This window comes from Streptomyces sp. NBC_01089 (assembly GCF_045162975.1).
GTDB lineage: Bacteria > Actinomycetota > Actinomycetes > Streptomycetales > Streptomycetaceae > Streptomyces.
Genome location: NZ_CP108660.1, coordinates 3,592,501 through 3,823,186, shown reverse-complemented (window position 1 = coordinate 3,823,186; position 230,686 = coordinate 3,592,501). Strand labels below are relative to the sequence as shown.

The window sequence follows — 230,686 nt, the reverse complement described above, 5'->3', positions numbered from 1 at the left end:
CGATGTGCTCCTGGATCAGGGCCAGTTGCTCGGTGCCGCGGGTCAGCCGGGTCTCGCAGAACCAGGCGTTGCTGCCCTCTTCGAGCCCGAGGCCGTGCAGCACGAAGTCGGTCGTGCGCTGGAGGTTCATCTCCAGACGCTCGGTGCGTACCGGCTGATCGGGAGTGGTGAGCGTCTCCTCGAAGGGCTGCAGCTGCTCCAGGCCCTGGCGCGGGAGGGTCTGGCTGACGAACCGCCCCACCCCCCGTCGGGTGCGGATGAGGCCGTCCTCCTCCAGCAGCATGAGGGCCTCGCGCACCACCGTGCGGCTCACGCCCAGCCGGGCGCCGAGGTCGGCCTCCTTGGGCAGGGCCGAGCCGAGCGGGAAGACCTGGTCCCTGATGCCGTGCGCGAGGCGTGAGTAGACCGCCACACGCAGTGGCTGCCCTACGGCGACGGTCATGGGTTCGGCCAGAAACCCGTCGACGGTGGGGACGGTGACAGCCACGGCGCACCTCGCTTCGCTACTGGTGGTCCGGTCCATCTAACCAGAAAACCATCGGCACTAGACGCATGTCGGACCGAGAGGTATAACATCTCACATCAGCCAAGAGTGTGACTCACTGTAACAATGAGGTTCCTTGTGAACACAGGCAGTCCGGGCGCCAGCCCAGGAATCAGCGAAGCAAACCCACTGGAAGCCGAAGAAAAGGGCCTCCTGCACGGCAAGAAGGCGGCCACGCTCGTCGCGACGCTGTTGCTGAGCGTCATCGCCTACCAGTTGAACGCCAGCATGATCACCCCGGCGCTGCCCGAAATGGCGCGCAGGCTCCACGGAAGCGTGGACGGCATAGCCCAGGTCTCCTCGCTGTTCTTCCTGGCCGGGGCGATCACCGGCGTCGTGCTGAGCCGCCTCAGCGACTTCTGGGGGCGCCGCAGGATCCTCGTCGTGGTCCTGCTCGTGACCACGGTGGGCACGGTCCTCTGCCTCGTCGCGCCGAACCTGCCGGTCCTGCTGACCGGCCGGGTGCTGCAGGGCGCGTCGAGCGCCGCCTTCCAGATCGCGTACGTCGTCCTCAACGAGCGGCTCAGCAAGAAGGTCTTCGCCACCGCCCTCGGTGTGATCACCGCGATCAACGGCGGTGTCGGCGGCGTGGACGGCCTCCTGGGCGGCCGGCTCTCCGACGCCTTCGGCTACCGGTCCATCTTCGCCGTGATCCTGGTGATCGGTGTCGCCGCCGCTGTCTGTGTGGCGTTCGTCCTGCCCAAGGACGGGCGGCCGGACAAGGGCCGGATGGACTGGTGGGGCGCTGCCACCCTGTCGGTCGCGCTGTACTGCGTCACGTACCTCGTCTCGCACGGCTTCGCCGACGGCTGGCACAGCGCGAGCACCCTTGGCTATCTGGCCGGGACCGTCGTCTCCGCCGTCGCCTTCGGCATGGTCGAGCGCCGGAAGGCCACCCCCCTGATCGCGCTCAAGCACCTCAAGTCCCGCGAGGTGTGGCCGGTCATCGCGACGACCGTGATCGCCCTGTCCGGAATCTTCGCGGTCATCAACTTCACCGTGGTCGTCATCAGCCAGAGCCCGAAGATCGGCTTCGGCATGAACGCCACCGAGTCGTCGCTGCTCTTCCTCACCCCCGCGGCGCTGATCGGGCTGGCCGCCGCCCCGATGGCCGGCCGGCTGGCGGACCGGCGGGGCTGGCTGATCACCCTCCGCGTCGGTCTCGTCCTGAGCATCGTGGCCCTGTGCGTCATCGCCTCGTACCCGCTGGAGAAGTGGACCGTCTTCGCGGCGGTCGCCTTCCTCGGCATCACGTACAACGGCCTCGTCCTGACCACGGTGAACGGTCTCGGCGTGCTGAACTCGCCCAAGGACGCGCCCGCCGCGCTGCCCGGTCTCAACAGCGCCGCCTTCGGGATCGGCGCGAGCACCGGCATCGGCATCGTCGCCCCGTACGCGGCCCGCGCCACCCACGCCGGCTACAGCACCGCCCTGTGGATCTCGGTCGGCATCACCGTCCTGGCCCTGGTGGCCAGCCTGTTCATCACCCGGCGGGCGGACTGACAGCCTGTACGCACCACAACCGCCCACCCCCTCCCGGGCCTTCACACGCCCCGAACCCCAAGGAGCCCCCCATGACACCCCAGCCGCTCTACTTCGACTGCGACACCGGCATCGACGACTCGATGGCGCTCGCCTATCTGCTGGCATCCCCGGAGATAGAGATAGTCGGCATCGGCACCGTCAGCGGCAACGTCAACTCCGCGCAGGCGGCCCGCAACACCCTGGCGCTCACCCAGCTCGCCGGCCGCGCCACCATTCCTGTGGCCGTCGGTGCGGCCGACCCCCAGGCCGGTACGTACGCGGGCTCCGTGCCGCACATCCACGGCCACAACGGCATCGGTGACATCACGGTGCCCGACTCGGCCCAGTCGGCCGTCGCGCAGGACGCCGCGGACATGATCATCGAGCTGGCCCGCGCCCACCGGGGCACGCTGCGTCTGCTGACCACCGGCCCGCTCACCAACGTCGCCGAGGCCCTGCGCCGTGAGCCCGAACTCACCTCGCTGGTCAAGGACATCACCATCATGGGCGGCGCCGCACAGCAGAGCGGAAACGTCACCCCGGTCGCCGAGGCCAACATCCACAACGACCCCGAGGCCGCCGCCGAGGTCATGGCCGCGCCGTGGGACATCACGCTCGTCCCGCTGGACGTCACCCTCGCCCACACCCTGGAGGAGGAGGACCGCCGGCTCCTGCTGAACTCGGGCCGCCCGCTGCCCACCGCACTGGGCGAGATGATGGACCTCTACTACGACTTCTACCTGGAGACCTTCGGCCGCCGCTGCTGCGCGGTGCACGACCCGCTGGCCGCGGCCATCGCCGTCGGAGGCGTGGTGCCCACGCTGGCGCCGAACGTCGATGTGGTGGTCGACGCCACCCAGGGTCCCGGCCGCGGCCAGACCGTCTGCGACCTGCGCGGCCAGTTCCTCGACTACCCGCCGCAGGAAGGCGCTCACTGCCGGGTCGTGCTGGAGGCAGGCCCGGACTCGGCCGCCCACCTCGTCCAGCGGCTCCTGACGCTCTGACGTCCCGGACCGCTCCGCCCGCCCTCCGTCAGCCCTGGCCGGCACCCGCTCCGGCGGCGAAGGCCGCCCAGGCGGCGGGGGAGAGGGTGAGCGCGGGGCGCCGGATGTCCTTGGAGTCACGGACACGGACCGCGTCGGGGCGGATGGCGACCTCGACGCAGTTGTCGCCCTCGCTGCCGCTGTAGCTGCTCTTGAACCAGTCCGGCCTCACGCCGCTCATAGCGCTCCTCGCATCCGTTTCAGCAGGTCCACCGTTGCCCGGCAATCATGCGCCTGAGCACGCAGCTTCCCATAGCGCTGGAGCAGTACGCTCACATCCTTCGGAGCCGAGATCAGGTTGCTGGACCGCTGTCCTTCGGTGTACCCGATCCACCGGTGGTCCGGTGTCTCTGCCAGATACATGTGACCGTCGACGCCCACGTGGTCTTCCTGACGGAGCGGCATCATCTGGATCTCCACGTTACGCCGGGCCCCCATGTGCAGGAGATGGTCGATGACATCGGCGGTGACGCTGTCCCCTCCCATCCGGCGTTCCAGAAGTGCTTGTTCGAAGACGAAGCTGAAAGCGGTTTCCGGCCTCTCGGTGAGGATCCGCTGTCGGTCGAGTCGTGCGACCACCTGGCGCTCAAGCTGTTCTTCCGTAACGGGTGGGAGCCGCCGGTCGTAGATGGCGCGAATGTATGTCTCCGGCTGCAGCAACCCGGGAATGCTGCGCGTCTCGTACGTGTACAGCGAGACCGCGTCCTGCTCGACCCCCGCCCACTTCAGGAACCACGACGCCAGCCCCGCCCTGCGCGTGAGACTCCGCGCGGCGGCCGCCAGCACGCGTCCCGCGAGCGGCCCGAGCGCCCCCTCGCTCCGCTCGATCCTGGTACGTATCACCCCGCATCACAGCAGGAGCCTCGTGTTGTGCGGCCCGCAGGGACGTACGTGGCCACCCCCGGTGCGTGCGCTCGTGAACTCCGTGGCGCAGCTGCCGACGAGTGCGATCGGTCCGGGCCACCTCCGCGCTCGGTCCCGGCTACCGCAGAAATAGCCCCAGCGCGCCGTCCACCGACCAGCTCTGCCAGCACAGGGCGAACAGGCCCACGGCCGAGATCAGCACCATCATCAGGTTCTGTCCCTGCTCGGCCCAGTCGTGGATCATCAGCACCAGGTAGATCAGGTTGAGCAGGAGGCCGGCGACGAGGGCGACCGGTGTCAGGAAGCCGAGGACCAGGCCGAGGCCGAGTGCCAGTTCCGCGTAGGCGACCACGTACGCCATCAGGCGGGGGTTCGGCTTCACGGTGCGCTCGAAGCCGGTCCGTACGAACTTCCAGCGGTGTTCCGCGGCGATGCCGGCCGCCCAGGTGACGCCGCCCCCGCCGAACCAGGTCTTCTTGTCCTTGTGGCGCCAGCTCTCCAGCCACCACAGCCCGAGCCCGATCCGCAGTACGGCGAACCATTCGGCCCCGCTGAGCCACATCGTCTGCATGAGGCGCTCCTGCCGGTCGACATAACCTGATGGGTCGTCAGTTCAGCGGAAGGGGAGCGATCGCGCAAGGGGTGAGTTCGGTGCTACCGCTTGTCGGTACCGGAGTGCGTCCGTACCCTTAAACTGACGGATCGTCAGCTCAGGTTCGACAAACCGGCAGGTAGCTGAGGGGAAGCGAATGATTAGCAGTCAGAACGGGCCCACCGAACTGCCCAGGATCATCAGCGTGGACGATCACGTGATCGAGCCTGCGCACCTCTTCGAGACGTGGTTGCCCAGCAAGTACCGGGACTTGGGGCCCAAGCCCTTCACCGCCGGGATCGGGGAACTTGCGTACGTCGGCGGGAAGTACCGGTTCACCACCGACCCGGAAGGGCAGGTCACCGACTGGTGGCGGTACGAGGGGGAGATCTTCCCGTACAAGCGGATCATCGCTGCCGTGGGCTTCTCGCGGGACGAGATGACCCTGGACGGCATCACCCGTGAGCAGATGCGGCGCGGCTGCTGGGATCCGGCCGAGCGGCTCAAGGACATGGACCTCAACCATGTCGAGGCGTCGCTCTGCTTCCCGACGTTCCCGCGCTTCTGCGGGCAGACCTTCGCCGAGGCCAAGGACAAGGAAGTGGGCCTGGCCTGCGTCCGGGCGTACAACGACTGGATGGTCGAGGAGTGGTGCGGCGACAGCGGTGGCCGGCTCATCCCGCTCTGCCTGATCCCGCTGTGGGACGTCGGCCTGGCGGTCGCCGAGATCAAGCGGAACGCGGCACGCGGGGTCCGGGCGGTCACCTTCAGTGAGATCCCGACCCATCTGGGGCTGCCGTCGATCCACTCGGGGTACTGGGATCCGTTCTTCGCCGCCTGCGAGGAGACCGGCACGGTGGTGAACATGCACATCGGGTCGTCGTCGCAGATGCCCGCCGCGTCCCCGGACGCCCCGCCCGCCGTGCAGGCGTCGCTCTCCTTCAACAACGCGATGGCGTCGATGATGGACTTCCTCTTCTCCGGGGTGCTGGTGAAGTTCCCCCGGCTCAAACTGGCCTACAGCGAAGGCCAGATGGGCTGGGTGCCGTACGCCCTGGAGCGCGCCGACGACGTCTGGGAGGAGCACCGGGCGTGGGGCGGGGTCAAGGATCTGATCCCCGAGCCGCCGTCGACGTACTACTACCGGCAGATCTACTGCTGCTTCTTCCGAGACAAGCACGGTGTCGATTCCATCGAGACGGTGGGCGTGAACAACGCGACGTTCGAGACCGACTATCCGCACGTCGACTCGACCTGGCCGAACACCAAGGAGGTGGCCACCGACCACATGGCCGGCCTCTCGGACGACGTCACGTACAAGCTGGTGCGGGGCAACGCGATCCGCATGCTGGACCTGCCGTTCGACCAGGACCGGAAGACCACCACCGGCTGACCACGGCCCGGCCCGCGCCGGAGCGTTGAGGGCGGCGCGGGCCCTCAACGCTACGGTTCAGGTGTCACCCTGACATCGTGACACCCTGACCCTGCGGAGAGGCGATCGGATGCGGGAATCGACCGGGCAGGACACGGCTGGGCGGGACACGGCTGGGCGGGACACGGCTGGGCGGGACACGGCTGGGCGGGACGTGGGGGCGGAGGCGCTGGTCACGCTCGGCCGCTGGTATCTGCGCGACGCACCCGGCGCGCTCGGCAAGGAGTGGCTGGCGGGCCGGTTTCTGAATCCGCGGCTGCGCGAGCACCCCAGGCGGCGGGTCTCCGCGGACCGGTCCGGCGCGCGGTTCGCGCTCGACACCCAGGATCTGATCCAGCGCTATCTGTACTTGTTCGGCGGCTGGGAGCCGAACCTGACCCACTGGCTGAGGAGCAGGCTCCGCCCCGGAGACACGTTCGTCGATGTCGGGGCCAATATCGGTTACTTCAGCGTGCTGGCCTCGCGCCTGGTCGGCGACCGGGGCCGGGTGGTGGCCGTCGAAGCGTCTCCCGCGTTCCATCAGCGGCTGCTGCAGCATGTCCGGCTCAATGAGTGCGCCAACGTCCGTGCCGTGAACACAGCCGTCGCCGACGTCCGGAAGCAGCTGACGTTCGTCCTCGCCAGCTCGCACAACATGGGGGCGAACAGCATCGTCCCCTACGACGGGACCGCGGAGTCCACCTTCGACATCGAGGCCCTCCCGCTGGCGGAGCTGCTGCGGCCGGAGGAGATCGCCACGGCCCGGGTCATCAAGGTCGATGTGGAGGGGGCCGAGGGCAGCGTCATGCGGGGCCTGGCCCCTGTCCTGGACCGGCTGCGGCCCGACGCCGAGATCACCGTGGAGGTGACGCCCAGCCGGATGGCGCAGCTCGGGGACTCGGTCGACGAACTGCTGGACACGATGCGGGAACGGGGCTACCACGTCTACCGGCTGGCCAACGACTACACCCCGGAGAGCTACGTCGCGGCGGCACGCCGGCCGCCGCTGGCCCCCGTACGGTGGCGCGGACCGGTCACCGGCGAGAGCGACCTCGTCTTCTCCCGCGCCGACGCGGATGTGCTGGGCTAGGGGTGGGGCATGGGGCCCGGCGGCCCGGTGACCGGCAGCCGGACCCGGACCCGTCGGCCGGACCCGTCGGCCGGACCCGGCGGCCGGACTCGGGCCCGTCGGCCGAAGTCGAGCCCGGACCCGGCGGCCGAAGCCGAAGCCGGGTCCGTCAGGCGGACCCCGCCGGGTAGCCCCACCCGAGCTGCTCCAGCGCGCGCGACCTGGCTTCCACGACCGCCATCCGCGTATCGCGCTCGGCCGTGTCCGTGTGCGCCTCCTGGCTCGTGGCCTGTCCGGGCCACTTGCGGTACCTGAGGCCGACCTCGGCCGAGAACCAGCCCCGGCTGACCGCGTTCATGGCGAGCAGCAGCCCCGTGTCCTCGGAGGCGGGCAGCGCCATCCAGCCGCCGAGGGCGAGCAGCAGGTCGCGGCGGACGAAGAGCGTCGCCGGGTGGACCTGCGCCCGGTAACCGTTCGCCTTCCAGTGGGCGAGTACGGCTCCGCGCTCGATCGGCCCGTTGGCGGGGTCACCGTCGAAGCCGGCCGTGGAGCCGTCGGGGAGCAGGTCGAGTACGCGTGACGTCGCCCAGCCGATGTCGGGGTTGTCCTCCAGGGCGGCGAGGTCGCGGGCCAGTGCGCCCGGGGGCAACTGGTCGTCCGCGTCCAGGACTTTGACGTAGGCGCCGTCGGCGTGCGCGAGGGCCATGGTCCGGGCGACACCAGGACCCCCGGCCCTGCCCTGCCGGAAGGTCACCCGCTCGTCGGCCGGCACATGCGGAGCGACGTCCGTGCCCTTGCCGTCCTCCTGGATCACCCAGTGCCAGTCCCACCCCGCGGGCAGCTCCTGCTCGCAGAGCGACTTGTACGCCTCGGGCAGGAACGGTGCCGACGGGGCGTGGACGGCGGTGACGATGATGATGCGCCGGCGCACGGCACTCACCACCTTTCCAGGTGAGTGGTGAAGAGCAGTTCCGTGCGGTCGCCGGGCAGCGTGATGTACGACAGCTCCACCGCGCGGCCCTCGGTGTCGAACGACGTCTTGCGCAGGACGACGACAGCCGTCCCGGGCGGGAGGTCCAGCTCCTCCGCCTCCTCCGCGGTGGGCGGCCGGGCGGTGACCCGTTCCTCGATGCGGTCGATCTCGATGCCCACGGTGGCGAGCTGGTTCCAAGTGCCCCCGGGCCAGGGCTCGTTGGTTGCGTCCAGCAGGTCGGGGTTGCCCGCGACCATGGCGCGGACGAGATGCGATGTGACCAGGCTGAAGGGCGCGTGCTCGGCGCTGTACCGCGTCCGGTAGGACCGCTCGACGAGTTCGGTGCCGGGCGCGATCCCCATGGACTCGGCGATGTCCGCGTCCGCCGTGATCTCCCGGTACGCGGCACGGAAGACGAGGTCGTCGACCGTGAGCCCGGTGTCGTGCTCGGTCGCACCGGTGCTGGCGCGCCTCTCCTCGGGCTGGTGCGCCCGGTCCTTCTCCCACTGGTGCCGCGAGTTGCTGCGCTGTACGAGGGTGCGGGCGCGGCGCACGAAGTTCCCGCGGCCGTGCACCTTCTCGATCAGCCCCTCGGCCTGCAGCAGGCGCAGGGCGTCCCGCACGGTCGGCAGGCTCCGCCCGGACTGCTCCGCGAGCTTGGTCTCCGCGGGAAGCCGGTCGCCGGGCTTCAGCCGGCCCGTGCGGATGGACTGTCTCAGCTCATCCGCGATCCGCTCGTACGCCTTCGCCATGGGTGGCCACCGCTCCCTCGATCCGTGGCCCTCACCCTACGACTCCTCAAGAGGTCCTGACGAGTGAGGGAGTGTCAGCCAGTCGGGTCACGAAAAGGCCCGACCGCTGGCGACGGGGGATGCACCAGCGATCGGGCTGTATCCAACAGTAACAAGTGGCGGGGCGCACCGAGAACTGCTCAGCCGGATCCAGGAGTTGTGATTGCGGTCACCTGGCCGTACGGCTGCCCGCTCACGGCCGCCCGTACCCGACCGCACGCTCACGGCCGCCCCCATGGTTCGCCCCCGTGGTCCGCCCCGGGCCACGTCACCGGCCGCAGGGCGGCCCGTACGACAGCCGGGGCAGATACTCGTGCCATTTCTCCGGTGTCAGTACGCCCCGGGTGGCCGAGCAGATGCGGCTGACCGCCTTGTCGGCGTCCAGGTCCCAGAGCCGGACGGTATCGGCGCCGCTCGACACCCCGAGCAGATGGCTGTTGGGGCTGAACGACAGGAAATTGCCCGTCTTGGCGTTCGGGCTGAGCGACTGGCCGATCGGAGCGGCCTTGCCGGGGTGCGTGACGTTCCAGAGCCTGACCGTGTCGTCGTTGCCGCCGCTCGCCAGGGTGCGGCCGTTGCGGCTGAACGTCAGCGACACGACCGCTTCGGTGTGGCCGGTGAGCGTGGCGACCGGCCCGGCCGCCTCACGCGGGGCCGCGACGTTCCACAGCCGGACCGTTCCGTCGTCGCTGCCGCTGGCCAGCGTGCGGCCGTGCGGACTGTAGGCGAGCGCGTTCACCGGACCCAGATGGCCCTTGAGCGGGGTGCCGAGCCGGGTGGCGTGCCGGGGGTCGGTCACGTCCCAGAGCCGGATGGTGCCGTCGGCGCTGCCGCCCGCGAGCATCCGTCCGTCCGGGCTGAACACGAAGGTGTTGACGTAGCCCCTGGGGCCGGTGAGCGGCGCACCGAGCGGTACGAGGTGCGAGGGATCGCTGACGTTCCACAACCGGATGGTGCGGTCGTCGAGAGCGGTCGCCAGGGTGTGCCCGTCCGGGCTGAACGCCAGCGCGTCGGGGCCCGCGAACCGTGTCCGCAGCGCGACGGGCGGGCCGTAGGGGACAGGCCGGGCCGGGTCGGTGACGTTCCACAACTGCACCGCACGGCTGCCGGTCAGCACCGCGAGTGTGTGACCGTCGGGGGAGAAGAGCAGCGAACGCGGATCGCCCTTCCCCGGCCTGAACGCCCTGCCCAGCAGCGCGGGCCGGTTGGGGGACCTCACGTCCCACAGCCGGATCTTCTCGTCGCGTGCGGCCGTGGCGAGCACCTTGCCGTCCGGGCGGAACGCCCCTATCCGACCCGTCATGTCCGCCGTGGGGATCGACCAGAGTCTGACCTTGTTGTCGCCGCTCCCGGTGGCCAGGGTCCGTCCGTCGGGGCTGAAGCCGACCGCGTACATCTCGCCGCTGCTGCCGGCGAGCGGCTCGCCGACCTGCGACGGGTACGCGGGATTACTGACGTTCCACAGGCTCGCCGTGCTGTCGGCGCTGCCCGCGGCGAGCATCGTCCCGTCGGGGCTGAACGCCACCGACCAGATGGGCCCGGTGTGGCCGGTGAGCGGCTGGCCGAGTTCGGTGGCGTGCCGGGGGTCGGACACGTCCCACAGCCGGATGGCGTCGTCGGCGCCGCCGCTGGCGAGCGTACGGCCGTCGGGGCTGAACGCCACGGAGTGCACCGTGCTGGTGTGGCCGTTCAGGACCCGGCCGACCGGATCCGGACGGCCTGGACGGGCCATGTTCCACAGCCGGATCGTGCCGTCGTCGCCGCCGGCCGCCAGGGTCCGCCCGTCGGGGCTGAACGCCACCGAACGCACGGCGGCGGTGTGGCCGGTCAGCACACCTGCGGGCTTCGGGCGGCTCGGGTCGTCCACTGTCCACAGCCGTACGGTGTGGTCCTCGTTGGCCGAGGCCAGCGTGTGCCCGTCGGGGCTGAAGGCGAGGAGGTACGCCGTGCCGCCGTCGCCGGTCAGGGGCTTGCCGAGCGGCTTCGGGTGGCGGGGATCCCGTACGTCCCACAGCCGGATCGTGCCGTCGTCCGACGTGCTGGCGAGGGTGTGCCCGTCCGGGCTGAAGACCGCGCTGCTCACCCAGCTCGTATGGCCGGTCAGCGGCCGGCCCAGCTTGTGCGGATGCGTCGGGTCGGTCACGTCCCACAGCCGGATGGTCCGGTCGTAGCTCGCCGTGGCCAGCGTCCGGCCGTCCGGGCTGAACGAGGTGAGGTAGACGGCGCCGGTGTGGCCGAGGAGCGGTGTGGCCAGCGGCGCGTTGACGATCGAGATCAGCCGGTTGGCGGTGGCCTCGTCGCCCGGCCGCAGATGGTGCGCCACCAGATCGAGTTGGGCGGCCAGCGAGGGATCCGTGTACTGGACGCGGTCGGCTTCGGCGACGACCTGCTCGAACACGGCGTCGTCCCGCTGCTGCCACGCGAGCACCGCCGAACCGACGGCCAGCATCGCCAGGACGACGAGCGCCGACACCGCGCCGCGGCTGATCCAGACGGTGCGTCTGCGCAGCCGGGCCGAAGCGGCCAGGAACTCCACCGCGCTCCGGGTCAGGAAGGTGTCACCTGCCGACTTCGCCCAGCTGCGGGTCTGTTCGAGCCGGGACCCCCGGTAGAGCAGCGACGGGTCGCGGTGGGTGGCCTCCCAGGCCCTGCCGTCCTCCTCCAGCTGCTGGCGGGAGAGGTTGTCGTTGCGGTCCTCGTCGATCCACTCCCGCAGGCGCGGCCAGGCGTGCAGCAGCGCTTCATGGGTGATCTCCACGGTCTCCGAGTCGAGGGTCACCAGCCGTGCGTGCACCAGCGCTTCGAGCGATTCCTCCGTCCTGTCGGGGTCCGTCGACTCCTCGGCCAGCTGGCGCCGTGTCTCGCGCCGCCGGGTCGCCTGGGTGTCCTCGCCCAGCCTGACCAGCCTGAGGAGGAGCAGCCTTGCGGCCGTACGGGCGGCCGGGCCGAGGCTGGACCAGGCGCGCTCGGCGGTCGCCGCGACCGCTCCCTGGATCCCGCCCGCCGCGGTGTACCCGGCCAGCGTCAGCCGTCCCGCGGTACGCCGCTGCCAGGTGGCGAGCAGGGCGTGCGAGAGGAGCGGCAGCACCCCGGCGTGCGTCCCGCTCCCGCGGGGGCTGTCGGCGCTCACCTCCCGGACGATCAGCTCCGCCAGTCCCGGTTCGAGCTCCAGGCCCACGGCCCTGGCCGGGCTGGTCACGGCTTCGCGCAACTCGGCGGTGGTCAGCGGGCCGAGCACCATGTGGCGGTGCTGCAGGGCGTCGGCCAGTTCGGGATGTCCCAGGCACTGTTCGTAGAAATCGGCGCGTATACCGAGGACGACGAGTGCGGGGGCGTCAGGGGTGGCGGCGTCCGGTGCGGGGGCGGGAGCCGAGGGGTCGGCGGTCGTGCTGATGGCATGGAGCAGCTGGATGAAGGCCCGCCGGTTCCGCTCCTTGGAGCAGAGGGTGAACGCCTCCTCGAACTGGTCCACGATGATGACCGGCCGGGCGGAGGCCGGTGTCCCGGGGGGTGTCTCACGGCTCGCGGCCGCACGGTCCGTCGTCTCACGGTCCGTCGTCTCACGGTTCCCGGTCTCACGGCTCGCCGTCTCACGGTTCGCCCAGGTGGTGATGGCTTCCCTGGCGGCCCGCGCGAAGCGGTGCGTCCCGGAATCGTCCGCAGCGGCCGCCCTCGCGACCGGGACGACATGTGCGAGCTCAGGAATCAGGCGGGTCAGCTCCGCGAGAGGATCGGCTCCCGGCACCAGCTGGAGCACCGTCCCCGCCGGGCCGCGCCCTTCGCCCGGGGCGCCGTCCCGCAACGCGGGCACCACGCCGGCGTTCAGCAGGGAGGACTTCCCCGACCCCGAGGCGCCCACGAGCATGACCAGGCCGCCCGTCCGCTCCGCTGCCCGGAGCTGGGCGATGAGGGCGTCCCTGCTCCGCTCCCGGCCGAAGAACCACCGGGCGTCCTGCTGACGGTACGGAGCGAGCCCCCGGTAGGGACACACACCACCGGGAACGGCCGCGGCCTCTCCCGGAGGGCGCCGCTGCTCCTCCGTCGCGGGCGCCGCGGGATGGTCGCCGACCGGGTCGGCCACCGCCTGCTCCCACAGGCGCTGCCACTGGGCGAGGTCGTACAGTCCGGCGGACACGGGTGCGGGCTGCGAGCGCCGCGCCTGGGGGATCAGTACGTGCAGCACCGCCGCGAGGGCGACGAACTGGGCAGGGACGTTCCTGGCCCGCCGCCAGTCGCTGATCCGCTGGGCGGAGACCCGTACGGGCCGACTGCGCTCGTCGACCCGCTGTAGCCGGACGACCGCCTCGGACACACTCTTGAGGGGAGGGTTTCCGGCCTCCCGGTAGAGCAGCGCGAGACGTTCCGCCAGGGCTGTGCGCGCCCCTGAGTCGAAACTCAAGGTCCCCACCCCTTACTTCCCCGCAGCTGACGTCCGCAGCTGACATCCGCCGGCGTCCGGACCGGAAAACTCAGCCTATCGGGCTGACCTGCGGCTAGTCGTGGGTACGAGCTCCGGACCACCCCTGGCGGAAGCCATAGCTGGCAGGATCACGACCCAGCAGCGCACCACCCGGGTGGCGCCCGGGCGGCCCACCAGCACAGCGCTCGGAGAGATACGTCATGACGCCGCATGTTCTCGGTCAACTTCCACCGTAGCCAAGAGACCGTAGCCAAGAGCAGGCACCCGGACACGAGCGGACACCGCGTGACGAGCGGGCACCGCGTGACAAGAGGCACGGCACCGCACCGAAACGGCGCGGATCGATGCAGCCCGCGTTCGGTACCGGTCCCCACAGGGGAGGGACCGGTACCGGACGGCGCGGCGTACGTAGCCGGATCCACCCTCGATCGTCAGGCCCCTGTCTGCGGGTACGGGGCGGTCTGCGGGTGACCGGGGTGGGGCGATGGCACCGGGGGCCATGCGGACGCTTCGGTGTTCCGGGGCAGGTGCCGGCTCTCGTTCCGGGCCTCGCTCCCGCTCTCGTGCGGCCGGTGTGCGCCGTACACGACCAGCGCCCAGGCCAGACAGGCGAACGCCACCGTGTGCAGGAGCGCCCGGACGATGTTCCAGAGGACCCACTTGTTCTCGAAGTCCGCGCGTACCGTGGCCAGATGTCCGATATGGCCGGGATCGCCCGCTCTCGCGAGCTGGTCGTTGAGAGGGACATTCACGCCGCCGGTAACGGCGAAGGCCACCACGTACAGGGCCAGCGCGGCGATCAGCCAGGGCAGAGCGGAGCGTCCGTGACCGCGCCAGGCCAGGACGACGGCCAGACCGAGCAGAGGGATCGTGCCCATGAAGGGGAGCATGAAGACCGGGTTGAGGATGGCCTTGTTGATGCCCTGCATCGCCTCGATGAAGGTGCGGTCGGACGACCGGCCCAGGCCGGGCATGACCGCGTAGGCGAACGCGGCGAACAGTCCGGCCATGAGCCCTGTGGAGACGGTGGCGACGAGCAGTACGCCCGTCTGCAGGTGTTTCATGCTGAATCCTCCTGATTCCGTGATCCGGATCGCATCGACGGCACCCATGACGGCGTCGCCGCGGCCCAACTATCGATGCCGGGGAATCCGTCGGCAACAGCCTTTGCTGCACGGCGTGTTGACCTCGCGATCAACGAGAGCGAGGGCCGGCGATGGCAGCGGGTGGAGCCGTTCGGCGGCACCGTGTTGGCGCACCAGCAGCGGGACCGACTCGATCCGCCCTAGGCGACCACGAGCACGATCTTGCCCCGGATGTGCCCCTGCGCGGCGCGTTCGTGCGCTGCTCGGGCGTCCGACAGTGCGAACGTGCTGTCGATCGCGACGCGTACCGTGCCCGCTTCGAGCAGGCGGCCCAGTTCGGCCAGTTGCGCGCCGTTCGAGCGGACCTGGGTGCCGGTGACGGTGACGCCCAGCTTCGCGGTCTCCTCTTCGTCGAATTCGCCGAAGAACACGGGGAACTGGGAGCCGCCGCGCTTGAGTGTGCGCAGGAAGCGGCTGCTGTGCGGGCCGCCGACGGTGTCGAGGACGACGTCGGCGTCGCGTACGAGTTCCTCGGGGCGGCTGCTGGTGTAGTCGATGAACTCGTCGGCGCCCAGCTCGCGCAGGAACGGTTCGTGCGCGCCCGATGCCACCGCGATGACGTGTGCGCCCTTCCACTTCGCCAGCTGTAGCGCCAGGTGTCCGACGCCGCCCGCGGCGCCGTTGATGAGCACCGTCGTACCGGCGCCGAGCGGCACCGGCCGGTGTCGCGCCTCCTGGAAGGGCGAGGGGTGGTCGTGTCCGAGCTCGATCAGGAACTGCCACGCGGCGAGGCCGGCCATCGGCGCCCCGGCCGCGTGCACATGACTGACGCCGGCCGGCTTGCGTGCGAGGTCCGCGGCGGGCGCGGCCACGTACTCGGCGTACGTGCTGCCGTCGAAGCTGGGGAAGCGGAGCAGGCCGAAGACTTCATCGCCCACGGCGAGACCGTCCACGTCGGCGGCGACGGCCTCGACCACGCCCGACACGTCCGTCCCAGGGATCACGGGCAGAGCGAACTCCGGCCTCGTCTCCGGGGGCAGGTTGGACATCCCGTCGCGCAGATACCAGTCCGGCGGGTTGACGCCGACCGCGTGTACGCGAACGAGCACCTCACCCGGCCCCGGCTGGGGAACCGGGACCTCGTCATATCGCAGCACCTCAGGGCCCCCGTGCTCATGGAGCCGGATGGCCCTCATCGTGTGTGTCGGCATCGATTTCTCCTGTCAGCGCTGCGGGATAGACTCATCCGGATCGGCGATCCACATAAACGGCTCACTGGTTCGAATATATGGATCACTGATCCGGATAGTCAAGGCGGCCGGGTGATCGAGGCCGGACAGTCGAGAGAAGGGACCTGAGCCGATGCGGGCCGACGCCAGGAAGAACCGCGATCACCTGCTCGCGGTGGCGGGTACCGCCATCGCCGAGCAGGGTGTGGACGTGTCTCTGCGCGATGTCGCGCGCAAGGCGGATGTCGGGCTCGCGACGCTGCTGCGTCACTTCCCGACGCGCGAGGCGCTGCTCGACGCCCTGCTCCGTACGAGCTTCGACGAGCTGACGGCGCAGGCGGTCCAGCTCGAAACGGCGGACTCGGCCGCCGACGCTCTGGTTTCGTGGCTGCGTGACTGTGTCGCGTGGACAACCGAATACCGGGGCGTGACCGTGCTGATGGCGGCTGCCATCGAGGACACCGAGTCCGCGCTCCACGCTTCGTGCGTCACCCTGCGCGCCGCCGGTGCGCGGCTCCTCGCCCGCGCCCAGGCCGCGGGCGCGGCGCGGAGTGATATCGATGGCGCCGATCTGTTCGCACTGGTGGCGGCGCTCGCGTGGATCGGTGATCAGCCTTCGCTCGCGCCGAGCGCCGATCGCCTCTTCGATGTCGTCGCCAGCGCGATTCTGGCGAGCGTGGAGGGTGGGAGTGGGGGCGGGGTCGGCTGATGGGTGTCCTGTTGTGGCGTCGAGTGGTGCCAGGCGGTGCCAGGTGGCGCCAGGCGGTGCCAGGCGGTGCCAGGTGGCGCCATGTGGCGTCACCGTGTGCTTCTTGAAGCGCCTGATTGTGCGTGATGTGGGGTGCATCCAGGCTGTCGTCTAGACGTTTCCGCAGGTCGTGGGGTACTCGCCCGGCCCGCGCCCCTTCGGGTGTCATTGTGCCTTGCGTGTGGCGCCAAAATGGTGCCATGATGGCGTCATGGATCTCACCCCGTATGTCGACACCCTCCGCCGTGAACTCGCGGTGGCCGCCGAAGCCGGCGGCGACGAAGCCCGCGAGCTGGCCGACAGGCTCACCGCTCCTCTGGAGTCGGCGACCCGGCTGACCATGCTCAACGTGCTCTCCGCCGCGATGGACGAGATCACCCGTGAACTCGCCCCCGGCTCGGTCGACGTACGGCTGCGTGGGCTCGACCCCGACTTCGTGGTGACGCTGCCGCCGGGCGGCGGCGCCCCCGCGGAGCCCGCCGCGCCCGTCGAACCGCTCAAGGCCACGGCCCCGGCCGATGCCGACGAGGGCGGCACCGCCCGCGTCAACCTGCGCCTGCCGGCCCACCTCAAGTCCCGGGCCGAAGAGGCCGCGACCCGCGAGGGCCTGTCGGTCAACGCGTGGCTGGTGCGCGCCGTGTCGGCCGCGGTCGACGGCGGCACCCGGTCGCATACGACGGAGAAGACTCGGACCATCGGGCAGGGCTACACGGGCTGGGTGCGTTAGCGGAACTCTCCGCCCGCCCAAGCCACTTCACCCACACCACTTCACCCACGCCGCGAACACCCACACCACTTCACCCAAGCCGCGCACACCCAAGAGGACGGGACAGCCATGCCTTCTTTCGACACTCCCGAACCGATTTCGGTCACCGCCCACGTGGGCGCCGGTTCCATCCACTTCACCGCGGACGACCGCCCCGACACGGTGGTCGAGGTGCAGCCCCGCGACCCGAAGCGCGACAAGGACGTACGGGCCGCCGAGCAGACCGAGGTCACATACGCCGGCGGCGTCCTGACCGTCAGGACGAAGGAGCGCCGCATGATCGGGCCCTCCGGATCCGTCGACGTGACGGTCGGACTGCCCACGGGCTCGCGCATCGAGGCGACCGGCTCGTGGACCCAGGTGCTCGGCGAGGGCCGGCTCGGCGAGGTCCAGGTGAAGACCTCGTCCGGTGACGTCCGCCTGGAGGCGACGGGGCCGCTCCAACTGACCGCGTCCCACGGCTCGATCACCGTCGACCGGATCGACGGTACGGCCGAGATCACCACCAGCTCCGGCAGTATGCGCGTCGGCGCCGTCCACGGTTCCGCCGTCCTGAAGAACTCGCACGGCACCACCACCGTCGGCACCACGACCGGCGACCTGCGCGTGAGCGGTGCCAACGGCGACATCGACATCGCGCGCGCCGCGGGTTCGGTCGTCGCCACCACCGCCAACGGCACCCTGCGGGTCGGTGAAGTCAGCAGCGGATCCGTCCGGTTGGAGACCTCCTACGGCGCCATCGACCTGGGTGTACGCGAGGGCACCGCTGCCTGGCTCGACGTCAGCTCGGGTCACGGCCAGGTGCGCAGCACGCTCGCCGCGTCCGAGAGCCCGGAGGAGTCCGAGGACACCGTCGAGGTCCATGCCCGTACGCGCTTCGGAAACATCGACGTCCACCACGCCCGGGTCTGAAACACCGGACAGCCGGCCCGCCCACGAGCCAGCCGCTCAAGCCCAGCGGCTCAAGCCCAGCCGCTCAAGCCCCGTCACTCAAGCAGCCTTCGAAAGGGAGGGCTTCATGGGTTCACCTGTCATGCCCACATCCAAACCGTCCGTTGCCGTTTCCGCCGCCGGCCTGCGCAAGTCCTACGGTGACCAGCTCGTCCTCGACGGCATCGATCTGCGTATCCCGGCAGGCACCGTCTTCGCGCTGCTCGGCCCGAACGGCGCGGGCAAGACCACCGTCGTGCAGATCCTCTCCACCCTCATCTCCGCCGACGCCGGATCCGGCGACATCCGCGTCCACGGCCACGACCTGGCCGCCGATCCGCAGGCCGTACGGGCCGCGATCGGCGTCACCGGGCAGTTCTCCGCCGTCGACGGCCTGATCACCGGCGAGGAGAACATGCTCCTCATGGCCGACCTGCACCACCTTCCGCGCCGCGAAGGACGGCGGGTCGCCGCCGAACTGCTCGCTCGATTCGACCTGGTGGAGGCCGCGAAGAAGCCCGCCTCCACCTACTCCGGCGGTATGAAGCGCCGCCTCGACATCGCCATGACACTGGTCGGCGCCCCGCGGATCATCTTCCTCGACGAGCCCACCACCGGTCTCGACCCGCGTAGCCGCCACGCCATGTGGGGCATTATCCGCGAGCTGGTCTCCGACGGCGTCACCGTCTTCCTCACCACGCAGTACCTGGACGAGGCCGACGAACTCGCCGACCGCATCGCCGTGCTCAACGACGGGCGGATCGCCGCCCATGGCACCGCCGACGAGCTCAAACGGCTCATCCCCGGCGGGCACATCCGGCTCCGCTTCACCGACCCGGCCGCCTACCGGTCCGCGGCCATCGCGCTTGAGCCCGCCCTGAAGCCCGCCCAGACGGAGCCCACCGCCCAGGCGGAGCCCACCGCCCAGGCGGAGCCCACCGCCCAGGCGGAGCCCACCGCCCAGGCGGAGCCCACCGCCCCGAAGGAGCCCCTCGCCCCACGGGCTCCCGGCCTCGCCCGCCCCGGTGCTGTGGCCTCCGACGAGACGCTGTCGCTGCACATCCCCAGCGACGGCAGCCAGCGCGAACTGCGCTCCCTCATCGACCGGCTGGACGCTGCCGGTATCGAGGCGGACGAACTGACCGTGCACACCCCCGACCTCGACGACGTGTTCTTCGCCCTGACCGGCGCAGGTGTGCCCGCCCGGAACAACCAGCCGAAGGAGCCTGTCCGATGAGCGCGCTCTCCCTCGCCGTACGCGACTCGACCACGATGCTGCGCCGCAATCTGCTGCACGCGCGCCGCTACCCGTCGATGACCCTGAACCTGCTGCTCACCCCGGTCATGCTCCTGCTGCTCTTCGTCTACCTCTTCGGGGACGTGATGAGTGCGGGCATCGGCGGCGCGGGTGCGGACCGTTCCGCCTACATCGCGTACATCGTCCCGGGCATCCTGCTGATGACCATCGGCAGCACCGTGGTCGGGACCGCGGTGTCGGTCTCCAACGACATGACCGAGGGCATCATCGCCCGCTTCCGCATCATGTCGATCCACCGCGGCTCGGTGCTCGTCGGGCATGTGGCGGGCAGTGTGCTGCAAGCGGTCCTGAGCGTGGTCCTGGTGGGCGCCGTCGCCGTGGCCATCGGTTTCCGGTCCAGGGATGCCGGGGCCCTGGAGTGGCTGGCGGCCTTCGGGCTGCTCGTGCTCTTCGCCGTGGCGCTCACCTGGATCGCCGTCGGCATGGGCCTGATCAGCCCGAACGCCGAGGCCGCAGGCAACAACGCGATGCCGATGATACTGCTGCCGCTCCTCTCCAGCGCGTTCGTCCCGGTCGACGCGATGCCGGGCTGGTTCCAGCCGGTCGCCGAGTACCAGCCGTTCACCCCGGCCATCGAGACGCTGCGGGGGCTGCTGCTCGGCAGCGGGATCGGCGACAACGGGTGGCTCGCGGTGGCCTGGTGCCTGGCTCTCGCCGTACTCGGCTACTTCTGGTCCACATCGAAGTTCGACCGCGACCCGGCGTAGATCCGGGAACAGCCGGACAGCCGGACAGCCGGAACAGCCGGGCAGCCGCACAGCCGGACAGTCCGGCCCGGGCAGATGGTCGCCCGCCCGGGTCGGGCGAGGGGTCAGGCAGTCGCCGGGCCGGGCTGCCCGGCTGTGTCCGGCGCTGTGATGCCCCGGGTGATCGCCTCGGCGGCGAAATCGATGAGGTCCGACGGGTCGACGTCCGTGGGCCAGTTGTTGACCAGGGTGTCGGAGATGCCCATCAGCCCGGACAGGACGAACGGCAGGAGCGCGGGGTCGTCCCGGAGGCAGCGGCCCTCCTTCGAGGCCGCCTCGATGAGCGCGGAGCGGAGCGCCTCGTTGTAGAGGCGCGTCGTCTCGCGCACCTCGGCCACCGATTCGCGCTCGTAGCGGGCATCCCCTTCGACCGTGCGCCAGGTCGCGATCAGCCGGCCCACCCGGACCCACTGACGGGCGGTCTGGGGGATCACCGACGCGATCAGCGCTGCGACGCCCCGGTCCCTGGGGAGGGCCTCGACGAACGCGGCGGACTCGGTCTGGCTCTCGCCGAGCAGGGCGATGAAGATCTCCTGCTTGTCGGCGAAGTACTGGTAGATCAGCCCGGTACTGGTGCCTGAACGCTGGGCCACCGACCGGATCGTGAGCGCCGCGTACCCGCCCTCGTCCAGCAGCTCGGCAGCCGCGTCCAGGGTCATCCGGCGCCGCGCCTCCGCATCGCCGTAGGCGGACTTCCTGCTCGATTCGGTCATGCCCTCACGGTATCCGGTGGCGGCGGCGCGGAATCGGCAGCACGGAATGAACGTTGTTCATAATGCATTGAACAACGTTCATTCTGTCGTTACAGTCCTCTCCATGACGCTCTCCGAGATTCCTCAGGGCGCTTCGCGCCACGCTGCGGACGGGCGGGCCGCGGCGGATGTCGCCACGGCGGCCGGCGCCCTGCTGCTCGCACACCGGACGGATCAGGAAGAGGCGGGTGCCGACCCGTCGGACGTACGCAAGGCGGGGGACCGGCTCTCGCACGAGTACCTGGTCGCCACGCTCGGCCGCCGGTTCCCCGGCGACGCGGTGCTCTCCGAGGAGGGCGCCGACGACCCGGCCAGGCTCGGGGCCCGGCGGGTGTGGATCGTCGACCCGCTCGACGGCACCCGCGAGTTCGGTGAGCCAGGCCGCACCGACTGGGCCGTCCACGTGGCGGTGGTCGAGGACGGCCGGCTGGTCGCCGGCGCGGTCGCGATGCCCGCGCTGGGCGCCACCTTCTCGACGGCGGACACCTTCGCCCCGCCCCCGCCGCTGCCCGCCGTCCCCCGCGTGGTCGTCAGCCGCACCCGCAGGCCCGAACCGGTCATGGCCATGGCCGGCGCACTCGGCGCCGAACTGATCGAGATGGGCTCGGCCGGTGCCAAGGCGATGGCCGTGGTGCGCGGCGAGGCCGACATCTACGCCCATACCGGCGGGCAGTACGAGTGGGACTCGGCCGCCCCCGTCGCGGTCGCCCGCGCCGCCGGACTCCACGTGTCCCGCGTCGACGGGTCCGCACCGCACTACAACCAGGAGAACCCCTGGCTGCCCGACCTGCTGATCTGCCGCCCCGAACTGGCGGATCAGGCCCTGGGGGTGCTCGGACGATGACACTCACCCTGACCCATCTCGAACGGCTCGAAGCCGAGAGCATCCACATCATGCGGGAGGCGGTCGCCGAGAGCGAGAACCCCGTGATGCTCTACTCCGTCGGCAAGGACAGCGCGGTGATGCTGCACCTCGCGCGGAAGGCGTTCTACCCGTCCAAGCTGCCGTTCCCGCTGCTGCACGTGGACACCACATGGAAGTTCCGCGCGATGTACGAACTGCGCGACCGGACCGCAGCCGCCGGGGACCTGGAACTCCTCGTCCACAAGAACCCCGAGTGTGTGGAGAAGTCGGTCAACCCGTTCACCCACGGGTCGGCCACCCACACCGACATGTGGAAGACCGAGGGGCTCAAACAGGCTCTCGACCTCCACAAGTTCGACGCCGCGTTCGGCGGTGCGCGCCGCGACGAGGAGAAGTCCCGCGCCAAGGAACGCATCTTCTCGATCCGCTCGGCCGAGCACCGGTGGGACCCGAAGCAGCAGCGCCCCGAACTGTGGCGGATGTACAACGTACGCAAGTCGCCCGGTGAGAGCCTGCGCGTCTTCCCGCTGTCCAACTGGACCGAGCTCGATGTCTGGGAGTACATCCGGCAGGAGCAGATCCCGATCGTGCCGCTCTACTTCGCGGCGAGGCGGCCGGTCGTCGAACGTGACGGGGCGCTGATCATGGTCGACGACGAACGGATGCCGCTGCTGCCCGGTGAGGAACCCCAGCTCAGGAGCGTGCGATTCCGCACCCTCGGCTGCTACCCGCTCACCGGAGCCGTCGAGAGCACCGCCGATTCCCTGACCGCCGTCATCCAGGAGATGTTGCTGACCTCCACGTCCGAGCGCCAGGGCCGCGTCATCGACCACGACAGCAGCGCGTCGATGGAGAAGAAGAAGCAGGAGGGTTACTTCTGATGACCGGATCCAACGACCTGATCGCGGACGACATCGAGCAGTACCTCGAACGGCACGCGAACAAGAGCATGCTCCGCTTCATCACCTGCGGCAGCGTCGACGACGGCAAGTCCACGCTCATCGGCCGGCTGCTCTACGAGTCGAAGCTGGTCTTCGAGGACCAGCTCACCGCCCTGGAGGCCGACTCCCGCAAGGTGGGCACCCAGGGCGAAGGACTCGACTTCGCGCTCCTGGTCGACGGGCTGGCCGCCGAGCGCGAGCAGGGCATCACGATCGACGTCGCCTACCGCTACTTCTCCACCGAGCACCGCAAGTTCGTCGTCGCCGACACCCCCGGCCATGAGCAGTACACCCGGAACATGGTCACCGGGGCCTCCACAGCGGACCTCGCGGTGATCCTGGTCGACGCGCGCAAGGGCGTCCTCACCCAGACCCGCCGGCACTCCTATCTGGTGTCGCTGCTGGGCATCCGCCATGTGGTGCTCGCCGTCAACAAGCTGGACCTGGTCGGCTATGCGCAGGAGGTCTTCGAGCGCATAGCCGCCGAGTACACCGCGTTCGCGAAGGAGATCGGGCTGGGCGACGTCGTGCCCATCCCGATCTCGGCGTACGCGGGGGACAACCTCACCGAGAACAGCGGTGAAACCCCCTGGTACCGGGGCCCGACGCTCATGAAGCACCTGGAGACCGTCGAGATCGACGAGGACGTCGTCGCCCGCCCGTTCCGGCTGCCCGTGCAGTGGGTGAACCGGCCCGATCTGGACTTCCGCGGATTCTCCGGGCAGATCGTGAGCGGGGCGGTGCGGCCAGGCGACCGGGTGCGGGCCCTGCCCAGCGGCAGCGAGTCATCGGTCGCCCGCATCGTCACCATGGACGGTGACCTGACGGAGGCGACCGCGGGGCAGTCCGTCACCGTCACGCTGACCGACGAGATCGACATCAGCCGCGGTGACGTGCTCGCCGCGGCGGACGCCCTGCCCGGTGTTGCCGACCAGTTCGAGGTACGCCTGGTGTGGATGGGCGAGGACGAGATGCTGCCCGAGCGGCCGTACCTCTGCCAGATCGGGACCATGACGGTGCAGGCGCGGATCACCAAACCCAAGCACAAGGTCAACGTCAACACCCTGGAGAAGACGGCGACCGACACCCTGGCGCTCAACGAGATCGGCGTCTGCGACATCAGCTTCGACCGCCAGGTGCCGTACGACGCGTACACCGCCAACCGCGACACCGGCGGCTTCATCCTGATCGACCGGCTGACCAACAGCACGGTGGGCGCCGGCATGATCGCGCACCGGCTGCGGCGTTCGGACAACCTCCACTGGCAGGTGGTCGATGTCGACGAACGCGCGCGCCAGAAGCTGATGGGCCACCGCCCCCAGGTGCTGTGGCTGACCGGGCTGTCGGGCTCCGGGAAGTCGACCCTCGCGAACGAGGTCGAGCGCCGGCTGCACGCCCTCGGCACGCACACCTGTCTCCTGGACGGCGACAACGTACGCCACGGCCTCAACCGGGACCTCGGGTTCACCGACGCCGACCGTGTGGAGAACATCCGGCGCGTCACCGAGGTCGCCCGGCTGATGGCCGATGCCGGCCTGATCGTCATCGCGTCGTTCATCTCGCCCTTCCGCGCGGAACGGGACGCGGCCAGGGAACTGGTCGGGCCCGAGCGGTTCTGCGAGATCCATGTGGACACCCCGCTCGCTGTCGCGGAGGAGCGGGACCCGAAGGGGCTCTACGGGAAGGCGCGCCGCGGCGAGCTGGCCCACTTCACCGGCATCGACTCGCCCTACGAGGCGCCGCGTTCGCCCGAGGTACGGATCGACACCACGGCCGAATCGCCGGAGCAGGCGGCCGACCGGATCGTCGCCTTCCTGCGCTCACGCGGCGCCATCGCCTGACCGGGCCGCGCCGCCTGCGCATGGCGTGGCCGACCGCACCCCTTGACCGGGCGCACCCCTTGACCGGGCACCCCTTGACCCGGCGCACCGCCTGCGTATCGCCTGACCGAGCACAGCACCCGCACCGTGGCATCCACCGCGACAAGGAGATCCACCATGCCCCCCAGCCGGGACGACATCTGCTCTGCCATCGAGTCCTACGTGAAACACCTCGGGAACCACGACGTCGACGCGCTGGTCGCGCTGTTCGCCGAGGACGCCGTCCAGCACGAACCGCTCGGTGTCACCAGTCACCGGGGCACCGACGCGATCCGGACGTTCGACACCGAGAACGCCAAGGTCGACTTCACGGTCAGCCTGCTCTCACCGATCACCGTGAACGGGAGGTACGCCGCGACCCAACTGCGCGTGGAGCGAGCCGGTATGGCCGCCTTCGCCGCCACCGACCTGTTCGAGTTCGACGACGCCTGCCGGATCGTCTCGCTCAGCGTCGTCATCGATCCCCGGGCGCTGGCCGGCCCGGCGGGGGTGGCGGAATGACAGAGACACCGATCCCGCTGCTGGAGGGGAAGGCCGTGCTGGTGTCGGGGGTGGGACCGGGGCTCGGCAGGTCACTCGCCGTACGCAGCGCCCTCGCGGGGGCCCGGGTGGTGCTCGCGGCCCGCACCCGTTCCAGGCTCGAAGCGGTGGCCGACGAGATCCACGGCCTCGGTGGCCGGGCGGCCGTGGTGACGGCCGATCTCACCGACGACGCGTCGGTCGGCAACCTCGCGGAGAAGGCGTACGAAGCGTTCGGCCGGCTCGATTCGGTGATCCACAACGCGTTCGTCCAGCCCGCCCGGATCCGGCTTCTCGACGCCGAGCCGGACGACATACGGCAGGGGCTCGACATCAATCTGATGGCCGCGCTGAACCTCACCCGCAAGCTGGTGCCCGCGCTCGTCGAGTCGCAGGGCTCGGTCGTGATGATCAACTCGATGGTGCTCCGGAACCAGCTGCCGGGCTTCGGCGCCTACCGGATCATGAAGGCGGGCCTGCTGGCCCTCGCCAGGAGCCTGTCCGTGGAGCTCGGGCCGCAAGGGGTGCGCGTCAACTCGGTCGCACCCGGCTACATCTGGGCGGACTCGGTCAAGGCGTGGTTCGAACGCCAGGCGGCCGAGCGCGGCGTCGACCCGAGCGTGGTCTACGACGAGATCGCGGCCGGAACGGACCTGCGCCGGCTGCCCGAACCCGACGACATCGCGAACAGCGCGGTCTTCCTCGTCTCCGACCACGCGCGGGCGATCACAGGGCAGTGCCTGGACGTCAACTGCGGGCACAGCCACCACTGAACAGGAGAGGGACATGACCGCACAGGACACCCCCACAGTCGGCACCGCCGACGAACTCCTCGCCCTCGCGGCCGGGACGACCGGACTCACCGACTTCGGAGACGACGACTTCCGCGAGGGTCTTGAGGTGCTGATCTCCAGCTTCGACGCCGACTCGCGGCTCACCCCGCACGGCGTGACGATCGCGCGCGCCATGATGACGAAGGCGCTGGTCGGCAGGGTGCGCAGCGAGGCCGCGTTCGCCCGGTACCCCGAGCACACCGAAGTCGGCATCGAACGCCCGGTCTTCGTCTGCGGCCTCATGCGCACGGGCAGTACCGCGCTGCACCGGCTGCTCTCCGCCGACCCCGCCCACCAGGGCATCGAGACCTGGCTCGCCGAGTCCCCGCAGCCGCGGCCCACCCGTGAGGACTGGCCCTCGCATCCCGAGTTCCGGCGCTCCCAGGCCCACTTCGCGGCCCGTCAGCGCGCGGAGGCCGAGCTGATGAAGGTGCACTTCATGGACGCGGACGAAGTCGAGGAGTGCTGGCAGCTGTTGCAGCAGTCGATGCGGTCGGTGGCCTTCGAGTGTGTCTCGTACCTCCCCACGTACTCGAAGTGGCTGGCCGGACAGGACTGGACCGGTACATACGCCCGGCACAAGAAGAACCTGCAGCTGATCGGCGCCAACGACCCGGGGAAGCGCTGGGTGCTCAAGAACCCCAGCCATGTCTTCGCGATCGACGAGATCATGAGCGTCTACCCGGACGCCTTGATCATCCGGACGCACCGCGCGCCGCGGACGGCGATGGCATCGACCTGCAGCCTGGTCGAGCAGGGCAAGCACGACATGTCAGCGGCGCTGGACCGGGAGACCATCGGCCGCACCCAGCTCGGCCTGTGGGCACGGGGAATCGAGCACTTCGAGGCGGCCCGCCGCCGCTACGACCCGCGGCAGTTCCTCGACGTCGACTACCAGGGCTTCGTCACCGATCCGCTGGGCACCGTCGAGGGCATCTACGACCGCTTCGGCCTGGAGTTCACGACGGAGGCGCGCGGGGCGATCGAGGCCGCGCACCGCAAGAGCCTGGGCGCCCACCGCCGCCCCGACCACCGGTACTCGCTGGAGGACTTCGGTCTGACCGGGACCGAGGTCGACGAGCACTTCCCCGCCCACGCTTGACGCGAGGCCGCCACCGCCACCCACACACCGAGCCGCCCCCATCCCACCGAGCAAAGGGAATCGCCATGACCGCCGCAAGCGCTGTATGGGAGAAGTTCTGCGCGGATCTCCGGGACGTCGGAGACCTTCTGCAGGACGACATCGTGCCGCAGGACCCGCTGACGCAGGCCGAGGGCGTCCGCTACCTGAGCCGCCTGCTGAGGTACGCGACGATCAACTGCGTCGAGTGCACCGACCCGCGCTGGCCGAGCTTCACGTCGGCGTCCAACCCGAACATGAGGACGAAGATCGGGGCCGACAACCCCGACAACGTCTATATGCGCTCCAACATCTCCGGGAAGCACACCTACCGGATCACCGGCACCCGCGGCACCGTTCCGCTGTTGACGTTCGGCTCACGCGTCAACCGCTACCACATCGACGGCACCATGCTGCAGACCGGCGATCTGCACGCCCACGACCTCACGGTCGACGAGCACGGCCGGTTCTCGTTCATCGCCGGCACCGACAAGCCTGCGGAGGGCGACTGGCTGCCGCTCGCGCCGGACAGCAACCTCATCTCCGTACGCCAGACCCATCAGGACCGCGTCAACGAGATCCCGGCCGATCTGTCCATCGAATGCCTGGACCCGGACGGCGAGTTCACCCCGCTGACCCCGGAGCAGATGGGCGAGCGCCTCACCGCGGCCCTCGGCAACGTACGCGGCACCACGAAGACCTTCCTCGAGTGGAGCCGCAAGTTCATCCCGCGGGCCAACGAAATCGTGGACTGGGGCCAGGACTTCTTCCAGGGGGCGGGCGGCGACCCGACGATCTTCTACCTCCACGGGTACTGGAAGCTGGCGGAGGACGAGGCGTGGGTGATCGAGACCGAGGTGCCGAACTGTGAGTACTTCAACTTCGTCCTGCAGAACTTCTGGGTGGAGTCCCTCGACTACCACCGCACCAACATCTACATCAACAACCACACGGCCAAGCTGAACGACGACGGCAGCCTGACCATCGTGGTGGCGTCGAAGGACCCGGGCTGCGGCAACTGGATCAACACCGACGGCCACCGCGAGGGCACTTTCGCGATGCGCTGGATCAAGGCCGACTCGCACCCGATCCCGACGTCGAAGGTGGTGAAGCACCAGGACTTGGCCGGGCGATCAGGTTCGTAGCGTTCCTCGTCGAAGCCGGTGGCCGTCCGCCGCGTGATCCTTGCGCCGGCGGGCGGCCCGGCTGTCGACAGGCCCTTGCGGTGACCCGCGGTCAGTGAGCGGTGCGCCGTCGCATGAAGCGCACCCGGCCCGCCACCACCAGCAGCAGAAGGCTGTAGTACTGCAGCACGGGCACGGCGAGCGCGATGGCGAACGCGACGACCACGGCGAGGACGGTGATGAAGCTGTCGGCGTACAGGTCCGCGGTCCTCCGGCGGGTCCCTTCGCTGTCCCCCTCGACCATCCCCGGGTTGTTCTTCAGGATGTTCAGCATGGCCAGCCGGCACACCATGCCGGCCAGGAGCGCCGCGTAGTAGAACGCTCCCACGAACCGGTCGTGGCCGCCGAAGGCGCCCATCATCTCCGTCGGGAGGGGTATGACGACGACGGAGAGCAGCCACCCCATGTTCCACACCGTCAGGGAGCGGGAGGCCGTCCTGACCGTCGAGAAGGCCCGGTGGTGCTCCCGCCAGATGTTCGCGATGACCGCGAAGCTGAGCAGGAAGCTCCAGATCTGGGTGAGGTGACCGGTGATCACTTCGCTGGCGGGCTTGTGGGCTGCCGCGGCTTCCGGGACGAGGTCCACCAGTGGCAGGATCAGCAGGGTGATGGAGATCGCGGTCACCGCGTCGGTGAAGAGCACCAGGCGCTCGCCCGAGACACCCCCCTCGTCCCTGCCGGACGCGGGAACCGACGGCTCCGCCGGGTCGCCCCCTCCCGTCCCGTTCTCGCCGACGACGCCACTGGCACCCATGCGTTTGCACCTCTCCCTTGTCCTGCCTGCCGCCGCGACCGGACTCCGTCCGTCGCGACAGCGGCGCTGCACTCTCCCCACCCGACTCCTGGACCAGCACTGATGGGTAGGTCTGGATCAAGTACTAGCCTAGTGGCTTGCGTTCGGGCCATCCTCGCTGGACGGCCTCGACGGTCGTCGACGGGCTCACGTTGAAACAGAGCCTCGCACCGGGTGCCAACTCGCGGGTGGCGTCGACGAGGATCTCGAAGAGCGGGGTCAGCGCCGGGTCCAGCCGGATGCCGGCGCCGATCACCACGATGTCGTAGTCCTTCCCGGACAGAGCGGCGCGGTAGACCGCCTCGGCCGTGCGGCCGTAGTCGAGCAGGCAGAGGTCGACGGTGAAGCCGAGCCCCTCCATCCGGGCCCGCTCGGCGGCCACGCCGACCCGGACCGTTTCGGCGTCCATCTCGGGGAACGCCGCCCGCGACGAGGGTGCGTCGTCCACCAGCGCGGGATCAAGACCGACGGTGAGCAGGGACGGTGACATGCCGTGGTACCTCCTGGGCGTGTGCTTCGGGCGTTGTGCCTTCCGCTGTCCGGACCGAGACTAGAAGGCGGGGCAGCCGCCCGGCCATCCCGCACTTCTGGGGTACCGGTCGGCCGGTGAGTTCCCCGGTGGCCGCGGCCCAGCACGTACGTCCGCTACGTAACCCCCTTTCCCCATAAAGCAGTTGATGCGGCAGGTCCTCAGATCACTCACCCGGCGAACACGGTGTCCAGCCAGTCGAACGCGCGCTGGTGCCACAGGGCGACCGCGCCTTCGTGGCAGTGCTCGCCGCCGCCCTCGTCCTCGCGGAAGGAGATCAGTTCCTTCGGGCAGGTCAGCGCGGACAGGACGCGCTGCGGCTGACCGGCGAAGAACTGGTCGTTCTCCGCCTCCAGGACGAGCGTCGGGCAGGTGACCCGCTCCGCGACCCCCTCCAGGGTGTAGGCGCGGAACGCGTCGAGGAGTTCGTCGGCGCCGGAAACCCCGAGGGTCCACAGGCCGTTGTGGACCAGCCAGCGCGCCGACACGCTCTGCGCCATCACGGTGTCCAGGCCGCCGGGGACTTCCGCCGCGGCCCGGAAGACCGCCTCGAACGTGGCGTGGACGTCGTAGACCCCGTCGTGCAGGATGCAGGCGGCGATACGGGGCTCGAAAGCGGCCGCCCGTGCGGCGAGATACCCGCCGAGGCTGGTGCCGACGAGCGCGATCCGGTCCGCGTCCACCTCCGGCAGGGTGAGCGCGAACTCGACGGCGGGGGTGACCACGGCCTCCCAGTCCGGCCGGAAGTGCAGGCCCTGCTCGCGCACGGTGCTCCCCTGGCCGGGCCCGTCGAGGACGAGGACGTGGTAGCCGCGCCGCAACGCCCCTGCGGCCAGGGCGACATAGCCCTCTTCGAGGGTGGAGTCGTAACCGCCGTGGTAGAGCACGGTCGGGCGGGGCCTGCCCGACGCGTCGGCGAGGAACAGGTAGCCGGGCAGGGTGGTTCCCTCGTACGGGATGCGCACGGCGCGGGCCGGGATGTCGAGCAGGGCGGCGGCTTCCGCGAAGGTCTGCTGGGACGCCTTCGCCAGCCGCGCGGACTCGGCGTCGTTCGCCGGGTCCGCCCGCCGGTAGAAGTCGGCGGTCCGGTAGTAGTTCGAGGCCCGCAGCAGCGCCTCCCGCGCACTCACCCGGTGTCCGGCGGCCAGCGCGTCCCGGCCGATGCCCTCGACCCGCGCCGCCGTCGCGGCCCACTGGCGCGACCACGCCTCTTCGTCCCCCTCGGGAACCTGCCGGCAGGTCACCAGGACCTCGCCGAGCTCGGCGCCCCCGTACGTGGCGTAACCGGCGGCCCGCAGCACCTCGAAGGAGAAGGACTCGTCGTCGTAAAGGAACTTCATGGTCGGCCCCTCCATTTGGAACGGAACGGTGTCGTTCCGTTTGCTGGGCCCACGGTAGCCCATCACCGAACGGAACGTACCCGTTCCACTCCTTTATGCTGGCCGGATGGCGACAGAACGCAGGGCAACCGGCGGCGCGGCCCTGCGGCAGCAGGTGACCGAGGCCATCACCGAGGCGACCTTCGCCGAGCTCGTCGAGACCGGCTACGAGCGGATGTCGATGGAGGCGATCGCACGGCGGGCCGGGGTGGGCAAGGCCGCGCTGTACCGGCGCTGGGCGTCCAAGGAGGAGATGCTGACCGAACTCGTCCGGGAGGCAGTGGAGTACGCGCTGCCGCCGACTCCGGCCACCGGAGCCCTGGGCACCGACCTGCGCGAGTTCCTGGACACCCTCCGGCGCCAGCTGGCCGACCCGGTGGTCAGCGGTATCGGCCCCGGACTGCTCGCCGAGAGCCGCCGTGTGAGCACGCTCGCGGACGTGGTGCACACCAGCGTGGCGGCACCGCGCCGCGCCGCCGTGCACGCCATGTTGCAGACCGCGATCGGCCGGGGCGAGCTCCCGGCCGCGCTCGACCTGGAACTGGCCGCGGACCTGCTGATCGCGCCGCTGGGCTTCCGCATGCTGATCATGGACGGCGACAGCGGCGACGCGTACCTGGACACCCTCACCCGCGTGATCGAGGCGGGGCTGAAAGAGGCCGTCCGCCTGGGAGCGCCCGGCCACTGATCATGCCGGTGCGGGGTCCCGGGGCCCCAGGATCGATGATCAGACACGACCTGGAGCCCCGGAGCCCCGGAGGGCCTGTCGTCCGCCCGGGGGACGACGCCTATGCCCGCCACATGCTGTCAACCGCGGGGCGGCCCGGCGCGACCGCTGCGCGCCGCCCGTAGCCGTCATCTCCGTAGCCGTCATGTCCGTAGCCGTCATGTCCGGGGTGATGCGGCTTCGGCGGGCACGATTCGCTGCTGCTGGGGTTGGGCGTGGGGGTGGGGGTTTCCGTCTCGGTCGGGGTCGGGGTCGGGGTTGGCGTCGGTGTCGGGGTGGGCGTACCCGTGTCCGTGGGAGTCGGGGTCGGTGTCGGAGTGGGCGTATCCGTGTCCGTCGGTGTCGGAGTGGGCGTATCCGTGTCGGTCGGAGTCGGAGTCGGAGTCGGCGTACCCGTGTCCGTCGGTGTGGGCGTCGGCGTATCCGTGTCCGTCGGTGTCGGAGTGGGCGTGTCCGTATCGGTCGGTGTCGGCGTGGGGGTCGGCGTCCCCGTGTCCGTCGGTGTCGGGGTCGGGGTCGGTGTGGGCGCCCCGCAGGTCACGGCCGTGTGGCCGAGTTCCAGGTGCGTGACCGGCCCGTCGTAGGCGACCGCCCCGTCCGCGCCGGTGAACGTGCCGGTGATCGTGATGTCGAGGCCGGAGCGCGCGGAGGACACCGGCTGGTACGCCCCGCCGGACGGGTCCTCGTACCGGTCGTAGACCACGGTGAGCCTGGCCGTGCTGATGTCGTCCACGCCGAGTTCGGCGCCGGTGACGTCCAGTTGTGTGGTGCCCGTGGGTACTTGGTGGCCCAGCACGTTGATCGCGTCGGCGTCCGTGTGCGCGTAGGCGAGGGCCAGCGGGCCGATGGGCTCGGGCAGACACTCCGTGTACGAGTCGAGGGAGCCCACACTCAGGAAGTCCGGCCGGGTCAGAGCCAGGGTGAACCCGGATGCCTGGGCCTGGGCCCAGTTCTTCTCCGGTTCCGCGTCGGTGCGCGCGACACCGTTGCCCATGACGCTGAGGTGCCGCAGCACACCGGAGGGGTCGCTGAGGTCGCCCGGGTCGAGCCCCTCGTCCGGTGCTGAGCCCGCTGTTCCGTACACACCGTGGAACGCGGAGAGCCCGGCCACGGGTACGTCGGAGATGGTCAGGTCGGCCAGGGTGCTGGTGGCCACATCGCCCTCCGCCGCGGCCGCGCCGGGGCTGACCGCGACGAAGCACGCGCCTGCGAGGGTCGCGGCCGTGGTGACGCCCAGCGCGGCCCGGAGGGCAGCACGGCGGCGGGCGTGGCTGACTGGGGTGCCGCTTTCGCGGCTGTGGGGGAGTGTCTTCGACATGGCCACATGAGACCGTTCCGCCGGACAGACCATGCGCACCCTCCGCCGAACAGGTGTGTTGCCGCATGTCAGGCCCGGCCGCCGGCCGCGTATCACCCGTCCGGCCCCCGGCGGCCGGACGTTCCGCCGAGGGCGCAGGTCATGTCCCGAAGCCCGTACGGGCACGGCCGCCACTCATGTCGCTCCGGCCGCACCGGCCCCGTACCGCCTCATCGGAGGGGTGCGCGGGCTGTGGAACGTGACGGTCCGGCCGAGGGTGGAGGTGGTCGCGCCGGCCCTGCGGGCGGCCCAGCCCCAGCCAGCAAGGGAGGCCCCAGTTGTCCCAGCACGCCGAGCCCAAGCCCGCGCAGCCGACGATCGTCACCGCCAACAAGGCCATCACCGCACATCTGCCGTTCGATGACCGGCAGGACATGGAGGACGCCAAGCGCGGCTTCATGGGCACGGCAGGGGACAACCTGATCACCGACGGCACCGGGCGCACCGTGTGGAATCTCCACGCGTACGGATTCCTGAACGGGGAGTGCCCGGACACCGCGAATCCGAGCCTGTGGCGGCAGAGCCGGCTCTGCGCCGACCACGGCCTGTTCGAGGTGACCACGGGCATCTACCAGATCCGCGGCTTCGACCTGTCCAACATGACGTTCGTCGAGGGCGAGCGCGGCATCCTGGTCATCGACCCGCTGCTCACCGCCGAGACCGCCGCAGCCGGACTCGCCCTGTACCGCGCGCACCGCGGCGACCGCCCCGTCACAGGCGTCCTGTACACCCACAGCCACGCCGACCACTTCGGCGGTGTGCGCGGCGTCGTCACCGGCCAGGACATCGACGGCGGCGTACCGGTCCTCGCCCCCCAGGGCTTCCTGGAGCACGCGGTCAGCGAGAACGTCTACGCCGGCACGGCCATGAACCGGCGCGCCGCCTATATGTACGGCGCCGCCCTGCCCAAGGGGGACCGCGGCCAGATCGGCGCGGGTCTCGGCCTCACCCTGTCCACCGGCGCGGTCGGCCTGATCCCGCCGACGCTCGACATCACCCACACCGGACAGACCGAGACCGTCGACGGCATCCGGATGGTCTTCCAGCTGACCCCGGGAACGGAGGCGCCGGCCGAGCTGAACATCCACTTCCCCGACCGCTCCGCCCTGTGCATGGCGGAGAACGCCACCCACAACCAGCACAACCTGCTCACCCTGCGCGGCGCCGAGGTCCGCGACCCCCGCGTCTGGGCGCGCTACCTCACGGAGGCGATCGGGCTGTTCGCCGGTGCGTCGGACGTCGCCTTCGCCTCTCACCACTGGCCGGTGTGGGGCCGCGAACAGCTGACGCGTTTCCTGTCCGAGCAACGCGACATGTACGCCTATCTGCACGACCAGACACTGCGCATGCTCAACCAGGGCCTGACCGCCCTGGAGATCGCCGAAGCCATGCGGATGCCGCCCGCCCTGGAACGCCGCTGGCACACCCACGGTTACTACGGCTCGGTCAGCCACAACACGAAAGCGGTCTACCAGCGCTATCTGGGCTGGTTCGACGGCAACCCGGCCCACCTGTGGGAGCACCCTCCGGCCGAGGCGGCCCACCGGTACGTGGAGTTCATGGGCGGCGCCGACGAAGTCGTGCGCCGGGCAAGGGAGTCCTTCGCCGACGGCGACTTCCGCTGGGTGGTCCAGGTCGTCAACCACGTACTCTTCGCCGACCCGGACCACGCCGCCGCCCGTGAACTGCAGGCCGACGCGCTGGAGCAGCTCGGGTACGGCAGCGAGAACGGCACCTGGCGCAACGTCTTCCTCACGGGCGCCCTCGAACTGCGCGAGGGCTCGGTCGGTACGCCCACCGCGACGACCTCGCCCGACGTGGTGGCCGCCCTGACGCTTGACCAGCTCTTCGACGCCCTGGCGATCCGGGTGGACGGCCCGCGCAGCTGGGACGCGGACATCACCGTGCGCTGGAACATCCAGGGCCGCGACCCCGTCACCCTGCGTCTGCACAACGGCGTCCTCACCCATGTCACCGGCACCGGACCCGCGGTGGCCGACCCGGATGTCGAGGCCACCCTCGCCGAGGCCGACCTGCGTGCCCTGCTGCTCGGGGCGGTGGCCCCCGCGGAGCTGGCCGCCCGGGACGGTGTGGAGATCACCGGCGACCCGGGCAGGCTGGCCGATCTCCTGGGCCATCTTGCCGACCCCGACCCCGACTTCGCCGTCGTCACCCCCTGACAGCACGGAAGCCGGGCCCGCTCCCCCCACGAGGCGGGCCCGGCGTCATGGGTGCGCCGGCCGGCTTACTCCGTCCCGGCCAGGGCCTTGTCGATCCCGGCCTTCGGTGAACCGAGGCCGGTCACCGTGTCGTAGCCCGGTCCTGCCGTGCACTCGGTTCCGCAGGCACCGTTCGACCCCGAGGTGATGTCGCTCAGCGCGTCGCCCAGGCCGTACACGGCGGTGTGCGCGGTGTCGCCGCCGGGCCCCGCGACAGCCAGCGGTCTGCTGCCCGCGTCGGCCCGGAGCTGGTCGGTGGCGGTGACGATGCCGGCCCAGATCGGCGACGAGAGGCTGGTGCCGCCGACCTCCAGCCACTGGGCGGTGCCGGTGGCCGAGGTGTAGACGGCGACGCCGGTCTGCGGGTCGGCGACGAAACTGACGTCCGGGGTCGCCCGGTGGGCACCGGTCCGGACGCCGTTCTGGTAGGCGGGCCTGGGCTCGAAGTAGCTCACGCCGCCGCCGGTCGAACTCCAGGCCGTCTCGCTCTGGGTGGAGCCGTCGCTGCCCAGGACGAGGTGGGTACCGCCGATGGCCAGCGTGTAGGGGTTGGTGCTGGAGTAGCCGGCCGGATAGCCGGCGTCACCGGTGGACTGGGTGCACACCGACTGCTGGAGCTTGCAGTGGCTGTCGTAGAAGGACTCCTCGGAGAACTCCGGCATGCCCCAGCTGTTGTTGACCGCCGCCGGGTGGAAGGAGGCGGCGGTGTCGATGGCCCGGTTGAGCGCGGCCGCCGAGGCGTCCGCGGCCTCCACCAGGACGATCTTCGCCTTGGGCGCCACCGAGTGCGCCCATTCGATGTCCAGCGCGGCCTCCTCGTTCCAGTTGGCGTCGGCCTCCGGCTGGGCGCCTTCGGCGTACACCTGCTGGAAGTCGAAGCAGTCGGTGCCCTTGGCGACGCTGCCGCAGGTCCGGGGGAGGTCGAAGTGCTCGGCGAAGTGGTTGAGGTCGGCCTCGGCGGCCGGGTAGTCGTAGGCGACGGTGATCGCGGTGGTCTGGCCCGTGCCGTCACCGGTGAGTCCGAGGCGGGCGCGGATCTGCTGCGGGGTGTAACCCGCCGTCGTCTCCGAGCCGTTGGCGCCGTCCGCCTTGAGGGTGCGCTGGACGTGCATCGGCGCCTCGGCCGTGCCGATGGGGAGCGTACGGATGTCCAGCGGCTTGGCGGTGATCGTCGTGGCGGGGGCGGCCTTCGCGAGGGCCTTGCCCGCGGTGGTCTGTCCGGTCGCCTTCACCACGGTGATCCCGTGCTGGTAGCTGTCGATCGCGAACGGGTCGGCGCCGAAGCCGCCGACCCGCTGGTTGAGGTCGTACGCGGACCAGTCCTGCTGGAGCGCGAGCAGCTCGGTGGCGCTGCCCTTGCCGAGTACGACGGGGGTGACGGACCCCGCGAACAGGGCGAACGTCGCGCCGGACGCCGAGTCGTACTGCGAGTCGTCCTTCGGGAACGGCAGGCTGTACGCGCCCACTCCGCCGAAGCCCGCGATGAACTCCTCCTGACCGCCGGTGGTGGTGGCGAAGACGGCCTGCTGGACGTTGGCCATCGTGGGCACCCGGAACCGCGGGCCGCCGTCTGCCGGGTACACCGTCATGAGATTGGTGTGCAGCTCGACCAGGCCGTGGTCGGCGGAGGCCGCGAAGCCCTGGAAGGTGGGCGCACCCGTCGAGTTGTCGCTGGAGACGACCTTGCCGGTGGGGCCGTCGACGATCTGTACGAGGTGCGCGCCGGTGGACAGCGCGTCCCCGCCGAAGGCGAAGGCGACGCCGTGCCCGCCGGCGCCGGGGATGAAGGGGCTGGCGAACACGCCCGACTGCTGCTCGATCCATGACGCGGCGGCCGACTTCGGCTGCCGGCTCCACAGCTCGGTCCCCGCCTCGGCGTCGAGGGCGACCTCGGTCGGCGCCGGGTCGGTCGCGCCGGTGCCGATGGCGCTCCGGGCACCGCCGTACTCCAGGTACAGCCGGCCGTCGGCGTCCGTGGCGGGCACCGAGTAGCGGACGTCCTTGCCCGCGGTGCCGGCGGGGCGGTAACTCCACACCCGCTGCCCGTCGGAGGTGTACGCGGTCAGGGCCTTGCCCGGGGCGACGATGTGGCCGTCGGCCACGGTGACGCCCGGCTGGAACGCGCCGGTGTTCACCTGAGCGGTGATCTTCCCGTCGCCGGGCCGCAGGGCGGCGAAGCCTTCGGACGTGGCGGCCACGACGCGCTGTGCGCTCCGCCCGGCGCTGTCCTTCACCGCCGTGATGCGCAGCTGACGCACCGAGCTGTCCTTCACCGCCGTGATGCGCAGCTGACGCACCGAGGCGTCGACGGCGCTCCTCCACAGGATGTGCGGCTGCGCCGACTTGAGGGTGCGGCCGTCGAGCGCGAAGACCCCGTGGCTCTGCCCGCCGACGACGAGGTCCTTGACGCCGTCACCGTTCACGTCGGTGGCCGCCCCGGCGTAGGTGTCGCCGAGCAGCGGCAGCGCGGTGGCGGTGCCCTTCGCGGGGTTCGTGCGGTAGGCGGTCAGGTCGAGCCGCTCAGAGCCGCTGCTCGGACCAGATGGTCTTGCTCTCACGGCTGTGGCGCACGCCCCAGCGGGTGCTGACCTGCATCACGATGTACAGGCCGCGGCCGCCTTCGTCGTTGTCCCGCGCCTGGCGCACATGAGGACTGGTGCTGTTCGCGTCGGTGACCTCGGAGAGCAGGCGGCCCTTGTCGTGGATGAGGCGGAGACGGACGGGCTCCTTGCCGTACCGGATCGCGTTGGTGACGAGTTCGCTGATGACGAGCCCGGTGGTGAAGGCGGCCTCCTGCAGGCCCCAGGCGGTGAGCTGCCGGTCCACCATGCGGCGGGCCGTGGCCACGACGGCGGCGTCGGTGGGCAGGGTCCATTCCGCGACGCGGTCCTGGGGCAGGACACAGGTGCGGGCGAGCAGGAGCACGGCGTCGTCGTCGGTCGGGGGCGCCATACGCTGCACGGCCGCGTCGCACAGCTCCTCCAGTGGCCGCTCGGTCGGAGCGAGGAGGCGTTCGAGCCGGTGCCGGGCGGCTTCGCCGTCCCCCGCCGCGAGACCGTTGGTGTAGAGCGCGATCAGGCTCCCGGCGGGCAGCCGCACCGTGGCGGGCGTGTACGCGGATCCGCCGCCGGCGCCGAGGGCCGGTCCCTCCGGGACGTCGAGGGGGACCGGGGAGCCGTCGGGGTCGAGGACGATGGGGGCAGGGTGTCCCGCCCTGACGAGGGTGCACAGCCGGGAGACGGGGTCGTAGACGGTGACCGCGCAGGTCGCCACGTGGTCGTCGTCCGCCGGAGAGGTGGATTCCCTGAGCAGGGCCGCGATCTCGTCCAGATGGGTCAGCAGCTCGTCGGTCTCCAGCTCCTCCAGGGCGAGGGTGCGCAGCGCGATACGCAGCTGGCCCATCGTGGCGGCCGCTTCGATGCCATGACCGGTCACGTCCCCCACGACGAGAGCGACCCGGGCGCCGGAGAGGGGAATGATGTCGAACCAGTCGCCGCCCGCGCTCTCGGGGAGGTAGACGTGAGCGGTTTCGACCGCCGAGAGCTGCGGAATCTTCCCCGGCTGGAGTCGGCGCTGCAGCGTGGTGGCCACGGTGTGCTCGTGGCGGTAGCTGCGGGCCTTCGCCAGCTGCCGCGCGGCGGCCGCCGCCGCGTGCCGGGCCACATCGAGGTCCACCGTCTCGAACGGCTCGGGGCGGCGCCGGTACAGCGTCAGCAGCCCGAGGACGCGGTCCCGGGCGAGCAAGGGGGCCACGATCATGGATCGCACACCGGATTCCACCAGCGGCGCGAAGCCGTCCGGATCCATCGCGAGCCAGGGCGTGCCGCCCGAGACGGACAGCAGACGGGCCTCCCTGTCGGTGAGTGCCTGGGTGTACGGAGTGGGGGAAGGGAAGGCCCGGCAGCCGTCCCGGCGCCAGTCACCTGCCATGGCCGGTGAAGCGACGACGGCGGCCCGCCGCAGGGGTGTGTCCGCCGCGAGCGGGCCGATGCTGCCGTGCTCCGCGGGGCTGTCGTCGACCAGGTCGACGGCGGCCGCGTCGGCGAAGGAGGGGGCCAGGACCTCCACCAGCTCCCTGGCCGTGGTCTGCTCGTCGAGCGTCGAGCCGATGGACCGGTGCACGTCACCGAGGACGGCGAGGCGGCGGGCCCCCGCCTGCTTCTCGGTCACGTCCTCGGCCACTCCCACCAGACCCCGCACATCCTCGGCCCGCCCGCGCAGAGGGAAGAGGGAAATCTCCAGCGCCAGCGTCCGGTGGGGCTCGGACGGCGACCGTCCGAGCACGAGGCGGCTGCGCAGCGCTTCGCCCGTCGTCAGCACCTCACTGAAGAGGGTCTCCAGCTCCCGCGAGTCGAACCCGGGGGCGAACTCCTCGACGGTGTGCCCCACGACATCCCCGGCCGACAGCCCCCGCACCCCCCGCCCGGCGGGGTTGTAGCGCACGACCCGCTGGGCGGTGTCGAAGACGAACAGCCCTTGGGGAGAGCCGCTGAACAGAGCGTTCAGCACCATCGAGTCATCAGCGACCCCATCCTCCACGGGACACTCCCTTCGCCGACCTTGCGCCGTCTCAACCCTCTCCCATGGCCGGACCGACGCAACTCGACGCCCACACCCGCCCGGGCCGACCCGGGCCCGCGTCAGCGCTCGCTTCCGGTCGCGCTGGAGGGGGCTTACGGTGCGGGTGCTCAGAAGGTCTCGCGAAACGCTTGAACGCTAGGTGGCTGGGGCAGGCCGAGGATGACCCCCACCCACCTGTACGCGGTCGTCTCCGAGCCGTTCATCCCGGCCCAGGCCGCTCTGGCGGAGCCAACGCCTGTGCCGGCCCGCTCCACCGCATAGTTTCGGCTGCATGAGAGAGGACCGGAGCGTCTGCAACAACATGAGCGGGCATGCGGACTCCGTACTGCAAACGGGCTCCACGGGAGACGTGCTCGTATCCCCAAGGATCAACGTGAACAACATGGTCAGGGAGGTCCGTTCGCTGACTGCCGTCACCACGCTCTACCGGATGGTGGCGTCCTTGACGGCAATAGCGGCTGTGGTCGGAGTCAGGCACGGTGGTTCGCCGCTCGGCGGGATGGCCTATGTGTGCGATGCGCTGGCCATTCCGGCAGGTTGGACGGGTCCCGTGGAGAGCTGGCTGGTCAACCGCACAGAGTTGGTGGGTTTTCCCGCTGTCATCCTGTGCGCGATGGGGGTCCTGGCCCTGCCGAAACGTAGAAACATGGGCCGGGACTACACCCAGACGCTGGAGTGGCGGGCCCCGTCCACGGTGGTTCTCTCCTTCGCTGTGGCGGTGCAGTGCGGCTATGCGTGGCCCTTGCTGCCGGTCGTCGGCCTTCTCTCCGCCCTGGGACTCTGGGAGATCAGACAGCGCGACTCCTTCGGGGACATGTCGGAGCATGTGGTGGTGCCAGTGATGGGGATCTTCCTCGCTGTGGTCTTCGCGCCGCTCTACGTTGTCGTCTGGCTATTCGCTCGGGATTCCCAGCGCTCCGCACGTCCTTGATGAAGAGCCGGAATATGGCTGAGCGGAGGGGACGCCTTTCGATGCTCTGCCGGCCCAGGCCGCAAGCTGTCAGCCGTCAGTTCCGGGAGAGTTCCTCACGCTTTCGCGTGATCTAGTTTTCGGCCATTCCATACGCACTACGGCCTGCTGACCGAAATGCCTCCTTTGTGATCTGGTGGTTCCTGCTGTTCGCCGTGAAGATGCTCGCCGTACGAGCGAACGGGGGAACGCATGGGAATTGCCTGGGGCACCAGAGCCCGGGAGAGGAAAAAGGGAGAGTGGGGCGCCGGCGAGTGGCCTGGTGTCCCTGTGCAGCGGGCGCCGCGCATGGCTGATACACCTCGCCCTGCCGAGGTGAATCCGGCTGCCACCGAGGTGACGAGGTTCCTGTGTCAGGCGGTCTATGCACGGCCGGATCGTTTGAAGCAACTCAACGTGTGGTGGCGTAAATTCCGGGGCAAGGGCGCGACTCCGAGGAAGCCGCGACGTAGTACGCGTCGGCCCATCTATCTGCAGGGCGGCGACGATTGCCCTCCGCTTGGCGAGCCGACGGCCCAGTGGATTGTCGACCATGTGCTGAATGGCCCGCCGACCCCCGTGCCGTCCTATGGGTTCGATCTTGTCCCTGTGGTGGCGCACAGTCTTCGTGCGCGTCGCGGGAGACGGCTGCGTCGTCTCTGCTTCCTGCTGGTACTGGCGGCGGCCGGGTACATCTCTCCATGGGCGACGGCGATCTGGGTGGGTGCAGGCGTGGTCGCCCTGACCGCGAGGTGGGCGGCGTTTCGAGCCCAGCGCAAACAGAAGTTCAACAGCCGACTGGCCCGTCGTCCCCGTCTCGCATATCTGCCTCTCTTCATCCCGTGGATGCTCGCGCTGGTGTCGTACGTACCGGGCGCAGACGTGGTGTCGACTGCGCGAATCGGCCTGGCCGTAGTGCCGTTCGGTCTTCTCGCCGGAATGGCGGTGGTCTATGCCGGGGACCGCCTGGTGGCGCGAGCGGCACTGTCCGTACTGAGCCGCAGTCAGGTCTCCTGCGATGCACTGCCGTGGGCGATGCCGAAGGCCACACGGAGGATGTCGGTGATCGGGGAGAAGCAGGAGGAGCGTCAGTTGCCCTACGACGCCTCACAGCACTTCATTGGTGCAGGGCGCGACCACTGGGGAGCCGCCCACATCAACATTCTTTTGAAGCTTAAAGATCCCGAGGAGCCGGTCAAGTCCCTCGGTGATTCCGAACTGCTCCGGCGTGTGGGCACCGCGCTCGATGAACTGGGCCGTGGAGTAAAGGAGATCACGGACCCGCTGCCGGGGTTCTCCATGGAACGGGTGCTCGGGCTACCGTCCCACCTCTGGCTTCAGCGGACCCGGGAGGTGAACGGGGAAGCCCCGGACCTGACGGGCCGGGGCCGCAGGTCGCCTTCCAGTGAGCCGACACGGCTCTATCTGCGGGCGCAGTGCATCACCTGGGACGGCCAAGTCGTGGTCAGCGTATTCGTGCACGCCGCGCTGGAGGCGGGCGAGTTGCGACTGACCGTGCGGCCGCACGTCATGACTCCGCTCCACAATGAGCTGAAAGTGACGGCGGCCTCCGCCGAAAAGCGCGGTGTGCGGCTGCTGAGGTGGGTGACGGCCCAAGCCGTCCTGGACGCCACTGTCGGTCCCCTCGCTCTGTGGCAGCTGGTTGCCCGGATGGGGCTCGGCGAGAGCCTTGAAGGTCGTGCAGAGGAAGACGACCCGGTGAGCCTGCGGGACCGGTACTCGACCGAAGAAGTCACTGACATGCACCAGAGCGACGACGCCAAGCGGCACGTCGTCCTCATGGAGACCTGTGTCTTCCGTACCGTCGCCACCTACCTGCGCGACCTGGGCATCGACACCACCGCCTACGACCAGCAAGTGGCCGCCGTGACAAACAACATTCAGATCTACGGCGACAACAACGCCCCCATCCAGAGTGTCGTCGGCAATGGCAACAGCAATATTGGGCAGGGCTCCACCAGCCAAGGAGGAAAATGATGGCCATCGGACGAGGCCGACCGGATCCCACGCCCGATCCCGGGCATGGGGCGGGCATCAGCATCGGCGGCAACAACAACGCCCCACTGCAGAACGTCGTCGGGCAGAACATTTCCCACGTGCACCAGGTCGCGTCGGCCCACGGGACCACCGACGTCGACTCCGTACGGGCACTCCTCGTCGCGTTCCGCGAGGACCTGGACCGCAACGCGGCGGGTCTTCAGCACACAGAGGCGCTGAGAGCCATGGCGGGCACGGTGGACGGCTCGCTTGAGCCTCCGGCCGAGGGGGCGACCACGCTGAGAGGGATCGCACAGGCACTGCCCGCGCTCGTCCTCGGGACGGCCGTCGAGCAGAGCGGAGAAGCTCTCGCCCATGCCATCGGTGGACTGCTGAGCTGAATCTGAGGAGCGCGCACGCAGTCGTACGAACGGAGTGATGAGGAGCCGTTTGGGAGCCGCACTCCGCACTCGGCTCCCAAAACGACCCGCACAAACCGCTCAGGGCCTGATCCACCGAGTGGATCAGGCCCTGAGCTGGTGTTTCGGCTGTCGGGGTGGCGGGATTTGAACCCACGACCTCTTCGTCCCGAACGAAGCGCGCTGCCAAGCTGCGCTACACCCCGATTGTCGCTCGCGTGGCGGCGACATCGATTACTTTAGCGGACCCGTGGCCTGAGGCGAAATCCGGTTTTCCCTGGCGGGCGGGTGGGGCCGGATTCCGCCCCGGTGTCGGGGCTACCGCCTGGGGGTGAGCGTCAGGAGCGTTGACTCCGGAGCGCATGCGAAGCGCACCGGGGTGTAGCGGTTCGTGCCGCAGCCCGCTGATACGTGCAGGTAGGAGCGGTTGCCGCCGGACTCGTGGGCGGAGAGGCCCTTGACCCGGTCGGTGTCCAGGTCGCAGTTGGTGACCAGTGCTCCGTAGAACGGGATGCACAGCTGGCCGCCGTGGGTGTGGCCCGCGAGGATCAAGGGGTAGCCGTCTGTCGTGAACGCGTCCAGTGCGCGCAGGTACGGGGCGTGCACCACCCCGATCGAGAGGTCGGCGTCCGCCTCGGGGCCGCCTGCCACCTCCGCGTACCTGTCCCGTTTGATGTGCGGGTCGTCCAGGCCGGTGAAAGCGATCTCCAGGCCGTCCACCTTCAGTCGGCCGCGGGTGTTGGTGAGGTTCACCCAGCCCGCCGCGTCGAAGCCGTCCCGCAGGCCCTCCCAGGGGTTGTGCACCACGCCCACCGCCGGCGCCGTGCCGTTGAGGCCGTGCTTGCCCTGTGCCTTCTCGAAGAGGTAGCGGGCCGGGTTGCGGAACTTCGGGCCGTAGTAGTCGTTCGACCCGAACACGTACACACCCGGGAATTCGAGCAGCGGGCCCAGCGCGTCCAGGACCTCGGGCACGGCCTCCGGGTCCGAGAGGTTGTCGCCGGTGTTGACCACGAAGTCGGGCCGCAGCCCCGCCAGGGACTGGAGCCAGCGCTGTTTCTTGCGCTGGCCGCTGACCATGTGGATGTCCGCGACCTGGAGTACGCGTACGGGCCTGGCGCCCGGTGGCAGTACCGGCACCGTCACCCGCCGGAGGCGGAACGAGCGCGCCTCGAATCCGGCGGCATAGGCGATGCCTGCCGCGCCAACGGCCGTGATTCCTGCGGTGACTTTGAGGGGGATCCCATAGCGTGCGCGCATACCTCCATCGTCGCAGACAGCGGGTCACCGCAAAATCTGCGGGCGCCGCCGGGACCGTACCTGCGACACTTGGCCGCATGACCACGCTCAAGTCCAAGCTGCACGCAGAACTCACCGAGGCCATCAGGGCGCGCGACGAGCTGCGCTCCTCGACGCTCCGGCTGACCCTCTCCGCGATCACCAACGAAGAGGTCTCGGGTAAATCGGCGCGCGAGCTGACCGATGACGAGGTGCTGAAGGTGATCGCCAAGGAGGCGAAGAAGCGCCGCGAGGCGGCGGAAGCCTTCGAGCAGGGTGGCCGTACGGAGAGCGCCGCGCGGGAGAAGGCGGAGGGCGAGCTGCTCGCCACGTATCTGCCGAAGCAGCTGAGCGACGACGAGCTGGGCGCGATCGTCGAGCAGGCCGTCAGCGAGGCGAAGGCCGCGGGCGCCGAGGGGCCGCGCGCCATGGGCGCCGTCATGAAGATCGTGAACCCGAAGGTGGCCGGGCTCGCCGAGGGCGGCCGGGTGGCAGCCGAGGTGAAGAAGCGGCTCGCGGGCTGAGCCGGCTGCCGGGCTGAGACGGCTGTCGGGCTGAGCTGGCTGTCGGGCTGGCTGGCTGTCGGGCTGGGCCGGCTCGTGGGCCAGGTGGTGGCTCGCGGCTGAGGCGGCCCGTGGGCTGAGTCGGCTAGCGGCTGAGGTGGCTCGTGCCCCGTGGGCTGAGGTGGCTCGCGGCTGAGGCCGGGCTGGGCTGGGCCGGGTCGTGCGCCAGGTGGTGGCTCGCAGCTGAGCCGACCGACTTACGGCTGAGCTGACCGACCCATGGCTGAGCCGACCGACTCATGGCTGGGCCGGCTCACGGCTGGATGCTCGCGGCATGACTGAGGCGGCCCCGACCCGCTGCCCGGCGCCCGCTGCCCGGTGCCCCGCCGCCCCGGGGCTCCCACCCCCCCCGCTGCTCACTCGCCTCGCCAAAAAGGAGGGGCGCCCGGTGAATTTCACCGGGCGCCCCTCCTCGCGTACCGCCGCCTGACGTCTGTCTGGGCGTCCGGGTGCCTGCCGTTACCGGTCCGCCGTCCGGCCGCCCACCGTGTGGCCGGACGGCCGACCGTTATCTCCGGTGGTGGTGGCCGCCGCCGTTGTTGCCGCCGATGAAGCCCGGCGGGAACGAGATCCCGCCGGTCCCCGGCTGGCCGCCGCCGTTGCCCTGGTCGCCGCCCGTTCCGCCGTCCGTTCCGCCGTCCGTTCCGTTGCCCTGGTCGCCGGCCTGGTCGCCACCCTGCTTGTCGTGGCTCTTGTCGCCGCTGGAGTGGCCGCGCGGGACGCTGACCTTGTTGAACGACGGTGTCTCGGAGGGCGACAGCGCCCCCGTCATCGCCGTCTTCCAGATGGGGCCGGGGAGACAGCCACCGCAGACCTCGTCGTAGTAGTGGCCGCCGATGTTGATGTTGGTCATCGGGATCTGCTGCGAGCCGTCGCTGCCGACCCAGACGGCCGTGGCCAGGTTGGGCGTGTAGCCGACGAACCACGCGTTCTTGCGCTCGTCCGTGGTACCCGTCTTGCCCGCGTTGTCGCGGTCGCTGAGCCCGGCCTGCTTGCCGGTACCGTCCGCGACCACGCCCTTCAGCATCTGGTTGATCGTGTCGGCCGTGTGCTCGCTCATCGCCGATGAGCAGGACGACTTCGGCACCGGGATCTGCTTGCCGCCCGGCGCGGTCACCGACTCGATGGCGATCGGGGAGCAGTACGTGCCCCGGTTGGCGAAGGTGGCGTACACCGAGGCCATCGCCAGCGGAGTCGACTCCTGGCCACCGAGGGTGGTGGAGGGCACCGCCTGGAGCGGCTTGTTGTTGCCCCGGATGTAGCCGACCTTGTCGGCCATGGTGATCGTCTCGCAGAGGCCGGCCTTCTGCTCCAGCTTCGCGAAGTACGTGTTGATCGACTTGCCCAGCGCGCTGGTCATGTCGAAGGTGCCCTTCTCCGACGTGAGCTCGTTCTGCACGGACCAGGGGCTGGAGTCGGCCGGCTGGTTCTGGCAGTTCTGGAAGCTCGTACCCGGCAGGGAGATCTTCGAGCCCGTCGTGAAGCTCTGCGACGGGCTGATGCCCTTCTCCAGCGCGGCGGCCGCGGTGATCGGCTTGAACGTCGAGCCGACCTGGAAGCCCGCGTACGTACCGCCCATCTTGTTGTCGACCGAGAGGTTCAGCACCGTCTCGTGCTTCGACGGGTCGAGGCCGTACGGACGGGACTGGGCCATCGCGAGGATCTTGCCGGTGCCCGGCTGGACCTGCACCACCGCGTCCGCGATCTTGTCGTCCTTGTTGACCCGCGAGGTGGCCGCGACATTGGACGACGCCTGCGCCTTGGGGTCCAGGGTCGTCTTGACGGTCAGGCCGCCGACCGCCCAGAGCTTCTGGCGCTCCTCCTTCGTCTTGCCGAAGGCCGGGTCGGTGAGGAACACCTTGCGTACGTAGTCGCAGAAGAAGCCCGAGCCCTTGACCGCGGTGATGCAGCCGCTCTTGGGCTTGGTCACCTTGAGCTTGATCGGCTCGGCCATCGCCTTGTCGGCCTGCGGCTGCGAGATGGAGTGGACGTCGGCCATCCGCTGCAGCACGGTGTTGCGCCGCTTCGTGGCCTCTTCCATGTCGTTGATCGGGTCGTAGCGGCTCGGCGACTGGACGAGACCGGCCAGCAACGCGGACTGGGCGATCGTCAGGTCCTTCGCGGATGTGGAGAAGTACCGCTGGGCCGCCGCCTCGACGCCGTACGCCTGCTCGCCGAAGAAGGTGATGTTGAGGTAGTTCTCCAGGATCTTCTTCTTGCCGAGCGACTTCTCGACCTGGATCGCGTACTTGAGCTCACGGACCTTGCGGCCCAGGCTCTTCTGCTGGGCCTCGGCGACCTTGGTCGGGTCGTCGCCCGCCTCCTCGACGAAGACGTTCTTGACGTACTGCTGGGTCAGGGTCGACGCGCCCTGGGCCGCGCCGCCCTCCTGCGCGTTGCGGTTGACCGCGCGCGCCACGCCCTTGAGGTCGATCGCGCCGTGCTGGTAGAAGCGCGCGTCCTCGATCGCGACGAGCGCCTTCTGCATGTACGGCGAGATGTCCTGGAGCTTCACCACCGTGCGGTCCCGCTCGTAGACCGACGCGATCTGGTTGTCGTTCGCGTCCAGGATCGTGGTCCGCTGGCTGAGTGGCGGCGTCTTGAGGCTGGCGGGGATGTCGTCGAATCCCTTGACGGTGCCCTTGGCCGCGAGCCCCAGCGCTCCGGCTGCCGGCAGCGCGATGCCCGCCAGTACAGCTCCGGAGAGCGCGGCGACACCGAGGAATTTGGCGGCCTGCTGGGTCTTGGTGAGACCCCCGCCGGAGCGCTTCTTTGGCATGAGGGCAGCCTACGTGGTGGAGAAGGAGCAGCTTCATTCGCCGGACACGCGGACATGCCTTGGCCTAAGCTGCACCTAACTGTCACAGCAGTGCCCTCCCGTATCAAGCCCCCTGGCGCGATGTCGCTCTCCCCGAATAGGGCGAATGCGCGCCGAATATGCCCCATGTGTAGCCCGGCGTCCGATGTGGCGTGGATGAACTGCCCCGCTTTGCCGGGTTTGTCAAGAATGTCCTGCGCTCACTCCGTTGGGTGATCTGCCGCGTACGCATAGTCCGTTCGGACCATTCAAGATTGGGCCCGAAGGGGGTGTTGCGCTGTGCCCACCTTCCGTAACGTCCTCAACTGGCAGCGGTGAATATGCCGCTGCCGCCGTGGGGGAGCCTCGAATTCGGGAGAGGACGGCGCCGGGATGGGCTGGGTAACTGACTGGAGTGCGCAGGCAGCCTGCCGCACTACCGATCCGGACGAACTGTTTGTACAAGGGGCAGCGCAGAACAGGGCCAAGGCGGTGTGCACCGGATGCCCGGTGCGTACGGAGTGCCTGGCCGACGCGCTCGACAACCGCGTCGAATTCGGCGTGTGGGGTGGCATGACCGAGCGGGAGCGGCGTGCGCTGTTGCGCAGGCGTCCCACCGTCACCTCGTGGCGTCGACTGCTGGAGACCGCGCGCACCGAGTACGAGCGCAGCACGGGCATCCTGCCCGCGATCGTCGCGGATGACGAAGCGTTCGAGGAGACGTACGCCGCCGTGGGGTAGGCGTCGCCGTGGTGTGACCCGCGTCGTCGCAGGGCGAGCGAGCGGGGCCGGCCACTGACTCAGGCCGGGGAACGACCGGTCGCGAGGCGATCACCGATGGCCCGGAGCCCTGCCAGGTCATGGACATCACCGGGCAGCGCGGCCACCTCGGCCACGGCCACCTCGGGGTGGAGCGCGGTGAAGCGGTCGCGGGTGCGCTGCTCGCGGGCGAGCACCTGCATGCGTTCGGCGTGCAGTCGGAGCAGGCCGGCGGTCAGCGCGTCGACCGTCGGCTCCGGCATGGCTCCAGCCGGTTCAGGCGCGGCTTCGGCTGCTGACATGTCCGGCGTAACAGACGGATCTGATGTCTCTGACGCATCTGATGTCTCTGACGGATCTGACGGATCTGATGTGTCGGCCTCCGGTGGCGTCACGGCGGAAGTCTCGGCTGTCACTGCGGAAATCTCAGGGGTCTCGGAAAGCTCTCCGTGCTCCGTGGATCCGGGCTCGGGAGAGGGGCCCGTGGAGTCACGAACTGCTTCATTCCCGGCCTCCTGATCCACAATGCCGCTGTCGTCAAGATTTTCCGCGGCGGCCAGCGCGCGCTCCGCCGTGAGCCGCGCGGCCCCACTCCCGTGCACCCTGTTGAGCACCAGCCCGGCCAGCGGCATCCCGTCGGCCGCCAGCCGCTCCACGAAGTACGCGGCCTCCCGCAGCGCGTCCCGCTCCGGCGCCGCGACCACCAGGAAGGCCGTGCCGGGCGCCTGGAGCAGCCGGTACGTGGCGTCGGCGCGGGTGCGGAAGCCGCCGAACATGGTGTCCATCGCCGTGACGAACGTCTGCACATCGCGCAGGAACTGGCCGCCGAGCAGCTTGCCGAGCGTGCCGGTCATCATCGACATACCGACATTGAGGAACTTCATCCCGGCCCGGCCGCCGACCTTCGCCGGGGCCATCAGCAGCCGGATGAACTTGCCGTCCAGGAACGACCCGAGCCGCTTCGGCGCGTCCAGGAAGTCGAGCGCCGACCGCGACGGCGGGGTGTCCACGACGATCAGGTCCCACTCGTCGCGCGCCCGCAGCTGGCCCAGCTTCTCCATCGCCATGTACTCCTGCGTACCGGCGAAGCCCGCGGAGAGCGACTGGTAGAAGGGGTTGTTCAGGATCGCGCCGGCCCGCTCGCTGTCCGCGTGCGCCTCGACGATCTCGTCGAAGGTCCGCTTCATGTCCAGCATCATGGCGTGCAGTTCACCGTCGCCGGTGGCCTTGATGCCCGCGACCCGGCGCGGGATGTTGTCGAGCGAGTCGATGCCCATGGACTGGGCGAGCCTGCGGGCCGGATCGATGGTCAGTACGACGGCCCTGCGCCCGCGCTCGGCCGCCCGCACCCCCAGCGCGGCCGCGGTCGTCGTCTTGCCCACGCCGCCGGAGCCGCAGCACACGATGATGCGGGTGGCCGGGTCGTCGATCAGCGGGTCGATGTCGAGGAGGGGCACGCTGTCCAGGGTCATGACGTGGTGTGCCTCCGCAGTTCCGTCGCCAGCTGGTAGAGCCCGGCGAGGTCCATTCCGTCGCCGAGCAGCGGGAGTTCGTAGGTGGGGAGCTCCAATTCGGCCAGTACGGCGCGCTGTTCGCGCTCCAGCTCCACCCGCTCCGCGTGGTCGACGGCCTCGGCGAGCAGCGGGGTCACCAGCTTCGCGGCGCCGCTGACGCCCGCGCGGGTCAGCGCCTTGGCCACCTCCTTGCGGCGGTCGCCCGACACGGTCCGTACGGTCTGCTCGTCCAGGAGCGCCGGGCGGACCATGTTCACGATGACGTTCCCCACCGGGAGGTCGGCCGCGCGCAGTTCGGCGATGCCGTCCGCGGTCTCCTGCACCGGCATCTCCTCGAGCAGCGTCACCAGGTGCACCGCGGTCTCGGGGGACTTGAGGACGCGCATCACGGCCTGCGCCTGATTGTGTATCGGCCCGATCTTCGCCAGCCCCGCCACCTCGTCGTTGACGTTCAGGAAGCGGGTGATGCGGCCCGTCGGCGGCGCGTCCATGACGATGTGGTCGTAGGCGAAACGACCCTGCTTGTTCTTGCGGCGGACGGCCTCGCACGCCTTGCCGGTGAGGAGCACGTCCCGCACACCGGGCGCGATGGTGGTGGCGAAGTCGATCGCGCCGAGCTTCTTCAGGGCCCGGCCCGCGCTGCCCAGCTTGTAGAACATCTGGAGGTAGTCGAGCAGGGCGCGTTCGGCGTCGATCGCCAGGGCGTACACCTCCCCGCCGCCGGGAGCCACGGCGATCTTCCGTTCCTCGTACGGGAACGCCTCCGTCTCGAAGAGCTGGGCGATGCCCTGCCGGCCCTCCACCTCCACCAGCAGAGTGCGCTTGCCCTCCGTCGCGAGGGCAAGCGCCAGCGCGGCGGCGACCGTGGTCTTTCCGGTCCCGCCCTTGCCACTCACGACCTGAAGCCTGCTCACGTATTCGAGCCTAACCAGTCGGGCACGGTGGTACGCCCGAGGCTGTCAGTGACAGCGGCTACAGTCGCGGTATGGCCAAATGGGAATACGCGACTGTGCCGCTGCTGGTGCACGCGACGAAGCAGATTCTGGACACCTGGGGCGAGGACGGCTGGGAGCTCGTCCAGGTCGTGCCAGGACCGAACAACCCCGAGCAGCTCGTGGCGTACCTCAAGCGCGAGAAGTCCGCATGAGCGGGACCGTCGAAGCGCGGCTGACCGAGCTGGGGCTGACGCTTCCGGACGTCGTACCGCCGCTGGCCGCGTACCAGCCGGCCGTGCAGTCCGGTGTGTACGTGTACACGGCGGGCCAGCTGCCGATGGTGGACGGCAAGCTTCCGCTGGTCGGGAAGGTGGGCGCCGAGGTCACCGCCGAGGACGCCAGGGACCTGGCGCGTACGTGTGCGCTGAACGCGCTGGCGGCCGTGAAGTCGCTCGTCGGCGACCTGGACCGGATCGAGCGCGTCGTGAAGGTCGTGGGATTCGTGGCATCGGCCCCGGACTTCACGGGCCAGCCGGGCGTGCTCAACGGCGCCAGCGAGCTGCTGGGCGCCGCCCTGGGCGACCGTGGTGTGCATGCGCGCAGTGCGGTGGGCGTCGCGGTGCTGCCGCTGGACGCACCGGTCGAGGTGGAGATCCAGGTCGAGCTGAAGGCTTGAGGGGCCGGGGCTCCGGAGCGGTGCCCCGCCCGCCTCTCACGCCCGCCTCTCACGCCCGCCTCTCGAACATCGGCGCGAGAGCGGTTAGCCTCCGGCCATGCCCCAAGGTCAGTGGTACCCGCCGGAATGGCCCGACCGTATCCGAGCCCTGGCGGCCGGTGAGCTCACCGCCGTCGTACCGCGCAGGGCCGCGACCGTCATGCTGCTGCGCGACACGGCGGCCGGTCCCGCCGTCCACATGCTGCGCAGACGCGCCTCCATGGCCTTTGCCGGGGGCGCGTACGCGTATCCGGGCGGCGGTGTCGACCCCCGTGACGACGACCGCCTCGTGGGCTGGGCGGGCCCGCCGCGTGAGGTGTGGGCCGCGCGGCTCGGTGTCGACGCCGCGTCCGCGCAGGCCATCGTCTGCGCCGCCGTACGGGAGACGTACGAGGAGGCCGGCGTGCTCCTCGCCGGTGAGACCGCGTCCACCGTCGTGAGCGACCTCTCGGGCGACGACTGGGAGGCGGACCGCGCCGCGCTCGTCGACCACGCCCTCTCCTTCGCCGACTTCCTGGACCGGCGTGGTCTCGTCCTCCGCTCCGATCTGCTGGGCGCGTGGGCCCGCTGGATCACCCCGGAGTTCGAGCCGAAGCGGTACGACACCTGGTTCTTCGCGGCGGCGCTGCCGGAGGGGCAGCGGACCAGGAACGCCTCCACCGAGGCGGACCGCACGGTCTGGGTACGGCCGGAGGAGGCAGCAGAGGCGTACGACAAGGGCGAGCTGCTGATGATGCCGCCGACGATCTCGACGCTCCGCTCGCTCCAGCCGTACGCGACCGTGTCCGACGCCCTGGCGGGAGCGGCGGCGCAGGAGCTCACACCGGTGCTGGCACGGGCCCGGCTGGAGGGCGGTGAGCTGGTGCTGAGCTGGCCGGGTCATGATGAGTTCACCCGGCGGCTGCCGGCGACGGGAGCCGGGGAATGACCGGCCGCGTGCCCGAGGTGACCCCCAGGACGACAGGAGCCCCCGCGTGAGTGACGCCGCAGCACTCCCCGGCCAGCCCCGGGGCGGGGTCCTGTCCGGGCCCGCCACCTCACGGGCGTTGAACGTCCTGGCGCCGAACGCCTCAGCGATGACGCTCGACGGCACCAACACCTGGATCGTCGCCGAGCCGGACTCCGACCTGGCCGTCGTCATCGACCCGGGACCGCTCGACGAGACCCATCTGGAGGCCGTGGTCGCGGCGGCGGCGGGCGCGGGCAAACGCGTCGCGCTGACCCTCCTGACGCACGGCCACCCGGATCACGCGGAGGGCGCGGCGCGGTTCGCGGAGCTGACGCGTACGCACGTACGGGCTCTGGACCCCGCGCTGCGCCTCGGCGACGAGGGGCTCGGCGCCGGGGACGTCATCACCACCGGCGGCCTGGAGCTGCGGGTCGTACCGACGCCGGGCCACACCGCCGACTCGCTCTGCTTCCACCTCCCGGCCGACCGGGCGGTGCTGACGGGCGACACGGTGCTGGGCCGCGGGACGACGGTGGTCGCCCATCCGGACGGCCGGCTCGGCGACTACCTGGACTCGCTGCGACGGCTGCGCTCGCTGACCGTGGACGACGGGGTGCACACCGTGCTTCCGGGGCACGGGCCCGTACTGGAGGACGCCCAGGGGGCCGTCGACTTCTACCTCGCGCACCGCGCGAACCGGCTCGCCCAGGTGGAGACGGCGGCCGAGAAGGGCTTCACGACGGCCTCGGAGGTCGTCGCGCAGGTGTACGCGGACGTCGACCGCTCGCTCTGGCCCGCGGCCGAGCTGTCGGTACGGGCGCAGCTGGAGTATCTGCGGGAGCACGGGCTGATCTGAGCGGCTTGCGCGGGTGAGCGGCTGCGCGGCTTGCGCGGGTGCGCTTTGATCCGTGGCCGGCCGTGCAGTGTGCCCGTACGTGCTTCGTTTCCGTACGTGCTTCGTGTCCGTACGTACGTGAAGGGGCGCCCCACTGCGAGAGTGGGGCGCCCCTTCACGTACCTACGGCAGGGGTGCAGCCGCTATCGGGACCGCTTCGCGAGGCGCTCGACGTCCAGCAGGATGACCGCACGGGCCTCCAGCCGCAGCCAGCCGCGCCCGGCGAAGTCCGCGAGGGCCTTGTTGACCGTCTCGCGGGAGGCGCCGACCAGCTGGGCCAGCTCCTCCTGGGTGAGGTCGTGGACCACGTGGATGCCCTCCTCCGACTGCACACCGAAGCGGCGCGAGAGGTCGAGGAGCGCACGGGCGACCCGGCCGGGGACGTCCGAGAAGACCAGGTCGGACATCTGGTCGTTGGTCTTGCGCAGCCGGCGGGCGACCGCGCGCAGCAGCGCCGTGGCCACCTCGGGGCGGACGTTCAGCCAGGGCTGGAGGTCGCCGTGGCCCAGGCCGAGCAGCTTGACCTCGGTCAGCGCCGACGCCGTGGCGGTACGCGGGCCCGGGTCGAAGAGGGACAGCTCGCCGATCAGCTCGCCGGGGCCGAGGACCGCCAGCATGTTCTCGCGGCCGTCGGGGGAAGTGCGGTGCAGCTTTACCTTGCCCTCGGTGACCACATAGAGGCGGTCGCCGGGGTCGCCCTCGTGGAAGAGGGCGTCGCCGCGGGCGAGCGTCACCTCACTCATCGAGGCGCGCAGCTCAGCGGCCTGCTCGTCATCGAGCGCCGCGAAGAGCGGGGCGCGCCGCAGAACGTCGTCCACGAGTTCTCTCCTTGTCGACCTGCTCAGGGAACCGGCTGGCTCCCATCATGCCGGACGGGTCAATCAGTGTGATCAGTCACAAGTTTGACGCACTGCTGCTGCGGCTTGTGCGGGAGGGGGCCGATTGGGTTGGGAATTGGCTGTGACCGGGGTGGATGTCGGTGCCTGCCTCTAGGCTGGCCGAGTGTCCAAAAGGCCGGTGAGAGCAGAGAGTCAGGGGGCTGAACGGGTGTCACCCGAGCTGTGATTCTGCTGTGGGCGAACAGTCGCCCACCCGGGCGAAAAAGGCCGCAAACGTGACGAAACCGGTAAACCGGTGAAGGGGACCGAGATGGCAGAGCCGACAGAGGCGGCAGCGGCAGCGGCGGCGGAGACGGCAGGCAAGGCTCCGGTCGGCGAGAAGGCTGCGCCTCCGAAGAAGGCTGCGCCTCCGAAGAAGGCTGCGCCCGCCAGGAAAGCGGCGCCCGCCAAGAGTGCCGCTCCGGCGAAGAAGACGGCTCCTGCCGGAAAGGCCGCCCCGGTCAAGGCCACACCCGCGAAGGCCAAGAAGGCCGCGCCCGCCAAGAAGGCAGCCGCGGCCACCAAAAAGGCGGCAGCGTCAGCGGGGAAGGCAGCAGCGTCGGCGGGGAAGGTGACTGCGCCCGCCAAGAAGGCGGCCGCATCCTCGAAGAAGGCCGCCGCGTCGGCGCAGAAGGCGGCCGCGCCCGCCGTGGAGGCTGTCAGGATCCCCAAGTCGGAGTCCCATGCCGCCCTGGTCCGCCGGGCGCGCCGGATCAACAATGAGCTGGCCGAGGTCTATCCGTACGCCCACCCCGAGCTCGACTTCGAGAACCCCTTCGAGCTGCTAGTCGCCACGGTCCTCTCCGCCCAGACCACCGACCTCCGGGTCAACCAGACGACACCCGGGCTCTTCGCGAAGTTCCCGACGCCGGAGGACATGGCGGCCGCCGACCCCGAGGAGCTGGAGCAGATCCTGCGGCCGACCGGGTTCTTCCGGGCGAAGGCGAAGTCGGTCCTGGGCCTGTCCACCGCCATCAGGGACAACTTCGGCGGCGAGGTGCCTGGCCGGCTCGAAGACCTGGTGTCACTGCCCGGAGTCGGGCGGAAAACGGCAAATGTCGTTCTTGGTAATGCGTTCGGAGTGCCGGGAATCACTGTCGACACCCATTTCGGGCGGCTGGTGCGGCGCTGGAAGTGGACCGAGCAGACCGACCCCGAGAAGGTCGAGGCGGAGGTCTGCGCCCTCTTCCCCAAGAGCGACTGGACGATGCTCTCGCACCGGGTCGTCTTCCACGGCCGCCGCATCTGCCACGCCCGTAAACCGGCCTGCGGCGCCTGCCCGATCGCCCCGCTCTGTCCTGCGTACGGCGAGGGCGAGACGGACCCGGAGAAGGCGCGGAAGCTGCTGAAGTACGAGAAGGGCGGGCAGCCCGGCCAGCGGTTGAAGCCTCCTGCGGACTATCCGGGACAGCCGGCCCCGCCGATGGCGGCCGGGTGACGGCGGCCCGCACCGGCAGGCCGGACCGGAACCACCCCGCCGTGCGCCATGACCCCACTGTGCGGAACGCCCCCGCGGTCCAGGGCCACCCCGCCGTGCGGAACCACCCGTCCGTGCGGAACGATCAGGCCCGCCACAGGCGTTGGAAGGTTCAGAAGGGTCGGGGGTGCCGATGACGCGCGCTGGAGAGAGACACTCGGACCGGACTCAGGAGAGCCCGCTCGCCGTGACGCAGTCCGGGCTGCCCGGATGGCTGACACCCGTGGCGCACGCGGCGAGCACGGTGCGCCCCGAGCAGCTCAGCCGGTTCCTGCCGCCCGAGAGCGGCAGCGGGCGCCAGTCCGCCGTGCTGGTCCTCTTCGGCGAGGGCGCGGCCGGCCCCGAGCTGCTGCTGATGGAGCGGGCCTCCAGCCTGCGCTCCCACGCGGGACAGCCGTCCTTCCCCGGCGGCTCCCTCGACCCGGGCGACGGCGATCCGCAGACCACAGGACCGCTGCGGGCGGCGCTGCGCGAGGCTCAGGAGGAGACCGGCCTCGATCCCGCGGGTGTGCAGATCTTCGGCGTGCTGCCCCGGCTCTACATCCCGGTGAGCGGCTTCGTCGTGACGCCGGTGCTCGGCTGGTGGCGCGCGCCCAGCCCCGTACGGGCCGTGGACAGCGGTGAGACGGCCCGGGTCTTCACGGTTCCCGTGGCGGATCTCACGGACCCCGCCAACCGGGTGACGACGGTCCATCCGCGCGGTCACCAGGGCCCCGCATTTCTGGTCGAATCCGCCCTGGTCTGGGGTTTCACCGCCGGGGTGATCGACCGGATTCTGCACTTCGCGGGCTGGGAAAAGCCCTGGGACCACTCCAGACAGGTCCCGCTCGACTGGCGCGCATGACAGGGTGGCCGAAGTACTGGGCCACTCGGGCGACGCCGCGAACCACTGCGGCTCTCCCACGGGCCGCACCACCGGCCGGCTGACCGTGACCGGCGACGAAAAGCGAGGCTCCCGACGGTGAACGTGCTGGACATCCTGCTGCTGCTGGCCGCTGTGTGGTTCGCGGTCATCGGCTACCGCCAGGGTTTCGTCGTCGGCATCCTGTCGGTGATCGGCTTCCTCGGGGGCGGCGTCATCGCCGTCTACGTACTGCCCATCATCTGGGACCAGCTCACGGAGAAGTCCGAAGTCTCCACGACGGCCACGGTCGTCGCGGTCGTCATCGTGATCGTGTGCGCCTCGGTCGGCCAGGCCCTCACCACCCACCTGGGCAACAGACTGCGCCGCTTCATCACCTGGTCACCCGCGCGCGCCCTCGACGCCACCGGCGGCGCGCTGGTCAATGTGGTGGCCATGCTGCTGGTCGCGTGGCTGATCGGATCGGCCCTTGCCGGTACGACCCTGCCCACCCTCGGCAAGGAGGTCCGCGCCTCGAAGGTGCTCATCGGGGTCTCCCGGGTGATGCCCGCCAAGGCCGGCAGCTGGTTCACGAACTTCACATCCGTCCTGGCGCAGAACGGCTTCCCCCAGGTCTTCAGCCCCTTCGACAGAGAGCCGATCACCGACGTCAAGCCGCCCGACCCGGCGCTGGCCAGCAGCCCGGTCGTGGCGAGCGCCAAGAAGTCCATCGTCAAGGTCGTCGGCACCGCGACCGGGTGCAGCAAGGTCCTGGAGGGCTCCGGTTTCGCCATCGGCAACCACCGGGTGATGACCAACGCCCACGTCGTCGGCGGCGTCAGCGAGCCGACCGTGCAGATCGGCGGCGAGGGCAAGCTGTACGACGCGAAGGTCGTGCTCTACGACTGGTCACGCGACATCGCCGTTCTGGACGTGCCGGACCTGCACGCCCGCCCGCTGAAGTTCACCGACACCAACCACGACGCGCACACCAACGACAGCGCGATCGTCGCCGGCTTCCCGGAGAACGGCGGGTACGACGTCCGGTCCGCCCGCGTCCGCGCCCGGATCAACGCCAGCGGCCCGGACATCTACCACCGCGGGACGGTCACCCGCGACGTCTACTCCCTCTTCACGACCGTCCGGCAGGGCAACTCGGGCGGGCCCCTGCTGACCCCCCAGGGCAAGGTGTACGGGGTGGTCTTCGCCAAATCGCTCGACGACAGCAACACCGGGTACGCGCTCTCGGCCGACGAGGTCCGCCCGGACATCGCCAAGGGCCTCACCGCGAACCAGCAGGTGGACACTCAGGGGTGCGCACTGTGACGACGGCGGTCAGGCGGACCAGGCCGGTCAGGCGTACACGGTGAGGACAGCGGGAGGCGCACGGTGAGGCTCACGATTCTCGGCGGCGGAGGATTCCGGGTGCCGCTCGTGTACGGGGCGCTGCTGCGCGACCACGCGGCGGGCCGGGTCACCCACCTCACGCTCCACGATCTCGACCCGGCCAGGCTGGCGGCCGTGGCGCGGGTCCTCGCCGACCAGGCGGTGGACGTACCGGATGCGCCGGAGGTACGGACCACCACCGACCTCGACGACGCCCTGCGCGGCGCCGACTTCGTCTTCTCCGCGATCCGGGTGGGCGGGCTCGCGGGCCGGGCGGCCGACGAGCGGGTGGCACTGGCCGAGGGTGTACTCGGCCAGGAGACCGTGGGCGCGGGCGGTATCGCGTACGGCCTCCGGACGGTCCCGGTCGCGGTCGACATCGCCCGCCGGGTCGCCCGCCTCGCCCCGGACGCCTGGGTCATCAACTTCACCAACCCGGCGGGTCTCGTGACCGAGGCGATGGCCGCCCACCTCGGCCGCCGCGTCATCGGGATCTGCGACTCACCGGTCGGCCTCGGCCGCCGGGTCGCCCGGGTCCTCGGCGCGGACCCCGCCGCGGCGCGGCTCGACTATGTGGGGCTGAACCATCTGGGCTGGCTGCGCGGGCTGTACGTGGGCGAGCAGGATGTGCTGCCCCGGCTGTTCGACGACGAGCGGCTGCTGACCTCCTTCGAGGAGGGCAGGCTCTTCGGCGCCGACTGGCTGCGCTCGATCCGCTCGGTCCCCAACGAATATCTGCACTACTACTACTTCAACCGCGAGACGGTCGCCGCCTACCAGCAGGCGGAACAGACCCGCGGCGCCTTCCTGCACGACCAGCAGGCCCGGTTCTACGACGAGATGGCGCACCCGTCGACGCCCGCGCTCGCGGCCTGGGACCGCACCCGTGCCGAGCGCGAGGCGACGTACATGGCGGAGAACCGCGAGGCCGCGGGTGCGGGCGAACGGGAGGCGGACGACCTGGAGTCGGGCGGCTACGAGAACGTCGCGCTGGCCCTGATGCGGGCCATCGCACGGGACGAGAGCGCCACCCTGATCCTGAACGTGCCCAACGGCAGCGGCAGCGCACCGGCCGGCGGCCGTACGGATGAGCGTGCGGATGGGCTCAGGGACGGCCGTACGGATGGCCGTACGCTCTCCGTGCTCGACGAGGCCGCCGTCATCGAGGTCCCGTGCCGGATCGACGCGAACGGGCCCCGGCCGCTGCCGGTTTCACAGCTGACGGGCCATGAGGCGGCCCTGGTGTCAGCGGTGAAGGCGGTGGAGCGCTCCGTGCTGGAGGCGGCGGCGAGCGGATCGGCGCGGGCCGCGGTCCGGGCATTCGCCCTGCACCCGCTGGTCGACTCCGTGAACGTGGCGGGAAGGCTGCTCGACGGGTACCGGGCCGTGCATCCGGGCCTCGGCTACCTCACGAAGAGCTGAGCTCTCATCGGGACGTTCTCATCGGGACGCGGGACAGGACGGTCCCGGGGCCTCGCCGGGGCTGATCACGGCCTGGAATGCCGTAACCGTGCCGACACCCAGCGGGCCCGGCGGCGGATGATGCGCGGAATACCGAGAGGTGGATCGTCGTCCTCCACATTGTGTGGCCCGCCCCTCTCGTACGTACTCAGGCCCGTGGCCGAGCGGCGGTTGCGTGCTGCGTCACCGTAGTCGTGCGTCCAGCCCATACCACCGTGTTTGCCCGTGCCTCATGGTCGGTAATCGCGTCCCACGGGGCCAATTGGCCTATGCGCCAGGCATTTGGCTGTTCGTAGGACAAGCGTTCCCGTCCCGTCGCCGCAGGGGCCCCCGGAGGTCAGCGGTCGGGCTCGGGGTCCTTCAGCCAGTTGATGAGCTCGGCCGAGAAAGCCTCCGGGTCCTCCTCCTGCGGGAAGTGCCCGAGACCGTCGAACAGCCGCCAGCGGTACGGCGCTTCGACGTACTGACCCGACCCCGCCGCGCTGCGGGTACGCATCACCGGGTCGAGTGAACCGTGCAGATGCAGCGTCGGCACCCGCACCGGACGCTTCATCCGGCGGTTGAACTGGATGCCGTCCGGCCGGGCCAGCGACCGCACCATCCAGCGGTACGGCTCGATGGAGCAGTGCGCCGTGGACGGGATCGACATGGCACGCCGGTACATGTCCACGGCGTCGTCCTCGGGCCGGGCGGGCCCCGACCATTCGCGTACCAGCTCACCGACCAGCGCCGCGTCGTCCGCGACCAGCTGCCGCTCCGGCAGCCACGGCCGCTGGAAGCCCCAGACGTACGAACCGGCCCGGGACTGCGAGAAGTCGGAGAGCATCGCCGAGCGCCAGCGGCGCGGGTGCGGCATCGAGGAGACAGCGAGCCGGCGCACCAGCTTGGGCCGCATCACGGCCGCCGTCCACGCCAGATATCCGCCCAGGTCGTGCCCGACGAGCGCGGCGTCCGGCTCCCCGAGTGAGCGGATCACACCGGTGACGTCGAGGGCCAGGTTGGCGGGGTCGTATCCGCGGGGCGTGCGGTCACTGCCGCCCACGCCCCGGAGATCCATCGCGACGGCCCGGAATCCGGCGTCGGCGAGCGCGGTCAGCTGATGGCGCCAGGTCCACCAGAACTGCGGAAAGCCGTGCAACAGCAGCACCAGTGGTCCGTCACCCGCCTCCGTGATGTGGAAGCGCGCGCCGTTGGCGGCGACGTCACGGTGGGTCCAGGGCCCGTCGATTCGTACGACGGAGCCCATTTCGGCAGAAGCGGTCATGCCGACGAGCGTCCCACAGCTGACGGCTCACCGATGACCGGGAGGGGGGCATCCGCGGGCATCGGCGTGGCCGCCTTGTCGAGCGACGGGCGGTCGAGAGCCGGGCGGGGGTGCGGCTTGACGCCCTGGATGACAGCCGCCGTCTCCTTGGCGGATGCGACGACCTTCTGCGGGCCCTTGCCCTTCTTGGCCTTCTTGAAGAACACCATTCCGATCAGCCCGAGGACCGCGGCCACCAGCACATTCGCGGCGAAGGACAGGACGAAGCAGATCGCCAGGTTCCAGTGGCTCCAGGTCCGGATGCCGTAGGCGAGGGCGAAGCTCAGCATCGGCAGCGAGAAGAGGAGCACGATCCCGGCCGCCGAGAAAGCGGCGCTGCCGACGGCGCCCCGCTTGACGTCCTGGCGGAGTTCCGCCTTGGCCAGGGCGATTTCGTCGTGCACCAGGGCCGACATCTCCGCTGTCGCCGAGGCGAACAGTTGACCGAGACTGCGGTCCGCGGTGCCGGCAGGGCTGCTGGGGTGGCTCATCGCTGAATCCCTCTTCTCTTGCGCGAGCGTTCGTCCGTGCGGTCGTTCGCTGTGCGAGCGTCCGTCTGTACGGGCGGTCATCCGCGCGGGCATCATCTTGGGCGTCGTCACAAACTGTCTGTTCGAGATGATCTGACTTCAGATCATGCCGGACGGTCCTCGTCCTCGCTTGCTGCCCCCGCCCGTTCGGCGAGACGGCGGTGCTCGGCCGCCTTCCCCTCGAGGATCGCAGCCATGCGCAGATGGTGCGCGGCTTCGTCCTCCTCGTAGATGTCGGGGATGCCGTCGTGGTCCTCGTCGCGCTCCTCCTCGTCGCAGAGGGCCCGGTAGCGGCGGTTGCGCATCTTGAGCAGCACGGAGGAGAGCACGGCGGCGATCACGGACCCCAGCAGTACGGACGCCTTGACCTCGGCGGTCGTCGTGGGGTCCCCGTCGAAGGCCAGCTCCCCGATGAGCAGCGAGACGGTGAAGCCGATCCCGGCGAGTGAGGCCACCGCGAACACGTCGGCCCAGGCCAGGTCCTTGTTGAGCTCGGCCTTGGTGAAGCGGGCGGTCAGCCACGTACCGCCGAAGATGCCGACCGCTTTGCCGACGACCAGCCCCAGGACGACACCCAGCGTCTCGGGCCGGGTGAAGACGTCGCCCAGCGCCCGCCCTGACACCGACACCCCGGCGGAGAACAGCGCGAACAGCGGTACGGCGAGGCCCGCGGAGAACGGCCGGACCAGGTGCTCGATGTGCTCCCCCGGGGAGTGACGTTCACCCTCGTGGCGGTGGCACCGGAGCATCAGGCCCATGGCGACACCGGCGATGGTGGCGTGCACGCCGCTGTTGTACATCAGCCCCCAGATGACCAGCCCGAGCGGCACGTAGATGTACCAGCCGTGTACGTCGAAGCGCAGCAGCAGCCAGAAGACGGCCAGGCCGGCCGCCGCGCCGCCGAGCGCGGCGAAGTTGATGTCGCTGGTGAAGAACACCGCGATGATCAGGATCGCAAAGAGGTCGTCGACGACGGCCAGCGTGAGCAGGAAGGCGCGCAGCGCGGACGGGAGCGAGGTGCCGATGACCGCCAGGACGGCGAGAGCGAAGGCGATGTCGGTGGCGGTCGGGACCGCCCAGCCGCCCAGCGATCCGTCGCCGATGACGTTGACCAGCGTGTAGACCAGGGCCGGTACCGCCATCCCGCACACCGCGGCGATCACCGGCAGCGCGGCGGCCTTCGGATCGCGCAGCTCGCCCGCGACCATCTCGCGTTTGAGCTCGATCCCGGCGACGAAGAAGAAGACCGCGATCAGGCCGTCGGCCGCCCAGTGCTGGACCGAGAGGTGCAGACCGACGGCGTCCGGGCCCAGATGGAAGTGGCTGACGGAGGCGTAACTGCTGCTCAGCGGGGTGTTCGCCCAGATGAGGGCGGCAATGGCCGCGAGGAGGAGAAGCAGGCCCCCGACGGTCTCGGTGCGCAGCGCGTCAGCGAGATAGGTCCGTTCGGGGAACGGCAGCCGCCCGAGGAAGGACGCGGGCCGAGACCGCTGCGAATTCCGGAGCTGCTGAGAATCCTGTGGCTGCTGAGGCTGCTGAGGCTGCTGTGATTCGGGCTCGGGCCTGGGCTGGGGATCGGGCTTCGGGGCGGGCGCGGGCACGCGGGGGACCTCCGGTCAGGTGGACAGCACAGAACACATGCCGACCAGACTTCCCGGCGCACCTGTTGACCTACTTTTCACTGCTTCTTCTGCCCCTACGGTATCCGAGGCGGGGCGGGCCGCGGGGCGGCAGGGAGCATCCGGTGATCGTCTCTCTCGTCACTTTACGGACAGAACGCCGGACGGGCATACCGACCCCGTCCGGCGTTCCGCCGTCGCCCTGCTGTTCAGTTGTCCTGCTCCGAACCTCGCAGGCTCAGTTTTCGCAGGCGCCAGCCCTCGCAGGCCCTCAGCCCTCGCAGGCGCCAGCCCTCGCGAGTGCTCAGCCTTCACGGGCTCGGTCGGCGCAGGCTCAGTCCTCGCTGGAGGCGCTGGCGCTGGGCAGCTTCGTCTGGATCAGGCCCATCACCGAGGAGTCCGTGAGCGTGGAGACATCGCCCAGCTCGCGGTCCTCCGCGATGTCGCGCAGCAGGCGCCGCATGATCTTCCCGGACCGGGTCTTGGGCAGCTCGGCCACCGGCAGGACCCGCTTCGGCTTGGCGATCGGCCCGAGCACCGCGCCCACGTGGTTGCGCAGCTCAGCCGAGAGGTCCGCCGACTCCTCCGCCGTGCCGCGCAGGATCACGAACGCCACGATCGACTGACCCGTCGTCTCGTCGGCGGCGCCGACGACCGCGGCCTCGGCGACGGCCGGGTGCGAGACCAGCGCCGACTCGACCTCGGTGGTCGAGATGTTGTGCCCGGACACCAGCATCACGTCGTCGACCCGGCCCAGCAGCCACAGGTCGCCGTCGGTGTCCTTCTTCGCACCGTCACCCGCGAAGTACTTGCCCTCGAACCGCGACCAGTAGGTGTCGATGAAGCGCTGGTCGTCGCCCCAGACGGTGCGGAGCATCGAGGGCCACGGCTCGGTGATGACCAGATAGCCGCCGCCACCGTCCGGCACTTCGCGCGCCTCGTCGTCGACGACCGTCGCGGAGATACCCGGCAGCGCACGCTGGGCGGAACCAGGCTTGGTCTCCGTCACTCCGGGCAGCGGCGAGATCATCATCGCGCCGGTCTCGGTCTGCCACCAGGTGTCCACGATCGGGCACTTGTCGGCGCCGATGTTCTTCCGGTACCACATCCATGCCTCGGGGTTGATCGGCTCACCGACCGAGCCGAGGACCCGCAGCGACGACAGGTCGAACTTGGCGGGGATGTCGTCTCCCCACTTCATGAACGTACGGATCGCGGTCGGCGCCGTGTAGAGGATCGAGACGCCGTACTTCTGGACGATCTCCCAGAACCGGCCCTGGTGCGGGGTGTCCGGCGTGCCCTCGTAGATCACCTGGGTCGCGCCGTTGGCCAGCGGCCCGTACACGATGTACGAGTGGCCGGTCACCCAGCCGATGTCGGCCGTGCACCAGTAGACGTCCGTCTCCGGCTTGAGGTCGAAGACCGCGTGGTGCGTGTACGCCGCCTGGGTGAGGTAGCCGCCGGACGTGTGCAGGATGCCCTTCGGCTTCCCCGTCGTGCCCGAGGTGTAGAGGATGAACAGCGGGTGCTCGGCGTCGAAGGCCTCGGGGGTGTGCTCGGTGGACTGGCGTCCCACGAACTCGTCCCACCAGACGTCCCGGCCCTCGGTCCACGCCGTGTCCTGGCCCGTGCGCCGCACGACGAGCACATGCTCGACGTCCGGGCACTTCGTCACGGCCTCGTCGATCGCGGGCTTGAGCGCGGACGGCTTGCCGCGCCGGTAACCGCCGTCGGCCGTGATGACCAGCTTGGCGTCGGCGTCCTGGATACGGGAGGCGACGGCGTCCGCGGAGAAGCCGCCGAACACCACCGAGTGGGCGGCACCGACGCGGGCACAGGCGAGCATCGCCACCACCGCTTCGGCGATCATCGGCAGATAGACGGCGACCCGGTCGCCCTTCGCGACACCCAGCTCGGTGAGCGCGTTCGCGGCCTGCGACACCTCGTCCTTGAGCTGCGCGTAGGTGATCGACCGGCTGTCGCCCGGCTCACCCTCGAAGTGGATGGCGACGCGGTCGCCGTTGCCGGCCTCGACGTGCCGGTCCACGCAGTTGTACGCGACGTTCAGCTCGCCGTCGGCGAACCACTTCGCGAACGGTGGATTCGACCAGTCGAGCGTCTCGGTGGGCTCGGTGGCCCACGTCAGCCGCCGGGCCTGCTCGGCCCAGAAGCCCAGCCGGTCCGCTGCCGCCTGCTCGTACGCCGCCGCTGTCACGTTGGCGTTCGCGGCCAGCTCGGTGGGCGGCGCGAAACGCCGCTCCTCCTTGAGCAGGTTGGCCAAGCTTTCGTTGCTCACGAGATCGCCCTTTCGACAAAGCCTTGTGTCCCAGGTCTAGCTCATCAGCCCGTGAGCCACTCTGACAAGGGCTCACGCCAATCAATTGGTTTAGACCTCTGCTCGGGAGGCTCGGCGGAGGCGACCTGAGGTGCGGCCGGGGCGGGGCCGGGAGGCGATCCGGCGCTCGTCGCCCCCGGAGTTCGGCCCGCATCGGACTGCGTCAGGCGGGAGCCACCTGGGCGAACACCCCGTCGGGCTCAGGGGCGCCGGTGAGCAGATACGCCTGGGCCTCGCCGACGTGGAAGTACATGCCGTGCAGCTCCAGCGTGCCCTCCGCGAGCCGGCGCGCGACCGAGGCGTGCGCCCGCAGATGCTCCAGTTGCTGGATGACATTGGTCAGGCAGAGCTGCTCCACCGCATCGGCCGGCATCCGCCCGGAGATCCGCGCCCAGGAGTGATGGCGGCTCAGCATTCGGTCCAGGCTGGGCTGACCGTGCCGCAACCACCGCCGCAGAGGCGTGTCCACTGGGGTGCCGGTGCCGGTGCCGGTGCCGGTGCTGGTGTCGGCAGTGGTGTCTGCGTCTGGGCTCGTTTCAGCTTCGGTTTGGGTGCTCGTGCGGGCGCTGTCGTTCACGAGAGCCGTCATGGCACCGCAGCCGGAGTGTCCGCAGACGGTGATCGAATCGACCCGCAGGATGTCGACCGCGTACTCGATCGCCGCCGCCACCGAGTCGTCGGAACCCTCCGCGCCGGGCAGCGGTACGAAATTGCCCACGTTCCGCACAGTGAACAGGTCCCCGGGACCGCTCGACGTGATCATGCTGGTCACCAGCCGGGAGTCGGCGCAGGTGAGGAAGAGCTGCGAAGGCCGCTGGCCCTCCCGCGCGAGACGTGCCAGTTCGCCCCGGACCAGTGGCGCGGTGTCACGCTGGAACGAGCGCAGACCACTGGCCAGTTGGCGGCTACCCGCTTTCCCGGATGCGGCCTCTGTGACAGGAGCGGCGGCGGACGCGGGCACGGCGATCCGGCTGCCGTCCCGGCCTGTCACCTCGACCGTTCCGCCCTGGGCGACATGCGCCTCCCGCCAGTGCTGGAGCGTCTCGTACGCCGCGTGGTCCATGAACGAACCGTCCAGCTCCACCACCGCGGTCGCCCCTGACGGGATCTGCCCGAGCGTCCGGCTCAGCCGGGGCACGGCCAGGAACGTCAACTGCCCACGCGCCTTCAGCCGGTGGCGCCCGCCGTCCTCGTGGAGGGTGATCCTGGTTCTGGCCAGGCGGTGCAGGGCCACACCGACAGCGACGGCGATTCCGGCCGCCACCCCCTCCAGTACGCCGAAGCCCACGACCCCGGCGACCGTGGCCCCGTACGCCAGGAACTCCCGGTGCCTGTGCACGTTGCGGATGTGCGCGTAGCTCACCATCTGGAGGCCGACCACCATCACCAGCGCGGCCAGTGCGGCCAGCGGCATCCACTCCAGAACGCCGACCAGCAGTCCTGCGGCGATCAGCATCCATACGCCGTGCAGCACGGTGGAGGCACGGCCGGTGGCGCCCGCCCGGACATTCGCCGTGCCCCGCACGGCTCCGCCGGACACCGGCAGCCCGCCGAGCAGCCCGGACACGGTGTTCGCGACGCCCTGTCCGCGCAGTTCGCGGTCGAGGTCGGCGCGTCTGCCCGCGGCCCCGGGGCGGTCGGCGGCCAGCTTGTCCACGGCCACCGCCGACAGCAGCGACTCGAGACTCGCCACCAGCATCACCGTGAAGACGGCGCCGAGCAGACCGAGCACCGGCCCGTGCGGCAGTTCGGGCAGGGCGTGTGCCCGCCAGGACGGGAGGTCGACTCGCGCGATCCCGGGTGCGGCGACAGCGGCCAGCGCGGTGGCCGCCGCGACCGAGGCGAGGGCGGCGGGGATTCTGCGCAGGGCGCGTCCGGTACGTCCGGGGATCCGCGGCCACAGCACCAGTACGGCGATGGTCAGCCCGCCGATCAGGGGTGCGGCCGGAGCGACGCGGGCGAACTGGCCCGGCAGGGCGAGGGCGTTGGCGACGGCCGAGCTCTGGGGCGTACCGCCGAGCACGATATGCAGTTGGGCGAGCGCGATGGCGACACCGATGCCGGCCAGAGTGCCGTGCACGATGGCCGGGGAGACGGCCAGTGCACTGCGGGCGGCGCGCAGGGAGCCCAGGACCAACTGGAGCAGGCCGGCGCCGACGGTGATGGCGCAGGTCGTGCGCCAGCCGTAGTCCTGGATGAGTCCGGCCGTCACGACGGTCAGTCCGGCTGAGGGGCCAGTGACCTGGAGTGCGGAACCCCCGAGCAGTCCGGCGACGATGCCGCCGACGGCCGCCGCGAGCAGTCCGGCTTCGAGCGGGGCGCCGATGGCGACGGCGAGCCCCAGGGACATCGGCACCGCGATCAGGAACACGGTGATCGAGGCGGACAGATTTGCTCCCGAAATCGGGAAGCGGGACCGATGGCCGTCTCCGCCCTGCGGTGGCCCGTGCGGTGGGTGGACGCGAGCGGTCGGCGAGAAGTCGGAATCTGTGTTGTCGGTACGGGTGGGGACGTAGGCAGGCATGGTTTCCGTCTCCTCCGGGGCAGCGTGGTCGCGGAACAAGTCGCGGAACAAGTCGTGGAACAAGGGGATGTGGGCGGCCGTACGCGGTGGTGGGTCACGGCGTGCAGCGGCGGGATCATCAACTCTCGGTAAATAGATCGTAATCCAGAGTAAAGTCAGGGAGTGGACATTAGGGTCAAATGGTCGAGTTGTTCACTCGATTCGGTGATTGAGCGGCTTTAACGCACTCCAGTTCGAGTAAATATTTCCGGTCGAAGTGCGGGACGGAGGAGGGGCCGGGGTGAGCTGTCCGCTCGCCCCGGCCCCTCCCGGCTGCATCCCCTGGCGGTCCTGCCGCCTCCGGGGCATCCCGGACGGGGCGTCAAGAAGCGGCGCTGACCTCGGCGTACCGCTCGCTGAGCACGAAGGCCGGGTCGACCTGGGACGCCAGGTCGGCGCCCGTCCTCTCGTTCCCCCAGCTCTCCGCGTTCTTCAGGTGGAAGTGCACCATCTGGCGCGTGTAGCGCTCCCAGTCCCGGTGCGCGTAGCTGTCTTCCGCGGCGTCCTGGAGCGACTGAAGCGCGAGGCGGTTCTCCGCTTCCAGCATCTCGAAACGCGGCGGGCGGCCCTTCTCCATCGCGCGGACCCAGTCGGAGTGGCCGACGGTGATGAGCAGGTCGTCACCGACCTCGGAGCGCAGGAACTCCAGGTCGTCCTTGTCGCGCACTTTGTTGCCGACGACCTTCAGCGCGACACCGAAGTCCCGTGCGTACTCCTTGTACTGGCGGTAGACGGAGATGCCCTTGCGGGTCGGCTCGGCCACCAGGAACGTCAGGTCGAACCGGGTGAACATGCCGGAGGCGAAGGAGTCCGAACCGGCTGTCATGTCAACGACGACGAACTCCTCGGGGCCGTCGACGAGATGGTTCAGGCAGAGCTCGACCGCACCGACCTTCGAGTGGTAGCAGGAGACGCCGAGGTCCGACTCGGTGAACGGCCCCGTCGCCATCAGCCTGATCTCGCCGTCGTCCAGCGTGACGGGGCGGGCGCAGGCGTCGTAGACCGGATTGTCCTCACGGATCCGGAGCAGCCGGGAGCCGGCGCCCGGCGGAGTCGTTTTGATCATCGTCTCGGCCGAGGCGATCCGCGGATTGGAGCCGCGCAGGTATTCCTTGATCAGCGGAAGGTGCGCGCCCATCGCGGGCAGCGCGGCGGATTCCGCGTCGTCGAGACCGAGCGCGGCACCGAGGTGCTGGTTGATGTCGGCGTCCACAGCGAGGACGGGTGCCTCGTTGGCGGTCAGGTGGCGGATGAAGAGAGAGGACAGCGTGGTCTTGCCGCTGCCGCCCTTCCCTACGAAAGCGATCTTCATGTTCACAAAGGGTAGTCGGGTGAATGCGGTGCGTGGGTACTGTGAGTGAAGAAGACCACTCCAAGGTGGGGTTGCTGCTATGGACGCGTAGCCTCGCTTCCTATGACTGCGTTCTCCCGGAAGGCGGCCGCCGGAGCCCCGGTGACTCCTCCAGATCACTCAGATCCTCTCGCCGCCCTGGGCCAGCTGCCGGGTGTCGGCGCCGCTGTCGACTCCGTACGCAAGGCGGTCGACCGGGTCTACGGGCACCGCGTCATGCGGCGGCGCAGCACCGAGATCACAGGTGAGGCTGCGCTGCGCGCCTCGCGCGGGTCGGCCGCGCTGTCGGGTGCGGACTGGGCGCTGGAGGAGGTGCGCCGGCGGACCGATTTCGGCGGTGATCCCGAGGCGCTCACCGTCGGTGCGGCGCTGCGGCTGTCCGCTGAGGCGGGTCAACTCCTGTCCATCTGGCGGCAGTCGCCGCTGCGCGTGCTGGCCCGGCTGCATCTGGTGGCGGCTGCGGACTCCGGTGACGCGGTCGGCCGTCCGCGGCTGGCGGGCGAGAAGGCGGACGAGCCGCTGATCGAACTGCCGCTGCCCGGGGCCGACGAGGTGTCCGCCCGGCTCGAGGGCCTTTCTCAGCTGGTCATCGCCGGGAGCGCGGCGCCGGCCCTGGTGACGGCGGCCGTGGTGCACGGTGAGCTGCTCGCGCTGCGCCCCTTCACGTCGTACAACGGCCTGGTCGCGCGGGCCGCCGAACGGGTCGTGCTGATCAACAGTGGGCTTGACCCCAAGTCCATCTGCCCTGCGGAGGTCGGCCACGCGGAGCTGGGGCGCGCGGCGTACGTGGCGGCGCTGGACGGTTATGCGTCGGGAACCCCGGAGGGCATGGCGGCGTGGATCGTGCACTGCGGTCGCGCGGTGGAGCTGGGCGTCCGGGAGTCGACGGCCGTGTGCGAGGCGCTGCAGCGCGGGGCGGCCTAGCGTCTTCGCCCGGCCGGGCTGTGGGCGATACGGCTCACTGGGCACAGGCTCGTCGCGCAAAAATGCGGCGGCACCGAAAGGTGCCGCCGCTGACACGTCCACCGGGTTACCAAGCGTCCTCGAAAATTTGCCCATCAGGCCGGGAGCTTCGCCCGTTTACCTGGTGCGGCTGGCCCGTAATCGACGGGTCGACGTCGCGTGGGTACTCAGTTTTCGTGCTCGGTCCGTGGGGCCTTCTGCGGTTTCAGGTGATCCTCTCGGATGTCCTTGGTCTCGCGGGCCGTTGATTCCTTTGTACTCCTCACCGCTGGGCGAGGGGAAGCCCTTGGTCCGCTTCTTTACTTTTGCTCTCAAATGCGGGCAAAGGATCCACGTCGAATTGAGCTCCGGCCGCCCCGGTTCACGTACCAGACGAGCCCGGCCGTGGCTGCCGCAGCGCCGATCGCGGCTGCGGCGACCAGGGCGGGCCGGGGCGGCATCCGCAGGGCGGGAAGCCGCTGCTTGAGCCGGACCGGCCGGTTGAAGACGAGAATCGGCCATTCGCGGGCGCCCGCTTCGCGGCGCAGCGCCCGGTCCGGATTGACCGCGTGCGGGTGCCCGACCGACTCGAGCATGGGGACATCGGTCGCCGAGTCGCTGTACGCGTAACAGCGTGCCAGGTCGTATCCCTCGGAGGCGGCGAGTTCCTTCACGGCCTCGGCCTTGGTGGGGCCGTAGGCGTAGTACTCGACCTCGCCGGTGAAGCATCCGTCGGCGCCCACCACCATGCGGGTGGCGACGACCCGGTCGGCACCGAGGAGCTCACCGATCGGCTCGACCACCTCGGCGCCGGAAGTGGAGACGATCACCACATCGCGCCCTGCGGTGTGGTGTTCCTCGATGAGGGAAGCGGCCTCGTCGTAAATGATCGGGTCGATCAGATCGTGCAGGGTCTCGGCGACGATCTGCTTGACCTGCCGGACGTTCCAGCCCTTGCAGAGGGCGGAGAGATACTCGCGCATCCGCTCCATCTGGTCGTGGTCTGCGCCACCTGCCAGGAATACGAACTGGGCGTACGCGGTGCGCAGTACAGCCCTGCGGTTGATCAGGCCGCCTTGATAGAAGGACTTGCTGAAGGTCAGCGTCGACGACTTGGCGATGACTGTCTTGTCGAGGTCAAAGAAGGCAGCGGTACGGGGCGACGAGTGGTTTTCCACGAGTCTGAGCATAGGTGCCCGCCATTCGGCTTACGCGGCGGCGCGTGGGTTTGCCTGAGAAGGCTCTCGGGTACACCATGGAAGTCACGGATCGTTCGCGACCGTGTTATCCCCGTCCGGCTCCTCCCCCCCCGAGTCGGACGTGGGGACGACCCCAGCTCTCCCCCCCCGGCTGGGGTCGTCGCATGTCCGGACACGTTTTCGGGTGTGCCCTCCGTGTCGGTGACGGCTCCGAGGTCATCTGCGGCACTCTCCTCCGGTCGGCTGTGCTGGGTCTCAATACTGGATACGCGTGACGCTGCGTAGTCGTTGCGCTCCTCTCCGGAAGTCACCGATAAGAGTGGGGGAGATATTCACAACCGGTGAGTTGTCCACAGTTTTCGAGCAAGATCCACTTAATTTCCCGGATCCCTGCACGGTGATTCTCATCGCGAAGTCAGCGGCTGTTCGCTGCGGCTTCGCGGCCTGAAGGAATCACTGTCGGAGGGGGCGGAATCGTGGCTGGATCCATCACACCTGATCGGTTGCCGACGGCCGAGCGGCGCCGGGACGGGCCGCTGATCGTCACCGAGGACGCGGTGCTCCTCGACGACCTGCTGCGGCTGTGCGCCGCTGCCGGAGCCGAGCCGGAAGTGCATCACGGGGTGCCCGAGCACAAGGGCGGCTGGGAGAGCGCACCTCTGATCCTCGTCGGGGACGACGCGGCTGCCCGGGTGCGCGGGAGCACCCGCAGACCGGGGGTGTATCTCGTGGGCAGGGACCAGGACGACCCCGATGTCTGGCAGCGGGCCGTCGAGATCGGGGCGGAGTATGTGCTGCGGCTGCCGGACGCCGAGAGCTGGCTCGTCGAGCGGATCGCGGACGTGGCCGAGGGGGCCGGGGACCAGGCGCTCACCGTCGGAGTGATCGGCGGCCGGGGCGGCGCGGGGGCTTCCACCCTGGCGTGTGCGCTGGCGGTCACAGCGGCCCGGAGCGGCCGGCGCACCGTGCTCATCGACGGTGACCCACTCGGCGGCGGCCTCGATGTGCTGCTCGGCGGCGAACACGTGCAGGGCAGACGGTGGCCGGATTTCGCCCGTTCCAAGGGGCGGGTCGCCGGGAGCGCCCTGGAGGAATCCCTGCCGGAAGTGCACGGGCTCCGCGTCCTCAGCTGGGACCGGACGGACGCCGTGGTGATCGCGCCGGAGTCGATGCGGGCGGTTCTGGCGGCCGCACGCAGGGGCGGTGGCGCCGTGGTCGTGGACCTGCCCCGGCGGGTCGACGAGGGAGTCGCCGAAGCGCTCGCCCAGCTCGATCTCGGGCTCCTGGTGGTCCCGGGAGAGCTCCGGGCGGTTGCTGCCTCGGCCCGGGTGGCCTCCATGGTCGGCATGGTCCTCCAGGACCTGCGAGCAGTGGTGCGCGGCCCCTTTGCGCCGGGGCTGGACGAGGAGTGGGTGGCGCGGGCGCTGGAGCTGCCACTCGTGGGTGAACTGCCGTCCGAGGAAGGGCTCCTCGCGGCACAGAGCGGCGGTGCTCCGCCGGGTGGTCGGGCCAAGGGACCGCTGGCCGGCTTCTGTACGGCGTTCTGGGCGCAGGCCCTGTCGGGGCGAGGTGCCTCATGAACACGGCACAAGCGACCGGCGGGACGGCGTCCCCGGTGGGTACGCCGCCTCTGCTCGACGCCGTACGGCAGCGGCTCGCCGAGAGCGGGGCCGAGCCCACACCTGCCCGCGTGGCAGCGGCGCTCCGCGCCCAGGGGCGGCTTCTGGGGGACGCCGAGGTGCTGGGGCACGCGGAGGAGCTGCGGTCCGAACTCGTCGGCTCGGGACGGCTGGAGGCCCTGCTGGCCGATCCCGCCGTGACCGATGTGCTGGTCGCCGCCCCCGACCGGGTGTGGGTCGACCGCGGCGCCGGACTCGAACTGACCGATGTGGCCTTCCCCGACGCCGCGGCTGTGCGCCGGCTGGCACAGCGGCTCGCCGCGGTGGCCGGGCGGCGGCTCGACGATGCCAGGCCCTGGGTGGACGCCAGGCTGCCGGACGGGACACGGATGCATGCGGTGCTTGAACCGGTGGCCGTCGGATCGACGTGCCTCTCGCTGCGGGTGGTGCGGCCGAAAGCCTTCTCACTGGAGGAGCTGGTGGCGGCGGGCACGGTCCCGCCGGGCGGCGGCCAGGTGCTGCGGGCGCTGATCGAAGCCCGGCTTTCGTTCCTGGTCAGCGGCGGTACGGGCTCGGGCAAGACCACCCTTCTCTCGTCCCTGCTGGGCCTGGTCGGGCCGGCCGAGCGGATCGTGCTGGCGGAGGACTCGTCAGAACTGCGCCCTGAGCATCCGCACGTGGTGCGGCTGGAGTCGCGACCGCCGAACCAGGAGGGCGCGGGCCGGGTGACCCTGCGGGATCTCGTCCGCCAGGCCCTGCGGATGCGGCCGGACCGCCTGGTGGTGGGCGAGGTGCGCGGGGCCGAGGTCACGGAGCTGCTGGCCGCGCTGAACACGGGCCATGAAGGAGGCTGTGGGACTTTGCACGCGAACGCCGCATCCGACGTTCCGGCCCGCCTGGAGGCGCTGGGGACGGCGGCGGGCCTCGACCGGGCGGCCCTGCACAGCCAGTTGGCGGCGGCGCTCGCGGTCGTGGTGCATCTCGTACGGGACCGGAGCGGCCGGCGCAGGGTCGCCGAGGTTCATGTGCTGGAGCGGGACGCGACGGGGCTGGTGCTGACCGTGCCGGCGCTGCGCTGGGGAGTGGACGGCTTCACCGAGGGGCGGGGGTGGCCCAGGCTGCGGGCCATGATCGGGGGCGTGTCGTGACGGCTCTGGTCTTTCTGGCGGTGCTCTGCGCGGGCGCTGCCCTGTGGATGCTGGCCGTGCGGGAGCGTGGACTGCGCAGGGGGCGGCTGCTGTTCGCGGGCGGTCCGGCGGCCCGTGCGCAGCCGTGGAGCGACTGGTTCCGTGGCCGGGTGCCCGCCCGGGTGCGGCCGGAGTGGCTCTGTCTGGTGGTCGCAGGGGCTGTGTCGCTCCTGGGTGCGTCGGTGCTGCCGCTCCTGGTGGGGGCGGTGGGGATGCCGCTGCTGAGGAGGCGGCTGCGGGTCGTGGCAGCGGCGCGGGACGCCCTGGCGCGGACCGACGCGGTGATCTCGCTGTGCGGGTCGGTGGCCGCCGAACTGAGGGCCGGTAAACAGCCCGGAGAGGCGTTGCTGGCCGCCGGGCGTGGTTCGGGTGCTCTGGGGGCCGCCGAGGCCGCGGTACTGGCAGCGGCGCGGTTCGGCGGGGATGTGTCCGAGGCGCTCCGGCGGGCCGCACGGGAGCCGGGCGCGGGTGGTCTGCGGGGCGCGGCCGCCTGCTGGCGGGTGTCGGTGGACGGAGGCGCCGGCCTCGCGGCCGGACTCGAAGGGCTGGAGGGCGCGCTGCGCGCCGAGCGCGACCAACGGGCCGGTCTCCGGGCGGAACTGGCCGGTGCCCGGTCGACGGTGCTGGTCCTCGCCTTGCTTCCGGCGGGCGGCCTGTTGCTGGGCACAGCGCTCGGAGCCGATCCGCTGGGGACCTTGCTGCACACCCCGGCAGGGCTGTGCTGCCTGCTGGCGGGCGGGGTGCTGGAGAGCGCGGGGTTCTTCTGGGCGGGGCGGATCGTCCGGGCCGGGGAGGACGTGTGAGCGGGTCCGCGTCGGGCGGCGTCATGACGGGTGAGGTTGTCCACAGCCTGGGGGTGGCGCTGTGTGCTGTCGCAGCCGCGGCCCGACTGGGTCTTGCCTGGACCGGGCGACGGCATGAACGGCTGTCACGCAAGCGGGCCGCATCATTGCTGGCCGTGGCACCGGAGCGGGTGGCACGGCGCCCCGGGTACGGGGTGTGGGCCGCCCGGTGGGGTCCTCCGCTGGCCGCGGTGGCCACCGGGTGCGTCCTGGTCGGTGGATGGGTGGGGTGCGTGCTCGGCCTCGCCGCCGGATACGGGGTGCGACGCCTGCAGCTCAGACGTTCGGTGACGGGAGCTGATGAGGCTCTGGCGAAGTCGGCCGCACGTGAACTGCCGCTCGCGGCTGAGCTGCTGGCGGCGTGTGTCGCGGCCGGTGCCGGCCCTCGGGAGGCGGCCGAGGCGGTCGGGGAATCGCTGGGCGGACCGGTAGGCGACGCACTGGCCCGGGCGGCGGCTGAGCTGCGGCTCGGCAGTGAACCCGCTGAAGCCTGGGGCCGGGTCGGTTCGCTACCGGGGGCGGGCGCCTTGGCCCGCTGTCTGGAGCGGGCCGCGTCGACCGGGGCCCCGGCCGCCGATTCGGTGGCCCGCCTCGCGGCCGGACTCAGGGCCGACCGGGCCAGAGCAGCCAAGGACAGGGCAGGCCGGGCGGGCGTTCTGATCACCGGGCCGGTTGGCCTCTGCTTCCTGCCCGCATTCCTGGCGGTGGGTGTCGTGCCCGTGGTGGTCGGCCTGGCGGGCCATCTCCTGAAGGGGAGTTGATGAACTCAAGTTAAAGCGGGGCAAATTGCCGAGATGGTTCGGCCATGGAACGGCGCCAAGGGCGCCACAAGGGCGCTGGGGGCCGGGCGGTAAGCCCGGCCTCATGAACACAACACGTAAAGCACGGGGGTTGAGATGGCGAACGTACTGAATCTGCCGAACGGGTCTGACGGACCTACCCAGTTCGGTGAGCCGCGCGGTTCAGGGGCGCGGAGGTGGCTGCGGGCCCGGTGGTATCGGCTGAGGTGCGGGGCCGACAGGGACGCGGGAATGTCCACGTCGGAGTACGCGATGGGCACGATCGCGGCATGCGCCTTTGCGGCGGTGCTCTACAAGGTGGTGACCAGCGGGCCTGTTGCGGCGGCGCTGCAGTCCGTGGTCGAGAAGGCGCTCCATGCGAAGTTCTGACGCGGAAGGGTGGCCGGCCGGTGGAGGCGAGGTCTCGGGCAGGCAGCTCGGATGGGGGGCGGCGGACCGGGGCTCGGTTTCGGCCGAGGCCGCGGTGGTGATTCCGGCGCTGGTGCTGTTCACGATGACGTTGGTCTGGGCCCTCACCGCGGCTGCCGCGCAGATCCAGTGCGTCGACGCGGCGCGGGCCGGCGCACGGGCGGCCGCCAGGTCCGAGCCAAGGGCTGCCGCGGTCGCCGCCGCCCGGTCGGCGGCCCCGCGGGGCGCCCGCGTCACGATGGACCGTGCGGGGGAGCTGTGGCGGGTCCGGGTGGAAGCGCCGACGCCGGGGCCCGGACCCCTCAGCCTGACGCTCAAGGCGGAAGCGGCCGCGCTCGACGAGGCCCAAGTGAGCGGTCCCGGCACCTCCGGCCCGCCCGGCACCTCGGGCGCCCCCGACGCCCCCGACGAGCCCGGAAGCCCCGGTGACGCCACCGGCTCCGTCAGGGCTGCCGGAAGCAGGGGCTCAGCCAACACCGGCGAGACGAAGGGCGGAACACGCGAGCTGTCGGAGAGGGCGGAGGCACGGACATGAGCATGAGGAGGTTCGGACGGCATCGGAACGACCGCGGCTCGGCGACGGTGTGGGTGGCCATGGCGATGGCCTCCCTCTGCGTGATCTTCGCGGCCCTGCTCGCGATGGGACAGGGCGTGGCGGCCCGTCACCGGGCTGGTGGGGCGGCCGACCTGGCGGCCTTGGCAGCCGCCGACCGCGCGCTGCAGGGGCAGAGCACCGCTTGTGCTGCGGCGGTGAGGGTGGCCGGAGCGCAGGGGGCCCGGGTGGTGCGGTGCGCGGTGAGGGACGGGATCGCCGATCTGACGGCAGAGGCGCGGTTCGGGCCTTATGCGCCGAGGGTCAGAGCCCGGGCCGGCCCCCCGGACGATCCCTCGTCGCGGACCGGTCACCCGCCTCAGCCGCCCACACTGTTCCCACCGCCTCCACTGCCTCCGCCTCCGCAGGATTCGCCCGATCGGGTGAATCAGGTGAACCGGGTGAATCAGTGGCAGGAGCTTCCCGGAGGAGTTCCGTGAGGAGGCGTACGGCGCCTCGTTTGTGCAGGGGGTCGTTGCCGTTGCCGCATTTCGGGGACTGGATGCAGGAGGGGCAGCCCGCTTCGCACTCGCAGGAGGCGATCGCTTCCCGGGTCGCGGTGAGCCATTCACGGGCCGTGTGGAAGGCCCGTTCGGCGAAGCCCGCCCCGCCGGGGTGGCCGTCGTACACGAAGACCGTCGGCAGCAGGGTGTCCGGGTGCAGGGGGATGGAGACGCCCCCGATGTCCCAGCGGTCGCAGGTGGCGAAGAGCGGCAGCATGCCGATGGAGGCGTGTTCTGCGGCGTGCAGGGCGCCCGCCAGCTGTTCCGGGTTGATCCGGGCGGCATCGAGCTGGTCCTCGGTGACCGTCCACCACACGGCCCGGGTGCGCAGGGTGCGAGGTGGCAGGTCGAGCTTGGTCTCACCGAGCACCTCCCCGGTGATGAGCCTGCGGCGCAGGAAGGAGACCACCTGGTTGGTGACCTCGACGGACCCGTAGCAGAGCCGCCCGGTGCCCCAGGGGATCTCGGTGTCGGTTTCCAGGACGGCGATGGCGGTGGTGTCCCGTGCGGTGGTCGAGTACGGCGGCCCGGCCTCCTCGACGAGGGCGGCGGAATCCTCCAGGTCCAGGTGCTTCACCACATAGGTGCGTCCCTGGTGGAGGTGGACGGCGCCGTCGTGGACGGTGGTGTGGGAGGAGGCTTCGTCGACGGTGCCGAGGAGCCGTCCGGTGCCGGCCTCGACGATCTGGACGGGACGGCCGCCCTCACCGCGGATGTCGGTGAGGTCCGCGGCCCGCTCCCGCCGGGTCCAATACCAGGACTTTCCCCGGCGGCGCAGCAGTTTCGCGGTCTCCAGCTGCGGCATCAGTCCGGCGGCCGCCGGGCCGAAGAGTTCCAGATCGGATGCTGTGAGCGGTAGTTCCGCCGCGGCCGCGCACAGATGGGGGGCGAGGACGTACGGGTTGTCCGGGTCCAGGACGGTGGACTCCACCGGCTGCTGGAAGAGAGCTTCTGGGTGGTGGACGAGGTAGGTGTCCAGCGGATCGTCACGGGCCACCAGGACGGCGAGAGCGCCGCCGCCCGAGCGGCCGGCCCGGCCCGCCTGCTGCCAGAGGGACGCCCGGGTGCCGGGATAGCCGGCGATGACGACGGCGTCCAGCCCCGAGACGTCGATGCCGAGTTCCAGGGCGGTGGTGGCGGCGAGGCCGAGCAGTTCGCCGGAGTGCAGGGCGGCTTCGATGGCGCGGCGTTCCTCGGGGAGATAGCCGCCCCGGTAGGCGGCGACCCTGGAGACCAGCGAGCGGTCGACCTGGGCGAGACGTTCCTGGGCGATGACGGAGATCAGCTCAGCGCCGCGCCGGGACCGTACGAAGGCGACCGAGCGGACACCCTGCACGGTCAGATCGGTGAGGAGGTCGGCTGTCTCGGCAGTGGCGGTACGGCGTACGGGAGCGCCCTGCTCGCCGTGGAGTTCGGTGAGCGGCGGCTCCCACAGGGCGAAGACCAGTTCTCCGCGGGGGGAGGCGTCGTCGGCCACCTCGTGCACGGGGAGCCCGGTGAGACGGCCCGCGGTCACGGCCGGCTGTGCCGCGGTGGCGGACGCCAGCAGGAAGACGGGGTCGGAGCCGTAGCGGGCGCAGAGGCGGCGCAGCCGGCGCACCACTTGCGCCACATGCGAGCCGAAGACCCCCCGGTAGGTGTGGCACTCGTCGATGACCACGTACCGCAGAGCGCGCAGGAAGGAGGCCCAGCGCGGGTGGGAGGGCAGGATCCCGCGGTGCAGCATGTCCGGATTGGTGAGGACGTAGTTGCCGAACTGACGTACCCATTCACGCTCTTCGACGGGCGTGTCACCGTCGTACACGGCCGGTCTGATGCCATGGCCCAGTGGTGCGGCCAGCTCCCGGAAGGAGCGTCGCTGGTCGGCGGCGAGTGCCTTGGTGGGGGCGAGGTAGAGGGCGGTGGCGCCCCGGCCGTTGGGCGCCTCCGAGCCGTCCAGGAGGGCCGAGAGGACCGGTGCGAGGTACGCGAGCGACTTGCCCGAAGCCGTACCCGTGGCGATGATCACAGATTCGCCGTCGAGCGCATGTTCGGCGGCTGTGGCCTGATGGGCCCATGGATGTTCGATGCCCAGTGCCTGAATGGACGCAATCACTTCGGGCCGGATGCGATCGGGCCAGACGGCATGGCGCCCCGCTCGCGGGGGCAGGTGCTCCGTATGAGTGATGCGCGAAGCCCGGTTCTGCCCTGCGGAGAGACGGTCGAGTATCTGCCGCGGACCGGGTCGTGCACCCGTGTCCCCGGTGGGTTGTCCGGAGCGTTGATTCTTGGCCATCGGTACCGAGTGTGTCACCGGCATGACGGACAATGGGCTGAAGGCGTCGTGCATGCCTGCTGGTAAGTGATTGAATGCCATCGCGGCTGGCGATCCGTTCCCTGGCTCCGCCGGGGAGACCACGTGGGGCGGCCGCTCGATAGCAAGGTGCTGGAGGATCCGTGGACCTGTCCCTGTCGACTCGCAATGTGTCCGGGCCTGGTGGCGACCGTACGGTCGTCGAGGTCGGTGGCGAGATTGATGTATATACCGCGCCCAAGCTGCGCGAGCAGTTGGTCGAGTTGGTGAACGACGGCAGTTACCACCTGGTCGTCGACATGGAGGGCGTGGACTTCCTCGACTCCACCGGACTCGGCGTGCTCGTAGGCGGCCTGAAGCGCGTGCGTGCCCATGAGGGCTCGCTGCGCCTGGTCTGCAACCAGGAGCGCATTCTCAAGATCTTCCGTATCACCGGTCTGACCAAGGTGTTCCCGATCCACACCACGGTCGATGAAGCCGTCGCGGCAACCGACTGACGGCTCCGGAGGAAGAACGCAGGGGTACCGGGCTCCCAGCCCGGTCCCCCCGAGAAGCACGCCCGTACGTCTGAGGGGGATCGCATGGCCACCGTTGAACTCCGTTTCAGCGCCCAGCCCGAACATGTGAGGACGGCTCGCCTGGTGGCGGCCGCCGTGGCACGCCGGGCCGGGGTCGATGAGGCCGTGCTGGACGAAGTGAGACTCGCGGTCGGCGAGGCGTGTTCCCGTGCGGTGGGTCTCCACCGCGGCAATGGCATCGCGGCGCCCGTCCGCGTCGTACTGATCGAGGAGGAGAAGTCTTTCTCCATCGAAGTCGGGGACGAGGTGCCGAGTACGGGTGGTGCGGCCTCCGCGGATTCCGGGGCGTCCGACGCTCCGGCCGCGGGGGGCGCCGACCTGTCCATGGACGGGGCAGCAGACGGTGAGGACGAAATGGGCCTCGCGGTCATCAGCGCTCTGGTCGACGATGTGGAGGTCACTTCCGGCGAGGACGGTGGAGTCATCCGCATGACGTGGCCGACAGCGTCGGCGACCGAGCTGCCCTGACTGCCCCGACCGTACTTCCATCCGCTTTACCGGCCCTGCTCAGCAGGGCCTTTTTGTTTTCCTTGATCCCTGAGTTGTATTGCGTGCCGCAACGCGCATCCCCTCGAATGCCTCTGCCCCATTACTTTCTCTTTGTGCTCCGTGGCAGGTTTATTCAGACAGGGATCAATTCCGTTTACCGCGCCCTGTTTTGATCAGGATCCGCTCCCTACAATCCGTCCACATCTTGAGCTCTGAGCATCAAGGAGGACGAATGGCGGGGCTCCTCAACCCACAGCAGTCCGAACACTCCACATCCCTCGCGGCCGCGGCCCTCACCGACGGCAACCGGATCATCGTGATCGTCATCGCCGTGGTGGCGCTGGCGGCCCTGCTCGTCGCCCAGCTGTTGGTACGTCAGGTGCTGGCCGCCGGCGAGGGCGCGGATTCCATGAAAGAGATCGCGGCAGCGGTGCAGGAAGGCGCGAATGCCTATCTGGGCAGGCAGTTGCGCACACTGGGCGTCTTTGCCGTCGTCGTGTTCTTCCTGCTCTTCCTGCTTCCGGCCGACGACTGGTCCCAGCGCGCGGGGCGTTCCGTCTTCTTCCTGGTGGGCGCGCTTTTCTCGGCGGTCACCGGATACATCGGCATGCGGCTCGCCGTAAGAGCGAATGTGCGCGTGGCGGCAGCGGCCAGGGAAGCGACTCCGGGGGCGGGTGAGCCGGAAAAGGATCTCACCGCTGTCTCGCACAAGGCAATGAAGATCGCTTTCCGTACGGGCGGCGTGGTCGGTATGTTCACCGTGGGCCTCGGCCTGCTCGGCGCCTCCTGCGTCGTGCTCGTCTACGCGGCCGACGCGCCCAAGGTGCTGGAGGGCTTCGGGCTCGGCGCCGCGCTGATCGCCATGTTCATGAGGGTCGGCGGCGGTATCTTCACCAAGGCCGCCGACGTCGGCGCCGACCTGGTCGGCAAGGTGGAGCAGGGCATTCCGGAGGACGACCCGCGCAACGCCGCGACCATCGCGGACAACGTGGGTGACAACGTCGGCGACTGCGCGGGCATGGCCGCCGACCTCTTCGAGTCCTACGCCGTCACGCTCGTCGCCGCTCTCATCCTCGGTAAGGCCGCCTTCGGGAATTCCGGACTCGCCTTCCCCCTGATCGTCCCGGCGATCGGCGTGGTCACCGCGATGATCGGCATCTTCGCGGTCGCCCCACGGCGCTCCGACCGCAGCGGAATGTCCGCGATCAACCGCGGATTCTTCATCTCCGCCGTGATCTCCCTGGTCCTGGTGGCCGTGGCGGTCTACACCTATCTGCCCGGTTCCTACGGCGACCTGCACGGCGTCACCGACGCGACCATCCGGGCACACAGCGGCGACCCGCGAACGCTCGCCCTGGTGGCGGTCGCCATCGGCATCGTCCTGGCCGCGCTCATCCAGCAGCTGACCGGCTACTTCACCGAGACCAGCCGCCGCCCGGTCAGGGACATCGGCAAGTCGTCACTCACCGGCGCCGCGACCGTGGTGCTCGCGGGTGTCGCCATCGGGCTGGAATCCGCCGTCTACACCGCGCTGCTCATCGGGCTCGGGGTGTACGGGGCGTTCCTGCTCGGCGGTACGTCGATCATGCTCGCCCTCTTCGCGGTGGCCCTGGCGGGAACGGGCCTGCTCACCACCGTCGGTGTCATCGTCGCGATGGACACCTTCGGCCCGGTCTCCGACAACGCGCAGGGCATCGCCGAGATGTCCGGCGACGTCGAAGGCGCGGGCGCCCAGGTGCTCACCGACCTGGACGCGGTCGGCAACACCACCAAGGCCATCACCAAGGGCATCGCCATCGCGACGGCGGTGCTCGCGGCCTCGGCGCTCTTCGGTTCCTACCGCGACGCGCTCGCCACCGCCGTCGACGACGTACACGCCAAGGCGGGCGAACTCGGCCTGAGCATGGACATCTCCCAGCCCAACAATCTGGTGGGCCTGATGTTCGGCGCCGCGGTCGTCTTCCTCTTCTCGGGGCTCGCCGTCAACGCGGTCTCACGCTCGGCCGGGTCCGTGGTCTACGAGGTCAGGCGGCAGTTCCGCGAGCACCCCGGGATCATGGACTACAGCGAGAAACCCGAGTACGGCCGGGTGGTCGACATCTGCACCAAGGACGCCCTGCGCGAGCTGACCACGCCGGGCCTGCTCGCGGTGATGGCGCCCATCGCGGTCGGTTTCACCCTCGGCGTCGGGGCGCTCGGTTCGTTCCTCGCGGGCGCGATCGGGGCCGGCACTCTGATGGCCGTCTTCCTGGCCAACTCCGGTGGCGCCTGGGACAACGCCAAGAAACTCGTCGAGGACGGCCACCACGGCGGCAAGGGCAGTGACGCCCATGCGGCGACCGTCATCGGTGACACGGTCGGCGACCCGTTCAAGGACACGGCAGGCCCGGCGATCAACCCGCTGCTCAAGGTGATGAACCTGGTGGCGCTGCTGATCGCGCCCGCGGTGGTGAGGTTCAGCTACGGCGACAACGCCAGTGCTCCGGTGCGGGCCGTGGTGGCGGCGGTCGCCATCGTGGTCATCGTCGGCGCGGTGTACGTGTCGAAGCGGCGGGGCGTCGCCGTGGGAGGAGCGGAGGAAGAAGCCGGTGAGGCGGCAGGCCCTGCGGTGGTCGCCCAGGACAGCCCCTAGCTGTATGGAGTGCGGGGCTTTACGGAGTGCGGGGCCGTATCGATCGCACGGCTGTACGGAACGCGGGCTGTATCGATCACGGGCGTCCGTCGGCTCAGCTCCCCCGCAGCTCCGGTAATGGCCCATCAGGCGAGGGGCGGTCAGGCCGTGCTGACGGCCTGTCCGCCCCTCGCTGTAGGCCGGTGCGCGGTTCTGCTCCCGTGAGCCTTGTCTCTCCCGCCCCGTTTTGGTGCAAATGGCTTTAATACGGTCAAAAACGGGCGTACGACACGCGAATGTCGCCCACTTGGCGTGTATGTTCCGGGGCCGAGAGCCTTGGAAGGGACCAATCCGGTGAACAAGAAGCTTGCTGCCGCACTGTCCGGCGGTGCGGTACTGGTACTGGCGTTGTCGGGCTGCGGTGACAGCAGCAGTGACAAGACGAACGACTGGGCCAAGTCGCTCTGCGGCGACATCGGGCCCCAGCTGACGAAGATCAACAAGGCCAACCAGCAGATCACCGCCGTGGCGGCGGACGGCAAGCCCGCGGACATCCAGAAGGCCGACTCGGCCGCGTTCCAGGATCTGTCCTCGGCCGACGCGGCCATCGCCGCCGGGCTCAAGAAGGCCGGACCGCCGCCCGGCGACGACGGCAAGAAGATCCAGCAGGACGCCATCACCGAGCTGAACACCAACTCGAAGGCGTACGCCGACCTGAAGAAGCAGGTCGACGCGTTGAACGTCAAGGACCAGCAGAAGTTCTCCGACGGCCTCAAGAGCATCGGCGAGAACATGAAGAAGATCGACGAGACCGCCTACAAGAAGCTCTTCTCCGGCGACACGGGCAAGGCGCTGCTCAACCAGGACGCGTGCAAGGTCGCGACGTCCTCGCCGTCCCCCACCGTGGCGCCCTCCAAGGCGTAGCGCGCAGCGGTGTCCGGCCGACCGGCCGGCGACCGCCCACGACCGGCACCCCGACCGACAGCGGCCGGGGTGCCGGTCGTCGGCGGTTCTTCCGCCGTCCGCCGCGCTCGGTGCGGGCGTTGTCAGTGGGAGCAGCCACAATGGACCGGTGAGTACGACCAGTCTTCCCGCGCCCGACCACTCGCCCCTGATCCGTGAGGCGCTGCTCGCCGCCGCGTTCACCGCGGACGGCCTGCTCGACCTGCTCGGCGCCCCCGCGTACGCCGCGCTGGCCCGCAGCGAGACGGTGCCCGCGCTGCGCGCCACGCGTGGCCGGACACCGCTGGAGACGCTGGTGCGGCTCTTCCTGCTCCAGCAGACCGTCCCCGCCGAGCAGGCCGCGGCCGCACTGCCGTTGGAGGAGTGCGTCACGGACGGCTGGGTGGTGCGTGCGGACGGCGGCGTACGGGCGACGGTGGACGTCAGGCCGTACGGAGGCCCGGAGGGGCAGGACTGGTTCATCGTCTCGGATCCGGGGTGCGGGGTCGGTGGCGCCGGTGGCATCGGCAGCCATGACGAAGGCGTGGTGCTGGGGGTCGGCGGGGCGTCCACCACGCTCGCCGGGATCACCGTTCGTACGCCTGTCGGGCGGGCTCTCGACCTCGGTACCGGATCCGGCATCCAGGCGCTGCACGCCGCGCAGCACGCCACTGGTGTGACGGCCACCGACCTCAACCCGCGGGCGCTCGCCTTCACCCGTCTCACCCTCGCGCTGTCCGGGGCCCCCGCGGCGGACCTCCGCGACGGTTCGCTCTTCGAGCCGGTGGCGGGCGAGGCGTACGACCTGATCGTGTCCAACCCGCCGTTCGTCATCTCGCCCGGAGCCCGGCTCACCTACCGGGACGGCGGGATGGGCGGGGACGACCTCTGCCGCTCGCTCGTGTCGGAGGCCGGCGCCCATCTGAACACGGGGGGATACGCCCAGTTCCTGGCCAACTGGCAGCATGTGGAAGGCGAGGAGTGGCAGGACCGGCTGCGCTCCTGGGTGCCGCGCGGCTGCGACGCGTGGATCGTGCAGCGCGAGGTGCAGGACATCACGCAGTACGCGGAGCTGTGGCTGCGCGACAGCGGCGACCACCGCGCGGACCCCGACGCCTACGCCGAGCGGTACGAGGCGTGGCTCGACGAGTTCGACGCCCGGCGGACCAAGGCGGTCGGCTTCGGCTGGATCACGCTGCACAAGTCGGGGTCCGACCGGCCGTCGATCGTGGTGGAGGAGTGGCCGCACCCGGTCGAGCAGCCGCTCGGCGAGACCGTACGGGCGCACTTCGAGCGCCGGGACTATCTGCGCGACCACGACGACGCGGCCCTGCTCGCCGGGTACTTCAGGCTCGCGCCCGAGGTGGTGCAGGAGCAGGTCGGCATGCCGGGCGCCGAGGACCCCGAGCATGTGATCCTCCGGCAGAACCGCGGTATGCGCAGGGCCACCAAGGTCGACACGGTGGGCGCGGGCTTCGCCGGCGTGTGTGACGGGACGCTCTCCGCCGGGCAGATCCTGGACGCCATCGCCCAGTTGCTCGGTGAGGACCCGGTGGTGCTCAGGGACCGCACCCCGCAGTCCATCAGGCTGCTGGTCGAGGAGGGCTTCCTCGACCCGGTGGGCCCGCCGCCCGCGGCTGTCTGACAGCCGGTCTGCCCGCAGCCGTCTGACAGCCGGTCCGCCCGCGTCTGTCTGAGTGGCCGGTCCGCCCGCGTCCGTCCGCAAACCGCCGGTCCGCCCGCGGCCGGCCGTCTGACTGGCCGGTCCGCCCGTCCCCGCCGTTCACCCCCCGTTCGCGCCGGTGTCGTCCCGGGGTGCCAGCCTCGCCGTCCTGGTACTCGGGGACGGGATGGTACGGACATGGAGAGCGCGCCTGCGGTCTTCGCCGGAACGACATTCGCACTGTTCGGGGGTGCGCTGCTGCTGTGGACCGGGGCGCGCACGCTCCGTCGTGCGCCGGTGGCGGAGGGGGTGGACCCCACGCGCGCCCGCGTTCTGGCGGTGGCGTTCGGCGTGGTGTCGCTCGCCCTGGGGGTGTGGTGCTTCACCCGCCTCTGACGATCACCCGCCGTGCCGCCGCAGGGGCTCCGCGGCGGAGACCCGGAGGGGGCTGAGCGAGGCCCCGGCGAGGGCAGTGGGCCGATCCGGGCGGCAGAAATGCCGGTAGTCGGGTTACCGTTCCAGTGGCCGTTGCGGGCTTTTGCCGTTTGACACGGGGACGGGATGTACCGTCACACTCCGCAGCGAGCATGACCACCGAGTGCCGACCGGAGAGAAGAGCCACGTTGTCCCCGACCAGCGAGACCGCACACGGCGGCCGCCGACTCGTCATTGTCGAGTCGCCCGCCAAGGCGAAGACGATCAAGGGCTATCTCGGCCCGGGTTATGTCGTCGAGGCGAGCGTCGGGCACATCCGCGACCTCCCGAACGGTGCCGCCGAGGTGCCGGACAAGTACACCGGCGAGGTGCGCCGCCTCGGCGTGGACGTCGACAATGACTTCCAGCCCATCTATGTCGTCAACGCCGACAAGAAGGCGCAGGTCAGGAAGCTCAAGGACCTCCTCGCGGAGTCCGACGAACTCTTCCTCGCCACCGATGAGGACCGCGAGGGCGAAGCCATCGCGTGGCACCTCCAGGAGGTCCTGAAGCCCAAGGTCCCGGTCCACCGGATGGTCTTCCACGAGATCACCAAGGAAGCGATCAGGGCCGCCGTCGCCAACCCGCGCGAGCTCAACAAGCGCATGGTCGACGCGCAGGAAACCCGCCGGATCCTCGACCGTCTCTACGGCTACGAGGTCTCCCCGGTCCTGTGGAAGAAGGTCATGCCGCGCCTCTCGGCCGGCCGTGTGCAGTCCGTCGCGACCCGCCTGGTCGTCGAACGGGAACGCGAACGCATCGCCTTCCGTTCTGCTGAGTACTGGGACCTCACCGGCACGTTCTCCACCGGCCGCCAGGGCGACGCCTCCGACCCGTCGACCCTCGTGGCCCGGCTGAACTCGGTGGACGGCCGCCGGGTCGCCCAGGGCCGTGACTTCAACTCCACGGGACAGCTCAAGAGCGACGTCCTGCACCTCGACGAGACCAATGCCCGCGCGCTCGCCGCCGCGCTGGCCGACTCGGCCTTCGCCGTGCGCTCGGTCGAGTCCAAGCCGTACCGCCGCTCGCCGTACGCCCCGTTCCGTACGACGACCCTCCAGCAGGAGGCCAGCCGCAAGCTGGGATTCGGTGCGAAGTCGACCATGCAGGTGGCCCAGAAGCTGTACGAGAACGGCTTCATCACCTATATGCGTACGGACTCCACGACCCTCTCGGACACCGCGGTCGGCGCGGCCCGTGCCCAGGTCACGCAGTTGTACGGCGGCGACTATCTGCCGGACAAGCCGCGCACGTACGCCGGCAAGGTCAAGAACGCCCAGGAGGCGCACGAGGCGATCCGTCCCTCGGGCGACCGGTTCCGTACGCCTGCCGAGACCGGTCTCTCCGGCGACCAGTTCCGGCTGTACGAGCTGATCTGGAAGCGGACCGTCGCCTCCCAGATGAAGGACGCGGTCGGTAACTCCGTCACCGTCAAGATCGCGGGCACCTCGTCCGACGGCCGGGTCGCCGAGTTCTCGGCCTCCGGCAAGACGATCACCTTCCACGGCTTCATGAAGGCGTACGTCGAAGGCGCCGACGACCCGAACGCCGAGCTGGACGACCGCGAGCGCAGGCTGCCGCAGGTCGCCGAGGGCGACGCGCTCTCCGCCCAGGAGATGACCGTCGACGGCCACTCCACCAAGCCGCCGGCCCGCTACACCGAGGCATCGCTGGTCAAGGAGCTGGAAGAGCGGGAGATCGGGCGTCCTTCGACGTATGCGTCGATCATCGGCACCATCCTCGACCGCGGCTATGTCTTCAAGAAGGGCACCGCGCTGGTCCCCTCCTTCCTCTCCTTCGCCGTGGTCAACCTGCTGGAGAAGCACTTCGGGCGGCTCGTCGACTACGACTTCACCGCACGGATGGAGGACGACCTCGACGGCATCGCGCGCGGCGAGGCCAAGTCCGTGCCGTGGCTGAAGCGGTTCTACTTCGGCGAGGGCGACGCGGGCACCGGCACGGCGTCCGCCGCCGGGAACGGCGACGGCGACCACCTCGGCGGGCTCAAGGAGCTCGTCACCGACCTGGGCGCCATCGACGCCAGGGAGATCTCGTCCTTCCCGGTGGGCGAGGGCATCGTGCTGCGGGTCGGCCGGTACGGCCCGTACATCGAGCGCGGCGAGAAGGACTCCGAGAACCACCAGCGCGCCGACGTCCCCGACGACATGGCGCCCGACGAGCTGACCGTCGAGTTCGCCGAGGAGCTGCTCGCCAAGCCGAGCGGCGACTTCGAGCTGGGCACCGATCCCGAGTCGGGTCACGAGATCGTGGCGAAGGACGGCCGGTACGGCCCGTACGTCACGGAGGTCCTGCCCGAGGGCACCCCGAAGACCGGCAAGAACGCGGTGAAGCCGCGGACCGCCTCGCTCTTCAAGTCGATGTCGCTCGACACGGTCACGCTGGCCGAAGCGCTCAAGCTGATGTCGCTGCCCCGGGTGGTCGGCACGGACGCCGAGGGCGTCGAGATCACCGCACAGAACGGCCGGTACGGCCCGTACCTCAAGAAGGGCACCGACTCGCGCTCCCTGGAGACCGAGGACCAGCTCTTCAACATCACGCTCGACGAGGCGCTGGCGATCTACGCCCAGCCGAAGCAGCGTGGGCGTGCCGCGGCCAAGCCGCCGCTCAAGGAGCTGGGCACCGACCCGGTCAGCGAGCGTCCCGTCGTCGTGAAGGACGGCCGGTTCGGCGCGTACGTCACGGACGGCGAGACGAACGCGACGCTGCGGACCGACGACAGCGTCGAGGACATCACCCCCGAGCGCGGTTACGAACTGCTCGCCGAGAAGCGCGCCAAGGGCCCGGCGAAGAAGAAGACCGCCAAGAAGGCCCCGGCCAAGAAGACGGCGGCGAAGAAGACGGCGGCCAAGAAGGCCACCACGGCCACCAAGAAGACCGCGGCGAAGAAGACCACCACGGCGGCGAAGAAGGCTCCGGCCAAGAAGGCCCCCGCCAAGAAGGCCGCACAGAAGACGAGCGCCACGGCCTCGTCCGACGAGTAGGACGCGGCACCGGGGTCCCGCGGCGCCCGTGAGGCGGGTGCCGCGGTGAACCGGCGCACTGCGCACCGGAGTCCGCGCACACGGCGGTCCTGGCGTGCGGGAACACGATGGATCGAACGGCCGGTACGGCGCGTGCGGAATGGGCGCGGTGTACCGGCCGTCCAAATGTTCGGGGGGCCCGGCATGGATGTGGGCCTTCCGGATAGGCTGGCCGGATGACGCGAGCCGAGCAGCCAACGGTCGTGAGCCCCACCTCCGACGAACTAGCCGCAGACTCACGCGAGCGTGCCGTACGGGCCCTGTTGCGCATCCCTCCGCTCCGGCGGTTGTGGAGCGCCCAGCTCGTCGGCAATATCGGCGACACCCTCGCCCTCCTCGTGCTGCTGCTTCTTTCGTTGCAGGCGGCGGTCTCGCAAGAATCCTTCGGGGGCGGGTACCGCGGTGCCGCCTTCGCCGTAGCCGCCGTATTCGGCGCGCGGGCCCTTGCCACCCTGCTCTTCGGTGCCGTACTGCTCGGCCCGGTGGCCGCGCTGACCGCGCCGAACGGGCCGCTCGACCGCCGCTGGACCATGATCGGCGCGGACGGCCTGCGGGTCGCCCTGCTGATCATCGCCCCGCTGTGGATCAACTGGACGCCGGCCGACGCGCCTGCCGCCCTGCTGGCCACGGTCTTCGTCACGGGCGTCGCCGAACGCTTCTGGACGGTGGCCAAGGAGAGCACCGCACCCGCGCTGCTGCCGAAGCCGCCGCCGGAGAGCGTCGCGGTGCGAGGTCTGCCCGACCACATCGAAGCGCTGCGCAAGCTCTCGCTGCGTACGGCCTTCCTCGCCATTCCGGCGGCCGCCGCCGCACTGCTGGTCGCCACACTGATCAGCAAGCTGCTGGGATCGGGCATCGACTGGTTCTCACAGCACCAGGCCGCGCTCGGCTCCTACGCCGCGGCCGGTCTCTTCGCCGCGTCCGTCTCGACGCTGTACTTCCTGGAGCTGCCGGACGGCCAGACGCCGCGCGCCCGCTCCCCGCTGGAGGGGCTGCGCCGCCCTGCCGGTGCCAACGGTCCCGACAAGGGCCGCACCGGGAGCGTCCCGCTGCTGGTGCTGGTCGCCGCGGCCGTCGCAGGAGCCATCGCGTCCGCCGCCGCCGTCTCCGTACTGGACGCCATCGACCTCGACGGCGGCCCGGTCGCCTTCGCGCTGCTCGTCCTCGTCCTGACCGCGGGCACGGCCGCCGGTATCCGCACCGCCCCCAAGACCCTCCCGGGTCTCTCCCGCCGCAGGCTGCTCGCGCTGGCGATCACCCTGACCGGTGTGGCGCTGCTGGTGATGGGCCTGGTCCCGGACACCGCGACCGTCGTGCTGATCGCCGCGGTCGCCGGCTGGTCGGCCGGTGTATCGGCGCACACCGCGCACACCCTGATCGACCAGGAGACCGAGGACAGCAGGCGGGCCAGGACCACCGGGCACCTCCAGGCGGTCGTACGGGTCGCCATCGCGCTGGGCGCGATCGTGGCCCCGCTGGTCGCCGCCCTGATCGGTCCGCACCACCTCGGCAACGGCAGCTTCGTCTTCGCCCACGGCGGCGCCGCCTTCACCCTGATGCTGGTCGGCGCGCTGCTGCTGCCGGTGGCCGCGCTCGTCCTGGTCAAGGCGGACGACCGTACGGGCGTACCGCTGCGGCACGATCTGCGGGACGCGCTGCGCGGCGGCGCCGACCCGGTCCAGGCCCCCGCGGCGACCGGTTTCTTCCTGGCGCTCGAAGGCGGCGACGGGGCGGGCAAGTCCACCCAGGTCGAGGCGCTGGCGGAGTGGATCCGCGCCAAGGGCCACGAGGTCGTCGTCACCCGCGAGCCGGGCGCGACACCGGTCGGCAAGCGGCTGCGTTCGATCCTGCTCGACGTGGCGTCGGCAGGTCTGTCCAACCGCGCGGAGGCGCTGCTGTACGCGGCGGACCGCGCCGAGCACATCGACTCGGTCGTCCTGCCCGCCCTGGAGCGCGGCGCGATCGTCATCTCCGACCGCTACATCGACTCGTCGGTGGCCTACCAGGGCGCGGGCCGTGAACTGGCGCCGACCGAGATCAGCCGTATCAACCGCTGGGCGACCGGCGGTCTCGTACCGCATCTGACGGTGCTGCTCGACGTCTCGCCGGAGGCCGCGCGCGAGCGCTTCACGGAGGCGCCCGACCGGCTGGAGTCCGAGCCCGCCGAATTCCACCAGCGGGTGCGGAGCGGGTTCCTGACGCTCGCCGCCGCCGACCCCGGCCGCTATCTGGTGGTGGACGGGGCACAGGAACCGGACGCGATCACCACGGTCGTACGCCACCGCCTCGACCAGCTGCTCCCGCTCTCCGAAGCCGAGATCAAGGCTCAGGAGGAGGCGCGGAAGGCCGCCGAGGAGGAGGCCCGCAGGAAGGCCGAGGAGGAAGCGGCCCGCAAGGCGGAGGAGGAGCGGCTGGAGCGCGAGCGCCAGGCGCAGCTCGCGAAGCTCCGGGCCGAGGAGGAGGAGCGCAAGCGCCGCGAACTCGAAGAGGCGCGGCGGCGCGAGGAGGAGCGCCAGGCCGAGGAGGCGCGCCGCCAGGCCGAGGAGGCCAGGCGCCTCGCCGAGGAGGAGCGGCTCCGCCGTGAGGCCGAGGCGCAGGCGCGCGAGCAGGAGCAGGAGCGGCTCCGCAGGCAGAAGGAAGAGCAGGAGCGGCTCCGCGCTGAGGCCGATGAGCGCCGCAAGGAGAAGCAGCGCAAGGCCGAGCAGGCGCTGCTGCGGGCCGAGGAGGCGCGCCGGCAGGCCGAGGCGGAGGCCGCCGAGGCGGCGAAGACGGCTACGGCTTCGGGGAGCACCGGGGTTGCTGATCATGGGGCCGGCGGGAACGGGGCCGGTGGTAACGGGGCTGCTGACAACGAAACGACCGTCGAGACGCCTGTGATGGGTGCCAACGAGGTGACCCAGCCGGTGGCGGTGCGGCCCACCCCGTCGTCGTCCGACTCGGACGAGACGACGGTCATCCCGAAGTTCGCGGAGGGCCCGGGGGAGTCCGGGACGTCCGGCGGATCCGGTGGTGCGGCCGCCTCGTCGGGTGCTTCGGGCGCTCACCCCTCGCAGGGTGCGCAGGCGGAGGGCGCCGCGCGGTCCGGGCGGTCGGCGGGTCCTTCGTGGGCCGCGAGGCTGTCCGACCCGGCGGACGCACCCGATCCGGGGCCGGCGCCGGGCGCGGGATCCCCCGCGGACTCGGAGGAGACGGCGGTTCTGCCGCAGGCGCAGCTGCCGGGGGCCACCCCCGCGGACCGGGTGCCCCCCGGGTACTTCAGGGACGAGCACTCGGGGCAGCCGCACCAGTCGCCGCCGGAGAACGCGAACGAGCGGACCCGCGAGCTGCCGCAGATCGACCCGGACCGCCCGCGCCGCCGCTCGGACTGGGCGGAGGAGACCCCGCTGGACGACCTGCCCTCGCTGGCGGACGAACTGCTGGGCTCGGACCGCGAGGACGAGGACCAGGACAACAGGGGCAGAGGCCGGGGCAAGGGCCGGCGCTGACCCACGCGTAACCACCTGCGGGCCCGGAGGACTTCACTGTCCTCCGGGCCCGCGGCGCTGTGCGCCCGCCCCGGAACACACAGGCTGTGGACAGAGAGGCTGCGGGAGAGGCAGGGCAGGGGGCTGGACCGGAGTGGACCGGACTGGACCGTACTGTCAGACCCCTGCGCCACAATGGAGACCGCACAGCGCCACCGTGCGGAACGGGCGCACGCACAAAAGATCAACAAGAAGAGATCGGCAAGAAGCGATCGGCAAGAAGAGAGGGGGGCGACCGCATGCCCGTATGGGACGACCTGGTCGGCCAGGACCGCGTCCAGACGCAGCTCGCCGCCGCCGCCCGTGACGCCGACGCGCTCGTCACCGCCACCAGCGAGCACAGCTCCACCGACGGCATGTCGAAGTCGACCATGACGCATGCCTGGCTGTTCACGGGCCCGCCGGGTTCCGGCCGGTCCACCGCGGCCCGCGCCTTCGCGGCGGCCCTCCAGTGCGTCAGCCCGGACCGCGCGCTCGGCGGAGTCCCCGGCTGCGGCTTCTGCGAGGGCTGCCACACCGCCCTCGTCGGTACGCACGCGGATGTCGAGGTCGTCCGTACGGACCAGCTCTCCATCGGCGTGAAGGAGACACGAGAGCTGGTCCGCCGCGCCCAGCTCTCACCGGCCGTCGGCCGCTGGCAGGTCATCGTCATGGAGGACGCGGACCGCCTCACCGAGGGAGCGGGGAATGTGCTGCTCAAGGCCGTCGAGGAGCCCGCTCCCCGTACGGTGTGGCTGCTCTGCGCGCCGTCCCTGGAGGACGTGCTGCCGACCATCCGCTCCCGCTGCCGCAATCTGACTCTCCGCACACCGCCCGTGGAGGCGGTGGCCGACCTCCTGGTCGCACGGGACGGCGTCGAGCCCCAGGCGGCCATGGACGCGGCGCGGGCGACCCAGGGCCATATCGGCAGGGCGCGCCGCCTCGCCACCGACGAGCGCGCCCGGGCCAGACGCGCCGCCGTGCTCCGGATGCCGCTGCGCGTCGCGGAGATCGGGGGCTGTCTGAAATCGGCACAGGAGCTGATCGACGCCGCGACCGAGGACGCCAAGGAGGTCGCCGAGGGGGCCGACACCAAGGAGACCGAAGACCTGAAGGCGGCGCTCGGCGCTTCGGCCGGGGGGCGGATGCCCCGTGGCACGGCGGGCGCGATGAAGGAGCTGGCCGACCGGCAGAAGCGCCGCTCGACCCGTACGCAGCGCGACACGCTCGACCTCGCGCTCACCGACCTGACCGGCTTCTACCGGGACGTGCTGGCACTCCAGCTGCGCTCCAAGGTGGCCGTCGCCAATGAGGACGTCAGGGATGCGCTGGACCGGATCGCGCTGAGTTCGAGCCCGGAGAGCACCCTGCGCCGGATAGAAGCGATCACGGCCTGCCGCCAGGCGCTCGACCGGAACGTGGCACCGCTGCTGGCGGTCGAGGCGATGACGATGTCGCTGCGCGCGGGTTGACGGCTCACTCGTACGGGCCGCAAAAGAGGGCCTTCGGCCAGGGCCGGACTACGCTCCGGGAATGGACTTCAGGCGTCTGCTCTCCGCTCCGGTCACCGTGCTGGCCATGGCCGGTCTGCTTGTTTCGGGCTGTTCGTCGGGTGGCTCGGCCCCCGCTTCGCAGTCCGGCGCTTCGGCGACCGGCGCAAGCACGGCCGGGGCCGCGACGTCCGCGCCGGCCGCGGACCTGGCCACGTACTACGGCCAGAAACTGTCGTGGCGTTCCTGCGGCGCCCCGGGGTTCCAGTGCTCCACGATGAAAGTGCCGCTCGACTACGCGAAGCCGTCGGACGGCGACATCAAGCTCGCGGTCTCCCGCAAGAAGGCCACAGGACCCGGAAAGCGGATCGGCTCCTTGCTGGTCAACCCGGGCGGCCCCGGGGGCTCGGCGATCGACTATCTCCAGCAGTACGCGGGAATCGGCTACCCTGCCGCGGTCCGCGCTCGCTACGACATGGTGGCCGTCGACCCGCGCGGGGTGGCGCGCAGCCAGCCGGTCGAATGCCTTACGGGCAAGCAGATGGACGCGTACACGGAGGTCGACCAGACCCCGGACAACGCGGGGGAGACCAAGAAGCTCACCGCATCGCTCAAGGAATTCGCGCAGGGCTGCGAGAAGCACTCGGCCAAGATCCTTCCGCATGTCTCCACGGTCGACGCCGCCCGTGACATGGACATCCTGCGCGGAATCCTCGGGGACAAGAAGCTGAACTATGTGGGCGCCTCGTACGGCACCTTCCTCGGCGCGACGTACGCGGGACTCTTCCCGGCCCGGGTGGGCCGCCTGGTCCTGGACGGCGCGATGGACCCCTCGCTGACGTCGCTCCAGATGAACCGCGACCAGACCGCCGGCTTCGAGACCGCGTTCAAGTCCTTCGCCGCCGACTGCATCAAACACAAGGACTGCCCGCTCGGCACCACCTCCGTGGCCGACGCCTCACACCGCCTGGAGGCGTTCTTCTCCCGGCTGGACGCCAAGCCGATCCCGACCGGCCAGAGCCGCAAACTGGGCGAGTCGCTCGCCACGACCGGGGTGATCTCGGCGATGTACGACGAGGGCTCCTGGCCCCAGCTGCGCACCGCGCTCACCCACGCGATGGCCGGAAACGGTGCGGCCCTGCTCGCCCTGTCCGACTCGTACTACGAGCGCGACAGCAAGGGCAAGTACGCGAACCTGATGTACGCCAACGCCGCGGTGAACTGCCTGGACCTGCCGCCGGCCTTCAAGAGCCCCGCAGCCGTCACCAAGGCCCTGCCGTCCTTCGAGAAGGCGTCCCCGGTCTTCGGCAAGGGCTTCGCCTGGGCGGCCCTGAACTGCTCCTACTGGCCGCTGCACGCCACCGGCACCGCTCACCGCATCACGGCGAAGGGCGCGGCCCCGATCGTGGTGGTCGGCACGACCCGCGACCCGGCGACCCCGTACAAGTGGGCGAAGTCCCTGGCGGCCCAGCTGTCCTCCGGCACGCTGCTCACCTACGACGGCGACGGCCACACCGCGTACGGCCGCGGCAGCGACTGCATCGACACGGCGATCAACAAGTACCTCCTGGACGGCACCCCGCCGAAGAACGGCAAGAAATGCTCCTGACCTGCACGGATAGGCCCGGCTGGGGGGTGTCGGGAGCACCCTCGGAAACTGTGTAGACTTGGCGTCGCTGCTGACCGCACCATGGTCAGGACGGCGTGCCGCCTTAGCTCAGTTGGCCAGAGCAACGCACTCGTAATGCGTAGGTCTCGGGTTCGAATCCCGAAGGCGGCCCTGTAAAAGCCCCAGGACTCACTCGCCGTGACCTGGGGCTTTTGCTTTCGGCCCGTCGTGCGCTGTCGCAGCCGTCGTGGTTCAACGCTCAGTGGCTCCCGGCCCGGCCCGCGGCCGCTACGCGGGCACTGTCGCCGGTGCCGTGAACTTGCGTGCCGGGACCTCCGGCAGTGTCCTGCGGGCCAGGCTCGCCAGGGTGCCGCCGGGGCCGATGTCCAGGAAGTCGGTGCAACCCAGCTCTTCGTGGAGCGTCCTCAGCGATTCCACCCAGCGGACTCTGCCGACCAGCTGGCGGCCGCTCAGCTCCTGCCACTGGCTGCCGCCGTAGTGCGCGCGGGCGTCGACGTTCGCGACAACGGGGAGGACGCCGGCCGCGAAGTGCGTCATTCCGAGAGCCCGGCGCAGGGCCGCGCTCGCCGGTTCCATGTAGGGGCTGTGGCAGGCAGCTGAGACGGGGAGCGCGCTGCAGCGCAGGCCGGACGCGGTGGCGCGGGACGCGGCCGCGTCGATGGCCGTACGGCTGCCCGCGATCACTGTCTGCTGGGGGCTGTTGTGGTTGGCCACCCACAGGTCGGCGTCCTCCCGCTGGAGCGAGGCGACCAGGTCCGCGACGGCGTCGATGTCGCCGCCCATTACCGCGGCCATCGCCCCGTTCCGCTGCCGGGCGGCCCTGGCCATGGCCCGGCCACGCTCGCCCACCAGCCAGGCGCCGTCGGCCACGGAGAGCACGCCGGCCGCGACCAGCGCCGTGTACTCGCCGAGGCTGTGACCGGCTACCGCCCCCACTCGCGCGTCGGACTCCCGCCTCCGGAACTCCGACCACGCGAGCAGGGAGGCCGTGAACACGGATATCTGGGCGTGATCGGTACGGGACAAGGTGTCCTGGCCGGCGGTGAGGAGCAGTTCGGCGACGTCGAAGCCGGAGGCCCGCGAGACCGACTCGACAAGTTCCCAGGACTCGGTGGACCGCCAGGGCTCACCCATCCCCGGTCGCTGAACGCCCTGTCCCGGAAAGAGAACGGCGTATCGGGGCGAGGTTCCGGACGGCTCGCGAAAGTGGGTGTTCACGGTTTTTCCTTCCGTTGCTGCGGCGGTGGTTCGCCAGTCAGGAAGGATCATCCGGGGCCACCGCTCAAGCCGTGGAAAAGAAATCCGGCTTTTCCTCGCCTTGAGTGGGGCATTGCCGCCCGCCCCCGACCCTTCTTGTCGGACGGCGCCATTCAGGGGCCCGTCGGATGGGAGGGCATGGCATGACCACCGTCGTCGATAAACCCGTCACGGAAATTCCGCTCGTCTCCGGGGGGCTGGAGCCGGAACCGGAACGACCTGTCGGCGGGCACGCACGGGTGGAGGAGCTGCGTCGGCTGCGCGCCGAGGTCCACGCCGGACCAGGGGCGCGGGCCACCCAGGCGCAGCACGACCGGGGCAAGCTCACCGCGCGTGAACGCATCGAACTGCTGCTGGACGAGGGGTCGTTCACGGAACTGGAGCGGTTGCGCAGGCACCGCGCCACCGGGTTCGGTCTGGAGGCGCGCAGGCCGCACACCGACGGTGTGATCACCGGCTGGGGCACGGTCGAGGGCCGGCAGGTCTTCGTCTACGCCCATGACTTCCGTATCTTCGGCGGGGCGCTCGGTGAGTCGCACGCCGCGAAGATCCACAAACTGATGGACCTGGCCGAGTCCTCGGGCGCGCCGCTGGTCAGCCTCTGCGACGGCGCGGGCGCCCGTATCCAGGAAGGGGTCACGGCGCTCGCCGGCTACGGCGGCATCTTCAGTCGCAACGCCCTCTCGTCGGGCGTGATCCCGCAGATCAGCGTGATCCTCGGGCCGTGTGCGGGCGGCGCCGCCTATTCCCCGGCGCTGACCGACTTCACGTTCATGGTGCGGGGTGTGGCGCAGATGTTCATCACGGGCCCGGACGTCGTGCAGGCGGTCACCGGGGAGCGCGTGAGCATGGACGAGCTGGGTGGCGCCGACGTGCACGCGTCCGTGTCAGGTGTCTCGGCGTTCGCGTACGACGACGAGGTGAGCTGCCTGGAGGACGTGCGCTACCTGCTGTCGTTCCTGCCGTCGAACAACCGCCAGGCGCCACCCGCGGTGGCGGGCGACGATCCGCCGGACCGGCGCACCGACCGGCTCACCGATCTGGTGCCCGCGGATCCCTCGCAGGGTTACGACGTCCGGGCCGTCATCGAGGAGATCGTCGATGACGGCGAGTTCTTCGAGGTGCAGCCCGACTTCGCGCACAACGTGGTGTGTGCGCTGACCCGGATCGACGGGCATGTCGTGGGAGTCGTCGCCAACCAGCCCATCGCCTGCGCCGGCGTCCTGGACATCAAGGCCAGCGAGAAGGCGGCCCGGTTCGTCTCACTGTGCGACGCCTTCAACATCCCGCTGGTGACCATGCTCGACGTCCCCGGCTTCCTGCCGGGCGTGGACCAGGAGCACAGCGGCATCATCCGGCACGGCGCGAAGCTGCTGTACGCGTACTGCAACGCCACGGTCCCCCGTATCCAGCTGATCATGCGCAAGGCGTACGGCGGTGCGTACATCGTGATGGACTCGCGCTCCGTCGGAGCCGACCTCTCCTTCGCCTGGCCCACCAACGAGGTGGCGGTCATGGGCGCCGAGGGCGCCGCCAACGTCATCTTCCGCCGCCGGATAGCCGCCGCCGACGACCCCGAGGCCATGCGCGAGCAGATGGTCAAGGAGTACAAGGACGAGCTGATGCACCCGTACTACGCGGCCGAACGCGGACTGGTCGACGACGTCATCGAGCCGGGCGAGACCCGGGCGGTGCTCGCCAGGTCGCTGGCCATGCTGCGCACCAAGCACCGCACACTGCCGCAGCGCAAGCACGGGATCACCCCGCTGTGAGCGCCGCGACGGCATCCGACGTCCTGCGGGAGGCCGCCTTCCGTGTGGTGCGCGGCAACCCGACCCCCGACGAACTCGCCGCGCTCGTCGCGGTCCTGACAGCCACCTTGCAGGCCCGTGCGGCTGTCTGCGACGACGCCCCGGCGGCGCCCGCGCGCGTGGAGTGGGACCGGCCCGCCGGCGCCTACTGCAGCCCCCTCGCCTGGGCGGTCTGAGCCCGCCTCGCCGTCCTTGAGGCCGCCTTTAGCGAACGCTTTGTGTCCCCCATCGACAATGTAATCAAGCGAGTGCGGGGAAAAGGAAATGTCGAATTTCCCGCTCCCCTCGTGCCGCATCAGGAGGACTGATATGAACCCCGAGGAAAAGAAGACCTGCCAGCCGGGCGCCGCGAATCTCGAATTCATGCGCACGGTGGACCGCTCCCTGCTCCACCGCTGGGCACTCTCCGAGGTATTCCTGACGGACAGCAGGCAGACCGGCGAGGGCAATTACCTCTCGGCCGCCCAGCTTCCCCCGTCCCACGCCTACTACACCGAGCACACCTCGCGCCTCGGCGCCCCCGACCCGATGCTCCTCCTGGAGTGCTGCCGGCAGGCCGAGACATATGGCGGCCACGAGTTCGCCGGTGTCTCGCGCAAGAGCAAGTTCCTGCTGCGGTCCTGGTCGATGGAGCTGCCCGGTCTCCTCACCCTCCCCGAGGAGGCGGCACCGGGCGAGCTGCGGATCTCGGTGCGCACCAGCAACCGGCGCGGCACTCCGGGCGATGTGCGCAGGCTGACCTTCGGCATCGACATGAAGCTGGCCAAGCGCTGCCTCGGCTTCGTCAGCATGGATGTCGGTTACATACCCGCCGAGGTGTACGACGAGGTGCGCGTCCGGGGCCGCGGTCGGCCCCTCGTGCCCTTCAAGGACATCCCGCGGGACAACGCCCATGTGTCCCCGCACCTCGTCGGCCGCAACTCCCCGTCGAACGTGGTGCTCTCCTCAGCGACCGTCGGCACCGACAGCGCGTACGCCACCGTGCGTATCCCGCTCGACAACCGCAGCATGTTCGACCACGGCCAGGACCACGTGCCGGGCATGGTCCTCATGGAGGCCGCCCGCCAGCTGTGCCTGCTCGGCGGCTCCGACCTGTGGGGCACTTCGGTGAACCGGACGACTGTCGCCGGCTTCGACTTCTCCTTCATGCGCTACGCCGAACTCGACGCGCCGACCACCGTCCACATCCGCAAGACAGAGCCGTACGCCCATGAGGACAACCTCAGCCTGATGCTGCCGAATCTGCGGACCTTCTACATCGACTTCGAGCAGGACGGCGACGTCATCGCCTCCGGCCGGATGCACACCACGACGTCCGCAGCGGTCACCGCGCTGCCCGAAGGGGAGGAGTGCCTGTGACCACCGGCCAGGTGTGGCTGTCGGCGGCCCAATGGCTGCCGCCCGCCGCACAGAAGACGGTGGACGCTCTCGCCGACGGCCGGGTGACGGCCGAGGAGGCCGACGCGATGGGGTACGAGCAACTGCCCGTGTCCCCCGGGGATTCGGCTCCTCAGATGGCGGTGCGCGCAGCCCACCGGGCGCTGTCACGGGCCGGTGTCCGGGCCCGGGATCTCACCGCCACCCTGCACGCCTGGACCTACTACCAGGGCCACGACTTCTGGTCACCCGCGCACTACGTGGCCGCCGAGACCGGCGCCCACCACGCAGTCCCCACGGGCATCCAGCAGATGTGCAACGGCGCGGCGGCCGCCCTGCAGAGCGCGGTGCACCACATCGCGGCCGGCGACGGCACCGCACAGGTCCTCGTGACGACCGGGGACCGCTTCGCGCGGCCGGGCTTCGACCGCTGGGGCGGGGACTACGGCGTCTGGTACGGGGACGGCGCCACCGCAGCCGTTCTGGCACGGGCGGCCACCGCCGACGCCGTGCCGCAGGGCGCACTCACCCTGCGCGCCCTGCAGACCCGGGCCGCGCCCGCATTCGAGTCCGCCCACCGCGACCTCGGCCCTTTCCACCCGGCGCCGCACACGAGCAGCGCGACCGTGGATGTGCGGCGCACCAAGAAGGCCTTCCTCGCCGCGCACGGCAAACCGGAGTTCCTGAACCGGCTGCGACAGGAGACGAGCGAGGTCCTCGCCGCCGCGCTGCGGGAGGCGGGCATCGGCCGAGACGGCCAGGGGCTGCACAGGGTGCTGCTGCCCAGGCTGGGCCGGGCGACCGCCCGCGACGTGTACGGGCCCGCCGTCTCCGAGGTCACCGACGCGCCGCTCGTCGACCTCGGCGACCGTACGGGGCACCTGGGTGCCGGAGACCTCATCTCCAACCTGACCGCGCTGACCGACGACACGAGCCCGCACCGCCTCGAACGCGGCCAGAGCGCCGCCGTGCTGAGCGCGGGCGCCGGGTTCACCTGGAGCGCCGTCGTCGTACACCGCCCCTGACCTCCACACCACACCGATTCGACGAAAGGCACACCTGTCATGACGATCCCCCTGCGCGAGGGCCCCGGCGGACGCCGCCCCGTCCTCGTCGTGGGCGCGGGCCCTGTGGGCCTGGTGCTCGCCACCGAACTGCTCAGCCAGGGCGTCCCGGTGAGACTGATCGACAACTCGGCCGCCGGGCCCGTCCAGCACTCCCGCGCCAGCGTGGTGTGGCCACGCAGCCTTGAGCTCCTCGGCCGCATCGGCGCCGCCCAGCCCCTCGTCGATTCGGGCAACCGCCTCGACTCGGTGCAGTACTACTCCCGTAAGCGGCATATCGGCGCCGTCGAGATGAGCCGCCTCACCGACACCCCGTACCCCTTCGGTGTGGTCATCCCGCAGGACACCACCGAGGAGGTCATCCGCACCCGGCTCGCCGCTCACGGCGGCGAGATCGAGTCCGGGACGCTCACCGGGTTGGACACCTCAGGGCCCCGCCCCGTCGCAGAGGTGGAACGCGCCGACGGACGCACGGAGCAGATCGAGGCGGACTGGGTGGTCGGCGCGGACGGCGCCCGCAGCGCGGTACGCCACTTCGCCGGCATCGAGCTCCTCGGTACCGGCAACGACGTCCTGTTCGCCATCGGCGACGGCCCCGTCGACGGCGACATGGACCCCCACGCTCTCGTCTACTGCTACTCGCGCACCGGCGCACTGGGTATCGCGCCCTTCGGCGACGGCCAGTTCCGGCTCGCCATCAGCGTCCCGGACTGGAACGAGGAGCAGGGCCCGCCCCGCGAGCTGTTCCAGCACTTCCTCGACGAGCGCTCCCCGCGGCCCGGTCTGGTCGGGAAGCTGGACTGGTCCACGATCTTCCGGGCCCGTCGCAGGGTCGCGGAGACGATGCGCTCGGGACGCGTCTTCCTCGCGGGCGACGCCGCCCATGTGTTCAGCGCGGCCGGCGCCCAGGGCATGAACACCGGCATCCAGGACGCGGTCAACCTCGCCTGGAAGCTGGCCGGGGTCGTCAACGGCCTCTACGAACCAGGCATCCTCGACACCTACGACACCGACCGCCACCTGGCCGCCGAGCGCATCGTCCTGACCACCGCCAAGCAGACCAGCTGGGGCCTGTTCAAGCGCCGGCACGAGATAGCGGCGCGTGACGGGGCCCTGCGGCTGGCCCACCGCACCGGACTCCTGCAGCGCTTCGGGGCCCCGCTGATGGCGCAGCACGACGTGAGCTACCGCCCGGCGGAGTCCCTGCGCGACACGCTGCCAGGCCTCACCCGCAGGCTCCGCGCCGGAGACCGCCTCCCGGTGTTCGCCGCACACGGCACCCCGCAGGAGGGCGCCGGGCGCTGGCCATCGATCGACCCGGCACGGTTTTCACTGCTTCTGTGGGCGGGCGAGCGGCAGGACACCGAATGGGTGGAGAGCCGGCGTGCTCTGACCGCCACCGCGCCCGCCAACGTCGACGTCCAGGACATCTCGGCGTGGCCCGGCTTCACGCCCCTCCTCGGCAGCGGCCCCACGGCCGTACTCGTACGGCCGGACGGACACATCGCGGCGCTGACCGCGCCCGAACCCACTGCCGTACGCGTGGCGTTGCGCCGGGCGGGCACCTCGTTCCGGGCGGCCGCGGCACCCGTCCGCGCGGTGTTCGGACCGGCGTCCGGCACCGGGCACAACATCGAGGAGCTGGCCTCATGAGCCGCGCAGCCGTGCTCTGCGGTCTGGGCGGCGCACTGCCCGCGACCGCTGTCACCAACGAGGAGCTGGCCGCCCAGCTCGACACCACCGACCGGTGGATCCGTACCCGCACGGGCATCGGACGGCGGTATGTGATCGCGCCGGGCGAGGCCACATCCGATCTGGCTGTCACGGCCGGGGGGCGGGCCCTGGAGTCGGCCTGCAGGACGGGCGGCGACGCGGCGGCCGAGGTGGATCTGGTGGTCGTCGCCACCAGCACCCCCGACCGGCCATGCCCGGCCACCGCGCCGGGCGTCGCCCACCGGCTCGGGCTCGGCAAGGTACCCGCCTTCGACGTGGCGGCCGTGTGCACGGGGTTCGTGTACGCCCTCGCCACCGCCGCCTCCGTGATCACCGCCGGCGTCGCCCGGCGGGCCCTGGTGATCGGGGCCGACACCTTCTCCACACTCCTCGACCCCGCCGACCGCACCACCCGCGCGATCTTCGGCGACGGAGCCGGAGCCGTCGTGCTGCGGGCCGGCGAGTCCGACGAGCCCGGGGCGCTGCTCGGCTTCGACCTGGGCAGCGACGGCGGCGGCGCCGATCTCATCACGGTGCGCGCCGGCGGCTCCCGCCAGCGTGCGTCGGGCCGGCCGCCCGCCGAAGGCGACCAGTGGTTCGCCATGGAGGGCCGGCCGGTGTTCACCGAGGCCGTGATCAACATGAGCGAGTCCTCGCAGCGCCTCCTCGACCGGGTCGGCTGGACGACGGGACAACTCGACAAGATCGTGGCCCACCAGGCCAACGTCCGCATCCTGCACGCCGTCGGCGAGCAACTGGGCCTGGAGGAGAAGCAGATCGTGGTGAACCTGGACCGGGTCGGCAACACCGTCGCCGCCTCGATCCCACTCGCCCTGGCGGACGCCGCCACCGACGGCGAGCTCGTACCGGGCCACCACGTGGTCCTCACCGGCTTCGGCGGCGGCCTCACCTGGGGTTCGGCCGCACTGGTCTGGCCGGACATCGAAGCGGTCACGGAGCCGGCCGCGCCGTAACCCTGTGCGGTCCCACCGCACTACACCGCACCACACACCACACACCCACACATGCAGAACACATACAGAAGGAGCTCGTCATGACTGCTCTCACCACTCAGTACTCCCTCAAGCACCAGGTCTCCGGCCTCATCAGCGAGAAGTTCGGCCTCGACGAGGCGGAGCTGCTGTCCGGCGCCACGTTCGACGAGCTGGACATCGACTCGCTGATACTCGTCGAGCTCAGCCTCATACTGCGCAAGGGGATGGGCGTCGTCCTGTTGGAGGGCGAGCTCAAGTCGTCCTTCACGCTGGACGAAGCGGTCGCCGTGATCAGCGCGAAGGTGGCCCAGGCGTGAGCGGGGCGGCCCGGGGGCGTGGCATCGCGATCACCGGAATCGGCCTCGTCACACCCGCCGGTATCGGCGTCCGGGACAACTGGCAGCGCGTCCTGTCGGGGGTGTCCGCCGCCGCCACCGATCCCGAACTCAAGGGCGAGCGGGTCGACATCTCCTGCCGGGTACCCGGCTTCGACGCCGCGGCCGAGCTGGGCCGGCGCAACGCCTGGAAGCTGGACCGGTTCGCTCAGCTCGCCATCGTGAGCGCCCGGCAGGCGGTCGCCGACGCGGGGCTCGACAGCGGTGCCTGGGACGGCACCCGGGTGGGCGTCGTCATCGGGAACTCGCTGGGCGGCGCCACCACGCTGGAGAAGCAGCTGCGGACCTACTCCGAGGGCACACCCGATGACGTGTCGGCGCTGATGATCCCCATGAGTATGGTCAACATGGTCGCCGGGTACGTGGCCATGGACCAGCACATCCAGGGCCCCAGCCTGGTCACCGCGACGGCCTGTGCGTCCGGGGCGTCGGCCATCGGCACCGCCCGGGAGTGGCTGCTGTCCGGGCTGTGCGACGTGGTCCTGGCCGGCGGCACCGAGGCGGCGATCAGCCCCGGCACTCTCAACGGCCTGTCCCGGATGGGAGCCCTTTCGGGCCGTACGGACGACCCGGGCGCGGCTTCCCGGCCCTTCGCGCACGACCGGGACGGCTTCGTGGCGGGGGAGGGCGCGGGCATCCTCGTACTGGAACGGTACGCGGACGCCACCGCCCGCGGCGCCCGCCGCTACGCCGACATCGCCGGGTTCGCGGCGACGTCGGACGCCCATCACGCCACCGCACCCGACCCGCAGGGCGCCGGCCTGGCCCGCGCCCTGCGGGGCGCCCTCACCGACGCGGGAGTGCTCCCGGACGAGGTGGAGCACGTCAACGCACACGGCACCTCGACCCCCATGAACGATCTGACCGAGGCCCGTGCCCTGCATGCGGTGCTCGGCAGCCGTGCGGCGGTGACGTCCACCAAGGGGGTCACCGGCCACACGCTGGCCGCGGCCGGTGCCGTCGAGGCCGCGTACACGGCTCTGGCGCTGTACCACGGTGCCCTGCCCCCCACCGCCAACGTGGGGTCGCTCGACCCCTCGATCGACGTCGACATCGACGTCATCACCGGGCGGGCGAGGCACCAGCGGATCACCGTCGCGGCCAGTACATCCCTCGGGTTCGGCGGTCACAACGCCGCCCTCGTGCTCACCGCCGCCTGAACGGGGCCGGGGCAATGGCGCCCCGGCCCCGCACCCTCGTTCCAACCCCCCCCAAGTACCGCATTCAGGAGAGGAATTCGCGTGGACACGCGTCAACTCGGCAGCACCGGACCGGAAGTCGGCCCCGTCGGCCTCGGCTGCATGGGAATGAGCTGGGGCTATGCCGAGTCCCAGCGCGACGACGCCGCCTCTGTCGAGGTGATCCGCCGCGCGCTGGACTCCGGACCTGTTCTCATCGACACCGCCGACGCCTACGGCAGCGGACACAACGAGACTCTCGTCGGGCAGGCCGTAGCCGGACGCCGTGCGGACGCGGTCGTGGCGACCAAGACCGGCATCGTCGTGGACGACCTCGCCACCCGCACCCTCAGCCGCGACGGTTCCCCCGAGCACATCCGGCGCTCGGCCGACGCCTCGCTGCGCCGGCTGGGTGTGGACGCCATCGACCTCTACTACCTGCACCGGGTCGACCCCGCGGTGCCGCTCGACGAGTCGTGGGGCGCACTGTCCGACCTGGTGCGGCAGGGCAAGGTCCGTCACCTCGGGCTCTCCGAGGTGACCCGGGAACAGGCGACCGCCGCGCACCTCGCGCATCCCGTATCGGCCGTCCAGTCCGAGCTGTCCCTGTGGACCCGCGACCCGCTCGACCCGCACACGGGGATCGCCGGCTGGTGCGCGGACAACGGCGCCGCGTTCGTTCCCTTCGCCCCGCTCGGCAGAGGCTTCCTGACGGGCCGCTACGAGCGGCCCGACGACTTCGAGGACGGCGACTTCCGCGCCACCAACCCGCGCTTCCGGAGCGAGGCGTTCACCATCAATCTGCGCATCGTGAGGGCGGTCGAAGAGGTCGCCGCACGGCACGGCGCCACGGCCGCCCAGGCCGCGCTGGCCTGGACGCTCGCCCAGGGCGACCACGTCATTCCCATCCCCGGCACCAAGCAGCTGCGCTATCTGACCGCCAACACGGCCGCGGCAGGACTGCGCCTCACCGCGCAGGACCTGGCGGATCTGGACGCCGCGCCCGCAGCCGTCGGCAGCCGCTACTGATGCCCCCATCCGCGAAGGCAGGAGCAGAACCATGGATGAGCACGCCGCCACCCCCGAGCACGATCTGAGCCCCGAGCACACCCCCACCTCCGAGCATGCCCTCACCCCCGAGCATGCCCTCACCCCCGGTGCCGCGCCGCACCCCTTCACCGTGGCCGTCGTCGGGCTGGGCGGTACCGGTCTCGCCCTCGCCCGCCGGCTGACCCGCGCGGGGCTCGATGTCATCGGTATCGACGACGACCCCGGCGCACTGGCCGGGGCTCTGCTCCTGAGCCCCGGCGAGCGCCCCCGTACCCTGACCCGGTTTCCGGCGGGCGCCGCGGCCGCCGACCTGGTCATCGAGGCCGTACCGGAACCGCCGGCTCTGAAACGGGCCGTCCTCGCCTCCCTGCGCGAGCATCTGCGCCCCGGAACCCCCGTCCTCACCACGGCGCTGACCACCCCACTCGCGGAGCTCGAGGACGCCGCGGGTCCGGATCTGTTCGCGTTGCGCTTCCTGCGCGCCGACGCTCTCGCCGCCGTCGAGCTGGCCCGCGCCCCCCGTGCGGCGGACGCCGCGGCGGCCCGTGTCGGGGAGATCCTCTCGGCGGCGGGAATCAAGGCCCACCAGGTCGGCGACCGGGCAGGCTCCTTCGCGCCGGGCCTGCTGCTCGGACTCCTCAACCAGGCCGCGTGGATGGTCCACGACGGCTACGCGAGCGCAGCGGACGTGGACAGGGCGGTACGGCTCGGCTGCGGATGGAGCGAGGGCCCGCTGGCCGCGCTCGACGCGATCGGCCTGGACACCGCACGCGACATCCTCGCCCGCCTCGGCGACCTCGGCGGCGGACACCGCGCGCCCGCGCCGGTCCTCGACGAACTGGTCGCGCAGGGCGCGCTGGGTGTCAAGACGGGCCGCGGCTTCCACCGTCACGGCGCACAGCCGACGCCCCGCCGGACCGTGGCGCCCACCGCTCCCCCCGGCTGCAATGTCGTCGTGGTCGGCTCCGGCACCATGGCCACCGGTATAGCCGAGGTCTGCGCACGCGGCGGATTCCGCACCACGCTGCTCGCCAGGTCGGAAGAGAAGGCCGCCGACGCTGCCGAGCGCATCGGATTCGCGCTCCAGCGCTCTGCGGCCGCCGGTGCCGACGACACCGGACCGCAGGACGACCCGCCCCGCTGGACCGCCACGAGCGACCGGTCCGTGCTGTCCGGCGCGGACATCGTCGTGGAGGCGGTTGTGGAGGACCTGGAGGTGAAGCGGCGGCTCTTCGCCGAGCTGGGGAGGGTGTGCGCGCCGAACACGGTGCTCGCCACGTCCTCGTCGAGCCTGTCGGTGGGCGCCTGCACCGAGACCGCGGGCCGACCCGCGCACGTCCTGGGTCTGCACTTCTTCAACCCCGCGTCCCTGATGCCCCTCGTGGAGCTGGTGCCGGGCGAGCGCACCAGCGCACACACCATGGCCCGGGCCCGTGCGCTCGTCGAGCGGCTCGGCAAGGAGACCGTGGAGTGCGGCGACCGGACGGGCTTCATCGTCAACGCCCTGCTCTTCCCCTATCTGAACCAGGCGCTGGACCTCCTGGACGCGGGAACGACGACACCGGCGGCGCTCGACCTGACCGTCAAGTCCGTGGCGGGACAGCCCCTGGGCCCTGCGCGGCTGCTGGACACCATCGGCGCCGACGTGGCCCTGGAGGTGCAGCGCCGGCTCCACCAGGACCCGCGGCGCAGGGCGCAGGCCCCCGTACCGCTGCTGGAACAGCTGGTCGCCACAGACCATCTGGGCCGCAAGACATCCGGCAAGGGCGTTCGCGCCTATCTGACGGCGCGTGCCGCTGAAGCCGCCGCTGCCTCCGCCGTGGCCGTCTGACGCCGTACACCCCGCCGCTTCCTGTCCCCCCGCTCCGCCCCCGCACGGAAGGCGTATGACATGCCCGAAGTCCCCGGCTCATCCGAACCGACCACATGTTCCGCCGTCGACATCGCCCTCTTCGACGTCGACGAGACACTGATCACCGTCAAGAGCATGTTCAGTTTTCTGGAGTTCCACTACCGCGAGCGCGGGCTGCCGGCCTCCGCGTACACCGAGGCCGCCGGCAACCTGCGCGAGCGGGCCGCCGCCGGCGTCTCGCGGCAGCGGACCAACTGCGAGTACTACCGGCTCTTCGCGGGGCGGCCGCGGGAGGAGGTGTACGCGCACGGCCGCGCCTGGTTCGCCGCGGAGCTGGCCCGCGGCACGCTCCTGCACCGGCCCGCAGTCGACGCGCTCCGCCGCCACCGCCGTGACGGCGCACTGATCGCACTGGTCTCGGGCTCGTTCCGGCCGTGCCTGGAGCCCCTGGCGGAGCACCTGGGCGCGGACGTGATCCTGTGCAGCGAGCCGGAGATCGTGGGTGGCTACTTCACGGGCCATCTGGCACGTGCCGCCATCGGACCGGAGAAGGGACGTCTCGCGCGGGAGCTGATGGCGCGGCACGCGATACCCGCGTCGCGTGCCGCCGCCTACGGCGACCACGCCTCGGACCTGGACCTCCTGCGTTCCGTGGGACGCCCGGTGGCGGTCGGCGGCGACCTGACCCTCGGGGCCCACGTCACGCGGACGGGCGGGGCCACGCTGCCCGGAGTACGGAGCGCCGAGCCCGTCGAGGACCGGGCCCTCAGGGGGCCGCGGTCTTGGCGACCGACACCAGCGCGGTAAAGCAGAGGGCGTCGTTCTGATGCATCGTCACCAGAATTCTGGCGCGTCCCTGCTGATCGTCCGGCAGCGACTGGGCGTCCACCCGGCAGGGGCTGTCGAGCTCGACGTAGCGGTGGAAGACCGTCTCCATCGCCTCGGTGACGCCCGCCCGCGGGTGCCGCGCGGCACGGGCCGCCTGCTTGGCCGCCTCCAGGAGCAGGATGCCGGGCACGTGGTCGCTCGGGTGGTCGAAGTACATCGGGTGGTGCGTGTCGACCCGCAACTGCCAGCGGTCGCGCTCCGCTGTGGGCGAGAGGACGGCGTCGCGGAACTCCTCGCTGGCTCCGGAGACCGGCGGCGGCAGCGGACGGCTGCGGGCCAGCTCCAGCATCGCGGCGGAGTCGGCGCGGGTCCCGCGCAGACGCTGGTAGATCGCGGGGGGCTGGATGTTGAACCGGGTGTAAGCGGTGGCCAGTCGGCGGCCGTCGCACACCACGGTGATGTCGAGCGACAGGCCACCGACACGGCCGCGGCGGCGCACGATGTCATGGCACTTGATGTACAGCTCGGGCCGGCCGCTCGCGCCGCCGGAGTTGAGCGCGTCCAAGTGCAGGGCGTAGCGGTACTCGTCCCACAGCAGGTGGTGGCCGAAGGGGACGTCGTAACTCGCGTGTGCGAGCAGCGGGAAGGTCTGCCGGATCGTCTCGGTCAGCAGCACCGCGGCGTCGCGGCGGTTGTCCTCGGTGCGCGTCAGCCGGCTGGTGTCCGTCCAGTCCGCGGTGATCAGGAACTCGTCCTCGCCGGTGCGGTGCAGGTCCGTCAGGAGCACCTGTGACGCGTCGTGTTTGTGGACGAGGTCCTTTGCTATGTGAGCCGCTCTCGAAACGATCGACGAAGCCATGTCGTTCATTTGTGTTCCCCCTGTGTCAGTGAGCGCTGCCCGCACTGCCCCCGAGGCGGTGGCGGATCGGCGCCGCAGCCAGTAACATAGAGGGCGTTCTTTTTTTTGTCGAGACCGGGGCGTGCCATGGCAGTACCGAAGCAGGAACGCGCAGTTCAGACCCGGGAGCAGCTTCTGAGGGCTGCGGCCGAGGTTTTTGACGAGTACGGCTATGCCGGCGCGGGGATCAACAAGATTCTTGGCCGGGCGGGCGTGACGGCGGGGGCTCTTTACTTCCATTTCAAGAACAAACAGGATCTCGCAGTCGAGGTGATGCGCGCCCAGCGCACCGCCATCGAGCCTCATGTGCCGTCCAGCGGACTTCAGCGCATGGTGGACATCACGCTGATCTGGTCGCACTCCCTGCAGGCCGATCCGCTGCTGCGGGCGGGTGTGCGCCTGACGAGCGAACAGGCCACGTTCGGCGTCCAGGATGCCTCGCCCTACGCAGTCTGGGCCGGCAGCTTCGAGGAGTGCCTCGAAGCCGCCCGCGAGGCCGGCGAGCTGCGGGAGCACGTGCGGCTCGGCGACATGGCCGAGTTCGTGGTCGGTGCGTGCACCGGGCTGCAGGAGTACGCACAGGTCGTCTGCAAGCGTGCCGATCTGCCGCGGCGCACGGTCAACATGTGGAATCTGCTGCTGCCCGGCATCGCCACGGAGCGGGCCTTCGACGCGATCGAGAACAGCCGGGAGCGCGCACAGTCCCTCTGGAGGAGCACACTTGACGCACAGGACCAGGAGGGCAGCCGTGCCTGATCCGCTCCGCCGGCTGCGGCTCGCCGCCGTCAACATCGACGGGATCCTGCTCACCGACACCTTCAGCCCGCTGATCCACCGGTTCGTCACCAGCCGGGGCGCCGACTACTCCGCCGATGTCGAACGGCGGGTGTTCTCCCAGCGCCAGGCCGTCGCCGGCCAGGCATTGGCGGACTCGGTACCACAGGATCTGACGGGGGAGCAGGCCCTCGACGCGTACTTCGCCGAGCGTGCCGCCTATCTCGCCGACCACCCCGTGGAGCTCATGGAAGGCGCGGTCGCCCTGCTGGAACGGCTGCGCGACGCGGGTCTTCCGGCCGTCTGCTACGGCGGCCTCGGCAAGTCGCACTTCGACGAGCATCTCGGCCCGTACACCGACCTGTTCGCCGATCCGCGGTACATCTGCACCAATGAGGTGCGCCCCGGTCTCAAGGAGATCACCGCGCACTTCGGCCTCGACCACGGCGAGGTGCTCTTCATCGACGACGTGGCGCGCGTGGCGGAGGCCGCCAGGGCGCTCGACGTGCCGTTCATCGGCCACCCCAGCACCTTCGAGCACAGCCATCAGGCCGAGTTGATGCGCGAGGCCGGGGTGCGCCACCTCGTCGGTTCCTTGCACGAGATCGACGACGCGCTGCTGCGCACGCTGGACGGAGAGGCGGCGTCCGGCACGGTCTGGGAGGGCCGCGGAGCGCGCGAGGAGCCTGCACGCGCCGGAGTGTGAGGCCGGGCGTCCTGGGTGGCGGCCCGGCCGGGCCGCCACCCAGGACGCCGTACGGCCGGAGGATCCCGGGGTCCGTCCGACCGGACCGGAACTGCCCGGTCAGACGGCCAGGACCCCGCCGTCGACGGGCACGGTCGCGCCGGTCACGAAGGACGAGGCGTCACCGCACAGCCACATCGCGGCCTCTGCCACCTCGGCCGGATCGGCGAAGCGCTGCTGGATGGCGCGCGCGAAGAACTTCTTCTCGATGCCCGGCGCCTGGTCGATGACGGACTCCATCATCTCGGTCAGTGTGCTGCCCACCGCGAGGGCGTTGACGCGGATGCCGCGTGTCCCGTACTCGGATGCGGCCGCCTTGGTCAGCCCGATCACCGCGTGCTTGGCGGCGACATAGGGTGCGCCGACACCGGTGGCGATGAGCCCTGCCGTGCTCGCGGTATTGACGATGGACCCCCCGCCCGTGCGGAGCATGGCTCTGATCTGGTGGCGCATGCAGTTCCACACACCGCGTACGTTCACGTCGATCACGGCGTCGAAGTCGTCGTCGGGTGTCTCGTGCAGATCCTGGCCGAGCGTGGCGTGCCCCGCGTTGTTGAAGGCGGCGTCCAGTCGGCCGAAGCGTTCCAGGGCGGTCTCCACCGCCCGCTCCACGTCCTCACCGCGGCGCACATCACCGGGAACGGCTGCCGCCTGCCCTCCTGCTGTTTCGATCTCCTCCACCAGCGCGTCGAGTTGCTGCTGCCGCCGGGCCATGAGGACCACAGGCGCGTCATGGGCGGCGAACAGCCGTGCCGCCGCCGCGCCTATGCCCGACGAAGCCCCCGTGATCATCACTACCCGGCCGTCCATATTGCGTGCGTTCTCCGTCATGACCGGCAGTCAAGCAGCCGATCCGAAGGGCCGGGAGGCGTTATCTCATCCCTCGATACCGACCGACCTGCCAAGAACGTTCCGGGTCCTTCGCATGAGGCGTTCTTGGGAAACCCTTGACCTACGGTGGATTCATGGCACGCCAGGAAAGAGCGGAACAGACCCGGCAACGGCTCATCGAGGCCGCTGCCGCCGAGTTCGCCGCGCACGGATACGCCGGCACCTCCCTGCTCGGAATCGTCAGGTCGGCCGGTGTCACCATGGGCGCCCTGACCTTCCACTTCTCCTCCAAGCACGCCCTGGCCGACGCGGTCCAGGGAGCCGGGGCCGCCGCTACGCGCGAGGTGATGCACGGCGCGGAGAGCGCCCCCGGGCTGCAGGGCGTACTCGGCGGGGCCCTGGCCCTCGCCGCGGCGCTGAAGACCACCCCGAGCATCAGGGCCGCCGCCCGGTTCACCCGCGAGGGCAGGGGCGCCGAGTCCAACTGGTATGCCTCCTGGGCCCCCCAGGTCCGCGAGGGCCTCGTGCGTGAGTGGCCCGAGAAGTACCGCGACTCCGCGCTCACCCCGTCCTCCGCCACTGCGCTTCTCACCTACGTGCTCGCCGGCTTCGAGGCCACCGCCACCGCCCGGGACGCCCTGCGGGACGCCACAGGCGGCGAGTCCCAGGGCGAGCTGGTGCAGGCGCTCCAGGCGCTGACGGTTCTCGTCTCCACCGCCGAGCCGCTCCGCCCGGGCACGCGTTCCTCGCTTCCCGCCGAAGACTGACCGTCAACGTCCGCTCCACGGTGGGCTCCTGGCGCTTCCACACCTCTACGGAATGCACCCCTCCGGGCACGCGCCGTACGCGGACCGCTCATGCGGCCCCGGGCCCCCGCCGTCCGTGCGAAATATTCGACGTTCTCTCCGCGTATCCCGTCTCCCGCCTGTTCCCAGCTCAGGGGCCTGCCGGTGGCACGGGGTGCTGCCGCTCCCTTCTCCTTCCCGCCGGTTCCCGGGAATCCGGGCTAGAAAAATAGAGAACGTTCGCTATATTTCTGGAGTGGCTTTCAGTGCCCGCCCGACAGGAGAGGAGCCCTGCCCCCATGGACCGGATGCCCAGCGACCTCACACGGACCGCCGAAGCGGCTTCCGTGCCGGGTGCCCACCGGCTCTTCGCCCATCTCCCGCGGGCCGATCAGCGCCGATGGGCCGAGGTCTACCTGAAGGGCTTACTGGTCACCCCGGGCAAGAAGTCGCTCCGGCGCATCGCCGCCTCCGTCACCCCGTCCCCGACCGCCTCCCAGTCGCTGCAGCAGTTCGTCAACGTCAGCCCCTGGTCCTGGCGTCCGGTCCGCGCCGAACTCGCCCACTGGGTCGCCGAACACACACCGGTCCGTGCCTGGACCCTGGCTCCCCTGGTCATCCCCAAGCGGGGCAGCCTCGCCGCCGGAGTCCACCGGCGCTTCGTGCCCGCTCTCGGACGTACCGTCAACTGTCAACTGGCGCTGGGGGCGTTCCTCAGTACGGCACTCGGTGACATCTCCGTCGACTGGCAGCTGTATCTGCCGCGTGACCGGGCCGGGGAAGCCCGGCTGCGCGAGCAGGCCCACATCCCCGGCCCCATGCCCTACACCTCGGCCGCGGATCTCTGTCTGGCCCTGGTCGACCGCCTCGCGCGGACCGTGCACAGGGCCCCGCCCGTCGTCGTCGACCCGGAGGGTCACCTTGATGCCGAACTCCTTGTCGAGGGGCTCGAAGAGCGCGGCCATGAGTGGATCGTCGCCGTGCCCGACACCCTCCGCCTCGCCCTCGCACCCTCCCCGGAACCGGGCTTCGTGCCGCGTCTGGAGACCGCACGTACTCTGCTCCGTCCGCACGCACCCCTGTGCACCGGCGCTCAGGCGACAGCTGCTCGCCCCCGTTTCAACGCACTGCCCGCGCTGGTTCCCCTGTCAGGCGGCCCCCGCGCATGCCTGCTGGTCGGCGAATGGGCTTCGTCGCCCGTGCGGCCCGACCGGGCCTGGCTTACCAATCTGCCCCCCGCGCGGCACTCGCAGGCCGGTGCGCTCATCGCCGCCCGTACCGCGGCGCGGATCGGCTCCGCCGAGGCCGAACTCGGACTGCACGACTTCGCGGGCCGCTCCTACGCCGGCTGGCACCGTCACGCGACGCTGGTCTCCGCCGCGTCTGCCCATCGCAGGCTGGGCCACGACGTGTGCCCGCGCGCACAGCACCGCATCGCGCCATAGCGACGTCCCGCAGTGCCGCGGGACGTCCGGACCCACCTGTTCACCTGTTCGCCCAGCCGCTGTCATAGACACGGACAGCGCGTCCATCACGAGGGAGGGGCTGTGGAGTTCCGTCTCCTTGGTCCGATCGACGTCCACGAGCAGGGCCGCGACATCACACCCACCGCGCCCAAACAACGCCAGGTACTCGCCCTGCTCCTGGCGAGAGCCAACCGCAGGGTCTCCGTCCCGACGCTGCTGAACGAGGTGTGGGGCTGTGAACCTCCCCGTACCGCGACCACCGCGCTGCAGACGTACATCGGCTCCATCCGCAAGACCCTGGCAGCCGCCACCGCGACAACCGCCCGCGACATCGCGGAGGAACGCCTCGTCACCGACGGCAACGGCTACGTACTGAAGCTCGCCGACACCGAATGGGACCGCCCTCACTTCGAGCGGCTGGTCCTGGAGGCCCGCGGCCTGATGGAGGCCCGCGAGGCGCAGCGCGCCACCGGTGTGCTCGGCAGCGCCCTGGCGATGTGGCGGGGTACGCCATTCTGCAATGTGCAGCTGGGCAGCCAACTCGCCTCGCAGACAAGGGTGTTGCGGGAAGCCCACTTGGCGGCCCGCGAAGTGCGGGTCGACGCGCTGCTGCTGAGCGGCCGGTTCCAGGAGGCGGTCGGCGAGGCCGTGGGCCTCGTCGAGGAGCATCCGTACCACGAGAACGTGCACACCCAGCTGATGCGCGCCCTGTACGCCTCGGGCCGCAGGGCGGCGGCGCTCGACGTCTACCACTCGCTGCGTCTGCGGATGAGCAACGACCTCGGCATCACCCCGTCGCCGACCACCAGGTCCCTGCACCATGTGATGCTCCAGGACCGCCCCGACCAGCGCTACCTGTCTGCCGTCGGGGTCATGCGCTGACCCCCGCACGCGCGATCCCGGACATGCCGACGGCTCAGCGGCCGTCGCCGCCGGACTCCCACAGGGTGTCCATCGCCCTGGTGGGGCCGCCCAGTGAGCGGACATGCTCCACAGCGGCCGCCACGAACGCGCGCAGCCGGCCCGTCTCGTGGTCGGTGGGCCAGACCAACGCGTACTCGATGCGGGGGGCATCGGTGAACGGCCGGAACACCAGCCCCGGTCGCGCGTAGTAGCGCGCTCCCGCGGCCGCCACCGGCGTCACCCCTTTTCCCGCGAGGACCAGCGACAGTGCGTCCTCCCAGTGCGTGATCGCCTGGCCGTGCGGAATGGGCCGCCCCGACGGCGTCTGCCGCGGGAAGTGATGGTCGAGCCAGTGGGCCGGTACGGGGCTGGTCACCGTCAGCAAAGTGGCCTCCGCGAGATCCTCCACGCTCAGTGACTCGCGCCGCGCGAACGGGTGCGTGGACGGCATCAGCAGTACGCGCGGCTGCGACAGCAGAACCGATCCGGTCGTCAAGTCGGCCTCGGCGACCGGGAGTTCCGTGACCTGGAGGTCGATGTCGCCGGCGCGCAGCGGCCCGTAGGGGTCGGAGATCTGCACCTGCCGGATCTGTACGTCCACGCCCGGATGGCGGCGACCGAACGCCTCTGCGGCACTGTGCAGCAGATGGCCGGTGAACGCCCCGGAGAAACCGATCCGCAGCGTGCCGGTGATCCCCCGGCCGGCCGCTGTGGCCTTGGCGATCTCCTCCTCGATACGGCGCTGAGCGGGGCCTATGCCGTCCCTCAGCTGCTCGCCGATGGCCGTCGTCGTCACATGCCGGCTGCTGCGCTCGAACAGCTTCGCACCGATGCGGCGTTCGAGCCGGGCGATGGTCTGGCTGACGCGGCTCTGCGAGACACCCACGCGCTCGGCGGTCCGGCCGAAGTGCAGTTCCTCCGCCAGCGTCAGGAAAATCTCGATCTCCTGGCGTTCCATGTCCTCCCCGTCCTCGGCCTCTTGTCCCTCATCGCATCGCTCACCTCGAACGATGAGCCCGGCGAATCGATCGTTGCACAGATCGTTCTTGTTGCGCAGGGTCCGCGAATCGATGCTGGTCAGGCCCGATCACCAACGAAGGGACCCCTGATGACCGTCACCGAGTCTTCTCCCCCGACCGAGACCGCACACGAGGTCCCGGTACCGCCACCGCCCGTCGCCGACGCGGGCGGGACCGAAGTCACGTCGTCCGCCGCGTTCGGTATGCGGGACTGGCTGGTGCTGATCACGCTGTGCTGCGCGACCTTCATGTGCGGCCTGGACTTCTCCATCGTCACCGTGGCTCTCCCCGACATCGGCAACAGCCTCGGCTTCTCCTCGCCCGGCACCCTGCAGTGGGTCGCCACCGCGAGCCTGCTGCCTTCCGCGAGCCTGCTGCCGCTGTTCGCCCGTGTCGCCGACCTGGTGGGCCGCAAGAAGCTGTTCACGCTGGGTGTGGCGCTGTTCACCCTGTTCTCTCTGGGTGCCGCCCTCGCCAACACCCCCGGAGTCCTGATCGCCACCCGCGTCGGCCAGGGTGCCGCCGCCGCGATGATCGCCCCGGCCGCCATCGCCCTCATGACCGGTTACTTCCCCCAGGGCCCGCAGCGCGCCCGCGCCCTCGGCCTCAACGGCGCCGTCATGTCGCTCGGCTTCGTGCTCGGCGCGCTCGGCGGCGGCGTCATCACCAGCGGCTTCAGCTGGCGCTGGACCATGGTCGTGCTGTGCATCATGGGCGCCATCGCCCTGGCCGGAGCCCTCGTGCTGCCGGTGATGCGCGAGTCCGTCGCGGCCAAGCGCATGGACATCCCCGGCGCTGTCCTCGCCACGCTCGGTCTGTTCGGCCTCGTCTACGGCATCTCCACCGGCGGCGACAAGGGCTGGGTCCGTGCGGACTCGCTCGGCTGCATTGTCGGCGGCCTGGTTCTGCTCGGCGGGTTCCTGCTGGTCGAGCGGCGCCACCCGGAGCCGCTGATCCCGCTGACCATCCTCAACCGCCCCACCATCAAGTGGGCCGGCCTGTTCGGTGTGGTCACCTTCGGCATGTGCGCCGGCACCACCGTCCTGCTGAGCCTCTACATGCAGGACGTCCTCAACTTCACGCCGCTGCAGGCCGGTCTGAGTTACCTCGGTGAGGGTGCGGCAGCGATGCTCGGCGGCATGTACGTCGCCCGTCTCCTCGGTCGGTTCGGCGGCGCCAGGGTGCTGGCGGCCGGCCTGCTCATCCAGGGAATCGGCACCGCCGCGATGTTCGCCCTGCCGGAGCACGTCAATGTGCCGGCCCTCATCGTCACGTCCTCGGTCATGGGTCTCGGTCACGTCTTCAGCGTCGTCTCCTTCATCACGGTGATGACGACGGGCGTCAGCGAGGAGGACCAGGGCGTCGTCGGCGGCCTGTCGCAGCTGCCGCAGTACGTGGCGGCCATCGGCGTCGCGGGCCTCAGCGCCATCGCCGCGGCGCGCACCGCCTCCCTCGCGGGCGGTTCGGCACCGGACGCCACCGCGACGCTGGGCGGACTGCACGCGGGCATGGTGACCGCGGGCATCATCGCCCTCGTGGGCTCCGCCCTGGCGGCAACCATGCTGCGCAAGCGGACCGCTGCCTAGAAATCACCCTCGCGCGCCCTACGCGTACGACGCCCACGGGCACTGTCGCAGTGCGCCGACGAGGGCACGGCGCGTCCTTCCGCATCCCCCCGGCGGACGGACGCGCCCTTCGGGGTCCGTTGCCCCCCCAGCGGCCCCTCGACCCATTCGCGTCCCGCCGCGGTACCCCACCCACGGCTGCCCACGCCCTTCACTAGGAGACCGACGGTGAACGACAGGAGACTGCGCAGGCCCTCGGCCGTGTGTTCCGTGCAGGTGGGTGACTTCACGGTCAGCTACGTACCCGACGGCGCCATGCTCCTCAAGCCGTCGGGGCCGACGCCGCAGGCCGTGGCCGGGCCCTGGCCACCGTACGGCGCCTACCTCAACGACACCGCCAGGCTGGTCGCCAACACGGGCGGCCTGCTCGTCCAGGACGGCCCCCGTGCCCTGCTGATCGACGCGGGTTTCGGCCCGCACTCCGCCCCGGAGGACCCCGGCCATCCGTACATCGGTACGGTGCACGGCGGCTCGCTCCTCGACAACCTGGCGAAGCTCGGGCCGCGGCCCGACGACATCGAGGTCGTGGCCTTCACCCACCTGCACACCGACCACATCGGCTGGGCGTGCACCGTCCCGCCGATCTTCACCCGGGCCGTCTTCGCGGTGCCCAAGAGCGAGTGGGAGAACCGCCGCCAGGTGCCGGGCCTCTCGGCGGAAGCGGCGGCCGCCGTGGAGCGCCGCATGCGGCTCGTGGTTCCCGGCGAGGAGGTCTTCCCCGGCGTGCGGGCCCTGGCGCTGCCCGGACACACCGCGGGCCACACCGGCTTCTCCATCACGTCCAGGGGCGAGCGGCTGCTCGCGTTCGGGGACGCGCTGCACTCCCCGCTCCAGGTCAGGCACCCGGAGTGGTTCACGGCGTCCGACAGCGACCCGGCCCAGTCGGAACGCCACCGTCGCCGTCTGATCGCCGAACTCCAGGAGCCGCACACCATCGGCTTCGGCATCCACTTCGCGGACGTCGTCTTCGGCCGGGTCGTGGCGGACAGGCAGGGGGAGGGGGCCGACTGGTTTCCCGTATGACCCCGGCACCTGCACCGTACGGCCCTGGCAGCCCCGCGCGGGTCGCCCCGCCTGATCCGCGGCGAAGATCTCTTACGAAAGCCCCGGCTCCACCCCCTGGGACCGGGGCTTTCCCCTGCCCTCTCGTCCTCGCTCGCGGCTCGGCACCGGGTCTATCGGCCGTCGCGTGGGCGCAGTGCGTCGACGATCAGGTCGAGGAGTCTGGTGATCCGGGCCGGGCTGTCGTCCGTCGCCGTGGAGAGGAAGGCTCCGAGGAGCAGTGCGGTGATGTCATCGGGGGCGACATCCGTGCGGAACGAGCCCGTTCGTGCCCCCTCGGTGAGGATCGTCGCGATCGCGGCGGTGATGCGTTCGCGTGTCGTCGGTGTCGCCATGGTCCCCGACGCCCAGCCTGCGCGGAGCGTGTCGATCATTCCGCGCTTCGTCGCGACGAACGCCGCGTACCGGTCCATCCAGGCGCGGAGCGCGGCCTCGGGCGAGAGTTCGGCGAGCAGGGCGGGGGCGTCGGCCGTGACGTTGTCGAGTTCGGCGGCGTAGACGGCTTCGACGAGTGCTTCGCGGGTGGGGAAGTGGCGGTAGAGCGTGCCGATGCCGACCCCGGCGTCGCGGGCGACGGCTTCGAGCGCCACCTTGTCGTCGGATGCCGTGAAGGCGGTCCGGGCGGCGGCGATGAGCTTTTCGCGGTTGCGCCGGGCGTCGGCGCGGGCCGGTCGGTCGCCGGTGGGGCGGCCGGCCGGGGGGCCGGGGGGCGGCGGTTCGGGCGCAGTCAAAACGGAGGGACCTCCGGGTAGTGCTACAGTCGAATAACGGAGACTCCTCCGCTTTCTCTATCGTCGCATGAGGACGGGATTTCATATGACTCCCACCGGCACACCTTCTTCCGGCTCTTCCAGTTCTTCCAGTTCTTCCGGCACCACGGCCAGTGGTGCCCAGCGCCCGGGAGGGGCCGGTCTGCTCGCCGGCCGCACCGTCTCGCGGATCGGCTACGGGGCGATGCAGCTGGAGCGCCTGTCGGGTGACCGCGCCGCCGCCGTGGCGATCCTGCGCCGCGCGGTCGAGCTCGGCACCGATCACATCGACACGGCCCAGTTCTACGGCGACGGATTCGTCAATGGCGTCATCCGTGAGGCGATCCGCCCCGAGGACGGTGTCCTCGTCGTCAGCAAGGTCGGCGCCACCCCGGTTTCCGGAGGGCCCGTTCCGCTCCGGCTCGCGCAGCGGCCCGATGAGCTGAGGGCGAGCGTCGAGGACAACCTCCAGAGCCTCGGGGTCGAGCAGATCCCGCTGGTCAACCTCCGCCGCGCGGACACAGGGCTCGGACTCCAGGCCGAGGGCGATCAGGTGGTCGGCCTCGACGACCAGCTCGCCGTCATGGTGGCGATGCGCGACGAGGGCAAGATCGGCGAGATCGGGCTCAGCAGCGTGAGCCACGACGTCCTGCGCCGGGGCATCCCCGCGGGCATCGCCTGTGTGCAGAACGCCTACAGCCTGGTGGCACGCGACGACGAGGACATGCTCGGCCTCTGCGCCGACGAAGGCATCGCCTGGGTGCCGTACTTCCCGCTCGGCAGCGGCTTCGCCGGTATGCCGAAGGTGGCCGACGAGCCCGCGGTCGTGGCGGCGGCGCGGTCCCTGGGCTGCACCCCCGCGCAGATCGGCCTCGCCTGGCTGCTCCACCATGCCCCGAACGTCCTCCTCATCCCGGGCACCGCGGACGCGGGGCACCTCCAGGCGAACGTCGACGCGGGGGCCGTGGTGCTCGATGACGCGACGCTCGCCGCGCTGGACGCCGTTCCGAGCCGGGCGGGCGACATCGAGATCGGGTGACCGTTCGTCCGTCCATCCGTACGGTCCCGGTCCCGGTATGGGTACCCGTACGCGTATCCGTATCCGTACGCGTTTCTGCGCTTGCCCCCTTGCCCGTCCCGGGCGGTTCAGTGCATCTCAATGCACCGATCAGGTAACCGAGTTGCGCACCCGCGCGTCCGTCCCGCGTTCGGTTGGACACAATGTGGGGGTGTCTTCTTCTACGCCTGAGCTCGAACTCGACGACGGTACGCCGGTCCGATTCCTGCTGGCTCCCGTGACGTCCGCGGAAGGGGTGGACGTCACCGCGGCCGACGACCGGGACCTCCCGGACGGGATGGGGCAGGCGGTGCCGGTGGCCGCCGGCGGCCGGGCCGTCGCCAGTTTCGCGGCCGGGGCTCTGCGCGGTGTGTTCAAGCCGATCGGGCCGCTGCTCCAGGAGGTCCACCACGCCGTTTCCTCCGTGCCCGAGCCGCCCGCGGAGATGAGCGTGACCTTCGGTGTCCAGGTCGGCCAAGACCTCAAGTTCGGGATCGTGGGCGCCACCGGGCAGGCCCATCTCACCGTCACCGCGACCTGGAAACCGGCCCCGGCCGACGGTGGAGGCCCGCTTCTCGGTGATGCCCCGGCCCCCGGTGCCGCCCCGGCCCCCGGTGCCGCCCCGGCTCCCGGTGCCGCCCCCGCCACCCCGCCGCCGTCCGCAGGGGAGTGAGCGTGGGGTGGTTCCGGGCCGCGGGGGACGCGGACGACGACCCGGCTCTTCATGTGGTGTCCGTATTGCGGGCCGGCGGGGACAAGGCCGCGGGCGCCGGCTTCGTACTGGGCGCCGACACCGTGCTGACCTGCGCCCATGTCGTCAACGACGCCCTGGGCCGGGACATGTTCGATGCCGGGCCGCCGGGGCCGGGTGAGATCCCGGTGGTGGTGCGGGACGCCGTGCGGTCGCAGCGGTATCCCGCGCGGGTGGCGTACTGGATCCCGCCGCGCGGCCGGGACGGCGGCCCGGTGCGCACGGGCGACGACGAGTGGCTCGGCGACCTCGCGGTGCTGCGCGTCGACGGACCCGCCGGGAGCCTGCTCGCCGCCGGCCGGGCCGCCATGGTGGCCGGGCAGAAAGTGGGGGCCTGGCACGGTGGCGGCCGGGGCGCCACGCTCGCCCGCCTCACCGTCGCCTCGCTCCACCGCTCCCTCGCCTACCTGGACGGTGAGTCCACCGGTATGGCGGTCGGCGCGGGGTACAGCGGCGGGCCCCTCTGGTGCCGGGACGAGCAGGCCGTCGTCGGCCTCGTCGTCGCGCACTTCATGCCGCCCGTGCACCCCGCCACCGGCGCCCAGCTCCCGTACAGCCCGCAGCAGTTGGTCCGGCGCAGCTGGGCCATCCCCTGGCAGCGCGTCGAGGCCGAACTGCGCCCCCTCGGCATCCTCGACGCCGTGCTCCCCGCGTCCCCCGACGTGGACGACCCCGCCTTCCTGCTGCTCGTGGAGGCGATCGAGGACCTGCTGCCGCTGATGAGCGAGCGCATCGACCGCGGCCAGCGGCTGGCCACCGCGTGCGGTGTCGCGTACGGCAGTGGCGTCACGCCGCCCAGCCCCGAGGAGTTCGCGGCGTTCCTCCTCACGCACCCGCGCGCCCTGGCCGCCTTCTCGGGGATCCTGCGCCGCGACAGCCCGGACGCCGCCGACCGGGTGCTGGCGGTGGGCGGTCTCTCGCGTACGCCCCGGCTGCTCGCCCCGCAGGAGTACACCGCGCTGCGCAAGCAACTGGCCGCCCTGGACCGGGCGGTGCTCGGGCGGTTCCCCGAAGCGGTGCGCGCCGCGCTGCCGCATCTGGCCGCCCTGCCCGGCGGTGACTCCCTCGACACGCTCCTCGACCATCTGGAGGTCCTGCCGGGGGACGGCCACTCCACCGGCGGGGAGCGCAGGGTCCCGGCGCTGCTGCGCGTCATGGAGTACGTCGGCGCGCTCGGCGTGGGGCCGCGGCGGGCGGAGCTGCGGCTGTGGGCGGACGGGGTGGCCCGGCGGCTCGGCATCACCCGGGCGGCGCTCGGCGAGCGCAGGGCCGATGCCCAGGAGTGGGAGCGCTCGGTGCGGGGCCGTTCGGCGCGTGTACGGGTGCTGGTGCAGGTGACACGGGCCGAGCCGGGCCGCCACCAGCTGCGGAGCTGGTGCGACGAGGGTGCCGGGCCCCGGCAGGTGTCGACGGACAGCACCGTGTCGTACTCCGCTTCGGAGGCGGCACGCGAGGTGCTGCGCGTCCTGGACTCGCTCACGCCGCCGGACGGCGACGAGCGGCCGCCGCTCGTCGAGGTGCTCGTGGACCGCACCAGCCTCGATCTGCCGGTGGACGAGTGGGAGGCGCGGGACCCGGACGACATCGTGCCCGGGGTGCTCGGCGTGGAGTTCCCGCTGGTCGTGCACTGCCCCGAACTCCTGCGCAGACACGGCCGTTTCATGTCCCACTGGCGCACCAGATGGAGCCGGCTCGACTCGGGGAAGACCGTGGTCGTCTCGGAGTCCATGGACCGCGACACCGTCTACTCCCGTCTGGTCAACCAACTCGACACGGTGCGCGTCTCCGTGGACGTACCACCGGGCTCCCGGGACGGCATCGTGCAGATCTGTCTCGCGCTGGGCATACCTGTGGTGGTGTGGGACCGCGGCGGGGACGGAGCAGCACATGTCGTCGATTACATGGCGGACGTCGCCACCCGGGAGCTGCCCGACGGGGTGCGCGACTACCGGGCGAGCGCCCGGGTCAGCCCGCCCGAGTTCCCCGGCCGCCCGGTCCTCGCCTGGGCCGACGCCGACCGTACCGTGCCCCGACTGCATCTGACCGAACCACAGGAGAGCACATGACAACCGCTCCCGACGGCGAGCCCGCGCCCGGCCCGGAGGCAGGCCCGGAGGCCGAATCTGCGTTCGGTGCTGTGCCCGGCCCTGCACCTGGCGCTGCGTCCGGCCCGGAGGCCGATTCAGCGTCCGGTGCTGCGTCCGGCCCGGTCTCCGGCACTGCCCCCAGCCCCGAGCCCCGCCCCGCATCCGGCGGTGATGCCGACTGGCGCCTCTTCCGGGGGGACGGTGTGCCCCGGGCCATCGCGCTTCCGTCGGCACCGCCCTGGCGGCGTTTCACGCCCGTACGGTCGATGCGCCCCGAGCTGCCGTATCTGATCGAGCCCCGGCACGCCGATGTCGTCAACGCGGCGCTGCACCTGCGCCGTCCGCTGCTGGTGACCGGCCCCGCGGGCACCGGCAAGTCGTCGCTGGCCCGCGCCATCGCGCACGAACTGCGCCTGGGGGAGCTGCTGCGCTGGCCCGTCAACAGCCGCTCCACCGTCAAGGACGCCCTCTACCAGTACGACGCGATCGGCCGGCTGCGCGAGACGACGCTCAGCCGGGACCGCGGCGAACGCGAGCCGTCCATCGGTACGTTCATCCGGCTCGGCCCGCTCGGCACCGCCCTGGTCCCGTCGGCCGCCCCGCGCGCCCTGCTCATCGACGAGATGGACAAGGGCGACGTCGATCTGCCCAACGACCTGCTCACCGTCTTCGAGGAGGGCCTCTTCGACATCCCGGAACTCACCAGGCTCCCCGAGGACATGGCCGACGTGGAGGTGCAGAACCTGGACCACCTGGGCACCGTCCGGGTGCACCGGGGGCTCGTCCAGTGCGCCGAGTTCCCCGTCGTGGTGATCACCAGCAACGGTGAGCGCGACTTCCCGCCCGCGTTCCTGCGCCGCTGTGTCCGGCTCGACCTGCCGGTGCCCGACGAGGAGCGGCTGCGCGCCATCGTCGCGGCCCACCTCGGCGACGACGCGCTGCGGGAGGCCGAGGACCTGATCGAGGTCTTCCTGCGCCGCCGCGCCCCGGGCGAACTCGCCACCGACCAGCTGCTCAACGCCGTGTTCCTGCGCGCCGGCGGTATCGACCTGGACGCGGAGGGGCTGCTCGACGCCGTACTGCACCAGCTCACCGGGGCGATGTGAACACGGCGGGTACCCCCGCCCCCGCCCCTGGCCCGGACGCCGGTGGCGGGCGGCTGGCCGAGGCGTTGCGGGTGCTGTCGGCCTGCGGCCACGAGCTGGACGCCGACCAGGTGCTCGACGTGCTCTGGCTGGCCCGCAGGCTGCCGGCCGGCCACGGCGCGCCGCTGCACCGGGGCGAGCCCGCCGTACAGCCGTCACCGGCGCCGGCCGAGCCCGAACCTGACGTCGGCGCCGTACGCCGGCCCGTGACGGAGACCGACGATCCGGATCTGCCCGACCTCACCACCCCGGCGCTCTACGCGGCGGCCCGCCAGACCCCGGCCGCCGAGGCGCGCACCCCGCGGCCGGGCCCGCAGCCGCGCCGGGCCATGCCGCTGCGGGTCCCCGAGGACAAGGCACTGGCCGACGAGCTCGAACTCGGCCGGGCCCTGCGGCCGTTGCGCCGCCGCCGCGACAGCCGGCACCGTACGGAGATCGACGAGGAGCGCACAGCCGCCGGACTCGCCGAGACCCGGCTCGCCGACGTGGTGCAGCGGCCGGTGCGGGAGCGCTGGCTCAATCTCGTCCTGCTCGTCGACGACGGCCTGTCCATGCTGCTGTGGCACCGTCTCGGTACGGAGCTGCGCGCCCTCCTGGAGCGGCTCGGCGCCTTCGCAGCCATCCGCGTGCTCGGCCTCGACACCCGCACGGCGGACCGGCCGCGGCTGCACGCACGCCCGTTCCACACCGAGAGCCCCGAGCTGCCGCTGAGCGCCGTCAACGACCCGTCGGGCCGCACCCTCCTGCTGGTCGTCAGCGACGGCATGGGCGCCGCCTGGCGGTCAGGCACGGTCCACGAGCTGCTGGCCAGGCGGTCGGCGCGCGGACCGGTCGCGGTGCTGCACACCCTGCCGCCCGACATGTGGGAGGCGTCCGGCATCTCCGCCGAGCGCTGGCGTGCCACCACCCGGCGGATCGGCGGCGCCAACACCTCCTGGGAGATCGCCGATCCCGTACTGCCCCCGGGGCTCGCCGACTTCGACGGGGTGCCGGTGCCTGTCCTGGAGCCCACGGCCGGCTCGCTGGGGGACTGGGCGCGGCTGCTCGCCTCGCCCGGCACCACCGTGGAGCTGCCGCTGCTGAACCGGCCAAGCCGCTACGGGGCGGTGGCCCCCTCGCGGGACCTCAGCAGCGTCCAGCACTTCCGGGACGCGGCCACCCCGGAGGCGTACCGGCTCGCGGCCCATCTCGCCGCGGTGTCCCCGCTGTCCGTGCCCGTGATGCGGCTGGTGCAGACCGCGGTGCCCTGGCAGGCCGGCACATCCGACCTCGCGGAGGTGTTCCTCGGCGGCCTCGTGCGCCCGCACCCGGCGCCCGTGCCGGGGCCGCTCCCCGCCAAGCACCGGGTCTTCGACTTCTCCGACGAGGCCAAGGCGGTGCTCCTGGACGCCGTCCCGCAGGCCGAACTCCTGCACACCAGCCGCAGGATCGGCCGACGGCTCGCCGAACTCGCCGGAAACTCACCGGACTTCCCTGCCTGGCTGGCCCATCCGGACGGCCCGGCCCAGCTGCCCGGCTCGCACCAGCCGTTCACCAGCGTCGAGCGGCGGCTGCTCAGCCGGTTCGGCGTCTCGTTCGGCGACCGTACGCCGGCCACCGCACCGGAGCGACGGGAGCATGAACCGGCCCGCTCCGACACGGACGACTGGGACCCGCTCACGGACGACGACCCGCGCAGGCTCGGCCCGTACGAGCTGCGCGGCCGCCGCCGCGGGCGCCGCACCGTCGTGTACCGCGGCACGGACCACCGGAGCTCCGGCCCCCGCGACCCCGGCGCCGTCCTGCGGATACCGCGCCCCGATCTCCCCGCCGTCAACGGCAGGCTGATCGAGGTGGAGGCCGAGGTGCTCCGCCGCCTCCAGGGGCAGGGCGCCCCCGCCCTGCTCGCCACCGGGCTCGGCGATTCGCCGCCCTGGCTCGCGATGACCCCGGTCGCGGACGCGGACACGCCGACCGCGCAGCCGCCCCGGCTCGGCGACATCTACGCGCAGGCCGTGCCGGCCGGCGCCGCGCCCTTCGACATCCTGCGCGGGCTGCTCGTCGCCTGCTACCTCGCGAACGCCCTCACCGTCTGCCATGTCAACGGCATCGTGCTCGCCGACCTCAACGCCGACAGCGTGTTCGTCCTGCGGCGCAGCGTGGTCCTGGGCGACCTCTCGGACTGCGCGGTCGACGGGGAGTATCTGGGCTCGGGCCCGGCCCCGACCCGCGAGGACAACATGCGGTCCCTGGGCGAGCTGCTCCAGCTCATCAGCAGCAAACCGGGCCTGGAACTGCCGGGCCTGCCGGAGGGCATGCATCTGTGGCAGGGCGGCGCCTGGGACCAGCTGCGCGCCCTGGTGCTGCGCTGCCTCGACGCGGATCCGGCGCGGCGCCCCGCGGCGAGCGAGGTCGCCGAGCTGCTCGCGCGGTACGTCGCCCGGGTCAGGCTGCAGCGGGGCGGCGCGGAGACGGCGCAGCCCACGGCCACCCTCTCGCCCGGCGGGCCGGCCGCGCGGGTGCCGCTCGACCTGCCCCGGGGCGACGGCGTGCCGCGGCCGGCCGGGAGCGGTCTGCGGCTGCCGCGCTTCGGATCCGCGCGCCGTGAGACGCTGGCGCGCCTGGAGCGGCTGCGCAGGCCACTGGCGTACAGCAGACGGCTGACCCTGGCCGGTGCCTACCACTACAGCGGCCGGGCCACGACGACGATGGTGCTCGGCTCGCTGCTCGCCGCCGTGCGCGCCGAGCCGGTCCTGGCCCTGGACGGTGCCGCGTCCGAGGGGTCGCTCGACGCCTTCCTCACCGGGCGCAACGAGGCTGTCGTACGCGATCTGGCCGCCCTGGAGCCCCCGGTGTCGTACGCGCAGATCCGCGCCCTGACCACGCGGCTGCCCTCGGGGCTCGAAGTGGTGGCCCACCGCGGCGGCCATTTCAGCCAGAACCCGGCCCACGCGCATGAGTACGCCCGGGTGCTGGCGCAGACCTCGCCGCACTACTCGTGTGTGCTGACCGACTGGTCACGGCTGCGTCTGGACCGGTCGGCCGGGGCGGTCCTGGATCTCACGGACCGGCTGATCCTCTGCTGCGGCACCGCCGACTGGTTCCTCGACGCGGCGGTGCGGACCCTCGACGAGCTGCGGGAGACCGGGCGCGAGCGGCTGGCGCGCGAGGCGGTCGTGGTGGCGGCCGAGGTCGCGGGGGCCTCCGGCCGGCGGCTGCCCCGCTCGTTCGCCGGGCGCCTGGGCATCGACCCCGGCCAGGTGGTGCACATCCCCTTCGACGCGGCGCTGCAGTCGCCCGGCTGGGAGCTCGACCGGCTGCGCGCGGCGACCGTGAACGCGTACCTCCAGCTCGCGGAGCTGGTCCTGGGCGCCACGGGGCCCGACGACCGGGCGGGACTTGACGTTCCAGCAGGCACCGACGGCCCCGCGGGCACCGACGCCCCGGCAGGTACCGACGGCCCGGCGGGGACCGACGGCCCGGCGGGGACCGACGGCCCTGCGGCCACGGCTACTTGATACCGTCCGGCTACTTGATGCCGGTCGTCGCCACGCCCTGCGTGATGCGCCGCTGGAAGACCAGGAACACCGCGATCAGCGGCAGGAATCCGAGCACCGACGAGGCCATGACCTCCGCGTACTGGATGTTGCTGTTGTTGACCAGCGACGCCAGACCGACCGGGATGGTCTGCGACTTGGTCTGGTTCAGCACCAGCAGCGGCCACAGGAACGCGTTCCACGAGTTGATGAACGTCAGGATCGACACCGTGGAGATCGCCGGGCGGCAGATCGGCATACAGATGGTCCAGTAGACCCGCCACCAGCTCGCCCCGTCGATGCGCGCGGCCTCGATCAGCGGGACCGGGATGCCCTTGAAGAACGCCTGGAAGATGAAGACGGACACCGGCGCGGCCACCGACGGCAGGACCAGCGCCCAGTAGGTGCCGAGCAGATGCAGCGAGCGGTACTCGATGAACTGCGGCAGCACCAGCGCCTCGGTCGGCAGCATCAGACCCGCGGTGACCAGCGCCAGGACCACGGAACGGCCGGGAAAGCGGAGGAAGGCCAGGGCGAAGCCCGCCATCGAGCAGAACGCCACGGTGAAGACCACCGCGAGGACCCCGATGACCAGGCTGTTCAGATACCAGGAGCCGATCGGATAGGTGTCCCAGGCGTACGCGTAGGCGTGCAGGGACCAGCCGCCGGCGAAGGGCGACGTCGGCTTCGCGGTGATCGAGCCGTCCGGGCGGAGCGAGGTGATGAGCGCCCACACGAACGGGACGAGCCAGATCAGCGCGAACAGGGTGAGACAGACGGCGCAGAGCCGGTTGAAGAGCTTCGCGCCGTTGACGCCGGGCGCCGGGGGCTCCGCGGACTCGCCGGGCGCGCCCTCCGCGCCGGCCGGCCGCGGCCGGGTGATGCCGGTGATGCTGCTCAAGATGTCCTCCGCTCAGGCCGCGGTGCGGGGCGCGGCCGGGGTCGCGGACCGGCGGCGCAGCGCGTACCAGGCTGACGAGATCGCGACGATGATGACGAAATAGACCATGGTGGCGGCGGCGCCGTAGCCGCCCCGGTAGGAGGTGAATCCGGTGTCGTAGATGTACTCGATGACCGGCCGTGTCGACTGGTCGGGGCCGCCGCCGAGCAGCAGATAGATCTGGTCGAAGACCTTCAGCGAGGCCAGGATCTGGAGGATCAGCACCAGTCCTGTGGTGGGCCGCAGCAGCGGCACGGTGATCAGCCGGATCTGCTGCCAGGGGCTCGCCCCGTCGATGGCGGCGGCCTCGTACACATCCGGCGGGACGTCCTGGATCGCTGCCGTGTACAGGACGAAGTTGAAGCCGAACGTCCACCACAGCGTCATCAGGATCACCGCGGTCCAGCCGCCCGACGTACTGCCGATGAAGTCGGGCACCGGCAGCCCGACCGCCCCGAACAGCTTGGGCAGCAGCCCGACCTGGGGGGTGTACATCCACAGGAAGATCAGGGCGACCACCGACGACGGCACCACGTACGGCGCGAAGAACGCCAGCCGGTAGAAGACCCGGCCGCGCCTGATCCGGGACGCGAGGATCGCGAAGAGCAGCGCGAGCACCACCAGCAGCGGGGTGGTGATCAGGGTGAACAGCACCGAGTGCCACATGGCGTCCCAGAAGAGGGAGTCACCCAGCACCTCGGTGTAGTTGGACACCCCCACCCAGTCGCCGAGGCCGTCCTTGACGGTGGTCGTGTTGAAGAAGCTCAGCACGATGCCCATCAGCAGCGGGCCGGCCAGGAACAGCAGATAGACGACCAGGAACGGGGTGCTGAACAGCAGGCCCGCTCGCCGGTCGGAGCGCGGTGGCCGGTCGCGCGCCGTCGTTACGGGTGCGGGATCCCGGGCCGGCCGCGTCGAGGCGACGGTCGTCATGGAACTGCCTCCTACTTCATCGTGACCGGTGGTCGGGCTGTCGTGTACCGCTTCAGATCCGCCCGCATGGCGGCGACGGCCTTCGTCGGCCCGAGCCGGCCGGCGAGTACCTCGATGACGGTCGCACCCACGGTGTTCTGGAAGTCCGAACCGGCGCCCGTGTACCAGGCGACCGGGTCGTACTGGGCGTTGAACGCCGCCTGTACGTAGTTGCGCTGCGGGGACTGCCCGAGGAACGCCTTGCTGCGCTGGCTGGGGAGCCAGGCCGGCACATGGCCGCCGTGCGCCCAGGTCGCGCTGTTGTCGAGCAGGCTCTTGATGAACTGCGCGGCGTGCGCGGTCCTGGCGGCGGAGCGGTTCGGGTTGCGCGGGACGACGAGCGCGTGCGAGTCGGCGTACGCCACCGGCTTGGGGCCGAGCAGCGCGGGGAACGGCACCACGTTGAAGCGGAGGCCCTTGACGAGCCGGTACGAGGGGATCTGCCACTCGCCGTCGAAGAGGAAGCCCGACTTGCCGGTGCTGAACAGGGCGTTCGCACCAGACCCGTTGAGGCTCTTCGGCATCAGGCCGGGCCCGGTCAGGTCCTGCATGAAGTCGAACGTCTCGCGCATCGCGTCCGCGTCGATGTCGATCCCGGTGCCGGAGCCGGTGACGAGGGGGCCCGCGAGGCCCGAGTAGATCATGCTGAACCAGCGCCAGGCGGTGGACGGGTCGGCCGTGATGGACATGACGGCGCCGTACTGGGCGCCCGCCTCCTTCATCGCCTTCACCGCGTCGGTGAAGGCCGTCCTGCCCTTCATCGGCTTCAGCCCGTCACCCGCGGCGTTGAGCAGCCCTGCCTTCTTCGCCAGGTCGGTGTTGTAGAAGAGCACGAAGGGGTGGGTGTCCAGCGGCACCGCGTACGGTGTGCCGTTCACGGTGGCCTTCTGCCAGGCCGCAGGGGTGAACCGGTCCTGGGTGACGCCCAGTTCGGCGACGCCCGTCTCGGCCACGGGCTCCAGCAGCCCGGCGGCGGCGAGCAGCGGCAGCCGGGACAGATGGGAGATGCCGACGTCGGGCGGGGTGCCGCTCGCCGTCGCCAGCGCGAGCTTCGTGTAGTACGGGTTCCCCCAGCCCAGGATGGTCGCCTCGACGGTCGTACCGGGGTGCTCCTTGCGGAAGGCGTTCTCCATCAGCGTCATGTTGGCGCCGTCGCCGCCGGTGAACAGATTCCAGAAGATGACGTCGGCGGTGTCGGGCTGCGAACCCGTCAGACCGGAGGCCAGCGGGGATGCGCACGCGGACAGCCCGCCGGCCAGGGCCAGGCCGCCGCCGAGAGCCAGGAAGCGCCGGCGCGCCATCGCTCCGCTCATGGGGGTATTCACCTCGTTCATTCGATTCGATGTGAACTCGATGGCGGAGACCTTGGCACACGCTTTGCATCGATGTAAATAGCCGGTGCCGGAGAGGTTTCGGCGGGGGAGGGGTTCGGTGCGGCCGGGCGGCGGTGAGGTGCGGGGCCGGGTGGGGAGCGGGGCGGTGTGGTCGGGGGCCGGGTGGGCCGGGCGGTGTGGTTCGGCGCCGGAGGCGGGGCGGGGTGGTCGGAGGCTGCTGGGCAGGGCGGTGTGGTCGGAGTCGGAGGCAGGGCGGTTCGGTCCGGCGCCGGGGCCAAGGGGCGGGTGCCGGCGCCAAGCGGCGCGGGCCTGGGCCAAGGGGCGTGGGCGGGGCCGGGGTCCAGGGACGTGGGCGGGCGCCGGGGCCGGGCGCGGTCCGGCTCGGTGCCGGGATCAGGTGGTGCTGGTCGGTCGGAGCTGGTCAGTCGGTGCGCTGCCGCTGCGAGGAGGCGCGGACGACCAGCCGGAAGGGGGTCGACTCCCGCCGTGCCACCACGGGCCCCGCGCTCTCGCCGGCCGGCTGCCGGCCCGTCTGCTCGTCGAGCAGGGTGAGGGCGCGCTCCGCGATGACGTCCAGGTCGGGTGCGACCGAGGTGAGCGGCGGGTGGGTGTACGCCGACTCCGGGACGTTGTCGATGCTCGCCAGCGCGACGTCGTCGGGCACCCGGACGCCGGAGGCGTTCAGCGCGTGCAGGGCGCCGACGGCCAGTGCGTCGTTGAAGGCGAAGATCGCGTCGGGCAGGGGACCGCTGCCTTCCAGGAGCTGCCGCACGGCCTCGTGGCCCTGGGCCCTGTTCCAGTCCTTCACGGGTGCGACCAGCCAGTTCACCCGCCGCACCCCGGCCGCCGAGAGGGCCTGCCGGTAGCCTTCGGCGCGCTGGCGGCCGTTCTCGCTGCCGTTGCGGCCGAGCGCGACGATGCGGCGGCAGCCCTGTTCCAGGAGGTGTTCGACGGCGGTGCGGGCGGCGGCCACGTTGTCGATCCCGACGCGCGGGAAGCGGTCGCCGACATCGTGCTCACCGAGCATGACCAGCGGAAAGTCCGGCGGGGTCGCGGCCACGTCGGCGGCCGGCACGGTCAGGGCGCTGAACAGCACACCGTCGGCCACATTGGTCAGACCGCCCGCGAGGATGCGCCGTTCCGTCTCGCTGTCGCCCTCCGTCGACTCGACGAGCACCGTGATGCCGCGCCGGGCCGCGGCCCGGATGACGGCCTGGGCGAGCTCGGCGAAGTAGGGCTCGGCGAGATAGGGCACGGCGAGCGCGACGAACCCGGTGCGGCCCGAACGCAGGCCGCGCGCCAGGTAGTCCATCTTGTAGCCCAGCGCGTCGAGGGAGTGCTGCACGCGGGCGCGCATCTCCGGGCTGACGTGTGTGTAGCCGCTGACCACGTTGGACACGGTCCGCACCGACACACCGGCGTGCTCGGCCACGTCCCGCATCCGTACCCTGCCCACCGGCGCTTCCCTCTCGGTCGGTCGCCCGCCGGCGGCGGCCGGCGGACAGTCCTGCGTTCCGTCACTCCCGCCCCGGGCAGCGCTGCCCGAGCATTCCTTGCATCGTTGCAAAGCTTCACTCATGATGAGCGGAATTCGATTGTACGAAACCCGGTGGCCGGTGAGGCAGAAGGAGGAGCGCCGTGAGGGCGAGTGAACAGGAGGGCACGTATCCGAGGCCGCTCATGTGCCGTGAGCAGTGGCACAGCCTGGACGGCACCTGGGACTTCGGGTACGACGACGCCGACGCGGGCGAGCGTGAGTCGTGGTTCTCCGGGCACTCCGGCGGCGGATTCGACCGGGAGATCACGGTCCCCTTCCCGCCCGAGTCGCCCGCCTCCGGGATCGGCGAGACCGCCCCGCACCCGATCGTCTGGTACCGCCGCCGCATCGCCCACGAGACACTGGTCCCTGCGGCAGGCGGGGCGTCTGCTCCCGGCGCGGAGCCGACCTCCGGTCCGGTGTCCGCCCCATTGGCCGTGCCTGCCTGCGGCGGCCGGACGCTGATCCACTTCGGTGCGGTCGACCACCGCGCCCGGGTCTGGCTGGACGGCCGGCTCGTGGCCGAACACACCGGCGGGCAGACGCCGTTCACCGCCGATGTGACCGACGCGATGGAGGCGGGCGCCGCCGAGCACGTACTCGTCGTACGGGCCGAGGACGACCCGGCCGACCTCTCCGTACCCCGGGGCAAGCAGGACTGGCAGGAGCGGCCGCACGCCGTCTGGTACGAGCGGACCACCGGCATCTGGCAGAGCGTCTGGACCGAGACGGTCCCCGCCCAGCACATCACCGACCTCGCCTGGATCCCCGACCCCCAGTACGGAGTCGTGGCCGAGATCGCCCTGGCCCGGCCGCTGCTGCGGCCGCTCACCGTCGACATCGTGCTCAGCGTCGGGGACCGGGTGCTGGCCGAGACCTCCACCGTGACGACCGGCCGCCGCACCCGGATCGACATCGCGATAGCCGCCCTGCGCAACGGCATCGACCGGGAAGCTCTGTGGTGGAGCCCCGATTCACCCACGCTGGTGGACGCGCGGGTCACCGTGCGCGACCCGGGAGCGTCCGGGACGACCGCCCCAGGTACCGCGGAAGCGGTGGACGTGGTGGACGTGGTGGACAGCTATCTGGGCCTGCGCGGCGCGGGCGTCGGAGGCGGCGCGTTCCTGCTCAACGACCGCCCGTACTACGTACGTTCCGTACTCAACCAGGGCTACCGTCCCCGCACCCTGCTCGCCAGCAGCGGCACCGCGGAACTGCGCCGCGAGGTCGAACTGATCAAGGAGATGGGCTTCAACGCGGTCCGTATCCACCAGAAGGCCGAGGACCCGAGGTTCCTGTACTGGGCCGACCGGCTCGGCCTGCTCGTCTGGGGTGAGACCGGCGCCGCGTACGAGTACGGCACGGAGGCCGTCGAACTGCTCACCCGTGAGTGGCTGGACCTGGTCCGCCGGGACCGCAGCCACCCGTCGATCGTCACCTGGGTGCCGGTCAACGAGAGCTGGGGCCTGTCCGATGTCGCACACGACCCGGCGCAGCAGCAGTACTCGGTGGCCCTGGCCGCCCTGACCCGGGCCGTGGACCCGACGCGTCCGGTGCTGTCCAACGAGGGCTGGGAGCACACCGACAGCGACATCCTGGGAGTGCACGACTACACCAGCGACGCGGCCCTGCTGAGGGAGCGGTACGGAGACGCCGCCGGGTTCGCCGCCGTGCTGGCGGGCGGGGGCCCGCAGGGCCGGGTGATCTCGCTCTCCGAGCGGCAGAACGAGCGCTTCGCAGCGGGCGCGGCGCCTCTGATGATCACCGAGTTCGGCGGCCTCTCGCTGGCGGGCGGCGACAACGACTTCTTCTACACGCAGACCAGCTCCGACACCCAGTACGCGGAACTGCTCGGCACACTCTTCGGCGAGCTGCGACGGAGCCCGCTGGTCGCGGGGTTCTGCTACACGCAGTTCATGGACACGGCCCAGGAGACGAACGGCCTGCTCTTCCCGGACGGCACCCCCAAACTGCCGCTGGGGACGATCCGCCGGATCGTCACGGGGGTTGAGGCAAGCGACTGAGCCGTGGCTGCGGTGGCATGCCCCGTCTCTTCCGGCTGTGGCCCCGGCTCGTTGTGGGTGCCTGACCGGTGTCTGCGGCAGCCGCGAGCGAGCGGCTGCACCGTGCTCGCGGACCGAAGTGCCACGCTTGGCCTTCGGTCCGCTGTCGGGGATTTCTACCTGTTGGAAGAAATTCAGGAGGACATGCAGTGGGTCGGCCTGACCAGCACGACGATGGATTTATCGAATTCCGTCAGGACCGAAGGTGTGACTCGGGGTATTTCGTGTGCCGGGGCAGATCCGGAGGATATGAGAAATTCGGCTGAATTGACCGGGATTGAAACCTGCGGGGGCGGCACATAGGGTACGAACATGTGTAAGAAGTGTCCTCGAGATGCGATTCTCAGTGATCGTTTGCCGAGGACCATACGACACAGGTGGCGAGGGTTCAAAATCCCTTGCGCGTACCGTTCATGGGGTGCCGGTTCCGGGTGTGTCCTGCTGCTTCCTGAGCCTCCGTGGGCTCATCGGCGCTGATGTCGATGAGCATCCTCCTGAGGCGGCCCGACTCATTCTCGTTGTGCCCTCTGAAGAACGCGATGGCCTCTTCAAGGTGTGCCGCGGCCTCGCCCCGGCGCCCTTCGGTGAGATGGAGTGCAGCGAGGTCGGCGTGGCAGTGTGCCTCATCTTCCGTCGCGTGGATCCGCTGCGCCAGTGACAGTGCTGTGGTCAGTTGTTCCCGGGACCCGGTGCCGCGCCCATAGCTCAGTTCGGACATGGCCAGACCCCGGAGAGCCTGAATTTCCTCCTGCACCGCTCCTATCCGTCGGGACAGATCCAGGGCGGCTGCGTAGTGCGCAGAAGCTTCCATCGGCCGACGTGTGGACAGCATGGTTTTCCCGACAGCGTTGAGAGTGATCGCCTCGCATCGTTTGTCGTTGATCAGGCGGAAGGTGCTGAGGGCTTGGCGATGGAGAGCGAGAGCCTGACTCGAATTCTCAGGTGCAGGAAGTGAGCTTCCCAGGTTCATCTGAGCGATTGCCTGTTCCGATCTGCTGCCCACGCGCAGGACGAGATCGAGGGCTCGGGAGAATGAGGCACGAGCCGATTCGTTCTCCCCTCGGTGGAGATGCAGGTCGCCCAGATTGTTCAGGGCTTGTGCCTCTCCTCTTTCGTCCCTGGCCCGCACAAAACCGAAGAGCGACAGCCGGAAGTTCTTCATCGCGCCGTCGTGGTCGCCCAGCTGGAGGAGAGTGATACCAAGATTATTCTGGTATCGCGCGATGTGCCAGGGGTCTCCCAGCTTTGATCTGATGGCGAGGGCCTCCTGCTGGAGGGCGAGCGAGTCATCCAGTCTTCCGACATCCCAGGCCAGCAGTCCCAGCAGTCGTACCGACTCTGCCTCCGTGGCGATGTCACCCAGCTCCCTGGCCATATCGAGGGCGCGCCGGACGTTCCCCTCGGCCTGCCCGTACCGGCCGGTCCGGTACTGGACTGTCGTGAGGTCGACCAGAGCCAGGGCCTCGGACGCCCGGTCGCCGGTCGCGGTCCAGTGGCCGACGGCATGGGTGTGCAGTTCTGCCGCCTCCCAATAGCCCTCGGCGTCGAGGTGGCCGGCGAGTACGTGCGCGAGCCTTGCTGCCCTGCCTGCCTCGCCGTGGGTCCGCGAGTGACGCTCGGCCGCCAGCAGGGCGGCCTGTTCCGTGACCAGCCAGACCCTGGCCTCCTCCGGATCCTGCCAGCTCGGGAGTGCCCTGGCGGCCGGCCTGCCGGGCAGGGTCTCGGTGGAGCGACGAGGGTGGAGGAGCCGCACGGCTGCCGCTGCCGCGTGCAGAAAGAAGTCGGCCAGGCGGTCCCGCGCGGCCTCCCGGACGGATACCGGGTCGTGCGCGTTGGCCAGACCGAGGGCGAACTCGCCGAGGAGATCGTGCAGCCGGTACCGGTCCGGGGCCGGTTCCTGAAGCAGGTGCGAGTCGAGGAGCGATTCCAGTATCCGCTCGGTGACCGCCACGGAGCGGCCGGCGAGGGCGGCGGTGGCGTGCGGGCCGAAGTCATGGCCGAAGTGCAGACCGAGGAGACGGAAGACCTCTTGGTCGGCGGTCGGCAGAGAGTCGTAGGACAGTGCGAAGGCGGACGCTATCTCCGTGTCACCGTCGCGTATCTCGGCAAGCCGGTCAGTGGGCCTGGACATCCGCTCGATGAGATGCGCAACGGTCCATGAGGGGCGGGAGTTGAGCCGCCCGGCGACCAGTTCCAGGGCCAGTGGCAGGTGGCCGCAGAGGGCGGCGAGCGTGGAACGCTCCGAAGGGGTACCGCCGCGTTCACGGCCGGCCAGCCCGGCGAAGAGCGCGGCGGACTCCTTCGGTGGCAGTACGTCCAGACTGATGTGGCGGACACCCGGCAGCCCGCTCAGGCGTCGGCGGCTGGTGAGGAGCAGCACCGTTGAGGAGTTGGCCGCCAGCAGGGGGCGCACTTGCTGCGGGTCGGCGACGTCGTCGAGGACGACGACCATCCGGCGCGTGCTGAGCATGGTGCGCCACAGCGCGCTGAGTTCATCCAGTTCGTGCGGGACGGACCCTGAGGTGACGCCGAGCTGGCGCAGCAGAGTGGCGAGCACCGCCTCCGGGGGCAGCGGATGCCGGCCCGCGCTGTGGCCGTGGAGGTTCAGATAGTGGAGCCCGGCCGGATAGTGCCGGGACAGCCTGCGGGCGGTGTGCAGCGCGAGCAGGGTCTTGCCCACCCCTGCCATCCCGGAGATCGAGTGGACGTACGTGGTGTCCGGTGACTCCGCCTCCAGACACCGGAGTTCGCCCGCGCGGCCCACCAGCTCCGCGTGTGCGGGGAGGTTGTCGGGAACAAGCGTCGCCGGAGTGCCCGGAGAACGCCGCGGGAGCAGTTCACTGATGGGGGAGCGGTTGAGTATCAGCTGGTACGTGCGGTTGAGGGCCGCGCCCGGTTCGGTGCCCTCCTGGCGCAGGAGCGTACGCAGCGTCTCGTAGGCGCGCAGGGCGTCGGTCTGCCGGCCGCAGCCGTAGGCGGCGGTCATGAAGTGGCGGGCCACGGTCTCGTCCGTGGGCCGCTGCTCGACCAGGGCGGTGAGCTCGGCGATGAGCGCGGTGAACCGCCCCATGCTCAGTTCGATGTCCGTACGCAACAGCGTTGCGGCCAGCAGGCGTTCGCCGAGGCCCCGGCGGATCCGCTCGGCCCAGAGGCCGCCGAGGCCGGTGAGTGGCTCACCGCGCCAGAGGCCCGCTGCCTGCCGCAGGAGCGCCAAGGCCTGGGCGTCATCGCCGCTGTCGGCCAGTGAGCGGGCCTGAGTGGTGAGTCGGAGGAACCGATGATGATCCACCGATTCCGGGTCTATGCTCAGGGCATATGCGTGAGCCTCGTTAGATAATCGTTGGGTACCGAGCCTTCTCCGGATCCGGGCGGCGAAGGAGTGCAGTGACGAGTTCGGCTTACCGGGCGGGCTGTCGTCCCAGAGGCGTTCGGTGAGCGTGCTCAGTGGCACTGGAGTGCCGACGTCGATGGCGAGCGCGGCCAGCATGTGCACGGTCTTCGCAGACCCGTGCAGCTCCCGCCGCCCGTCCACTCGCAGTTCGACGGGCCCCAGGACAAGAATGTCGAAATCCACCAGCAGCTCCCCCTCGCCGGCCCGACATGTAGACCAACAAGGGTGACAGATTGTCAACTCCGGTCAATAGATGCACCAGTTCGCGCATGCGCTTGGCTCAAATGTTCCTTTCTTTGCTGACCCCGGTCTTTCAAGGTCGGGAGAGAGTTCTGGATTCCACCGGTCCGGGGCGCCGGATCGCAGCGCGGGCATGACGCGGGCAGAAATGGCGACACCAGGGGGTACGGCCATGGAACCGGTGACCGCCGCCCGACTCGCCACGGTTCTCGGACAGGCCAGTGACGTGGCGTGGCACGCATTGGCGGACCTGCTGCCAGGGGAAGGGCTTCCACCGCGTCCGCCCGCAGATCCCGTGGCCATGGCGGCTCTCGCTGAGAGGCTCGCAGCGGCGGCCGGTGTCCGTCAGGAGCTGGGAGCGGCCCTCCGCCTCTGGCTGACTGCCGTGCCCGTGGCCAACAGTGTCGCGGGGCAGGCACACATCGCAGGAACGGTGGTCCAGGCAAGGGACATCGGGAACATCCATGTCCACCAGCAAGCGCACCAACGGCACGGCTCCGGGCCGCCCCGTCAGCTGATCCCCGGCCCCTCCCACTTCACCGCCCGGACTTCGGACCTGGCAGCCCTGGAGGCGCTCCGTACCGGCCACCCCGGTCTCACGCCGCTGACCGTGGTGGTCACCGGCGCGGCCGGAGTCGGCAAGACCGCGCTGACCACCCACTGGCTCCAGGCGGTGGCCGGTGAGTACCCGGACGGTCAGCTCTATGTGGACCTCCGCGGCCACGCCAAGGACGCGGCTCTTCGTCCCGGCGAGGCCCTGGGCCGGTTCCTCAGGGCGTTCGGCGTCGATCACGTACCGGCTGAGCTGGCTGAACAGGCGGCACTGTGGCGTACGGTCACGGCGGACCTGCGCGTGGCGGTCATGCTGGACAACGCGCTGAGCGCCGCACAGGTCCGCCCGATGTTCCCGGCGGGGCCGGGTGCGCTTGTCGTGGTGACCAGCAGACGCCGGCTGCCCGGGCTCACCCTGGACGGCGCTTCCTTCCACCAGCTGAGCGGCCTGGCCATCGGCTCTGCCGTGGAGCTGCTCAACCGCAGGCTCGGCGGCGGACGGGTGGCCAGGGAGTCCGCGGCCGCGCGCCGACTCGCCGAATCCTGCTCCGGCCTGCCTCTCGCGGTCTGCGTGGCCGCAGCGCGGATCGCCGCACGGCCCCAGCAGTCCCTGGCCTCGCTCGCGACCGCCATGAGCAGCGAAGACGACCGTCTCGGCATGCTCAACGCGGGCGGTGAGCGGGCCGTGCAGGCGGCGCTGGACGATTCGTACCGGACGCTCTCCGCCGGGACGGCCCGGGGCTACCGACGGCTCGGACTCCTGCCGGTCGGGGACTTCGGACCGCTCCTGGCAGCAGCTGCCTGTTCCCTGTCAGTGGAGCAGGCAGAGCGGGTGCTCGACGAGCTGATCGAGGTCAACCTCATCGAAGAACTGGGACCCGAACGCTGGCGGTTCCACGATCTCGTGCGACTGCACGCGGCCCAGCGGGCCAGTGCCGAGGAAGTCCCGGGCGCCCGCGAGGAGACCGTGATCAGGACGATCGACTGGTATCTGCACACGGCGACGGAGGCCAGAGCCCTGCTCTCGCCCACACACCGCAGGTTGCGCCGGGATTATGCGTACGAACCCGCCGGGCTGCCCGCACCTTTCGACTCCGCCGAAGGGGCCCTGCGCTGGCTGGACACCGAGCGGCTGCACCTCATGACGGCACTGCGGGCCGCCGTGGAGCACGGCAGGTCCGCCGCTGTGTGGCAGCTCGCCGACAGCATGCAGCCGCTGTTCCTGCGGCTGCGCCCCTATGACCTGTGGATCGAGGCCCACCGGCACGGGCTGGCCGCCGCTCGCCGGGCCGGTCATCCGGAGGGGGAGAGCCGCATGCTGACCACCGGCGGTAGCGGACTGTACAACGCGGGTCACTACGACGAGGCGGTGAAGTGGTTCACCCAGGCCCTGGACGGGGCGCGCCGGGCGGCCGACCGCCGGGCGGAAGCGCAGGCGCTGCACGGCCTGGGCCAGTCGCACCGGCTGGCGGGAAGGCTGGACCGGGCCACCGGGCACTTCAACGAGGCCCTCGCTCTGCGCGAAGAGATCGGTTATGTGCGGGGCGCGGCTCTGACCCGTCTGTGTCTGGGCGACATCGCGCTCGCCACGGGGGATCCGCACCGCGCTGTCGTACTGCTGACCCGTGCTCGGAGCGATCTGCTCGCGGTACCCGACCCGTACGACGCGGCGCGCGCCCTGGCTTTCCTCGGCCGGGCCAGAGCGGCGGAAGGGACAGCGGAGTTCGCGGCGACCGACCGCCAACTCCTGCTGGCGTTGGCTGAGTTCGCCGCGGCCGGTTCGGTGCACTGGCAGGGGCGGGTGCTGGAGATGCTCGGCGAGTGCGCGGAGGACCGCGGCGACCACCGGGCCGCCGCGGAATGGTACGGGCAGTCCCTCGCCCGCTACGCGCCGGTCAGTCCCGGTGACACCCGGCGTCTCCAGGAGCGGCTGCGCGCCCTGGACATGGGCTGAACAGCCACCGGTAGAGCACCGTGAGCTGCGCCCCCATGTCGGCCCCGCAGAGCAGCGGGCCCACCGTGAACACGGCACAGCCGCGCACCACGACCGCGCACAGGCCGTCCTCCGGATCGCGGAGCGCGACCAGTTGGCAGCCGGGGTAGCTGCGTGCCGTCTCGACGGCCCTGTCTGCGCCACCGGTTCCGTACAGAACATCGGCGCAGCAGAGCCATGTGTCGCCAGGGTCGCTGTCGATGTCCACCCGGATGTGATCGTGCGAGACCGTCACCCCGGTCATGCCGCCACCTCGCGTTCGGGAAGCGGTACGGGTTCGGTGGCCGGCAGAAAGGCGGGCCGGCCCAGACCCAGCACCCGGTACATCAGCTTCCGCATCCGGCGGTTGAATCTGCCCGGTTCGGACGAGATGCCCGCCGCTATCCGCTGGTAGGCCCGACGTGGGTACTCGGCGGCCGCGTATTCGAGCTGCTCCGCGAGGGGCCGGGTGGGGGACAGCGAAGGTGCGGCGAGCGCCAGGCCCACCCCGGGTGACGCCGGATTGGCGTCGTGGTGCGGGTAGCGGGCCAGGACGACGGGGGCGCCGGTCATCGACGCGTAGAGGGTGACCGAGCCGTAGTCCCCGATGACCGAGTCGGCCGCGATCAGCGGTACGCGCCAGTCGACGTCCGGTGGTACCAGGATGAGGCCCGCCCGGCGGCAGTCGGCCAGCCATGCCCGCACCTGCCAGTGGCCGTGCCGGGACCAGACGTTGGGGTGGACGAGCAGCGCGGTGCGGTAGCGGCGGGCGGGCAGTTCGGTGAGCAGCCGGGGCAGCAAGGCGTCGAGCCGGTTGAACGTCGACTTGGCGCCCCAGGTCGAGGTCGCGAGTACGAGGTGCTCATCGTGCCGCAGTCCGAGTGCCGCTCGGTAGCGATCTCGCAGCGGCAGGCTCGCCGCGATGCGGTCGTAGCAGGGATCGCCCACCACTTGGGCAACCGGCAGAGCCTCCGGGCACCACTGCTTCAGCGCACCCAGATCGTTCCGGTGGGGCAGCGCGACCGCGCGCGGCACGACCCGCCCCTTCCACGTCAGATGCTTCCGTCCGGTGATCCCGCCTGGCTCACGGCCGGCGGCCCCGCCCCGGCTCTCCGGCGACCGGGCCAGCGACATGTGACCGCCGCCGTGTGACATCCGGATCAGCGGGGCCCGTACCTGTTCCATGCCCTGTGATCCCGCAGCGAGCGCCAGGTCGAACTGGGTCCTCTTCGCCTCGCGCCAGGGCATGACCGTCGCACCGATGCCGCGGAGGAAGTGCGCCGTGCCGTCGTTGAACGCGTGCGGTGCGACGGTGAACGCGACTTCGACGCGCAGATCGGAGTCCAGCAGCGGCAGCACTTCCTGGAGCCTTTTGCCGTACACCTCGGTGTGGACCAGTACCAGCACCTTTTTCCGCCCGGGCAGCGTGCGCCACTGATCCGCCCCGGATCCGTCCGCTGCTGCTCGCCTTCCGATTTCATCGACTGGCATGCGTTCCCCCGTAGCCCTTGAGGTCCTGCACGGGCCCGGTACGGATCCCGTGCACCGAGGGCTTGCCCGGGTGGCGGCGCGGGAGCCTTGCCAGGACCTTGACGAAACCTTGCACCGCCGCGGAGAAGCGCCGGGGCGAGGGTTTCGGGCCGACGGACGGCGGGTCCGCCCCCGCGGGTCCGGAGTCCGCGTCCCTCTCCAGCGGGGCCGCGCACCGCTCCGCATAGGCTGGACAACGTTGTCTGGAGCAGGTCCCGGATTGCCGCGAACGGAGCTTCCCGTATGAAGGACGTCGTCCCCCTGACCGCCGGCTGGACACTGCGGCACGAGTCGGCCGCGCTTCCCGCGCGGGTGCCCGGCTGTGTGCACACCGATCTGCTGGCTGCCGGGGTGATCCCCGATCCTTTCCTCTCCCGTCACGAGGAGGACGTGGCGTGGGTGGGCCGGGCCGACTGGCAGTACGACACGGTGCTCCCGCCGATTCCGCCGTGCGGCGCCGCCCATGAACGCACCGATCTGGTCTTCGACGGGCTCGACACGGCGGCCACGGTCACGCTCGGCGGCGAGGTCGTCGGCCGGACCCGCAACATGCATCGCGGGTACCGCTTCGATGTCAGCGATGCCGTCAGGGGCGATGCCGTCCGCGGTGGCGCCGTCCGCGGTGGCGCCGTCCGCGGTGGCGCCGTCCGCGGTGGTGCCGCCCGCGGTGGTGCCGACGGAGGCGGAATCCCGCTCTCCGTGCTCTTCACCTCCGCCTACACCGAGGCCGAAGCGGTTCGCGCGCAGGTGGGGGAGCGCCCCAACTCGTATCCGGAGCCCTTCCAGTACATCCGGAAGATGGCCTGCTCCTTCGGCTGGGACTGGGGGCCGACGCTCGTCACCGCGGGCATCTGGAAGCCGGTGCGCCTGGAGCACTGGTCGACCGCCCGCCTCTCGGACGTACGCCCGCTGGTCACCGTCGACACGGCCACCGGCCGGGTCGAGGCCCGGATCGAGGTGGAGCGCACCGCGTCGGGCGCCGGCCGACCGCTCACCGCGGAGCTGCGCGTCGTGGCCGGCGCCTCCGGGACCGTGCCCGCCGCCGCGTCCGTCACGTTCGACGGTACGCACGCCACGGTCACCGCCGAGGTGCCCGGCGCCGCGCTCTGGTGGCCGCGCGGATACGGCGAACAGCCGCTGTACGACTGTGAGGTGGTGCTGCGCGACGAGAGCGGAGCCGTGCTCGACGACTGGTCGCGCCGGATCGGTTTCCGTACCGTCGCCCTCGACACCTCCGCCGACGAGCACGGCACCGGATTCACCCTGGTCGTCAACGGTGAGCGGATCTTCGCGCGCGGCGTCAACTGGATCCCCGACGACGTGTTCCCGTCCCGGATCACCCCCGAGCGGTACCGCACCCGCCTCACCCAGGCCACGGAGGCGGGCGTCGACCTGGTCAGGGTCTGGGGCGGCGGGATATACGAGTCGGACGCCTTCTACGACATCTGCGACGAGCTGGGCCTGATGGTCTGGCAGGACTTCCTCTTCGCCTGCGCCGCCTACCCCGAGGAGCAGCCGCTGCGCTCCGAGGTGGAGGCCGAGGCCCGGGAGAACGTCACCCGGCTGATGCCGCACGCCTCGCTGGTCCTGTGGAACGGCAACAACGAGAACCTCTGGGGCTTCCGCGACTGGCAGTGGGAGGAGGAGCTGGCGGGTGACTCCTGGGGCGAGGGGTACTACCTCGGGCTGCTGCCGCGCGTCGTCGCCGAGACCGATCCGACCCGGCCCTACACGGCGGGCAGCCCCTGGTCGGGCTCCTGGGACCACCACCCCAACGACCCCGCGCACGGCACCTCGCACTCCTGGGAGGTCTGGAACCGCACCGATTACACCGACTATCTGGACCAGTCGCCCCGGTTCGCGGCCGAGTTCGGCTGGCAGGCACCGCCCGCGTACGCGACCCTGCGCCGCGCGCTGCCCGGCGAGGACCTCGCGGCGGACTCGCCCGGCATGCTCCACCACCAGAAGGCCGCCGACGGCAACGGCAAACTGGAGCGCGGACTGGCCCGGCACTTCGCCGCCCCGGCGGACTTCGACCGCTGGCACTACCTCACCCAGGTCAACCAGGCCCGCGCCATCGCCACCGGGATCGAGCACTGGCGCGCGCAGTGGCCGGTCTGCGCGGGCACCGTCGTCTGGCAGCTCAACGACTGCTGGCCGGTGACCTCCTGGTCCGCGATCGACGGCGACGGGCGGTACAAGCCGCTCTTCCACGAGCTGCGCCGGGTCTACGCCGACCGGCTGCTGACCGTGCAGACCGGGGACGACGGCCTCCGGATCGCCGCCGTCAACCAGTCCGCCGGGCCGTGGCGCACCGGGCTGCGGGTACGCCGGATGACGGCGGGCGGGAAGGTGCTGGCCGAGGCCGTACTGGAGCTTTCGGCCCCGGCCCGCGCGGTCGGCCATACGGCGGTGCCCGCCGCGCTGGTCCCCGACGCGGGGACGGAGGAGGAGTTCCTGGTCGCCGATGCGGATGCGGATGCTGATGGGCTTGCTGGCGTTGGTTCCGGTTCCGGTGGCGGTGGCGTACGGGCGTGGCACTTTCCCGTACGTGACCTGGCTTTCGCCTATCCGGCGCCCGAGTTCGACGTGGAGGTGGTCCGGCGGGAGGGAGGCGGCCGGGTGGACGTCGTGGTCACGGCGCGGACCCTGCTGCGCGATCTGCTGCTCCAGGCCGACCGGCTGGCTCCCACGGCCGTCGCCGACCGCGGCCTGCTGACCCTGCTGCCGGGCGAGAGCGCCACCATCGGGGTACGCGGCTGGGATGCCCCGGACCTGGCGGATCCGGACCTGGTGGATGGCGGGGCTGAGGTGGTCCGTGCGGTGCGCGCGGCGCTGTTCGCGGTGGAACCGGCCTGAGCGGACCCGGCTGCCCCGCCCGAGGGATCCCGCCGCCCCGCCCCGCCCGAGGGACCTGGCCGCCCCGCCGTCCGGAATGGCCCGGCGGATGCGGGCGGGGCCCGGGCGGCCGACCATGGAGGCAGGGTGATCGCCGTCCCGCCCCTGGAGGACCTGTGTGCGCCGACGCGCCGGATGTTCCGCTCCCGCCGGGCCTTGACGGCCTCGGACCGCTGTTCGCGGGCACCCCGGCGGGTATCTGCGTACTCGACACGGAGCTGCGCTATCTGTACGTCAACCCGGCGCTCGAACGGATGAACGGCATCCCGGCCGCCGAACATCTCGGCCGTACCGTCACCGAGCTGCTTCCGGAGCTGAACGTACCGACGGACATCCTGCGTGAGGTGCTCGCCGACGGCCGGCCCCGTGAGCCGACCTCCAGCGGCCGTACGCCGTCGTCGGACCATTCGGGGCCACGGTTCTGGCAGGGCGCCTGCCACCGCGTCGAACAGGGCGGCGAGGTCCGGGGGCTTGTCCTGATCATGGTGGAGGTGCCGGCGCCGCGCCGCAGGCACGCGGAGTACGAGAGGGTCAGCAGGCATCTGTCGATGCTGGACACGGCGGCGAACCTGATCGGCACGACGCTCGACCTGAACACCACCTGCAGTGAGCTGGCCGACTTCGTGGTCCCCGAACTCGCCGATGTGGCGAGCGTCGAGGTGTTCGCGCCGGACATCGGCACCCGGGTACGGCCCGCGCCCGCCGGGGTGGTCCGGCTGCGCCGGGCCGGTATGGCGGCCGTACCGGATCTCGCGGAGGCGGTACGGCAGTTCGGGGAACCGGGGCAGTACGCCGATTACCAGGAGGACGGGAACATCGCGCACTGCCTGGCGACGAACCAGCCGGTGCTGCAGAACCTCACCACCGACGACCAGCTGAGCGCGTCCGCCCCCAGCCCCGAGCGGGTCGCGGTCTACCGCGCACTCGGCTTCCACTCCACCTGCGTGGTGCCGCTGACCTCCCGGGGGCGCCCGCTGGGCTGCCTGGCGCTCGTACGGGCCGGCGACTCGCCCGCCTTCACCGAGCAGGACGTCGTGGTCGCCAGGGAGCTGGCGGTGCGGGCCGCCGTCGATCTGGACCACGCCCGCCGCTACACGCGTGAGCACGGCATCGCGCTGGAACTCCAGCGCGCCCTGCTCTCCGAGCCGCGCAAACCGCATCCGCACGTCGAGGTCGCCACCCGCTATCTGCCGGTCGGCCAGGGGGCGGAGGTCGGCGGCGACTGGTTCGACGTCGTACCCCTGTCGGACGCCCGCCATCTGAAGGTCATGGGCGATGTGATGGGGCACGGTGTCGAGGCGGCCGTCGCGATGAGCCACTACCGCTCGATGGTGCGGCTCCTGGCCCAGGACGGCCTGCCGCCGCACCTCATCCTGGAGCGGCTCGACCTGATGGTGGAGAAGGCGGGCATCGACCGGGCCGCCACCTGTCTGCTGGCCGTCGTGGACCGCTTCCGGGGCGAGTGCCAGGTGGCGAGCGCCGGTCATCTGCCGCCGGTGTTCATCGACCGTGATACGGGTGCCGTGATCGCCGGGATCCCGGTCGGACCGCCGCTCGGCACCGGGCTCGGCGGCTATGAGAGCGTCTCGCTGCCCTGCGGTCCCGGGACCGTCCTGTTCATGTACACGGACGGTCTCGTGGAGCGGCGGGACGAGGACATCGATGTGTCCGTCGGCCGGCTGGCAAGCCTGCGGCTTCCGGTCGGCGGGACCCTGGAGGGTCTTCTCGACGACGTACTCGACCGGTTCGGCCGGGACGCCACGGACGACATCGCGGTCCTCGCGTCCCGGATCCGGTCCGGGAGGACCGAGCCTTAGCCTTGGCCGGTCCTGGCCGGTCCTGGCCGGTCCTGGCCGGTCCTGGCCGGTCCTGGCCGGTCCTGGCCGGTCCTGGCCGGTCCTGGCCGGTCTTCGGTGGTCTTGGCGTGGGCTGGGGCAGCCTTGGCCGGTCCTGGTGCGGTCAGTCGCGCCGGAGGCGGTTCAGACGTTCTCCGCCTGGAACATCCAGCGCTGCTTCTCCAGTTCGGCGGTCAGCCCGATCAGCAGGTCCTGGGTCACCGGGTCCGCCTCGTCCGTCGCCGCGATGGCGCCGCGCAGCCGGGTGATCGCACCGCCCAGGGCCTCCACCAGCAGTTCCACGACGTCGTCGTCGGAGATCCAGCCGGTCGCCGGCTCCGGCAGCTCACTGGTCTTGGCCAGGGCGGCGATACGGCCGTCGGGCGGTACGCCGATCGCGGACGACCGTTCGGCGACGGTGTCCGCGAAGTCGCGGGCGGCGGTGACCACCTCGTCGAGCTGGAGGTGGATGGAGCGGAAGCGCGGCCCCACCACGTTCCAGTGCACCTGCTTCGCGAGGAGGGAGAGGCCGAGCAGGTCGACCAGAGCGCCCTGGAGCGCGTTCCCGGTGGTCTCACGTGCCGCGTCGGGCAGGGTGCTCTTCAGCGTGGCAGTCATCTGCGTGCACTCCTTACGTCTTCGTCTTCGTTCTCTGCTAGGGCTTCGTTCCGGTCCGCGTACCCGATGACCCGGCGGGCAGTCTTCGCGGTGCGAACCCGTCATCGGGCCTGCTGTCCGGCCCGTCGTCGGGCCCGCTGTGCGAACCCGTCATCCGGCCCGTCATCCGGCCCGCCGCGCGGCCCGCTGTCCGGCCCGTCACTTCGCGTCCGCATAGCACTCGACCACCGCCGTCGTGAACGGGAACCGGACCGGTGTCTCCCCGAAGGCGATCCGCCCCGCAAGCTCACCGGCCGCGCGGATCGCCTCGACCACCTGGGGTGCCTCGTCGCGCGGGCAGTGCACGATCACCTCGTCGTGCTGGAAGAAGACCAGCTCGGCGCGGAGCCCCCCGGTGTGCAGGGCCTGGCGCAGCGCGGCCAGCATCAGTAGCGCCCAGTCGGCCGCGCTGCCCTGGACCACGAAGTTCCGCGTGAACCGGCCCCAGGCCCGCGCGTCCGACGAGCGGGGCCCGCCCGGCCCGGCCTCGGGGAACCGGCCGTGCGGTGGGTCCTCCTGCGGAATCCCCGCCTCGTCGCTGTCCTCGGCCCCGGCCGCCGGCGGGCTGGTGCGCCCCAGCCAGGTCCGTACGAGCCGCCCCTCCTCGCCCGCCTTCGCCGCCTCGTCGACATAGGCCACGGCGTCGGGGAAGCGCCGCCGCAGCGCCGCGAGGTTCTTCAGGCCGTCCCCCGACGTCTGGCCGTAGACCGCGCCGAGGAGCGCGAGCTTGGCGTGGGCGCGGTCGCCGCTGAACGCCCGGTCGGAGAGGGCCGTGTACAGATCCCCGTCGTGTCCTGCCACCTCCATCAGCCCCCGGTCGCGGGAGACCGCCGCCAGCACCCTGGGCTCCATCTGGGCGGCGTCGGCCACCACCAGACGCCAGCCCTCGTCCGCGACGACCGCCCGCCGGATCACCTTCGGGATCTGAAGCGCCCCGCCGCCATGGGTGGTCCAGCGCCCGGAGACCGTCCCGCCCGGCTGGTACTCGGGGCGGAACCGGCCGTCCCGTACCCAGTCCTGGAGCCAGGACCAGCCGTTGGCCGTCCAGATCCGGTAGAGCTTCTTGTACTGGAGCAGGGGCGGCACCGCAGGATGCGCGATTCCCTCGATCTCCCAGCGGCGGGTCGACTTCACCCGGATCCCGGCCTGCGCGAACGCCTTGATGACGTCGGCGGCCAGCTCCGGTCTGACCCGGCGTCCGAAGGCAGCCGACACCTCGTCCGCCAGCTCCGCCATCCGGCGCGGCTCGCCGCCGCCCGCATACCGCTCGCCGAGCAGCTCGTCCAGGACCGCCCGGTGCACATCGGCCCGCCACGGCAGCCCGTCCCGGTGCATCTCGGCCGCCACCAGCATCCCCGCCGACTCCGACGCGGTCAGCAGCCGCATCCGGTCCGGGTGGGTGGTGGTCCCGTACCGGGTGAGCTGGTCCGCGTACACCTCCAGGAGCGCGCCGAACTCCATCTGTACGGGGCCCGGTTCGAAGAGGGAGGACTGCGCCCCGGGCTCGGCGGAACGCGGGCGCGGGTCCGGTGGCACCGGCGCCCCGTGCAGGCGGGCCCAGGCGGCCGCAGCCGAGCGCGGCTCGCCGTACCGCCCGTCGTGGCCGAGCAGCAGCAGCTCCGCGTCCTCGATGTCGTAACACCGCTCGACCCGCACGCCCGCGGCGAGCAGCCGCGGATAGATCTCGGCCGTCGACCGCCACACCCACCGCCCGACATCCGGCCTGGCCCGCACCGCCTCGACCAGATCCGGCTCGTATGCCACATCCCCCGCGGGCAGCCCGTCGCCGCCGAGTGGCGCGAGGTGTGCCCCGCCGCCCTCCGCCGCCGCCAGACCCCACCGTTCGGCCATGCGATCGAGTGTTGCAGCCACCACTGACAATCGGCCGGAGGCGGCGGCCGCGCAGGGCACCGGGCGGCCGGGAAACGGCCGTGGTCGATCCCGGACCACAGGGCGGCCCGGAAACGGCCGTGGTCGATCCCGGAACACGGAAGCAGCACCGGCCCTTCCGGTGTTGCACCAGTAACTGACGGAGGAGACACCATGGAAGCGATCGTGTACGAGGAGTTCGGCGGCCCCGAGGTGCTCCGGCTCCAGGAGGCCCCCGAGCCGCACGCGGGTCCTGGCCAGGTCCGGGTGAGAGTGGCCGCCGCCGGGGTGAACGCCCTCGACTACAAGATCCGCCGCGGCTGGACCAAGGACATGTTCCCGACCACGCTGCCCGCGGTCCCCGGGGTGGAGGTCGCAGGAACGGTGGACGAGATCGGGGACGGAGTCACCGGGGTCGCGGTGGGCGACGAGGTGGTGGGCTGGAGCGTCACGGGGGCGTACGCGCCGTACGCCCTCGCCGAGACGGTCGCGCCCAAGCCCGACGCGCTCTCCTGGGAGACGGCGGTCGCGCTGCCGGTGGCCGGGGAGACCTCGGAGCGCGTCCTGAGGCTGCTGGGCGTCAAGAACGGTGAGACGCTGCTGGTGAACGGCGGTGCCGGTGCGGTCGGTTCGATCGCCGTGCAGCTCGCGGTGGCCCGTGGCGCGACGGTCGTCGCCACCGCTTCCGAGGCCAACCACGACTTCCTGCGGGTGCTCGGCGCGACCCCCGTGACGTACGGCGAAGGGCTCGTGGAGCGGGTCCGCGCGGTCGCCCCGCAGGGCGTGGACGCGGTCTTCGACGTCGCCGGCAAGGGGGCGCTCCCGGACGCGATCGAGCTGCGTGGCGGTACGACGGACCGCGTCGTCACGATCGCCGACCCGGGGGCCGCCGGGCTGGGCGTGGTCTTCAGCGGGGGCGCCGTGTCGGAGGACGCGGAGTCGATCCTGGCGGAACAGGCCCGACTGGCGGCGGACGGCACCCTGCGGGTGGAAGTGGCCAAGGTGCTTCCGCTGGAGCAGGCCGCGCAGGCGCAGGCGCTGAGCGAGGAAGGGCACGTACGGGGGAAGCTGGTGCTGCAGGTGTGAGGCGCGCGGCGATCCTCTGTCCGCTCTGTCCACAGGCTGTGGACAGAGCGGCTCGGGCAGAGGACCGCCCCAGCCGGACACCGGCGGGCCCGGGCAGGGCCGGACCTACCCTTGGCGCATGGAGAACGTATGGAATCGGTGACCGACCGGGCCTTCGCCGCGGCGCTCTACGGCGAGGGCGACGCGGGTCTGGACACCGGGGCCTCGCTGCTCGCCGCCGACCCGGCCGCCGACGCGGAGCTGGGCCGGCGCGGCGAGGATTTCCTGCGCCGGGCCTGGCGGCGCGGCTGGCAGCCCGCCGATGTCGCACGGCTCGTCCGGCGCGATCTTGCCGACCACCACGGCCAGCTGCTGGCCGAGCTGATCACCACGGAGGCGCGGGCCTACAAGGCGCTGCCGCCCCGCTGGCAGGCGCAGCTCGACGCGCTGACCGCCGCGCCGCCCTGGAAGGCCGACCGCTTCTCGTACGCGACGGCGCTTCTTGAGCTGTACCGGCTGCTGCTGCGCCTGCCCGCCATCGAACCGGTGGGCCCGGCGCCGGGCACCGAGTCGCTGCTGCCGCCGCACCACCATGCCGAGCCGCGGACGCTCGGCAGGATCCGTGCGCTGCTGGCCAAGGCCGAGGCGACGGATTACGCGGCGGAGGCCGAGGCGCTCAGCGGGAAGGCGCAGGAGCTGATGGCCCGGCACAGCATCGACGAGGCGCGGCTCGCGGCCGAAGGGCGGCTGACGGACACCCCGGCGGCCTGCCGTATCGGCGTGGACGCTCCGTACGAGACGGCCAAGGCGGTCCTGCTCGACGCGGTCGCCACCGCGAACCGCTGCCGCGCGGTCTGGAACAGCGCGTTCGGTTTCTCCACGGTCGTCGGCTTCGAACCGGACCTGGAGGTCGTCGAACTGCTCCACGCCTCGCTCCTGGTCCAGGGACTGGCCGCGATGGCCCGCGCGGAGGCGGCGCAGCGCGCGGGCGGACGCAAGCGGACGAAGACCTTCCGGCAGTCGTTCCTGGCGGCGTACGCGGCCAGACTCGGCGACCGGCTCGCGCGGACCGCACGGGAGGTGACGGCGGAGTCGGCGGGCTCGCTCCTGCCGGTGCTCGCGGAGCGGGACGTGGCGGTGGTGTCGGAGGCGGACCGGATGTTCCCGCGGACGACCGTGAGCCGGGTACGGGGCGTGACGGACGAGGCGGGCTGGCTGGACGGCACGGCAGCGGCGGACGCGGCGGGACTGGGGTCGGCGGCCGCTCGGGGGGCCTGACCCGCCTGGTGACTACGGCCTGGGCGGGGCTACGGCTCGGGCGGGGCTACGGCCCGGGCGGGGCTACGGCTCGGCGGCGGCTGAGGCGCGGCGGATACGGGTCGCCGGGGCCTGACCCTGCGGCAGCTGCGGCTCGGCGGATACGGCCCGGCGGGGCCCAGGCCCGGCGGGACCTGACCCTGCGGCAGCTGCGGCTCGGCGGATACGGCCCGGCGGGGCCGCCCCACCCCGTACGCACACTGCCGCCGACGAGTCCCACGACTCGGCGGGGCCTGAGCCGACGAGTCCCGCCGCCGGGCGGGGCCCACCCCGCCAGGTTCAGGCCGGGCGGGGCCACCCCGCGAGGCCCGGGCCCGGCCCGGCGGGCCCGCCCCACTCCCGTACGCGCACCGCACCTCCCTGCGCCCGATATGCCCCGGTATCCGGCTACGCTCTGACCCATGAGCTGGCTCCGGGCCCTGAACGCGACCGCCCGCTCCGGGCTGACGATCGAACGGCGGCGCCTGGAACCGCTCATCGCCTTCCGCGGCGCCGCGGGCCTCGCCCTGGTCGTCCTGCTCAGCCTCGACATCTTCGGCCCGGCCGTCGCCGCCAGCTCCGCCTTCGGCGCCTACCAGGCCGCCATCGCCAGCTTCCAGCGGAGCTGGCGCGCCCGGCCCGTCCTCGCGCTGGTCTCCGGCGGGACCCTGGCCGTTTCGACCTTCCTCGGCTACCTCTCCGGGGCGCACACCACGCTGTTCATGGCCCTGATCGCCGTCTGGGCGTTCGTGGCCGGGCTGGCCTGGGCCGTCGGGCCCACCGCGGGTGTCATCGCCGCCTCCAACGTCGCGATGATGCTGGTGACCGTCACCCTGCCCACCTCGGTACCGGCCGCCGCCGGCCACGCCGCGATCATCGCCTGCGGCGCGGTCGTCCAGGCCGGGCTGATCGTCCTCTTCCCCGTCCGCCGCTGGGGCGCCCAGCGCGACGCGCTCGCCGACGCGCTGGCCGCCGAGGCCGACTACGCCCGCAGGCTCCGCCAGGACCCGATCGCGCCCTTCGACCCCGAACCCTTCGTGACGGCCCGCAGCGCCGCCGCCGTCACCCGCCGGGAGGCCCGCAGGCGCCCGGCCGAACTGCACGGCACCCGCGGTATCGCCGAGCGGGTCAGGCCCGTGCTCGCCTCGCTCGCCGACCCGGCCGTCGGCGCCGCTTCGGAAGGGCCCGAGCGCGAGCGGGTCCTGCGACTCCTGGCGGCGGCCGGCTCCGTACTGGACACCGCGGCCCACGCCGTCCGGCACGGCGAACCGGTGGTCATCTCGGCCCCGGCCCTCGCCGTACTGGAGGCCCCCGACAACGCCGACGTGCTCACCGGCCCCGCCCGCCGCGCCGCCGCCCGGCTGGCGACCCTGCTCCGCGACGTCGTCGAGACAGCACAGGGCGAGGGCACCACGAACGACACCGAGCCACTGGTGCGGCCCACGCTGGTACGGATGGCCCCGGCCGTGCTGCGGACCATGCGCAAGGAGCTGCACCACCACGACTCGCCCATCCTGCGCCACGCGATCCGTACCGCGGTGGTCGCGGCGGTGGGCTATCTCATCGGCGTCGCGCTGCCGTTCGGGCACGGCTACTGGGTGCCGCTGGCCTCGGTGATGGTGATGCGCCCGGCGTTCTCACAGACGTACGGCCGCGCCGTGGCCCGCTTCGGCGGCACACTCGTCGGCGTGACGATCGCCACCGCCGTCGTCCAGCTGGCGCACCCCGGCCCGTATCCGTCCGGGGCGCTCGCGGTGGTCTGCGCGGGGCTGATGTTCCTCCTGATGCGCACCGGATACGCGGCCAGTTCGGCCTGCATCTCCGCCTATGTGGTCTTCCTGCTGGGCATGAGCGGACTCGGCGTCGGCCAGACCGTCCGGGACCGGGTCCTGCTCACCCTGATCGGCGGGCTGCTCGCGATGATCGCGTACGCCGTCTATCCGGCCTGGGAGACGCCCAGGCTGCGCAACCGGCTCGCCGACTGGCTGCTGGCAGACGGCCGTTACGCGGCGGCGGTCGTCGCGCACTACGCCGACCCGGCCGGGGCCCGCAGGACCGATGTCCGCGACGCGGTGCTGGCCGCGCGCACCGCCAGGATCGCCTGGCAGGAGGCCCTGGAGCGGGCCACCCACGAACCGGTGCGCCACCGCGGCCTCTCCCGTTCGGCGGCGGCCGACGCCGAGGAGGCGATGGGGCAGCTGGGCCGGGCCGCCATGCTGATGGAGGCCCATCTGCCCGGCCGCTCCACCACCCCCGTACCGGCGGCCCGCGATGTCGCGGACGCGCTCCTGCGCGCGGTCGAACGGGGCGCCAAGGACATCAGGCAGCGGCGCGTCCCGCACTGGGACGAGGTACGCGAGAACCTCGCCGCGTGGGACGGCGAGGGCGTACCCGACCAGGTCGTACGCAGCGGGGCCGGACTGCTCCTCGACACCCTCGACGAACTCACCGCGGCTCTGGACGAGGAGGCACCGCGGCGCCGTCCCGCCCCGACGGAAGGCCCTTAGAACTCCGCGTCAGGACTTCGGCATCTGCAGGCCGTCCGGGAGCTTCGTCTTCCCGTCGGTCTTCTTGAAGGTGTCCTTGATCCCGGCCTCCCACGACACCGTCATCGTCGTGCCGTCGACGGACTCGATCGACCCCATGGTGCGGTCGTTGTTGCCGTCGGGGCACTTGAGGGACAGCATCGGCTTGCCCATGTCGGCGACCTTGCCGGTGCAGACGTGCTGGCCCGCGATGGCGGCCTGCTTGCCCTGGATCACCAGCGCGGTGGACTTGCCGCCGGTCGTGGCGAGCCAACTGCCCTCGATGTCACCGGCCTTCGCACCGGCGCCGGCCCCCGCACCACCGCCGCTGGACGCGGAGGGCGCCGGGGTGGCGGCGCCTGTGCCCTGGTCCTTGGAGGAGTCGGAGCTCTTGCTGTCGCTGCTGGAACACCCGCTGATCACGAGCGCGGCGGCAAGGCCGGTGGCCGCGATGCCGGTGATGCGTACGAACCTGTTCATTTGCTGATCCCCCTGGTGTGGATGACGGACCGCGACAAGCTACCAGGGAGCCGGATCGGGGAATGGCGCGTCCCTGTGCATGAGGAACGTTTCAGCGGCAAGGCTGTAGTGGACCGACCACCCCGCGTGCACGTGCATCTGCTCATGCATCTGCAAGTGAACACAGCTATGATCCAGGACAGTTGATACCTGTACTTCCGTACGTCCGTACTCCGGTACCGCGTACTTCTGCACTATCTGCACTACCCGGGAGCGACCTGTGCACCACGCGTACAACGGCATGGCGGCCACAGCACTTCACGGGGTCATCTGGCAGAAGAGCGAGCTGAGCAACTCGCAGGGCTCGTGCGTGGAGTTCGCCAGACTGCCCGGCGGAGACGTGGCGGTACGCAACTCACGCCACCCCGACGGCCCGGCTCTTGTCTACACGACGGCCGAGATAGCGGCGATGCTGCACGGCGCGAAGGCAGGGGAGTTCGACCACCTGGTCGCAGAACAGGGCTGACGGGTACGTCTTGCATGGCCTTCACGGCATCGATGCGGCTGATCCGGTGGAACCAGCGGCGGCCGAACGCCGGATGACGTCAAGGGTGTTCCGTAGGGTCCGGAGCGTGCTCGCGCGCATCCCGCCCCTGGCCGGTGAGGGCGATGTCGATCAGGTCGAGGACAAGTCTGTCCGGCTCTCCGGTCCGCCAGGCCAGTGCCACGCGGCTGGGGCGGTGGCCGGTGACGGGTATGAAGCTGACTTCCGGGGTCGCGTGGTGGTGGGCCGCGGGCGCCGGGAGCAGGCCGATGGCTGACTGCCACACGACCGCGTGCAGGCACTCGCCGATCGTGGTCACCACCGGCGGGTCCGGATCGTCGGAGCCCGCCGCGAGCCAGAAGTCGTCGGGACCCTAGGTGTCGCCCCGAAAGGAACGGTCAGCTACTGCTCCCCCTGCAACCGGAACAGCGCCCAGACCACCTTCCCGTGCAGCGTCCCCGCCAGCGGGTGCCAGCCCCAGCTGTCGGCGAAGGAGTCCACCAGGAAGAGGCCCCGGCCGGACTCGGCCGCGAAGTCGTCCGTCGGGCGGGCGGCGGGGGCGCCGTCGCTCGGGTCGCGTACCGCGCACACCAGGCGGGAGGTCCACCGCATCAGATGCAGCCGCACCGGGGCGTCCTCGTCGCGCGGGGCGTCCGTCGGCAGGGCGTGGCGCAGGGCGTTGGTGACGAGCTCGGACACGACCAGCGCGACATCGTCGAACCGTTCGCACAGGCCCCACGACGTGAGCGTCGACTTGGTGAAGTGCCGTGCTCCCCGCACCGCTTCGAACTTCGGCGGCAGAGCGCAGGAGGCGGAACCGGACACGGACGAGGGGTCGATCGGAGGAAGGCCCTGCCTCAACGGCTCGAGCATGGCCGATCCATTCGTCCCCATGCGAGGCACTCCCCGGTTTCGCGGCCGTAGCCAGCGTGCGGTGGTACGAGAACGCAGGTGCGCGGGGCCCATGGTTCCGAATGCGTACGGCAGATGCAAGGGCAGATGCACGTGCACGCGCCGGACTTGAGCGGCCCCGTGCCGGTTCTGGCGCATTTCTTCTTGCGCTCTTCCGGCGCCCATCTGCCCGCCGCCTGCCGGGCTTTGCTCTTTCTGTAATCGATCGAGTACAGGGCGGAGCGTTTTAGTGGCAGACTGCCCCCCACATCACGACCGGGGAGGGTTGGAAAGTGTCAGCAGGCGAGTCCTGGGGGTCTTCCCAGACGCTGAGCACCGGAGGTGGGTCCGTCGTACGGCGCATCCTCCTGGGCTCACAGCTCAGACGGCTGCGCGATTCACTCGGGATCACCCGGGAGGCCGCCGGATACTCGATCCGGGCCTCGGAATCCAAGATCAGCCGCATGGAGTTGGGACGGGTGAGCTTCAAGTCCAGGGATGTCGAGGACCTCCTCACGCTCTACGGAGTCCTCGACGCGACCGAGCGCGAGGCGCTGCTGGGTCTCGCCAAGGAGGCCAACCTCGCGGGCTGGTGGCACAGTTACGGCGATGTGCTGCCCGGCTGGTTCCAGACGTACATCGGCCTCGAAGGCGCCGCCTCGCTGATCCGCGCGTACGAAGTGCAGTTCGTGCACGGCCTGTTGCAGACCGAGGCGTACGCCCACGCCGTCGTCACCCGGGGCAACGCCGACGCGCCGGCCGCCGACATCGACCGCAGGGTCGCGCTGCGCCTGGAGCGCCAGAAGGTCCTGGTCGCCGAGCACGCGCCGCAGTTGCACGCCGTACTCGACGAATCGGCCCTGCGCCGCCCTTACGGCCAACGGGACGTGATGCGCGGCCAGTTGGAGCATCTCATCGAGATGTCCGAGCGGGAGAACATCACGCTCCAGGTGATGCCGTTCAGCTTCGGCGGGCACGCGGGCGAGAGCGGATCCTTCGCGATGCTGCGCTTCCCCGAGTCGGATCTGTCGGACCTCGTCTATCTGGAGCAGCTGACCGGCTCTCTCTATCTCGACAAGGGAGAGGAAGTCGCCCAGTACGAAAGGGCGATGACCCAGCTCCAGCAGGACAGCCCGCCGCCGGAAGACACCCGGGCCATCATCAGGGACATCCTTCGCACCACGTGAAACGCACGTACGATGAGATGCCATCAGGCCCTTGGGCGTCATGAGCATCTGCGCGCGCGGCAGCGGCAGTTAGGGATTTCATGTCCTTCTTCAGCGAGCTTGCTCTTCAGTACATCGACGGTGAGTGGAAGCCCGGCAGCGGCTCCTGGGACATCATCGACTTCAACCCGTACGACGAGACGAAGCTGGCCGCGGCCACCGTGGCCACAGCCGCCGAGGTGGACCAGGCGTACCGCGCCGCCGAACGCGCCCAGGAGACCTGGGCCGCGACGAACCCCTACACCCGCCGCACCGTATTCGAACGCGCCCTGCGCATCATCGAGGAGCGCGGGGACGAGATAGCCGACGCGATCGTCACCGAGCTGGGCGGCACCCGGCTGAAGGCGGCCTTCGAACTGCACCTCACCAAGGAGTTCCTGCGCGAGGCCGTGCAGCTGGCGCTGCGCCCCGAAGGCCGCATCATCGCTTCCCCGGTCGACGGCAAGGAGAACCGCGTCTACCGCGTCCCGGTCGGCGTCGTGGGGATCATCAGCCCGTTCAACTTCCCCTTCCTGCTCTCCATGAAGTCGGTCGCCCCGGCGCTGGCCCTCGGCAACGCCGTGGTCCTCAAACCGCACCAGAACACCCCGGTCTGCGGCGGCACCCTGCTGGCCAAGGTGTTCGAGGAGGCGGGACTGCCGGCCGGCCTGCTGAACGTGGTGGTCACCGACATCGCCGAGATCGGCGACGCGCTGCTCACCCACCCGGTGCCCAAGGTCATCTCGTTCACGGGCTCCGACAAGGTCGGCCAGCACGTCGCCACGGTCTGCGCGGCGCACTTCAAGCACGCTGTCCTCGAACTCGGCGGCAACAGCGCGCTGATCGTGCTGGACGACGCCGACATCGACTACGCGGTCGACGCGGCGGTCTTCAGCCGGTACGTGCACCAGGGCCAGGTCTGTATGGCCGCCAACCGCATCCTGGTGGACCGCGGTGTGGAGCAGGAGTTCACCGAGAAGTTCGTCGCGAAGGTGAAGTCGCTCAGGACCGGCGACCCGGCTGACCCCGCCACGCACATCGGCCCGCTCATCAACGCCTCGCAGGCCGAGGCCGTCACCTCCGTCGTCGAGCAGGCGGTGGCCGCCGGGGCGACGGCCCTGGTGCACGGGCGCGCCGATGGCAGCCTGGTCTCGCCCACGGTCCTGACCGGACTGGCCGCCGATTCGCCGGCGCTCCAGCAGGAGATCTTCGGCCCGGTGGCGCTGCTCGTCCCGTTCGACGGGGAGGACGAGGCGGTCCGTATCGCCAACGACACCCCGTACGGCCTGAGCGGCGCGGTGCACACCGGTGACATCGAGCGCGGTGTCCGCCTTGCCCGCCGGGTGCGTACCGGCATGATCCACATCAACGACGGCACCGTGCACGACGAGCCGATCGTCCCCTTCGGCGGCGAGAAGCGCTCGGGCCTCGGCCGGCTGAACGGCGAGTCCATGGTCGACGTGTTCACCACCCAGCAGTGGATCTCGATCCAGCACGGGCGCAGCAGCTTCCCGTTCTGAGGGCACGGGCAAGCCCCGGCGTCAAACGACAGGCCAACGACAGGGCCTAGGCTGGCTCCATGTCAGCGATCCGTCTGCTCGTCCTCGGAGCGGTCCGCCAGCACGGGAGGGCACACGGCTACCAGGTCCGCAACGACCTGGAGTACTGGGGCGCCCACGAGTGGTCCAACGCCAAGCCGGGGTCGATCTACCACGCCCTGAAGCAGCTGGCGAAGCAGGGCATGCTGCTGGCCAACGAGACCGCTCCGAGCACGGCGGGCGGCCCGCCGCGCACCGAGTACGAGATGACCCCGGCGGGCCGGGAGGAGTACCTCAGGCTGCTCCGGGAGGCGCTCGTCACCTATGACCAGAAGATGGACGTCATGTCGGCCGCGCTCGGCTGCATCGTCGACCTGGAGCGTGCCGAGGCCGTGGAGCTCCTGAAGGAACGCCTGCGGGCGACGGAGACCTGGCGGGCCTCGGTCACCGCGCACTACATCCCCGAGGGCGGCCCGCAACAGCTCGGCCACATCGGCGAGATCATGAACCTCTGGGTGCACACGGCGGACGCCGGGGCCGAGTGGACCCGCGGGCTGATCGCGCGGATCGAGGGCGGCGCGTACGTCTTCGCGGGCGAGGGCGAGCCGTTCGTGGGCGTACTCGCCGACGGCGAGGAGAACCCGTACGCGAACGGCGGGCCGCACCCGGGGGACGACGCCTGACGGGTGCGGCGCGCGCTGTTCAGCGGCTGACTCGGTGGCTGATTCAGTGGCTGATTCAGTGGTGGAAGGCCGTGGCCTCCGCCTTGCTCCGTTCCAACGGCGCCGACTGTCGCCGCAGTTCGGGCAGCAGTGACTCCAGGTCGGCCAGCAGCAGATCGGACAGGTCCTCGGAGAACCCGTTGCGGCAGACCACCCGCAGCACCGAGAGGTCCTGCCGGTTCTCCGGGAAGGTGTACGCGGGCACCAGCCACCCCCGTTCGCGCAGCCGCCGCGACACGTCGAACACGTCGAAGCTCGTGGTGTCGTCCGTGGTGGTGAAGGTGAAGACCGGCAGCTCGTTGCCCCGGGTGAGCAGCCGGAAGTCGCCGAGCGCCTCGATCCGGCCGGCCAGCCCCTGCGCCACGTCACGGGTGGCCTGCTGGACGGCCCGGTATCCCTCCTTGCCCAGTCGCAGGAACGTGTAGTACTGCGCCACCACCTGCGCGCCCGGCCGGGAGAAGTTGAGGGCGAAGGTCGGCATGTCGCCGCCCAGGTAGTTGACCCGGAAGACCAGCTCCTCGGGCAGTTCCTCCTGCGAGCGCCACAGCGCCCAGCCGACACCCGGGTAGACGAGCCCGTACTTGTGGCCCGACGTGTTGATGGACGAGACCCGGGGCAGCCGGAAGTCCCAGGTCAGGTCCTCGTCGAGGAAGGGGGCGACCATCGCGCCCGAAGCCCCGTCGACATGCACGGGGATGTCGAGGCCGGTGCGCTCCTGGAGGGCGTCCAGAGCCGCGCAGAGCTCGGCGACCGGCTCGTACGACCCGTCGAAGGTGGAACCGAGCACGGCCACCACCCCGATGGTGTTCTCGTCGCAGAGGTCGGCGGCGGCCTGCGGGGCCAGGTGGTAGCGGTCGCCCTCCATGGGGACCTGCCGCGCCTCGACCTCCCAGAAGTTGCAGAACTTCTCCCAGCAGACCTGGACGTTGACACCCATGACGAGGTTCGGCCGTGCGGTCGCCGGATAGCGGTCCGCGTTCCGCTTCGCCCAGCGCCGCTTGAACGCCATGCCGGCGAGCATGCACGCCTCGCTGGAACCGGTGGTCGAACAGCCCACGGCGGTCGACGGATCCGGCGCGTTCCACAGGTCGGCGAGCATCGCCACACAGCGCCGCTCCAGCTCGGCGGTGCGCGGGTACTCGTCCTTGTCGATCATGTTCTTGTCCCGGCACTCCCCGAGGAGCACCCCCGCCTGCGGCTCCATCCACGTGGTGACGAAGGTGGCCAGATTGAGCCGGGAGTTGCCGTCGAGCATCAGCTCGTCATGGACGAGCTGGTACGCGCTCGTCGGCGGCAGCGCGTTGTCGGGGAGCCGGTGCTTGGGCGGGGCGGTGTCCATGCCGCCGACGGGGTTCGCCTCGCCGAAGAAGGGGTTCACGGCGATGGTGCGCTGCTTCCCGGTGTCGTCCGACCCGTTCGCGCCTCGGTGCAGTGGCATGGTTCGCGTTCGCCTTCCTCGTCAGGGCTTTTCTCGTCAGGGCTGCTCGTCCGGATCATCTGGGCGCGCGGGGCGGTGCGGTGGCGGAGTGCTGGATACGGGCACGGGGCACGGGCGGGGTGCGCGTACGGGTCCGGTCGGGGCGCACGTACGGGTACGCCGCCCGTGCCCGTACCCCCGTACCCGTACCGCCCCCGCCGTCACTGCTTGGCGAGCATGACGGCCGTGCCGTACGCGCACACCTCGGTACCGATGTCCGCCGCCTCGGTGACGTCGAACCGCATCGCGAGCACCCCGTTGGCGCCCCGCGCGCGGGCCTGCTCGATCAGCCGCTCCATCGCCTGGTTACGGGTTTCCACCAGGGTCTTCGTCAGCCCCTTGAGCTCGCCGCCGATCATCGACTTCAGACCGGCGCCGATCTGGCTGCCCAGATGGCGGGAGCGGACTGTGAGGCCGAACACCTCGCCGACCACCTGCTGGACCGTGTATCCGGGGACGTCGTTCGTCGTGACGACCAGAACGTCGGCCTGGGGCGACTGGCCGCCGCCGTAATCCTCGATGCTCATCCGGCATCACCTCCTGGTGATCACCTTGCCCGATAATTCATATAACGCACCCGCGCGCAGGCGATGGAACCAGGAACCGCGCGCGGGCGTTGATAACTTTGGCCAGCCATTACCCGCATGGCACCCATGCCGACTGACCCCAGGAGCCCGGAACCCGTGACTACTCTCGCGCTCGGACCGAGCTGGATGGACCCGGACTATCTGATCAGCACCTTCGGGGTGGCCGGTCTGCTGGTGATCGTCTTCGCCGAGTCCGGCCTGCTGATCGGCTTCTTCCTGCCGGGCGACTCCCTGCTGTTCACCAGCGGTCTCCTGGTCACCACGGGCAAGCTCGGCACTCCGCTCTGGCTGCTCTGTGTTCTGGTGGCCATCGCCGCCGTGGCGGGAGACCAGGTGGGCTATCTGTTCGGCCGCAAGGTCGGGCCCTCGCTCTTCCGGCGCCCGGACTCCAAGCTCTTCAAGCAGGAGAACGTCGAGAAGGCGCACGACTTCTTCGAGAAGTACGGCCCGAAGTCGCTGGTGCTGGCGCGCTTCGTGCCCATCGTGCGGACGTTCACGCCGATCATCGCGGGCGTGAGCCGGATGAACTACCGCTCGTTCGTGATCTTCAACCTCATCGGCGGCACGCTCTGGGGCGTGGGCGTCACCCTGCTGGGCGCGGGGCTCGGCAAGGTCGCGTTCGTCAACGCGCACATCGAGCTGATCCTCGTCGCGATCGTCCTGGTGTCGGTGGTGCCGATCGCGATCGAGTACCTGCGCTCACGTGGCAAGGCGAACCGGGAGGGCGCACCGGCCGCCGACGCACGGGACGGCGAGGCCCCCGGCGGCACCCAGCGCCGCCGGCACGCCAAGCGGTAGCCCGCCGCAGGCGCCGTCCGGAGCCTCGACCCTCGGCGCCTCAGAACCCGCGGGTGCGCTTCGCGGCCCGGCGCTGCCCGCCGACCACTCCGGGCGCCTTCATGAAGAGCCGGGAGATCTCCCCGCCGAGGTTCACCCCGACCGCGATGGCCAGCGCCAGCGCGGCCGCCTTGGTCACCGAGGCCAGCCCCCTGTTCACGTCGCTGTGCGCGAAGTACAGCATCCCGAAGTACGTCGCGGAGCCGGGCAGCAGCGGCCCGATGGCCGCCGTCACATACGGCAGCGCCGACGCGTACCGGTAGCGCGAGAACAGCTGCCCGAACAGACCCACGAGGCCGGCCGCGACGGCGGTGGACGGCACCGCCGAGATATTCCCCGCGTAGTGCAGGGCACCGTAGACGATCCAGGCCACCCCGCCGTTCAGCGTCACGATCAGCACCGTCGACCGGTCCTGCTGGAGCAGGATCGCGAAGGCGAAGGTCAGCAGCATCGCGGCGAAGATCTGGATGACGGGCCTGTTGACGCCCGTCAGCGCCGCCTCGGCGTTGAGCTGGTTGGCGCCGAACTGGAGCCCCAGCCAGATCACGATCAGCACGCCGATGACGATCGAGATGAAGAAGTAGACGACTTCGAGCAGTCGCGCGGACGCGGTGATGTAGTAGCCGGTCAGCCCGTCCTGGACGCCCGCGACCAGCGCCCGCCCCGGCAGCAGGGCGAACAGCCCACCGGTGATGACGGCGGAGGCGCGCAGATCGGGCACGTGGGCGAGGGTGAGCGCCACCCCCACAGCGGCGGGCGGCATCGCGGCCACCGCGAACTGGTAGAACTCCGGCAGCCCGCGCCCGGCGAGCAGCCAGGCCAGCCGGTCGCCGAGCATCGCGCCCACCATCGCCGCGACGAAGACCAGCGCACCACCGCCGACCAGCACCGAGGCCCCGCCGGCCAGCAGCCCGTTGGCGGTCGTCAGCGCCCAGCCCGGATAGGGGTGCCGGTTACGGCGGATCCCGGCCAGGCCGCGGTACGCCTCCTCCAACGACACGTCGACGTCCTCGGACGTGATGTCGTCGATCAGGTGGTAGACGGCCGCCAGCCGGGTGTAGTCGGTGCCCCGGCGGCGTACGGTACGGCTCGCCGTCACCGGGTCGTCCACCAGCGAGGGCTGGTGCGAGATCGACAGCAGGGTGAAGGTGACGGTCGGCTCGCAGCGTTCGAGCCCGTACGCCTGCGTGACGCCGAACATCGCCGCTTCCACGTCCTCGGCGCCCTCACCGCCCGCGAGCAGCAACTCCCCGATACGCAGCGTCAGGTCGAGCACGCGCGGCACGGCGGGACCCGACTCGTCGTCCTGCTTCTGCGCGGCCTCCATCGCCGGCCGCTCATGGACCGGGATCCGCAGCATGGTGCGCATCCGGTCCTGCCAGGGCGCCTCCTTGGCCAGCTTGATCATGGGGAAGCCATGGGCCGGGGTGAAGGTGGGCGGCGAGTTCTGGGCGCTGTACGTCTGCGGCGGGGTGAAGGCCGAGCCCTCGGGCTCGGACGGCGTCTCGGCGGCCAGCCCGGGCGGCACGGCGAACTCGGATGTGGTCGAGGAGTCCTCGGGGGGCGGGGTGCCCGTGCCCGTCGGCGGCACGAACGCACTCCGTACCTCGTCCGACTGCGGCTTGCGGTCCTCGGGACCGTCCGTCTCAGCCACTCGCTCAGCTCCACCTCTCCCGTACCTGATCAGCGCCTGCCCAGTATGCGCACGGATACCGGCAGTACCGCCTCCGGACGCACTGCGGGCGGTGCGCCCGTGAGGGAACGCACCGCCCGCAGCAGCAGTCTCGGAGGACCGGTCTCAGTGCGACCCGCCCTGCGCCTGGAGGCGCTTGTACGAGTTCTCGACCTCGGCCTCGGCGTCGGCGCGGCCGACCCAGTCGGCGCCCTCGACGGACTTGCCGGGCTCCAGGTCCTTGTAGACCTCGAAGAAGTGCTGGATCTCCAGGCGGTCGAACTCCGACACGTGGTGGATGTCGCGCAGGTGCTCCACCCGGGGGTCGGACGCCGGGACGCAGAGCAGCTTGTCGTCGCCGCCCGCCTCGTCGGTCATCCGGAACATGCCGATCGCGCGGCACTTGATGACACAGCCGGGGAAGGTCGGCTCGTCCAGCAGGACGAGGGCGTCCAGCGGGTCGCCGTCCTCGCCGAGGGTGTTCTCGACGAATCCGTAGTCCGCGGGGTAGCTGGTCGAGGTGAAGAGGCGACGGTCCAGACGGATCCGGCCGGTCTCGTGGTCCACCTCGTACTTGTTCCGCGAACCCTTCGGAATCTCGATGGTGACGTCGAACTCCACGGGTGGCTCCTCCATGATCAACACGAACTTCGGGTGGTGCTGCGTCCTGCCGGACCGGCCGGATGCCGCGCACACGGCAAACGCAGTGGTTAAGTGTCCCCCACGACGATGTGTGATCGCGAAAGGGGCTGCTCCGAGGTGCCGGTGCCGAAGGTGACGACGTGGCAACTCTCGGCGGGCTCCGCCGTGATCGGTCTCGCGCTCGCGGCCGGGCTGATCGCGGCGTCCGGACCCTGGGACTCAGGCCAGCGTAAGGCCGAGCGGGACTGGGCCGCCGCCCGGGACCTGACAGGTGGCGCAGATCACGGAAGCCCCGCGCACGGCGCGGGCCCGGCGCCCGCGCCCAGCGCGCCCGGCGTACTGGCGGCGCTCGGCAGCAGCTCCGCGCCGACCGGCAAGGGGCTCGGCAAGGCGCTCGGTCATCTGATGGACGACCCGGCGCTCGGTCCCACCGCGGGCGGGGTGGTCATCGACGCGGCCACCGGCATGCGGCTGTACGGGTCGGAGGCCGACCGGCCCATGACCCCCGCCTCCACCGTGAAGCTCGCGACGATGACCGCCGGGCTCTCCGCGCTCGGCCCCGACCACCGCATCGCCACCACGGTCACCGCGAGCCCCGACGGGAAACGGCTCACCCTCAAGGGCGGCGGCGACCCGACGCTCGACCGGGACGGCCTGGTCACGCTCGCCGACGCCACGGCCAAGGCGCTGCACGACCGGGGCGTCAGCTCCGTCCGTATCGCGTACGACACCTCGCTCTACTCGGGGCCGCTGCTGCACCCCATCGGCCCCAACGACAATATCGCCCCGGTCAGCGCCCTCATGACGGACGAAGGGCGGCTGGGCGGCGGCTCCGGGTCATCGGGCTCGTCCCCGGAGAAGGCGGACCACGGACCGGCCCCGCGCACCGGCGACCCGGCGGGCGACACCGCCCGTACATTCGCCTCGCTGCTGGCCGCTCGGTCGGTCCGCTGCCAGGGCGCGCCGTCGCCCGGGAAGTCCCCGAAGGGCGCGAAGCCGGTCGCCAGGACGTACTCCGCGCCGCTCTCCGCGCTGGTCGAGCGGGCCCTCACCAACAGCGACAACGACATCGCGGAGGCCGTCGCCCGGCAGACCGCGCTCGCCGCGCACGAACCCGCGAGCTTCGCGGGCGCCGGCCGGGCCGTCCTGGACCGGCTGAAGAAGCTCGGCCTGCCGCTGGCCGGGGCGCACTTCGCCGACGGCAGCGGGCTGAACCGGCAGGACAAGGTCTCACCGGCCCTGCTCGCCACCCTCCTCACCCGGGCGGGCGACCCGGCCCACCCCGAACTGCGCCCGATCCTCACCGGACTGCCCGTCGCCGGATTCACCGGCACGCTCGACGAGCGCTACACGGACCCGGCGGGCGCCGGCGGTCTCATCCACGCCAAGACCGGCACCCTGACCGGGGTGAACACTCTGGCCGGGACGGTGGTGGACGCCCGGGGCAGACTGCTGGCCTTCGCGTTCATGGCGTCGCACACCGCGTCCCCGACCGCGGCCCAGTCGGCGCTCGACCGCCTCGGCACCGCCGTGGCGTCCTGTGGCTGCACGGGCTGAGGCGGGGCGGGCTCCGGCGGTTACGGGCCGGGCTCCGGCGGTACGGGCCAAGGCGGCCGGTGCAACACCTCACCGTCCGCGGATCCGAGAACGTACGGTTGACGCATGACGCGCATCGGTGGTGCCGAGATGGTCGACTGGAACCTCGCGACGGCGACTGCGACCCGCTTCGCGAAGCAGGGTCCTGACGTCAGCAGGGACGAGGCCCGGGCGGTGGTGGCGGAGCTGCGCAGGCACGCCAAGTCCGCCGAGGAGCATGTCCGCGCCTTCACCCGGATGATCCCCGAGGGCACGGACCTGGAGGACACCCCGGTCCTGGTGGTGGACCGGGCGGGGTGGGTCAAGGCCAACGTCGCGGGCTTCCGTGAGGTCCTGAAGCCCCTCCTCGAGAAGATGCAGGACCGCCGCGGCAGCTCGCCCGGCGGTGCCGTGCTCGGCGCGGTGGGCGGCAAGGTCACCGGCGTCGAGCTGGGCATGCTGCTGTCGTTCCTCTCCTCCCGGGTGCTCGGGCAGTACGAGACGTTCGCCCCCGCCGGCCGCGACCTCCCCGGATCGGCCGGCACCGGCGGCCGGCTGCTGCTGGTCGCGCCGAACATCGTCCATGTGGAGCGCGAGCTTGAGGTCGACCCGCACGACTTCCGGCTCTGGGTCTGCCTGCACGAGGAGACCCACCGCACCCAGTTCACCGGCGTGCCCTGGCTGCGCGACCATCTGGAGGGCGAAATCCAGTCGTTCCTTGAGGAGACCGAGGTCGACCCGATGACCGTCCTCGAGCGGCTGCGCGAGGCCGCCCAGTCGTTCGCGGGCAACCGGCCGGCCGGCTCCGACAGCGCGGACGACGACGGCGGCAGCTCCCTCGTCGAACTGGTCCAGACCCCCGCCCAGCGGGACATCCTGGGCCGGCTCACCGCGGTGATGTCGCTCCTCGAAGGACACGCGGACTACGTGATGGACGGCGTCGGCCCGCAGGTCGTGCCGTCGGTCGACGACATCCGCGAGAAGTTCCAGAAGCGCAGGGCACAGGGCGCCGGCCGCCTCGACCAGGCACTTCGCAAGCTGCTCGGCCTGGACGCCAAGCTCCGCCAGTACCGCGACGGCGAGCGCTTCGTACGGGCCGTGGTCGACCAGGTCGGCATGGACGGCTTCAACCGCGTCTGGACCTCGCCGAACACCCTGCCCACCAAGGCGGAGATCGCCGCACCGGCGGACTGGATCGCGCGGGTGCACGGTAAGGGCGACTCGGCGCTCTGACCCGGCCACGGCAGAAGTACGCCGTGGTAATCACCCATCCGAGGGACCGTCGGCGGGGAGTTGGCGTGCGATGCTCGGGTATCGGCCTGGTTCTGTCACCATCTATGCACTCTGTGTGACGCAGCCGTCCACCCGAGGCACCCCCCCAACTCCACCGAAGGGCACCGGATATGGGTCCCCATCCTGCGGTCGCAGCGATACGCCTGGCGGTCCGCCGCGTACTCCACGACGTACTCAACGAACAGACGGCCATCGACGGAATCCCGGCCCCCGCGACCGCGCAGGGCCGAGCCACCGGCGAACGGCCCGGACGCCCGGAGGCCCCGCACTCCCCGGGCGCACCCCTCACAGGCACCCCGTCCGAGCAGCACCGGCCACTGGTGCTGGTCGCGTGCTCCGGTGGCGCCGACTCCATGGCGCTCGCCTCGGCCCTGGCCTTCGAGGCCCGCAAACTCGGCGTCCGCGCGGGCGGCGTCACCATCGACCACGGCCTCCAGGACGGCTCGGAGTCCCGCGCCGCAGAAGTCGTCTCCCGGCTCACCGGTCTCGGGCTCGACCCGGTGGAATCCGTCGCCGTGACCGTCGGCAGGGACGGCGGCCCCGAGGCCGCGGCCAGGGACGCCAGGTACGCCGCGCTGGACGCCGTGGCGGAGCGCAGCGGCGCCGCAGCCGTCCTCCTCGGCCACACCAGGGACGACCAGGCGGAGACCGTCCTGCTCGGCCTCGCCCGCGGCTCCGGCATCCGCTCCCTGTCCGGTATGGCGGCCGTCTCGGGGGCGGCCGGCCGGTACCGCAGGCCCTTCCTCCAGCTCGACCGCCAGACGGCCCGCAAGGCATGTCTCGTCCAGCACCTCCCGGTCTGGGACGACCCGCACAACGCGGACCCCTCGTACACCCGCTCGCGGCTGCGCCACGAAGGGCTGCCCGCCCTGGAGAAGTCACTCGGCAAAGGGGTCGTCGAAGCCCTGGCCCGCACCGCACGCCTCTCCCGCGACGACGCCGACGCACTGGACGCCTGGGCCGCGAACGCCGAGGAAGCGGCCAGGGACGACGCCGGGCAGCTGGAGTGCGCCAAGCTCTACGCCCTGCCGCCCGCCGTCCGCAGCCGGGTGCTGCGCCGCTCCGCCATCGCCGCGGGCTCGCCCGCCGGTTCTCTCTTCGCCCGCCACATCGAGGAGATCGACCGGCTGATCACCGGCTGGCGCGGGCAGGGCGCCATCAACCTCCCCGGCCGCGTCGAGGCTCAGCGGCAGGGTGGCAGACTGGTTATCCGGCAAGGCTGACGCAGAGCTGCGCCGCAAGCCGAAGCACAAGCAACTGAAAGTGGCCCGGGTGAACGAGAAAGACATGGGCACCGACCTCGCGTCGGTGCTCATCACCAAGGAAGAGATCGACGCCAAGCTCGCGGAGCTGGCCGCGAAGATCGACGCGGAGTACGCGGGCAAGGATCTGCTGCTCGTCGGTGTTCTCAAGGGCGCCGTGATGGTGATGGCCGACCTGGCCCGTGCGCTGTCCTCGTCGGTCACGATGGACTGGATGGCGGTGTCGTCGTACGGCGCGGGCACCCAGTCGTCGGGCGTCGTCCGGATCCTCAAGGACCTGGACACCGACATCAAGGGCAAGCACGTCCTGATCGTCGAGGACATCATCGACTCGGGTCTGACTCTCTCCTGGCTGCTGTCGAACCTCGGATCCCGTGAGCCGGCCTCGCTGGAGGTCTGCACGCTGCTCCGGAAGCCGGAAGCGGCGAAGGTCGCACTCGAAGTGAAGTGGGCCGGGTTCGATATTCCGAATGAGTTCGTCGTCGGATACGGACTCGACTACGCCGAGAAGTACCGCAATCTCCCCTTTGTCGGCACACTGGCTCCGCACGTGTACGGCGGCTGACACCCCGTCCGGCTCTGCCGGGCGGCCCGGCATTCAGCCGTGAGCCGAACGGGAACCCTCACCTATTTCCCGCCGTTGGAGCAGGGGAAGGCAGGTTCGTCGGCACTCCCGTGAGGTCGCGGGCGGCAATGCTGGGGTACCGTCCGAAGAACAGTCTTTACTCACAGCAGCATTTACCTACGGGCAGGAGGGACGGGGCGTAGTTCCGCCCCGTATGGATGGACGTGAAGCGATACTTCCGTGGGCCGGTCATGTGGATCGTGCTGGCCGTCCTCGCCGTGGTCGTGTTGATGCAGGTCGTCGGCTCGTCGGGCGGCTACAAGTCAGTGGACACCTCCAAGGTCGTCCAGGCGATCGACAAGAACCAGGTCGAGCAGGCCAAGGTCACGACTGGTGACGAGAACGTCATCAAGATCGAGCTGAAGAACGGCCAGAAGCTAAACGGCGAGTCGGGCGGCAAGTTCCAGGCGAACTACATCGGCGACGCGCAGGGCACCGCCCTCGCCGCCAAGCTGCAGAGCAAGGTCGACAGCGGCGACATCGCGAAGGGCTACACGGTCTCGCCGTCGAAGCAGAACCCCTTCGTCGGGATCCTGCTCTCGCTGCTGCCCTTCGTACTCATCGTCGTGGTCTTCCTGTTTCTGATGAATCAGATGCAGGGCGGCGGCTCCAAGGTCATGCAGTTCGGCAAGTCAAAGGCCAAGCTGATCACCAAGGACACCCCCAAGACGACCTTCTCCGATGTGGCGGGGTCCGACGAGGCTGTCGAAGAGCTCCATGAGATCAAGGAGTTCCTGCAGGAGCCGGCGAAATTCCAGGCCGTCGGCGCCAAGATCCCCAAGGGCGTCCTGCTGTACGGGCCGCCGGGAACGGGCAAGACGCTGCTCGCGCGCGCCGTCGCGGGCGAGGCGGGCGTCCCGTTCTACTCGATCTCCGGTTCCGACTTCGTCGAGATGTTCGTCGGTGTCGGTGCCTCCCGAGTGCGTGACCTCTTCGAGCAGGCCAAGGCGAACGCTCCGGCGATCGTCTTCGTCGACGAGATCGACGCCGTCGGCCGGCACCGCGGTGCGGGCCTCGGCGGTGGCCACGACGAGCGCGAGCAGACGCTGAACCAGCTGCTCGTGGAGATGGACGGCTTCGACGTGAAGGGCGGGGTCATCCTGATCGCCGCCACCAACCGGCCGGACATCCTGGACCCGGCGCTGCTGCGTCCCGGCCGTTTCGACCGGCAGATCGCGGTCGACCGTCCGGACATGCAGGGCCGCCTGGAGATCCTCAAGGTTCACCAGAAGGGCAAGCCGGTCGCCAAGGACGTCGATCTGGGCGCAGTCGCCCGTCGTACGCCCGGCTTCACCGGCGCCGACCTGGCCAACGTGCTGAACGAAGCGGCGCTCCTCACGGCGCGCGGCAACCAGAAGCTCGTGGACAACGAAGCGCTGGACGAGGCGATCGACCGTGTCGTGGCGGGCCCGCAGAAGCGGACCCGGATCATGTCCGACAAGGAGAAGAAGATCACCGCGTACCACGAGGGCGGACACGCCCTGGTCGCGGCGGCTTCCCCCAACTCGGACCCGGTCCACAAGATCACGATCCTCTCCAGAGGCCGTGCTCTCGGCTACACGATGGTCCTGCCCGACGAGGACAAGTACTCGACCACGCGCAACGAGATGCTCGACCAGCTGGCGTACATGCTGGGCGGGCGCGCGGCCGAGGAGCTCGTTTTCCACGACCCGACCACGGGCGCGGCGAACGACATCGAGAAGGCCACGGCCACCGCTCGCGCGATGGTCACGCAGTACGGCATGACCGAGCGCCTGGGCGCGATCAAGTTCGGTGGCGACAACACCGAGCCGTTCGTGGGCCGGGAGATGGGTCATCAGCGCGACTACTCGGAAGAGGTCGCGGCGCTGGTCGACGAAGAGGTCAAGAAGCTCATCGAGACCGCGCACAACGAGGCGTGGGAGATCCTCGTCGAGAATCGCGACGTTCTCGACAACCTGGTCCTCCAGCTCCTCGAGAAGGAGACGCTGAACAAGGAGCAGATCGCCGAGGTCTTCTCCGGCATCGTGAAGCGTCCGGCCCGCCCGGCGTGGACCGGCTCCAACCGGCGTACGCCTTCGACGCGCCCGCCCGTGCTCTCCCCGAGGGAGCTGGCGCTCACCAACGGCGCCGTCGGTGCGGTCACCGCGGGTACCAACGGCACGACCCCCTCGGACGGCGGCGGCATCGAGGCCGTCCCCGAGGACCGGCCGGAGAGCTGACCCGAGCGCTGCCCCGGAGTCCTTCCGTACCGGCAGCCCCGGAATGCATGCCGCGTCCCCCAGGTTCTAGCCTGGGGGACGCGGCATTTTCTTTGAGGAGCGAGGCACAGATGACCGACCCGATAACGCTGGACGGCGCGAGCCAGATCCGCGAGTTCGACGAGAAGCGGGCCGAGAATGCCGTACGGGAGCTGCTCATCGCCGTGGGGGAGGACCCGGACCGTGAGGGTCTGCTGGAGACACCGGCCCGGGTGGCGCGCGCGTACAAGGAGATCTTCGCCGGTCTGCGGCAGAAGCCCGAGGACGTACTGACGACGACGTTCGACCTCGGCCACGACGAGATGGTCCTGGTCAAGGACATCGAGGTGCAGAGCCACTGCGAGCACCATCTGGTGCCGTTCACCGGCGTCGCGCACGTCGGCTACATCCCGTCGTCCGACGGGAAGATCACCGGCCTGTCGAAACTGGCCCGGCTCGTCGATGTCTTCGCCCGGCGCCCCCAGGTCCAGGAGCGGCTGACCACGCAGGTGGCGGAGTCGCTGATGAAGATACTGGAGCCGCGCGGGGTGATCGTGGTCATCGAGTGCGAGCACATGTGCATGACGATGCGCGGGGTCAGGAAGCCGGGCGCGAAGACGATCACGTCGGCGGTCCGCGGCCAGCTGCGCGACCCGGCGACCCGGGCCGAGGCGATGAGCCTGATCATGGCGCGCTGAGGTTGGCCTGTGTGACCCGGGCGGGCTGGCCAGAGCCTGTGTGACCCGGGCGGGCTGATCAGGGCCTGTGTGACCCGGGCGGGCTGATCAGAGCCTGTGAGATCCGGGCGGGCTGGCCAGGGCCGGGGCCTGTGTGACCAGGCGGGCGGATCAGGGCTTGCTGCCCCGGCGCCGCTCTTGGCCGGCCGTCAGGCCGATGCGCCCTGGCCGTTGTGGTCCTCGTCGTCCGGGAGTTTGCACACCCGCTCCAGGAAGAACGCCGCAGCGACCACCCCGGCCCCCGCCACCAGGGAGAAGCCGGCGTAGATCGCCTGGTCCCTGCGGGCCGGGTCGTCGAGGTGGCTGAGCAGATAGACGCCCGTGCCGCCGTACATCCCGCAGACCAGCGCCGCCACCAGCGCACTGGCCTGGGCGAAGACCACCGCCCGCGCCGCCATCAGCGGGTCCACGCCCTTCGCGCCGGGCCGGCGCTCCCGCTGCGCCCGCAGCCGGGCGCGGAGCGAGAGCGCCGTGGCGAGCAGGACCACCGCGATGGCGGCCAGCACGATGGGCGCGGCGAGCGGCACGCTCGGCAGGGTGCCCACCGCGTTCCAGAGCCGGGCGCCCGCCCAGGAGAGCACTCCGGCGACGACGAACAGGCCGGCCAGCACACCGAGCCGTAGTTGCTTCACGTGACGTTGCTCTTCACTGCTCTGCTCTTCACCGCTCTGCTCTTCATTCTGCTTGTCCCTGTCTGCCCCGGCCCCGGACGCGGAGCCGTCCCTCTGACGGCGCCCGGACACCCCGGAGCGGCCCCCCAGAGGCTAACGGCTACTCGGGCAGGCAGAGTTCCAGATCGGCGCGGGGCAGCACACCTTCTCGGTCGACCGTCGTCAGCAGCTCGGCCACCGGGCCGCGGCCGGGTACCTCGGCCGCCGGGTCCACGTCGTGCCACGGCACCAGGACGAAGGCCCGCTGGTGCGCGCGGGGGTGCGGGAGCGTCAGCACCGGGTCGTCGGAGACCACGTCCGCGTACGACAGGATGTCCACGTCGATGGTGCGCGGGCCCCAGCGCTCCTCGCGCACCCGGTCGAAGGCTTCCTCGATCGCCTGGCCGCGCTCCAGGAGCGAGTCGGGGGGCAGCGTCGTCTTCACGACGACCACCGCGTTGAAGTACGAGGGCTGCGAGCCGGGGTCGACGCCCCAGGGCTCCGTCTCGTACACCGGGGACACGGCCTTGACCCGCAGGCCCGGGGTGTCCTCCAGGGCGTCGATGGCGCCCTGCAGGGTCTCCAGGCGGTTGCCGAGGTTGGCACCGAGGGAGATCACGGCCCGTTTGGGGTTGGACAGCGTCACATCGGCCGCGTCGACCTGGGCGACCACGGAGGCCGGTACCGGCTGCACGGTCGGGTCGCTCTGCGGCTCGCTGGGAAACACGGTCATACTCGGCTCCGGATGATGGTGATGGTCACGTCGTCGAAGGGGACGGTGATCGGGGCATCCGGCTTGTGCACGACCACCTCGACCTCCTCGACGCCTTCGTGCTTGAGGCACTGCTGGGCGATCCGCTCCGCCAGGGTCTCGATCAGATCGACCGGCTCGCCCCGGACGACGTCGACGACCTCCTCCGCCACCACGCCGTAGTGCACGGTCTTCGTCAGGTCGTCGTCGGCCGCCGCGGGGCGGGTGTCGAGGCCGAGCACCAGATCCACGATGAAGGTCTGGCCCTCCGCGCGTTCCCTCGGGAAGACGCCATGGTTCCCACGGGCCTTGAGGCCGCGCAGCGCGACACGATCCACGCGAATCACTCCTGCTGTTCGTCGGTAGGCGGGCCCGAGCCGAATGCGGTCGGCGTGGCCCACACATTCGAATCTACCTGCGGCTACCGACAGCACCCGGTCACGGGGGCTGCGGTCATGGATCTGAGCGGGTGATATTCGCCCCTACCCTCGGCTGCGGAGCTGAACCCTGCGGGCCCCAGGAACTCCCTGAACCGATGAATCCGGTGCCGTCCGTTGCCGTCCCGTCCCCCTCGGATGTGATCCGTTGCCGTCCGGCGCAGGGGGGGGCGAGGGGCCCGGGGCCGGTCTCAGGCGGGTGTCTCGTCGCCCTCGGGCGGGCCGTCGCCGCCTTCGCCTTCGCCGCTCTCGCCGGTCTCGGCGAGCACGGGCGAGCCGTGGTGGGACCAGAGCTTCCAGCCCTCCGGCGTCCTACGGAACGCGTTGGTGGCCACCACCAGCTGCCCGACCAGCGGGCCCAGCTCACCGGCCTCCTCGGCGGGGCCGCCGCTGAGGATGTTCTCGGTGCAGGTGACCAGCGCGGTGTCGTCGATGATGCTGACCACCACATCGGTCAGGAAGAACTGGATGTACTCCGTATTCGCCATGATCAGCGCATACGACCTGAGCACGTCACCGCGCCCGGAGAGCACCGGCCAGCCGGGGTGGACGCAGGAGATCTCGTCCTCCAGCCAGAGCGTGGACAGCGCGTCGAAGTCGCCCCGCTCCATCGTCTCGTAGAAGGCCGTGTTGGCGAGCTCGACCTCTTCCACGTCGGTGGCCGCCGTCATGCGGCGCCCTCGACGGCGCGGGCCACGCGGACCGCGTCGGCCGTGGCCCGTACCTCGTGGACCCGGACGGCCCAGGCGCCCGCGTGCGCGGCGAGCGCGGAGACCGCCGCGGTGGCCGCGTCCCGCTCGCGTGCGGGCGGCGGGGCGGCGCCCTCGCGGGCCAGCACCCGGCCGAGGAAACGTTTGCGGGAGGCGGCGACCAGCAGCGGATGGCCGAGCGCGCGCAGTTCCGCCAGGTGGGCCACGAGCGCCAGGTCGTGCCCGGCGTCCTTGGCGAAGCCGAGGCCGGGGTCGACGACGATGCGCTCGGGCGCGATTCCCCCGGCGACCGCCGCGTCCAGCCGGGCGCGCAGCTCGGAGACGACTTCGGCGACCACGTCCCCGTAGACCGCGCGTCCGGCCATCGACTCGCTGAACCCTCGCCAGTGCATCACCACGAAAGGCGCCCCGGCGGCGGCGACCACCGGGACCATGGCGGGGTCGGCGAGCCCGCCGCTGACGTCGTTCACCAGGACGGCGCCGGCCTCGACGGCCTGCTCGGCGACGACCGCGCGCATCGTGTCGACGGAGACGGTGACACCTTCGGAGGCCAGTCCCCGTACGACCGGGACGACCCGGCGCAGTTCCTCGTCGGCGTCGACACGGCTGGCGCCGGGGCGGGTCGACTCACCGCCCACGTCGACCAGGTCGGCGCCCTGCGCCACCAGGTCGAGGCCGTGCTTGACGGCGGCCGCGGTGTCGAACCAGCGGCCTCCGTCGGAGAAGGAGTCGGGCGTCACATTGACGACGCCCATGACCGCGCAGCGGTCCCACTCCGGCAGCCCTGCCACCCGGCCCCGCCCGTGCAACGTACTCATGCCCCCAGCCTAGGGCCTGTCGTCAAAGTGCCGCCTGCCGCGCGACGCCTGGCACGCACGTTCGCGGCGTTGCCGAAATGCCCTGGTAGCTCCGCTACGAGAGCATTACGGCGCCTTGCGCTCGCACGCACCGGACGCCGCGCGGGCGGGGGCCGCGCGGGCGGGGGCCGCGCGGGCGGGGGCCGGCCCGGATGACCGCCGGGTGCGTTACGCCACCCGGGCCCCGCCCTCGCCCGTCGCGCCCGTGAGAGGGGTGCACGGCGGCTCGGTCACCCGCTCGCGCCGTGAGAACGGCCACGGCAGGCCCAGATTGACGAAGCCCTCGGCCTGCATCGCCGCGAAACCGATGCGCGGCAGGTCGCCGGTGTTGCGGAAGACCACGAAGCGTGGCTCCCAGCGCGGCCGGAACTTGGCGTTGAACTTGTACAGCGACTCGATCTGGAACCAGCGGGAGAGGAAGACCAGCAGTCCGCGCCAGCCCCGCAGGACCGGGCCCGCGCCGATCTTCTCGCCGCGGGCCAGCGCCGAGCGGAACATCGCGAAGTTGAGGGAGACCCGCTCGACGCCGAGCCCGGGGGACGCCTCAAGGGCCGCGACGATCAACAGCTCGTTCATCCCGGGGTCGGCCGCGCGGTCGCGGCGCATCAGCTCCAGCGACATCCCGTCCTTGCCCCACGGCACGAAGTGGATGATCGCCTTCAGGTCGCCGAACGGGGACTCGGGGCCGTCGGCCTTGTGGGCGGTGGCGATGACGCAGTCCCCGTCGCCCGGGTCGCCGATCCGGCCGAGCGCCATCGAGAAGCCGCGCTCGGTGTCCGTACCCCGCCAGGCCGCCGCCGCGCCCCTGATCCGCTCCAGCTCGGTGTCGCTCACATCACGGACGCGCCGGACCCGCGTCTCGTAGCCACCGCGCTCGATGCGCTTCACCATCTGGCGTACGTTGCGCATCGCCCGTCCGGCGAGGGAGAAATCCACGACATCCACCACCGCCTCGTCCCCGAGTTCCAGCGCGTCGAGTCCGGTCTCGCGGGTCCAGACCTCGCCGCCGGTCTCGCTGCAGCCCATCACCGCGGGGGTCCAGGAGTGCAGCTTGGCCTCGTCCATGAAGCGTTCGATCGCGCCGGGCCACGCCTCGACGTCGCCGATGGGGTCACCGCTGGCCAGCATCACCCCGGAGACGACCCGGTAGCAGACGGCCGCCTTGCCGCTCGGTGAGAAGACGACGCCCTTGTCGCGGCGGAGCGCGAAGTGGCCGAGCGAGTCGCGCCCGCCGTGTTTCGCCAGCAGGGCCCGCAGCTGTTTCTCGTCCTCGTCGGTGAGGCGCGCCGCCGGGTGTTCGGGCCGGAAGGCCAGATAGATGGTGGTGACGGCGGTGAGCAGCCCCAGGGAGCCGAGCGAGTAGGCGACGGTCCAGGAGGTGTTGCCCTGGTACTCGACCGGCCCCTCGAAGCCGAAAAGGCCGAACAGCACATGCTGCAGCCGGTCGGCGATGCTGGGGCTGCCGACGACCCGGCCGGGGTGGACGCTGACGATGATCAGGCCGAGGCCCAGCGATCCGGCGCCGAGCACCACGAAGTTGGCGAGTGCCTTCCACCGGCTGCGCGGGTCGGGCAGCGCCTCGAACTCGGTGCGGTGGCGTACGACGAGGGTCAGCAGCACCAGCGAGATCAGCGCCCCGACGATCGAGTGCCGGTAGCCGAACTGCGCCACCGCGCCGATCGGGAGCAGCACCACGGCCGCCCGCCAGGCCCTGCGTTTACGGCGTTTGAGGCCATGGGCGAGGAGCAGCAGGAGCACCCCGGCGCAGAGCGCGAGCGCCGCGGTGAACGGCCCCAGCGCCCCGGGCAGCACCTCGGCGACCGTATGCATCCGGCTGTGCCGGAACCGGGGGAAGGCCCCGCCGGCGATGTCGAGCAGACCGACGACCGTGCAGGCCGTCCCGACCAGGGAGGGGACGGTCTCGGGGCGGGGGCCCCGGAAGATCCGTCGGACACTCTTCGGAACCATTACCGACTTTTCCCCATCTACCGGCACAGACATCGCTTCCCACGGCTCCACAAGAGGTTCTCTGTCCGCCGATCGCCGAAGTCGGCGCAGCATCCGGACATTTTGTGTCCTCTAGGACGGCGATTACGGGGTGCGGGTTCATCCGTCCCGGAAAAATCTCTCCGCAGAAAGCTCGGCTCCCCATGGGTCTCACCAGTCACAAGGTTCTGGCGCTCGCCGCCCTGCTGGCCGTCGTCCTGTTCGCCGCGACGATCTGGCTCTGGCCGCGGCTCGCGCGGCGCAGCGGCCGTGCGGTGGCGGGCCGGATCGGCCTGTTCCTCGCGACCCAGGTGGCGGTCTTCGCCACGGTCGGGCTGCTGGCCAACAACTCCTTCCTCTTCTACGGGTCGTGGGCCGATCTCTTCGGCCAGGAGCAGACCCCGGGTGTGGTCGTCGACCACGACGCGGGCAGCCGTGACGTCCGGGTCGTGAAGCGGACCGGCCTGGACGTACCCGGCGGCACCAGGCCGGCCGTCGCCGGGCAGATACAGAAGGTCGTGATCCAGGGCCGTACGTCGAAGATAGCCAGCTCCGCGTACGTCTATCTGCCCCCGCAGTATTTCCAGCAGGCGTACATGAAGCGAACCTTCCCCGCGGCTGTCGTGCTCACCGGATATCCGGGCACCGCGGAGAACCTGATCCACGGTCTGCACTACCCGAGGACCGAGTTCGACCAGCTGAAGGCCGGGAAGATGCGGCCGATGGTGCTGGTGATGCTGCGGCCGACGGTGGCACCGCCGCGTGACACCGAGTGCGTGGACATAAAGGGCGGGCCGCAGAGCGAGACGTTCTTCGCGAAGGACCTGCCGGGTGCCGTCAGGGCCGCGTACCGTGTCGGACCCGGGCCGCGTAACTGGGGCTCCATCGGGGACTCGACGGGCGGCTACTGCGCGCTGAAACTGGCGGTCCATCACCCGGGCGTCTACGGGGCGGGAGCGGGGCTCTCCGCGTACTACCGGGCGGCCGAGGACCCGACGACCGGCGACCTCTTCCAGGGCAACCATCTGGAGCGGCACCGCGCCGACCTGCTGTGGAGCCTGGACCACCAGCCGGCTCCGGCCACCTCGCTCCTGGTCACCACCAGCCGGAAGGGCGAGGGGAACTACCGCAGCACGATGCGGTTCATGGACAAGGTGAAGCCGCCCACCCGGCTGTCGTCGATCACCCTGACCAGCGGTGGGCACAACTTCAACACCTGGCGCCGCGAGATCCCCGCGGGCATGGAGTGGCTGAGCGGGCGGCTCACCGGCCGCTGACGGTCTCCAGTTCCACCTCGTCGCGCGGGATGTCCCGGGCGTCGGCTGCGGTGGAGCGGCGCAGCGCCTCGTGCAGCCGGGCCGGGGTCAGTACGCCCAGGAAGCGTCCGGTGCTGTCCTCGTCGGTCACCGCGATCCACCCCGCGTCGTGCTGGAGCATGGTGGCGAACGCCTGCCTGAGCGAGGCCCCGACGGGCAGCCGGGCCTCCATCCGCCGGGCGTGCTCGCCCACAGTCCCCTTGGCCGTCGCCGCGTGCTCCGCCGAGATCCAGCCGTGCAGCTTCTCCTCCCGGTCCAGGACGACCGCCCAGCCCGGGAGCTCGGCGGGCAGCGGGTCGTCGAGGTGCACCACAGGGGGCTGCTCCAGATCGCCCGGCTCGATCGGGGTGACGGAGAGCCGCTTGAGGCCGCGGTCGGCGCCGACGAAGTCCGCCACATAGGGCGTGGCCGGGGCGCCGAGCACCGCGGCCGGGGCGTCGAACTGCTCGATCGTGCCCTGCCCGTACACCGCGATGCGGTCGCCGAGGCGTACCGCCTCCTCGATGTCGTGGGTGACGAACAGGACGGTCTTGCGTACGGACTTCTGGAGCGCGAGGAACTCGTTCTGCAGGTGTTCGCGCACCACCGGGTCGACCGCGCCGAACGGCTCGTCCATCAGCAGGACCGGCGGATCGGCCGCCAACGCCCGTGCCACGCCGACCCGTTGGCGCTGCCCGCCGGAGAGCTGCTCGGGGTAGCGGCCGCCGTGGACGGACGGGTCGAGACCCACGAGTTCGAGCAGCTCGGCGGCGCGGGCGCGGGCGGCGGCGCGCTTGACGCCCAGCAGGTGCGGGACCGTCGCGGTGTTGTCCAGCACCGTCTTGTGCGGGAAGAGGCCGACCTGCTGGATCACATAGCCGATGCGGCGGCGCAGTTCGACGGGGTCGGTGGCGGATATGTCGTCCCCGCCGACATATATCCGGCCATCGGTCGGCTCGATGAGCCGGTTGACCATCTTCATCGTGGTGGTCTTGCCGCAGCCGGACGGGCCGACGAGCGTGACCAGTTCACCTTCGGCGACCTCGAAGGAGAGGTTGTCGACGGCGGTCGTGCCGTCGGCGTACCGCTTGGTGACGTTTTCGAATCGGATCATGATTCCCCATTGTGACGGGCCGGTTGTGAAGGCCATGTTGCTGCAGTGCGACGGATCCCGGCATTGTCAGTGGCCGGGGATAGGGTCGCCACTGAGTTGACCAGACCGGCGTCGAGCGGACCGACCTGTGAGCGGACCGGCGTCGAGCAGACCGATGGGGACCTGACCGGTGGGGACCGGGAAGGCCGGAGTACGGCGGGGGCCGGGAGGCGGGGTGCGGTGAGCGGGCAGAACTGCATGGCGAGGAACGACTGGCTCTGCTGGGACTACGTCACATCCCGCAGCCAGGAGCTGACCGACGCGACCGTCCAGCACATCTGGATCACCGCGGTCTCGGTGGCGATCGGTCTTGTGGTGGCCGTCCCGCTGGCGCTGCTGGCCCGCCGCGGGCGGCTCTTCGCGGGGCCGGTGCTCGGGCTGACGACCGTGCTCTACACGGTGCCGTCGCTGGCGATGTTCTCGCTGCTGCTGCCGTGGTTCGGCCTGTCGGCCGCCCTGGTGGTCACCGGTCTCGTGCTCTATTCGCTGACCATCCTCGTACGGAATCTCCTGGCCGGTCTCGCCGCCGTGCCCGAGGACGCCAGAGAGGCGGCCCGGGGGATGGGGTACGGACCGGTCAGGCTGCTCTGGGAGGTCGAGCTGCCGCTGGCGCTGCCCGCGCTGTTCGCGGGGGTGCGGATCGCCACGGTCTCCACGGTCGCGCTGACGACGGTCGGCTCGATCGTCGGCAAGGGCGGCCTCGGCAATCTCATCTCGGACGCGCTGCCCACCCTTTTCAAGGCGCAGGTGCTGACCGCGTCCGTGCTCTGCGTACTGCTGGCCGTCCTGGCCGATCTGATGCTGCTCGGCGTGCAGCGGCTGCTCACGCCCTGGACCCGAATACGGACGCCGCGGGCGGTCCGGACGGCTGAGGCGGGCTGACCATGGGCGAGTTGACCGATGCCTGGACCTGGCTGATGACGGGGTCCAACTGGTCGGGGGAGAGCGGCGCGGAGCACCGGCTGGTCCAGCATCTGACGGTCAGCGGGATCGCGTTCGCGGTGGCGTGCCTCATCGCGCTGCCGGTCGCTCTCCGGCTGGGGCACATCGGCCGGGGCGGCGCGCTGGCCGTGAACATCTCCAACGCCGGGCGCGCGATACCGACGTTCGCGGTGCTCGCCCTGCTGCTGCTGACCCCGCTGCGCTCGCACGGCGACCTGCCGACCGTGATCGCCCTGGTGCTGTTCGCCGTGCCGCCGCTGCTGACCAACGCGTACACGGGAATGCGCGAGGTGGACCGGTCGGTGGTGGAGGCGGCCCGGGGGATGGGGATGTCAGGCGGTCAGCTCTTCCTGCGCGTCGAGCTGCCGCTCGCCTATCCGCTGATCATGACCGGGCTCAGGTCGGCCGCGGTCCAGGTGATCGCCACGGCGACCCTGGCCGCGATGACCGGTGGCGGCGGCCTCGGCCGGATCATCACCGCCGGGTTCAACACGTACGACACCGCGCAGGTGGTGGCGGGCGCGCTGCTCGTCGCCGCGCTGGCCCTCGTGGTCGAGGGGCTGCTGGTGGCGGCCGACCGGCTGCTCGACCCGCGGCGCAAGGCGGCGGTCTGAGGGCGGCCGGCCGCCGGTCCGAGTCCGAGGGCGGGCGGCTGTCGCCCTCCCCTCCCGAACGTTTGTCAATCACCTGTCACTTGGAGTGGACCTCATGATCAAAACCTCGCGAATAGCGGGCGCTGTGCTCGGCGTGGTGGCTCTGACGGGCTCCCTCGCGGCGTGCGGCGGGGACAGCCTGGAGAAGGGCAAGGACGGCGGCGGATCGAGTGCCGCGGCCGGTTCGGGCAAGAAGGGCTCGCTCGTCATCGGCGCGGCCGGCTTCACCGAGTCGAAGGTGCTCGCCGCGCTGTACAGCCAGGTGCTGGCCAACGCCGGATACAAGACCTCGGTCACCTCGGTGAACAACCGTGAGCTGTACGAACCCTCGCTGGAGAAGGGCCAGATCGACGTCGTACCGGAATACGCGGCCACCCTCGCCGAATTCCTCAACGCCAAGACGAACGGCGCCAAGGCGGCCGAGAAGAAGCCCGTCGCCTCCGGCGATGTCGCCGCGACGGTCGCGGCTCTGCGGAAGCTCGCCGGGCCGCGCGGCCTGAAGGTGCTTCCCGCGGGCCGGGCGGTCGACCAGAACGCCTTCGCGGTGACCAAGGAATTCGCCGCCAAGAACAAGCTCAAGACGCTTTCCGATCTGGGGAAGTCGAAGGCGAAGGTCAAGATCGCGGCGGGTGACGAATGCACCGTCAGGCCGTTCTGCGCACCGGGCCTGAAGTCGAAGTACGGCATTGACGTCACCGGCATCGACCCCAAGGGCGTCGGCACCCCGCAGGCCAAGCAGGCGGTCAAGGACGGCACCGACCAGCTGGTGCTCACCACCACGACCGACGCGACGCTCGACACCTACGGGCTGGTCCTGCTCCAGGACGACAAGAAGCTCCAGAACGCGGACAATCTCCTGCCGGTCGTGAATGCCAAGAACGCGGGCAGCCCCGAGATCGCGGCCGCCCTCGGCAAGCTCACCTCGACGCTGACGACCGCCGATCTCGTCCAGCTGAACCGCAAGGTCGACTCCGAGCGCGCGAAGCCCGACGATGTCGCGAAGGACTATCTGAAGTCGAAGAGCTTGATCAACTAGCCGGTTCCCCGGAGGGAATGGCGGCAAGGGGGAATGGCGGCGGGCACCGGGGTAACCGTTCGAGGTAACCGCTGGGGAACAAATCCCGGTGCGGTCATCCATTCGGCTCACGCGCACGGTAAATTTCGAGCCATGCCACGTGGACGCCACCGCCATTCCCCACCCCTGCACCGGCTTCTCCAGCCCTCGGCCGTAGCCGGTGCTTCGCTTCTTCTCGCCGCCGGCGCCTGGCTGTTCGCGGATCCCCTGGTGCTGCGCTGCCTGGTCGCGGCCGCGGCGGCCGCCGCGGTGACCGGTGCGGTCCTCATGCGCAACTGGGACCGGGTGGCCGGCCGCAGGGTCGCCGAGCTGACCCGGTCACGTGCCGCGGAGGAGTGGCGGGCCGAGGAGCGCACCGCCGAACTCGAGGGCGATCTGGAGGAGTCGCGCGCGCTGCGCGTCAAGCTGGAGACGAAGCTGCGGGCCAAGCGGGCCGAGCTGGCGGGACTGCGCGGCGAGCACGCCGCGCTGCTGCGCCGGTACGCGACCGCCGAGACCGAGCGGGCCGGCGCGCTGGAGGGCCGCAGGCTCCTGGCGATCGAGGCAGCGGCCCCGGCCCCGGCACGGGCCGCGCTGCCGGCCGCGCGTTCCACCCCCACTCCGGCCGCGTACGCCAAGGCCGCCCAGGCCCTCGGCGCGCTGAGCTGTAACGCTGCGGCCCAGCGCGAGCACCGTGAACAGCGCGAGCGCCGCGGGCCCCGGCAGCAGCGGGAGGCGGCGGAGCCGGAGGGGAAGCCGGCGGCGGCCGCCGGTGAGCACACGCGCCCGCCGTCGGCTCTGCCCGCTCCGCGCCGTGTTCCGGCGACCGCCGTCGCTCCGTACACCACCCCGTACACCCCGCAGCAGGGCCGTGCGCCCCGGCCCGTGGGCGGCTTCGACTTCTTCGGCATGCAGAGCGCCCAGTCCGGCCCGCGGAACGCCCGGAAGGAGACGGGCGCGGCCGCGCTGGAGCCCGCGCAGCTGGCCTCCGTACAGAACGAGGACCTGGCGGACGTGGTGGGCGCGGAGGCCATCGCCGCGCACCGGGCCGAAGCGGCCGTGTCGGCGGACGGCGCGGTCCCGGCGGACGTGGCGGACGACGTAACGGATGACGTGGCGGACGACGGCATCGGGAGCGACGCCGAGCGCGGGGTCGGCCAGGTCATCGACCTCACCGAGCACGACGAGACGGAACAGATCGACGTGGGCGAGCTGCGCACCGCCAGCCCGGCCTGAACCGGGCGGCCGACAGCGTGCCGGCCGACTGCGTACCGGCTGCCCGCCTAGCGCACGCGTACCGGCCGCCCGCCCACCGCCTGCGTACCGGCTGCCCGCCTACCGCACGCGTACCTGCCGTCCGCTACTTGTCGATGTCGCCGACCACGAAGAAGAGCGAGCCCAGGATCGCGACCATGTCGGCGACCAGGGTGCCGGGGAGCAGTTCGGTCAGCGCCTGGATGTTGTTGAAGGACGCCGAGCGGAGCTTGAGGCGGTACGGGGTCTTCTCGCCCCTGGACACCAGGTAGTAGCCGTTGATGCCGAGCGGGTTCTCCGTCCAGGCGTACGTCTCGCCCTCCGGGGCCTTCAGCACCTTCGGGAGCCGCTGGTTGACGGGCCCGGGAGCCAGCGCGGCCAGCCGGTCCAGACAGGCGTCGGCCAGGTCGAGCGCGTTGTGCGTCTGGCCCAGCAGCACCTCGAAGCGGGCCAGGCAGTCGCCTTCCTCGCGGGTGACGACCTTCAGGGTGTCCTGGAGTTCGCCGTACGCGAGGTACGGCTCGTCGCGGCGCAGGTCGAAGTCGACGCCCGAGCCGCGGGCGATCGGCCCGCTCACCCCGTACGCGTGCACGGCGGCGGCGGACAGCACCCCCACGCCCCGGGTGCGGCCCCGGAAGATCTCGTTGCCGAGGACGAGGTCGTCGTACACGTCCATACGGGAGCGGACGTCGGCGACGGCGTCCCGTGCCCGGCCGAGCCAGCCCGCGGGAAGGTCCTCCTTGAGGCCGCCGACCCGGTTGAACATGTAGTGCATCCGGCCGCCGGAGACCTCCTCCATCACCGCCTGGATCACCTCGCGCTCCCGGAACGCGTGGAACACCGGGGTGATACCGCCCAGTTCGAGGGGGTACGAGCCGAGGAACATCAGATGGTTGAGCACCCGGTTCAGCTCGGCGAGGAGCGTACGGGTCCAGACCGCGCGCTCCGGGACCTCCATGCCGAGCATCCGCTCGACGGCCAGCACCACGCCCAGCTCGTTGGAGAAGGCGGAGAGCCAGTCGTGGCGGTTGGCGAGCATGATGATCTGGCGGTAGTCGCGCGCCTCGAAGAGCTTCTCGGCGCCCCGGTGCATATAGCCGATGACCGGCTCGGCCTGCTGGACGCGTTCGCCGTCCAGGACCAGACGGAGGCGGAGCACTCCGTGGGTGGAAGGGTGCTGGGGGCCGATGTTGAGCACCATGTCGGTGCTCTCCGCGGCCCCGCCGATGCCGACCGTCGTCTCCGTCATACGGGCCAGTATCCCCGGCGGGCCGCGGTGCCCCTATCCGGGTTCGGCCCCCGGGCCGTCTGCTCCGCTCACCCGCTGTGTCAGCCACCCGAAGTCGCCCAGGCCGCCCCGCGCCACCAGCTCCGCGGCCTCGCCCGCCGCCGCCAGGGCCCTGAGGTACGCCGCGGGGTCCGTCGACGCCAGCAGCAGGGGCGGCCGGTCACCGCTGATCCCCAGGGCGCGCAGGGCCTCCCGCTGGGTGCGCAGCTCGGCCCCCGGCAGCGCGCACGCGTCCAGTGCCACATGGGCGGTGATGTCACAGCTCCCGTCCGGTACCGGCCGCACCTCCCGGCCCTCCCGGAAACCGGTGAGCGTGCCGAAGGGCGGGCGGGCCGCGCGCGGGTGGGCGTAGTCGACGGCCACCGCGAGACCCGCCGCCAGCGTTCCGGCCGCCGCCGCCCACGCCTCGTCGCGCGGGCGGCCGATCTCGGCGCGGGTGCCAGGACCGGCCGGCGGCCACCAGCGCTCCAGCCACCGGGCGTCGGCACCGGACACCGGGTCGCCCAGCCGCTCGGCGCCGTCCGCCGTCCTGACCTGCACATAGCGCGGTGTCCCGGCCTCGTCGGTCTCCACGACATCGACCGGCACATTGTCCAGCCACTCGTTCGCGAAGAGGAGCCCGCGCACCCCGGCCGGCGGCTCGGCGCACCAGACGACGCGCTCGTCGAGCCCGGCGGGACGGGGCGCGCGCTCGACGGCGTACGCCCGTACCGGGAAGTCCGCGGGCAGCGCGGCCAGCACCCCCGTCACCAGCTCACCGCGGCCGGCGCCCATGTCGACCAGGGCCGGTTCCGCGATGTCCAGCCCGGTCAGCAGCCGGGCGACCGCCGACGCGAACAGCGCGGAGACGTGCACCGATGTGCGGAAGTGACCCGCGGGGCCCTCCGGCCGCAGATAGAAACCGTCCGCCCCGTACAGCGCGGCCTCCGTCGCCTCACGCCACCCGCGCCACTCATCAGTCACGGAGTCAAGTCTCCACCTTGGGGAGTACTCCCCGGGCGACCGGATCGGTCCTTCGGTTGACCCTTACACCTGTTCGGCTTCCCTACGCTGGGTTACGTGCAGCGTCTCTACGCCTTCATCCGCAGACACCCGACTCTGGTCGACGGCTTCTGGGCCGTCATCCTCCTCGGGTTCTCCGTGATGCAGTGGGACGCGTCCCAGACGGGGCACGGGTTGCACCACGTCAAGGCCGTCCCCGTCTTCCTGGGTCTCTGCACGGCCGTCGCCCTGCGCCGCCGGGCGCCCGAGAAGATGCTGCTGCTGGTCACGGTGCTGGGGGTGGCGCAGCTGGTCTTCGACATCAGCACGACGCCCGCCGACTTCGCCATGCTGGTGCTGATCTACACCGTCGCCGCCGACGGGGCGCGCTGGGCCTCCCGGTTCGGCCTGATCGGCGGCCTGTGCGCGGGGACGCTCGCGCAGCTGCGCTGGCACGAGGGGCCGGTCCCCACCTGGGTGCAGCAGACGGTCTTCGCGGTGGTGGCGACGGTTCCGTTCGTCCTGGCCTGGGTGATGGGCGACTCGGTGCGGACCCGCCGTGCCTACTTCGCGCAGCTGGAGGAGCGGGCCGCCCGGCTGGAGCGGGAGCGCGAGGCGCAGTCGAAGGTGGCGGTGGCCGGTGAGCGCGCCAGGATCGCCCGTGAGCTGCACGATGTCGTCGCGCACAACGTCTCGGTGATGGTGGTCCAGGCGGACGGCGCCGCCTATGTCCTGGACGCCTCGCCCGACCAGGCCAAGCAGGCGCTGGAGACCATCTCGTCCACCGGCCGCCAGGCGCTCGCCGAGATGCGCCGGCTGCTGGGGGTGCTGCGGACCGGTGACGCGCAGGAGAGCGGCGAGTACGTCCCGCAGCCCGATGTGCAGCAGATCGAGGACCTGGTCGAGCAGGTCAGGGTCGCCGGTCTGACCGTGGACTTCCGTATAGAGGGGACACCGCGGCCGCTGCCCAGTGGCGTGGAGCTCACCGCGTACCGCATTGTGCAGGAGGCGCTCACCAACACCCGCAAGCACGGCGGGCCCGACGTGGGTGCCAGTGTGCGCCTCGTCTACTTCGACGACGGGCTCGGCCTGCTGGTCGAGGACGACGGGCGGGGCGCGGCCCATGAGCTGTACCAGGACGGCGGCGCGGACGGCCAGGGGCACGGTCTGATCGGGATGCGGGAGCGGGTCGGCATGGTCGGGGGCACGCTGGACGCGGGCCCGCGGCCGGGCGGCGGCTTCCGGATCAGCGCGCTGCTGCCGCTGAAACCGGCGCACTAGCCTGTCGGCGCCGGGCTGTCGGCGCCGGGCTGTCGGCGCCGAGCTGTCTGCTCCTGCCACGAGAAGGGATTCTTACGAGATGGCGATCCGCGTGATGCTCGTCGACGACCAGGTGCTGCTGCGCACCGGCTTCCGGATGGTGCTCGCCGCCCAGCCGGACATGGAGGTCGTCGCGGAGGCGGGCGACGGCGCGGAGGCGATCGACGTGCTCCGGGCGACGGCGGTGGACGTGGTCCTGATGGACGTCCGCATGCCCAAGCTGGACGGTGTCGAGGCGACCCGGCAGATCTGTGCGCGGCCGGATGCGCCGAAGGTCCTGATCCTGACCACCTTCGACCTGGACGAGTACGCCTTCTCCGGGCTCAAGGCGGGCGCCAGCGGCTTCATGCTCAAGGACGTGCCCCCGGCCGAGCTGCTCGGCGCGATCCGGTCCGTGCACAGCGGCGACGCGGTCGTCGCACCGTCGACCACACGGCGGCTGCTCGACCGGTTCTCGCCGATGCTGCCGAGCACGGTCGCCGACCCGCAGCACAAGGAGATCGGGCGGCTCACCGACCGGGAGCGCGAGGTGATGCTGCTGGTCGCGCAGGGCCTGTCGAACGGGGAGATCGCGGCACGGCTGGTGCTGTCCGAGGCCACCGTGAAGACCCATGTGGGCCGCATCCTCACCAAGCTGGAGCTGCGCGACCGGGTGCAGGTGGTCGTGATGGCGTACGAGACGGGCCTGGTACGCGCCGGGGGGCCCGGGCCGCGGTGAGGCCGGGGGCGCGGTGAGGGTCCGGGGCGCTGGGCCGGGGCGGGCCACGGCGCACGTCGCGGCCCGCGCCCTCAGCGCAGCACCCCCTCCAGGAAGTCGCTGCCGAGCCTGGCCACCACGGTGAGGTCCAGCTGATGCAGGACGTACCGCCCGCGCCGCTTCGTGCTGATCAGACCGGCCCGCTTGAGGACCGCCAGATGCCGGGAAGCCTCCGGCGCCGATATGCCGTGCGCGTCGGCCAGTTCGCCCGTGGTGTGCGGGGAGCGGGCCAGCCCCCGGCACATCCGCATCCGCATCGGATGGGCCAGCGCATCGAGACGCAGCTTCAGCAGCTCGACCGACGCGGGCGACGGCAACTCGGGGGCGGCGACCGGGTACTGGATGGCCGGGCGCCAGTCCGGGCGGTGGAGCACCAGCAGATGGGGCCAGCCGAAGCTGGTCGGTACGAAGGTGAGCCCGTCCCCCGCGGGTGCGCCCACCGCGGCCGAGCGGCCCTCCGCGAGCTTGTCGGCGCTGATCCGGGTCCCCGTCCCGTCCAGCGACAGGGCGGCGGAGACCGCGGTCACCGCGTCCGCCAGGCCCTTGTGCCGGAGGATCTCCGTCTTGTGCCGGGCGTCGGCGGCCAGCTGGATCCGTACCCGGCGCCAGGTGTCGCCGAAGAACGCCCGCTCGCAGTCCTCGAAGAGCCGCCGGATCCAGGCCCGCACGGTGGCCGGGTCGTTCAGCAGATGCCGGGTGAAGTCGAGCTGCCGGGGCCCGCGGGCCGCCGCGAGATCCAGCGCATGGCTGCGGACGCCCGCGTCCGTGAGCGGTGAGGGGCCGCCGAGGTCGTAGGTGACGGAGCAGGTGAACTCCAGCGCGACCGTGACGAATGCGTCGTCGGGCAGCAGGTCGAGCAGGTCCAGGTCGTCGGAGAGCGTCGCGCCCGGCCTGCCGCCGCCGTGCCGGGCGCCCGCGAACGGCATGAAGATGTCCGAGAACGTGGTGCGCCACAGGAAGTCCGCTTCGTGCAGCCGGTCGGCGAGGTCCGGCTCCAGCGCGGCGGCGGTCGCCGTGGCCCAGCCGTGCAGCCCCGGATGGTGGCCGGGTTCGGACAGCACATGCAGGGCATTGCCCAGCTCCGCCAGGGGGGACAGCTCGAAAGTGATCCCCCCGGGCGGCAGCCCCGTGATGTCGATGTCGACGCTCATGGACCCATGGTGCCCGCCCCCACCGACAGTCCGGCCGTCGATTGACCGCTCCCGTCAAATGGAGCGCAGACCGCCCCGGCGCGTGTCCAGGGTGGGGCCATGAACGCGAACCAGCAGCACATGTTCGACGCCTACCGGGCCGTCCAGCGGGGCGAGGCGGCGCCGCCCCTGCCGGGCCGGCACGACTGGGAGGCCATCGGTGAGCTCCGTGACCACCTGCGCACCGGGCGGCCGGACAGAAGACGGCGGCGGCAGGAGCGGTCGCGGAACGGGTGGCTGCGGAAGGGGCGGCTGCGGAACGGGTGGCTGCGGAGGCTGCTCAACCGCTCACGGCCGACGCACTGAGGCCGCGCGCCCGCCGTCGCTGCCCCGGCCGTCGCCCCACCTGCCCGCGCAGACCCGCCCGCGCGGCGCCCGCCGTCACCCCGCGCCCGCCGTCACCCCACCCGACGTACGAACTCCTTCACCGCCCCCGCCACATCCGCCGCACTCCACGACAGCGCGGGCGCCGCCACCGTCACCTCGGCCATGGACACCCCGGGCACACCGCCCGGCGCGGGATGGAACCGGTGGAACAGCGCCACCCCGGTCTCCTCCGCCTGCAGGACCGCCGCATCCGACAGCACATCGGCCGCGTACGGCAGCCACACCTGGAACTCATGGGTGTGCGGCACCTCGGGGTTGACCCGGAACCAGGGCACACCCGCCGCCCTGAACCCGTCCGAGAGCGCCGCGGCCACGACCTTCGCGTGCTCCACGTACGAGGCCAGCCGCGGCAGCTCACGCTCCAGGCCCAGCAGGGCCGACAGCGCGGCCGGGTACTGCTGGAAGAGCTGGCCCCCGTAGCGGTGGCGCCAGGTCCTGGCCTCATCGACCAGCGACACCGGGCCCGCGAGCACGGCGCCCGACAGGCCGTCCAGGGACTTGTAGAAGGAGACATAGACACTGTCCGCGAGACCCGCGATCTCATCGAGCCCGCGGCCGAAGTGCGGGGCGCACTCCCAGAGCCGCGCGCCGTCGATATGCACCACCGCATCGCGTTCCCTGGCGGCCCCGACGACGGCGACCAGCTCGTCCCACGTCGGGAGGACGAAACCGGCGTCACGCAGCGGCAGTTCGAGCATCAGCGTGCCGAAGGGCTCGTCGAAGTCGCGTACCTCCGCGGCCGTGGGCAGCCGGGGCGCCGACGTCGGATGGACGGTACGCAGCCCGCTCACCGCCCCGAAAGCGCCCCTTTCATGCAGCTCGGGGTGGGCCATCGGGTGCAGCGCGACCACCGGATCGCCGGTACGCCCCGCCCAGCACCGCAGCGCGACCTGCTGCGCCATCGTGCCGGTGGGGAAGAAGGCGGCGGCCGGGAACCCGAGCAGCGTGGCCACCCGCCGCTCCAGCTCGGCGACGACCCCGCCGCCGTAGATGTCCACCGGCTCGTCCATGTCGTACACCGTGCCCGCGTCCGCGGCCAGCGCGGTCAGCCGCTCGCCCAGCGTGGCCATCGCGGACGGCCGTGAAAGGACCCGCTCCGCACCGCGCATCGCGGCGATCCTGCGCCGGCCCGCGTCCTGCTCGGCGTCCCGCGCGGACTGCTCCGGCGGCTCGGGCTGCCCGGTCCCTGTGCGCTGCCGACCCTCGCCGGCCTGCTCTTTTCCGGTGCCGTGCCCGGTCCCGCCGTCCTGTCCGGTGCCGTCGGCCCCGGTGGTGTCCGCCTCGTTCGTCATGCGCCGATCCTCGCCCGCGGGCTGTGGACAGTCCAACGAGTTACCCCGAATCCTGGGCGTAGCATGACGGGGAAATCGTCCGGTACCCCTCGCGGACTGGAACGGAAGGCCGATCCCACGTGAACGCATCAGCAGAATCCCGCCCCGCGCGGCTCACCGTCGGCGTGGTCGGAGCGGGCCGGGTGGGCCCCGCGCTCGCCGCCGCGCTCCAGCTCGCCGGGCACCGCCCGGTCGCCGCGTCCGGTGTCTCCGACGCATCCGTACGCAGGGCCGCGGTCCTGCTCCCCGACGTCCCCCTGGTCACCCCGGCCGAAGTGCTGGCCCGCGCCGAGCTGGTCCTGCTGACCGTGCCCGACGACGCGCTGCCCGCGCTGGTGGAGGGCCTGGCCGAGACCGGTGCGATCCGGCCGGGACAGCTCCTGGTCCATACGTCGGGCCGGTTCGGCACCGGGGTGCTCGACCCCGCGCTGCGCGCCGGAGCCCTGCCGCTCGCCCTGCACCCGGCGATGACCTTCACCGGCACCTCGGTGGACGTGCAGCGGCTGGCCGGCTGCTCCTTCGGCGTGACCGCACCCGACGAGCTGCGGCTCGCCGCCGAGGCGCTGGTCATCGAGATGGGCGGCGAGCCCGAGTGGATCGCGGAGGAGTCCCGTCCGCTCTACCACGCGGCGCTGGCGCTCGGCGCGAACCACCTGGTCACCCTGGTGGCGCAGGCGATGGAGCTGCTGCGCACCGCGGGGGTGGCCGCCCCCGACCGGATGCTCGGACCGCTCCTCGGCGCGGCCCTCGACAACGCCCTCAGGTCCGGCGACGCCGCCCTGACCGGGCCGGTCGCCCGGGGCGACGCGGGCACGGTCGCGGCGCATGTCGCCGAGTTGCGCAAGCACGCGCCGCAGGCCGTCGCCGGCTACCTCGCGATGGCCCGTACGACGGCCGACCGCGCCCTGGCACAGGGACTGCTCAAGCCCGAACTGGCCGAGGATCTGCTGGGCGTCCTCGCGGACGGAGAGACACGATGACCGCGACCGCGCTGCTGCACACGGCCGCCGAGCTGCACGCCCTGCCGCCCGCGGGCGGCAGCACCGGGACCCGCGCCGTGGTCATGACCATGGGCGCCCTGCACGAGGGCCACGCCGCGCTCGTGCGCGCGGCCAGGGAGCGGGTGGGCGACGCCGGGCAGGTCGTCGTGACGGTCTTCGTCAACCCGCTGCAGTTCGGCGCGGGTGAAGACCTCGACCGTTACCCGCGCACCCTCGAAGCGGACCTCGCCGTCGCCGAACTGGCGGGCGCCGACGCCGTCTTCGCGCCGTCGGCCGACGAGGTCTACCCGGGCGGCGAGCCCCAGGTCCGGGTCGCCGCCGGCCCGATGGGGGAGCGCTTCGAAGGCGCGGCCCGCCCCGGCCACTTCGACGGAATGCTCACCGTCGTCGCCAAACTCCTGCACCTCACCCGCCCCGGTATCGCGCTGTTCGGGCAGAAGGACGCCCAACAGCTCGCCCTGGTACGGCGGATGGCGCGCGACCTCGACTTCCCGGTCGAGATCGCCGGCGTACCGACGGTCCGGGAGCCGGACGGGCTGGCGATGTCCAGCCGCAACCGTTTCCTCTCGACCGAGGACCGCACGGCCGCACTGGCCCTGTCCCGCGCCCTGTTCGCGGGCCGGGACGCCCTCACCGCGACCGCCTCCGCCACCCCCGCGGCCGTGCGCGCCGCCGCGCGGGCCGTCACCGACGGGGCGGCGCTCTCCCTGGACTACCTGTCCCTGATCGACCCGTCCGACTTCACCGAGGCCACCGAAGACCACCGGGGCGAAGCCGTCCTCGCGGTCGCCGCCCGGTTCGGTACGACGCGCCTGATCGACAACATCCCGCTGACCTTCGGGGGACCACAGTGACCGGAACCGGAATACGCCTGCACGCCCCTGCCCCCGGCTGGGAGATCGACGCCGACGTCGTGATCGTCGGATCCGGAGTGGCCGGGCTGACGGCCGCGCTGCGCTGCACAGCGGCCGGTCTTCGTACCGTCGTCGTGACCAAGGCCCGCCTGGACGACGGCTCGACCCGCTGGGCCCAGGGCGGTATCGCGGCGGCCATCGGCGAGGGCGACACCCCTCAGCAGCACCTCGACGACACGCTGGTCGCGGGGGCCGGGCTCTGCGACGAGGCGGCCGTCCGCACCCTGGTCACCGAGGGCCCCGACGCCGTACGCAGGCTGATCGCGACCGGCGCCCGGTTCGACACCGACGCGGCCGGCGGTATCGCGCTCACCCGCGAGGGCGGCCACCACCGCAGTCGTATCGCCCACGCGGGCGGCGACGCCACGGGTGCCGAGATCTCCCGCGCCCTGGTCGGCGCGGTCCGTACGGCCGCCCTGCGCACCGTCGAGAACGCGCTGGTCCTCGACCTGATCACCGACGCCGAAGGCCGTACGGCGGGCGTCACCCTGCACGTCATGGGGGAGGGCCGGCACGACGGTGTCGGCGCGGTCCGCGCACCCGCCGTGGTCCTCGCCACCGGCGGCATGGGCCAGATCTTCTCGGCGACCACCAACCCCGCCGTCTCGACCGGCGACGGCGTGGCCCTCGCGCTGCGGGCGGGCGCCGAGGTCTCCGACCTGGAGTTCGTGCAGTTCCACCCCACGGTGCTCTTCCTCGGCGCGGGCGCCGAGGGCCAGCAGCCGCTGGTCTCCGAAGCGGTACGGGGAGAGGGCGCCCACCTCGTGGACGCGGACGGGGTCCGCTTCATGACCGGGCAGCACGAGCTGGCCGAGCTGGCCCCCCGCGACATCGTGGCCAAGGCCATCACCCGCCGGATGCAGGAGCAGGGCACCGAGCACATGTATCTCGACGGCAGGCACTTCGGCGCCGAGATGTGGGAGCGGCGCTTCCCGACGATCCTCGCCGCCTGCCGCAGCCACGGCATCGACCCGGTGACCGAGCCGGTCCCGGTCGCCCCGGCCGCGCACTACGCCTCGGGCGGCGTCCGCACCGACCTGCACGGCCGTACGACCGTCCCGGGTCTCTACGCCTGCGGCGAGGTCGCCTGCACCGGCGTACACGGCGCGAACCGGCTGGCGTCCAACTCCCTCCTGGAGGGCCTGGTCTTCGCCGAGCGCATCGCCGACGACATCGTCGCTGCGAACACGGGCACGGGCACGGGCACGGGCACGGGCACGGACTGGGACTCGGGTACGGGCACAGGCATCGGCACCGGCACGGACTCGGGCTCCGGCACCGGCTCGGGCTCCGGCCCAGCCGCGGAGGGCGGCGGGTGCACCGGCGCCGCCGTCCCCCCGGCGGAGCCGGCCACGCTCCCGCACTCCCCGCACCTCCCGCTTCTCCCGCCCGAGGCCCGGTTCCGTATCCAGCGCATCATGGCGGCGGGCGCCGGAGTGCTCCGTTCCGCGGAGAGCCTCGCCGGGGCCGCGGAGCAGCTTGAGGCGATCCGCGCCGAAGCCGAGGCGCAGGCCGCGGCCGACGCCGTGGCGGAAGCGGCCGCGGGCGCCGCCATGGACGCGGCAGCGGCGGGAGCCCCCGAAGCGCTGCCCGCCGTCGCCCTGAAGCCCACCGAACCGGGCGTCGAGGCATGGGAGGCGACCAACCTCCTCTGTGTCGCCCGCGTTCTCACCGCCGCGGCCCAGCGCCGGGCGGAGACCCGCGGCTGCCACTGGCGCGAGGACCACGCGGACCGTGACGACACCGACTGGCGCCGCCACCTCGTCGTACGGCTGTGCCCCGACCGTTCGCTCGCCGTGCACACCACGGACAGCGCCGACTTTCCCCCGACCCTCCCTCAGCGCCCTCAGGAGCAGTGACCGTGACCACCCCCGACCTCCCCCTCCACCGGATCGGCGACGACGCCGTGAGCGCCGAGCCGGCGGGCGGCTGCGGCGACGCCTGCGCCTGCGGCGACGGCTACGACGGTGCCGACGACCCCATGGAGTGCGGTCTCGACCCCGCTCTCGCCGAGCTGCTGGCCGCCGCGGGGCTCGACCCGGTCCTGGTCGAGGACATCGCGCACCTCGCCATCGACGAGGACCTCGACGGGGGTGTGGACGTGACGAGCGTCGCGACCGTCCCCGTCGGCGCCGTCGCCACCGGCGACTTCACCGCCCGTGAGGCCGGTACGGTCGCGGGCCTGCGGGTCGCCGAAGCGGTGCTCTCCATCGTCTGTACCGAGGCGTTCGAGGTGGAGCGGCATGTCGAGGACGGTGAGCGCGTCACCGCCGGCCAGAAGCTGCTCTCGGTCACCACCCGCACCCGGGACCTGCTGACCGCCGAGCGCAGCGCGCTCAACCTGCTGTGCCGCCTCTCCGGCATCGCGACCGCCACCCGTGCCTGGGCCGACGTACTGGAGGGCACCAAGGCCAGGGTCCGCGACACCCGCAAGACCACACCGGGGCTGCGCGCCCTGGAGAAGTACGCGGTGCGCTGCGGCGGCGGCGTCAACCACCGGATGTCGCTCTCGGACGCGGCCCTGGTCAAGGACAACCACGTGGTCGCGGCCGGCGGGGTCGCCGAGGCGTTCAAGCTCGTACGCGCCGAGTTCCCCGACCTCCCCATCGAGGTCGAGGTGGACACCATCGCCCAGGTCACCGAGGTCCTGGAGGCGGGCGCCGACCTGATCCTGCTGGACAACTTCACCCCGGAGCAGACCGCCGAAGCCGTCGCGCTCGTCGCCGGCCGCGCCCTCCTGGAGTCATCGGGCCGGCTCACCCTGGAGACGGCCAGGGCCTACGCCGAGACGGGCGTCGACCACCTGGCGGTCGGCGGGCTCACGCACTCGTCGCCGATCCTCGACATCGGTCTCGACCTGCGCGAGGCGAAGTAACCCATGCTGCTCACCATCGACGTCGGCAACACCCACACCGTCCTCGGCCTCTTCGACGGCGACGAGATCGTGGAGCACTGGCGCATCTCGACGGACGCCCGGCGCACCGCCGACGAACTCGCCGTACTGCTCCAGGGCCTGATGGGCATGCACCCGCTGCTCGGCCGCGGCCTCGGCGACGGCATCGAGGGGATCGCGGTCTGCTCGACCGTCCCCTCCGTCCTGCACGAACTGCGCGAGGTGACCCGCCGCTACTACGGCGACGTCCCGGCGGTCCTGGTCGAGCCGGGCATCAGGACGGGCGTCCCGATCCTGGTGGACAACCCGAAGGAGGTCGGCGCCGACCGCATCATCAACGCGGTCGCCGCAGTCGAGCTGTACGGCGGCCCGGCCGTCGTCGTCGACTTCGGTACGGCGACGACCTTCGACGCGGTGTCGGCGCGCGGCGAGTACACCGGCGGTGTCATCGCCCCCGGCATCGAGATCTCGGTCGAGGCGCTCGGGGTGAAGGGCGCCCAGCTCCGCAAGATCGAACTGGCCCGCCCGCGCAGCGTGATCGGCAAGAACACCGTGGAGGCCATGCAGTCCGGCATCATCTACGGCTTCGCCGGACAGGTCGACGGGGTGGTGAACCGGATGGCCCGCGAGCTCGCCGACGACCCGGCGGACGTCACGGTCATCGCCACCGGCGGTCTCGCCCCGATGGTCCTCAGCGAGGCCACCGTCATCGACGAGCACGAGCCGTGGCTGACGCTGATCGGGCTGCGCCTGGTGTACGAGCGGAACGTCGCCCGGCTGTGAGTCCGGTGCGGTAGCCGGACCGCCCGGACCCGCTGTACGCCAGTGCCGGTAGCCGGTCCGGCCGCCCGGCCGGTGGCGTGGCGGCCGGGGGGCATAGCGGGCGTCTGCGGGGTAACTGCGGAGCGGCCGTGGCAGGCGGCGGGGCGGTGGCCCCGCCTCTCTCCCGCCGCGCCGCCACCGGTCGATTAAGCCGATATTGTCCCTTTAGTACGTATCGTCGTTCCATGCCCACGCCCTACGGATCCCGAGGCGGCATGGCCTTCAGCGCGGATGAGCTGCGTGTGCTCCGACGCGCCCTTGCCATCGCCCTCAACCCGACCCCCGTCGCAGAAGAGGACGTCCAGGACTGTCTGCGTCTCGCCGAGTCCGTGGACGAGGCGATCGCGGAGGCCGGCAGACTGCGCGCCTTCCTCCTCGCCGACCTCGCCCGCTACCGCGACGCACTCCCCGGCACGGCCGGCAGCTACACGGAGCTGCTCCAGGACGCCCTGGCCGCCGGTTACGACCCCCGCCCCGAGGACCTCGCGGCCCTGCGCACCCTGCGCGGCGCGCCGTCAGGCGACGCCCTGCTGAGACGCTGCCGGGCCCTGGCCGAGCAGTCGGTGCGCGCCCGGCTCGCGGGCCGCGCCGTGACCCCGGGCCCCCGCACCCGGCTGCTCGCACTGCCCGGTGGCCGGGCGGCGAACGACCCGGACCAGCCGAAGCGCCCCGAGCGCCCGGCCCCGGTCAAGGAGCCGGTCAAGCCCCGCCCGGCCCCCAAGCCGTCCGAGGTCTTCCCGCCACGCCGCAAGCCCGCGGCGCCCCCGGCTCAGCACTCGATGACCGGATAGCTACTCTGTCCGTATGGACTACGTTTCCGCGCTTGTGCCCCCCGTGGTGATGGCCGTGTTCTTCACGATCGTCGTGAGGACGATCGTGAAGACCCAGGGCGGCCCGAACAAGGCCAAGGAAGACGCGGCCGTGGACGAGGTGCTCGCCCGCGCCGAGGCCGCGGTACAGCCGACGGGCGGCACGGCCACCTGACAGCGGCGCCACTCGACGGCAGCGTCACCCGACGAGCACGCCGTCCGGCGGCGGTGCCTGCGGGCTGCGTCAGGACCCGAAGGGCGTACGGCATTTCACGCCGTACGCCCTTTTCTGTGTTTTCCGCGCTAATAACCAGCTATTCGTGACATCTCGCACTATGGTGCAGATGTGCCCCGTCAATTGGGAGAGCTGGAAGACGCCGTCATGTCACGCGTCTGGGAGTGGAACCGTCCGGTCACTGTCAGAGAAGTTCTGGAAGACCTCGAACGAGACCGGACGATCGCCTACACCACCGTGATGACCGTATTGGACAATCTCCATCAGAAGGGCTGGGTGCGCCGTGAAGTGGACGGCCGCGCCTATCGGTATACGGCGGTCTCCACCCGGGCCGCCTACTCGGCCGCACTGATGAACGAAGCCTGGTCGACGAGTGACAACTCGGCGGCCGCCCTTGTCGCCTTCTTCGGCATGATGTCCTCCGAGCAACGCGATGCACTCCGTGATGCTTTGCGCATCGTTCAGGGTGATGCCGACCGCGATGACCGGGACGCAGACGCAGGGCGATAACGTCTTGCGCATGTCAGGTACGCGAGCAAAAGCCCTCACCGTCCGCAGAGCCAGGACCAGCGATGTGCCGGCGGTGCGCGGACTCCTGGACGCGTACGTACGTGAGCGGATCCTGCTCGACAAAGCCACGGTGACGCTTTACGAGTCCATCCAGGAGTTCTGGGTCGCGGAACGCGACGACGACGCGAGGGTCGTCGGCTGCGGCGCACTCCATGTGATGTGGGAAGACCTCGCCGAAGTACGCACTCTCGCGGTGGACCGCGAGTTCAAGGGCGCCGGAGTGGGCCATCAGGTCCTGGACAAGCTCTTGCAGACCGCACGGTGGATCGGTGTGCGCCGCGTATTCTGCCTGACCTTCGAAGTCGACTTCTTCGCGAAGCACGGCTTCACCGAGATCGGTGAGACTCCCGTCGACGGAGATGTCTACAGCGAGCTGCTGCGTTCCTATGACGAGGGAGTCGCCGAGTTCCTCGGTCTCGAACGGGTGAAGCCGAACACCTTGGGCAACAGCCGGATGCTTCTGCACCTGTGACGGTCACTTCGCATCGGAACCCTATGTCCGAATCGCGCATGTTTCCCGCGTTCTTGCACTCCTGAACCTCTGCCGGGGGTTTGTGTTTTCCAGGGAAAAGCGGTTTCCTTTCCGCGTACTGAATTTTTCGATGAAAGGAAATCCGGTGGCACAGAAGGTTCAGGTCCTTCTTGTCGATGACCTCGACGGCGGCGAGGCGGACGAGACCGTGACGTTCGCTCTGGATGGCAAGACTTACGAGATCGACCTCACCACCGCGAACGCGGACAAGCTCCGGACGCTGCTGGAGCCTTACGCCAAGGGCGGCCGGCGCACCGGTGGCCGTGGCACCGGCGGCCGCGGCAAGGCCCGTATCGCTGTCGGCGGTAACAAGGACACCGCCGAGATTCGCAAGTGGGCCAAGGAGAACGGCTACAACGTGAATGACCGCGGCCGTGTGCCCGCGGACATCCGTGAGGCTTACGAGAAGGCCAACGGCTGATTCCCGGAAGGTCCGGGGTTCGCACCCCGGACAGCAGCCGCAGTCCGGTCTCCGGGGGGCGCCCCCCGGAAAGCCGCGGCGCTGCGCACCATCCGGGCCCGGTGGCATTCCTCCGCCGCCGCGTCCACCAGCCGTACCAGGTCGGGAGCGCTGCCCTGCTCCCCGAACCGGCTGAAGACAGGCAGGGACGGCTCCACATCGCGCCCCGGCTCCGGTGGCCGCAACCAGCGGGCGGCCCCCCGTACGCCCCGCGCGCGGGGCGGCAGGGGAGCGGCGATCAGGCCGCCTGCGCCGACGGCGGTCAGATCCAGTGCGATCCCGCCCCACTCCAGCCAGTCGAGCAGCCCCGGCAGCTCATCGGCGCTGCCCGCCGCCACCAGCAGCCGCACCCGGGAGCCCTCCAGCGCCACAGGGCCCGTGCCGGGAGCCCTGCGCAGCAGCGCGAGCCCCGCGTCGGACGGCAGGTCGATCACGTCGAAGCGCACCCCGGTCAGCAGCCGGACCGGCGGCCCGGCCAGCGCGGCCCAGCCCAGCCGGGACTCGTACCAGCGGAGCGTGCTGTCGGTGCCGGCGCTTCCGGTGCCGCTGCGCGTACGGGCGGACGGTTCGCGGTCGGCCGGTTCGCGGGGGGACGGAACGGTGAAGGCCATGACTGAGCAACTGCCACAGTGCGTGGGAGTTACGGAGTGCTCCCGCTCGATTGCGTTCTGTTGATGAACAAGAGGCGTGCGGATGTGTTCGGGGGCGCGAGGATGTTCGCCCGTAGCTGAGGGGAACCGTCGCACGCCGCATGGACTGTCAGTCTCTGCGGGTAAGACATACCTAGTGGGGAGGGGCGACACGCGGTTCAGGCGGTCTCACGTTCGCCATCGGCGTACTGGAGACAGGGGTATCTGCCTGGCCTGCGGGAACATCGTCTCGCACCATCGGGTTGGAGCAGTTGTCGGCTGTTCGGGCCGGAGGCCATGGACGGGTGTCGGCAGTTGGAATGAGCTGTCCCGCCCTGCGGGACTAGCATGCGGAAGGACTGGGAGGGGACCGACCCCTCGCTGCCCGACCGCTCTGAGGAGCGATTAACGATGTTCGAGAGGTTCACCGACCGCGCGCGGCGGGTTGTCGTCCTGGCTCAGGAAGAAGCCCGGATGCTCAACCACAACTACATCGGCACCGAGCACATTCTCCTGGGCCTTATCCATGAGGGTGAGGGTGTCGCCGCTAAGGCCCTGGAGAGCCTCGGGATTTCGCTCGAGGCGGTCCGCCAGCAGGTGGAGGAGATCATCGGTCAGGGGCAGCAGGCCCCGTCCGGCCACATCCCCTTCACCCCTCGTGCCAAGAAGGTCCTGGAGCTGTCGCTCCGGGAGGCTCTTCAGCTCGGCCACAACTACATCGGTACGGAGCACATCCTGCTCGGCCTGATCCGCGAGGGCGAGGGCGTCGCAGCCCAGGTCCTCGTGAAGCTGGGCGCCGATCTGAACCGGGTGCGGCAGCAGGTCATCCAGCTGCTCTCCGGTTACCAGGGCAAGGAGACGGCCGCCGCGGGCGGCCCCGCCGAGGGCACGCCCTCGACCTCGCTCGTCCTGGACCAGTTCGGCCGCAACCTCACCCAGGCCGCCCGCGAATCCAAGCTCGACCCGGTCATCGGGCGCGAGAAGGAGATCGAGCGGGTCATGCAGGTGCTGTCGCGCCGTACCAAGAACAACCCGGTTCTCATCGGCGAGCCCGGCGTCGGGAAGACGGCGGTCGTCGAAGGACTGGCGCAGGCCATCGTCAAGGGCGAGGTGCCCGAGACCCTCAAGGACAAGCACCTCTACACCCTCGACCTCGGTGCGCTCGTCGCCGGTTCCCGCTACCGCGGTGACTTCGAGGAGCGGCTGAAGAAGGTCCTCAAGGAGATCCGCACCCGCGGCGACATCATCCTGTTCATCGACGAGCTCCACACCCTGGTGGGTGCGGGTGCCGCCGAGGGCGCGATCGACGCGGCTTCGATCCTGAAGCCGATGCTCGCCCGCGGTGAGCTCCAGACCATCGGTGCCACCACGCTCGACGAGTACCGCAAGCACCTCGAGAAGGACGCGGCCCTCGAGCGCCGCTTCCAGCCGATCCAGGTGGCGGAGCCCTCGCTCCCGCACACCATCGAGATCCTCAAGGGCCTGCGGGACCGCTACGAGGCGCACCACCGGGTCTCCATCACGGACGAGGCGCTGGTGCAGGCCGCCACCCTGGCCGACCGGTACATCTCGGACCGCTTCCTGCCGGACAAGGCGATCGACCTGATCGACGAGGCCGGCTCCCGGATGCGTATCCGCCGGATGACCGCGCCGCCGGACCTCCGCGAGTTCGACGAGAAGATCGCGAACGTCCGCCGCGACAAGGAGTCGGCCATCGACTCCCAGGACTTCGAGAAGGCAGCTTCGCTCCGCGACAAGGAGAAGCAGCTGCTGGCGGCGAAGACCAAGCGGGAGAAGGAGTGGAAGGCCGGCGACATGGATGTCGTCGCCGAGGTCGACGGCGAGCTGATCGCCGAGGTCCTGGCCACGGCCACCGGTATCCCGGTCTTCAAGCTCACCGAGGAGGAGTCCTCGCGGCTGCTCCGCATGGAGGACGAGCTGCACAAGCGCGTCATCGGCCAGAAGGACGCCATCAAGGCCCTCTCGCAGGCGATCCGCCGTACGCGAGCGGGTCTGAAGGACCCGAAGCGCCCCGGTGGCTCGTTCATCTTCGCCGGCCCGTCCGGTGTCGGTAAGACCGAGCTCTCCAAGACGCTCGCCGAATTCCTCTTCGGCGACGAGGACGCACTGATCTCCCTCGACATGTCGGAGTTCAGCGAGAAGCACACGGTTTCCCGTCTCTTCGGTTCTCCCCCCGGATACGTGGGTTACGAAGAGGGCGGCCAGCTCACCGAGAAGGTGCGCAGGAAGCCGTTCTCGGTCGTTCTCTTCGACGAGGTCGAGAAGGCCCACCCCGATATCTTCAATTCCCTGCTCCAGATTCTGGAAGACGGTCGTCTGACCGACTCCCAGGGCCGGGTGGTGGACTTCAAGAACACGGTCATCATCATGACGACCAACCTCGGGACCCGGGACATCTCCAAGGGCTTCAACCTGGGCTTCGCGGCCCAGGGCGACGTCAAGACCGGATACGACCGGATGAAGGCCAAGGTCAACGAGGAGCTGAAGCAGCACTTCCGCCCCGAGTTCCTGAACCGTGTCGATGACACGGTGGTCTTCCACCAGCTGACCGAGGAAGACATCATCCAGATCGTCGACCTCATGATCGAGAAGGTCGACGAGCGGCTGCGCGACCGGGACATGGGCCTCGAGCTCAGCCCGGACGCCAAGTCGCTGCTCGCCAAGCACGGTTACGACCCGGTGATGGGCGCGCGTCCGCTGCGGCGCACGATCCAGCGCGAGATCGAGGACATCCTCTCCGAGAAGATCCTCTTCGGTGAGCTGCGCCCCGGTCACATCGTGGTCGTCGGTGTCGAGGGCGAGGGTGAGGAGAAGAAGTTCACCTTCCGCGGCGAGGAGAAGTCGGCTCTGCCCGACGCCCCGCCGATCGAGCAGGCGGCAGGTGGCTCCGGCCCGAACATGACGAAGGACGTCTGACGCTGATGCGTTGAGCGGCCCAGCACCACCAGAGCGGCCCCGGAACCGGTCATCGGTTCCGGGGCCGCTCTCTGCTGTGCCGCGACGGGACCGCCCGCGCTTCCGTCCGGTCCCTCTTCGCGCCCGCCGCGTCCCTCCGCGCTCCCCGCCCAGCGCTTCCGGGCTCCCTGCCCCGGGCTTCCGTGTTCTCTTCGCGCCCTCTCCCGGTCGGCTTCGGAGCCTCTTCCGCCGTACCGGCCGGTCGCCGAAGGTCCCGAAACGGACAGGCGTTGGTCCCCCGGTGGTGACAAGCGCCACAGGGGTGTTTTGGCCTACTAGCCGGGATAGGAGGTGAGCCGCAGGCGGCTGCCGGGCCTTCCGGACCGGGGGGTCCGGGACTTTCGGCCCCCGGGAGGCCCAGCCTGTGCGAGGCCGATCCCTGCCCGGGCGAACTGGGCCTAAACGCCCGTAACCGGATCGATTTCCCGGGCCCGGCGCCGGTGTGGCCCCGCGATCCGGCGGGACTTTCCCTGCGCTTCCCCTACGACGTGATGTCGTAGATGGGCGTTTTGGGTGCTTCGCCGAGTGGGTTACCAATGAGTGGTCCGCCCGACCTGAACGGTTGGGTCCACTGATGTACGGAGATCTCACGTATGCAGAAGCACACCACGTCCCCCGTGTCCCGCCGGTCCCCGCTTCGCACCCGCGCTGCGGTCGTAGCCGCCGGGCTCGGAGTGTCGGTCGCGCTGGGAGCCGGGGTCGCGGTCGCTGCCGACGCACACCCGGCCACCACGGCCGCGGGGACCTCGAATGTCGCGACCGCGCTCGCCCACCAGGCCAGCGCCCAGTCCAAGGCCGCGGAGCACACCGCCAAGACGGCCAAGGAGACGAAGGCCGCCAAGGCCGCCCAGGCGAAGAAGGCCGCCAACGCGTGGATCGCGCCCGTCGCGCACCCCGTGATCGGTGAGCCCTTCGGCGAGGCCGGCCACATGTGGTCCCACAAGCACTCGGGCCAGGACTTCGTCGTCCCGACCGGCACCCCGGTCATGGCCGCGCACACCGGCACCGTCGTGAAGGCCGGCCCCAACGGCGGCGGCGACGGCCCGGCGTACGGCAACGCGATCGAGATCAAGCACAGCGACAACACGTACACGCAGTACGCGCACCTGTCGCAGATCGACGTCCACATCGGCCAGACCGTCAAGACCGGTCAGGTCATCGCCAAGTCCGGCGCGACGGGCAATGTGACCGGCCCGCACCTGCACTTCGAGGTCCGCACGGGCCCGAACTACGGCTCGGGCTTCAACCCGATGCCGTTCCTGAAGGCCCACGGCGTCAAGTTCTGACCGGTCGGGACCGACCGGCACAGGACGGTCAACGCTCCACGCCCGCATCCAGATGGGCCTGGGTCATGAGCTCGATGGCGACTTCGAGGACAGCCTTGCGCTTCTCCTCGGGGTCGCCTTCGGCGTCTCTGAGCGCGAACGAACCGGCGTGCATGGTGAACAGCGCGGTGAAGCAGCGGACCTGGTCGGTCAGTGACGCGTCGGGCGCTCTCACCAGGTCGAGCAGAAGCAGCATCCGGTCCTTGAAGTTCTCGCCGACGCTCAGCTCCCGTACCGTCCCCTGGTTCTCCTGCATGAAGCGGAACAGAGGGGCCACGCCGCTGAGTGCCTCGCTGTAGCGGCGCAGGACCTCCTTCTTCGTCTCCAGGCTGCGGGGCCGGGTCTGCCCCCACGCGATGACCTCGTCGATGGGCTCCGCCAGATCGTGGAAGAGACTGATGAGGATGTCTTCCTTGGTCTTGAAGTGGTAGTAGAGAGCCGCCTTGGTGACGTCGAGCTTCTCGGCGATCTCCCGGAGTGACGTCTTCTCGTACCCCTGCTCGACGAAGAGCTCCAGCGCGACATCCTGGATCCGCTGACGGGTGTTGCCTCTGCTGCTCATGGTGCTCTCCCGCGATACTTACTTGACGCCCGGCTAGTACCGAGGCTACCTTCTCCCAGTGTAATCAACTAGCCGGGCGGCAAGTAAGTTTCGAATCGAGCCCGGCAGGCTCATGGGGAGTGGTGGGGTACGTGTCGGAGACCGCAGAACTGACGAGACCGGAAGCGGACGGCAAAGCCGGCCGTCAGCCGCGCAGCGTGCGGGTGGTGCTGTTCGCGCTGATGATCGCGATGCTGCTCGCGATGCTCGACAACATGATCGTGAACACCGCGATGCCGACCATCGTCGGCGAGCTCGGCGGGCTGGCACATCTGTCCTGGGTGGTGACCGCGTACACGCTGGCGACGGCGGCGTCCACGCCCATCTGGGGCAAGGTCGGCGACATGTACGGGCGCAAGGGCGCCTTCCTCTCCTCCATCGTGATCTTCCTGGTCGGCTCCGCGGCGAGCGGCATGGCGCAGGACATGAGCCAGCTCATCGGCTTCCGCGCCATCCAGGGCCTCGGCGCCGGCGGTCTGATGGTCGGCGTCATGGCGATCATCGGTGACCTGATTCCGCCCCGTGAGCGCGGCAAGTACCAGGGCATGATGGCGGGCGTCATGGCCGTCGCGATGATCGGCGGACCGCTCGTCGGCGGCGCCATCACGGACCACCTCGGCTGGCGCTGGACCTTCTACATCAACCTCCCGCTGGGCGCGGTCGCACTCGCCATGGTCACGGCCGTGCTGCATCTGCCGAAGAAGCGGTCGCGGGGCCGGATCGACTATCTGGGTACCGCGCTGCTGACCATCGGCATCGTGTCGATCGTGCTGGTCACCACCTGGGGCGGCTCGCAGTACGCCTGGGGCTCGGCCATCGTCATGGAGCTGATCTTCATCGGCGTCGCCGCGCTGATCGGCTTCGTCTTCTGGGAGACCAAGGCCGCAGAGCCGATCGTGCCGCTGCACATCTTCCGCAACCGGAACTTCTCGCTGATGTCGATCATCGGCTTCCTGACCGGTTTCGTGATGTTCGGCGCGATGCTCTTCCTGCCTCTGTTCCAGCAGTCGGTGCAGGGCGCGTCGGCGACCAACTCCGGTCTGCTGCTGATGCCCATGCTGCTGGCGATGATGGCCGTCTCGCTCGTCGCGGGCCGGATCACCACCAACACCGGCAAGTACAAGGTCTTCCCGATCGCGGGCGGCGCCCTGATGGTCGTCGGGCTGTACCTGCTGTCCACGATGGACGTCCACACCACACGGCTGACGACCGGTGTCTACATGGCCGTGGTCGGCGCCGGCATGGGCTTCCTGATGCAGATCACCATGCTGGTCGCGCAGAACAGCGTCGAGATGAAGGACATGGGCGTCGCCTCGTCATCGGCCACCCTCTTCCGTACGCTCGGCTCCTCCTTCGGCGTCTCGATCATGGGCGCGCTCTTCACCAACAAGGTGCAGGACGAGATGGCCGCGCGGATGGGCAAGGGTGTCTCGCTCCCCTCGGCGCAGCTGGACGCGGCGAGCCTGGCGAAGCTGCCGGAGAAGGCCAGGGACGCGTACCAGTACGCCGTCGCGGCGGGCACCCACGGCGGATTCCTGCTGGGGGCCGTCGCCGGACTCGCGGTGATCGCCGCCGCCGTCTTCGTCAAGGAAGTGGCGCTGCGCGGCGGGCCGGAGGCCCCCGCACCGGTGCAGGAGCCGTAGGCCCCACCCCGGCTCCCGCAGGACGGATACGAGTGGGCCCCGGACGCATCGCGCGTCCGGGGCCCACTCGGCTGTCTGGTTCTGTACGCGTCACGAGGGCCCGGTCGGCCGGGTCAGGGTGCGGAAGCTGCCGGTGACCGTCGGCGCGTGCTCCGGGAGCCAGAGCACCGCGATGGCGCCGCCCGTCTCCTTCGCGCCCTCGGGCGCCGCGTTACGGAAGGTGAGCCGCGCCCCGAGCACCTTCGCCTGGCCGGCCGCGATCGTCAGCCCCAGGCCGTGCCCCACGCCCGCCCGGTCGCTGCTGCCCGTACGGAAACGGCTCGGCCCGTCCCGCAGCAGCGTGCCGGGGAACCCGGGTCCGTGGTCGCGCACCCGCACCACCCGGCCCTCGACCGTGACCTCCACCGGCGTCCCGCCGTGCTTGGCCGCGTTGCCCAGCAGATTGCCGAGGATCCGCTCCAGGCGCCGCGGATCGGTGTTCACCCACGACTCGTGCACCACCTGGATCCGCGCGTCCGGCGCCATGATCGCCACCCGGCGGCTCACGAACTCACCCAGCGCGATCTCCTGGAGCTCGGCCCGCTCGGACGCGCTGTCCAGCCTGGCCACCTCCAGTACGTCCTCGACCAGGGTCCGCAGCGCCTGCGCCCGGTTGCGTACCAGCTCGGTCGGCCGGCCGGGCGGCAGCAGCTCCGCGGCCGTCAGCAGCCCGGTCACCGGTGTGCGCAGCTCGTGCGCGATATCGGCGGTGACCCGGCGCTCGGCCTCCACCCGCTCCTGCAGGGTGTCGGTCATCGCGTCCACGGCGCGGGCCAGCTCGTCCGTCTCGTCCCGTACGAAACCGCCGATGGCGGCCCGCACCCGGACGTCGGTGCCGCCCTGCGCGACCTTGGTCGCGGCCGCGGCCGCCTTGCGCAGCCGCCGCGAGAGCTGGCCGCCGATCAGGACACCCAGCGCGCTGCCCCCGAGCACCACCGATACCGAGCCGATGATCAGCGCCCGGTCGAGATCCTGCAGGACGGACGCGCTGCTGCCGTAACGGCTGTGCAGGGAGAGCACATCGCCGTCGGAGAGCGGGGCGGCCGCCCAGACGTCCGGGATCCCGTCGGGGTGCTCGACGACGAGCGTGGAGATCCGGTTCTCGGCGGCCCGGCGCCGCAACTCCCTGGGCAGGCTCGGGTCGTTGACCTTCGAGCCGAACTGCGGCTGCTGCTGTTGCTGTTTCTTCGACTCGAAGAGGCGCAGGGCGAACTGGAGCCGGACGACCTGGGTGTCCCGTGCGTTGTCGAGCATCGAGACCCGGGCCGCGTTGTGCACGACCAGGCTGAGCGCGACAGCGATGAGCGCGCCGACACCCGCGATGGCGATGCTGATCTTCCATCGGACGCCGGTGCGCAGGGAGGGGTGCTTCATGTCGGCGTTCCTGTTCGACGCGGGCCGACCACGGAGCCCCTACGGCCGGGGGTCCGGGGGTTGTCCCCCGGGAGACACAGCCACCGGACGCCGGTGCGCAGGGAAGGGTGCTTCATGCCTTCAGCTTGTATCCGAAGCCGCGGACCGTTTCGATCCTGTCCTGTCCGATCTTTGTCCGCAGCCGCTGCACATGGACGTCCACGACCCGGGTGTCACCGCCCCAGCCGTAGTCCCAGACCCGCTCCAGGAGCTTGTCGCGGGAGAGCACCGTGCCGGGCGCCGAGGAGAACTCCAGGAGGAGCCGCATCTCGGTCGGGGTCAGTGCCACCGGGGCGCCGCCCTTGTGCACCTCCATGCCCTCCGTGTCGACCTCGATGTCACCGAAGGCCAGCACCCCGCGCTCGTCCGGCTCGCCGCCCCTGTCCGTACCGGCGCCGCCGGCATGTCCGAACCGGCGCAGCACAGCGCGGATACGGGCCACCAGGACCGCACCGTCGAACGGCTTCGTCACATAGTCGTCGGCCCCCGCTTCGAGCCCCAGCACCACGTCGATCGAGTCGGCACGCGCCGACAGCATGATCACGGGAACGGTCGACTGGTCACGGATCCGGCGGCACAGGGAGACCCCGTCCAGGCCCGGCAGCATGACGTCGAGCAGGGCGATGTCCGGCTGGTTCGTCCGGAACGCCTCAAGCCCGGAGAGCCCGTCGGGCATCGCGGTGACGCGGAAACCGTCCCGCTCAAGGGCGAGCTGTGTCGCCTCGCGGATCACATCGTCGTCCTCGACGAAGAGGACGTGGGTCTCGGCCATCCCGCTGCTCTCTCAGTTGCCGCCGGGGCTGGTGGTGGCGGGGTCCCCGTCGGCGTCCCCGTCACCGACCGCCCGGCTGAAGTCGGTGTGCACGGCGTCGGTCTGCGCGAACTTGTTGTTCGTCCAGTGGTACGTCAGGACGTCCTCGCTCGACGCGTACGACATCGAGTCGCCCTTCGCGTACTGCTGCTTCGTCACCACGAGATCGCCCCGGTCGATCTCGGAGTAGACGGGCGCGGCCTCCGAGGCGAAGACGTTCTTGTACGAGCCGCCCTGCGCACGGTAGACGTATGTGGCGACCCCCACCGCACTGCGGCACGTCATCACATTCACCACGACATCGGCGACATCACCGCCGGTGAGCCGCGCGTACGAGACGTCGACCGGGTAGTCGCTGCCCGAGCAGGGCTTCAGATCGCGCTTGACGGCCGTGCTGACCGTCGCGTCCTGCTTCAGGAGCGCCACCGCGTTCACCCGCTCGCCCGGCCGGGTGGCCGCCGCCGACCCCGGCTCCTTGGTGGGCGCGACCGCGGGCACCGAATGGGCCGCCCCCTCGTCCCGCGTCCCCGTGCCGCCCGAGTCGCAGCCGGCCACGAACATCCCGACGACGGCGAGCCCGGCCACCGCCGTGACGCCCGCCGCCAGAGTGCCGCTTCTCGTCCTGGCCGCTCTGCTTCCGGCTGTGACGTCTCCGGCTGTGCCGATCCGGGCTGTGCCGATCCCGGCTGTGCCGCCTCCGGCTGTCCAGCTTCCGGCTCGCCTGCTTCCGGCCGGCGCGCCGCGGCCGCCGTCGCACCCGGGGGCGCCCGGACCGTCCGCCGGGTCCGAGGGGTCCGCCGGGTCCTCCGGGTCCTCTGTCAGGCCGCGCACCGCTCCCGCCCCATCTCTTGTTCCCCACGGATCAGCGCACGCGCGTCGATGTCCCGGCTCTCCAGTTCCTGCCGGAGCCGCGCAAGGGCCCGGTGCAGGGTGCTCTTCACCGTACCGGCAGACATGCCGAGTGCGGCAGCCGTCTCCTCGGTGCTCATCTGCTCCCAGTGTCGCAGGACGACAACACTGCGCTGCTTGGGAGCGAGCACCTTCAGGATGTCCATCAGCAGCGCCCGGTCGGCATGCTGCTCCGTGCCGTCCTCGACGCTCGCGTCGGGCAGCTGCTCGGTGGGGACCTCCTCCAGCCTGCGGGCCCGCCACCACTCCGTCCGGGTGTTGATCATGACGCGGCGCAGATAGGCGTCGGCCAGCGACTTGTCGGCGATGCCCTCCCAGCGGCGGTAGGTGCGAGCCAGGGCGGTCTGCAGCAGGTCCTGGGCGTCGACGGGGTCGGGCACCAGCCGGCGGGCGCTCCGCAACAGGGCGTCCTGCCTGGTGCGTACGTACTCCTCGAATTCGAGCACCTCACCGTGCGCCATAGCCAACCGCCTCCGTCGTTCCCCGTGTTCACGCTGTTCTGTGGTCTGTCCACGAAGCTATGGGGGCGTTGTCACGGAGCTGTGCGTACCAGCCGTCGGCGGACGCACGGCTGCCCATCGATTGTGTAACGGAGATCAGCGAGATCAGGTTTAAAACGGGAACAGGCGATTCCAGCGGGGCGCCGGCCGGCCGGTTCAGCTGAGCGGAAGCCGGTAGACCCCGTCCGCCAGCGGCTCGACGAGCCCGTCGGCGACCAGTCCGTCCAGCGCCCTGGCCCGCTGCACCGGCTCGTGCCACACCGCGTCGAGCTGCGACTGCGGTACGGGTCCCGGCGCGTCCCGCAGCACCGCGAGGAGCTTGCCGCGCACCTGGCGGTCCGTACCGGCGTACGTCTGTCCGCGCCGCGGTGCCCCGGCGTGCGCCGGTTTGCCCGCCAGCCGCCAGACGCACTGCGCGGCGATCGGGCAGCGCCCGCACTCGGGGTTCTTGGCGGTGCAGACCAGCGCGCCCAGCTCCATGGAGGCCGCGGCCCAGCGGGCGGCGGTGATCTCGTCGTCGGGGAGCAGAGCGCGGGCGAGCCTGCGCTCGGCGGCGGTGGTGGCGTTCGGCGGGTACTCGACACCGGCGACCGCGCGGGAGAAGACCCGCCGCACATTGGTGTCCAGGACCGCATGGCGCCGCCCGTACGCGAACGAGGCCACGGCCGCCGCCGTGTACTCACCGATCCCGGGCAGCGAGATCAGCTGCCCGTGCTCGGACGGCACCTCACCGCCGTGCCGCTCCGTGATGGCCTGGGCCGCTCCGTGGAGGCGCAGGGCACGGCGCGGATAGCCGAGCCTGCCCCAGGCACGGACCGCCTCGCCGGGGGGCTCGGCCGCCAGATCGGCCGGGCGCGGCCAGCGCGCCATCCACTGCTCGTACACCGGCAGCACCCGTACGACAGGGGTCTGCTGGAGCATGAACTCGCTGACCATGACCCCCCAGGCGCCCGCTTCGGGCCGGCGCCAGGGCAGATCGCGGGCGTTCGCGCCGAACCAGGTGATGACGGAGGAGTGCAGCTCGGCGGCGGCCCGGGCATCCGGCAGACCGGCGGAACCGGCCTCGGGGACAGCGGCGTCGGGCACAGCGGCGCCGGGGACAGCGGTGTCAGAAGCAGCAGTGTCAGAAACAGCGGCGTCAGAAACAGCGATGTCAGAAGCCGCGGTGTCAGCAGCAGCGGCGTCAGAGGCGGCGAAGGAGGGAGAAGAGGGAGCAGCAGGCGTCGAAGTCTCAGTGGTTGCAGTCATGGCACGTCCAATCCTCTCAGTTCCGGGTACCCGGCCCCGCGAACCAGGCCGCCACGCTGATGTCACTCGCCCTGGCCGTCTCCACCAGCGACCGTACGGGCCGGGTCAGCCCCTCGACGACGAGCAGCCCGATCAGCGCGCCGAGGAGCAGCCCGACGATCACGTCGTGCGGGTAGTGCACACCGACGAACACCCGCGAGAAGGCCATCAGTACCGCGACCGGCACGGTCAGCCACACCAGCCGCACCATGGCGAGGGACAGACCGACCGCCGCGGCCGCCGCGATGATCGAGTGGTTGCTGGGGAAGGACCAGTCGCCCGGCGCCGGACAGTCGATCAGCGGTTTCATCGCCCCGGCGACGGCCCGGCACGGACGCTCCTCGTGGATCACCGACTTGAGCACCTCGCTGAAGACGTACGCGATGGCCGTCCCCAGCGGCGCGATCAGCGCCAGCGCCATCGCCTGCGCGGACGCCGTACGTGCCCGCCACCACACGAGGACGAACAGCACCGCGAACAGCAGCAGTCCGGCCTCGGTCCACAGCTCCATGAGCTGCTGCACCCAGGAGGGCGTGGAGTGGGCGAATTCGAGGATGTTTCGGTAGAGCTCGGAAGAACTGTCCATGGTGACGGACAGTATGAATCATCCCGGAGCGGTGACCACGAGCGATCTTCCCCGCCCCCGGTGGGCCGCGACCGGGGTACGGGGTGTGGTCTGCGGAATGATGATCCGTAAAAGTTGTACGGACGGCGGCGGGTGGGGCCTGAGTTGGGTCTGATCTCTCGTACAGTTTGCGCCGTGGGATCTATGCGCAATCCGGTCGGGCCGCTTCCCTCCTCCATCTACTGGCGACGGAGGGCAGTAGCGGCGACTCTGGTTGCGCTGCTCGCCCTTCTCGTCGTGTGGATGGTCACTTCGGGCGGTGGTGGAAAGCACGGCAGTTCGGGCGCGAAGGGGGCCAACCCCGCGCCCTCCATCACCCCGGGCCCTTCCGGATCGGGCCCCGCGATCAGTGGGGCGCCGGGCGGGACCGGTGGTTCGGGTGACTCCGGCGGGTCGGGTGCGGCCTCCGGCTCGGACGCGGGTGCAGGCTCGGGCTCGGGCGGATCCGACGGCGCGGGCTCCGGCGGTACGGATTCGGGCGGCGGCGACGGTGCCAACGGCACGGGCGGAAGCGGCGGTTCGGGCGGCGGTGGTACGGCCGTGAGCGGCGGCCAGCGGGTCCCGGCGGGCTCCAGCCTCCCCGACTGCACTGCGGGAGCGGTCCAGTTGACGCTGCACAACCCCAAGAACAGCTATCCCCCCGGGGAGAAGCTCACATTCGACCTGATCGCCAAGAACACCTCGGGGACGGCCTGCAAGGTCGACTTCGGCCCCAAGGCGACTGTGTTCACGATCACATCGACCACGGACGACGAGGTCGTCTGGTCGTCCAAGGACTGCCCCAAGGACGGCGCGTCCCTGCTCATCCAGGTCCCGGCCAACAGCACGGTCAAGCACACGGTGGAGTGGGACCGCAAGAAGTCCGCCCCGAAGTGCACGAAGCCGGGCCCGAAGACGGCGGGCCCCGGCACCTACCTGGTCGAGGCGAAGGCCCCCGGGATGCCCCTCAAGCAGACATCAGTGGTCCTGTCGAAGGACTGACAGAGCGACATAAAGACTCTCGGCGGGCACCCTCAAGGCTCGCCGGGCAATCGAGCCCCTCCTGGGGGCACCTCCCCGCGTCAGCTGGGGGAGATCGATGAGCGGGGTCCGGGGCGGAGCCCCGAAAGCCCCCGCCCCGCACCCCCAGGCCACCGCCTAGACGTACCGCTCCAGAATCGAGGACTCGGCAAGCCGCGAGAGCCCCTCCCGGACGCTCCGCGCCCGGGCCTCCCCGACCCCGTCCACGGTCTGTAGATCGTCCACGCTGGCAGCGAGCAGCTTCTGCAGCCCGCCGAAGTGCTCGACCAGCCGCTCGATGATCGCGCCGGGCAGCCTCGGCACCTTGGCCAGCAGCCGGTACCCGCGCGGCGACACCGCCGAGTCGAGCGTCTCCGGAGAGCCGCTGTACCCCAGCGCCCGTGCCACCACGGGCAGTTCGAGCAGCTCCGTGTGGCTCAGCGTGTTCAGGTCGACCAGCGCCTCGGAGACCGTACGTGAACGCTTCGCCGTCGGCTCCGGGACGTAATCCCTGACCACCAGCTCCCGTTCCGGCTCGACCCCCGCGATCAGCTCGTCCAGCTGGAGCGAGAGCAGCCGGCCGTCGGTGCCCAGCTCCACCACGTACTCGGCGATCTCGGTGGCGATCCGGCGGACCATTTCGAGGCGCTGCGCGACCGCCGTCACGTCCCGGACCGTCACCAGGTCCTCGATCTCCAGCGCGGAGAGCGTGCCCGCGACCTCGTCCAGACGGAGCTTGTACCGCTCCAGCGTGGCCAGCGCCTGGTTGGCGCGGGACAGGATCGCCGCCGACTCCTCCAGGACCCGGCGCTCCCCGTCCACGTACAGCGCGATCAGATGCATCGACTGCGATACGGAGACGACGGGGAAGCCGCACTGCTTGGAAACCCGGTCGGCCGTGCGGTGGCGGGTGCCGGTCTCCTCGGTGGGGATCGACGCGTCCGGGACGAGCTGGACGCCGGCCCGGAGGATCTTGGTCAGATCCTTGTCGAGGATCAGCGCGCCGTCGAGCTTGCACAGCTCCCGCAGACGGGTCGCGGCGAACTCCACGTCCATGACGAAACCGCCGGTGCACATCGCTTCGACGCTCTTGTCCATCCCCAGGACGATCAGGCCGCCGGTGTTCCCGCGGAGGATGCGCTCCAGGCCGTCGCGCAGCGCGGTACCGGGCGCGACAGCGCTCAGCGTGGCACGCATCAGCGCTTCATTGCCGGACGAGCTCCCGCCGGATCTCCCGGGTGCTGCTCGGTCATTGGCTGCCACTGCACTCCTCCGGCTCGTACGGACAGGCGAGACCAGGGCAAAGTCTACCGGCGCACTCACTCGTCCTGAGGCGCGCGGGCCCTTGAACGGCGCGGAAGGGCTCGCAGCGCGTCTCCCATGTCCGCCACTTCGATGACCTTCATGCCCGCGGGGACCTTCCCCGGATCGGTCGGTACGAGGGCGTGGGTGAAGCCGAGACGGTGGGCCTCGGCGAGTCTGCGCTGGACGCCGGTGACCCTTCTGACCTCGCCCGCGAGCCCTACTTCGCCGATCGCCACCAGGTTCTTCGGGAGCGGGACGTCTCCGGCCGCGGAGGCCAGGGCCAGCGCGACGGCCAGGTCGGCGGCCGGTTCGCTGAGCTTCACGCCGCCGACCGTCGCCGTGTAGATGTCGCGCTTGCCGAGCGCGCTGATCCTGCCGCGCTGTTCGAGGACGGCGAGCATCATCGAGACCCGGGAGGTCTCCAGACCGGACGTGGTGCGCCGGGGCGAGGGGATCTGCGAGTCGACCGTGAGCGCCTGGACCTCGGTGACCAGGGGGCGCTTGCCCTCCAGGGTGACCGTCAGACAGGTCCCCGGCACCGGTTCGTCACGGCGCGTCAGGAAGAGCCCGCTCGGGTCGGCGAGGCCGGTGATGCCCTCGTCGTGCAGCTCGAAGCAGCCGACCTCGTCGGTCGCCCCGTACCGGTTCTTGACGCCGCGGACCAGCCGCAGCCGGGCGTGCCGGTCGCCCTCGAAGGACAGCACGACGTCCACCAGGTGCTCAAGGAGCCGGGGCCCCGCGATCGCGCCGTCCTTCGTGACGTGCCCGACGAGCAGCGTGGACATCCCGCGCTCCTTGGACGCGCGGATCAGGGCGCCCGCCACCTCGCGCACCTGGGCCATGCCGCCGGGCGCGCCGTCCAGCTCGGGTGAGGCCACCGTCTGTACGGAGTCCAGGACCAGCAGGGACGGCTTCACCGCGTCGAGGTGGCCGAGCACCGCCGCGAGGTCCGTCTCGGCGGCCAGATAGAGGTGGTCGTTGATCGCGTGGATCCGGTCGGCGCGCAGCCTGACCTGGCTCGCCGACTCCTCGGCCGTCACATAGAGCGTGCGGTGGTCGGAGCCGGCCGCCTTCGCCGCGACATCGAGCAGCAGGGTGGACTTGCCGACGCCCGGCTCGCCCGCGAGCAGCACCACGGCGCCCGGCACCAGACCGCCGCCGAGCACCCGGTCCAGCTCGGCGACCCCGGTCGAACGCGCCGTCGCCGTACGGCTGTCGACCTGGCCGATGGGGACCGCGGCGCTGCTGACAGGACCGGCGGCCGTCGTCCGCACGGCGGGCCCGCCGCCCTGCTCCTCGACCGTCCCCCACGTCTGGCACTCGGGGCAGCGGCCCAGCCACTTGGCCGTCGTGTACCCGCATTCGGTGCAGCGGTAGGACGGCCGTTCTCTGGTCTTCGCACGGGTGGCCATGGCGCCACCGTAACCGGCCGCACCGACAGCGGGCCCCGCGGCTGCGGCGGCGGGCGGACAGCAGGGTGACCAGCAAACGGAATGCGATATTCCTGTCCCCTTTTGAGCGATACGTTCACCCGTAAGGATTAAATGCCCTCAAGAGGTGCTAGGAGGCGGCTATTACCGGCCTACCGTCGGCCGGGTGACGAGCAGCAGACTGGAGAACCCCACGCACACCACCGGCGCACACCGGGCGCACCGGCGCGCACCCCACCCGTCGGAACAGCGCCCGCCGGTCCGTTACGAGGCATATCTGGACGGCATTTTCACCTACTGCCTCTCCGTACTCTGCGACCACACGGCGGCCACCGCCGTCCTCGGTGAGGTGCTCGCCGTCGCGGAACGCCAGTTCAGCCGCTGTCCATCGGGCGAACAGAGCCGCCGCGCCTGGCTGTACGCCCTCGCGCGCTGGGCCTGTCTGCGCAAACTCGCCGAGCAGAAGCGGCTGCGGCCCGGCGCGCACACCGGGCGTACGCCGGAGCCCGCGCCTCAGTCCGCGCCCGAGCCCCCCGAGGCGGCCGAGACCGCCGAGCGCAGGCGCCGCGATCTGGCCACCCTCGCCTGGCCCGAGGCCGCCGGCACCACCCCCGAGCAGCGCGAGGCGCTGGAGCTCGCGGTACGCCACCGGCTCGGCCCGCGCGAAGTCGCCGCCGTACTCGGCCTGGAGCACGCCGCGGCCCGCGAACTGCTGGCCGCCGGAGCCTGTGAGGTCGAGCGGACCCGCGCGGCCCTCGCCGTCGTCGAGACCGGCAACTGCCCGAGCGTCGCCCGGCTCACCGGCGACCACCGGGTCCTGCTCTCCACGGCGCTCCGCCGCGAGCTGGTACGGCACGTGGACGACTGCCCGCGCTGCCGCCGGGTCGCCGAGCGGGCCGGAGCGGCGGGCCCCTGGCCCGGCTCCACCGTCACACCGCCCACCCCGGCGGCCCTGCCGCTCGTCGTGGCGGAACGATCCGCCGCGTACGCGGCGATGCTGCACGCCCCCCGCGGCCACGCCCCGCGCTTCGGCCGTACCGGCTTCCCGCTGGACCCCAAGGACCGTGCGGCCCGCCGTGACCGGCTGCGTTCGCGCGCGGTGACGACCACCGTCGTCGCGACCGTCGTAGCCGCTCCGGTACTGGCCCTGTGGGTGGCGTACCGGCACGCGCCGTCCACCGGTGAGGGGCACGGCGGTTCGGTGACGACGAGCGAGGCGGACGGCCCGAGCGACAACGGCGCGAGCCCGTACGACCACTACGAGAACGCGGGCAACGCCCGTTCCCAGCACACCCCGTTCGCCGACGACAGCAGCTCGCCCGACGTGTCCGTCGAGGTCGTCAGCCCGGACGCGGGGAACGGGAAGGCGGGCGGCGGTTCGGTGGCCCCCGGCGGCCTCACCGTCACGGCCCGCGCGTCCGGCGGCCGTACGTCGATCACCCTGACCAACGGCGGCGACCGGCCGCTCTCCTGGTCGGCCGCCAGGAGCGCGCCGTGGCTCTATCTGAGCAGCGCGTCGGGCGTCCTGTCGCCGGGCAGCTCGACCACGATCCAGGTGTACGTGGACCACCGCGGCGAACCGGCCGGCGCCTGGTCGGCCCGGATCGCCATCGACCCGTCGGGCGCGGTCGTCTCGATGCACGGGTACGGCCGGGGCGGCGGAAGCCAGGGGCCCGGCCACGGGCACGGGCACGGCCACGGCCATCACGGCCACGGCAGCCCGACCCCGTCGAACGGCCCGACGACGGGACCCGCGCCCTCGGGCAGCCCGACGCCCACCCCGACGCAGTCGGACCCGACACCCAGCCCCACCCCGACCGTCTCGGACCCCCCGACGACACCGACCCCGTCGGCCCCGGACACACCCTCACCGTCGTAACGGCCCAACGGCCCAGGAGCCAGGGGATACAGAAAGGGGATACAGAAAGGGGATACAGAGAGGGGGATGCAGAACCAGCAGTCCTACCGCGGGTCGGCCGGATGCGGGGCCATCGGCAGCAGCGCGGCGACCCGCTCCTCGCACAGCTCCACCAGCCGCTCGTACGCCGGAGCGCCCATCAGCTCGATCAGCTCCGGCCGGTACGTCACATAGACCGGATCGCCCGCGCCGTGCGCGGACGTCGCCGACGTGCACCACCAGTGCAGATCGTGACCGCCTGGACCCCAGCCGCGCCGGTCGTACTCACCGATCGAGATCTGGAGCACCCGCGACTCGTCGGGCCGCTCGATCCAGTCGTACGTCCGGCGGACCGGCAGCTGCCAGCAGACGTCCGGCTTCGTCTCCAGCGGCTCCTTGCCCTCACGCAGCGCCAGGATGTGCAGCGAGCACCCCGCACCACCCGCGAACCCGGGCCGGTTCTGGAAGATGCAGGAACCCTTCCAGCGGCGGGTCTGGCGCTCCCCGTCCTCGTCGAGCTGGACCCATCCCGAGTCCGTACCGACGTCGTGGAACTGCCAGAGGTCCGGCGTCAGCCGTTCCACATGACCGGCCACCCGCTGCTCGTCCTCCTCGTCCGAGAAGTGCGCGCCCAGCGTGCAGCAGCCGTCGTCGGCGCGGCCCGCCTCGATCCCCTGGCAGCCGCTGCCGAAAATGCAGGTCCACCGTGAGGTGAGCCAGGTCAGGTCGCAGCGGAAGATCTGTTCGTCGTCGGCGGGATCAGGGAACTCCACCCAGGCCCGGGCGAAATCCAGACCCTGCTCGTCACTGGCCCGCTCGGCACTCTTCGGCTTCGGCTGCCCGGCAGTTTTGCCCGGCTTCGCCTTTTTCGTCTTCGGCACGTCTCCAGCGTACGGGGACACCACCCCCCTCAGCCCGAACGGCCACCCGCTTGCACCCGCCCAGTAGCGTTCCGCCCATGAGACTCGGAGTCCTCGACGTCGGTTCGAACACAGTTCACCTGCTGGTGGTCGACGCCCACCCCGGCGCCCGCCCGCTGCCCGCGCACTCGCACAAGGCGGGCCTGCGCCTGGCCGAACTCCTCGACGCCGAGGGCGCGATCGGCCCCGACGGCATCGACCGGCTGGTCACCACCGTCAACGAAGCCCTCCAGGCCGCCGAGGACAAGGGCGCCGAGAGCGTCCTGTCGTTCGCCACATCCGCCGTCCGCGAGGCGACCAACGCCGACCACGTCCTCACCCGCGTCCGCGCCGAGACCGGCATCGACCTCCAGGTCCTCACCGGCGCCGACGAGGCCCGGCTCACCTTCCTCGCCGCGCGCCGCTGGTTCGGCTGGTCCGCGGGCCGGCTGCTGCTGCTCGACATCGGCGGCGGCTCCCTGGAGATCGCGTACGGCATCGACGAGGACCCCGACGCGGCCGTGTCGCTGCCGCTCGGCGCCGGCCGGCTGACGAGCGCCTGGCTGCCGGGCGATCCGCCCGACCCGCAGGACGTCAGGGCGCTGCGCCGCCATGTCCGGGCGGAGATCGCCAGGACCGTGGGGGAGTTCACCCGCTTCGGCAGACCGGACCGGGTGGTCGCGACCTCCAAGACCTTCAAGCAGCTGTCCCGTATCGCGGGCGCCGCCCGCTCGGCCGACGGCCCGTACGTGCCCCGCGGACTGAGCCGTAAGTCACTGGAGGACTGGGTCCCCAGGCTCGCGGCGATGACCTCGGCCGAGCGCGCCCAGCTGCCCGGGGTCTCCGCCGACCGCGCCGGGCAGCTCCTCGCGGGAGCGCTGGTCGCGGAGGGAGCGATGGATCTGCTCGGCGTCGACGAGCTGGAGGTCTGTCCTTGGGCGCTGCGCGAGGGCGTCATCCTGCGCCGCCTCGACCACCTGCCTGTCAGGTAGGGCTCCCGGGCACCTGCCTGTCGGGTGGGGCTCCCGGGCACCTGCCTGTCGGGTGGGGCTCCCGGGCACCTGCCTGTCGGTCAGGGCTCCCGGCCAGGACGCGGCGGTGCGGCCGGTCCGGCCTGGGTCCGGTCCGGCCTGGGTCCGGTCGGGCCCCGATCCGGCAGGAGACAGCCGGGCCGCGGCCCGTACGCTGTCTCCCGTGGCAGATCCAGTGGTGCGCATCCCGGATGCGAAGGTCGCGCTGTCCACGGCGTCCGTATATCCGGAGTCGACGGCGACGGCCTTCGAGATCGCCGCACGCCTCGGCTACGACGGCGTCGAGGTCATGGTGTGGACCGACCCCGTCAGCCAGGACATCGAAGCGCTGCGCAGACTCTCCGACCACCACCGCATGCCGGTACTCGCCGTCCACGCGCCGTGTCTGCTGATCACCCAGCGGGTCTGGTCCACCGACCCCTGGACCAAGCTTCAGCGCGCCAGGTCGGCCGCCGAGCGGCTCGGCGCGTCCACCGTCGTCGTGCACCCGCCCTTCCGCTGGCAGCGCACGTACGCCCGTGACTTCGTCGAGGGGATCTGGCGGATGGCGGACGAGACCGATGTCCGCTTCGCCGTCGAGAACATGTACCCGTGGCGCTACCGGGACCGCGAGATGCTCGCGTACGCCCCCGACTGGGACGTCACCCACGACGACTACCGCCACTTCACCGCCGACCTCTCGCACACCGCGACCGCCCGCACCGACGCGATGGCGATGATCGGCCGGATGGGCCCCCGGCTGGCCCATGTGCACCTCGCGGACGGCCGCGGCTCAGGCAAGGACGAGCACCTGGTGCCCGGCCGCGGCACCCAGCCCTGTGCGGAGCTGCTCGAAGGGCTCGCGGGCAGCGGTTTCGACGGCCATGTCGTCATCGAGGTCAACACCCGTCGCGCGATGTCCACCGCGGAACGCGAGGCCGACCTGGCGGAGGCTCTCGCCTTCACCCGCCTCCATCTGGCCACCAGGGCCCGCCACAGCTGACCGGGCGCGCCGCCTTCCCCGGGGCTCTCCGGTATCCGGGTATCCCGTAATCCGGACGCCGAGTCCGGATCTTGGAGGGCAGGCGTACGCTCGACGGCAGTCACATCTGCCTAAGGAGCGAGCCACGATGCCCGAGCTGAGGTCCCGCACAGTCACCCACGGCCGCAACATGGCGGGCGCCCGTGCCCTCATGCGAGCCTCGGGGGTAGCGAGCGCGGACATCGGCAAGCCGATCATCGCGGTCGCCAACTCCTTCACCGAGTTCGTGCCCGGCCACACCCACCTGCAGCCGGTCGGCCGGATCGTCTCCGAGGCGATCAAGGCGGCGGGCGCGGTGCCGCGTGAGTTCAACACGATCGCGGTGGACGACGGTATCGCGATGGGTCATGGCGGGATGCTGTACAGCCTGCCCTCGCGTGATCTGATCGCGGACAGTGTCGAGTACATGGTCGAGGCGCACTGCGCGGACGCGCTGATCTGTATCTCCAACTGCGACAAGATCACTCCGGGCATGCTGAACGCGGCGATGCGTCTGAACATCCCCACGGTCTTCGTCTCCGGTGGTCCGATGGAGGCGGGGAAGGCGACGCTGGTCGACGGCACGGTCCGCAAGCTGGACCTGATCAACGCGATCAGTGACGCGGTCAACGAGGATGTCTCGGACGAGGACATCCTGCGGATCGAGGAGAACGCCTGCCCGACGTGCGGCAGCTGTTCGGGCATGTTCACGGCCAACTCGATGAACTGTCTGACCGAGGCCCTGGGGCTGGCGCTGCCGGGCAACGGTTCGGTGCTGGCCACGCACACCGCCCGCAAGGCGCTGTACGAGAACGCCGGCCGCACCGTCGTGGAGATCACCAAGCGCTACTACGAGCAGGACGACGAGACGGTTCTGCCGCGCGCGATCGGGACGCGTGCCGCGTTCGACAACGCGATGGCGCTGGACATCTCGATGGGCGGCTCGACCAACACGATCCTGCATCTGCTGGCCGCCGCGCAGGAGGCCGAACTGCCTTACGGGCTGGCCGAGATGGACGAGGTCTCGCGCCGCGTCCCGTGCCTGTCGAAGGTCGCGCCGAACGTCGCGCCGGGCGGCACGTACTACATGGAGGACGTGCACCGTGCCGGTGGTATCCCGGCGATCCTGGGTGAGCTGTACCGGGGCGGCATGCTCAACGAGGACGTGCACTCGGTCCACTCGCCGTCGCTGGCCGACTGGCTGAAGACCTGGGACGTGCGGGGCGGCTCCCCGTCGGCCGAGGCGGTCGAGCTGTGGCACGCGGCGCCGGGCTGTGTCCGCTCCGCCGAGGCGTTCTCGCAGTCCGAGCGGTGGGACTCCCTGGACACGGACGCGGCGGGCGGCTGCATCCGCGACGCCGAGCACGCGTACTCCAAGGACGGCGGTCTGGCGGTCCTCAAGGGCAACCTGGCGGTGGACGGCTGTGTCGTGAAGACGGCCGGTGTCGATGAGTCGATCTGGACCTTCGAGGGTCCGGCCGTGGTCTGCGAGTCGCAGGAAGAGGCCGTCGACAAGATCCTCCGCAAGGAGATCACCGCGGGCGATGTCGTCGTCATCCGCTACGAGGGTCCCAAGGGCGGCCCCGGTATGCAGGAGATGCTCTACCCGACGTCGTTCCTCAAGGGGCGCGGTCTGGGCAAGGTCTGCGCGCTGGTCACCGACGGCCGTTTCTCCGGGGGTACGTCGGGGCTGTCGATCGGGCATGCCTCGCCGGAGGCGGCCGCGGGCGGCACGATCGCGCTCGTCGAGGACGGCGACCGTATCCGTATCGCCATCCCGGACCGTTCCATCGAGCTGCTGGTCTCCGACGAGGAGCTGGCAACACGCCGGGCCGCGCTGAACGGTGTGTACGCGCCGAAGAACCGGGACCGCAAGGTCTCGCAGGCGCTGAAGGCATATGCGGCCATGGCGACCAGCGCCGACCGCGGCGCCGTCAGGGACGTCTCGAAGCTCGGCTGACCCACCGGGGGCGCCTCACCGCGCCCACGCGTCACCACGCCTCACCCGCCTCACCACCCGTCGGACCTGCCCGGGCACTCCCCTTTTCGTCACTGTGAGTGTCCGGGCGGGTGCGTTACGCTGCCCCCTTCCCTGCCATGGTCACAATTGGGGGCACCATGCGTCAGTTCATCCACCGGCCGGCCGTCATCGCGGCAGCCGCCGCGGTCCTCGCGGCGATCGGCATCATCCCGGCGACCGCCGCACCCGCCACGACCGCACCCGCCACGACGGCCGCCTCTGCACCCGCGGCAGCCACCGCAGCGGCCACCGTGCGGGCCGCCACACCGGCGAGTATCTGCGGATCCGGCTACCGGGAGATCGATTCCCACACCTTCACCAACGGGCGGGTCGAATTCGCCCGCGTCCACCTCCTCTACAACGCGAGAACCGGATACAACTGCGTCGTCACCGACCACAGCCGCGCCACCGCGGGCATGTCCCTGACCACCGGGGCCTGGATCGACGTCCAGGGCGACGGCAAGGGCCAGGCCAGGAACCAGGGCGGTTTCTCCTCGTACGCAGGCCCGGTGCGGCTCAAGGCCACCCACTCCTGCGTGAAATGGGGCGGCATGATCGAGGCCGGCGTCGGCACGTACACGTACACCAGCCCGTGGTCCCACTGCGGCTGACAGCCACAACTCGCCCACCTGCTGAAATCCGCCCGCTGAACCCCGGCGGCCGTCCGCCGCCCGGCAGCGGGGGATAATCGGCCCCGTGAGCGACAAGGGCGACAAGGGCGAGAACGGCGAGAACAGCCGCACCGGCGACACCGGCCGCACCGGCGACGGCACCGCGAAGACCGCCGTCCCGGGCAGCCGGAGCGACAGGCCCGGCCAGGACCGCACGCCCGGCGGGCCGCAGCCCGAGACCATCCGTTTCTTCGGTACGACCTGGGTCGGCCACGGCAACGGATACGGGGTGCGGCGCGCCGCGGTCGCGGCCGGCGCCCTGATCGCGACGGTCGCCGCGTGCTTCGTGATGCGGCTCGCCTACCAGGGCGTGCGGACCGCCGACATCGGCAGCTTCGCCTCAGCGCTCTTCATCGTCGTCTTCGCCGTCTGCAGCGCCGTCGCCTTCGCCCGCACCTGGGACGGCTTCCGCCGCCGCCCCGCCGACCCGGCCCGCGAGGAATCCCTGCGCAGCCTGAAGGCCATCGGCTTCATCGGCTCGCTCCTGGCGTACTTCATCCGCTCCCTCACCGAGGCACCCGGCGAACAGCTGCGCCGTACCGAGTACGAGGCGGCGGCCGCGGCATACGAGAAGCGCCGGGGCGCCCGCGCCGGCAACCCGGCGGCCCGCAGAAAGCCGAAGTCCAAGTCCAAGCGCGGCTGAGCCACGCCGTACGCACCAGGACTGCCCGGGCCGCCCCCGCCCGTTCCTGCCTCTGTTCCCGGCGGCCGCGCACCACGAAGATGTCAGACATGACGGAACTCGCACTGTCCTCGGACCCGGTCGCCGCCCAGTACGCCGCAGCACGCCCCGGATACCCGCCCGCGCTCTTCGACGCCGTCGAAGCGATGGCGCACCGCTCACTCAAGGGCGCCCAGGTGGTCGACGTAGGCGCGGGCACCGGCATCGCCACCGGACTGCTGCGGGACCGCGGCGCCGACGTCGTGGCGGTCGAACCCGGCCCCGGCATGGCCGCACAGCTGCGCTCCGGCCTGCCGGACGTACCGCTGGTGCAGGGCGTGGGCGACGCGCTCCCGCTCGCCTCGGGCTGCGCCGACTTCGTGACGTACGCGCAGGCGTGGCACTGGACGGAACCGACCCGCTCCGTCCCCGAAGCCCTGCGGGTCCTCAAACCGCGCGGGGTGCTGGCCCTCTGGTGGAACGTCCCGGACCCGTCCGTCCGCTGGGCCGCCGACCAGGAGGCCCGGCTGAAGAGACGGCTCCCCGAGTACTACCGCTACGGGGCGGCCCCCAAGGCACCCGTGATCATCAAGACCCTGTACGACGGCCTGACCCCGGCCTTCCGCCGCCTGCAGTGGTCACGCGAGGTGGACATCGACACGCACATCGCCCAGCTGGGCAGCCGTTCGTACGTGGCAGCGGCGCCCGAGAGAAAGGCGGCCCCGGCACTGGCGGACGAGCGCGCGGAACTGCTGCGGATCTTCCCGGAGGGCAGAGTGCGCGAGGAGTACGTCATCAACCTCACGGCAGTACGGAAGCCGGCCGACTGACAGCGCTCACGGGTTTCACCCCCGCCGCCCTCCGTACCTCCCGACCAGCCCCACCACGCCACCGACGACAACCCCGCGCCACACCGCGTCCCCCGAACTGCTGAAAAAGCTCTCCGATCCCAGCAGCTGGCGCACCACAAGGTCACAGACAGCCATCAACGCGGCGGGCACGGCCGCGACCCGCCAGGGGTGCGCGGCCGACCACCGCCCGATCCGCCGGTCGGCCCCCGCCCCCTGCCGCCCGCCGAGCGCGGCCCCCGCCCCGCCCACGATGAAGAACAGGGACAGCGCGACCGAGACCGCGGTGGTCACGGTGTGCGCCCCCATCCCCTCGGCAAGCGCCGCGATCCCCAGCGAGACCGCACCGCCCATCGCACCCACCGCGGCGGCGGACCGCCACGGCCCGAGCGTCGCGGCGGCGACGGCCAGGCTCCGCTGCTCGGACCTGGACATCTCGGGCCCGGACTTTCCAAGGTTCTGCGTCATGCCTCAACGGTCCGCCGCCCAGCTCCCGAAGGCCATGGGGGATGCCCCTGACGCACCCCGGAAGTGCGGTCGAAAACCCTGAGACGTGGGCAGAATCGCCGTATGACAACCACCTCACGAGCCCACTCCTTCAACGCGGCCGCAGCCGCCTACGCGGCGAACCGCCCGTCCTATCCGCCCGCCCTCTTCGACGCCGTGGAAGAACTCGCGGGCCGCCCGCTGAGCGGCGCCCGGGTCGCGGACATAGGCGCGGGCACCGGTATAGCCACGGCGCTCCTGCACGAGCGCGGCGCCCGGATCGTCGCGGTCGAGCCGGGCGACGGGATGACAGAACAGTTCCGCCGCACCCTGCCCGGCGTACCGATCGTGCGAGGCGACGGGAACAACCTCCCGCTCGCCGACGCGTCGGCGGACTTCATCACGTACGCCCAGGCATGGCACTGGACCGACCCGGCACGCTCGGCACCCGAGGCGATGCGCGTCCTGCGCCCCGGCGGCGCGCTCGCCCTCTGGTGGAACGTCGCGGACCGCGGAGTGGAATGGGTGGCCGACCAGACGACCAGGATCCAGCGCTTCTTCGGCGACTTCGACATCGTGCTCGGCGCCCACGGCACAGCGGAGCGGACGCGCGAGACGGGCGGCCTGGACTTCGCGGACCGCAGGGTCCCCTGGACCCGCGAGGTCTCCATCGACACCCACCTGGCCAATCTGGCCAGCCACTCGGTCTTCCTGGTGGCGGGGGAGCAGTCAACAAGAGAATTCCTGGACCGCGAGCGTCCCGCGCTGATGGAGATCTTCCCGGAGGGCGTGATCAGGGAGGCGTACGTGGTGGACCTGTGCGTAACAACCCGCTGAGTCGGCGGCCCCGCGTGCCCGTCCGGGGCACGGCTGCATACGCAGCCCCTCGAATACCCAGCCCCTCCGGCGACGGCTGAATACCCAGCCCCTCCGGCGTTTGAGGAGCGGGGGCCGGGGCGGAGCCCCGGTTACGGGAAGGGGCGGGGAGGGGAACAAGCCCGCCGCAGGCGCACCCACCCGCACCGACCCACGTACGGCGCCCCCACACCCCACCCCCCGTACCACCGCTCGGACACCCACCCACCCCCACACGCCCCGATGCAAGGATGACCCCGTCAGACGCACAGACGCACAGACGCACAGACGCACAGACGCACAGTCCCCGACCGGCGAGGTGAACAGAGCCATGGCCCAGACAGTCGCAGTCCTAGGCACAGGCAAGATCGGCGAAGCCCTCCTGAGCGGAATGCTCCGCGCAGGCTGGCCCCCCGCCAACCTCCTCGTCACCACCCGCCGCCCCGACCGCGCAGAAGAACTCCGCACCCGCTACGGCGTGGAGCCGGTCACCAACCAGGAAGCGGCCGAGCGCGCCGACATCCTCATCCTCACGGTGAAGCCGCAGGACATGGGCAAGCTCCTCGACGAACTCAGCCCGCACGTCCCCGCGGACCGCCTCGTCATCAGCGGCGCCGCCGGCATTCCCACCTCCTTCTTCGAGGAGCGCCTCGCACCGGGCACCCCGGTGGTCAGGGTCATGACGAACACCCCGGCCCTGGTGGACGAGGCCATGTCCGTCATCTCGCCCGGCAGCCACGCGACGGAAGCGCACCTGGCCCACGCCGACGAGATCTTCGGCGGGGTGGGCAAGACCCTCCGCGTCCCGGAGACCCAGCAGGACGCGGCCACCGCACTCTCCGGCTCCGGCCCGGCGTACTTCTACTTCCTGGTCGAGGCCATGACCGACGCCGGCATCCTGCTCGGCATCCCGCGCGCCCAGGCGCACGACCTGATCGTGCAGGCGGCCATCGGCGCAGCGGTGATGCTCAGGGACAGCGGCGAGCACCCGGTAAAACTGCGCGAGGCGGTCACCAGCCCCGCGGGCACCACGATCAACGCGATCCGCGAGCTGGAGAGCCACGGAGTACGGGCCGCCCTCATCGCCGCCCTGGAGGCAGCCCGCGACCGCAGCCGAGAACTGGCCTCGGGCAACGGCTGACCGACGGGCCAAAGGCGGGGCAACACCAAGAACGGCCCCAAGGCGGCCGCCCCAAGCCCCGGCCCGGCCGCCCAAAGTCCCAAAGGCCCGAGGCCCGAGGCCCAAGCCCCGGACCGCCACCGCCCCAAGCCACAAAGCCCCGGACCGGCAGCCGCCCCAAGGCCCGCCCACCACCCCCTACGGCTCCAGCAGCCCCACGGCCCGGTACGCCGCATCGACCGTGGGCCGGGCCATCGCCCGAGCCCGCTCGGCGCCCCGCCTGAGGACCCCCTCCAGATACCCGGGATCGGCGACCAGCGCCGTATGCCGCTCCTGGACCGGCCGCAGCAGCTCCACCACCGCGTCGGCCGCGTCCTTCTTCAGCGCCCCGTACGACGTGTACGTCCCGGCGAGCACCCCGGGCTCCTGCCCCGTGCAGGCCCCGAGCACCTCCAGCAGATTGGCGACCCCGGGGCTCGCGGCCCGGTCGAAGACGACCTCCTGCCCGCTGTCGGTCACGGCCCGCATGACCTTCTTGTGGATCACGGCCGGTTCGTCCAGCAGATAGACGATCCCCGCACCGGACGCGTGCGACTTCCCCATCTTCGACGTGGGGTCCTGAAGGTCCATGACCCGCGCGGCCACGGCCGGCTCCGTCGCCTTGGGCACCACGAACGTGTGCCCGTACCGCTGGTTGAACCGCACGGCCAGATCCCGGGTCAGCTCGACATGCTGGGTCTGGTCCTCGCCGACCGGGACCTCGTCGGTCGAGTACGCCAGGATGTCCGCGGCCATCAGCGCCGGATAGGTGAGAAGAGAGAGCCGCACACTGTCCCCGGCCGCCTTCGCCCGGGCGCTCTTCTCCTTGTACTGGATCATGCGCCGCATCTCGCCGTCCGTGGCGGTGCACTCCATGAGATACGAGAGCCGGGCGTGCTCGTCGACATGGCTCTGCACGAATACGGTGCACTGCTCGGGGTCGAGCCCGGCCGCCAGCAGCAGCGTCGCCGCCTGCCGACTCAGTCTCCGTACCCGCGCGGGGTCGTGTTCCATGGTCAGCGCGTGCAGATCCACCACACAGAACAGGGCCTCGGCCCGGTACTGGTCGTCCTCGGCCCAGCGCCGCACCGCACCCAGGTAGTTCCCGAGCGTCAGGTGCCCGGTGGGCTTGATCCCGCTGAAGATCCGCGTCATTTCTCTCCACCTCTCGACAGGGCCGCCGTCACCGACAGCCGGCTCCTGGAGGGAGAAACACGAACGGCCGCCGGAGAGGCGGCCGTTGAACGCATACGCAGATGCAGGCCGCCGTCAGGCGGCCCGCCACCGGAGGGTGTACGCACGCGTCATCATGGGCTCCACTGTAGCCCCGAGCCCGCCGGTTGCGGCGGAGCCGACCCCGACTTGACACGGGGTTGACAGCTCCGTAATGTTCTCCGAGCTGTCCGACGTGAGCCCCGGCCCCGGCCGGTCCCCGGACAGCCAATCCGCATCAACTATTCGAACGACCGACGACTCGTCGTGCCATTCGCAT

General features: G+C 71.0%; 195 protein-coding genes, 2 tRNA genes and 1 pseudogene (1 of these 198 cut by a window edge). 122 read left to right on the top strand and 76 right to left on the bottom strand.

All coding sequences use genetic code 11. The features are described 5' to 3' along the window. Positions 1 to 487: the 5' portion of a GntR family transcriptional regulator gene (locus OG510_RS16890; RefSeq protein ID WP_406137763.1), read on the bottom strand. Its footprint begins 332 nt before the window's first position; 487 of the gene's 819 nt are visible here — the first part of the coding sequence; its start codon is at positions 485 to 487; the stop codon falls past the left edge of the window. A gap of 135 nt (positions 488 to 622) precedes the next feature. Here OG510_RS16890 and OG510_RS16885 point away from each other — a divergent pair, with 135 nt between their 5' ends. Both OG510_RS16885 and OG510_RS16880 read left to right on the top strand, forming a co-directional pair. Then, entirely contained in the window at positions 623 to 2,047 is a 1,425-nt protein-coding gene (locus tag OG510_RS16885) for an MFS transporter (RefSeq protein ID WP_406137761.1), read from the top strand. A 71-nt stretch (positions 2,048 to 2,118) separates the two neighbouring features. Beyond that, the gene (locus tag OG510_RS16880) at positions 2,119 to 3,072 is read left to right on the top strand and encodes a nucleoside hydrolase (protein WP_406137759.1); all 954 of its coding nucleotides are present in this window, start codon (positions 2,119 to 2,121) and stop codon (positions 3,070 to 3,072) included. A 28-nt stretch (positions 3,073 to 3,100) separates the two neighbouring features. Here the strand turns inward: OG510_RS16880 and OG510_RS16875 are convergent, their stop codons facing one another. The 3 genes from OG510_RS16875 to OG510_RS16865 all read right to left on the bottom strand — a co-directional run bounded on the left by OG510_RS16875 (position 3,101) and on the right by OG510_RS16865 (position 4,546). Then, a complete protein-coding gene (locus OG510_RS16875) occupies positions 3,101 to 3,292 on the bottom strand; it encodes a DUF397 domain-containing protein (RefSeq protein ID WP_406137758.1) in 192 nt (63 codons plus the stop codon). Then, positions 3,289 to 3,954 (bottom strand): DUF5753 domain-containing protein, encoded by a 666-nt coding sequence (locus OG510_RS16870; RefSeq protein ID WP_406137757.1) that lies wholly within the window; start codon positions 3,952 to 3,954, stop codon positions 3,289 to 3,291. Before OG510_RS16870 ends, OG510_RS16875 begins: the two co-directional genes overlap by 4 nt. 139 nt (positions 3,955 to 4,093) lie before the next feature. After that, positions 4,094 to 4,546 (bottom strand): DoxX family membrane protein, encoded by a 453-nt coding sequence (locus tag OG510_RS16865; RefSeq protein ID WP_406137755.1) that lies wholly within the window; start codon positions 4,544 to 4,546, stop codon positions 4,094 to 4,096. 178 nt (positions 4,547 to 4,724) lie between these two features. On the opposite strand from OG510_RS16865, the gene OG510_RS16860 reads away from it, so the two are divergent. Together OG510_RS16860 and OG510_RS16855 are read left to right on the top strand one after the other, a co-directional pair. Continuing rightward, the gene (locus OG510_RS16860; RefSeq protein WP_406137754.1) at positions 4,725 to 5,960 is read left to right on the top strand and encodes an amidohydrolase family protein; all 1,236 of its coding nucleotides are present in this window, start codon (positions 4,725 to 4,727) and stop codon (positions 5,958 to 5,960) included. 232 nt (positions 5,961 to 6,192) lie between these two features. After that, on the top strand, positions 6,193 to 7,068 hold the full coding sequence (locus OG510_RS16855) for an FkbM family methyltransferase (RefSeq protein ID WP_406142422.1): 876 nt from the start codon (positions 6,193 to 6,195) through the stop codon (positions 7,066 to 7,068). A gap of 148 nt (positions 7,069 to 7,216) precedes the next feature. Here the strand turns inward: OG510_RS16855 and OG510_RS16850 are convergent, their stop codons facing one another. The 5 genes from OG510_RS16850 to OG510_RS16830 all read right to left on the bottom strand — a co-directional run bounded on the left by OG510_RS16850 (position 7,217) and on the right by OG510_RS16830 (position 15,527). Continuing rightward, complete coding sequence (locus OG510_RS16850) at positions 7,217 to 7,978, bottom strand: glycosyltransferase family 2 protein (protein ID WP_406137752.1); 762 nt, start codon at positions 7,976 to 7,978, stop codon at positions 7,217 to 7,219. A 5-nt stretch (positions 7,979 to 7,983) separates the two neighbouring features. Beyond that, positions 7,984 to 8,772: a GntR family transcriptional regulator gene (locus tag OG510_RS16845; RefSeq protein WP_406137751.1), complete on the bottom strand. Its 789-nt coding sequence runs from the start codon at positions 8,770 to 8,772 to the stop codon at positions 7,984 to 7,986. A gap of 307 nt (positions 8,773 to 9,079) precedes the next feature. Further along, positions 9,080 to 13,219 (bottom strand): hypothetical protein, encoded by a 4,140-nt coding sequence (locus tag OG510_RS16840; protein ID WP_406137749.1) that lies wholly within the window; start codon positions 13,217 to 13,219, stop codon positions 9,080 to 9,082. A 443-nt stretch (positions 13,220 to 13,662) separates the two neighbouring features. Then, on the bottom strand, positions 13,663 to 14,295 hold the full coding sequence (locus tag OG510_RS16835; protein WP_406137748.1) for a DUF1772 domain-containing protein: 633 nt from the start codon (positions 14,293 to 14,295) through the stop codon (positions 13,663 to 13,665). A gap of 221 nt (positions 14,296 to 14,516) precedes the next feature. Continuing rightward, entirely contained in the window at positions 14,517 to 15,527 is a 1,011-nt protein-coding gene (locus OG510_RS16830; RefSeq protein ID WP_406137746.1) for an NADP-dependent oxidoreductase, read from the bottom strand. A 151-nt stretch (positions 15,528 to 15,678) separates the two neighbouring features. On the opposite strand from OG510_RS16830, the gene OG510_RS16825 reads away from it, so the two are divergent. The 5 genes from OG510_RS16825 to OG510_RS16805 all read left to right on the top strand — a co-directional run bounded on the left by OG510_RS16825 (position 15,679) and on the right by OG510_RS16805 (position 20,014). Further along, positions 15,679 to 16,254: a TetR/AcrR family transcriptional regulator gene (locus OG510_RS16825; RefSeq protein WP_406137745.1), complete on the top strand. Its 576-nt coding sequence runs from the start codon at positions 15,679 to 15,681 to the stop codon at positions 16,252 to 16,254. Positions 16,255 to 16,504: 250 nt separating this feature from the next. Further along, the gene (locus OG510_RS16820; protein WP_406137744.1) at positions 16,505 to 17,020 is read left to right on the top strand and encodes a toxin-antitoxin system HicB family antitoxin; all 516 of its coding nucleotides are present in this window, start codon (positions 16,505 to 16,507) and stop codon (positions 17,018 to 17,020) included. Between the two features lie 108 nt (positions 17,021 to 17,128). Continuing rightward, positions 17,129 to 17,971, top strand: a complete 843-nt coding sequence (locus OG510_RS16815; protein WP_406137742.1) for a DUF4097 family beta strand repeat-containing protein — start codon at positions 17,129 to 17,131, stop codon at positions 17,969 to 17,971. 106 nt (positions 17,972 to 18,077) lie between these two features. Continuing rightward, a complete protein-coding gene (locus tag OG510_RS16810) occupies positions 18,078 to 19,226 on the top strand; it encodes an ATP-binding cassette domain-containing protein (protein ID WP_406137740.1) in 1,149 nt (382 codons plus the stop codon). After that, positions 19,223 to 20,014: an ABC transporter permease gene (locus OG510_RS16805; RefSeq protein WP_406137739.1), complete on the top strand. Its 792-nt coding sequence runs from the start codon at positions 19,223 to 19,225 to the stop codon at positions 20,012 to 20,014. Before OG510_RS16810 ends, OG510_RS16805 begins: the two co-directional genes overlap by 4 nt. Positions 20,015 to 20,118: 104 nt before the next feature. On the opposite strand, the gene OG510_RS16800 is transcribed toward OG510_RS16805, so the two are convergent. After that, positions 20,119 to 20,766 (bottom strand): TetR/AcrR family transcriptional regulator, encoded by a 648-nt coding sequence (locus OG510_RS16800; RefSeq protein ID WP_406137737.1) that lies wholly within the window; start codon positions 20,764 to 20,766, stop codon positions 20,119 to 20,121. 103 nt (positions 20,767 to 20,869) lie between these two features. On the opposite strand from OG510_RS16800, the gene OG510_RS16795 reads away from it, so the two are divergent. From OG510_RS16795 to OG510_RS16765, 7 genes are all read left to right on the top strand, one after another. Next, positions 20,870 to 21,649: a 3'(2'),5'-bisphosphate nucleotidase CysQ gene (locus OG510_RS16795; RefSeq protein ID WP_406137735.1), complete on the top strand. Its 780-nt coding sequence runs from the start codon at positions 20,870 to 20,872 to the stop codon at positions 21,647 to 21,649. Next, positions 21,646 to 22,551, top strand: a complete 906-nt coding sequence (gene cysD, locus OG510_RS16790) for a sulfate adenylyltransferase subunit CysD (RefSeq protein ID WP_406137733.1) — start codon at positions 21,646 to 21,648, stop codon at positions 22,549 to 22,551. Before OG510_RS16795 ends, cysD begins: the two co-directional genes overlap by 4 nt. Further along, positions 22,551 to 24,452: a sulfate adenylyltransferase subunit CysN gene (gene cysN / locus OG510_RS16785; RefSeq protein WP_406137732.1), complete on the top strand. Its 1,902-nt coding sequence runs from the start codon at positions 22,551 to 22,553 to the stop codon at positions 24,450 to 24,452. The genes cysD and cysN overlap by 1 nt, the downstream gene beginning before the upstream one ends. A 156-nt stretch (positions 24,453 to 24,608) precedes the next feature. Then, positions 24,609 to 24,992, top strand: a complete 384-nt coding sequence (locus tag OG510_RS16780; RefSeq protein ID WP_406137731.1) for a nuclear transport factor 2 family protein — start codon at positions 24,609 to 24,611, stop codon at positions 24,990 to 24,992. Further along, the gene (locus tag OG510_RS16775) at positions 24,989 to 25,783 is read left to right on the top strand and encodes an SDR family oxidoreductase (protein WP_406137729.1); all 795 of its coding nucleotides are present in this window, start codon (positions 24,989 to 24,991) and stop codon (positions 25,781 to 25,783) included. The genes OG510_RS16780 and OG510_RS16775 overlap by 4 nt, the downstream gene beginning before the upstream one ends. A 13-nt stretch (positions 25,784 to 25,796) precedes the next feature. Then, on the top strand, positions 25,797 to 26,945 hold the full coding sequence (locus OG510_RS16770; protein ID WP_406137727.1) for a sulfotransferase family protein: 1,149 nt from the start codon (positions 25,797 to 25,799) through the stop codon (positions 26,943 to 26,945). A gap of 65 nt (positions 26,946 to 27,010) precedes the next feature. Continuing rightward, positions 27,011 to 28,108: a DUF1214 domain-containing protein gene (locus OG510_RS16765; protein ID WP_406137725.1), complete on the top strand. Its 1,098-nt coding sequence runs from the start codon at positions 27,011 to 27,013 to the stop codon at positions 28,106 to 28,108. 91 nt (positions 28,109 to 28,199) lie between these two features. Here the strand turns inward: OG510_RS16765 and OG510_RS16760 are convergent, their stop codons facing one another. The 3 genes from OG510_RS16760 to OG510_RS16750 all read right to left on the bottom strand — a co-directional run bounded on the left by OG510_RS16760 (position 28,200) and on the right by OG510_RS16750 (position 30,809). Beyond that, positions 28,200 to 28,901, bottom strand: a complete 702-nt coding sequence (locus OG510_RS16760) for a TMEM175 family protein (protein WP_406137724.1) — start codon at positions 28,899 to 28,901, stop codon at positions 28,200 to 28,202. 124 nt (positions 28,902 to 29,025) lie between these two features. Continuing rightward, positions 29,026 to 29,430: a hypothetical protein gene (locus OG510_RS16755; RefSeq protein WP_406137722.1), complete on the bottom strand. Its 405-nt coding sequence runs from the start codon at positions 29,428 to 29,430 to the stop codon at positions 29,026 to 29,028. Between the two features lie 209 nt (positions 29,431 to 29,639). Continuing rightward, on the bottom strand, positions 29,640 to 30,809 hold the full coding sequence (locus tag OG510_RS16750) for an alpha/beta hydrolase family protein (RefSeq protein ID WP_406137720.1): 1,170 nt from the start codon (positions 30,807 to 30,809) through the stop codon (positions 29,640 to 29,642). A gap of 106 nt (positions 30,810 to 30,915) precedes the next feature. Between OG510_RS16750 and OG510_RS16745 the strand changes: the two genes are divergently transcribed. Beyond that, positions 30,916 to 31,536 carry a TetR/AcrR family transcriptional regulator gene (locus OG510_RS16745; protein WP_406137719.1) on the top strand — a complete coding sequence of 207 codons (621 nt, stop codon included), beginning with the start codon at positions 30,916 to 30,918 and terminating at the stop codon, positions 31,534 to 31,536. A gap of 100 nt (positions 31,537 to 31,636) precedes the next feature. Here OG510_RS16745 and OG510_RS16740 read toward each other — a convergent pair whose 3' ends face one another. Then, complete coding sequence (locus tag OG510_RS16740) at positions 31,637 to 32,893, bottom strand: hypothetical protein (protein ID WP_406137717.1); 1,257 nt, start codon at positions 32,891 to 32,893, stop codon at positions 31,637 to 31,639. Between the two features lie 413 nt (positions 32,894 to 33,306). Between OG510_RS16740 and OG510_RS16735 the strand changes: the two genes are divergently transcribed. After that, positions 33,307 to 35,112, top strand: coding sequence for an alkyl/aryl-sulfatase (locus tag OG510_RS16735; protein WP_406142421.1), 1,806 nt, complete (start codon positions 33,307 to 33,309; stop codon positions 35,110 to 35,112). 65 nt (positions 35,113 to 35,177) lie between these two features. Here the strand turns inward: OG510_RS16735 and OG510_RS16730 are convergent, their stop codons facing one another. After that, on the bottom strand, positions 35,178 to 37,709 hold the full coding sequence (locus OG510_RS16730; protein ID WP_406137716.1) for a hypothetical protein: 2,532 nt from the start codon (positions 37,707 to 37,709) through the stop codon (positions 35,178 to 35,180). Continuing rightward, a complete protein-coding gene (locus tag OG510_RS16725; protein WP_406137715.1) occupies positions 37,672 to 39,690 on the bottom strand; it encodes a SpoIIE family protein phosphatase in 2,019 nt (672 codons plus the stop codon). The genes OG510_RS16730 and OG510_RS16725 overlap by 38 nt, the downstream gene beginning before the upstream one ends. Before the next feature lie 415 nt (positions 39,691 to 40,105). Between OG510_RS16725 and OG510_RS16720 the strand changes: the two genes are divergently transcribed. From OG510_RS16720 to OG510_RS16710, 3 genes are all read left to right on the top strand, one after another. After that, positions 40,106 to 40,663 (top strand): hypothetical protein, encoded by a 558-nt coding sequence (locus OG510_RS16720; RefSeq protein WP_406137714.1) that lies wholly within the window; start codon positions 40,106 to 40,108, stop codon positions 40,661 to 40,663. 327 nt (positions 40,664 to 40,990) lie between these two features. Then, entirely contained in the window at positions 40,991 to 42,679 is a 1,689-nt protein-coding gene (locus tag OG510_RS16715; protein WP_406137712.1) for a hypothetical protein, read from the top strand. Next, positions 42,679 to 43,080: a hypothetical protein gene (locus OG510_RS16710; protein ID WP_406137711.1), complete on the top strand. Its 402-nt coding sequence runs from the start codon at positions 42,679 to 42,681 to the stop codon at positions 43,078 to 43,080. Before OG510_RS16715 ends, OG510_RS16710 begins: the two co-directional genes overlap by 1 nt. Positions 43,081 to 43,230: 150 nt before the next feature. Here OG510_RS16710 and OG510_RS16705 read toward each other — a convergent pair. Beyond that, positions 43,231 to 43,304 (bottom strand) — tRNA-Pro (locus OG510_RS16705). A gap of 112 nt (positions 43,305 to 43,416) precedes the next feature. After that, the gene (locus OG510_RS16700; RefSeq protein ID WP_406137709.1) at positions 43,417 to 44,355 is read right to left on the bottom strand and encodes a metallophosphoesterase; all 939 of its coding nucleotides are present in this window, start codon (positions 44,353 to 44,355) and stop codon (positions 43,417 to 43,419) included. A gap of 77 nt (positions 44,356 to 44,432) precedes the next feature. Here OG510_RS16700 and OG510_RS16695 point away from each other — a divergent pair, with 77 nt between their 5' ends. Next, positions 44,433 to 44,897, top strand: a complete 465-nt coding sequence (locus tag OG510_RS16695; RefSeq protein WP_406137708.1) for a GatB/YqeY domain-containing protein — start codon at positions 44,433 to 44,435, stop codon at positions 44,895 to 44,897. 547 nt (positions 44,898 to 45,444) lie between these two features. On the opposite strand, the gene OG510_RS16690 is transcribed toward OG510_RS16695, so the two are convergent. Continuing rightward, positions 45,445 to 47,715, bottom strand: a complete 2,271-nt coding sequence (locus OG510_RS16690; RefSeq protein WP_406137706.1) for a transglycosylase domain-containing protein — start codon at positions 47,713 to 47,715, stop codon at positions 45,445 to 45,447. Positions 47,716 to 48,126: 411 nt separating this feature from the next. Here OG510_RS16690 and OG510_RS16685 point away from each other — a divergent pair, with 411 nt between their 5' ends. Next, entirely contained in the window at positions 48,127 to 48,474 is a 348-nt protein-coding gene (locus OG510_RS16685) for a WhiB family transcriptional regulator (protein WP_164258855.1), read from the top strand. Positions 48,475 to 48,533: 59 nt separating this feature from the next. Here the strand turns inward: OG510_RS16685 and OG510_RS16680 are convergent, their stop codons facing one another. Further along, the gene (locus OG510_RS16680; RefSeq protein WP_406137705.1) at positions 48,534 to 49,964 is read right to left on the bottom strand and encodes an ArsA-related P-loop ATPase; all 1,431 of its coding nucleotides are present in this window, start codon (positions 49,962 to 49,964) and stop codon (positions 48,534 to 48,536) included. Then, entirely contained in the window at positions 49,961 to 50,920 is a 960-nt protein-coding gene (locus OG510_RS16675; RefSeq protein WP_406137703.1) for an ArsA family ATPase, read from the bottom strand. The genes OG510_RS16680 and OG510_RS16675 overlap by 4 nt, the downstream gene beginning before the upstream one ends. A 71-nt stretch (positions 50,921 to 50,991) precedes the next feature. Here OG510_RS16675 and OG510_RS16670 point away from each other — a divergent pair, with 71 nt between their 5' ends. The 4 genes from OG510_RS16670 (at position 50,992) to OG510_RS16655 (ending at position 53,461) form a co-directional block, all read left to right on the top strand. After that, complete coding sequence (locus tag OG510_RS16670) at positions 50,992 to 51,153, top strand: DUF4177 domain-containing protein (protein ID WP_164258849.1); 162 nt, start codon at positions 50,992 to 50,994, stop codon at positions 51,151 to 51,153. Continuing rightward, complete coding sequence (locus OG510_RS16665; RefSeq protein ID WP_406137702.1) at positions 51,150 to 51,617, top strand: RidA family protein; 468 nt, start codon at positions 51,150 to 51,152, stop codon at positions 51,615 to 51,617. Before OG510_RS16670 ends, OG510_RS16665 begins: the two co-directional genes overlap by 4 nt. A 97-nt stretch (positions 51,618 to 51,714) precedes the next feature. Continuing rightward, on the top strand, positions 51,715 to 52,584 hold the full coding sequence (locus OG510_RS16660; RefSeq protein WP_406137700.1) for an NUDIX hydrolase: 870 nt from the start codon (positions 51,715 to 51,717) through the stop codon (positions 52,582 to 52,584). Between the two features lie 46 nt (positions 52,585 to 52,630). After that, positions 52,631 to 53,461: an MBL fold metallo-hydrolase gene (locus tag OG510_RS16655; RefSeq protein WP_406137698.1), complete on the top strand. Its 831-nt coding sequence runs from the start codon at positions 52,631 to 52,633 to the stop codon at positions 53,459 to 53,461. Positions 53,462 to 53,643: 182 nt separating this feature from the next. Here the strand turns inward: OG510_RS16655 and OG510_RS16650 are convergent, their stop codons facing one another. Further along, a complete protein-coding gene (locus OG510_RS16650; protein ID WP_164258843.1) occupies positions 53,644 to 54,318 on the bottom strand; it encodes a Crp/Fnr family transcriptional regulator in 675 nt (224 codons plus the stop codon). A gap of 331 nt (positions 54,319 to 54,649) precedes the next feature. Here OG510_RS16650 and nth point away from each other — a divergent pair, with 331 nt between their 5' ends. The 4 genes from nth to OG510_RS16630 all read left to right on the top strand — a co-directional run bounded on the left by nth (position 54,650) and on the right by OG510_RS16630 (position 59,504). Continuing rightward, positions 54,650 to 55,816 (top strand): endonuclease III, encoded by a 1,167-nt coding sequence (gene nth, locus OG510_RS16645; protein ID WP_406137696.1) that lies wholly within the window; start codon positions 54,650 to 54,652, stop codon positions 55,814 to 55,816. Positions 55,817 to 55,988: 172 nt separating this feature from the next. Beyond that, positions 55,989 to 56,699 carry an NUDIX hydrolase gene (locus tag OG510_RS16640; RefSeq protein ID WP_406137695.1) on the top strand — a complete coding sequence of 237 codons (711 nt, stop codon included), beginning with the start codon at positions 55,989 to 55,991 and terminating at the stop codon, positions 56,697 to 56,699. Between the two features lie 117 nt (positions 56,700 to 56,816). Beyond that, entirely contained in the window at positions 56,817 to 58,022 is a 1,206-nt protein-coding gene (locus tag OG510_RS16635) for a MarP family serine protease (RefSeq protein ID WP_406137693.1), read from the top strand. A gap of 63 nt (positions 58,023 to 58,085) precedes the next feature. Continuing rightward, positions 58,086 to 59,504, top strand: coding sequence for a 6-phospho-beta-glucosidase (locus tag OG510_RS16630; protein ID WP_406137691.1), 1,419 nt, complete (start codon positions 58,086 to 58,088; stop codon positions 59,502 to 59,504). Between the two features lie 65 nt (positions 59,505 to 59,569). Here OG510_RS16630 and OG510_RS16625 read toward each other — a convergent pair whose 3' ends face one another. The 7 genes from OG510_RS16625 to OG510_RS16595 all read right to left on the bottom strand — a co-directional run bounded on the left by OG510_RS16625 (position 59,570) and on the right by OG510_RS16595 (position 69,205). Further along, entirely contained in the window at positions 59,570 to 59,752 is a 183-nt protein-coding gene (locus OG510_RS16625) for a hypothetical protein (protein WP_406137690.1), read from the bottom strand. Positions 59,753 to 59,880: 128 nt separating this feature from the next. After that, a complete protein-coding gene (locus OG510_RS16620) occupies positions 59,881 to 60,807 on the bottom strand; it encodes an alpha/beta fold hydrolase (protein ID WP_164258830.1) in 927 nt (308 codons plus the stop codon). Continuing rightward, a complete protein-coding gene (locus OG510_RS16615; RefSeq protein ID WP_406137688.1) occupies positions 60,804 to 61,337 on the bottom strand; it encodes a phage holin family protein in 534 nt (177 codons plus the stop codon). Before OG510_RS16615 ends, OG510_RS16620 begins: the two co-directional genes overlap by 4 nt. Before the next feature lie 143 nt (positions 61,338 to 61,480). Continuing rightward, entirely contained in the window at positions 61,481 to 62,836 is a 1,356-nt protein-coding gene (nhaA, locus tag OG510_RS16610) for a Na+/H+ antiporter NhaA (RefSeq protein WP_406142420.1), read from the bottom strand. A gap of 493 nt (positions 62,837 to 63,329) precedes the next feature. Further along, entirely contained in the window at positions 63,330 to 65,291 is a 1,962-nt protein-coding gene (acs, locus tag OG510_RS16605) for an acetate--CoA ligase (RefSeq protein ID WP_406137687.1), read from the bottom strand. A 202-nt stretch (positions 65,292 to 65,493) separates the two neighbouring features. Then, the gene (locus OG510_RS16600) at positions 65,494 to 67,854 is read right to left on the bottom strand and encodes a bifunctional SulP family inorganic anion transporter/carbonic anhydrase (protein ID WP_406137686.1); all 2,361 of its coding nucleotides are present in this window, start codon (positions 67,852 to 67,854) and stop codon (positions 65,494 to 65,496) included. A 361-nt stretch (positions 67,855 to 68,215) separates the two neighbouring features. Further along, the gene (locus OG510_RS16595) at positions 68,216 to 69,205 is read right to left on the bottom strand and encodes an ATP-binding protein (RefSeq protein ID WP_406137684.1); all 990 of its coding nucleotides are present in this window, start codon (positions 69,203 to 69,205) and stop codon (positions 68,216 to 68,218) included. Between the two features lie 102 nt (positions 69,206 to 69,307). Between OG510_RS16595 and OG510_RS16590 the strand changes: the two genes are divergently transcribed. After that, positions 69,308 to 70,168: a Fic family protein gene (locus OG510_RS16590; protein ID WP_164258821.1), complete on the top strand. Its 861-nt coding sequence runs from the start codon at positions 69,308 to 69,310 to the stop codon at positions 70,166 to 70,168. Between the two features lie 350 nt (positions 70,169 to 70,518). On the opposite strand, the gene OG510_RS16585 is transcribed toward OG510_RS16590, so the two are convergent. After that, positions 70,519 to 71,376, bottom strand: a complete 858-nt coding sequence (locus tag OG510_RS16585; RefSeq protein ID WP_406137682.1) for an HAD family hydrolase — start codon at positions 71,374 to 71,376, stop codon at positions 70,519 to 70,521. A gap of 485 nt (positions 71,377 to 71,861) precedes the next feature. Between OG510_RS16585 and ssd the strand changes: the two genes are divergently transcribed. The 7 genes and pseudogenes from ssd to OG510_RS16550 all read left to right on the top strand — a co-directional run. Continuing rightward, on the top strand, positions 71,862 to 72,965 hold the full coding sequence (gene ssd / locus OG510_RS16580) for a septum site-determining protein Ssd (RefSeq protein ID WP_406137681.1): 1,104 nt from the start codon (positions 71,862 to 71,864) through the stop codon (positions 72,963 to 72,965). After that, positions 72,962 to 74,152 carry a TadA family conjugal transfer-associated ATPase gene (locus tag OG510_RS16575; protein WP_406137680.1) on the top strand — a complete coding sequence of 397 codons (1,191 nt, stop codon included), beginning with the start codon at positions 72,962 to 72,964 and terminating at the stop codon, positions 74,150 to 74,152. Before ssd ends, OG510_RS16575 begins: the two co-directional genes overlap by 4 nt. 47 nt (positions 74,153 to 74,199) lie before the next feature. Then, complete coding sequence (locus OG510_RS16570; protein ID WP_406142419.1) at positions 74,200 to 74,994, top strand: type II secretion system F family protein; 795 nt, start codon at positions 74,200 to 74,202, stop codon at positions 74,992 to 74,994. Positions 74,995 to 75,017: 23 nt separating this feature from the next. Further along, complete coding sequence (locus OG510_RS16565) at positions 75,018 to 75,794, top strand: type II secretion system F family protein (RefSeq protein ID WP_406142418.1); 777 nt, start codon at positions 75,018 to 75,020, stop codon at positions 75,792 to 75,794. A 135-nt stretch (positions 75,795 to 75,929) separates the two neighbouring features. Beyond that, on the top strand, positions 75,930 to 76,202 hold the full coding sequence (locus OG510_RS16560) for a DUF4244 domain-containing protein (RefSeq protein ID WP_406137678.1): 273 nt from the start codon (positions 75,930 to 75,932) through the stop codon (positions 76,200 to 76,202). Continuing rightward, complete coding sequence (locus OG510_RS16555; RefSeq protein WP_406137676.1) at positions 76,189 to 76,776, top strand: TadE family type IV pilus minor pilin; 588 nt, start codon at positions 76,189 to 76,191, stop codon at positions 76,774 to 76,776. The genes OG510_RS16560 and OG510_RS16555 overlap by 14 nt, the downstream gene beginning before the upstream one ends. Beyond that, a pseudogene (locus OG510_RS16550) lies at positions 76,773 to 77,057 on the top strand (Rv3654c family TadE-like protein); the annotation flags it as partial. The gene OG510_RS16555 and the pseudogene OG510_RS16550, both read left to right, overlap by 4 nt. Positions 77,058 to 77,097: 40 nt before the next feature. Here the strand turns inward: OG510_RS16550 and OG510_RS16545 are convergent. After that, positions 77,098 to 79,692 (bottom strand): DEAD/DEAH box helicase, encoded by a 2,595-nt coding sequence (locus OG510_RS16545; RefSeq protein WP_406137675.1) that lies wholly within the window; start codon positions 79,690 to 79,692, stop codon positions 77,098 to 77,100. Positions 79,693 to 79,772: 80 nt separating this feature from the next. Between OG510_RS16545 and OG510_RS16540 the strand changes: the two genes are divergently transcribed. From OG510_RS16540 to OG510_RS16490, 11 genes are all read left to right on the top strand, one after another. Further along, a complete protein-coding gene (locus OG510_RS16540; protein ID WP_003967428.1) occupies positions 79,773 to 80,126 on the top strand; it encodes an STAS domain-containing protein in 354 nt (117 codons plus the stop codon). Between the two features lie 84 nt (positions 80,127 to 80,210). Next, entirely contained in the window at positions 80,211 to 80,675 is a 465-nt protein-coding gene (locus tag OG510_RS16535) for an ATP-binding protein (RefSeq protein ID WP_406137673.1), read from the top strand. 253 nt (positions 80,676 to 80,928) lie between these two features. Beyond that, positions 80,929 to 83,328, top strand: coding sequence for a sodium-translocating pyrophosphatase (locus OG510_RS16530; RefSeq protein WP_406137672.1), 2,400 nt, complete (start codon positions 80,929 to 80,931; stop codon positions 83,326 to 83,328). Positions 83,329 to 83,661: 333 nt separating this feature from the next. Further along, positions 83,662 to 84,231 carry a small secreted protein gene (locus tag OG510_RS16525; protein ID WP_406137670.1) on the top strand — a complete coding sequence of 190 codons (570 nt, stop codon included), beginning with the start codon at positions 83,662 to 83,664 and terminating at the stop codon, positions 84,229 to 84,231. Between the two features lie 148 nt (positions 84,232 to 84,379). Further along, a complete protein-coding gene (locus OG510_RS16520) occupies positions 84,380 to 85,894 on the top strand; it encodes a methyltransferase (protein WP_406137668.1) in 1,515 nt (504 codons plus the stop codon). A 216-nt stretch (positions 85,895 to 86,110) separates the two neighbouring features. Then, positions 86,111 to 86,308: a hypothetical protein gene (locus tag OG510_RS16515; RefSeq protein WP_406137666.1), complete on the top strand. Its 198-nt coding sequence runs from the start codon at positions 86,111 to 86,113 to the stop codon at positions 86,306 to 86,308. Positions 86,309 to 86,535: 227 nt separating this feature from the next. Beyond that, positions 86,536 to 89,388, top strand: a complete 2,853-nt coding sequence (gene topA / locus OG510_RS16510; protein ID WP_406137665.1) for a type I DNA topoisomerase — start codon at positions 86,536 to 86,538, stop codon at positions 89,386 to 89,388. 215 nt (positions 89,389 to 89,603) lie between these two features. Next, a complete protein-coding gene (tmk, locus tag OG510_RS16505) occupies positions 89,604 to 92,912 on the top strand; it encodes a dTMP kinase (protein ID WP_406137663.1) in 3,309 nt (1,102 codons plus the stop codon). Between the two features lie 278 nt (positions 92,913 to 93,190). Continuing rightward, complete coding sequence (locus tag OG510_RS16500; protein WP_406137662.1) at positions 93,191 to 94,402, top strand: DNA polymerase III subunit delta'; 1,212 nt, start codon at positions 93,191 to 93,193, stop codon at positions 94,400 to 94,402. Between the two features lie 61 nt (positions 94,403 to 94,463). Continuing rightward, on the top strand, positions 94,464 to 96,029 hold the full coding sequence (locus OG510_RS16495; RefSeq protein WP_406137660.1) for an alpha/beta hydrolase: 1,566 nt from the start codon (positions 94,464 to 94,466) through the stop codon (positions 96,027 to 96,029). 97 nt (positions 96,030 to 96,126) lie between these two features. Beyond that, positions 96,127 to 96,200 (top strand) — tRNA-Thr (locus tag OG510_RS16490). 117 nt (positions 96,201 to 96,317) lie between these two features. Here the strand turns inward: OG510_RS16490 and OG510_RS16485 are convergent. Continuing rightward, entirely contained in the window at positions 96,318 to 97,268 is a 951-nt protein-coding gene (locus tag OG510_RS16485) for an ACP S-malonyltransferase (RefSeq protein WP_406137658.1), read from the bottom strand. 182 nt (positions 97,269 to 97,450) lie between these two features. Between OG510_RS16485 and OG510_RS16480 the strand changes: the two genes are divergently transcribed. The 11 genes from OG510_RS16480 (at position 97,451) to OG510_RS16430 (ending at position 109,549) form a co-directional block, all read left to right on the top strand. Beyond that, a complete protein-coding gene (locus OG510_RS16480; protein ID WP_406137656.1) occupies positions 97,451 to 99,079 on the top strand; it encodes an acyl-CoA carboxylase subunit beta in 1,629 nt (542 codons plus the stop codon). Continuing rightward, on the top strand, positions 99,076 to 99,294 hold the full coding sequence (locus OG510_RS16475) for an acyl-CoA carboxylase subunit epsilon (protein WP_406137655.1): 219 nt from the start codon (positions 99,076 to 99,078) through the stop codon (positions 99,292 to 99,294). Before OG510_RS16480 ends, OG510_RS16475 begins: the two co-directional genes overlap by 4 nt. Before the next feature lie 133 nt (positions 99,295 to 99,427). Continuing rightward, a complete protein-coding gene (locus OG510_RS16470; RefSeq protein ID WP_406137654.1) occupies positions 99,428 to 100,477 on the top strand; it encodes an AfsA-related hotdog domain-containing protein in 1,050 nt (349 codons plus the stop codon). Beyond that, the gene (locus OG510_RS16465; RefSeq protein WP_406137653.1) at positions 100,474 to 101,520 is read left to right on the top strand and encodes a 3-oxoacyl-ACP synthase; all 1,047 of its coding nucleotides are present in this window, start codon (positions 100,474 to 100,476) and stop codon (positions 101,518 to 101,520) included. Before OG510_RS16470 ends, OG510_RS16465 begins: the two co-directional genes overlap by 4 nt. Before the next feature lie 39 nt (positions 101,521 to 101,559). Continuing rightward, positions 101,560 to 103,212 carry an FAD-dependent monooxygenase gene (locus tag OG510_RS16460; RefSeq protein ID WP_406137652.1) on the top strand — a complete coding sequence of 551 codons (1,653 nt, stop codon included), beginning with the start codon at positions 101,560 to 101,562 and terminating at the stop codon, positions 103,210 to 103,212. Next, on the top strand, positions 103,209 to 104,246 hold the full coding sequence (locus OG510_RS16455; RefSeq protein ID WP_406137650.1) for a beta-ketoacyl-ACP synthase III: 1,038 nt from the start codon (positions 103,209 to 103,211) through the stop codon (positions 104,244 to 104,246). The genes OG510_RS16460 and OG510_RS16455 overlap by 4 nt, the downstream gene beginning before the upstream one ends. Before the next feature lie 80 nt (positions 104,247 to 104,326). Further along, entirely contained in the window at positions 104,327 to 104,584 is a 258-nt protein-coding gene (locus OG510_RS16450) for an acyl carrier protein (RefSeq protein WP_406137648.1), read from the top strand. Further along, positions 104,581 to 105,822, top strand: coding sequence for a beta-ketoacyl-[acyl-carrier-protein] synthase family protein (locus tag OG510_RS16445; protein ID WP_406137647.1), 1,242 nt, complete (start codon positions 104,581 to 104,583; stop codon positions 105,820 to 105,822). Before OG510_RS16450 ends, OG510_RS16445 begins: the two co-directional genes overlap by 4 nt. An 81-nt stretch (positions 105,823 to 105,903) precedes the next feature. Then, the gene (locus tag OG510_RS16440; protein ID WP_406137646.1) at positions 105,904 to 106,869 is read left to right on the top strand and encodes an aldo/keto reductase; all 966 of its coding nucleotides are present in this window, start codon (positions 105,904 to 105,906) and stop codon (positions 106,867 to 106,869) included. Between the two features lie 31 nt (positions 106,870 to 106,900). Beyond that, positions 106,901 to 108,721 (top strand): 3-hydroxyacyl-CoA dehydrogenase family protein, encoded by a 1,821-nt coding sequence (locus tag OG510_RS16435; protein WP_406137645.1) that lies wholly within the window; start codon positions 106,901 to 106,903, stop codon positions 108,719 to 108,721. Positions 108,722 to 108,781: 60 nt separating this feature from the next. After that, complete coding sequence (locus OG510_RS16430; protein WP_406137644.1) at positions 108,782 to 109,549, top strand: HAD family hydrolase; 768 nt, start codon at positions 108,782 to 108,784, stop codon at positions 109,547 to 109,549. Here the strand turns inward: OG510_RS16430 and OG510_RS16425 are convergent. Next, positions 109,509 to 110,438, bottom strand: a complete 930-nt coding sequence (locus OG510_RS16425; protein ID WP_406137642.1) for a ScbA/BarX family gamma-butyrolactone biosynthesis protein — start codon at positions 110,436 to 110,438, stop codon at positions 109,509 to 109,511. The two genes, OG510_RS16430 and OG510_RS16425, sit on opposite strands and share 41 nt — an antisense overlap. 117 nt (positions 110,439 to 110,555) lie before the next feature. Here OG510_RS16425 and OG510_RS16420 point away from each other — a divergent pair, with 117 nt between their 5' ends. Continuing rightward, the gene (locus OG510_RS16420) at positions 110,556 to 111,224 is read left to right on the top strand and encodes a ScbR family autoregulator-binding transcription factor (protein ID WP_406137641.1); all 669 of its coding nucleotides are present in this window, start codon (positions 110,556 to 110,558) and stop codon (positions 111,222 to 111,224) included. Then, positions 111,217 to 111,948 carry an HAD family phosphatase gene (locus tag OG510_RS16415; RefSeq protein WP_406137640.1) on the top strand — a complete coding sequence of 244 codons (732 nt, stop codon included), beginning with the start codon at positions 111,217 to 111,219 and terminating at the stop codon, positions 111,946 to 111,948. Before OG510_RS16420 ends, OG510_RS16415 begins: the two co-directional genes overlap by 8 nt. A gap of 99 nt (positions 111,949 to 112,047) precedes the next feature. Here the strand turns inward: OG510_RS16415 and OG510_RS16410 are convergent, their stop codons facing one another. Beyond that, positions 112,048 to 112,818 carry an SDR family NAD(P)-dependent oxidoreductase gene (locus OG510_RS16410; protein ID WP_406137638.1) on the bottom strand — a complete coding sequence of 257 codons (771 nt, stop codon included), beginning with the start codon at positions 112,816 to 112,818 and terminating at the stop codon, positions 112,048 to 112,050. A 134-nt stretch (positions 112,819 to 112,952) separates the two neighbouring features. Between OG510_RS16410 and OG510_RS16405 the strand changes: the two genes are divergently transcribed. The 3 genes from OG510_RS16405 to OG510_RS16395 all read left to right on the top strand — a co-directional run bounded on the left by OG510_RS16405 (position 112,953) and on the right by OG510_RS16395 (position 115,951). After that, positions 112,953 to 113,585, top strand: a complete 633-nt coding sequence (locus OG510_RS16405; RefSeq protein WP_406137636.1) for a TetR family transcriptional regulator — start codon at positions 112,953 to 112,955, stop codon at positions 113,583 to 113,585. Positions 113,586 to 113,902: 317 nt separating this feature from the next. Further along, on the top strand, positions 113,903 to 115,048 hold the full coding sequence (locus tag OG510_RS16400) for an IS701 family transposase (RefSeq protein WP_406137635.1): 1,146 nt from the start codon (positions 113,903 to 113,905) through the stop codon (positions 115,046 to 115,048). A 102-nt stretch (positions 115,049 to 115,150) separates the two neighbouring features. After that, the gene (locus OG510_RS16395; RefSeq protein WP_406137633.1) at positions 115,151 to 115,951 is read left to right on the top strand and encodes a BTAD domain-containing putative transcriptional regulator; all 801 of its coding nucleotides are present in this window, start codon (positions 115,151 to 115,153) and stop codon (positions 115,949 to 115,951) included. 34 nt (positions 115,952 to 115,985) lie between these two features. Here OG510_RS16395 and OG510_RS16390 read toward each other — a convergent pair whose 3' ends face one another. Then, on the bottom strand, positions 115,986 to 116,930 hold the full coding sequence (locus tag OG510_RS16390; RefSeq protein ID WP_406137632.1) for a LysR family transcriptional regulator: 945 nt from the start codon (positions 116,928 to 116,930) through the stop codon (positions 115,986 to 115,988). Positions 116,931 to 117,080: 150 nt separating this feature from the next. On the opposite strand from OG510_RS16390, the gene OG510_RS16385 reads away from it, so the two are divergent. Further along, complete coding sequence (locus OG510_RS16385) at positions 117,081 to 118,577, top strand: MFS transporter (protein WP_406137631.1); 1,497 nt, start codon at positions 117,081 to 117,083, stop codon at positions 118,575 to 118,577. Between the two features lie 207 nt (positions 118,578 to 118,784). Further along, positions 118,785 to 119,639, top strand: a complete 855-nt coding sequence (locus tag OG510_RS16380) for an MBL fold metallo-hydrolase (protein ID WP_406137630.1) — start codon at positions 118,785 to 118,787, stop codon at positions 119,637 to 119,639. A gap of 152 nt (positions 119,640 to 119,791) precedes the next feature. On the opposite strand, the gene OG510_RS16375 is transcribed toward OG510_RS16380, so the two are convergent. Then, the gene (locus OG510_RS16375; RefSeq protein WP_406137629.1) at positions 119,792 to 120,409 is read right to left on the bottom strand and encodes a TetR/AcrR family transcriptional regulator; all 618 of its coding nucleotides are present in this window, start codon (positions 120,407 to 120,409) and stop codon (positions 119,792 to 119,794) included. Between the two features lie 85 nt (positions 120,410 to 120,494). Here OG510_RS16375 and OG510_RS16370 point away from each other — a divergent pair, with 85 nt between their 5' ends. From OG510_RS16370 to OG510_RS16350, 5 genes are all read left to right on the top strand, one after another. Continuing rightward, the gene (locus OG510_RS16370) at positions 120,495 to 121,466 is read left to right on the top strand and encodes an aldo/keto reductase (protein ID WP_406137627.1); all 972 of its coding nucleotides are present in this window, start codon (positions 120,495 to 120,497) and stop codon (positions 121,464 to 121,466) included. Between the two features lie 190 nt (positions 121,467 to 121,656). After that, positions 121,657 to 122,157: a CU044_2847 family protein gene (locus OG510_RS16365; protein WP_406137626.1), complete on the top strand. Its 501-nt coding sequence runs from the start codon at positions 121,657 to 121,659 to the stop codon at positions 122,155 to 122,157. A 2-nt stretch (positions 122,158 to 122,159) separates the two neighbouring features. Further along, positions 122,160 to 124,301: a trypsin-like peptidase domain-containing protein gene (locus OG510_RS16360; protein WP_406137625.1), complete on the top strand. Its 2,142-nt coding sequence runs from the start codon at positions 122,160 to 122,162 to the stop codon at positions 124,299 to 124,301. Next, complete coding sequence (locus OG510_RS16355) at positions 124,298 to 125,428, top strand: AAA family ATPase (RefSeq protein WP_406137624.1); 1,131 nt, start codon at positions 124,298 to 124,300, stop codon at positions 125,426 to 125,428. Before OG510_RS16360 ends, OG510_RS16355 begins: the two co-directional genes overlap by 4 nt. Further along, on the top strand, positions 125,425 to 128,964 hold the full coding sequence (locus OG510_RS16350) for an SAV_2336 N-terminal domain-related protein (RefSeq protein ID WP_406137622.1): 3,540 nt from the start codon (positions 125,425 to 125,427) through the stop codon (positions 128,962 to 128,964). Before OG510_RS16355 ends, OG510_RS16350 begins: the two co-directional genes overlap by 4 nt. A 10-nt stretch (positions 128,965 to 128,974) precedes the next feature. Here OG510_RS16350 and OG510_RS16345 read toward each other — a convergent pair whose 3' ends face one another. The 4 genes from OG510_RS16345 to OG510_RS16330 form a co-directional block, all read right to left on the bottom strand. Further along, complete coding sequence (locus OG510_RS16345; protein ID WP_406137621.1) at positions 128,975 to 129,883, bottom strand: carbohydrate ABC transporter permease; 909 nt, start codon at positions 129,881 to 129,883, stop codon at positions 128,975 to 128,977. A 12-nt stretch (positions 129,884 to 129,895) separates the two neighbouring features. Further along, a complete protein-coding gene (locus OG510_RS16340) occupies positions 129,896 to 130,855 on the bottom strand; it encodes a carbohydrate ABC transporter permease (protein ID WP_406137619.1) in 960 nt (319 codons plus the stop codon). Positions 130,856 to 130,866: 11 nt separating this feature from the next. Next, positions 130,867 to 132,207, bottom strand: coding sequence for an extracellular solute-binding protein (locus tag OG510_RS16335; protein WP_406137617.1), 1,341 nt, complete (start codon positions 132,205 to 132,207; stop codon positions 130,867 to 130,869). Positions 132,208 to 132,649: 442 nt separating this feature from the next. After that, entirely contained in the window at positions 132,650 to 133,684 is a 1,035-nt protein-coding gene (locus tag OG510_RS16330) for a LacI family DNA-binding transcriptional regulator (RefSeq protein WP_406137616.1), read from the bottom strand. 182 nt (positions 133,685 to 133,866) lie between these two features. Between OG510_RS16330 and OG510_RS16325 the strand changes: the two genes are divergently transcribed. Continuing rightward, positions 133,867 to 135,789 carry a glycoside hydrolase family 2 protein gene (locus OG510_RS16325; protein WP_406137614.1) on the top strand — a complete coding sequence of 641 codons (1,923 nt, stop codon included), beginning with the start codon at positions 133,867 to 133,869 and terminating at the stop codon, positions 135,787 to 135,789. Between the two features lie 427 nt (positions 135,790 to 136,216). Here OG510_RS16325 and OG510_RS16320 read toward each other — a convergent pair whose 3' ends face one another. Continuing rightward, complete coding sequence (locus tag OG510_RS16320; RefSeq protein ID WP_406137613.1) at positions 136,217 to 139,402, bottom strand: BTAD domain-containing putative transcriptional regulator; 3,186 nt, start codon at positions 139,400 to 139,402, stop codon at positions 136,217 to 136,219. 358 nt (positions 139,403 to 139,760) lie between these two features. On the opposite strand from OG510_RS16320, the gene OG510_RS16315 reads away from it, so the two are divergent. Beyond that, positions 139,761 to 141,965, top strand: a complete 2,205-nt coding sequence (locus tag OG510_RS16315; protein WP_406137612.1) for a tetratricopeptide repeat protein — start codon at positions 139,761 to 139,763, stop codon at positions 141,963 to 141,965. Here the strand turns inward: OG510_RS16315 and OG510_RS16310 are convergent. Both OG510_RS16310 and OG510_RS16305 read right to left on the bottom strand, forming a co-directional pair. Next, positions 141,907 to 142,248 (bottom strand): hypothetical protein, encoded by a 342-nt coding sequence (locus tag OG510_RS16310; protein ID WP_406137611.1) that lies wholly within the window; start codon positions 142,246 to 142,248, stop codon positions 141,907 to 141,909. The two genes, OG510_RS16315 and OG510_RS16310, sit on opposite strands and share 59 nt — an antisense overlap. After that, a complete protein-coding gene (locus tag OG510_RS16305) occupies positions 142,245 to 143,474 on the bottom strand; it encodes a hypothetical protein (RefSeq protein ID WP_406137610.1) in 1,230 nt (409 codons plus the stop codon). The genes OG510_RS16310 and OG510_RS16305 overlap by 4 nt, the downstream gene beginning before the upstream one ends. Before the next feature lie 282 nt (positions 143,475 to 143,756). On the opposite strand from OG510_RS16305, the gene OG510_RS16300 reads away from it, so the two are divergent. After that, positions 143,757 to 146,372 carry a glycosyl hydrolase 2 galactose-binding domain-containing protein gene (locus OG510_RS16300; RefSeq protein WP_406137609.1) on the top strand — a complete coding sequence of 872 codons (2,616 nt, stop codon included), beginning with the start codon at positions 143,757 to 143,759 and terminating at the stop codon, positions 146,370 to 146,372. Between the two features lie 155 nt (positions 146,373 to 146,527). Then, on the top strand, positions 146,528 to 148,228 hold the full coding sequence (locus OG510_RS16295; protein WP_406137607.1) for a SpoIIE family protein phosphatase: 1,701 nt from the start codon (positions 146,528 to 146,530) through the stop codon (positions 148,226 to 148,228). 162 nt (positions 148,229 to 148,390) lie between these two features. On the opposite strand, the gene OG510_RS16290 is transcribed toward OG510_RS16295, so the two are convergent. Then, the gene (locus OG510_RS16290) at positions 148,391 to 148,864 is read right to left on the bottom strand and encodes a DNA starvation/stationary phase protection protein (RefSeq protein ID WP_406137605.1); all 474 of its coding nucleotides are present in this window, start codon (positions 148,862 to 148,864) and stop codon (positions 148,391 to 148,393) included. 198 nt (positions 148,865 to 149,062) lie between these two features. Beyond that, the gene (locus OG510_RS16285) at positions 149,063 to 150,754 is read right to left on the bottom strand and encodes a bifunctional 3'-5' exonuclease/DNA polymerase (protein WP_406137604.1); all 1,692 of its coding nucleotides are present in this window, start codon (positions 150,752 to 150,754) and stop codon (positions 149,063 to 149,065) included. Positions 150,755 to 150,946: 192 nt separating this feature from the next. On the opposite strand from OG510_RS16285, the gene OG510_RS16280 reads away from it, so the two are divergent. From OG510_RS16280 to OG510_RS16270, 3 genes are all read left to right on the top strand, one after another. Next, a complete protein-coding gene (locus tag OG510_RS16280) occupies positions 150,947 to 151,858 on the top strand; it encodes an NADP-dependent oxidoreductase (protein ID WP_406137603.1) in 912 nt (303 codons plus the stop codon). 129 nt (positions 151,859 to 151,987) lie between these two features. Beyond that, a complete protein-coding gene (locus OG510_RS16275; protein WP_406137602.1) occupies positions 151,988 to 153,115 on the top strand; it encodes a DUF2786 domain-containing protein in 1,128 nt (375 codons plus the stop codon). A 440-nt stretch (positions 153,116 to 153,555) separates the two neighbouring features. Next, positions 153,556 to 155,640, top strand: a complete 2,085-nt coding sequence (locus OG510_RS16270; protein WP_406137600.1) for an FUSC family protein — start codon at positions 153,556 to 153,558, stop codon at positions 155,638 to 155,640. Positions 155,641 to 155,649: 9 nt separating this feature from the next. Here OG510_RS16270 and OG510_RS16265 read toward each other — a convergent pair whose 3' ends face one another. Next, a complete protein-coding gene (locus OG510_RS16265) occupies positions 155,650 to 156,138 on the bottom strand; it encodes a hypothetical protein (RefSeq protein WP_406137599.1) in 489 nt (162 codons plus the stop codon). A gap of 259 nt (positions 156,139 to 156,397) precedes the next feature. Between OG510_RS16265 and OG510_RS16260 the strand changes: the two genes are divergently transcribed. Then, a complete protein-coding gene (locus OG510_RS16260) occupies positions 156,398 to 156,643 on the top strand; it encodes a DUF397 domain-containing protein (RefSeq protein ID WP_343235146.1) in 246 nt (81 codons plus the stop codon). Between the two features lie 79 nt (positions 156,644 to 156,722). Here OG510_RS16260 and OG510_RS16255 read toward each other — a convergent pair whose 3' ends face one another. Both OG510_RS16255 and OG510_RS16250 read right to left on the bottom strand, forming a co-directional pair. After that, complete coding sequence (locus OG510_RS16255) at positions 156,723 to 156,983, bottom strand: hypothetical protein (protein ID WP_406137597.1); 261 nt, start codon at positions 156,981 to 156,983, stop codon at positions 156,723 to 156,725. A gap of 80 nt (positions 156,984 to 157,063) precedes the next feature. After that, the gene (locus tag OG510_RS16250; protein WP_164264898.1) at positions 157,064 to 157,555 is read right to left on the bottom strand and encodes an ATP-binding protein; all 492 of its coding nucleotides are present in this window, start codon (positions 157,553 to 157,555) and stop codon (positions 157,064 to 157,066) included. Between the two features lie 290 nt (positions 157,556 to 157,845). Between OG510_RS16250 and OG510_RS16245 the strand changes: the two genes are divergently transcribed. The 3 genes from OG510_RS16245 (at position 157,846) to OG510_RS16235 (ending at position 160,978) form a co-directional block, all read left to right on the top strand. After that, complete coding sequence (locus tag OG510_RS16245) at positions 157,846 to 158,739, top strand: helix-turn-helix transcriptional regulator (RefSeq protein WP_164264897.1); 894 nt, start codon at positions 157,846 to 157,848, stop codon at positions 158,737 to 158,739. A gap of 80 nt (positions 158,740 to 158,819) precedes the next feature. Continuing rightward, positions 158,820 to 160,277 carry an aldehyde dehydrogenase family protein gene (locus OG510_RS16240; protein WP_406137596.1) on the top strand — a complete coding sequence of 486 codons (1,458 nt, stop codon included), beginning with the start codon at positions 158,820 to 158,822 and terminating at the stop codon, positions 160,275 to 160,277. Between the two features lie 59 nt (positions 160,278 to 160,336). Further along, complete coding sequence (locus OG510_RS16235) at positions 160,337 to 160,978, top strand: PadR family transcriptional regulator (RefSeq protein ID WP_406137595.1); 642 nt, start codon at positions 160,337 to 160,339, stop codon at positions 160,976 to 160,978. 55 nt (positions 160,979 to 161,033) lie between these two features. Here OG510_RS16235 and OG510_RS16230 read toward each other — a convergent pair whose 3' ends face one another. Both OG510_RS16230 and OG510_RS16225 read right to left on the bottom strand, forming a co-directional pair. Beyond that, entirely contained in the window at positions 161,034 to 162,455 is a 1,422-nt protein-coding gene (locus tag OG510_RS16230; RefSeq protein WP_406137594.1) for a glutamate decarboxylase, read from the bottom strand. Positions 162,456 to 162,655: 200 nt separating this feature from the next. Continuing rightward, positions 162,656 to 163,021, bottom strand: a complete 366-nt coding sequence (locus tag OG510_RS16225) for a YbjQ family protein (RefSeq protein ID WP_406137593.1) — start codon at positions 163,019 to 163,021, stop codon at positions 162,656 to 162,658. A 156-nt stretch (positions 163,022 to 163,177) separates the two neighbouring features. Here OG510_RS16225 and OG510_RS16220 point away from each other — a divergent pair, with 156 nt between their 5' ends. Next, on the top strand, positions 163,178 to 163,879 hold the full coding sequence (locus OG510_RS16220; RefSeq protein WP_164264892.1) for a VTT domain-containing protein: 702 nt from the start codon (positions 163,178 to 163,180) through the stop codon (positions 163,877 to 163,879). 40 nt (positions 163,880 to 163,919) lie between these two features. On the opposite strand, the gene OG510_RS16215 is transcribed toward OG510_RS16220, so the two are convergent. Continuing rightward, positions 163,920 to 165,572 (bottom strand): threonine/serine exporter ThrE family protein, encoded by a 1,653-nt coding sequence (locus OG510_RS16215; RefSeq protein ID WP_406137591.1) that lies wholly within the window; start codon positions 165,570 to 165,572, stop codon positions 163,920 to 163,922. A 144-nt stretch (positions 165,573 to 165,716) separates the two neighbouring features. Beyond that, entirely contained in the window at positions 165,717 to 166,211 is a 495-nt protein-coding gene (locus OG510_RS16210; RefSeq protein WP_164264904.1) for an inorganic diphosphatase, read from the bottom strand. A gap of 108 nt (positions 166,212 to 166,319) precedes the next feature. Here OG510_RS16210 and dacB point away from each other — a divergent pair, with 108 nt between their 5' ends. From dacB to folE, 6 genes are all read left to right on the top strand, one after another. Continuing rightward, entirely contained in the window at positions 166,320 to 167,789 is a 1,470-nt protein-coding gene (gene dacB, locus OG510_RS16205) for a D-alanyl-D-alanine carboxypeptidase/D-alanyl-D-alanine-endopeptidase (RefSeq protein WP_406137590.1), read from the top strand. A 105-nt stretch (positions 167,790 to 167,894) separates the two neighbouring features. Continuing rightward, positions 167,895 to 169,040: a zinc-dependent metalloprotease gene (locus tag OG510_RS16200; protein WP_406137588.1), complete on the top strand. Its 1,146-nt coding sequence runs from the start codon at positions 167,895 to 167,897 to the stop codon at positions 169,038 to 169,040. A gap of 170 nt (positions 169,041 to 169,210) precedes the next feature. Further along, on the top strand, positions 169,211 to 170,323 hold the full coding sequence (gene tilS, locus OG510_RS16195) for a tRNA lysidine(34) synthetase TilS (RefSeq protein ID WP_406137587.1): 1,113 nt from the start codon (positions 169,211 to 169,213) through the stop codon (positions 170,321 to 170,323). Between the two features lie 64 nt (positions 170,324 to 170,387). After that, positions 170,388 to 170,927: a hypoxanthine phosphoribosyltransferase gene (hpt, locus tag OG510_RS16190; RefSeq protein WP_164264903.1), complete on the top strand. Its 540-nt coding sequence runs from the start codon at positions 170,388 to 170,390 to the stop codon at positions 170,925 to 170,927. Between the two features lie 218 nt (positions 170,928 to 171,145). Beyond that, on the top strand, positions 171,146 to 173,188 hold the full coding sequence (gene ftsH / locus OG510_RS16185) for an ATP-dependent zinc metalloprotease FtsH (RefSeq protein ID WP_406137585.1): 2,043 nt from the start codon (positions 171,146 to 171,148) through the stop codon (positions 173,186 to 173,188). 110 nt (positions 173,189 to 173,298) lie between these two features. Beyond that, positions 173,299 to 173,904 carry a GTP cyclohydrolase I FolE gene (gene folE / locus OG510_RS16180; protein WP_164264886.1) on the top strand — a complete coding sequence of 202 codons (606 nt, stop codon included), beginning with the start codon at positions 173,299 to 173,301 and terminating at the stop codon, positions 173,902 to 173,904. Positions 173,905 to 174,092: 188 nt separating this feature from the next. Here folE and OG510_RS16175 read toward each other — a convergent pair whose 3' ends face one another. The 6 genes from OG510_RS16175 to OG510_RS16150 form a co-directional block, all read right to left on the bottom strand. Further along, positions 174,093 to 174,575: a DUF3180 domain-containing protein gene (locus tag OG510_RS16175; RefSeq protein WP_406137583.1), complete on the bottom strand. Its 483-nt coding sequence runs from the start codon at positions 174,573 to 174,575 to the stop codon at positions 174,093 to 174,095. A gap of 139 nt (positions 174,576 to 174,714) precedes the next feature. Beyond that, positions 174,715 to 175,326, bottom strand: a complete 612-nt coding sequence (folK, locus tag OG510_RS16170) for a 2-amino-4-hydroxy-6-hydroxymethyldihydropteridine diphosphokinase (RefSeq protein WP_406137582.1) — start codon at positions 175,324 to 175,326, stop codon at positions 174,715 to 174,717. Further along, positions 175,323 to 175,682: a dihydroneopterin aldolase gene (folB, locus tag OG510_RS16165; protein ID WP_164264883.1), complete on the bottom strand. Its 360-nt coding sequence runs from the start codon at positions 175,680 to 175,682 to the stop codon at positions 175,323 to 175,325. Before folB ends, folK begins: the two co-directional genes overlap by 4 nt. Before the next feature lie 290 nt (positions 175,683 to 175,972). Next, positions 175,973 to 176,452: a nuclear transport factor 2 family protein gene (locus OG510_RS16160; protein ID WP_406137580.1), complete on the bottom strand. Its 480-nt coding sequence runs from the start codon at positions 176,450 to 176,452 to the stop codon at positions 175,973 to 175,975. After that, positions 176,449 to 177,309, bottom strand: a complete 861-nt coding sequence (gene folP, locus OG510_RS16155) for a dihydropteroate synthase (RefSeq protein WP_406137578.1) — start codon at positions 177,307 to 177,309, stop codon at positions 176,449 to 176,451. Before folP ends, OG510_RS16160 begins: the two co-directional genes overlap by 4 nt. 207 nt (positions 177,310 to 177,516) lie before the next feature. Further along, entirely contained in the window at positions 177,517 to 179,349 is a 1,833-nt protein-coding gene (locus OG510_RS16150; protein ID WP_406137577.1) for a phosphatidylglycerol lysyltransferase domain-containing protein, read from the bottom strand. Between the two features lie 149 nt (positions 179,350 to 179,498). Between OG510_RS16150 and OG510_RS16145 the strand changes: the two genes are divergently transcribed. After that, complete coding sequence (locus OG510_RS16145) at positions 179,499 to 180,611, top strand: alpha/beta hydrolase (RefSeq protein ID WP_406137575.1); 1,113 nt, start codon at positions 179,499 to 179,501, stop codon at positions 180,609 to 180,611. Here OG510_RS16145 and OG510_RS16140 read toward each other — a convergent pair. Then, positions 180,598 to 181,743, bottom strand: a complete 1,146-nt coding sequence (locus OG510_RS16140) for an ABC transporter ATP-binding protein (protein WP_406137574.1) — start codon at positions 181,741 to 181,743, stop codon at positions 180,598 to 180,600. The genes OG510_RS16145 and OG510_RS16140 overlap by 14 nt on opposite strands. Positions 181,744 to 181,962: 219 nt before the next feature. Here OG510_RS16140 and OG510_RS16135 point away from each other — a divergent pair, with 219 nt between their 5' ends. The 4 genes from OG510_RS16135 (at position 181,963) to OG510_RS16120 (ending at position 185,667) form a co-directional block, all read left to right on the top strand. Further along, entirely contained in the window at positions 181,963 to 182,664 is a 702-nt protein-coding gene (locus OG510_RS16135) for an ABC transporter permease (protein ID WP_164267254.1), read from the top strand. Between the two features lie 2 nt (positions 182,665 to 182,666). Further along, positions 182,667 to 183,338, top strand: coding sequence for an ABC transporter permease (locus OG510_RS16130; RefSeq protein ID WP_406137573.1), 672 nt, complete (start codon positions 182,667 to 182,669; stop codon positions 183,336 to 183,338). A gap of 94 nt (positions 183,339 to 183,432) precedes the next feature. Continuing rightward, positions 183,433 to 184,413 (top strand): ABC transporter substrate-binding protein, encoded by a 981-nt coding sequence (locus tag OG510_RS16125; RefSeq protein ID WP_406137572.1) that lies wholly within the window; start codon positions 183,433 to 183,435, stop codon positions 184,411 to 184,413. Between the two features lie 132 nt (positions 184,414 to 184,545). After that, positions 184,546 to 185,667 (top strand): hypothetical protein, encoded by a 1,122-nt coding sequence (locus OG510_RS16120; RefSeq protein WP_406137570.1) that lies wholly within the window; start codon positions 184,546 to 184,548, stop codon positions 185,665 to 185,667. Positions 185,668 to 185,791: 124 nt separating this feature from the next. Here the strand turns inward: OG510_RS16120 and OG510_RS16115 are convergent, their stop codons facing one another. Both OG510_RS16115 and OG510_RS16110 read right to left on the bottom strand, forming a co-directional pair. Then, positions 185,792 to 186,934, bottom strand: coding sequence for an NADH-quinone oxidoreductase subunit D (locus tag OG510_RS16115; protein WP_406137568.1), 1,143 nt, complete (start codon positions 186,932 to 186,934; stop codon positions 185,792 to 185,794). Between the two features lie 33 nt (positions 186,935 to 186,967). Then, on the bottom strand, positions 186,968 to 187,936 hold the full coding sequence (locus tag OG510_RS16110; RefSeq protein ID WP_406137566.1) for an SAM-dependent methyltransferase: 969 nt from the start codon (positions 187,934 to 187,936) through the stop codon (positions 186,968 to 186,970). Between the two features lie 96 nt (positions 187,937 to 188,032). On the opposite strand from OG510_RS16110, the gene OG510_RS16105 reads away from it, so the two are divergent. Both OG510_RS16105 and OG510_RS16100 read left to right on the top strand, forming a co-directional pair. Beyond that, the gene (locus tag OG510_RS16105; RefSeq protein ID WP_406137565.1) at positions 188,033 to 189,235 is read left to right on the top strand and encodes a sensor histidine kinase; all 1,203 of its coding nucleotides are present in this window, start codon (positions 188,033 to 188,035) and stop codon (positions 189,233 to 189,235) included. A 79-nt stretch (positions 189,236 to 189,314) separates the two neighbouring features. After that, complete coding sequence (locus OG510_RS16100) at positions 189,315 to 189,992, top strand: response regulator (protein ID WP_406137564.1); 678 nt, start codon at positions 189,315 to 189,317, stop codon at positions 189,990 to 189,992. Positions 189,993 to 190,063: 71 nt separating this feature from the next. Here the strand turns inward: OG510_RS16100 and OG510_RS16095 are convergent, their stop codons facing one another. Further along, positions 190,064 to 191,182 carry a DUF5937 family protein gene (locus tag OG510_RS16095; protein WP_406137562.1) on the bottom strand — a complete coding sequence of 373 codons (1,119 nt, stop codon included), beginning with the start codon at positions 191,180 to 191,182 and terminating at the stop codon, positions 190,064 to 190,066. Positions 191,183 to 191,281: 99 nt separating this feature from the next. Between OG510_RS16095 and OG510_RS16090 the strand changes: the two genes are divergently transcribed. Further along, positions 191,282 to 191,527, top strand: a complete 246-nt coding sequence (locus tag OG510_RS16090) for a hypothetical protein (protein ID WP_406137561.1) — start codon at positions 191,282 to 191,284, stop codon at positions 191,525 to 191,527. 92 nt (positions 191,528 to 191,619) lie between these two features. Here OG510_RS16090 and OG510_RS16085 read toward each other — a convergent pair whose 3' ends face one another. Further along, positions 191,620 to 192,900, bottom strand: coding sequence for a threonine aldolase family protein (locus tag OG510_RS16085; RefSeq protein WP_406137559.1), 1,281 nt, complete (start codon positions 192,898 to 192,900; stop codon positions 191,620 to 191,622). Between the two features lie 119 nt (positions 192,901 to 193,019). On the opposite strand from OG510_RS16085, the gene OG510_RS16080 reads away from it, so the two are divergent. The 10 genes from OG510_RS16080 to OG510_RS16035 all read left to right on the top strand — a co-directional run bounded on the left by OG510_RS16080 (position 193,020) and on the right by OG510_RS16035 (position 201,136). Continuing rightward, positions 193,020 to 193,919 carry a DUF2520 domain-containing protein gene (locus OG510_RS16080; RefSeq protein WP_164267305.1) on the top strand — a complete coding sequence of 300 codons (900 nt, stop codon included), beginning with the start codon at positions 193,020 to 193,022 and terminating at the stop codon, positions 193,917 to 193,919. Continuing rightward, positions 193,916 to 194,794 (top strand): pantoate--beta-alanine ligase, encoded by an 879-nt coding sequence (gene panC, locus OG510_RS16075; protein ID WP_406137558.1) that lies wholly within the window; start codon positions 193,916 to 193,918, stop codon positions 194,792 to 194,794. Before OG510_RS16080 ends, panC begins: the two co-directional genes overlap by 4 nt. Beyond that, positions 194,791 to 196,713 (top strand): L-aspartate oxidase, encoded by a 1,923-nt coding sequence (locus OG510_RS16070; RefSeq protein ID WP_406137557.1) that lies wholly within the window; start codon positions 194,791 to 194,793, stop codon positions 196,711 to 196,713. Before panC ends, OG510_RS16070 begins: the two co-directional genes overlap by 4 nt. Positions 196,714 to 196,715: 2 nt before the next feature. After that, entirely contained in the window at positions 196,716 to 197,729 is a 1,014-nt protein-coding gene (nadC, locus tag OG510_RS16065; RefSeq protein ID WP_406137555.1) for a carboxylating nicotinate-nucleotide diphosphorylase, read from the top strand. Positions 197,730 to 197,732: 3 nt separating this feature from the next. Continuing rightward, on the top strand, positions 197,733 to 198,530 hold the full coding sequence (locus tag OG510_RS16060; RefSeq protein WP_164267894.1) for a type III pantothenate kinase: 798 nt from the start codon (positions 197,733 to 197,735) through the stop codon (positions 198,528 to 198,530). Positions 198,531 to 198,784: 254 nt separating this feature from the next. Continuing rightward, positions 198,785 to 199,360 (top strand): hypothetical protein, encoded by a 576-nt coding sequence (locus tag OG510_RS16055; RefSeq protein ID WP_406142417.1) that lies wholly within the window; start codon positions 198,785 to 198,787, stop codon positions 199,358 to 199,360. A gap of 13 nt (positions 199,361 to 199,373) precedes the next feature. After that, positions 199,374 to 199,553, top strand: coding sequence for a hypothetical protein (locus OG510_RS16050; RefSeq protein ID WP_164264102.1), 180 nt, complete (start codon positions 199,374 to 199,376; stop codon positions 199,551 to 199,553). A gap of 171 nt (positions 199,554 to 199,724) precedes the next feature. Further along, positions 199,725 to 200,123, top strand: coding sequence for a BlaI/MecI/CopY family transcriptional regulator (locus tag OG510_RS16045; RefSeq protein ID WP_406137554.1), 399 nt, complete (start codon positions 199,725 to 199,727; stop codon positions 200,121 to 200,123). 10 nt (positions 200,124 to 200,133) lie between these two features. Then, a complete protein-coding gene (locus tag OG510_RS16040; protein WP_406137552.1) occupies positions 200,134 to 200,655 on the top strand; it encodes an amino-acid N-acetyltransferase in 522 nt (173 codons plus the stop codon). A 145-nt stretch (positions 200,656 to 200,800) separates the two neighbouring features. Then, the gene (locus OG510_RS16035; protein ID WP_406137550.1) at positions 200,801 to 201,136 is read left to right on the top strand and encodes an Lsr2 family protein; all 336 of its coding nucleotides are present in this window, start codon (positions 200,801 to 200,803) and stop codon (positions 201,134 to 201,136) included. On the opposite strand, the gene OG510_RS16030 is transcribed toward OG510_RS16035, so the two are convergent. Beyond that, positions 201,115 to 201,786 (bottom strand): SCO3374 family protein, encoded by a 672-nt coding sequence (locus OG510_RS16030; RefSeq protein ID WP_406137548.1) that lies wholly within the window; start codon positions 201,784 to 201,786, stop codon positions 201,115 to 201,117. The two genes, OG510_RS16035 and OG510_RS16030, sit on opposite strands and share 22 nt — an antisense overlap. Before the next feature lie 429 nt (positions 201,787 to 202,215). Between OG510_RS16030 and OG510_RS16025 the strand changes: the two genes are divergently transcribed. Both OG510_RS16025 and OG510_RS16020 read left to right on the top strand, forming a co-directional pair. Beyond that, the gene (locus OG510_RS16025; RefSeq protein WP_164264107.1) at positions 202,216 to 204,741 is read left to right on the top strand and encodes an ATP-dependent Clp protease ATP-binding subunit; all 2,526 of its coding nucleotides are present in this window, start codon (positions 202,216 to 202,218) and stop codon (positions 204,739 to 204,741) included. A 632-nt stretch (positions 204,742 to 205,373) separates the two neighbouring features. Further along, positions 205,374 to 206,066 (top strand): M23 family metallopeptidase, encoded by a 693-nt coding sequence (locus OG510_RS16020; RefSeq protein ID WP_406137546.1) that lies wholly within the window; start codon positions 205,374 to 205,376, stop codon positions 206,064 to 206,066. Positions 206,067 to 206,094: 28 nt separating this feature from the next. Here OG510_RS16020 and OG510_RS16015 read toward each other — a convergent pair whose 3' ends face one another. Continuing rightward, the gene (locus OG510_RS16015; RefSeq protein WP_406137544.1) at positions 206,095 to 206,667 is read right to left on the bottom strand and encodes a TetR/AcrR family transcriptional regulator; all 573 of its coding nucleotides are present in this window, start codon (positions 206,665 to 206,667) and stop codon (positions 206,095 to 206,097) included. Positions 206,668 to 206,798: 131 nt separating this feature from the next. Between OG510_RS16015 and OG510_RS16010 the strand changes: the two genes are divergently transcribed. Continuing rightward, entirely contained in the window at positions 206,799 to 208,349 is a 1,551-nt protein-coding gene (locus OG510_RS16010) for an MDR family MFS transporter (RefSeq protein ID WP_406137542.1), read from the top strand. 90 nt (positions 208,350 to 208,439) lie between these two features. Here the strand turns inward: OG510_RS16010 and cseC are convergent, their stop codons facing one another. The 6 genes from cseC to OG510_RS15980 form a co-directional block, all read right to left on the bottom strand. Next, positions 208,440 to 209,762: a two-component system sensor histidine kinase CseC gene (gene cseC, locus OG510_RS16005; protein ID WP_406137540.1), complete on the bottom strand. Its 1,323-nt coding sequence runs from the start codon at positions 209,760 to 209,762 to the stop codon at positions 208,440 to 208,442. A gap of 112 nt (positions 209,763 to 209,874) precedes the next feature. After that, positions 209,875 to 210,573, bottom strand: a complete 699-nt coding sequence (gene cseB / locus OG510_RS16000; RefSeq protein WP_406137538.1) for a two-component system response regulator CseB — start codon at positions 210,571 to 210,573, stop codon at positions 209,875 to 209,877. A 12-nt stretch (positions 210,574 to 210,585) separates the two neighbouring features. Then, positions 210,586 to 211,443, bottom strand: coding sequence for a hypothetical protein (locus OG510_RS15995; RefSeq protein ID WP_406137537.1), 858 nt, complete (start codon positions 211,441 to 211,443; stop codon positions 210,586 to 210,588). Beyond that, positions 211,431 to 211,982 carry a SigE family RNA polymerase sigma factor gene (locus OG510_RS15990; RefSeq protein WP_266854649.1) on the bottom strand — a complete coding sequence of 184 codons (552 nt, stop codon included), beginning with the start codon at positions 211,980 to 211,982 and terminating at the stop codon, positions 211,431 to 211,433. The genes OG510_RS15995 and OG510_RS15990 overlap by 13 nt, the downstream gene beginning before the upstream one ends. Before the next feature lie 195 nt (positions 211,983 to 212,177). After that, positions 212,178 to 213,269: an A/G-specific adenine glycosylase gene (locus OG510_RS15985; RefSeq protein WP_406137535.1), complete on the bottom strand. Its 1,092-nt coding sequence runs from the start codon at positions 213,267 to 213,269 to the stop codon at positions 212,178 to 212,180. Positions 213,270 to 213,285: 16 nt separating this feature from the next. After that, entirely contained in the window at positions 213,286 to 213,894 is a 609-nt protein-coding gene (locus OG510_RS15980; RefSeq protein ID WP_406137534.1) for a phosphatase PAP2 family protein, read from the bottom strand. A 183-nt stretch (positions 213,895 to 214,077) separates the two neighbouring features. Between OG510_RS15980 and OG510_RS15975 the strand changes: the two genes are divergently transcribed. After that, positions 214,078 to 214,914: a hypothetical protein gene (locus OG510_RS15975; RefSeq protein ID WP_406142416.1), complete on the top strand. Its 837-nt coding sequence runs from the start codon at positions 214,078 to 214,080 to the stop codon at positions 214,912 to 214,914. A gap of 156 nt (positions 214,915 to 215,070) precedes the next feature. Here OG510_RS15975 and disA read toward each other — a convergent pair whose 3' ends face one another. Together disA and radA are read right to left on the bottom strand one after the other, a co-directional pair. Continuing rightward, on the bottom strand, positions 215,071 to 216,195 hold the full coding sequence (gene disA, locus OG510_RS15970) for a DNA integrity scanning diadenylate cyclase DisA (RefSeq protein WP_164264090.1): 1,125 nt from the start codon (positions 216,193 to 216,195) through the stop codon (positions 215,071 to 215,073). 56 nt (positions 216,196 to 216,251) lie between these two features. After that, positions 216,252 to 217,649, bottom strand: a complete 1,398-nt coding sequence (gene radA / locus OG510_RS15965; RefSeq protein WP_406137532.1) for a DNA repair protein RadA — start codon at positions 217,647 to 217,649, stop codon at positions 216,252 to 216,254. A 184-nt stretch (positions 217,650 to 217,833) separates the two neighbouring features. Here radA and OG510_RS15960 point away from each other — a divergent pair, with 184 nt between their 5' ends. Beyond that, the gene (locus OG510_RS15960; RefSeq protein WP_406137531.1) at positions 217,834 to 219,546 is read left to right on the top strand and encodes a BACON domain-containing protein; all 1,713 of its coding nucleotides are present in this window, start codon (positions 217,834 to 217,836) and stop codon (positions 219,544 to 219,546) included. An 83-nt stretch (positions 219,547 to 219,629) separates the two neighbouring features. On the opposite strand, the gene OG510_RS15955 is transcribed toward OG510_RS15960, so the two are convergent. Next, on the bottom strand, positions 219,630 to 220,445 hold the full coding sequence (locus OG510_RS15955; protein WP_406137529.1) for a hypothetical protein: 816 nt from the start codon (positions 220,443 to 220,445) through the stop codon (positions 219,630 to 219,632). A 77-nt stretch (positions 220,446 to 220,522) separates the two neighbouring features. On the opposite strand from OG510_RS15955, the gene OG510_RS15950 reads away from it, so the two are divergent. The 6 genes from OG510_RS15950 to OG510_RS15925 all read left to right on the top strand — a co-directional run bounded on the left by OG510_RS15950 (position 220,523) and on the right by OG510_RS15925 (position 226,676). After that, positions 220,523 to 221,455 (top strand): Ppx/GppA family phosphatase, encoded by a 933-nt coding sequence (locus OG510_RS15950; RefSeq protein ID WP_406137528.1) that lies wholly within the window; start codon positions 220,523 to 220,525, stop codon positions 221,453 to 221,455. A 202-nt stretch (positions 221,456 to 221,657) separates the two neighbouring features. Further along, a complete protein-coding gene (locus OG510_RS15945) occupies positions 221,658 to 222,476 on the top strand; it encodes a sugar phosphate isomerase/epimerase family protein (protein ID WP_406137526.1) in 819 nt (272 codons plus the stop codon). 127 nt (positions 222,477 to 222,603) lie between these two features. After that, positions 222,604 to 224,454 (top strand): dihydroxy-acid dehydratase, encoded by a 1,851-nt coding sequence (gene ilvD, locus OG510_RS15940; RefSeq protein WP_406137525.1) that lies wholly within the window; start codon positions 222,604 to 222,606, stop codon positions 224,452 to 224,454. A 158-nt stretch (positions 224,455 to 224,612) separates the two neighbouring features. Beyond that, positions 224,613 to 225,125 carry a hypothetical protein gene (locus OG510_RS15935; protein WP_406137523.1) on the top strand — a complete coding sequence of 171 codons (513 nt, stop codon included), beginning with the start codon at positions 224,613 to 224,615 and terminating at the stop codon, positions 225,123 to 225,125. Between the two features lie 85 nt (positions 225,126 to 225,210). Continuing rightward, a complete protein-coding gene (locus tag OG510_RS15930; RefSeq protein WP_406137522.1) occupies positions 225,211 to 225,828 on the top strand; it encodes a hypothetical protein in 618 nt (205 codons plus the stop codon). An 89-nt stretch (positions 225,829 to 225,917) separates the two neighbouring features. Next, positions 225,918 to 226,676 (top strand): class I SAM-dependent methyltransferase, encoded by a 759-nt coding sequence (locus tag OG510_RS15925; protein ID WP_406137521.1) that lies wholly within the window; start codon positions 225,918 to 225,920, stop codon positions 226,674 to 226,676. A gap of 15 nt (positions 226,677 to 226,691) precedes the next feature. On the opposite strand, the gene OG510_RS15920 is transcribed toward OG510_RS15925, so the two are convergent. Then, complete coding sequence (locus OG510_RS15920; RefSeq protein WP_406137519.1) at positions 226,692 to 227,162, bottom strand: hypothetical protein; 471 nt, start codon at positions 227,160 to 227,162, stop codon at positions 226,692 to 226,694. A gap of 102 nt (positions 227,163 to 227,264) precedes the next feature. Here OG510_RS15920 and OG510_RS15915 point away from each other — a divergent pair, with 102 nt between their 5' ends. Together OG510_RS15915 and proC are read left to right on the top strand one after the other, a co-directional pair. Further along, complete coding sequence (locus OG510_RS15915; RefSeq protein ID WP_406137517.1) at positions 227,265 to 228,017, top strand: class I SAM-dependent methyltransferase; 753 nt, start codon at positions 227,265 to 227,267, stop codon at positions 228,015 to 228,017. A gap of 349 nt (positions 228,018 to 228,366) precedes the next feature. After that, the gene (gene proC, locus OG510_RS15910; RefSeq protein ID WP_406137515.1) at positions 228,367 to 229,176 is read left to right on the top strand and encodes a pyrroline-5-carboxylate reductase; all 810 of its coding nucleotides are present in this window, start codon (positions 228,367 to 228,369) and stop codon (positions 229,174 to 229,176) included. A 177-nt stretch (positions 229,177 to 229,353) separates the two neighbouring features. Here the strand turns inward: proC and trpS are convergent, their stop codons facing one another. Next, entirely contained in the window at positions 229,354 to 230,349 is a 996-nt protein-coding gene (trpS, locus tag OG510_RS15905) for a tryptophan--tRNA ligase (protein ID WP_406137513.1), read from the bottom strand. Positions 230,350 to 230,686 lie beyond the last annotated feature (337 nt).

What these genes read in the sequence shown, in the direction of transcription:
- OG510_RS16660 (WP_406137700.1), top strand. Translation starts at nt 51,715, where the DNA reads ATGCCCCAAGGTCAGTGGTACCCGCCGGAATGGCCCGACCGTATCCGA.
- OG510_RS16875 (WP_406137758.1), bottom strand. Translation starts at nt 3,292, where the DNA reads ATGAGCGGCGTGAGGCCGGACTGGTTCAAGAGCAGCTACAGCGGCAGC.
- OG510_RS16410 (WP_406137638.1), bottom strand. Translation starts at nt 112,818, where the DNA reads ATGACGGAGAACGCACGCAATATGGACGGCCGGGTAGTGATGATCACG.
- OG510_RS16830 (WP_406137746.1), bottom strand. Translation starts at nt 15,527, where the DNA reads ATGCCGACACACACGATGAGGGCCATCCGGCTCCATGAGCACGGGGGC.
- OG510_RS16865 (WP_406137755.1), bottom strand. Translation starts at nt 4,546, where the DNA reads ATGCAGACGATGTGGCTCAGCGGGGCCGAATGGTTCGCCGTACTGCGG.
- OG510_RS16535 (WP_406137673.1), top strand. Translation starts at nt 80,211, where the DNA reads ATGGCCACCGTTGAACTCCGTTTCAGCGCCCAGCCCGAACATGTGAGG.
- OG510_RS16495 (WP_406137660.1), top strand. Translation starts at nt 94,464, where the DNA reads ATGGACTTCAGGCGTCTGCTCTCCGCTCCGGTCACCGTGCTGGCCATG.
- OG510_RS16700 (WP_406137709.1), bottom strand. Translation starts at nt 44,355, where the DNA reads ATGCGCGCACGCTATGGGATCCCCCTCAAAGTCACCGCAGGAATCACG.
- OG510_RS16085 (WP_406137559.1), bottom strand. Translation starts at nt 192,900, where the DNA reads ATGACGAACGAGGCGGACACCACCGGGGCCGACGGCACCGGACAGGAC.
- OG510_RS15935 (WP_406137523.1), top strand. Translation starts at nt 224,613, where the DNA reads ATGCGTCAGTTCATCCACCGGCCGGCCGTCATCGCGGCAGCCGCCGCG.
- OG510_RS16775 (WP_406137729.1), top strand. Translation starts at nt 24,989, where the DNA reads ATGACAGAGACACCGATCCCGCTGCTGGAGGGGAAGGCCGTGCTGGTG.
- OG510_RS16680 (WP_406137705.1), bottom strand. Translation starts at nt 49,964, where the DNA reads ATGACCCTGGACAGCGTGCCCCTCCTCGACATCGACCCGCTGATCGAC.
- OG510_RS16770 (WP_406137727.1), top strand. Translation starts at nt 25,797, where the DNA reads ATGACCGCACAGGACACCCCCACAGTCGGCACCGCCGACGAACTCCTC.
- OG510_RS16795 (WP_406137735.1), top strand. Translation starts at nt 20,870, where the DNA reads ATGACGCTCTCCGAGATTCCTCAGGGCGCTTCGCGCCACGCTGCGGAC.
- OG510_RS16590 (WP_164258821.1), top strand. Translation starts at nt 69,308, where the DNA reads ATGACTGCGTTCTCCCGGAAGGCGGCCGCCGGAGCCCCGGTGACTCCT.
- OG510_RS16250 (WP_164264898.1), bottom strand. Translation starts at nt 157,555, where the DNA reads ATGGGGACGAATGGATCGGCCATGCTCGAGCCGTTGAGGCAGGGCCTT.
- cseC (WP_406137540.1), bottom strand. Translation starts at nt 209,762, where the DNA reads ATGAAGCACCCCTCCCTGCGCACCGGCGTCCGATGGAAGATCAGCATC.
- OG510_RS16780 (WP_406137731.1), top strand. Translation starts at nt 24,609, where the DNA reads ATGCCCCCCAGCCGGGACGACATCTGCTCTGCCATCGAGTCCTACGTG.
- OG510_RS16025 (WP_164264107.1), top strand. Translation starts at nt 202,216, where the DNA reads ATGTTCGAGAGGTTCACCGACCGCGCGCGGCGGGTTGTCGTCCTGGCT.
- OG510_RS16665 (WP_406137702.1), top strand. Translation starts at nt 51,150, where the DNA reads ATGAGCGGGACCGTCGAAGCGCGGCTGACCGAGCTGGGGCTGACGCTT.
- dacB (WP_406137590.1), top strand. Translation starts at nt 166,320, where the DNA reads ATGTGTGATCGCGAAAGGGGCTGCTCCGAGGTGCCGGTGCCGAAGGTG.
- tmk (WP_406137663.1), top strand. Translation starts at nt 89,604, where the DNA reads ATGACGCGAGCCGAGCAGCCAACGGTCGTGAGCCCCACCTCCGACGAA.
- OG510_RS16620 (WP_164258830.1), bottom strand. Translation starts at nt 60,807, where the DNA reads ATGACCGCTTCTGCCGAAATGGGCTCCGTCGTACGAATCGACGGGCCC.
- OG510_RS16815 (WP_406137742.1), top strand. Translation starts at nt 17,129, where the DNA reads ATGCCTTCTTTCGACACTCCCGAACCGATTTCGGTCACCGCCCACGTG.
- OG510_RS15920 (WP_406137519.1), bottom strand. Translation starts at nt 227,162, where the DNA reads ATGACGCAGAACCTTGGAAAGTCCGGGCCCGAGATGTCCAGGTCCGAG.
- proC (WP_406137515.1), top strand. Translation starts at nt 228,367, where the DNA reads ATGGCCCAGACAGTCGCAGTCCTAGGCACAGGCAAGATCGGCGAAGCC.
- OG510_RS16090 (WP_406137561.1), top strand. Translation starts at nt 191,282, where the DNA reads ATGAACGCGAACCAGCAGCACATGTTCGACGCCTACCGGGCCGTCCAG.
- OG510_RS16335 (WP_406137617.1), bottom strand. Translation starts at nt 132,207, where the DNA reads ATGAGCGGAGCGATGGCGCGCCGGCGCTTCCTGGCTCTCGGCGGCGGC.
- OG510_RS16845 (WP_406137751.1), bottom strand. Translation starts at nt 8,772, where the DNA reads ATGGCGAAGGCGTACGAGCGGATCGCGGATGAGCTGAGACAGTCCATC.
- OG510_RS16600 (WP_406137686.1), bottom strand. Translation starts at nt 67,854, where the DNA reads ATGCCTGCCTACGTCCCCACCCGTACCGACAACACAGATTCCGACTTC.
- OG510_RS16055 (WP_406142417.1), top strand. Translation starts at nt 198,785, where the DNA reads ATGGCCTTCAGCGCGGATGAGCTGCGTGTGCTCCGACGCGCCCTTGCC.
- OG510_RS16460 (WP_406137652.1), top strand. Translation starts at nt 101,560, where the DNA reads ATGACGATCCCCCTGCGCGAGGGCCCCGGCGGACGCCGCCCCGTCCTC.
- OG510_RS16235 (WP_406137595.1), top strand. Translation starts at nt 160,337, where the DNA reads ATGTCAGCGATCCGTCTGCTCGTCCTCGGAGCGGTCCGCCAGCACGGG.
- OG510_RS16615 (WP_406137688.1), bottom strand. Translation starts at nt 61,337, where the DNA reads ATGAGCCACCCCAGCAGCCCTGCCGGCACCGCGGACCGCAGTCTCGGT.
- OG510_RS16715 (WP_406137712.1), top strand. Translation starts at nt 40,991, where the DNA reads ATGGCTGATACACCTCGCCCTGCCGAGGTGAATCCGGCTGCCACCGAG.
- OG510_RS16230 (WP_406137594.1), bottom strand. Translation starts at nt 162,455, where the DNA reads ATGCCACTGCACCGAGGCGCGAACGGGTCGGACGACACCGGGAAGCAG.
- OG510_RS16480 (WP_406137656.1), top strand. Translation starts at nt 97,451, where the DNA reads ATGACCACCGTCGTCGATAAACCCGTCACGGAAATTCCGCTCGTCTCC.
- OG510_RS15985 (WP_406137535.1), bottom strand. Translation starts at nt 213,269, where the DNA reads ATGACTGCAACCACTGAGACTTCGACGCCTGCTGCTCCCTCTTCTCCC.
- OG510_RS16130 (WP_406137573.1), top strand. Translation starts at nt 182,667, where the DNA reads ATGGGCGAGTTGACCGATGCCTGGACCTGGCTGATGACGGGGTCCAAC.
- OG510_RS15950 (WP_406137528.1), top strand. Translation starts at nt 220,523, where the DNA reads ATGAGACTCGGAGTCCTCGACGTCGGTTCGAACACAGTTCACCTGCTG.
- OG510_RS16430 (WP_406137644.1), top strand. Translation starts at nt 108,782, where the DNA reads ATGCCCGAAGTCCCCGGCTCATCCGAACCGACCACATGTTCCGCCGTC.
- OG510_RS16560 (WP_406137678.1), top strand. Translation starts at nt 75,930, where the DNA reads ATGGCGAACGTACTGAATCTGCCGAACGGGTCTGACGGACCTACCCAG.
- OG510_RS16040 (WP_406137552.1), top strand. Translation starts at nt 200,134, where the DNA reads ATGTCAGGTACGCGAGCAAAAGCCCTCACCGTCCGCAGAGCCAGGACC.
- OG510_RS16425 (WP_406137642.1), bottom strand. Translation starts at nt 110,438, where the DNA reads ATGAACGACATGGCTTCGTCGATCGTTTCGAGAGCGGCTCACATAGCA.
- OG510_RS16060 (WP_164267894.1), top strand. Translation starts at nt 197,733, where the DNA reads ATGCTGCTCACCATCGACGTCGGCAACACCCACACCGTCCTCGGCCTC.
- OG510_RS16760 (WP_406137724.1), bottom strand. Translation starts at nt 28,901, where the DNA reads ATGGGTGCCAGTGGCGTCGTCGGCGAGAACGGGACGGGAGGGGGCGAC.
- OG510_RS16140 (WP_406137574.1), bottom strand. Translation starts at nt 181,743, where the DNA reads ATGATCCGATTCGAAAACGTCACCAAGCGGTACGCCGACGGCACGACC.
- OG510_RS16710 (WP_406137711.1), top strand. Translation starts at nt 42,679, where the DNA reads ATGGCCATCGGACGAGGCCGACCGGATCCCACGCCCGATCCCGGGCAT.
- trpS (WP_406137513.1), bottom strand. Translation starts at nt 230,349, where the DNA reads ATGACGCGGATCTTCAGCGGGATCAAGCCCACCGGGCACCTGACGCTC.
- cseB (WP_406137538.1), bottom strand. Translation starts at nt 210,573, where the DNA reads ATGGCCGAGACCCACGTCCTCTTCGTCGAGGACGACGATGTGATCCGC.
- OG510_RS15915 (WP_406137517.1), top strand. Translation starts at nt 227,265, where the DNA reads ATGACAACCACCTCACGAGCCCACTCCTTCAACGCGGCCGCAGCCGCC.
- OG510_RS16800 (WP_406137737.1), bottom strand. Translation starts at nt 20,766, where the DNA reads ATGACCGAATCGAGCAGGAAGTCCGCCTACGGCGATGCGGAGGCGCGG.
- OG510_RS15975 (WP_406142416.1), top strand. Translation starts at nt 214,078, where the DNA reads ATGCGCAATCCGGTCGGGCCGCTTCCCTCCTCCATCTACTGGCGACGG.
- OG510_RS16810 (WP_406137740.1), top strand. Translation starts at nt 18,078, where the DNA reads ATGGGTTCACCTGTCATGCCCACATCCAAACCGTCCGTTGCCGTTTCC.
- OG510_RS16435 (WP_406137645.1), top strand. Translation starts at nt 106,901, where the DNA reads ATGGATGAGCACGCCGCCACCCCCGAGCACGATCTGAGCCCCGAGCAC.
- OG510_RS16820 (WP_406137744.1), top strand. Translation starts at nt 16,505, where the DNA reads ATGGATCTCACCCCGTATGTCGACACCCTCCGCCGTGAACTCGCGGTG.
- OG510_RS16120 (WP_406137570.1), top strand. Translation starts at nt 184,546, where the DNA reads ATGCCACGTGGACGCCACCGCCATTCCCCACCCCTGCACCGGCTTCTC.
- OG510_RS16740 (WP_406137717.1), bottom strand. Translation starts at nt 32,893, where the DNA reads ATGTCGAAGACACTCCCCCACAGCCGCGAAAGCGGCACCCCAGTCAGC.
- OG510_RS16765 (WP_406137725.1), top strand. Translation starts at nt 27,011, where the DNA reads ATGACCGCCGCAAGCGCTGTATGGGAGAAGTTCTGCGCGGATCTCCGG.
- OG510_RS16575 (WP_406137680.1), top strand. Translation starts at nt 72,962, where the DNA reads ATGAACACGGCACAAGCGACCGGCGGGACGGCGTCCCCGGTGGGTACG.
- OG510_RS16050 (WP_164264102.1), top strand. Translation starts at nt 199,374, where the DNA reads ATGGACTACGTTTCCGCGCTTGTGCCCCCCGTGGTGATGGCCGTGTTC.
- OG510_RS16315 (WP_406137612.1), top strand. Translation starts at nt 139,761, where the DNA reads ATGGCGGCTCTCGCTGAGAGGCTCGCAGCGGCGGCCGGTGTCCGTCAG.
- OG510_RS16095 (WP_406137562.1), bottom strand. Translation starts at nt 191,182, where the DNA reads ATGAGCGTCGACATCGACATCACGGGGCTGCCGCCCGGGGGGATCACT.
- tilS (WP_406137587.1), top strand. Translation starts at nt 169,211, where the DNA reads ATGGGTCCCCATCCTGCGGTCGCAGCGATACGCCTGGCGGTCCGCCGC.
- OG510_RS16270 (WP_406137600.1), top strand. Translation starts at nt 153,556, where the DNA reads ATGAGCTGGCTCCGGGCCCTGAACGCGACCGCCCGCTCCGGGCTGACG.
- OG510_RS16340 (WP_406137619.1), bottom strand. Translation starts at nt 130,855, where the DNA reads ATGACGACCGTCGCCTCGACGCGGCCGGCCCGGGATCCCGCACCCGTA.
- cysD (WP_406137733.1), top strand. Translation starts at nt 21,646, where the DNA reads ATGACACTCACCCTGACCCATCTCGAACGGCTCGAAGCCGAGAGCATC.
- OG510_RS16515 (WP_406137666.1), top strand. Translation starts at nt 86,111, where the DNA reads ATGGAGAGCGCGCCTGCGGTCTTCGCCGGAACGACATTCGCACTGTTC.
- OG510_RS16455 (WP_406137650.1), top strand. Translation starts at nt 103,209, where the DNA reads ATGAGCCGCGCAGCCGTGCTCTGCGGTCTGGGCGGCGCACTGCCCGCG.
- OG510_RS16115 (WP_406137568.1), bottom strand. Translation starts at nt 186,934, where the DNA reads ATGACGGAGACGACGGTCGGCATCGGCGGGGCCGCGGAGAGCACCGAC.
- OG510_RS16400 (WP_406137635.1), top strand. Translation starts at nt 113,903, where the DNA reads ATGGACCGGATGCCCAGCGACCTCACACGGACCGCCGAAGCGGCTTCC.
- OG510_RS16625 (WP_406137690.1), bottom strand. Translation starts at nt 59,752, where the DNA reads ATGGGCTGGACGCACGACTACGGTGACGCAGCACGCAACCGCCGCTCG.
- OG510_RS15990 (WP_266854649.1), bottom strand. Translation starts at nt 211,982, where the DNA reads ATGGCGCACGGTGAGGTGCTCGAATTCGAGGAGTACGTACGCACCAGG.
- folE (WP_164264886.1), top strand. Translation starts at nt 173,299, where the DNA reads ATGACCGACCCGATAACGCTGGACGGCGCGAGCCAGATCCGCGAGTTC.
- OG510_RS16735 (WP_406142421.1), top strand. Translation starts at nt 33,307, where the DNA reads ATGGAGGACGCCAAGCGCGGCTTCATGGGCACGGCAGGGGACAACCTG.
- OG510_RS16020 (WP_406137546.1), top strand. Translation starts at nt 205,374, where the DNA reads ATGCAGAAGCACACCACGTCCCCCGTGTCCCGCCGGTCCCCGCTTCGC.
- OG510_RS16835 (WP_406137748.1), bottom strand. Translation starts at nt 14,295, where the DNA reads ATGAAACACCTGCAGACGGGCGTACTGCTCGTCGCCACCGTCTCCACA.
- OG510_RS16670 (WP_164258849.1), top strand. Translation starts at nt 50,992, where the DNA reads ATGGCCAAATGGGAATACGCGACTGTGCCGCTGCTGGTGCACGCGACG.
- OG510_RS16690 (WP_406137706.1), bottom strand. Translation starts at nt 47,715, where the DNA reads ATGCCAAAGAAGCGCTCCGGCGGGGGTCTCACCAAGACCCAGCAGGCC.
- OG510_RS16160 (WP_406137580.1), bottom strand. Translation starts at nt 176,452, where the DNA reads ATGACGGCGGCCACCGACGTGGAAGAGGTCGAGCTCGCCAACACGGCC.
- OG510_RS16305 (WP_406137610.1), bottom strand. Translation starts at nt 143,474, where the DNA reads ATGCCAGTCGATGAAATCGGAAGGCGAGCAGCAGCGGACGGATCCGGG.
- folP (WP_406137578.1), bottom strand. Translation starts at nt 177,309, where the DNA reads ATGAGTACGTTGCACGGGCGGGGCCGGGTGGCAGGGCTGCCGGAGTGG.
- OG510_RS16555 (WP_406137676.1), top strand. Translation starts at nt 76,189, where the DNA reads ATGCGAAGTTCTGACGCGGAAGGGTGGCCGGCCGGTGGAGGCGAGGTC.
- folK (WP_406137582.1), bottom strand. Translation starts at nt 175,326, where the DNA reads ATGACCGTGTTTCCCAGCGAGCCGCAGAGCGACCCGACCGTGCAGCCG.
- OG510_RS16860 (WP_406137754.1), top strand. Translation starts at nt 4,725, where the DNA reads ATGATTAGCAGTCAGAACGGGCCCACCGAACTGCCCAGGATCATCAGC.
- OG510_RS16825 (WP_406137745.1), top strand. Translation starts at nt 15,679, where the DNA reads ATGCGGGCCGACGCCAGGAAGAACCGCGATCACCTGCTCGCGGTGGCG.
- OG510_RS16745 (WP_406137719.1), top strand. Translation starts at nt 30,916, where the DNA reads ATGGCGACAGAACGCAGGGCAACCGGCGGCGCGGCCCTGCGGCAGCAG.
- OG510_RS16450 (WP_406137648.1), top strand. Translation starts at nt 104,327, where the DNA reads ATGACTGCTCTCACCACTCAGTACTCCCTCAAGCACCAGGTCTCCGGC.
- OG510_RS16585 (WP_406137682.1), bottom strand. Translation starts at nt 71,376, where the DNA reads ATGCTCAGACTCGTGGAAAACCACTCGTCGCCCCGTACCGCTGCCTTC.
- OG510_RS16755 (WP_406137722.1), bottom strand. Translation starts at nt 29,430, where the DNA reads ATGTCACCGTCCCTGCTCACCGTCGGTCTTGATCCCGCGCTGGTGGAC.
- OG510_RS16570 (WP_406142419.1), top strand. Translation starts at nt 74,200, where the DNA reads ATGCTGGCCGTGCGGGAGCGTGGACTGCGCAGGGGGCGGCTGCTGTTC.
- OG510_RS16280 (WP_406137603.1), top strand. Translation starts at nt 150,947, where the DNA reads ATGGAAGCGATCGTGTACGAGGAGTTCGGCGGCCCCGAGGTGCTCCGG.
- OG510_RS16545 (WP_406137675.1), bottom strand. Translation starts at nt 79,692, where the DNA reads ATGGCATTCAATCACTTACCAGCAGGCATGCACGACGCCTTCAGCCCA.
- OG510_RS16370 (WP_406137627.1), top strand. Translation starts at nt 120,495, where the DNA reads ATGACTCCCACCGGCACACCTTCTTCCGGCTCTTCCAGTTCTTCCAGT.
- OG510_RS16145 (WP_406137575.1), top strand. Translation starts at nt 179,499, where the DNA reads ATGGGTCTCACCAGTCACAAGGTTCTGGCGCTCGCCGCCCTGCTGGCC.
- OG510_RS16640 (WP_406137695.1), top strand. Translation starts at nt 55,989, where the DNA reads ATGACGCGCGCTGGAGAGAGACACTCGGACCGGACTCAGGAGAGCCCG.
- OG510_RS16750 (WP_406137720.1), bottom strand. Translation starts at nt 30,809, where the DNA reads ATGAAGTTCCTTTACGACGACGAGTCCTTCTCCTTCGAGGTGCTGCGG.
- OG510_RS16290 (WP_406137605.1), bottom strand. Translation starts at nt 148,864, where the DNA reads ATGACTGCCACGCTGAAGAGCACCCTGCCCGACGCGGCACGTGAGACC.
- OG510_RS16240 (WP_406137596.1), top strand. Translation starts at nt 158,820, where the DNA reads ATGTCCTTCTTCAGCGAGCTTGCTCTTCAGTACATCGACGGTGAGTGG.
- OG510_RS16470 (WP_406137654.1), top strand. Translation starts at nt 99,428, where the DNA reads ATGAACCCCGAGGAAAAGAAGACCTGCCAGCCGGGCGCCGCGAATCTC.
- OG510_RS16285 (WP_406137604.1), bottom strand. Translation starts at nt 150,754, where the DNA reads ATGGCCGAACGGTGGGGTCTGGCGGCGGCGGAGGGCGGCGGGGCACAC.
- panC (WP_406137558.1), top strand. Translation starts at nt 193,916, where the DNA reads ATGACCGCGACCGCGCTGCTGCACACGGCCGCCGAGCTGCACGCCCTG.
- OG510_RS16265 (WP_406137599.1), bottom strand. Translation starts at nt 156,138, where the DNA reads ATGAACAGGTTCGTACGCATCACCGGCATCGCGGCCACCGGCCTTGCC.
- OG510_RS15925 (WP_406137521.1), top strand. Translation starts at nt 225,918, where the DNA reads ATGACGGAACTCGCACTGTCCTCGGACCCGGTCGCCGCCCAGTACGCC.
- radA (WP_406137532.1), bottom strand. Translation starts at nt 217,649, where the DNA reads ATGGCCACCCGTGCGAAGACCAGAGAACGGCCGTCCTACCGCTGCACC.
- OG510_RS16385 (WP_406137631.1), top strand. Translation starts at nt 117,081, where the DNA reads ATGACCGTCACCGAGTCTTCTCCCCCGACCGAGACCGCACACGAGGTC.
- cysN (WP_406137732.1), top strand. Translation starts at nt 22,551, where the DNA reads ATGACCGGATCCAACGACCTGATCGCGGACGACATCGAGCAGTACCTC.
- OG510_RS16355 (WP_406137624.1), top strand. Translation starts at nt 124,298, where the DNA reads ATGACAACCGCTCCCGACGGCGAGCCCGCGCCCGGCCCGGAGGCAGGC.
- OG510_RS16300 (WP_406137609.1), top strand. Translation starts at nt 143,757, where the DNA reads ATGAAGGACGTCGTCCCCCTGACCGCCGGCTGGACACTGCGGCACGAG.
- OG510_RS16030 (WP_406137548.1), bottom strand. Translation starts at nt 201,786, where the DNA reads ATGGCCTTCACCGTTCCGTCCCCCCGCGAACCGGCCGACCGCGAACCG.
- OG510_RS16225 (WP_406137593.1), bottom strand. Translation starts at nt 163,021, where the DNA reads ATGAGCATCGAGGATTACGGCGGCGGCCAGTCGCCCCAGGCCGACGTT.
- OG510_RS16150 (WP_406137577.1), bottom strand. Translation starts at nt 179,349, where the DNA reads ATGTCTGTGCCGGTAGATGGGGAAAAGTCGGTAATGGTTCCGAAGAGT.
- OG510_RS16805 (WP_406137739.1), top strand. Translation starts at nt 19,223, where the DNA reads ATGAGCGCGCTCTCCCTCGCCGTACGCGACTCGACCACGATGCTGCGC.
- OG510_RS16200 (WP_406137588.1), top strand. Translation starts at nt 167,895, where the DNA reads ATGACGCGCATCGGTGGTGCCGAGATGGTCGACTGGAACCTCGCGACG.
- OG510_RS15980 (WP_406137534.1), bottom strand. Translation starts at nt 213,894, where the DNA reads ATGGACAGTTCTTCCGAGCTCTACCGAAACATCCTCGAATTCGCCCAC.
- hpt (WP_164264903.1), top strand. Translation starts at nt 170,388, where the DNA reads ATGGGCACCGACCTCGCGTCGGTGCTCATCACCAAGGAAGAGATCGAC.
- OG510_RS16100 (WP_406137564.1), top strand. Translation starts at nt 189,315, where the DNA reads ATGGCGATCCGCGTGATGCTCGTCGACGACCAGGTGCTGCTGCGCACC.
- OG510_RS16880 (WP_406137759.1), top strand. Translation starts at nt 2,119, where the DNA reads ATGACACCCCAGCCGCTCTACTTCGACTGCGACACCGGCATCGACGAC.
- OG510_RS16420 (WP_406137641.1), top strand. Translation starts at nt 110,556, where the DNA reads ATGGCAGTACCGAAGCAGGAACGCGCAGTTCAGACCCGGGAGCAGCTT.
- OG510_RS16530 (WP_406137672.1), top strand. Translation starts at nt 80,929, where the DNA reads ATGGCGGGGCTCCTCAACCCACAGCAGTCCGAACACTCCACATCCCTC.
- OG510_RS16015 (WP_406137544.1), bottom strand. Translation starts at nt 206,667, where the DNA reads ATGAGCAGCAGAGGCAACACCCGTCAGCGGATCCAGGATGTCGCGCTG.
- OG510_RS16500 (WP_406137662.1), top strand. Translation starts at nt 93,191, where the DNA reads ATGCCCGTATGGGACGACCTGGTCGGCCAGGACCGCGTCCAGACGCAG.
- ilvD (WP_406137525.1), top strand. Translation starts at nt 222,604, where the DNA reads ATGCCCGAGCTGAGGTCCCGCACAGTCACCCACGGCCGCAACATGGCG.
- OG510_RS16595 (WP_406137684.1), bottom strand. Translation starts at nt 69,205, where the DNA reads ATGAAGATCGCTTTCGTAGGGAAGGGCGGCAGCGGCAAGACCACGCTG.
- OG510_RS16275 (WP_406137602.1), top strand. Translation starts at nt 151,988, where the DNA reads ATGGAATCGGTGACCGACCGGGCCTTCGCCGCGGCGCTCTACGGCGAG.
- OG510_RS16390 (WP_406137632.1), bottom strand. Translation starts at nt 116,930, where the DNA reads ATGGAACGCCAGGAGATCGAGATTTTCCTGACGCTGGCGGAGGAACTG.
- OG510_RS16695 (WP_406137708.1), top strand. Translation starts at nt 44,433, where the DNA reads ATGACCACGCTCAAGTCCAAGCTGCACGCAGAACTCACCGAGGCCATC.
- OG510_RS16310 (WP_406137611.1), bottom strand. Translation starts at nt 142,248, where the DNA reads ATGACCGGGGTGACGGTCTCGCACGATCACATCCGGGTGGACATCGAC.
- OG510_RS16405 (WP_406137636.1), top strand. Translation starts at nt 112,953, where the DNA reads ATGGCACGCCAGGAAAGAGCGGAACAGACCCGGCAACGGCTCATCGAG.
- nth (WP_406137696.1), top strand. Translation starts at nt 54,650, where the DNA reads ATGGCAGAGCCGACAGAGGCGGCAGCGGCAGCGGCGGCGGAGACGGCA.
- OG510_RS16685 (WP_164258855.1), top strand. Translation starts at nt 48,127, where the DNA reads ATGGGCTGGGTAACTGACTGGAGTGCGCAGGCAGCCTGCCGCACTACC.
- ftsH (WP_406137585.1), top strand. Translation starts at nt 171,146, where the DNA reads ATGGACGTGAAGCGATACTTCCGTGGGCCGGTCATGTGGATCGTGCTG.
- OG510_RS16125 (WP_406137572.1), top strand. Translation starts at nt 183,433, where the DNA reads ATGATCAAAACCTCGCGAATAGCGGGCGCTGTGCTCGGCGTGGTGGCT.
- OG510_RS16565 (WP_406142418.1), top strand. Translation starts at nt 75,018, where the DNA reads ATGACGGGTGAGGTTGTCCACAGCCTGGGGGTGGCGCTGTGTGCTGTC.